Origin of the sequence: Pseudomonas sp. Choline-02u-1 (assembly GCF_002836515.1) — a bacterium.
In the GTDB taxonomy this organism is placed as follows: domain Bacteria; phylum Pseudomonadota; class Gammaproteobacteria; order Pseudomonadales; family Pseudomonadaceae; genus Aquipseudomonas.
On record NZ_PJBC01000067.1, the window covers coordinates 1 to 228959 of the forward strand.

The following is a 228959-nucleotide window of genomic DNA, read 5'->3' on the forward strand; positions in this document are numbered from 1 at the left end:
GGTCCGGAGGCAAATCGACAATCTTCAGTACAACCAGAATTCCTGTGGGAGTGGGCTTGCCCGTGAAGGGGTCAGTGAAAGTCCCGGCTTTGCACGTGAATGCCATTAAGCAGTGGACTGAGGTCGCTCAGGCGCCCGGCGATCAAGTGGCGCACATCGCCTTCGCGTTCCCAGCGGCCGTCGACCTTGAGCAATTGCGAACCGACCAGTACCTGTCGCTGCCGCTCAGCCAAGTCACGCCAGACCAACACATTGACGTTGCCAAACTCGTCTTCCAACGTCACGAACGTCACCCCGCTGGCCGTACCGGGGCGCTGTCGGCCAGTGACCAGGCCTGCCACGCTGACCGGCCGGCCGTGTTCAATATCCATCAATTCCCGCGAGCTGCGGCAACGCCGGGCCTGCAACTCACCACGCAACAACGCCAACGGATGCGGCCCCAGTGTGGTGCCCACCGTCGCGTAATCGGCGTGCAGGTCTTCGCCAACGCTGGGTTTGGGCAGGACGATTTTGATTTCTTCCTCGTTGGGCAGGCCGGCGAAGAGGCCGAGTTGTTTCTGTACCCCGGCCACTTCCCAACGCGCGCGATGACGATGCCCGGCCAGGCCGCGCAGAGCGCCGGAGTCTGCAAGCAAGGCCTGCGCACGACTGTCGAGGGCGGCGCGCTCACCCAGGTCAGCGACATTGGCAAAGGCTCCGTGTCGGCGCGCGGCTTCGATACGCCGGGCATCTTCTTCGCGAAACCCCTTGATCATGCGCAGGCCCATGCGAATCGCCGGCTGCCCGGCACTCAGCGGCTCAAGGCTGCAATCCCAGTCGCTGGCGCGCACGTCCACCGGACGGATCTGCAACTGGTGTCGGCGCGCGTCCTGCAGAATCTGGTCAGGGCTGTAGAAGCCCATCGGCCAACTGTTGATCAGCGCACAGGCGAACGCCGCCGGCTCGTGGCACTTGAGCCAGCAACTGGCGTAAGTCAGCAAAGCAAAACTGGCAGCGTGGGATTCGGGAAAACCGTAACTGCCGAATCCCTTTATCTGCTCGAAGATCTGCGCGGCGAATTCCGGTGTGTAGCCGTTTTTTTCCATGCCGGCGGCGAGACGCGCCTTGTGCGGCTCCAGTCCACCATGGCGTTTCCACGCAGCCATGGAGCGGCGCAACTGATCGGCCTCGCCGGGACTGTAGTCGGCAGCCACGATGGCGATCTGCATGACCTGCTCCTGAAACAGCGGCACGCCCAGGGTTCTTTCCAGCACGACTTTGAGCGCCGGCGACGGATAGGTTTCCGCTTCTTCATTATTACGTCGGCGCAAGTACGGATGAACCATGCCGCCCTGAATCGGCCCGGGCCGGACGATCGCCACCTCAATGACCAGATCGTAGAACGTCTGCGGCTTCAGACGCGGCAGCATCGACATCTGCGCCCGCGATTCGATTTGAAACACACCGACCGTATCGGCACGGCTGATCATGGCGTAGGTCGGTTTGTCTTCTGGCGGGATCGTTGCGAGCGTCAGGTTCAGATCACGATGACGACGCAGCAAGTCAAAGCAGCGGCGAATCGCACTGAGCATGCCCAACGCCAGAATGTCGACCTTGAGCAGGCCGACGGCATCGAGATCGTCCTTGTCCCACTGAATGATCGTACGGTCGGCCATGGCTGCATTTTCGACCGGCACCAGGGTGTCCAGCGGCTGTTCGGAAATCACGAAACCGCCGGGATGCTGGGACAAGTGCCGGGGGAAGCCGATCAGTTGCCCGGTCAGGCTCAGCACCCGACGCAGCACCGGGCTGTCGGGGTCGAAGCCACCTTCACGCAAGCGTTCCAGCGGCGGCGTTTCATCGCTCCAGCGGCCGCAGCAATCGGCCAGCGCGTTGATCTGATCCGGCGGCAGTCCGAGCGCCTTGGCCACATCGCGCACGGCGCCGGTGGCGTGATAGGTGCTGACCACCGCCGTCAACGCCGCACGCCGCCGACCGTAACGGTTGAACACGTATTGCAGGACTTCTTCACGGCGCTCGTGCTCGAAATCGACATCGATGTCCGGCGGTTCGTTGCGCTCTTTCGACATGAAGCGCTCAAACAGCAGCGTGGTGCGGTCGGGGTCGATCTCGGTGATGCCCAAGGCATAACACACCGCCGAGTTGGCGGCCGAACCGCGCCCCTGACAGAGGATGTTCTGCGTGCGGGCGAAACACACCACGTCGTGCACGGTGAGGAAGTAGCTTTCGTAGCCGAGCTCGGCGATCAGCTTCAGTTCTTTATTGATCTGTCTGAGCACCTTGAAGGGCACGCCTTTTTCCCAGCGCCAGGCGATGCCTTGTTTGGTCAGGTGCCGCAACCAGGAACTGGCACTCTGGCCCTCGGGCACCAGCTCTTTCGGGTACTGATAACGCAGCTCGCTCAGCTCGAAAGTGCAACGCCTGGCCAATTTGACCGACTCCTCGAGCAAGGCCGGCGGATACAACTCGCGCAGCACTTCAAGACTGCGTAAATGCCGCTCACCATTGGGATGCAGGCGCAGACCCGCTTCGGCCACGGGTACGTGATGACGGATCGCGGTCATGGTGTCCTGCAGGGCGCGGCGCCCCCGTGCATGCATGTGCACATCACCGCTGGCTACTGCCGGGATTTGCAACTCAGCTGCGAGCGTCAGCAATGCCGCCAACCGCTGCTGGTCATTCTGCCCTCGATGCAGTTGCACCGAGAGCCACAAACGTTCACCGAATGTCTGTTTCAGCCAGCGCCCTTCGTTCTGGTCGTTCGCTGAATCCGGCACCCACAACACCAGCAAACCGGGCAGCGCTTGGGCGAAGTCTTCGCGCAAAACCTGATACTGGCCTTTCTGCGTACGGCGCCGGGCCTGGGTGATCAAGCCGCACAGGGCTTGATAACCGGCAAGGTTTTCCACCAGCAGCACCAGTTTCGGGCCGTTATCGATGCGAATTTCGCTACCGATGATCAGCGGCAACTCAACGGATTTTGCTGCTTGCCAAGCACGGACGATCCCGGCCAGGGTGCATTCATCGGTAATCGCCAGCGCTTGATAACCATGCTTTTTCGCCCGCTGAAACAGCTCCAGCGCGCTCGAGGCTCCGCGCTGGAAACTGAAGTTCGACAGGCAATGCAGTTCGGCATATCCGGCATTCATGCGAACCAGCCCTGCAGCCATAGCGGACCGCCCTCACCCACCGCGCGCCAGGCCCAGCCCTGCTGACCGGTGCGGTTCTGGATCAGGTAATAATCACGCCGCACGTCGCCACCGTCCCACCAACCGGACTCGATGCGCTCCGGCCCCATGAGAATCCGCGCTGAACCTTCCGGCACGCTTTGAGGTTCGTTGAGCAACCAGCCCGGGCGCTGCAGGTTGGGCAAGCCTGGACAAGGCTGTTTATCGACGGCGTTCTGCCATGCACACTCGGGGCGGTGATCGGCCTGAAAACGCAGCCCTTGCACCGCGTCATCACCCAACCGTGCGCGCAGGCGCTCGCGCAATTGCTCCCAGGGCAAAGTCTGCTGCGGGCGGTCGTCGAACAGTTCCTGATATTGCGGGACAAAAGTCGGCAGATCCTCGGCGCGCAAGCGAAAACCACGTACCGGCGCCTCGACCTGCACTTGTTCCAGTCGCCCACGGGCCAGTTCGAAGAGCATCGCCGCGTCACGTTCGGCACTGAGCAGGCCGACCTTGATCACCGTGTCCGGCAGCCCGGCATGTTCCAGATGCAGGTCGAAGCGCTGCACTCCGCTGTCGCGTCCACAGAGAAACGCCGATAGATCGCCGGTCAAGCGTCGTAACGGGAACAGCAAGGCCTGATGGGACTGCACATCGAAATTGAGTTCGATGCGGCTATCGAAACGGTCCGGCGGTAGATAGAACGCCAGCGCCAGGGGGCGTGCGCCGAACAGCGTGTCGAGGTGTTTGAGCATTTGAGCTTCGAAACGTCGGGCCAGTGCCTGGCGTGGCAGACTTTGCACCTGACTGAGGTTGCGCAGGCCCATGCGCGATAACGCCGTAGCGACATTCGGCTCCAGCCCGACACGATCAACCGGCAATTGCCCGAGGTGATGCTGCAAGGCTTCGCCGTCCGGCACCACCAAGCCATCGTAGGCATTGGCCAACACCCGCGCGGCCACCGGGTTCGGCGCGGCGACGATGCGGTGACGAAAGCCCAGGTCTTTCAACTCCTGGCGCAGACGGGCTTCGAATTGCGGCCAGGTACCGAACAGACCGAGACTGGATTCGATCTCGAACACCACAGTGCGCGGGTAATGCACGCTGACCTGAGCACTGAAACGATAGGCCCAAGCGGCCAGAAACTGCTGCCAGTGCTCGACCTCGGCCAGCTCGTAATCGGCGGTGGCAAAGCCTTTGCTCATGGCTTGCGCGGCAGGCATCGACATGCCGGGGCGCAGGCCGAGTTTGCGCGCCGCCGGATTCACCGCTTGCAGCATCCGGCGCTGGGCCGGGCCGCTGAGCAGGATCAGCGGCTCGTCGGGATCAGGACGCTGACGCAGCACGGCGTCGAGCGCCAATTGCGGAAACAGGATACATACCCAGCGCATGACGATCAGTGCCCCAAAGCAAAGGCAATCGGCGTCGCACGGGCCAGCCCGCCACGGCACTTGAGCACGCGTAGCTGCGCCGGCTTGGCATCGATGGCAATGCGTAACGCTGCCGGTGACGGGTTAACCGCTTCGCTCAACGGGCGCCAGGCAAATGCCAGGGTCTGGCCGGTTTCCGCCGCCACCTGCAAACGCCGCAAGGCTCGGTCATCAGCCTTGTTTGGCCAGCACAGTACCGCGCCGCAACTGCCCGAGCGCAGGCATTGCTCCGCCGCCCACAAGGCATCGCGTTCGCTGGCCTGAATCACTGACAGCTGGCGCAGATCGACTCCGGCATTGGCCCAGGCCTGCGGGTACGGCACGAACGGCGGCGCCACCAGCACGATGCGTTCACCGGCCGCCGACAATCGCGCCAGGGTCGGCCAGACCAGTTGCAACTCGCCGACACCGGGGCCAGCAAGGAGGATTTCGCTCAATGCCGATTCCGGCCAGCCACCGCTGGGCAGGGCCGCGTCCAATGCCGCATGCCCGGTCGGCTGCGGACTCGCCGCCGGTGGCGCAGGCCGGCCGCGCCAGACCTGGCCGCCATTGAACAGCGTATCCAGTGCAACGACGGCGCCCATCAGCCTTGCCTCACCAGACCACAGAACACGCCCTCGATGGCCAGATCCTGATCGTCACGCACGACAATCGGCTTGTACGCCGGGTTGCGCGGCAGCAGGCGCACCTCTTCCCCTACCCGTTCGAAGCGTTTGATGGTGACTTCACCGTCCAGACGCGCAACGACGATCTGGCCATTGAGCGCCTCGGGATTACGCCGCACCCCGACCAGATCGCCGTCGAGGATGCCGTCCTCGATCATCGAGTCGCCCTGCACCCGCAGCAGGTAATCCGGGGCGCGGGAGAACAGTGCAGGGTCGAGCAGCAAACGGTTATGGATGTCGGCATCGGCGCCTATTGGCGCACCGGCGGCCACGCGGCCCAGCACCGCAATCTCCAGCAGCTCAGGGCGCGGCGGCTGGCCGAGCAGGCGAATGCCTCTGGCCTGGTGCGGATTGACCTCGATGAAACCGGCTTCAGTGAGCGCCAGCACATGCTTGCGCGCCACGCTGCGCGAGGCAAAACCGAAAGCCTCGCTGATTTCAGCGAGGCTGGGGGGTTGACCGTGTTCGGCGATGCGATCGCGGATAAAGGTCAGAATGGCGGTACGGCGGGGAGTCAGGTTTGTCATGGAGTACATTTGTACTCCTGTGGGAATTTCCTGACAAGAACCGCCAGTCGGCGCAAGCCGACGTAGGAGCTGCCGAAGGCTGCGATCTGATCGTTCCCACGCTCTGCGTGGGAACGATCATCGGATAAGGTCAGGAATCCAGTTGCGCCAGGTACTCCCACGGGTAAATCCCGCGCTGATGGCCGTCGCTGAACACCAGTTGCACGCCATAACCCTGCGGGTTGACCTCTATCAGGCGTACACGATCATCAACCAGCGGTGTAACGCCGCGCAGGCGAAACGCGCGGCATTGCGAGCACGGGCATTGTCGGCGCAGATCGGCATGCTTGAGCAGCGATTCACGCCCGTCCGGCCACCTCAGGCGTAACGTGCGCGCACTTTGCGAATTGCCCACCGACAGCGGGTTCACTGCAACTGACTCAACGCGATGCGCACGGCTTTGCGCACTTCCGGGTCGCCATCGTCCTGCGCCGCCTGCAACGCGGCCACGGCGCCGCGATCGTTCAATTCACCGAGGGCCAGCGCAGCTTCCTTGCGCAAGTTGCTGATGCGGTGGCCGAGGGTGTCGATCAGCGCGTCCCGCGCCGGGGCGAAGCGCAAGCGGCCGAGGCTGCGAGTGGCGCGCAGGCGCACTTGCCAATAGTCATCGTTCAGTGCTTCGACCAGAGCCGGGCCGGCGTCGCTGTGGCCGACCTTGCCCAGGGTAGTCGCAGCCTCTTCGCGCACTTGCCAGGCAGGATCGTGCAAGGCTTGGCGCAGCGCCGGCAACACCTCGGCATCGCTGGCCAGACCGAGCGCGCCGGTGGCGGCGCGGCGCACTTCGGTGTCCGGATCGTCGCTGGCCAGTTGCGCCAGGGCTGGCAGCGCGTCGAGCTGTTTGAGCCAGCCGAGCACGCCGACCGCTTCGCGACGAACACTGGCGTCAGCATCCTCCAAGGCGGCGGAGGCCGCCGGCGCGGCTTCGGCGAAGCGCAATTCTCGTAGCGCCCGAAAGGCGGCTATGCGCACACTGACATCGGCATGAGTGGTCCACGGCAGAATCACCCGCCCCGCCGCTGCCGTCTTGAGCAGGCTCAGACTCTGCGCCGCGGCCGATTGCACAGCGGGCGCCGGATCCGTCAGTGCCTCGCACAGGGCTTGCACGACCGCTTCGTCCTCCCACGCTTCGAGCAGACGTGCCGCCTCAGCGCGGACGTCCTCGGCGGGATCCTGTCGCAGTCGATCGACCAGCCAGAGCAAGCCATCCGGCTCCTCCAGATCGGCCAGATCAATCAGGGCAATGCGCCGCACGCCGGCGTCTGCAGCCGTCAGACGCGGTTGCAGGGCGAGGATGTCTTCGTTGTCGGTCACAGCAAAAATAGAGGTCATAGGGCAAATCGCGGCAAAGGGTTTTCAGGAGGCAGGCCGAGCGGATTGAGGCGCGGCAGCGGGCGTTCGTTGTCGTGGCGCAGCAGGTCGAGGCAATGGCGTTTGAGGCGAGCGAATGCCGGGCTGGTCACCAGTTCGCTGGTGCGTGGACGCGGGAAATCCAGACGCAAGTCTTCGATGATCCGCCCCGGTCGCGCGCTCATCACCAGCAAGCGGTCAGCGAGAAACAGCGCCTCGTCGATGTCGTGAGTGACGAAAACCACGGTGGTGCGGATGTGCGTCCAGATGTCCAGCAGCAGCTCCTGCATGTTCAGACGGGTCAACGCATCCAGCGCGCCGAAGGGCTCGTCCATCAGCAACAGGCGCGGGCGATTGACCAGCACCCGGGCGATCTCCACCCGCTGCTGCATGCCACCGGAGAGCTGATCCGGCCAGCGTTCGGAAAAGTCTTCGAGACCGACCAGTTTGAGGATTTCATCAGCGGCGCGATGCCGCTCAGCCTTGCCGATGCCGCGCATCTTCAGGCCGAAGGCGACGTTGTCGCGCACCGTTCGCCACGGGAACAACGTGTGATGCTGGAACACCATGCCGCGCTGTGGTGATGGTCCGGCCACCTCGTTGCCGTCGACTTTCAGGCTGCCGGTCTTGGCGCTCAAGTGTCCGGCCAGAGCGCCGAGCAAGGTCGACTTGCCACAACCGGACGGGCCGAGAATACAGACGAACTGGCCGGGTTCGATCTGGCAATCGAGGCCCTGCACCGCTTCGAAAGCTTCGCGCCCCTGACCGAGGACGATGGACAACTGGCGGATGTCGATTCGCCCGTCCGGGGTTTGCATGACGCTCATCAGGCTTTGCCTCGCGGTCGATGCCAGGGCGTGAACAAGCCGCCCAGGCGTTTGATCAGCCAACTGCTGCCCATGCCCAACACACCGATCAAGAGCATGCCGACGACAATGTCGGCGTAGTTCTGAATGGTGTAGGACTCCCAGGTGTAGTAACCGATGCCGAACTGCCCGGAGATCATTTCCGCCGTTACCAGACAGAACCACGAAGTGCCCATGCCGATCGCCAGACCAGTGATGATGCTCGGCGCAGTGCCCGGCAGGATCACCTCCAGCAGAATCGCCCGGCGCCCTGCTCCGAGGCTTTTCGCCGAGGCAATCAGGCGTGGATCAACGCCTTCGACGCCGTGCACGGTATTGAGCAGGATCGGGAACAGCGCGCCGGTGAAGGTGATGAAAACCATCGACAATTCCGAGGACGGAAACATCAGGATCGCCAGCGGGATCCAGGCCACGGCGGGGATCGGGCGCAGGACTTCCAGTGGCGGCAACAGAAGGTCTTCGGCCCATTTCGAACGGCCGATGGCCAGGCCCAGCGCGATGCCGATGATCAACGCCGCCAGATAACCGGCAAAAACGCGGCCAAGGCTGCTGCTCAAGTGCTGCCAGAGTTTGCCCGAATCGCCCAGGCCCAGCGCAGCTTCGATGACGGCCAGTGGCGTCGGCACGTTCGCGAAGGTGACCAGGCCGAGGTTCCAGTGGTGACTGGCGGCGAGCTGCCAGAACAATAGGCAGAGCAACAGTGAAGCGGCTCTCGGGAACCAACGTAAACAGGATCGATACACAATTATTCCTCTCAACCGGGATCCTTTGTGGGAGCGGGCTTGCTCGTGAATGCGGTGTGTCAGGCAATTATTTATTTACTGATGCACCGCCTTCGCGAGCAAGCCCGCTCCCACAGAGAGTCGGGCGTACCGAAGATCAGCGCACGGCAACGGCTTGCGCAGTGGCGTCACTGAAATCGAACACCTTGCCGCCCTGCGCCGTGGCGTATTGCTGGGCTTGGCCCTTGAGCAGAAAGGCGCTCAGGCGGCCCTTGGCATCGCTGGCAAACCACGCCTGTTCGGCGAGCAACTTGATCCCGCTGTCACTGGCCTGCGCATACACCGCACGAATGTTCTTGCCCTCCTGCTTCAACTCAGCCAGCGCGGTGAATGCCGCTTCGGCCGAGCCATAACGGCGGACCTTTTCCTCACCGCGCACCCATATTTGCGCCACATGGCTTACATCGGTGATGGCTTTGCCCGTCGCCGCATCCACGCCCGGCAACGGCGTTTGCGCGTAGTTGCCCAGTTGCGCGGTGTAATCGAGGTTCGAGGCCTTGAAGGCAGCGCGGATGTACTGGTCGTCGATAAAGCTGTTCAGGTCGAGACCGCGATCGGCTTTCTTCAGCAGCTTCAAGGTATCGATGGCGGTACCGACGGCCTGACGGTATTCAGGTTTCCAGCTTAGGTCGCGGGTCTGCACGCCCAGCGGGCCGTGGAACAGGTAGTTGACCTCGGCATCGACCCCAGTGACTTTGGCGATCAGTTCGCTGTACTTCTCCGGTTCGGCGGCGAGCAGTTGGTTGGCTTCGATGCTCGCACGCAGATAGGCGACGACGATTTCCGGATACTTTTTCGCGTAGGCCTGATCGACCAATGCGCCATGGAAAGTCGGCGCGTTGGCCTGGGCGCCGTCATAGATCTTGCGGGCGAAACCACGGCTCGGGAACAGTTCGGCGAAGGGCACGAAATCGGCGTGGGCGTCGATCTTGCCGGCCTGCAATGCCGAGCCAGCGACTTCCGGTGGCTGGGCGATGATGTTGACATCCTTGAGCGGGTCCCAGCCCTGCTCTGCCACGGCACGCAGCAACATGCCGTGAGCCGTCGAGGCGAAAGGCACCGAAATGGTCTTGCCCTTGAGTTCGCTGAGGCTTTGCACCGACGAAGCGCTAGGCACGACGATGCCGTTGCCACTGCCTTTGATGCTGCCCGACAGCACGCTGATGAACAGGCTGTGCTTGCCTGCGGATTGGAACGCCACACCGTTGAACGCACCGGGGAAATCGGCCATCGCCCCGAAGTCGAGTTTGCCGGCGACCATCTCGTTGGTCAGCGGTGCGCCACTGGTGAAGTTTTTCCACTGCACGTCGTACTTCGCGTCTTTATAAGCGCCGTCGTGGGGCAGGTATTTGTCGAGCAAGCCAAGCTCACGGATCAGCAGCCCGCCGGCGGCGCAGTTGATGGTAGTGTCCTGGGTGCCGATGGCGATGCGGATGGTTTCGGCCGAGGCCGACAAGGTGAATGAAGCCAGTACCAGACCGGCGAGTGCTGCACGCAACATGAGTGTTTCCCCTCGAATCGTTTATTTGAAATTCGTCTCCGCCGCGATCAGGGCGCGGTGGGAAACGAGGGGTTTTCGGTGAATCGAGCGTCCGGGGTTTCCGGGTAGCTAATGGCTTGCCACAAATCCCCTGTAGGAGCTGCCGAAGGCTGCGATCTGTTGATTTTGCTTTCCAGATCAACAGATCGCAGCCTTCGGCAGCTCCTACAGGGATCGGGGTTCAACGCAGGAGATAAGGGATGTCGACCTTCACCGCCCCCGTCGGGCAATCCTTCTCGCACGGCATGCAATACCAGCATTCATCGAACGCCATGTAGGCCTTTTGCGTGGCCGGATTGATCGCCAGCAGGTCCATCGGGCAGACGTCGACACACACAGTGCAACCCTTTTCGGCGATGCATTTGTCCTCGTCCACGGTGACCGGGGCGTTGGAGCGGAAGAATATTTCCTGAGCTTGATAAGCCATGGTTCGGACTCTCTTGTTTAGTCGTGCATCAAGCGGCGAAGGCGCCCACGCGCAAGCGGTCGTAGGCCTGCATTTCTTCGGCGTCGAGCGGGATGATGTAGGGCTCGACGGCTTTCCTGAAACTGGTCATGGCCCCGTCTTCGCCCTTCTTCAGATGGCAATGGCAGAACCATTCGGCGTCGTTGCGCTGCGGATGATCGACGCGATAGTGGTACAGGCCCCAGCGGCTTTCGGCGCGGAACAACGAGGCGCGGGCGGCCATTTCGGCGCAGTCGCGGATCACGCTGGTTTCCATCGCGCGCATCAATTCGTGAGCATTGTTGGCCTTCATCTGCTCGAGATCGCGTTCAATGTCGCTGAAGCGCTGCAGGCCGATCTGCATCTTTTTGGTCACTTTCGGCGGTTGCAGATAGTCGTTGACGAAGCGCCGCAGCTTGTACTCGACCTGCGCCGGCGGCAGGCCGTGTTCGCGATCAAGCGGCGCATAGACCCGGGCTTTTTCCTTGGCGATCTGCTCGCTGTCCAGTGCAGAAAAATCGCGCCCGGCAACAAAGTCCGCCGCGTTGTGCCCGGCGAACCAGCCATAAGTGAACGCGCCGAGCATGTAGTTGTGCGGCACCGCGGCCATGTCGCCGGCCGAGTACAAGCCTTTGACCGACGTCTCGGCACGCTCATTGACCCACACGCCGGACGCCGAATGGCCGCTGCAGAAACCGATTTCCGAAATGTGCATTTCGACCATCTGCGTGCGGTAGTCGGTGCCGCGATTGGCGTGGAACTGACCACGGCTCGGGCGCTCGTTGCTGTGCAGGATTTCCTCGATGTTCTGGATGGTTTCCTCGGCCAGGTGATCGAGCTTGAGGAACACCGGACCGTTGCCGCTCTCCAGTTCCTGATGAAATTCCCACATCATCTGCCCGCTCCAGTAGTCGCACTCGATGAAGCGTTCGCCTTTGTTGTTGGCGGTGTAGCCACCCAGCGGGCCGGTGACGTAGGCACACGCGGGGCCGTTGTAATCCTTGATCAGCGGGTTGATCTGGAAGCACTCGAGATTGGCCAGTTCAGCGCCGGCGTGATAGGCCATCGCATAGCCGTCGCCGGCATTGGTCGGGTTTTCGTAGGTGCCCATCAAGTAGCCCGACGACGGCAGACCGAGGCGTCCGGCCGCGCCGCAGGCGAGAATCACCGCTTTCGCCTTGATGACATGGAAGTCGGCGGTGCGGCAATCGAAGCCCATCACACCGTTGACCGCACCTTCCTCGTCGGTCAGCAAACGCGTGCAGACCAGACGATTGGTGATACTTACCCGTGCACGTTTCAGCTGCCGATACAGGACTTTCTTGATGTCGTGCCCTTCCGGCATCGGCAGCACATAGGCGCCCATGTGGTGGACCTTTTTCACCGCGTAGTCGCCGGTCTCGTCCTTCTCGAACTTCACGCCCCAGCGGTCGAGTTGTTCGATGGTTTCAAAACTGTGCGTCGCATAGGCGTACACCGCCGCCTGATTGACGATGCCGTCGTTGGCGATGGTGATTTCCTTGGTGTACTGCTCCGGCGTCGAATGCCCCGGGATGATCGCGTTGTTCAGGCCGTCCATGCCCATGCTGATCGCCCCGCTGCGTTTGACGTTGGCCTTGTCGACCAGCAGCACGCGCAAATCGGGGTTCTTCTCTTTGGCCTTGATCGCCGCCATTGGCCCGGCTGTACCGCCACCAATCACGACAATGTCGTATTCCTGCTCCAGCGTATTGCGCGTCATGCCTGCTCCCCTTTTTGCCGATCGATCCGCAGGCGGTACTGGAACGCGTCGCCACGGTAATAAAGGTGTTCGAAGTCCAGCGGCTGGCCTTGGGCGTCGTGGGTCAGGCGCTCGATGCGCATGATCGGCGAGCCGGCTTCGACGTCTAGCGCCTGGGTCAGGTCGCTGTCGGCCAGCACCGCATCGATGGCCAGATCGGCGTGGCCGAGGGCGATGCCGCAGTCGTTTTCCAGAATCAGAAAGATGTCGCGAGTGACCAGATCCGCCTTCTCCAGTCGCTCGCCGACCGTTTTAGGTAGGTAGGTGATTTCCAGCGAGATCGGCTCGCGATTGATCAGCCGTACGCGTTTGATCTGCGCGACGATTTCACCTTCGGCCACCTGCAGACGCTCGGCGACACGCTTGTCGGCCGGAATGAATTTGAAACTGCGCAGGCGGTTGATCACCTCGTAGCCGCGCCCGGTCATCGACTCGGCGAGGCCTTGCAGGCTGCTGACGTTCTGAAAGGTTTTCGGCTTGGCGACAAAGGTGCCCTTGCCATGGATCTTGAAGATCAACCCTTCCTTTTGCAGATCACCGAGCGCCTGGCGAACGGTGATGCGACTGACTTTGAACAGCGCGCCCAGTTCGCTTTCGGAAGGCATCTGACTGTCTTGCGGGTATTCACCGTCGAGAATCCGCGCACGCAGGACGTCGCGCAGTTGGGTGTGCAGCGGAACGCTACTGAGGGAAAGAACGTTATCGGTCATCGCGGGATCACTTGTTATAACGAGTTATGACGTGATCTTAGAGACGTTATGACGAGGTTGAGAAATATTGTTTGGGCATAACCTTAGATGCGCCTTCAAAAGCAAAGATCGCAGCCTTCGGCAGCTCCTACAGTTCGAAATGCGATTTCCCTGTAGGAGCTGCCGAAGGCTGCGATCTTTTGATCTTAACGTTTGAGAATCCGGTCCATGACCCAATCGGTCTTGACGGCTTGCTCGGCCACGGCAGGATGGTGGGATTCCCCGCGAATATGCGCATTCATCCCCTGCACGTGATGCCACTGGATATGCTCATGATGGACGATCTCCAGGCTGATCTGTTGATCCGCAAACAGTTGCACCGGATGCTCATCAAACACCGAAAAACCGATACGTCCCTGGCTGCCGATAATCTCGACGCGGTCCTCACGCCGGTCCGCAACAAAATTCCAGCAGCCCATGCCCAGCGCCCCGGAGGCGAATCGCCAACTGGCGCTGACCGCATCTTCCGCCGTGTACAAACCCGCCTGATGCGCGGTGAAGCCGGCGACTTCAACGATGTCGCCGAGCAGATACTGAAACAGGTCCAGGCCATGGCTGGCCAGGTCGGCAAAGTAACCGCCGCCCGCCACCGCCGGATCGGTGCGCCAATTATCCCGACCCTCTAGATCAGCCGGCGACGGCGCTTTCGTCAGCGTCCAGCTCAGATGGCGGACATCACCGATGCGCCCCTCCTCCAGCCATCGCCGCACCTGCGCAAAGCGCGGCAGCGAGCGGCGATAATACGAGACGAACAAATGCAGACCGGCAGCGGCAAACGCTTGCTGCATCTCACGGCTCTGCCCGGCATTAAGCGCCATGGGTTTTTCCACGCAGCAATGCTTGCCGGCGGCAGCGACTTTCAGGCTGTACGCGTGGTGGCTGTCAGGCGGTGTGGCGATATACACCGCGTCAACTTGCGGATCGTTGATCAGCGCATCGACATCGGTGTAGACGCGACTGATGCCGTGGCGCGCGGCGTAGTCGGTCACCGCTTCGAAGCGTCGGCCCATCACCGCGACCAGCGCCGAACCGGGCGCTTTGTAGAAGGCCGGCCCGCTCTTGCGTTCCGCGACACTGCCGCAACCGATCATGCCCCAGCGCACCACCTTCATCTCCAGTCCTCAGCCGATGCGCAGCGCGCGCAGATCAAGGCGTCCGTCCTTGAGTGGCGGGCACCAGTAGTAGCCGCCGGTGATCGGTCGGCTGATCTGGTACAAGCCATCGGCAATGCCGTCCTCCAGACCGCTCATGCGCCGCAGTTGTGCTTCGAAGGCATCCAGCGAGAAACCGAAAGCAAGGAACATCAATCCGGCCCGATCGCCTTCGATCCAAGGCATCGAACGGCGCACGACAAACGCTTCGGGCGCGAAGCTTTCCTGTGCGGTGCGTTTGACGTGGGCGGAGATCGGCGCGTCATCGATTTCTTCGTTATCGCTCAAGCGACGCCCCATGATGTCGTCCTTGGCGCCGGCAGACAGGCGATGAAAGCCCTTGAGGTCATGCTGCCATTGCTGGATCGCGGCGAAGCTGCCGCCGACCAGCCCGTCAGCGCCGGTGCTCAGCAGCGCGGCGGTGACAGCGGCGTCATCGTGCGGGTTTTCCGTGCCGTCCTCGTAACCGGTGAGATCGTGGCCGTCCATGTGGCGGAAAGCTTCCTGCATCTCGACCAGACGCAAGGCCGGGGCCAGCGCGGCCTCGAAGGCACTGCAACGGTTGAGCAGCTCACCACGGTCAATCCCGTGCAGCCAGATCCACAGGGCATGCTGGGTCGACGGGTTATTCACGCCAACGCCGGTCAGCGCCGGGAAGCTGCGCAGGCCAGCGATTTCGACATTCAACGCCTTGGTCAACGACTCACCAAAACCCACCACCGCCGACTTGCCATCTACCAGCATCAGCAGGTTGTCGATCGCTTGCGGCAAGGCTTCAACCGACGCCAGGGCGAAAAACAGATGACGTGCTTGCGCTGGAACAGGGGTGGCGAGAATGCCCGGCTGGTAGTAACTCATGTGAACTCCTTGAAAAAGTGCGCGGAGTTTACCTGTAGCCGGAGGGTTTGTGTGGGTGGCGCGAGCGTTGCCGTTCAGGGTGAACGGTCTTCGATCAACGCCTTCAAAGCCAGCGCATCGGCCGTGGCGGCACCGCTGGCGGTGTTATCGAAGATGCACCAGATACCCTTGCCTTCGGCATTCGCGCGCCGCAGGTTCTGAGCAAGCTGTTGCAGCCAAGCCGCTTCATAGGCGCTGTGATAAATCCGTGGCGAGCCATGCAGGCGCCAATAGTGCAGGCCTTGCCAGCCGCCCGGCGCGGTATCGGTGCTGATCCTCGATGGATCGACCACCGCTTGGGCAATCTGCAGATCCACCAGCATGGCCTCAGCGCCAGTCCACGATTCGTGTCGCGGTTCCAGCACCACGCGGCCCTGGAAGCGCTCGCGCAGGGCACGAAAAAACGCCTCGGCAACCGGCGCATCGAACGCCAGTTTCGGTGGCAGTTGCACCAGCAGGCAGCCGAGCCGATCACCCAAGCCCTGGCACTGCCCGAGAAACTCATCGAGCGCGGCCGCGCTGTCCGCCAGCCGCTGCTCGTGGGTAATGAGCTTCGGCACTTTGACTGCGAAGCGAAAGTCCGGCGCCACCGAGTCGGCCCAGCGCTCATAAGTCTGGCGTCGATGCGGACGATAGAACGAGCTGTTGATTTCCACACAGTTGAAGCGCGCGGCGTAGCGTTGCAGGTGCGTGCCCTCGGCGGGGAATGCCGGCCAGTGCTCGCGCCCGAGACTCCAGCCGGCGCAACCGATGAATATCGCTGGTTCGTTCAAGCGCACACCGTCATTTCTTGCCCGGCAACACGGCGCCCAGCACCTGCTTGGCGGTCTGCACGATCACCCCGGCTTCGTCCGGATCGCCTTTGAGCAACGTCGTGGCAAATTTCTTCGCTTGCTCAAGCTTGATATGCGGCGGCAGCGGCGGCACGTTCGGGTCGGTCTTGAACTCGATCAGCACCGGCACTTCCGAGGCGAGCGCCTGCTCCCATGCAGACGCCACGTCTTCTTCGCGATCCACGAAAATGCCCTTGAGACCAATGGAAATCGCAAACAGGTGGTACGGCACGTCGGGAATGCTCTGCGACGCTTCGAACTTGGGATCGCCCTCCATCACCCGCTGTTCCCAGGTGACTTGATTGAGATCTTCGTTGTTGAACACCGCGCAGATCCATTTCGGGCTCTGCCATTGCCGCCAGTATTTGGCGACGGTGATCAGCTCGGCCATGTTGTTCATCTGCATCGCGCCGTCGCCGACCAGGGCAATGACCGGTCGCTCGGGAAAAGCGAATTTTGCTGCGATCGCATACGGCACCGCCGCGCCCATTGAAGCCAGACCACCGGACAAAGAGCATTTCATGCCGCGACGGATTTTCAGATCTCGGGCATACCAGTTGGCGCACGAGCCGGAGTCGCTGGTGATGATGGCCTGCTCGGGCAAGCGCGGTGACAACTCGTAGACCACCCGTTGCGGGTTGACCGGATCGGCTTTGGCCATGGCGCGTTTTTCCAGGGTTTTCTCCCAGCTGCTGCGCCAGCCTTCGATCTTCTTGCGCCATTTGCTTGAGGTCTTCTGTTCCAGCAGCGGCAGCAACGCGGCGAGGGTTTCCGCTGAATCACCGACCAGATTGACCTCCATCGGATAACGCAGGCTGAGCATGTCCGGCTGCAAGTCGATCTGCACGCCGCGCGCCTGGCCTTCCTTGGGCAGAAACTCGGAATACGGGAAGCCCGAGCCGATCATCAGCAAGGTGTCACACTCGCTCATCAGCTTGTAGCTGGGCTCGGTGCCGAGCAGGCCGATGCTGCCGGTGACCCACAGCAAATCGTCGGGCAGCGCTGCTTTGCCCAACAAGGCTTTAGCAACACCAGCGCCGAGTTTTTCCGCTACCGCGATGACCAGATCGGTCGCCTCCAGCGCGCCGGCACCGACCAGAATCGCGACTTTCTCGCCACTGTTCAGTACCTCGGCGGCGCGTTGCAGATCGGCCGCATACGGAACGACTTTCGGCTTGCTGTATCCGACGCCGGAATGCGCAGTGCCATGGGCGCGCGCCGGTTGTTCGTAAGGCAGATCCTGCAAGTCATTGGGCAGAATCAGCGCAGTGACGCGGCGCTCGCCGACGGCGGTGCGCACAGCGCGATCAAGCAGATGGCGCACTTGCGAAGGCGCCGAAGCCTGCTGCACAAACGCACCGGCGACATCCTTGAACATCGACACCAGATCCAGCTCTTGCTGGTAGTGACTGCCCAGCGCCGTGCGAGCTTGCTGGCCGACGATGGCCAGCACTGGCATGTGGTCCATACGCGCATCGTAGAGGCCGGTGATCAGGTGCGAAGCACCGGGGCCGGAGGTAGCGATGCACACGCCCAGCTCGCCGGTAAACTTGGCGTGGGCCGAGGCCATGAACGCAGCCATTTCCTCGTGTCGCGCCTGGACGAATTCGATCTTGCCTTTGGCTCGGCTCATGGCGCCGAACACGCCATTGATGCCATCCCCCGGATAGCCAAAAATCCGCGTCACGCCCCACTCGCTGAGCCGTTCAACCAGAAAATCCCCTACTGTCATCGTCATCTTGACCCTCGCCATTTACCGCTGCATGGACATGTAAGGGTCTGGACAGTGCTCTGCGCGATGAAGTTTCGCTGGATTGCGCGGGCACGGGCTCAGGCGCCGTGTTTACGCGCAAATGTTTTTTTGAGGCGAGCGCCCTGCTCTGTGGTCGATTGAGAAATGATCGAAGGAGGATGGGCCATGACCGAAGTACAAACCCTGCTGCTGAAACGCAATGACTGGGTGCCGAACAATCCGCGTCTGCCGGTGCTGATCTACCGCAGCGCGGTGGCCATTGAGGGCGACGATCCGGCGGCGCGCTTCGAGCAGACGTTCGGTGCCAATGGCTGGCCAGCGCAGTGGCGCTACGGCATTTATGACTATCACCACTACCACACCGAAGGCCACGAAGTGCTTGGCGTGGCGGCGGGTCAGGCGCGGTTGATGCTGGGCGGGCCTGATGGGCAGGAGGTGGTCGTCGGTGCCGGGGATGTGCTGTTGCTGCCGGCCGGGACCGGGCACTGCAATCTGGGCTCGAGTGCAGACTTTCTCGTGGTGGGTGCGTATCCACCGGGGCAGCAGGCGGATATTTGCCGGGCCGCGCCGAGTGATGCGCAGTTGGCGCGGATTGCGGGGCTGGCGTTTCCTGAGACAGATCCGGTGCAGGGAGTCGGGGGTGCGGTTGGGCAGTATTGGATTTGATGGCTCACTCCTACAAGGGATTCGGGTTGGGGGCTGGCACCCGCCGGAAATTTTCCCTACGGTGTCTACCTGTTCTCTCCCAGCATCGACGAGGTCCGTTTCATGAGCAATGCGTCTTACGTTCCGCCTAAGGTCTGGAAACACGAAGCCCCGTCCGGCGGCCACTTCGCTAGCATCAACCGCCCGGTCGCCGGGCCGACCCACGACAAGGAACTGCCGGTCGGCAAGCACCCGTTGCAGCTGTATTCGCTGGCGACGCCCAACGGTGTAAAGGTCACCATCATGCTCGAAGAGTTGCTCGCGCTTGGGCACAGCGAGGCTGAGTATGACGCCTGGCTGATCCGCATTGGCGAGGGCGATCAGTTCTCCAGCGGCTTTGTCGAGGTCAATCCCAATTCGAAGATTCCAGCCCTGCTGGATCACAGCGTCGAGCCACCGATCCGGGTGTTCGAGTCCGGCTCGATCCTGCTGTACCTGGCGGAAAAGTTCGGCGCCTTGCTGCCCAAGGATCCGGCCGCTCGCACCGAAACCCTCAACTGGCTGTTCTGGCAAATGGGCTCGGCGCCGTATCTGGGCGGTGGCTTCGGGCATTTCTATGCTTATGCGCCGGAGAAGCTCGAATACCCGATCAACCGCTTCACCATGGAAGCCAAACGGCAGCTGGATGTACTCAACCGCCGTCTCGCCGACAACGCCTATCTGGCCGGCGACGATTACACCATCGCCGACATCGCCGTATGGCCCTGGTACGGGCAACTGGTGCGCAACAACGTTTACTCGGCGGCGGAATTTCTCGCGGCGCACGAGTACACCCATGTACAGCGCTGGGCGGAAGAAATCGCCAAGCGGCCGGCGGTCATGCGTGGGCAGCGAGTGAATCGCACCTGGGGCGATGAAGACAGCCAGGTGCCGGAGCGGCATGGGGCAGAAGATCTGAATTGAACCAGACGCGGTCTGTCTGACCGACCACCAGGCAAAAACTGTGGGAGCGGGCTTGCTCGCGAAAGCATCGTGTCATTCAACAAATGTGTCGGCTGACACGACGCTTTCGCGAGCAAGCCCGCTCCCACATTCGTTTCCACTAGAGCATCGATTCAATTGTGAAAAAATCATTAACTCACTGACCCGTACGGGTTTATTCCCCAAGAAACTTCCTACATACTAATGCGAATAATTCTTACATGCACTCGCATCAGTTTCGTTTGGGTAATTTTGGGGAAGCAGATAGATGTCGTTTCAAACCCTCCACCGCCGTTCAAATCTTTCACCTAACCTGCTCGCGATCGCCATCGGCATGGCGAGCATCGCACCTGTGCTGGCCGAGGAAGCTGCCTCCACTGCACCCGCGAACGGCCCGCTTGAACTGCAGGCGACCGAAATCGGCGCCACGCAGATGAGCAGCACCACCGAAGACACACAGTCCTACACCACCGGGCCGATGCAGACCGCCACCAAGCTGTCGCTGACCATGCGCGAAACGCCGCAGGCGGTGACGGTTATTACCCGTCAGCGCATGGACGACCAGAACATGACCAGCGTCAACGACGTGGTACGTGGCACGCCGGGGCTGTTCCTCAGCGAGGCCAGCGGTCCGGGCCGACAGACTTACAAGGCGCGCGGTTTCGACATTGACAACATCATGTACGACGGCCTGCCCAGCTCCTATTCGCCGTTCACTTTGGCCGTGCAACCGAACCTGGCGATGTTCGACCGGGTGGAAATCGTGCGGGGTGCGACCGGTCTGGTCACCGGTGCCGGCAACCCGTCGGCGGCGATCAACATGGTGCGCAAGCGTCCGACCGCTGATCAGCGCGTGACCCTCACCGGCGCCGCCGGCAGTTGGGATGACTACCGTGGTGAAGTCGACGCCTCGAGCCCGCTCAATGACAGCGGCACGCTGCGTGGCCGCGTGGTGACTTCGTATCAAGGCGCCGACAGCTTCCGCGACAAGGAAGAAAACGATCACGGCTTGTTCTACGCCATCGGTGAAGCCGACCTGAGCGACAGCACCACCGCGACCCTCGGCTTCTCCCGGCAGAACGATCAGACCAACTATTTCTGGGGCGGCCTGCCGATCGGCGAAAACGGCCACCACCTCGACCTGCCCCGCTCCACTTACCCGGGCACCGATTGGGAAAACCGCAAGCTGCAGGTCGACACCGTGTTCGGTGAAGTCGAACACCGTTTCGACAACGACTGGAAACTGCACCTCGGTGGCTCGACGTCGACACTCGAGGGTGAATTCTCCGGCACGTACCTGTCACGTTACGACGGCCCGCTGGAAACCACCGCCTACCAGTCGCATCACACCGACAAGCAACGCGCCTTTGACGGTTTCGCCAGCGGCCCGTTCGAAGCCTTCGGCCGCACCCACGAATTGGTGGTCGGCGCGAGCAATCGCGTGTACGACGCCACCACCAAGGAATACTCGCCCTACGACACCGGCCTGCCGATCGCCGCGCCCAAGCCTGACTTCGTGCGCAGTGGCAAGTCGCGCAACGTCACCACTCAGGACGCGGTTTACCTGACCACCCGCTTGAGCCTCGCCGACCCGCTGACGCTGATCCTCGGCGGTCGTCTGGACTGGTATGACTACGACGATCGCAGCGCCGACGGCGACTTCAAAGTCACCCGCAACCTGACCCGTTACGCTGGCCTTATCTACAAGCTCGATGACCATCACTCGGTCTACGCCAGCTATACCGACATTTTCACCCCGCAAACCCAGAAAGATCTTGGCGGCAAAGTGCTGGAGCCAATCGTCGGTGAAAACTACGAAGTCGGCATCAAAGGCGAATACTTCGACGGTGCGCTGAACGGCAGCGTAGCGGTGTTCCAAATGGACCAGACCAACCGCGCCACCCAGGCAGCGACCCAGCTTGGCTGCCCGGAACTGACCTGCTACGAAACCTCCGGCAAGGTCCGCGCCCAAGGCGTGGACATGGAACTGCAAGGTGCGCTGACCGAGCAATGGCAAGTCGGCGCCGGCTACACCTACACCCGCGCCCACTACATCAAGGACGAAAACCCGGCCAACAATAATCAGAAATTCGACACCGACATGCCGGAGCATCTGTTCAAGGTTTCCACCGTATACCGCTTCAAAGGCCCGCTGGAAAAACTGCGCGTGGGCGGCAACGTCTACTGGCAGAGCCGGATGTACAACGACATCGCCCTGGCCAACGGCGGTAGCTATCGGCTCGAACAGGGAGGCTACGCGGTTACCGACCTGATGGCCGGTTATGAGGTCAACAAGCACCTCGACCTGCAGGTCAACGCCAACAACATTTTCGATCGCACGTACTACTCCTCCATCGGAAGCGATGTGACGTGGGGCTCGACCGACAACTACGGCACGCCGCGCAGCTACATGATGACGGCCAAGTACAAGTTCTGATCGATAACGATCAGCGCTTGACACAGGGCGCCGGGAGTTTTCCCGGCGCCTTTTTTTGCATGTTCATTAGGCACGACCGGCAATTACCGATAGTCTCTGTCGACACTTTCGCGAAGCGCCGGCCATGCCCCAGACAGATTTTTCCTCCGACCTCCAAGCCATCGGCAGCATTGACGCTGTGCCGGTGATTCTGAGCATGGTCAAACACATGACCGGCATGCGCTTCGCCGCCGTCGCGCGGGTCACCGAGAGCAAGTGGATCGCCTGCGCCGTGGATGACTCGATCGACTTCGGGCTGTTGCCCGACGGAGAACTGGTGCTTGAGTCGACGATTTGTCATGAAATCCGCCAGCATCATCAACCAGTGATCTTCGGCCACGCGAGCCAGCATCCGGTGTTCTCCTCGCACCACACGCCGAAAACCTACGGGCTGGAAAGCTACATCTCGATTCCCATCATCAAGGCCAACGGCGAATTCTTCGGCACGCTGTGCGCCATCGATTCGGTGCCGGCCAATCTCGATGACTCAGCCATCGAAAAGACCCTCACCCTTTTCGCCCAGTTGATTGCGATGAGTCTGGATACCCAGGGCCATTTGCACGCAACCAAAACCGCGTTGGCCGACGCCAATGAAATGGGTCGCCTGCGCGAGCAATTCATCGCCGTACTGGGCCACGACTTGCGCACGCCACTCAGCGCCATTCGCATGAGCGCCGACCTGCTGCAAAGCAAAGCCGAGGACAAGCGCTCGCGCACGCTGCTGTCGGCGATTCGTACCAGCTCGGTGCGCATGGGCGTGCTGATCGAAAACATCCTCGACTTCGCCCGGGGTCGGCTTGGCAGTGGCATTCCGGTGCAGCGCAAACTGGTCGACGATTTGCAGCAAACGCTGCGCCAGACCCTTGAAGAAATCCAGGTGGCGTACCCGCAGGCGAAGTTTATTGATTCGCTTGAGGTGCCGGCCGGGGTCTATTGCGACCCGCTGCGCATCAGCCAGTTGTTGTCGAATCTGCTGGGCAACGCCGTGACCCACGGTTCCACCGCCGAACCGATCGTGCTCAAGGCCTGTGCCGAGGGCGACGAGATCGTTATTTCGCTGACCAACCAGGGCACGCCGATCCCGCCCGCGCTGATGCCGCTGCTGTTCGAACCGTTCTCGCGTTCCGAAGCGGGTCAACGCAACGAAGGGCTGGGACTGGGCTTGTACATCGCCGGGCAGATTGCCAATGCGCACAACGGCACCTTGAGCGTGACTTCCGACAGCGAAGCAGGCACCTGCTTTGTCGCGCGCTTCCCTGCCCGCTTCAAGTGGGTCTGAGCGCCGCTCTAAGTGTTCAGTGGCGTCTGCGGCGTGTCGGGGTTGAGCTGGCGACGGCGAAACTGACCCGGTGGCTGGCCATGAATCTGGCGAAAACGCCGGGAGAAATACGCTTCATCGGCAAACCCGCACAGCCGCGCCACTTCGCCCACCGAGCGCGTACTGTTGAGGAGGAAATTGCGCGCCGCGTGCATGCGCCGCTCCAGCACCAGCTCGGTGAAGGTCTTGCCGATTTCCTTGCGCAGCCAGTGCGTCAGGTAAGTCGGTGACAGATAAGTCGCAGCTGCAACCTTGATCAGATTGAGATCAGGATCGGCGATGTTCTTCCGCAAATACTCGAACATTCGGCTCAAGGCGTCGCGACGGCTGTTCTCGGCCGCATTCTCTTCTGCCAGGCGCTTGAGCGGCTCGGCGTAAAGAAAACACACGCTGCCAATCATTTGCAGCAACAAGCCCTTGAGCATTTCGCGCGTACCGAACTGACGGTTCTCATCAAGACTGCGCATCTGCTCGATCAAACCACAGACCTGAGCGAAATCCTCATCGCCCAGAATGAAATCCAGGTGTTCCTGAAAGCGGAACGGCGACAGCTCCGGCGCGAGCAGGATCGACACCTCTTCCAGGTCCATCGGATCGCATTGCAGATGCGGTAACAGGAACGTCTGGGAAAAATTGATGACGATGAAATTGCTGTCCTCGGGATGCGGAATCACATGCACCCGGTGCGGCAGAATGAACGCCAGAGTGTTGCGCGGGAACGGCCGCTGCACCCCGCCTATGTGCTGCACGGTGTCACCACCGAGGTTGATCTGGATCTGGAAATACTCGTGCCGGTGAGGAGCGGTTTCGGCGCGCCGGCCCTTCTTGTCGCGAATGTAGAAATCGGTCAATTCGCTGCGTTGCTGCATGACATAGGTCGGAATACGGCTGGGTGAAGACATGGGCGGGAAGTCCTCCGGGCAGTGAGGTGGCGCTTGTCATCTTGCAGGGTCGAGCGCTAAGCAGCAATGAGTCATACGATGACGGTGGCGCCAGGCTTATTTTTTGAAAGAGCGCTCGCGATTCGCCTGTCCAAAAACAGAATCGCTCTGAAAAACCACCAATCCGTTCATATTCAGATGCTTACTGACTAATTCAGATGTTGATTATCAAGACAAATCGTATTTATTTTTTTGGACAGGTTCGCCCAACCCGCTTTTTTGAAGAAAAAACGTTCTAACCCATCGGTTGATTTAGAACCGTTGTACGACCACTGTAATGACCAACGCAGCCCAACCTCTTTCAAAAACAATCAAAGGTGCGCACGTCATGATCCTGCTATTTCCCCTCGCCGCCCCGCCCGACCTCCCCTTCGAGCCAATCGCAGAAAGTCGTTCCTGAACGTCTGAAACCCGCGCTACAACCCGTTCGATTGCCTTGCTCCACACGTTGCGGGCAACGGCATCGGCTGCTCGAAAAATCTCGACTCTTCTAACAATAACGAGGTCTCCGCATGTCCAACTCCCATTCCTCAAGTGCCACTGTCCCGCCGGTGATAGCCGGCGCACGCGATGCGGTTACGGCGCAGCGCCTGCCAACGCGGCGGCGCTGGTTCATGCTGTCGTTGCTGCTGATCGCGACGATCATCAATTACATCGACCGGGTGAACATCTCGATCGCCGCGCCATTCATGGCCAAGGATCTTGGCCTGGACAAGATCGAGATGGGCCAGATCTTCTCTGCATTCGCCTGGACTTATGCGCTGGCGCTGGTGCCCGCCGGATTCATTGCCGATCGGTTTGGCTCGCGCTTTACCTACGGCGTATCGCTGATCAGCTGGTCGACCGTCACCGTTTGCCAGGGGTTTGCGACGGGATTTGCCTCGCTGTTCGGCCTGCGCCTGGCGGTCGGCGCCATGGAAGCCCCGGCTTTCCCGGCCAACAGCCGCGCGGTGACGGTGTGGTTCCCGGCGCGGGAACGCGGGATGGCCAGCAGTATTTATGTGTGCGGCCAGTACCTCGGCACGGCGCTGTTCACCGGCGCGCTGTTGTGGCTGGCGACCACCTTTGATTGGCGCCACGTGTTCTATAGCACCGGCGCGCTTGGCATCGTCTTTGGTGTGTTGTGGCTGTACCTGTATCGCGATCCGCTGAACTGCAAAAAAGTCAGCCAGGAAGAATTGAAGTACATCGAAACAGGCGGTGGTCTGGTCAAGAGCAGTCAGGAGCGCACCCGTTTCAACTGGCGGCAGATTGCCGAGTTGTTCAGCTATCGGCAGATCTGGGCAATCTGCATCGGCAAGTTCGCCAGCACCTCGGCGCTGTACTTCTTCCTCACCTGGTTCCCGACCTACCTGATCGAAGAACGCAAACTGACCATGATCAAGGCCGGGATCTTCGCCGTGCTGCCCTTCGTCGGTGCCACGGTGGGGATTCTGCTGGCCGGCATCGTTTCCGACCTGCTGATCCGTCGCGGCTACTCGATGTCGTTTGCGCGCAAGTTGCCACTGGTGGTCGGTTCGATGCTGGGCATGTCGATCGTGCTGGTGAATTTCACTGATTCCAACCTGATCTGCATCGCCGTGCTGACCATCGCCTTCTTCGCCCAAGGCATCGCATCCTCCTCGTGGGCGGCGGTGTCGGAAGTGGCGCCGAAAGAGCTGATCGGCCTCACCGGCGGGATCACCAGCCTGGCCGCGAACATTGGCGGCATCGTCACGCCGATCGTGATCGGCGCCATCGTTCACGCCACCGGCACCTTCGCCTATGCGTTCTGGTTCATTGGCGGCGTGGCGCTGATCGGCACCCTCTCCTACTCGTTGCTGCTCGGGCGCCTGTACCGCATTGAGCTGAAGGCGCGCTGAGCGCAATAACCCGGATTTGTCCAAACGCAGGCGGCTTTCGTCCAACTTCGCCGATGCCAGCCGCCGTACGCTGCCCTTTCAAACAGGATGACCCGCAGGATGAACATGACCGAATACGTCTTTACCCCGGATCTGCCCGTGACCTTGCCGGTACTCGGCAGCGAGCAACGCTTCCCCGTCGGCCGGGTGTTCTGTGTCGGCCGCAACTATCCATGGCCGGACGCGCAAGGCCAGTCGCGCCAGCCGCCAGTGTTTTTCATGAAACCGGCAAGTTGTGTGGTCGATGCCGTCGGCGACGTCGCCTTCCCCTCGGTGTGCGAGGACTTCGTCCACGAAATCGAACTGGTCGTGGCCATCGGTGAAGGCGGCGCCAATATCCCTGAAGATCAGGCTATGGCCTACGTCTGGGGCTACGCCGCCGGCCTCGACCTGACCCGCCGTGATGTGCAGCGCGCAGCCAAGAGCAACGGCTTGCCATGGGAAGGTGCCAAGGTCTTCGACGGCGCCGCGCCGATGACGGCCGTCGTGCCGGTGAGCCGCTGCGGCCATCCCGAGGGCGAACTGTGGCTGAACGTCAACGGCGAAGAACGCCAACGCGACAACCTCGACAGCCAGATCTGGTCGGTCAGTGAAGTGATCGCGCGCATTTCGCAATCGGTGGCCCTGCGCGCCGGCGACCTGATCATGACCGGCAGCCCCGCCGGTGTGGATGGCCTGCAACCGGGCGACGTGATCAGCGCCGGCATCGACGGCATCGGCCAATTGGACATGCGCGTCGGCCCACGGCCCTGATCCAGCTGATTCAGAAAAAAGGAGAACAACACTATGACTACCCCTTCGAAAGTCGCGCTGGTCACCGGCGCCGGCAGTGGTATCGGCCGAGCCGTGGCGCTGGGCCTGATGGCGGACGGTTTCATCCTCGTGCTCGCCGGACGCCGGCCCGAGCCCTTGCAAGCGCTGGTCGAACTGGCGCAGAGCCAGGGTCATCAAGCCTTGGCCGTGCCCACCGACGTGCGTGATCCGGCCAGTGTCGATGTGCTGTTCGCGACCATTGCCGAGGTCTACGGGCGCCTCGACGTGGTCTTCAACAACGCCGGCGTCAACGCCCCCGCCGTGCCGCTGGATGAACTGACCTTCGAGCAGTGGCGCAACGTGATCGATACCAACCTCAACGGCGTCTTCCTCTGCGCCCGCGGCGCGTTCGGGCTGATGCGCCAGCAACAACCACAGGGCGGGCGGATCATCAACAACGGTTCGATTTCCGCACACACCCCGCGCCCGTTCAGCAGCGCCTACACCGCGAGCAAACACGCCGTGCTCGGCCTGACCAAATCGCTGGCGCTGGACGGCCGCGAATTCAACATCGCCTGCAGCCAGATCGACATCGGCAATGCCCTGACGGAAATGTCGGTGCGCATGACCAAAGGCGTACGCCAGGCCAACGGCAGCATCGCCGTCGAGCCAATGGTCGACGTCAAACACGTCGCCGACGCGGTGCGCTACATCGCCGGGCTGCCGCTGTCGGCCAACGTTTTGAACATGACCGTCATGGCCAGTGCCATGCCGTTTGCCGGCCGCGGTTGAGCCGGCCTTTTTATTGCGTAACGAGGTAGCCATGAAGCCAGAAATCCTGCAACTGAGCCCGATCCTGATCCCGGAAATCAACGCGCGCCTGGAAGAACTGTTTACCGTGCGCCGCTACTTCCAGCAGACGGACAAACCCGCCTATATAAAGGAACACGGCGCCACCATTCGCGGCGTGATCACCGGCGGCCACACCGGCATCAGCCAGGCGCTGATGGCGCAACTGCCGAACCTGGAAGTGGTCGCGGTCAACGGCGTTGGTACCGACGCCGTTGACCTCGCCTACGCCCGCGACCGCGGCATCCGCGTCACCGCCACCATTGGCGCACTCACCGAAGACGTCGCCGATCTCGCCATCGGCCTGCTCATCTCGGTGTGTCGCGGCCTGTGCACCAGCGACCGCTACGTACGCTCCGGCCAATGGCCGCAAAGCCCAACCCCTCTCGCGCCCCTGCCGCTGGCGCGGCAAGTGTCCGGCATGCGCATCGGCATCGTCGGCATGGGCCGCGTCGGCCGCGCCATCGCCACCCGCGCCGCCGCCTTCGGCTGCCCGATCAGCTACACCGACCTGCAACCGATGAACGACGTCCCGCACACCTTCGTCGCCGACCTCAAACAACTGGCCCGCGACAGCGACGCCCTGATCCTCGCTGCGGCGGCGGACAAGGGCGAAGCGATCATCGACGCGCAAGTGCTGCAAGCGTTGGGCAAGGACGGTTATCTGATCAATGTCGCCCGGGGCAAACTGGTGAATGAGACGGATCTGGTGGCCGCGCTTTCAGCGGGAGCGATTGCCGGGGCTGGGCTGGATGTGTTTGTCGATGAACCGACTGTGCCTGAAGCGTTGTTTGCTAATGAACAAGTGGTGCTGCAACCGCATCGGGCCAGCGCCACCTTGCAGACCCGCACGCGGATGGGGGAAATGGTGGTGGCGAGTCTGGTTGATACGTTTGCGGGGAAAGTGCCGGTTGGGTGTGTGACGGGGTGAACCGGTTCTGGAACGCTGTTCGTGATCGCGGCACATACCGCCTTCGCGAGCAGGCTCGCTCCCACAGAAAAGCAAAAGCAAACCAAGCAGGCCGTCCCGCCACCCAACACGATGAGCGTTAGCTCGAGTAAAGCTTTTGATCCTGGAGCCCGTCGGCAGGCTGAGTGGAGGGATTGATCCGGGGGTGGGAGCGCAGCGACCGTTCGACGAAGTCGAACACAGCGGAAGGAGGTGCAGCGAAGCAAACCGTAGCCGCTGCGCCCGGATCGATCCCGGAGCGAAGGAACCCCGAGCTCCAGCGAGCGGGCCGAACGTCAGGGCGAAGACCTTTTGGTTCCTTTGGGCTGGGCCGGCATTCCGGCGTTTGCCAAAAGGGACTCGCCGTAAGGGCGAAACCGCCAGCCGCAACACCCAAAAAAACGGATATCCACCCAACCCCCCAGAGTATGGTCGGCCCAAAGGCCGCCAAGTCCAAAAAAAACCCCCACAACCGAAAACCAGTGTGGGGCGAAAAAATTGGTTGGTTGCGGCCAACCAAAGGAGCTCTGTCAAAAAACCATCCGGGCGCTCAGATCAAATGCACTCCTGAGCGGCCCGCTCAAAACTCGACGGCAACAAATTCGACGCCAGCAAATGCCGCTCATAAATGAACACCTTGCCGCCCTTCCCCGCCTTGTACGCCTCCAGCACGTTATCCGCCGCGACCTTGCTCGGCACCACAATCCGATAACTGCGCTGACTCTGCGAAACCGTCGGATTCAACGCACTGCCCTGCAGCTTCGGCACTACGCATTCGGCGAACTGCGCTGGTGTCTTGCTGGTCTGCAAAGTCAGGGTCGGATCGTTCGGCGCCGAAGCGCAACCGGCAAGCAACAGGGAAACAAAAGCCATGGCAGGCACGAATAAAGGACGCATCGGGGTAATCCTGAAAATAAAGGTTCGGTTCAACCGGCAACGGTTCGACTTCACGGCGCCGCCGTTGCCATTTACGTTTTAAGAGTCAGCTCGACGCCACCAGGGCCTTGAGCGACACATCGAATTGCTTCAGCGCATTGAGTTGCAGGTCACGCTGCTGATTGATCTGCGCGGCAATATGCGGCGCCGCCTGGTTATGCACCCAGACCGAAGGCAACTCTCGCTCGATCGCCCCCTCGGCCTTGCCGATGTACTGCAGATCGGCGTCGTAGAACCGTGCCGAAAAGCGCGCCTCGACCAGACTATTGCGCTGGGTCAGCAAGCGATTGAAGGTGTCGAGCTTGACTACCACGTCCGGGTGAGCCTGAAGCAGGTCATCCAGGTTGTCGTAAACGATGACCGAGACGAACTGCTGCTGCAGTGAACTCACCAGCCAGTCCAGCGCCAGTTGCGGGTCGGAGCTGCCGATAAAGGCGTCGCGGATTCGCGAATCCAGTGCGTCTTTTGCGCCGTTCAGCGCCATGTCGTGGTAGCGCTCCAGATATTGCAGGTTCTGCAAAGTGTTTTCGCTCAACAACACACCTACAGTCTGTGTGTGCTGCAGGGCTGAGGCGCTGGCGGCGATAGGTTGCAGGTGACACGACCGGGCGTCGTCCGCGTAAGCCGGTGCAACCATCACCCCGCCCATCAGCAGGGCGATCATTGCCAGTCGAGTCAGAGTTTTCATCGCGCAATTTCCTTGAGCTGCGTCTTCGATGGAGGCGATTTTCCGCCCAACGCCGACAAAGCAGAACTTGCGTTTCTTGATGGTCACTATTACTTCTAGCAATAGTTGCTTGACGAGCTGACTGATGCACACTCGACCTGCCTGGAAAATATGATGAGGGTCTCGCCTTGAGAACGTTTGATCTGATCCGTGATGCCGTGCTGCCCGAATATCGCGAGCGCGTGGCGGAATACCTGATCCAGTACGAAACCGTCCTGCTGGACAAAAACATTCGCGATGCGCAACTGGTTCGCGACACTGGCCAGCAGCTGCGCGGTTACCTGCGCGGGCTTAACACCACGCGAGTGCTGGGCATGGCCTATTGGGAGGAGCTCGATCGCCGCGTTGTAGACACTTGGCTGACCGTGCAAGAGTGACCGCTGCAACGCCAGTGGTCTGCCGGACAACGCGCCCCCTGCGAAAAACCTGACCAAACGCTTACAATCGCAGGCCTATTGCCATACAGACAGGCCTGCCCGGAAATGCCGCTCGACCCGCCAACGATGCTGACCATCACAATCGCCCTCGCAGCCGCTGCCGCGCTGTACCTGGCGGTCGAATGGCGCAGCATCCGTGAGCCTTCGCTCCTGTTCTGGAGCGCCGGTTTCGCCACCATCACCCTCGGTTCTACCCTCGCCTTGCTGCGCAGCAGCGGTTTTATGCTGCTGGGCATCTGGTTCGCCAACGGCCTGTTGGTGACCGCGCATTTCTTTTTCCTGCTGGGTGTGGCGCGCTTCACCCAGACCCGACTGTCGCCGGCGTGGTACCTGATTTTCGCGACGTGGCTGATCATGTTGCTCTTGCCGGAGGGGCCGTTGTGGTCGAAAGCCATGCTGGTGGCCAACTCGCTGCTGGTAGCCATTCCCACGCTGAAGGCCAGTTCGCTGCTGCGTCCGCACGGCAAGTCATTGAGCGTCGGCGCGGTGCAACTGCGCTATGTGCTGCTCGGCCACGGCCTCTTTTATGTGGCCAAGGCTTTGACCGTAGTGATCCCCGGTACGCTGATCGATCTGGCGGCGTTTCGCGGCGAGATCATTCAGATCTCACTGGTCGAAGGCGCGATGGCGATCATGTTGATTGCTCTGTCGATGACCGGCACCGAGCGATATCGCCGGGAAAAGCAGATCGCCCGCCTCGCCGAGCGCGATCCGCTCACCGCACTTTACAACCGCCGCGCCCTGGAAAAACGCACGCCACGCCTGTTGGCCGGTGTATCCGCGCAAAGACCGGGTGCGCTGCTGTTGATCGATATCGACAACTTCAAACTGGTCAACGATCAGTACGGGCACATCGCCGGCGACCGCTTGCTGATTGCCTTGAGCGAGATGATCCGCGCCCAGCTGCCGGCCAATGCGCTGACTGCGCGCTTGGGCGGCGATGAGTTTTTGATGCTGCTCAACAACGCGTCGGCCGAGGCTATTCTTGAACTGGGCAATGCCTTGCGCGAACAGTTTCTGGCCTTGGCGTCGCACACCTGTCCCACGTCCGCTGCGGTGACCTTGAGCATCGGCGCCACCCTGTTCGACAAACCACCAGCCAGTCTGGATGCGCTGATCGAACTTGGCGATGCCGCGCTCTACGAGTCCAAACGCGGCGGACGCAACCGCGTGCGCCTGTCCGGCCTCGCCACTCCAGGATGAATTCAACCATGTCCAGCCACGACACCCCGCTGCAAGATCTCGCCGCCCCCGAAGGCGTTTGTTACGGCTGCGGCGGGCGCAACCCGCACGGCCTGCACGTCAAAAGCCGCTGGGACGAAGACGGCAGCCATGTGGTCGCCGAACACTTGCCCGAAGCCCATTATTGCGGCTGGCCGGATCTGGTTTACGGCGGGCTGATCGCCATGCTGGTCGACTGTCACTCCAACTGGACCGCCATGGCCTGGCACTATCGCGCGCAAAACCGCGAAGCCGGCAGCCTGCCACGCATCGACTGCGTCACCGGCAATCTCGGGATCAAGTTCATCAAACCGACACCGATGGGCGTACCGCTGCTATTGCGCGCGCGGGTTGAAGGTGAAGTCGGGCGCAAGACCCGGGTGATTTGCGAGGTGTATGCGGGGGAGGTGCTGACGGCAGTGGGCGATTCGGTCTTTGTGCGGGTGGATACGGGGCAGTTGGCGGATGCAGCGCATTGCCGCTGAGCTTGGCTCGATCTGTAGGAGCTGCCGAAGGCTGCGATCTTTTGATCTTGCTTTGGTCAAAAAAAATCAAAGTCAAAAGATCGCAGCCTTCGGCAGCTCCTACATTTGGATCGCCTGCTCTCAACGCGACAAGGTTGTCGCATTCGCCCGCGCCGCATGCAGCTTTTTATAGCTCTCGATCAAGCGCAAATGCCGATCCAGCCCTTCCAGCTTCATGCTCGTCGGCGTCAAGCCGTAAAACCGCACACTGCCATTCACCGAACCGATCGCCGCGTCCATGCGCTCGTCGCCAAACATCCGGCGGAAGTTGGCTTCGTAATCCTCCAGCTCCAGGTCGTCATCCAGCTGCATCTCCAGCACCACATTCACAGCCTGATAAAACAAGCCGCGCTCAACGGTGTTGTCGTTGTACTGCAGGAACGCCTCAACCAGATCCTTGGCCTCGTCAAACTTCTGCAACGCGAGATAGATCAGCAAGCGCAGTTCCAGGATCGTCAGCTTGCCCCACGGCGTGTTGTCGTCGAACTCGATGCCGATCAGCGTGGTGATGTCGGTGTAGTCATCCTGTTCGCTGCGTTCCAGGCCCTGAACCAGGTTGCGCAGGCCGACCTTGCTGAGGTTGTGCAGGTTGAGGATGTCGGCGCGAAATTGCAGGGCTTTGTTGGTGTTGTCCCAGATCAGGTCTTCGATCGGGTAGATCTCCGAGTAGTCCGGCACGAGGATGCGGCACGCCTTGGCACCGATGTGCTCGTAGACCGCCATGTAGACTTCCTTGCCCATGTCTTCGAGGATGCCGAACAGGGTCGCGGCTTCTTCGCCGTTGGAGTTTTCACCTTCGCCGGAGAAGTCCCACTCGACGAATTCGAAGTCTGGTTTGGCGCTGAAGAAGCGCCATGACACCACGCCGCTGGAATCGATGAAGTGCTCGACGAAGTTGTTCGGCTCGGTCACCGCCTGCCCGGAGAACGTAGGCTGCGGCAAGTCGTTGAGGCCTTCAAAGCTGCGGCCCTGCAGCAGTTCGGTCAGGCTGCGTTCCAGCGCGACTTCCAGGCTCGGATGCGCGCCAAACGAGGCGAAAACGCCACCGGTGCGCGGGTTCATCAGGGTCACGCACATCACCGGGAATTCACCGCCCAGCGAGGCATCCTTGACCAGCACCGGGAAGCCCTGTTCTTCCAGGCCCTTGATGCCGGCGAGGATGCTCGGGTATTTCTCCAGCACCTGCTGGGGGACGTCCGGCAGGGCCATTTCGCCTTCGAGAATTTCGCGTTTGACCGCGCGCTCGAAGATTTCCGAAAGACACTGCACCTGCGCTTCGGCCAGCGTGTTGCCGGCGCTCATGCCGTTGCTCAGGTAGAGGTTTTCGATCAGGTTGGAGGGGAAGTACACCACTTGACCGTCCGATTGGCGCACGAACGGCAATGAGCAGATGCCGCGCTGGGTGTTGCCGGAATTGGTGTCGTACAGGTGCGAGCCGCGCAGCTCGCCGTCGCGGTTGTAAATGCCGAGGGTGTAGTCGTCGAGAATCTCGCCTGGCAATTCATCCTTCGGCCCCGGCTTGAACCACTGCTCATCCGGGTAATGCACGAATTCGGCGTTGGCGATTTCTTCGCCCCAGAACTGGTCGTTATAGAAGAAATTGCAATTGAGGCGCTCGATGAACTCGCCCAGCGCCGAAGCCAGCGCGCCTTCCTTGGTCGCGCCCTTGCCGTTGGTGAAGCACATCGGCGAATGCGCATCGCGGATATGCAGCGACCAGACGTTCGGCACGATGTTGCGCCACGAGGCGATCTCGATCTTCATGCCAAGGTCGGCAAGGATCTTCGACATGTTGGCGATGGTCTGTTCCAGCGGCAGGTCTTTGCCGGCGATGTAGGTGCCTGCCTGGGAATCGGACTGCGGCATCAACAAGGCCTGGGCATCGGCGTCGAGGTTGTCGACTTCTTCGATGATGAACTCGGGGCCCGTCTGGACCACTTTCTTGACGGTGCAGCGATCGATGGAGCGCAGGATGCCCTGGCGATCCTTGTCGGAAATATCGGCGGGCAATTCGACCTGGATCTTGAAGATCTGGTTGTAGCGGTTTTCCGGGTCGACGATGTTGTTCTGCGACAGGCGAATGTTCTCTGTCGGGATGTTGCGGGTGTCGCAGTACAGCTTGACGAAGTAAGCCGCGCACAAGGCCGACGACGCCAGGAAGTAGTCGAACGGCCCCGGTGCCGAGCCGTCGCCCTTGTAGCGGATGGGCTGATCGGCGATCACCGTGAAGTCGTCGAACTTGGCTTCAAGTCGAAGGTTGTCGAGAAAGTTGACCTTGATTTCCATGCGGGATTACCAGAATACGGCTAAACGAATGGCGGCCATTATCCGGTTTTTGTGCGCGAAGTCTCGCCCTTTCGGGATTCGCCGCTGACCGGCGCTGCTGGAAATCTCGCAAGATTCGCTACACTTTGAACAAATCCCGGCGATGCCAATAACATCAATCTGAACATTGTGCCCGCGCCATTGTTCTAGATTCAGAAGACACCGGATCAAGGACGAGCACATGGCCGTAACTCACGCTACGCCGCCAATCCCCACCCCACAACGCGCTGTGACCCGTCGTTTGGCAATCGCCGTGGGCGCGTTGTTCGTCGCCGGCGTGATTGCCGCCATCAGCACCTTGCTGGGCATCGCCAAGTCCCTCGATGCCAAAGACCTGGAACAGAACCAGTTCTATTCCGTGCGCGCCGTGGAAAACCGCATCACCACTTCGAAAAACTACATCACCAGCTACGCCTACTGGACGCGAGCCTATGAGGCCTTGAGCGGGCCGATCGACGTCAACTGGGCCTACACCGAGCAGAACATGGGCAAAACCATGTTCACTACCGACGGCTACGACGGCGTATTTGTCCTCGACCGCAATCGCACCAAGTACGCGGTGATTCGCGGGCAGATGGTCGAAACCGACGTCTCCACGGTGCTGCAAGCGCCCGCCCCGGCGCTGGTCGAGCAGGTGCTGAGCCAGCCTGATCTGACCAAGCCGGTCAGCAGCTATTCGCTGTTCGAAGGCTGGCCCGCGCTGATTACCGCTGCGGCGATCATTCCCAACGATGAACGACCGCTGGACGAACTGCGCAACACTTCCGTGCTGGTGTTCGTCGACAAGCTGACTCCGACCAAACTGCGCAAGATCGGCGCCGGTTATGGCCTGACGAACCTGACCCTGGTCCCGGACGACACCATTGAAAAAGGCCATCCAAGCGTGCCGCTCGACAGCACCGGGTACAGCCTGGTCGCCGACCTGCAACGGCCCGGTCAGCAATTGTTGTGGACGCTGGTGCCACCGCTCGGCGCGACGTTTCTGGTGCTGATGTTGCTGACCGCGTACTTCTTCCGCCACGCCTTGCGCTCGTCGCAATACGTCGACAACAGCATTGAAGCGATGCAGGCCTCGAATCAGGCGCTCGAAGCGGCCAATCATGCGCTCGAAGCCAGTGAAGAACGCTTTCGCGCCGTGGCCGAAGCAGCGTCGGACTGGATCTGGGAAGTGGATGGTCAGCTGTCGCTAACCTACCTGTCAGCGCGTTTCAGCGAAGTCACCGGCTATCCGCAGGCCTTTTGGCTTGGGCAGAACATCGGGGAGTTGCTGACCTGCGATACCACGCCGCTGGCGTTGTGGCTGCGCAAACTGAGCGATGAAAACAGTGCCGGCGACTTACGCTGCACCTACCGTGACGAGTCCGGGCAGCCGCGTCATTGTCGTCTCTCTGCGCGGCCGATTTTCGACAAGAACAGCGTCGGCGGATATCGGGGCACCGCCAGCGACATCACTGACGAAGTTGCCGCCCATGCGCAGATCCAGCATCTGTCGATGCATGACGCCCTGACCGGTCTGCCCAACCGCAACAAGCTGGCGCGTTATCTGGATGAAGTTCTGCTTTTGAAGGAACACGCACCGCCGCTGTCGCTGCTGATGATCGATCTGGACAACTTCAAACCGATCAACGACTCCCTCGGCCATCCAGCCGGTGACGCGGTGCTCCAGGAAGTCGCCACGCGTCTGCGCGAATGCACCCGCGAGCACGACATCGTTGCGCGCCTGGGCGGTGACGAGTTCGTGGTGGTGCTCAACGGGATGGACAGCCATCACGAGATCGACAAATTCTGCACACGCTTGATCGGCAGCCTCCATCAACCGATCAATTACGAGCACCATCCCTTGCATATCGGCGCCAGTATCGGCATCGCCCTCAGCCGTCGTCACGGCTTCGTCGCCAGCGATCTGATCCGCTATGCCGACATTGCGTTGTATCAGGCCAAGTCCGACGGCAAAAATACGTGGTGCTACTTTGAAGCGCACATGAGCGACCAGATCCAGACGCGCCGGCAGATGGAAGATGACTTGCGCCACGCGCTCAAGCACAACGAATTCGTCCTGCACTATCAGCCGCGCTACAAGGTCGACGGCAAGCACATCGTTTCAGTCGAAGCGCTGGTGCGCTGGCAGCATCCGACCCAAGGATTGCTCGGGCCGGACGTGTTCATTCCGCTCGCCGAGCAGACCGATCTGATCGTGCCGCTGGGCCGCTGGGTATTGCGCGAAGCCTGCGAAACCGCGCTGGACTGGCCGCCTGACATTCTGCTGTCGGTCAACCTGTCGCCTGCACAATTTGCTTTGAGCGATGTGGTCGAGGATGTTCGCCAAGTACTGGTCGATACGCGTTTCCCGGCCAGCCGTCTGGAGCTGGAGATCACCGAAAACGTGATGCTCAACGACACCGACGGCGCGCTGACCACCATGAACCAGCTCAAAGAACTCGGCGTACGCCTGAACATGGATGACTTCGGCACCGGCTATTCGTCGCTTGGATACCTGCGTGCTTATCCATTCGACGGGATCAAGATCGACAAGCGCTTTATTGCCTCGATCAGCAGCGGCACCAATGACCGTGCCGTGGTGCAGGCGATCATCGGTCTGGGCAAAGCCATGGGTTTAACGGTGACTGCCGAAGGCGTCGAGACCGAGGAACAACTGGCGATTCTCGGCAAGGACCAATGCAATGAGGTGCAGGGCTACTTCATGAGCCGGCCGATCGACAAGGCGGCTTTTGCTGACTTGTTGCGGGCTTCGAGGCTGTCGCCGATGGGCAAAAAAGGTCGGGTGACATGAAGTTCAGCCGTTGACCGCAACGCGCACCTTGCCGCTGAACACGCGAAAGCCGAAGGTGTTGTAAGCCAGAGTGATCGGTATGAGCACGGCGAAGCCGACCAGCATGAAGATCTGACTGTTCGGGCTGGAAGCGGCTGCGCTCAAGGTCAGATCCGGCGGAATGATGAAGGGATAGAGCGCGGCCAGCATCACCGCGAAGGCCAGCACGAAAACGCCCAAGGCGGCGAACAGCGGGATGAAGTCAAAGCGGCTGCGAAAGCCTTTGGTGAACATCATCGATAAAGCGCCGAGGATCAATCCTGCTGGCAACCACAGGCGAATATCGGCAAGCCGCCGAGCGTATTGCGGCTGCAACGTAGCCGTCCATGCGATCAACACCAGCAATAACACCGTGACAACCACGGCCAAGAGGCGGGCCTGGCGTGCCGAGTGCCGCTGCAGTTCATCCAGGGTGCGCCAGTACAACCAGCAAGTCCCCAGCCACAGGTACCCCAACACCAGCACCAGGCCACAGAAAACCGGGAACGGATTCAACCAATCGAGGCCATCGCCAATGTACTGACCGCCCTGATGCGCAACGCCTTGCACCAGCGTGCCGAGCACCATGCCCTGAACAACACCGGTCAGCAACGAAGCCAGCGCCAGCACGCCGTCGACGATTCTTTTGCATTGTCCGTTCGCTGCGTAGTCGCGAAACTCCAACGCCATGGCCCGCGCAATCAATGCGAGGAACATCACGATAAAAGGCACATACAGCGCCGGCAGCAAGATCGCATAAGCCAACGGAAACAGCGCCAGCAGCCCACCGCCGCCGAGCACCAGCCAGGTTTCGTTGGCATCCCACACCGGCAGAATCGTCACCGCCATCGCCCTGCGCTGCTGGCTGCAGCCGGTCAGGCCCATGAGCATGCCGACGCCCAGATCGGTGCCGTCGAGCAATACGTAATTCATCACCGAAAACGCCAGTGCGGCGGCGCACAACAGCGTCAGCCAGTCCGTGTCCATGTCTGTGATTCCTCAGTGCCCGGTTTCGTCGGCAAGCGTGGGCTGCGGCCCCGGTTGGTCCTGCTGCGGCGGCTCACGCAACAGGCGCAGCAGCACCCACAGGCCGATGCCGAAGATCAGCAGATAGAACAACAGAATCAGCCACGTCGAGGCGATGACTTGAGCCCTGGACACCGACGACAGACTGTCCGCCGTGCGCATCAGTCCGTAGACCGTAAACGGCTGCCGTCCCACTTCGGTGACCACCCAGCCGCTGAGCATCGCGACAAATCCGGCCGGCGCCAGCAGCACGCAAGCGCCCAGCCACCCGCGCGCCGTGAACAGGCGATTGCGCCGACGCAGGAAGAGGCTGACCACGCCCTGCCCCAGCATCAGCAGCCCCAGCCCGACCATCAGCCGGAACGCGAAAAATACCGGTGCCACTGGCGGGATGTCTTCAGGCGGGAATTCATCAAGCGCGGCGATGGTGCTGGTCAGGTCATGCTGCAAATACAGCGAACCGACCCGGGGAATGGCGACTTCCCAATGATTGCGCCGCTCTTGCCTATCCGGCCAGGCGAACAGCCGCAGTGGCTCCCCGGCCCCTTGCGCGGGGCGCGTCCATGAAGCTTCGATTGCCGCCACCTTCTGCGGCTGGGCCTGCAGGGTGTGTCGGCCATGCAGATCGCCGACGACAATCTGCACCGGCATCAGCACCGCAATCACCCACAGCGCCATGGAAAATTGCAGGCGAGCGCGCGGGTTTTCCGAAGCCTTGCGCAACTGCCAGGCGCTGATCCCGGCAACCAGCGTCGCACTGCCGATAAACACGGCAAGCAGCATGTGCGCCAGACGATAGGGAAACGAGGGGTTGAAGATGATTGCCCACCAATCCTCGGCCAGATAACGTCCATCCGCGCCAATCGAATAACCGGCGGGGGTTTGCATCCATGAGTTGGCGGACAGTATCCAGAACGCGCTGATGACTGAGCCCACCGCCACCGCGCAAGTGGCGAAAAAGTGCAGACGGGGGCCGACCTTCTTCAGGCCGAACAACATGATGCCGAGAAACCCCGCTTCGATGAAAAACGCCGCCATCACTTCATAGAACATCAGCGGCCCGAGGACATCGCCGGCCTGCACCGACAACCGCGACCAGTTAAGGCCAAACTGATACTCCAGAATCAATCCCGACGCCGTGCCCACCGCGACGTTGAGCGCAAACACCTTGAGCCAGTAGCGATAAACGTCCAGATAAACCTGGCGCCCGCTCTTCAACCACAACGCCTCCAGCACCATGAGAAAATTCGCCAGACCGATGCTGAAAGCCGCCAGCACGATGTGGAAGCTGATCGTGATCGCGAACTGGGCGCGGGCCGCCATCAGGGCCGAATCGACAGGCTCCATCCATCAGCCGCTGTAGAACACAGCAAGCTTGTTGCCTTCGGGATCGCGAAGATAGGCCACATAAAAGTCCGGCGTGTAGGCCTCGCGGGTGCCCGGCGGGCCTTCATCGCTGCCGCCAGCGTCGAGCCCGGCCTTGTGCACTTGGTCGACCTTTTGCCGGGAGTCGGCGCGAAACGCCGGCATCATGCCGTTGCCCGGCGTTGCCGGCTCGCCATTGAACGGTTGCGAAATGTGCACACTGCCGGGGCCGTTGGACTTGTCGATGCAATTGGGCAGGTAAAAACAATAGTGTTCTTCGCGATCATGCCGGTAGCCGAGCGGCGTCAGGATCGCTTGGTAAAAAGCCGCCGAACGCTCGACATCGTTGGCGCCGATAAACAGATAACTGAGCATGGCATGTCCTCCAATGGCAGTTGTCAGCCGTGCGTCTCTTCTTCGTTATGGGTAAACACGTTACCGGCGTCGCGCACCAACTGGCGCCACTCAGCGCCAGTGATCAGGCCCTGCTCCTCCATCTCGTCGGCAGCCTTGAGCAGGTCGTCATATTGCTGCTCCGGATCCACAACAGCCTCGGTCTGCTCCGCCATCCTGCGCCATGCCGCCAGTGATGCCTTTTTTTGCTGATCGAACATACGGGTATTTCCTGAGGGACTTACCCGGTAGAAAAATCAGTGCGACAGAGGTTCAGAGCAGACGACGGATGGAGTCATCTAGTGGCCCGGCGACTCGACTCAAGCAATTGCCGTCGCCGGCAACGCGCGGTCCACGCAGATGCCGCCCATTGGATGAGGGGTCGCCACACCACTGCCGATCAGCGACGTCAGCAAAGTCGAATCAAGCCGGTGTGCATCGCGGGCGAAACCCGTGGCATCGAGATCAAATCCTTGTTTATTCGAAGGGTGGCAGCGATTACGGCTCGGTCTGAGGTTGTGGCAAAGGCGCGGGCTGTTCCTGGAACAGGCGCTTGGGCAGGAACACCGGGGAAATATGGATGATCGACATCCTCACGACGTGGTTGAGCATCACGAACGCCGGGTCCAGCTTGAGCAGCAACGCGGCTGCGGTCATGACCTCGACGCCGCCCGGCACCCAGGACATGAACAGGGTCAGAAACGGCTTGCCAGTCAATTTGCTCATCACAAACGCGACCAGCAACGTGGTGCAGAACGTCAGTGCCGTGACCACCAGGCCGGCACGGATATAACGCACGACATCCTTGAAGGTGATGTCCTTGAGTCGAATGCCGATCAGCCCGCCCAGCAGGATCAGCGCAACCACTGCAAACGGATCGGGCACATGCAGATCGGCCTCCGGGAAGCCAACATTTACGGCTGCGGTGCACAGCAGGCCAGTCAGCATGTACGGCGCCGGCACGTCGAATCGCTCCAGCAGGTAGCCGGCCAGCACCGCTGCAATGGCCGGCGGTACCACGCTCAGCCAGTTATCCAGCGTGCCCAGCGTCGGTGCAATGCTGTCGGAATGACCGCCGGCAATGAGGGTGACCACAGCCAGCAGTGCGAGCAGGCGCACAATGTGCACAAAAGCGATGCGCCCTGAGGCCGGTCCCTGCTCGCCCGATACCGTCATCACGGCTGCCATCGCGCCGGGAATCGAGCCCAGCAGACTTTCGATGTGCCCCCACTTCTCCATGCGGCGCAGCCAGTTATAGCCGACGAAGATCTGCGTGGTCATGCAAATCAACAGGCCGAGCAAAATGCTGAAGTCAGTCAACTCACGCATCATTGCCCCGGTGACAATTGAGCCGACACTGATCCCCAGCAGCAGTTGCACGGTGGCCACGAAGGGATACGGCATGCGCATGCGCACCCCCAGTTTGCTCAGCGCGGTCACTGCGCAGATGGCGCCGATCAGGTCGCCGAGCGCAAACCCGGTGAGGTAACCGAGCCAGGCGCCAAGGGCGGCCACCGGAATCGGAATAAGGCTTTCAATCAGCTTGTTCATGGCGATCCACTTTTTTCAAGGCATGACCATCCCGTCCAGCGACGGCAGTCAGCGCTGTTTGATGTCATCCGGACACGGGGGTGAGCGCTAGTGCGCATTACTTCAGCCTTGCGCTGGAGGTACTCGATGAAGATGTCCTGCGCAGCGGACTGCACGACCGCTACGCCCATCGCCTCGACAAACCCATCGACGGCGGGTTTTCGACCAACTGCCGAAGAAGGTGCGCAGGGAGGCGGCGCTATGATGGCGCGCAGTCAGCGTCTTGAAAGAACGCTCGATGTCGACCAGCTCTGCCACTTGACTGCGAAACGCCTCGACCAATGCGTGCTGCAGAACACCGGCAGGCATGTCGTCGAGCACGGGCTCTATCACGGACAATAAAGCGCTTTGCAGCGGCAGCAGGTTACTCACGGTCATCTGACATTTTCCTTGTTGGATGATGAATCAAGCGCTTTGACGCAGAAGCGCCGGGCATGACCGGCAGTGCGGGAACCTTCCAGCCGCGACGAATCGCCAGCAGCGGGAGAATCTGGAACACCATGATCAGGGCGACGCACGCCGGCCAGCCGCCCAGCTCCCATAGCGTGCCCGGCACGAACGCACCGAAACTGCCGCCCAGGTAGTAACTGGTCAGGTACAGGCCCACGGCCCCGGCCTTGTCGACTCGGGCATGGGCAGTGATAAATGCATTGGCAGCGGCTTGGGCGAGGAACACGCCGGTAGAACTGAGCGCCAGCCCGGCGATGGTCAGCCACAGCGAAGAAGTCAGTGTCAGCAGTGAGCCGGCGATTCCAAGGCATGCGGCGGCGGTGATCAACTCGCTACGCGGCCGGGCCTTGCCCAGGCGTCCGGCGATCGGTACCACCACCAGCGCCAGCAGGAACACCGAATAGATCGCCCCCAATGCGCCGGTGCTCAGGGAAAACGGCGCGCGACTCAGGTGCAGGCCAACGTAGGTAAAGGTGGCAATTTGCGCAAAAAGCACGCAAAAGCCCACGGCATAGGCGGCCAGCAAGGGCTTGCTGAAACGTTCGGCACGCCCGCCAGGGCGGTACGCCGGTGGCAGAACAGAGGTGCGTGAATTGGGCGGCAGAAACCAGGCAATGGCCAGACCGAGGATCAGGCCCAGACCCGCCAGCAGCGCCAGAGCGAGGCGCCAATCAGCAAATTCGGTGACCCACCCGGTAAGAAATCGTCCGCAGAATCCGCCGAGCACGGTGCCGGCAACGTAGACGCTGGTCGCTTCGGTCACCGCGCCGTCTCTCCAACGCACACCGATGTAGGCAATGCTGGTGGCAAACACCAGCGGTATCAACAGCCCCTGAACCGCTCGCCACAGCAGAAACTCAGCGAAGCTGCCTGACCAGGCTGTCAGCAGCGCAGGCAGCGCCAGCAGGATCGCCGCCACGGCAATTACCCGGTGCTGCTCGGCCCGCGCGGTGAGCCGGCCAACGAACAAGGCCGCCACCGCCACCGCCAGCGTGGTGACGGTGATGCTCCAGCTGGCCTGTCGGGCGGAAACATCGAACGCTGTGGCCAGCTCATTAAGCAGCCCCTGCGTCGCATACAGGTTGATAAACGCCGCGCATCCCGCCAGAAACAAGGCGATCCGCGGACAAAACATGCGGAGGCTCACAAGAAATGCTCGTAATATTTTCAAACACTTTTATAAGATGGACAGGTTTCAGGATCCAATACCGATTTCCGACCGATTGATACCAGGGATGAACATGATCGATCTGCGCCGTCTGCGTTACTTTCTCGTCGTGAGCGACGAATTGCATTTCGGCCGCGCTGCGATGCGTCTGCATATCGCCCAGCCGCCGCTGACCCGGCAGATTTCGGCGCTGGAAACGGAATTGGGTTTTCGCTTGTTCGACCGCAGCACGCGCAGCGTCACGCTGACCTCGGAGGGCCGACATTTTCTGCCCTACGCAAGGGCCGTGCTGGAGCAAGTCGACCTGACAGCGGCCATTACCAGCAAACTGGCGGCCGGCTCGGCTGGGCATCTGGCTGTCGGCTATGCCAGTTCGATCGCCCTTTCGGACGTTTTCAGCCAGACCATCCAGACCTTTTGCTCGTCGTATCCCGACGTGCAACTGACCGTGGAAGAAGGCGCTTCAAGCATGCAATGCGCGCAGATCGTTGAAGGACGCCTGGACATCGGCATGAGCCGAATGCGACCGGCCGACGCGAACCCGGACATTCAAGTCATTTGCCTGGATAACGAACCATTGATGGCGGCCGTTCCCAGTGACAGCGCCCTCGCTGGGCAAAGCCACGTGACGCTCACCGAATTGAGTGCATTTCCACTGATCGCATTCCCGAGCGACTACGGCTCAGCCCTGAACGACATCATCGCCGCGCTGTACCGGCGCAACGACCTGACGCCACGCCCCGGGCCGAGCGGCAAGCAGATAACCTCTATCATTGCGCTGGTTGCCGCTGGCCAGGGCGTTGCGGTTGTGCCGCAATGCACACAAGCCCTGGTCAAGCACGGCGTGACCTATCGGCCCCTCGCAGAACCCAGTGCCACGGCGCCTTTATTGGTTTTAACGCGCAAACGCGAGCGCAGCCCGCTGGTGAAGGCCTTTGTGGAGGTGATCGAACAGTCCCTGCGGACCCGGTGAACAATCACTGCGCGGCAACAAGGTGAGGTCTGGAACGCTTCGTCAGAATTTTTCTGCAACGCGCTTGTACGGATAATCCGGCTCCCGGTACTTGCCCGGTTTCTGCCGCTTCGGCAATTGGACCTTATCGCGCTTCACCTCTTCATAAGGGATGCGACTCAGCAGATCAGTAATGATGTTCAGGCGTGCGCGACGTTTGTCATTTGAGTCAGCAACCATCCACGGCGCTCGATCGGTATCGGTGTATTTGAACATCTCGTCCCGCGCCCGTGAGTAGTCGTACCAGCGGCTGTAGGATTTGAGATCCATCGGCGTCAGTTTCCATATCTTGCGTCCGTCATTGATGCGCGCTTCGAGCCGGCGGGTCTGTTCCTCTGGACTGACTTCGAGCCAGTACTTGAGCAGGATTACTCCCGAATCGACGATGGCGTTTTCCACCCACGGAATCGACTTGAGAAATTTGTCGGCCTGTTCCTCCGTGCAAAAACCCATGACACGCTCGACACCGGCGCGGTTGTACCAACTGCGGTCGAAGATCACCACTTCGCCGCCTGCCGGCAGATGCGGCAGGTAACGCTGCACATGCATCTGGCTCTTTTCGCGATCGGTCGGCGCCGGTAATGCCACCACGCGGAACACCCGTGGGCTGACGCGCTCAGTGATCGCCTTGATCACCCCACCCTTCCCCGCACCGTCGCGGCCTTCGAACACAATACAAACCTTGACACCTTTGGCGATGACCCACTCCTGCAGCTTGACCAGTTCAATATGGAGTTTGCGCAGTTGCGCAAGATAGTCCTTGTTTTTCAAGCTCGGGCGTTCGAGGGCCTTTGCAGGTTTCTTGTAGTTTTTCGCCATGAATACGTCCTCGCGCTTCAACAGCCCGGTGAAATTGTTTATTGACCCGAAGGGCCTGAGCCGTGAGGTTAGCCCACGCCCGGCTGTTTGCCATCGTGGGGCAAAAAAGCCGGGCCGCCATGTGTTTCCTGCGTTTGTTCCGACGTCGCACTGTTCATTGCCCGATCCCCTGTTTGCTGGAGTTTTTCGATGCCGTCGCCCAAATCATTGCCCACAGCCCTGCTCGGTCTGGCCCTGGCCTGCCCGGCGATGGCCGAGACCCAAGATCTGGAACTGGGGCAAGTGCTGATTTCGGCGGAACAGCGCAGTGGCACCGATGCAACGGTCGAAGAGGCCAGGGCACGCCTTGAACAGGTGCCGGGGGGTACCAACGTGGTCGACATGCGCCAGCCGTTGCAGGGCCGCGTTGCCAGCAATCAGGATGTGCTGGCCTATCAACCGGGGGTGTATGCGCAGTCGGCAGGCAACGAAGGTGTGAAGATTTCCATCCGTGGTTCAGGCATCAACCGCGCACCGGGCGCCCATGCATCCGGGTTGTATACGATGCTCGACGGCCTGCCGCTGACCGGTCCCGGCGGCACACCGTATGAATTGCTCGAGCCGCTGTGGGTCGACCATGTCGAAGTCCTGCGGGGTGCCAACGGTTTTGATCGCGGCTCGCTGGCGCTGGGTGGCGCTGTCGATTACGTCAGCCACACCGGTTACACCGCGCCGAAGCTGCAAGTGCGCTACGCCACCGGTAGCCATGGCTATCAGCAGCGCCAGATCAGCTCCGGGCAAGTGCTGGGGGATTTCGATTACTACGTGTCCATGACCGATGCCAACGCCGACGGCTATCAGGATCACACTGCCAGCGAGAGCAAAGGCCTGATCGCCAACTTCGGCTATCGCTTCAACCCGAACCTGGAGACTCGCTTCTACTTTCGCTACCGGGAAACCGACAACGACCTCGCCGGCCGCGTGACCAAACATTCCATCGAACACAGGCCTCGGGCAGCCAACCCGGCGTATGTCACCCGCGATGACAGCCGCAAACAACCCGGTAGTACCTTCATCGGCAACAAGACCACCTTCTACCTCGACGACGACTCGAGCATTCAGACCGGCCTTGTCTACCACGACTACCCGATGGATTTGCGCGAAGGCCCGAACCGGCTGAAAGTCGCTTACACCGATGTCAGCGGCACCTTCGACTACAAGCGTCGCGACACCCTGTTCGGCATGGAAAGCCGCAGCAATGCCGGCCTGCGCGTGACCAAGCATCTGCCCAACGATGGCGCCAGCGAGTTCGTGCGCATCCCGAGTGTCAATACCGCCAACCATGCGCCCGGCACACGGATGCGCAACTTCACTTATCAGGGCTCGGATACCGTGCTGCATTTCGGTAACGACCTGGAAATCGCTGACGACCTCTGGCTGACTACCGGCCTTGCCGCCATCTACACCCGCCGCGAAAGCGCCGTGACCTATCCGCAAGGCGGCGGCAAAACCAGCCTCAACGACTGGGACTACGCACCACGGATCGGCCTGCGCTACCAGATCACCACGGACGTGCAAGTGTTCGGCAATCTCAGCCGCTCCGTCGAAGCGCCGCATCCGTGGTCACTGATCTACAGCTCCAACGTACGCTTCCCTGCCGGCAACGGTGCTGCGACCGGCACCCAGCGCGACCCGATCGAACTGCAAAACCAGACTGCGACGACCCTGGAACTCGGCGGCCGTGGCGACAGCAACCTGGGCGAATGGAGTCTGGCGTGGTATTACGCGCAAGTTCGTCACGAACTGCTCTCGGTGCTGCCGGATGCCAGCGCCGTCACGCCCTACGAACTCAACGCCAGCCCGACCGTACACCAAGGGATCGAGGCCAGCCTCAACAGCAAACTCTGGACCGCCGCCGACGGCCGCCAGCTGAGCTTGCGCCAGGCCTACACTTTCAGCGACTTTCACTACCGCGACGATGAGCGCTTCGGCGACAACCGCCTGCCGGGCCTGCCGATGCATTATTACCAGGGCGAACTGCGTTACGACTGGCCGCAGGGTTTCTTCGCCGCCGTGAACACGCAACTGGTCTCCAAAACTGCAGTGGACTACGCCAACAGCTACTACGCCGACCCGTACGCGCTGTTCGGCGCAACGCTGGGCTACAACGCCCCGAAGGGTGACTGGCAAGGCTGGGTGGACATGCGCAACCTGACCGGCAAGCGTTATGCGGCAACGGTCACGCCGGGGTATGACGACAAAGGTCTGGATGCTGCGCGGTCGACTCCGGGTGAAGGGATGGGGGTTTATGTTGGGGTTTCGTGGAGTTTGTTGTGAGGCCTGTTGGCTGTAGACGGACAACTCCAGCCAATCTGCACTACGCTGGCTAGCGATATGAGACAGCTTGCGGAAGGTTCGCTCAATGACAGTCTGCTGCCCTGATTGTGGGTTCACCACCGATAACCTTCCGCCCACGCATAAATGCCCTGAGTGCGGAGAGTTTTCCCACGATTGGTTGATTTACGACTGGGAAGAATTTGTTGCGATCAAACGTCGGCACATCAAGTACAACGTCGCGATTCTTGGGGCATTGCTGATCAATGTGCTTCTGGCCCTCGCGCTTCAGTCCAGCAATGCTTTCCAGTGGTTTCTGACGCTATTGGCGATACCGGCGATCATCAGCTGGCTTCGTTGTAGCAGACAATTGCGGGCGAGGTCAGCGTATAAAGGCCACGAAGCTGGAGTGGTTTTTCCGTGGTTTAGCGGGTTGGGTGGTCTTTAATGGCTGTGCAATAAGGAGCTCTTGCCAGCCCGACGTCCTCTTGCAATACGAATCCGAAACGCAACAAGCAGTGGCAAGCCCTTCAAGGAAGATGTAGATGCGCGAACGCAACGCAGCACGATTACTGGTCATAAGTCCTTCGCAAGAAGTTCTGCTTTTCAGATTCATCCATGAAAACGGCGCCTTGGCCGGCAGAAATTACTGGGCAACCCCAGGAGGCGGCCTTGAAAGCGGCGAAACGTTCCATGACGCTGCGATACGTGAGCTGCTTGAGGAAACCGGCATAAAGGCCAGTGCCGTTGAGGGGCCTGTAGCACACCGGGATTTTCCCATGCTATTACCCAGCGGCGAGACTGTACTCGCAGTCGAACAATATTTCGTCGTGCACGCACCCAGCGAACGGCTTTCCAGAACCGGCTGGACTCTGCAAGAAACCGAGGTCATGGTCGATCATCGTTGGTGGTCCGCTGAATTACTACGTGGCACCGATGATCAGATATGGCCCGAGAGGCTGGATGAAATGCTGGTGAATGAAGGCATCTTCGAACCGGCCAGGTAATCATCGTTTTCCATAGAAAATAACGGATTAGTCTCATGGATACTTCCCAAGAAAACCCATTGGAAACATCACTCCGGCTGGCCGCGGACGAACCCGCGCATCGCCCTGAGTTCTATCGAACCCTCCTGGACTCGACCGTCTACATCCTCGGCACCGCCGGTGCGGCGCAAGGCCATGTCAATCTCGAAGCCGGCAGCAACATCAGCATCGCCCATTGGCAGAAGCCCGATGGCACGCCGGTCATTCCGTTCTTCTCCTCGCTGCAAACGCTGCAACAATCCATCGACAGCGAGCAGAGCTATGTAGAGATACCGGCCCGATCATTGTTCGAAATCACGCTGGGCGCGCTGCTCTTTCTGAATCCGAAGTCGCCGTACGGCAAGGAATTCCTTCCGGAGGAAGTGCAACGCCTGCTCTCAGGCGAAATCGGCCGGCCCGCCACGCAGCGCACCGTTGAAAAAGAAACCAACGTCTTGCTTGGACAGCCTTCGGACTACCCATCGACGATGGTCCATTCGCTCTCGCAACTGCTGGCCAAACACTCCAATGTGAAACGCGCGTTCCTGGCGCTGATGCACGACGCCTCGGTTGATGAAAAACCGCACCTGATCGTCGGCATCGAAGCGGATGGCGATATCGAACAGGTCATGCGCGAAGCCGGCAATGTCGCTGGAGACACAGCCCCTGATGGCGGGCCGGTTGATTTTTGCCGCGTGCTGACGGGACAAGCCGGGCTGAGTGATTACTTCCTCAGGGAGACCAAACCGTTCTACGAACGCAAGTCACCGGGCAAGCTGCGTTCGTTCTTCGGGTTTGGTAGAGCGTGATGATCAATCCATTGAAAGCCGCACTGACGGCCTCGCTTGTCATCGTCCTTTCCACCAGCGCACTGGCTGACATCAGCGCCATCGGTTTCCAGACCACCACCCTGCCCGACCCGCAACACAATCGTCCGCTGGAAATGGCCGTCTGGTACCCAGGCACGACGACAACCACCGCCCAATTGATCGCCGATGACGCAGTCTTTGTTGGTGTCTCAGCCGTTCGTGATGCGCCACCCGTTGCGAGTGAGCATCCATTGGTCGTGCTATCCCACGGTTACCGAGGCAACTGGAGTAATCAGGCCTGGCTGGCGAGTGCGCTGGCCCATCAGGGTTATATCGTCGCAGCCGTCAACCATCCCGGCACCACCACTCATGACCGTAGCGCGCAGGCGGCGGCACAGTTGTGGCAGCGCCCCGTCGACCTGAGCCGCGCCATTGACTCAGTCACCTCCCAACCGGATAAATTCGGCGCCGTCGACAAGGGTCGCATTGCGGTGGTCGGCCACTCCCTCGGCGGCTGGACTGCGCTGGAAATCGCCGGATCACGGTTCGATCCGGACCTGTTTGCGGGCGATTGCAAAATCCATCCGCAGCTCTCCAGTTGCAAGGTCTATCAACAGATGAATCCGGTAAACACACCGGAATCGAAGACTGCACTGGCTGGTGACCTGCGCGACAAGCGCGTCACCGCTGTGATTTCGCTGGACTTGGGCCTCTCGCGCGGCATGACCAGCCAAAGCCTGGAGACATTGCCGGTGCCAACGCTGGTTATCGCCGCTGGTGCGCCGTCACAGGATCTGCCGGCAGCACTGGAGTCAGCTGATCTGGCCAAGCGCCTGCCTCAGGCATCGACCGGATATATCGAAATCGCCGACGCCAGTCATTTCACTTTCATGTCACCGTGCAAACCGGCTGCGGAGGCTTTGCTCGAAGAAGACAGTCCGGGTGACGGCATCATTTGTCGCGATGGTGACAATGCGCGGCCACGTGCGGTGATACAGCAACAGGTAACTGCGCTGATCAGCGAATTTCTGACGAAAACTGCAAGTAATCCCGCCCATTGATCCAGATCGCATTCGGCAATGACCTTGGAATCGGCAAACACGCCCTCATAACAAGGCATATCCCCATCGTCTCCGAGAGGAAGGACACACCATGACCACTCAAACCGAAACTGCCATTCTCGCCGGCGGCTGCTTCTGGGGCATGCAGGATCTGTTGCGTCGCTACCCGGGCGTGCTCAATACCCGAGTCGGCTACACCGGCGGCGATGTGCCGAATGCGACCTATCGCAACCACGGCAACCACGCCGAAGCCATCGAGATCAAGTTTGATCCGGCAGTGATCAGCTACCGGCAGATCCTCGAATTCTTCTTCCAGATCCATGACCCGAGCACGCCCGACCGTCAGGGCAACGACCTTGGCCCGAGTTATCGTTCGGCGATCTACTACCTCAACGACGAGCAGCGCGCCGTCGCCGAAGACACCGCCGCCGACGTCGACGCTTCGAAGCTATGGCCCGGCCGCGTGGTAACGGAAATCGAACCGGCGGGTCCGTTCTGGGAAGCGGAACCCGAGCATCAGGATTACCTGGAGCGGATTCCGAACGGCTACACCTGCCACTTCATCCGGCCGAACTGGAAACTGCCCAAGCGCAATTAACAAGATGAAATCGGCGGGGCTCAGTGCCCCGCCACTGCCGCTGCTCCGGTCGATCGCGGTCCCGGTCTGAAACCGTGGGCTCGAGCCCCCCAAGCAATGGCAAAGCCGATAGCGACCAACACCAGCATGGCCCATGGAAAAGAGGCCACTCCCCAGTGATCCAGCAACACTCCGCCGACCACACCGCTCCCGGCAATTGCGCTGTTCCACGCCACCACGTTCAGCGACAAGGCCACATCGGCGCCAGCACCCGCTGCGTCAGCCAGGGCCGTTTGCAACAGCGTCGCCGCGCCGCCAAAGGTCAATCCCCATACCGCCACGCCGAAATAGATCACCTCTGCAATCCCTGCGCCAAAACCCAGCGCTACGCAGACAGCGGCAAAGGTTGCCAGGCTCAGCAACACCGTCGAGCGCAGCAGCGGCTCGACCAGTTTCGCCGTCAGCCATATCCCGACCAGCGCGGCGACGCCAAAGATCAACAATACCGCATCCACGCGCTCGGCCATGCCCGCCGGCGCCACAAACGGGGCGATGTAGGTGTAGAGAATGTTGTGCGCGAGCATCCAGCTGATCACGACGGCCAGCACAGGACGAACGCCCGGGGTAGTCAGGACTTTGCCCAGCGACAGGCGTTGATCGGCCGGTTGCGGCGAATAGTCGGGCACTTTCACCAGTACCCAGACGATCAATACCAGGGTCAGCGCCGACATAAGGCCGAACGTGGTGCGCCAACCGACCAGCCCGCCGAGCCAGGTACCCAGAGGCACGCCCAGCGACAGCGCGATCGGTGTGCCAACCATCGCCAGAGCCAACGCCTTGCCCTGCTGCTCAGGCTCGACCATGCGTCGCGCGTAGCCGGCCAACAGACTCCACGCCAGACCCGCCGCTACCCCGGCGAAAAACCGTGCGACCAGCGTCACGCCGTAGTGCGACGACAGCGCGGTAATTGAATTGAACAGCAGGAAACCGACAATCGTTAGCAGTAACACGTTGCGGCGCCGCCAGCCACGGGTGGCGATGGTCATCGGGATCACCGCCAACACCGAACCCAATGCATACGCGGTGACCATTTGCCCGGCCATGGAGGGCGAAATTGCCAGGCCTTCGCTGATCAGCGGCAGCAAGCCCGCCGGCAGGGTTTCAGTGACGATGCAGATGAAGCCAGTCATGGCCAACGCCAGCAAAGCACCGACGGGCAAGCCTTTTGGCGTAGCCGTTAACGTTATTGAAGGTGTCACGGGAAGCTCCTCGAAAAAACCGACTCAGATTTAAATACCGATCGATCTAAATCCTGAAGGCGCATGTGCAGCGTTGTCAACAATTTCTGTATCGACTAGTCTGTATTTGAAATCAACGAGGAGTTTGCTCATGGCGAGAACCGGTCGCCCCCGTCAGTTTGATCGCGCCGAGGCTGTCGATCAGGCCTTGCAATTGTTCTGGCAACACGGCTACGACGCGACATCGCTGGCCCAGTTGAAGGCGGGCCTGGGTGGCGGTATCTCGGCGCCGAGCTTCTACGCCGCGTTTGGTTCCAAGGAGGCATTGTTCGAGGAATGCGTGCAACGTTATATGGCCACCTACGCGCAAGTCACCGAATGCCTGTGGGACGAAAGTCTGCCACCGCGCCAGGCGATCGAGACCGCATTGCGCCAGTCGGCACGCATGCAATGCGACGACGCGCACCCCAAGGGCTGCATGGTGACCCTCGGTATCATGAGCGCGCCGAGTCCGGAAAACGCCCATGTGGCGCAAGCCCTGACCCGCTCACGGCAGCGCACCCGCGCCGGTATTCAAGCCTGCGTCGAGCGTGCTGTGAATGCCGGTGAGCTGGCGAGCGGCACAAGTGCAGCAGTGATGGCGACGGTATTCGACAGTTTCCTGCAAGGCATATCCATCCTCGCCAGAGACAACACCGCACTGGAAAACATCGATGCTGCCATCACGCAGATCATGCGAACCTGGGACATCGCCGCCACTCGTGCAACACCTTGATCAAATCACAAATGCACGGGCGCCGCTGCCGGCGAGCCTGGCTCCGGCACATCGACATTGACCTTCAATGCGATCAGTAACGCAGCCAGCAACATCAGCATTCCGGCCCCGACAAATACACCGTTGATGCCGCTGAAACTGAACACTGAACCGCCAGCGGCAGCACCGGCGGCAATAGCAGACTGCACCGACGCGACGACCATGCCGCCCGCGCTTTCGGCCTGATCGGGTACTGAACGCGCCACCCAATTCGACCATGCCACCGGCACGCCACCGAAGGCCATCCCCCACAGCGCCAGGAGCAACGCCTGCCCGGGGACCGAAGCCTCGAACGCGACCAGCGCCAGAGCGGCAACGCCGACCAACACCGGCATAAGCACCAGCGTTGCCCGTGGATTGCGCTGCAACAGCCAACCGGCGAACAACGTGCCGGCAAAGTTTGCCACGCCGAAACCAAGGAGCATCAAGGCCAAGGTCTGCGCGCCGACGCCGGTAGTGCTTTCCAGAAACGGCCGGATGTACGTGAACAACGCGAAGTGCCCCGTGTGCACCAGTACGCAGCCGAACATGCCGATGGCAATGCCCGGTCGCAGCAACACCTCGAGTACCGTACGCAGGCGTGACGGACGATGCGGCGCCAGACTGGGTAGCGTGAACATTTGAAAGACCAGCGTCACCACGCCCACCGCTGCCGCCGCGAAAAACGCACTGCGCCAGCCAAACTGGCCGCCGAGATAACTGCCCAGCGGCACCGCCACCACCGTACCCACGGCGATCCCGCTGAAGATGATCGACAGCGCGCGCGGCAGCAGCGCCGCCGGCACCAGGCGCATCGCCACCGCCGCCGCCATGCTCCAGAAACCGCCCAGGGCGATGCCCAGGAGGATTCGCATGATCAGCAGCACCGCGAGGCTGGACGACAACGCGACCAGTAGATTCGAGGCAATCATCAGTGCCGAAAACCCGAGCAACACCCGCCGCCGATCCAGGCTACGCGTCAACCCCGGCACCAACAATCCGGCAAACAACGCGACCACCGCTGTCACCGTCACGGCTTGCCCGGCCAGCGCTTCGCTGACGCCAAGATCCAGCGCCATCGGGGTCAGCAGGCTGGCCGGCAGATATTCGGCGGTGAGTAATCCGAACACTCCCATCGCCAGTGAGAAAACCGCCATCCACGCAGGCACTGTCGGCTCTTCTTCAGCTCGCCCATCACAGACATATTCATTCATTTCAAAACTCCCTCGGACATTTCGTGAGGGCAGTCTATTGACGGCAAACCGGATGATCTATGATGCGCAGTCTTGAACTTTTGATCGAAACCCCGAACATGAGCAGCACTGATTCTTTCTCTGTGTCCTCAGACCTCATCACTGAGTTGCTGCGCAGCATGCGTCTGCGTGGCGTGCAATATCGGCGGATCCACGCCGGTCCGCCGTATGGCCTGGGTTTCAGTGAAAAATCCGGCCATGCGTATTTCCACTTCGTTGCCGCGGGTTCAACTGTCTTGCGGCTAAAGGATGGCAGCCTGTACGAATTGTCGACGGGCAATGCGGTATTCATTGCCCATGGGGCCTCGCACCAGTTGCTCTCACACCCAGGCGCCGAAGTGCAGGACATTGACAGCGCCGTCGCCGCGCCACTCGGCGACACAGTCTGTGCGCTGCAGGTCGGGCAAAGCAGCGATTCGCCCGATAGCGCTCTGCTCTTCAGCGGCTGTATGGAATTCGAACTCGGCAGCCTGCACGGCCTCGGTCGGCTGATGCCTGGGCTCATGTTGATCGACGCCGGTGGCCAGCGCTATCCGGGACTTATGCCAATCCTGGCGACCATGGAGCGCGAAGTCAGCGCGGCGCGCATCGGCTTCGCCGGGATCCTCGCACGCCTTGCCGATGTGGTGGCTGCGATGATTGTTCGGGGCTGGGTCGAATGTGCTTGCGGCAATGCCTCAGGTCTCGTCGCCGCCCTGCGTGACCCGCGTTTGGCAAAGGCCTTGCTTGCCCTGCACGAACAACCGGGCCGCGACTGGAGCGTTGCCGAACTCGCAACGCTGTGCAACACCTCACGCTCGGTGTTCGCCGAACGCTTCCAGACCACCCTCGGCACCCCGCCGCTGCGCTACGCCACCGAACTGCGGATGCGCCTGGCCAGTCAATGGCTGACGCTGGAAAGACTGCCGATTGAAGAAGTGGCGCAACGTTTGGGCTACACCTCCCAAGCGGCGTTCAGTCGTGCGTTCAAGCGCATGACGGGAAGCTCGCCGGGCGCGAGTCGGCGGCAGCGCTCAAGATGAGCATGGCAGCACAGGCGGCAATCAACCTGTGCCGCCTGCTTCGGAAATGGCTGTCTTGCCGGCTTAGTGTGCGCAACTTATCGTTTCCCCCACGTCGCTGCCTGAAGTTGAAAACGCTGGGCACATCGCCGACGCGGCTGTGAACGGTTTAGGGATTGCGGACCTGCCTGAGGACGAGTTCGGTGCGCATCTGGCTGAAGGGCGTTTGGTCAGAGTGCTGCAAGACTGGTGCGAACCGTTCGGTGGCTTCCACCTTACTATCCCAGCCGCCGCCAGCCTCCCTGCTCGCGATGGCGCCAGACCCGCCACATCATCCTTGCATGCCAGCCCCGCGCGCCCCTCACAACTTCGGCACATCACCGGTAGCCTCGGCGATCGTCGCCAACGTTTCTTCCATGCTGGCGATGTCTTCATGAAGTTTTTGAAAGACCAGATCCAATGACTCCGGGGCGTCCACGGTCTGATGGCCACGCAGCGACTCGACGCTATCGCTCTCCACGTGCTGGAGAATGTCGACACTTTCGCGCAGCGCCAACAGCTGATCAAAGATAGCCGCAATCTGCGCCTGGCTTCGAGCGCTCATTATTTCCACCCAAGCCTGCCAATGATCTCGCGCCGGTAAGGCGTGTCGATCTGAGCCGGCACCTGTTCGATATAGTCGCGCGCTTGTTCGTGCGCCGCGCCGCTCAACCCGGCCAGATAAGAAACTGCGTCGTCGACATTCGGCACCAGGCCTTCAATGTTCTTGAATCTGCCGGGCAGCGCCGTCCAGATCACCGCGTCCAGTTGCCGAGGCATTGCCCATTCGGCGAGCAGGCCCGTCGGCGAGGTCCCGACGGTGAAGCTGCCGACGCCATCCTCCCTGCTCTCAGGGATGCCCTCTCGAATACGCAGGAGTTCACGGGCCTGATCGAGGTCGGTCACGTCCAGTACCGACCACAGCACTTTGCATGGCGGAGCGTTCGCGCTGATTGCCGTAGTCAGCTCGCCGCTATCACTGACGCGTACGAAGTCGATCGGTACCCGCGGCCCGTCGGCAAACCATTCGCTGGCCAGCGGCAAGCCGTCCGGCTTCCAGATCAGTGAGCCCCATCCCAGACATGCGATGACCATAAATCAGACCCTTCTGAAGAAACGATGAACACAGAAAAGAACAGCTTGCTCAGCCTTTGGTTTTTCGCGGGTCGGCAGCGCGTGGAAAGGTACGTTCTTCCTGAATCGTCCCGTCCTCTTTATGGATTTTCAGAGAAGCGGTTTTGCCCTGCAGATAATCGCTGGCGATCTGCGTAATCTCGGCTTTGGTCGCAGCCGTTTTCGACGCTCGCTGCGCGCCCTCTTTGACCAGTTCCCAGCGCTGCTCGTTTTTACTGATGTGGTAGTTATCCATTCCTTCACCTCTGATGTGAATGATCGAGACCGGTAATGGATTGACCTTGGGCGCTTGTGAGAGTTTGAAAGAATTAGCGGTGCCCTTCTGTCGGTCCACGTTTGAACCCGGACCAAGTAATCACCAACGATCAGTTCGATCTCGATCACTTCGGCGATCGATAGCTAGCGCATGAAATGCCTTGGTATCGAAGAAATCTGCTGAAACGAAAAACCCGGATTTCTTATACAAAACCTTTCGCCCCTGTTGCGCTTGTTGATTAATACCTTCGCAGATAGGCGACAGCGCTATGCATCGTGGGCCATTCCGAGTGGAAATATTAGTTTGCCATTATCGATCAAGACTCAAATTGCCCTTTTTCGCCAATCGCTTTCGCCAATGTTTAAAACGACACATTTTGTTTCATCCAGTCACGCGTTGGATCCAACGTTCCGACAAACGGTAACCTATTCAGAATCGTTGTATTTCATAGACTTAATCGTAATCAAAATGCCATAACGGGCACTCGCCAAAAATCAGGCAGCCTCTTTTCCTACTCCCTATCTATGGTTTTTAAAACCATCCGTGGACGTCCGCCCAGCCAATTACAGGGAGTAGTAATGGACAACATCGTCATTGCCGACAAAGCCAATTCTCAGCTCACTGCCCAGAACTGAGGCAATGTTCAGCTCAATCAGCCGTCAGTTGTACAAATGCCGGTCCGTCCCGACCAATTGGCGTCAACCAGTCGCAGCGGTCAGGATTTGATCGTCAATCTGAAGTCTGGCGAGCAAATCAAAATCTCCAATTTTTTTGTCACCAGCGCCGACGGTGTGCCCAACGACATTGTGTTTCAGGGTGACGACGCGACACTGTGGCAGGCCCGCTATAACGCCGAGCCATTCAATGGCTTTACCTTTGAAGAAATCAATTCGCTGGATGAACTGATCGCCGGCGTTGGCGTGGTTGACGGCGCGACACCGGCCTGGGCGATTGCCGGGCTGGGCTTGTTGGGCGCGGGTGGTGCGGCGGCCGCTACGGGAGGAGGTGGCGGCGGAGGTGGTGGTGGTGGCAGCGGTGGTGACGCGACGCCCCCTGCTCCTGCGACCGGTTTGACCTTGTCGGCCGATGGCCGCGTACTAAGCGGTTTTGGCGAAGTTGGCAGTGTCGTTCAGGTGCGCGATGCGGTGGGCAATCTTTTAGGCTCCGGAACGGTCGGCGCCGATGGCAGTTTCCAGGTCGACCTGGGTACGCCGCAAAACAATGGCCAGCCGCTCGACGTCACGCTCACTGACCCTGCGGGCAATGTATCGACGCCGGGCTCGATTACCGCGCCGGATACCACCGCGCCCGCCGCGCCGGGCAATCTCAGCGTGAGCGCCGATGGCACGCAGCTTGGTGGTACCGGTGAAGCCGGCGCGACCATTCAGGTGCGCGCGGCCGATGGCACCCTGCTCGGCAGCGCCGTTGTGGCGGCTGATGGCACGTTCAGTGTCACGCTCAGCCCCGCGCAAACCGGCGGCCAGCCGCTGACCGTGAGCGCCACCGACGCGGCGGGCAACACATCCACCGGCGAAACAGTCAGTGCGCCGCAAATCATTGAACCGCAGACGCCAACCAACCTCGGTTTGAGCAGCGACGGCAGCCAACTGAGCGGCACCGCACGGGCCGGGACGACGATTGAAGTGCGCGCCGCCAATGGCGAATTGCTCGGGCGCGCGGCGGTGGCTGCTGACGGCAGTTTCCTGCTGACGCTGATCCGCGCGCAGGCCAACGGCGAAATCGTCAGCATCGTCGCGGTCAACAGCGCCGGTGCGCAATCGCCGACCGTGACCTTCAATGCACCTGACATCACCGGTCCCGGCGCTGCAACGGATCTGGCCGTGAGCAGCGATGGCCTTTCGGTCACCGGCCGTGGCGAGCCCGGCGGCACAGTCAGCATCACCAATGCCCAAGGCACGTTGCTCGGCACGGCGTTAGTCGCAGCCGATGGCTCGTTCACCGTGCAACTCAACGCCGCGCAAATCGATGGTCAAGCGCTCAGCGTGCAGGTCACCGACGCCGCCGGCAACCCTTCGCCAGCAGCCACCGTTATCGCCGTCGACCTCGATGGCGTGACGCAACCGAGCGACATCGCGGTGAGCGTCGATGGCACCCAGTTGAGTGGGCGCGGCCAGGTCGGTTCGACCGTGACGGTGCGCGACGCCAACGGCAATGTGCTCGGCACGGCCGTGGTGGCGGCGGACGGCACGTTCAGCCTGCAACTGAGCAGTCCACAGAACAATGGCGAAACGCTGCAGATCAGTGCCAGCGACGCCGCTGGCAACACCTCCGCGCCGCTGAGCTACGTCACACCTGACACCCAAGGGCCGACGGCCGTCTCCGATCTCGCGCTCGACGCTCAGGGGCAGACGCTCACCGGTAAGGGTGAGTTGGGTGCGTCAGTCACCGTGCGCGATCCGGCCGGCAATATCATCGGTACCGGCACGGTGGGCGCCGACGGGAGTTTTACCGTTCCACTTTCCACACCACAGACCGATGCGCAACAACTGCAAGTGATCCAGACCGACGCGGACGGCAATCCTTCGGCGCCGGTCAACGTGATCGCACCCGATCTGACTACACCGGTTGCCGTGACCGATGTAAGCATTTCCGCCAATGGCGCCGTGGTCTCCGGCGCGGGTCAGATCGGTGCCACCGTTACTGTCACTGACACCAATGGGACCGTGCTGGGAACAGCTGTCGTCGGCAGCAACGGCCGGTTCGAAGTCACCTTGTCCTCGCCACAAACCAATGGCCAGAACCTCAGCGTCGTGCAGAGCGATGGCTCGCCTTCAGGCTCGCCGGCAGTTCCAGTTGAAGCGCCGGATATCCAGGCTCCCACTGCCCCTTCGGATCTGACGCTGAATGCAGGTGGCACTGAACTGAGTGGCACCGGCGAACCCGGTGCCACGGTGTCAGTCAAGGATTCGGCCGGCAATGTGTTGGGCACCGCGATCGTCGACGCCACAGGCGCCTTTACAGTGCCGCTGAACAGCCCGCAGATCGAAGGCCAGCAACTGCAAGTCAGCCAATCGGATGGCGTGAACGTTTCCCCCAGCACACCATTGACGGCGACGGACACCACCGCGCCGCTGGCGCCGGACAATGTCGTGCTCGCCAGTAACGGCGTGACCTTGACCGGCACCGGGCAAGCGGGCAGCACCGTAACCGTCAGCGCGCCCGACGGCACGGTGCTCGGCACTACGGTGGTCGCCAGCGACGGCAATTTCAGCGTCAACCTGAGTCCGGCTCAGCTCGACGGCCAGGTATTGAGCGTGATTCAGACCGATGCGAGCGCCCTGCCCTCGCCGGCCACGCCGGTCACCGCACCGGACATCACCGCCCCACCTGCACCAAGCGGTCTGCTCATCGATCCGGCGGGTGCCACGGTCACCGGCACCACGCAGCCCAATAACAGCGTTGAGGTGCTGGATGCCGACGGCAACGTCATCGGCACCGCTACCGCTGACGGCACAGGCGCATTCACGGTCAGTCTCGATACTGCTCAGACCAATGGCGAAGCCTTGCAAGTCGTGGTGTCGGACGGCACCAACAGTTCGCTTCCCGGCAGCGTCACCGCGCCGGACAGTACCCCGCCGGGTCCGGTCAGCGATCTCGCGCTCAATCCGGCCGGCACGCAGGTATCCGGCCTTGCCGAACCGGGCGCGACCGTCACCGTCAGCATCGCCGGCGGTGGTCTTGTGCTAGGCACCGTAAAGGCGGGTGCGGATGGCCGCTTCGTCGTGACCCTGAGTCCACCGGCCGAACCTGGCGGTGATCTGGAAGTGTTCAGCACTGACGGTGGTGGCAATGATTCGCCCGTTGTTCCGCTGGCAGGTCTGGACGGTACCGAAGTCGCGACCCCGACCGATCTGGCCTTGAGTGCCGACGGTTTCACCCTCACCGGCGCCGGAACGCCCGGTTGCACCGTGACGGTAACCAGCAGCAGCGGCGCTGTACTGGGTTCGGGACTGATCAACAGCTTCGGCCGGTTCACCCTGCTGCTCAGTGCCAAGCAGATCAATGCGCAAGTGCTGCAAGTGACGGCCACCAGTCCCGACGGCGACGTATCAATACCGGGCACCGTGACGGCGATCGATGGCACGGCGCCGGACGCCGTGACCAATTTGGCGCTGAATGCCAACGGCACGGCGCTGACCGGTCGAGGCGAGGCCGGTGCGACCGTGACCGTCACCGACAACGCAGGCACCGTGCTCGGCACGGCGCTGGTCGCCAGCAACGGCACGTTCAGCCTGACGCTGACGCCGGCGCAGCTCAATGGCCAGGCGCTTACCGCGATCCAAGGCGACGCCGCCGGCAACCTGTCGCAACCCGCCGGCATCATCGCCACCGATTTGCAACCGCCCGCCGCCGCAACGGGCGTCAGCATCAATGACGTCGGCACCGTGGTCAAAGGCCAGGGCGAAGTCGGCAGTACCGTGACGGTTCGCGACGCCGCCGGTAATGTTCTGGCGACCGGTGTGGTCGATCAGAGCGGCAACTTCCAGGTCACTCTGCCCAACGCGCAAAACACCGGCGAAACCCTGCAGGTCAGCCTGACCGACGCCAATGGCAATACCTCGACTTCTACCGGCGTGGTCACCCTCGACGGCACCGCGCCGGCCGCTGTGCAGAATCCACTGATCAGCGCCGATGGCAGCACCCTCAGCGGCACGGGCGAGGCTGGCGCAACAGTGAATGTCACCACCGCCAACGGCACTGTGCTGGGCAGCGTCGTGGTCGGCGCGGATGGCTCGTTCAGCGTGACCCTGGCGCCCGCGCCGACCAATGGCGAGGCGTTGGCGATCAGTCAAACCGATGCGGCCGGCAATGCTTCACAGTCGACCAGCGTCAATGCACCCGACATCAGCCCACCCGCCGCACTCACCCAAGTGGCGGTGAATGCCGACGGCGTCACCGTCACCGGCCACGGCGAACCGGGCGCCACCGTTTCGGTGCGCAGCGCCGACGGCACTTTGCTCGGCAGCGCGCAGGTCGGCACTGGCGGTGCATTCACGGTCACCCTGAATGCAGCACAGCTGAATGCCGAAGTGTTGACCGTTACTCAGGAAGATCCGCCGGGCAACGTGTCCACGGCGGTTGAAGTCATTTCGGTGGATTTGACTGCGCCGGCGATCCCGAGCGCATTGACCCTCAACGCGGCAGGCGTGCAACTGGCCGGTAACGCCGAGGCCGGCAGCACGGTGACCGTGCGCGACAGCCAGGGCAATCTTCTTGGCACCACCACGGCAGCGGCAAACGGCACATTCCAGGTGACGCTGAACAGCCCGCAAAGCAATGGCCAGGCGCTGAACGTGATAGCCACCGACGCGGCCGGCAATCCGTCCGCTCCTGCGCTCGTCAATGCCGCCGACTCCACGGCGCCGCTGGCAACCAGCGATCTGGCGGTCAGCGCCAATGGCGCAACGCTCACCGGTATCGGTGAGGCTGGCGCCAGCGTGGAAGTTCGCGATGCCGGCGGTGTCTTGCTGGGTACCGCGACCGTTGGCAGCAACGGCAACTTCAGCGTCACGCTGTCCCCGGCTGCGGTGGCGGGAGCGAATCTTTCCGTTGTGCAGATCGATGCTGCCGGCAATACCGGGCCGGCCAGCCCGGTGACCGCGCCGGGCGATCTGGCGGAAAGCGCACCGACCAATCTGGCCCTCAGCGTTGACGGTCTGACCCTGACCGGGTCGGCCACCGCCGGCAGCACCGTGAGCATTCGCAATGCGTCCGGCGTGTTGCTCGGCAGCGCGCTGGTGGCGGCCAATGGCAGCTTCAGCGTCACGCTCAATGCCGCGCAACTCAACGGCGAACAGCTGACTGCCGTGGCGACGTCGAGCACCGGCATCAATTCGTCCCCAACTGACTACACCGCCGCCGATATCGCTGCGCCAACGCCGCTCAGCGAACTGAGCCTGGCACCGAACGGCACGGCCCTGACAGGGCGTGGTGAAGCCGGTGCCACCGTCACCGTGCTCGGCACCGGCGGAGCCGTCCTCGGCAGCGCCGTGGTGGCGGCCAACGGCACGTTCAGCGTCACCCTCAGCCCGGCACAGACCTCGGGCCAGACCCTGAGCCTGAGCCAGGCCGACGCTGCCGGCAACGAATCCAACAGCGTCAATCTGACCGCCCCGGACCTGCTCGCGCCCAATGCGCCGGCGGCGCTGGTGGCAAGCGCGGACGGCACCTTGCTCTCGGGTACCGGTGAGGCCGGCACCACGGTCAACGTGTACAACGCTGCCGGTACGCTGATCGGCAGCGGCACCGTGAGCATCGACGGCACCTTTGCAATCACCCTGACCACGCCGCAGGCCAACGGTCAGGCGCTGACCGTGTCGCTAACGGATGCGGCGGGCAACACCTCGGCAGCCACGCCGTTCACTTCGGTCGACAGCACACCGCCAGCCGCTGTTTCGCAACTGAGCATCGGTGGCGACGGCGCAAGCTTGACCGGGCGCGGCGAGCCGGGGGCGCAGGTGCGGGTCATCGACAGCGACGGCAATGTGCTTGGCACCGCTGTGGTCAGCTCGACCGGTACCTTCACCCTCGCTCTGAACCCTGCGTTGACCAACGCTGAAGTAATCACCGTGGTCCAGGCCGACGCGGCGGGTAATGACTCACCGGCAGTGAACCTGACCACACCGGACTTCACCCCGCCTGATCCACTGGACAACGTCGATATCAACTCGTCCGGCGCGTTGGTCATCGGTACTGGCGAACCCGGCGCGACCGTGACCGTGCGCGATGCCAACGGCACCTTGCTCGGCACCAGCGTGGTACTCGGCGACGGCACCTTCAGCGTCACCCTCAATCCGCCACAGATCAACGAACAGATCCTCAGCGTGCAGCAGGCTGATCCACCCGGCAACGTCAGCGCCCCGGTGACGGTCACCGCACCGGATCTGACCCCGCCAGCGACGCCGGCCGATCTGCAACTGAATGCCGATGGCGGTCTTCTCACCGGTACCGGCGAAGTCGGCGCCACTGTCCGTGTGACGTCGGCCGATGGCACCGAACTGGGCACCGGCACCGTGGGCAGCGATGGTCGTTTCCAGATCACCGTGACCCCGGTGCAGACCAATGGCCAAGCGCTGTTCGTGGTGTTGGCGGATGCGGCCGGCAATGCCTCGCCTGCCGGCATCCTGACCGCGCCGGACAGCACGCCTCCTGCCGCACTGACCGATGTCGACATCGACGCCAGCGGCAGCCTGATCACGGGCTCCGGTGCGGCTGGCTCGCAGGTGGTCGTCACCAATGCGGTGGGCACCATCGTCGGCACTGGCACGGTGCAGGCCGACGGCAGTTTCAGCGTGACGCTCGACCAGCCGCTGCTCAATGGTGAAGCCTTATCGGTGATCCAGCGTGATGCGGCGGGCAACCCTTCGCCGATCGTGCCCGTCACTGCGCCGGACATCACCCTGCCCGCTGCGCCCACCGACCTCGTTCTCACGCCTGATGGCCTGACACTGACCGGTACCGGTGAAGCCGGCGCCACGGTGCGCGTGCTCAGCGCGACTGGCACGGTACTGGGCTCGGCAACCGTGACCGGCAATGGCTCGTTCAGCGTGACCCTCAATCCGCCGCAGGTGAATGGCGAGCTGTTGAGCGTCAATCAGACTGATCCGGCTTCAAACATTTCACCCACAGCACCTCTGCAAGCGGGCGACAGCACTGATCCGCTGGAAGTGGCCGACCTCAACGTCAGCCAGGACGGCTTGACCGTCACCGGTACCGGCGAGCCCGGCGCAACCGTCACCGTGCTTGACGGCGCGGTGGCGCTCGGCACAGCGACAGTGGCGGCAGATGGCAGTTTCAGCGTCACGTTGTCGGCTGCGCAACTCGATGGCCGCGCACTGTCGGTCGTGCAGGCCGACGCACAAAACAACCAGTCCGAGCCCGTTCTGGTCGACGCGCCGGACAGCACTGCACCGATCGCACCAACGGTGACATCGCTGACCGGCGCCGGCACCTTGCTCGCCGGGACCGCCGAAGCCGGCAGCACCGTGACTGTGCTGTCCGCCACCGGCACCGTGCTCGGCACAGCAGTGGCATTGGGCGACGGCACCTATATAGTCACGCTGAATCCGGCCCAGGCCAACGGTCAGTTGTTGTCGGTGATCGCGACGGACGAAGCGCAAAACGCATCGCCAGAGCTGCTCTACCCGGCGGCAGATACCACGGCTCCGGATGCCGTCACCGGTCTGACCATCTGCGGCGATCTGAGCCAACTCGCCGGTCGTGGCGAAGCCGGCGCGAGTGTCGAGGTGACCGATGCGCTGGGCAATGTTGTCGGCACCGGCACGGTCGCGGCCAACGGCACATTCCTGATCGATCTGGATCCGGGCATCACTGCCGGCCAGGTGCTGACAGTGAATCAAACAGACGTCGCGACTAACGTGTCCGCAGACGCCGACCTGACTGTTCCGGCAGTGCCAGCCCCGGCTGCGCCGGACAATCTTGTACTGACAGCCGACGGCGTGACGCTGACCGGCACGGCTGCCATCGGCACCACCATCAATGTCTTCGCTGCGGACAACAGCCTGATCGGCACCGGCGTCACCGGCCCGGATGGCACGTTCAGCGTGGTGCTGACGCCTGCGCAAACCAACGGCCAAAGCCTGGAAGTCACTGCCAACACTGCGTTGGGCGGCGCTTCGCTGCCGACTGAAATCACAGCCGGTGACACCTCGGCGCCCGCGCCACTCAGCGATCTGGCAGTCAATGCCAGCGGCACACTGGTCACCGGGCGCGGCGAAGTCGGCGCGTCGGTGACCATCACCGGCGCGGGCGGCGTGGTGTTGGGCAATGCGACGGTCGGCGCCAATGGCGCCTTCAGCGCGCAGCTCAATACGCCGCAGGTCAATGGTCAGGTGCTCAATGCGACACAGACCGATGCGTCCAATAACACCTCATCCGGGCTTAACGTAACCGCGCCAGACATCACCCCTCCGGCGGCTCCGACGGCGCTGGTGCTCAGCGGCGCCGGGCTGGTGCTCGGTGGGCTCGGTGAAGCCGGCGCCATTGTTACCGTGCGCGGTGTTGGCGGCGCGGTGTTGGGCACCGCGACGGTGGCGGGCAATGGAACCTTCTCGGTGACCTTGTCATCGGCGCAACTCAACGGCCAGCAACTGAACGTCACGCAGAGTGATGCGACGGGCAACGTTTCGCCGGTTACCAACCTCAGCGTTGCAGATACCACAGCGCCGGCGCCGCTGAGCAATGTCAGCCTGAACGGCACCGGCCTGGCGGTCAGCGGCACGGGTGAAGCCGGCGCCACGGTCAGCGTGACCAACGTGGCGGGCACCGTGCTCGGCACTGCTGTGGTCAATGCTGGCGGCACCTTCACCGTGCAACTGTCCAGCGCGCAACTGAACGGCCAACAGCTCAACGTCCAACAGGCCGACCCGACGGGCAATCTGTCGCAGGTCTTCAATCTGACGGCAGCCGACGTGCAGGCGCCGATCGCGGCCAGCGGTCTGACGCTTGCAGCCAATGGTCTGACCTTGAGCGGTACGGGTGAAGCCGGTGCAACGGTCAACGTCTACGGCCCGGGCGGCGCGCTGCTCGGCACCACCACGGTGGGCAGCGGCGGCACCTTCAGCGTCAATTTGAACACCGCGCAACTGGACGGCCAGTTGTTGACCGTGCGCCTGGTCGACCCGGCCGGCAACCTGTCGCCCAATGCCAGCGTGACGGCGCCGGATATCACCGCACCCGGTGCGCCGACTGGTGTCAGCGTCAATGGCAGCGGCACCTTGCTCACCGGCGTTGGTGTGCCCGGTTCGACCATCAGCGTGCGTGGCGTCGGCGGTGTCGTGCTCGGCACCGCCACCGTCGCCGCCAATGGCAGTTTCTCCGTGGTGCTGGCCTCGGCGCAGATCAACAGCCAAGTGCTCAGCGTCACCCAGGCCGATCCGAGCGGTAACGTATCTGCTGCGGCGAGCGCGACGGCGCCAGACCTCACGCCACCCGCGGCCGCCACGGCGCTACTGGTCGGTGCCGATGGTCTGACCGTCACCGGTACCGGTGAGGCCGGCGCAACGGTGACCATCAAGTCGGCCACCGGCGCCGTTCTGGGCACTGGCACGGTAAACAACCTCGGTGTGTTCACCGTCGCTCTGAGCAGCGCACAGATCAACGGCGAAAAACTCACCATCAACCTCAGCGACGCACGCGGCAACGTATCGATCGCCGCCAACGTCACCGCGCCGGATGTCGACGTCAATGCGCCGGTGATCGCCAGCGATAACCTCGTCGTAGGCACCGTCACCCTGGCCCCGGTCACCGCGTCTCAGACGTTCAACGACTCGTTCACCACACTGCTGGCCGGATTCTCGAAAACCTTCACCTTCACCGTGGCCGGCGGCACGCAGCTTGATCCAACCCTGACGTTGACCACCAACAGCCTGATTTCCCTGCTCGATGGCGTGGTCTATACCCTGCAGGTAAAAAATGCGAGCGGCACCTGGGTGACTCTGGATGTCAACGGCAGTGGCGGCCTGCTCGATCTGATTGCCTTGACCGGCCAGGGCGTGCGGGTCGACATCGGTAATCTGCTTTCAGGCGACTACCGGTTGACGGTATCGAGCACCGGCATCGGCGTCCTGACCACGGTCAATACTCAGCTGCAACTGGACGTCAGCAGCCTGACGCAGTTCAACGGCATTGCCGGACCCGCGGTGACCGGCAACGTCATCACCAATGTCGGCGTCGATGGCACGGTCGATCAGACCGGTCCGGACAACGGCGCGCAATTGCAGATCTTCAAGAACGGCGCCTGGGTCAGCGCCGGGGCCGGCACCACGGTGCAAGGGCTGTACGGCACGCTGACCATCGACGCCAACGGCACCTACAGTTACAAGCCCAACGGCAGTGTGGGCAGCGTTGGCAAGGTTGATGTCTTCAACTATCAATTGGTGCACCCGAACGGCTTGAGCGACACCGCCAATCTCTACGTGCGCATTGACAGTCCGCAAGCCACCGAAGTGTGGAACGACGCCAATCTCGGCAGCCCGGCGCTGGTGGTCGATGCCACGCCGGACATTGCCTCGACCGACGTCACCCTGATCAACCGCGAAGTCACCACCAACTCCGCCCTCGGCACGTTCAACGTGCTGCTGGGCGGCGGCAGCGGTAACTACAACACGGTGGTCGCGGCCGATACCGTCAGTGACCTGACCGTGGTGGTCAACTCCAGCAACCTGCTGGCGCTGCTCGGCTCGATGACGGTGGGCCTGTACAAACTCAACACCGCCACCAACCAGTACGTACTGGTCAAGAGCTACGGTGGCAATGCCCTGCTCAATCTCGGCGGCGGCAATTACGGGATCAAGTTCGACGACCAGACCCCCGGTAGCTATCAGGTGCGGGTGGCGGTGGGCGGCCTCGGTCTGCTCACCAGCGTCAACACCAGCCTGATCAACGCGGCGACCTACACCAACCAGTTCGTGGTCGGCAGCTACACGCCCGTCTCCGGCAACCTGCTCACCGACACCGCGGGCGGCGGCGCCGATGTGCTCGGCTCGGTCTACACCCTGCTCAGCGTGCTGGTCGCCGGCAGTTACGTGGCGCCGGGTTACAACGGCGTCTCGCTGGTCGGCAACTACGGCACGCTTTTGGTCCAGGCCAACGGCAATTACACCTACACGCTCAAGGCCGGGCTGACCGATGCGGTGATCGGCCAGGAAGACACCTTCACCTATCAACTCACCCACCCGAACGGCACGGTCGATACCGCGACGCTGACCATCGACCTGAACAACGCTGGCGCTTTCGCCAGCACCGCGTTCTCGGCGCTGGCCAGCGATGACCTCGGTCTCGCCCGTGCCACTGGCAGCGAGTTGATTCAGGGCGCTGAGGGCAACGACACGCTGGACGGCTCGCACGGTGGCGCTGTCACGCTGCAAGGTGGCGGTGGCGACGACACGCTGATCATCGCCGACCAGCAATTCACGTCGGTAGATGGCGGTAGCGGCACCGACACCCTGCTCTGGGCCGGTGGTGACGTATCGATCAACCTTGGCGATCTGCAGAGCAGGATTCACAACGTCGAAATCCTCGACCTCAACCATTCCAGTGCGGTTGCGCTAACCCTGAACCTCAACGATTTGCTGGCGATCACTTCGTCTGACAACAACACCCTGCTGATCAAGGGTGACGAGAAGGACAGCGTGCACATGACCGATGGCTGGTCCGCCGATGGCACGCAGCAGGCCGACGGCATCGATTATGTTCAATACACGGCGCAGGAGGATCCGAGCCACCACTTGTGGGTGCAGAACGGCATTCAAGTGGTTTGAAACAAGACATCAGCAACGTCCGTCTCTCAACAGTAAGGGAAGTCTGTGGAGTCAGTTTTTCGCCAGAAATGGCCGGTGGTCCTGTTGACCATCGGCCTCTACCCCGCTTTCACCGTTGGCGTTCGCGCCGACGACAATCTCGACAGCAGCTTGCGCAGCATCAGCCCGTCGCAACTGCAACAACCGGCAGGCAATGAAAGCCGTCAGCGCCCTGCCCCCGCTCTGAAAGCGTCCGCCGATGCGGACGCGTTGGGGCTGGAACAAGCGGTCAGGCTGGCCGTGGATTGGCACCCACGCATCGGCGAGGCCATCGGCACCCTGTTCCAGCAAGGCGAAGGGGTCAACGTCGCCGAATCCGGCTATTACCCGCAGGTCACCGGCGGCATCAAGGGTGGTTACACCAGCGGTTACGGCAGCGATGCTGGCAGCCAGTCGGTGAACATTTCCCTCAAGCAGATGCTGTATGACTTTGGCAAGGTTTCCAGTTCAGTCGACGCCGCCCGGGCGCGGGTGGCGCGCAGTCAGGCCGGAATTCTGCTGGCGATCGACGACATCGCCCGCGACACCGCCAGGGCCTACATCGAAGTGCAGCGTTATCAGCGTCTGCTTGAGGTTGCCCGTGAACAGATTCAGGGCATCGGTGGCATCGTCGACCTGGCCAAACAGCGCAGCGACATGGGCGCCAGCACCCGTTCCGATATGGTCCAGGCGCAGTCCCGGGCCGAAGGCGCGACGGCGACGTTGCAGGAATTCAAGGCGCAATACGCACGCTGGCAAGCGACCCTGACCAGTCTGCTCGGTCGGCGCACGCCGCCGGCGGTCAGCGACGCCGCCGCGCCTACGCTGACTCAGGCCTGTGACGCCTCGCAAATCTCCGACACCCTGCCCGCCGTCCTGCAAGCTGCCGCGCAGCGCACCCAGGCCCAAGCCGAGCTGGCCCAGGCCAAAGCCGAGGCCTACCCGACGCTGTCGCTGCAACCCTCGGTCAACCAATACCTTGATAACAACTACGACGAGCAAAACTCGCGCGCCGATCGCACCCAGGTCGGGATCTTCCTCAACCTCGAAGTGCCGATCTATCAGGGCGGTGCGATCAGTGCGCGCAGCCGCGCCGCTGGGCATGCGCTGACCGCAGCGGATTCGGCCGAAGACTTCGCCCGCCTGCAAGCGCGCCAGGGTCTGGCTGAAGCCCAGGCGCAAACCTCGGGCTTGAACCGTCGGCTGCGCTCGCTGGAATTTCGCCAGACCAGCATCACCGAGGCGCGCATGTTGTATGGCCGCCAGTACCTGGAACTGGGCACGCGGCCGCTGCTCGACCTGCTCAACGCCGAGCAGGAAATCCATCAGTCGCGCTTCGATCTGGTCAACACCCAGGCTGATCTGCAACGCCTGCAGATCGACTGCTTCTACAACAGCGGTGCGATTCGCCGGGTCTTCGGCATCGACCACAGCGCCATCCAGAATGTCGAGATCCTGCCATGACCGATGCCAGCATCACTGTTCCCGAACCCGCCGCTGCCGAAGCTCGCGAGGATTATTCACCGTGGCTGGAAGCGGTGCTCAAGGTCGCCCGTCACTATCGCCTCGACGTCTCGCCGGAAAGCGTGCGTCTGGCCTCGGTGCACAGCGAAGGCCGCGTCGAAGAAGTGGTTCGGCACATGGCGCGTCAGGCCGGTTTGAGCGTGAAATTCGCGGTATTCGACAACAAGAGCCTGAGCCGCTGGCGCACGCCGCTGGTGGTGCAACTGCGCGACGGTCAGGTCGGCGTGCTGGAAAGCATCGGCGAAAACGGCGAACTGGGCATCGGCTTCAGTGGCGATCAAGGTTTGCAGAGTCGCATGGAGGCTGGCGCGCTCGCCGAGCAGGCGCTGCGCACGGTGATCCTGCGTCCGACGCAACCGGTGGCCGACGTGCGCACCAACGATTACATCAAGCCCTACGACGAGCACTGGTTCCGGCGCATCGTCCTCACCGATCTGCGGCCGTACACCCAGGTGATGATCGCCTCGCTGGTAGCGAACCTTTTGGGCATGGCCGGGGTGCTGTTTTCCATGCAGGTGTATGACCGGGTGATTCCGGCCGAGTCGCTGCCGACGCTTTACGTGTTGTTCGGCGGGGTGATGCTGGCGCTGCTGTTCGATTTCGTCATGCGCATTCTGCGGCTGCGCATCACCGATGTGCTCGGTAAGCGTGCTGACTTGCGGGTGTCCGATCTGGTCTTCGGTCATGCGCTGCGTCTGCGCAATTCCGCCCGGCCGAAGTCCACCGGCTCGTTCATTTCGCAACTGCGCGAGCTGGAGCAGATCCGCGATCTGATCACTTCAAGCACCGCCACGGCACTGGCGGACATGCCGTTTTTCCTGCTGTTCCTGCTGGTGTTCTATTTGATCGGCGGGCCACTGGTGCTGATTCCACTGGTGGCGCTGGTGTTCATGTTGCTGCCCGGGATCATCGCGCAACCGCGTCTGGCGCGACTGGCCAATGCGTCGATGCGTGAAGCGGCGCTGCGCAACGCCATGCTGGTGGAAAGTATTCAGGGCCTCGACGACATCAAGGCATTGCAGGCCGAGCAGCGTTTCCAGCAACAATGGAATCAGTACAACGCCGCCTCGGCGGACAGCAGCTTGCGTTTGCGCTCCCTGACCAACAGCCTCGTGGCCTGGACGCAGAATGTGCAGGGCGGCGTGTTTGCCGTGGTGATCGTGTTCGGCGCGCCGATGGTGATTGCCGGCGACCTGACCACCGGCAGCCTCGTCGCGGCGTCGATTCTGTCTTCGCGGATGATGGGGCCGATGGCGCAACTGACCCACGTACTCACCCGTTGGCAGCAGGCCAAGGTCGCGCTCGAAGGCTTGAACCGGATCATGCAGATGCCGGTGGATCATCCCGAAGGCAGCCAGCGCGTGCACCTGCCGGCGATTCGCGGCGACTACCGGATGCGTCAGGCGAGTTTTCGCTACAGCGAAGAATCGGCCCCGGCGCTCAACAGCATCGATCTGACCATCCGCCCCGGCGAGCGCATCGCCCTGCTCGGCCGCAACGGCGCCGGCAAATCAACGTTGCTCCAGGCCTTGGGCGGTGCAATGGATCTGAGCAGCGGCGAAACCACGCTGGACGGCATCGCCCTGGCGCATCTGGATCCGGCCGACCTGCGCCGCGACGTCGGCCTGCTGTCGCAACAGGCACGGCTGTTTCACGGCACCCTGCGCGACAACATCACCCTCGGCGCCGGTCAGGCCAGTGACCAGGAAATCATCGCGGCGTTGAACGTTACCGGCGCACTGGATTTCGTTCGTCAGTTGCCCAAAGGCATGGATCATCTGGTGCTTGAAGGCGGCCTCGGCCTGTCCGGCGGTCAGCGCCAAAGCTTGTTGCTGTCGCGCTTGTTGTTGCGTCAGCCACAAGTGCTGTTGCTTGACGAACCGACGGCTGCACTCGACGACGTCACCGAACGTCTGCTGCTGGAAAAACTCGCGACCTGGACCCAGGGCCGAACGCTGGTGGTCGCCACGCACCGGGTCAGTGTGTTGCAACTGGTCGAGCGGATCATCGTCCTCGACTACGGCCGCATCGTCATTGACGACCACCGCGACGCAGCGCTCGCGCGGTTGCGCGCTCCCGGCAAAGGAGTAGCGGTATGAAACCGATGCTGACCGATGTGCCAGACCCGATGTCCTATCTCGACGGCCGCGATGAGCGCGCGCTCGCCGGTGGCGCGAAAGTGATCTGGGGGTGCGCGTTGATGCTCGCCTGTTTCATCGCCTGGGCGGCGTTGTTTGAAATCGTCGAGGTATCGACCGGCACCGGCAAGGTCGTGCCGAGCTCTCGCGAACAAGTGATCCAGTCGATGGAGGGCGGCATCCTCGAGCAGCTCAATGTGAGCGAAGGTGCGTTGGTCGAGCGCGGGCAGATTCTGGCCCAACTGGACCCGGTGAAAAACCAGTCCAACGTCGGCGAAAGCGCGGCCAAGTACCGTGCAGCGCTGGCCAGCGTCAATCGCTTGCAGGCTGAAGTCAGCGAAAAACCGCTGACGTTTGATCCCTCGTTGCAGGACTTCCCCGATTTGATCCGTGCCGAAACCGAGCTCTACCAGACCCGGCGCAAAGGTCTGGCGCAAACCCTCGACGGCATTCAGAGTTCGCTGAAACTGGTGCGCAGCGAACTGGCGATCACCGAAAATCTGGCGAAGATCGGCGCCTCCAGCCGGGTCGAAGTCTTGCGTCTGACCCGCCAGCGCTCGGAGCTTGAATTGAAGGCCACCGAAGCGCGTTCCGATTACATGGTCCGCGCGCGCGAAGATCTGGCCAAAGCCAACGCCGAGGCGCAGATGCTCGAAGCGGTGATCCGTGGTCGCACCGACTCGCTGTCACGCCTGACCCTGCGCTCGCCGGTGCGCGGCATCGTCAAGGACATCGAAGTCAGCACCATTGGCGGCGTGATTGCGCCCAACGGCCAGGTCATGCAGATCGTGCCGCTGGATGAGCAACTGCTGATCGAGACACGCATCTCGCCGCGCGACATTGCCTTCATTCATCCTGGCCAGGCAGCGAAAGTGAAAATCACCGCTTACGACTACTCGATCTACGGCAGCCTCGACGGCGAAGTGGTGACAATCTCGCCGGACACGATTCAGGACGAAGCCAAACCGGAGATCTTCTATTACCGCGTATTCATCCGCACCGCTTCGGATGAACTGCGCAACAAGGCCGGCAAACGCTTCGCCATCGTGCCCGGGATGATCGCCACGGTGGACATCCGTACCGGCGAAAAAACCGTGCTCGACTACCTGATCAAACCGCTCAATCGCGCCCGCGAAGCGTTGCGCGAACGCTGATCAACGGCTGGCCAGCTTGGTCGCTGGTGGCGCTGCCGGGGTGATGCTGGCCTGATAGCGCGACCATTCGCGATTGATTTCCGCGTACGGCAGGAAAATGCTCACGCGCGGCTGGTCAAGCAGGTCTTTACGCTTGAGGCGGCTGACGTCGTCACGGGTCAGAAACGCCACGTTGATGCCGACCACCTTGCCATCGGCGGAAAACACCGGCCCACCGGACATGCCTTTGGCCAGCGCGCCATTGTGGGTGCCGTAAAGCACGTTGCCCTCTTTGACGTCGAGGCGAACCATGGCCGGCAAGGCCTGGCCGGTGCCCTTGACCGACATGTACAACGAATTGAAGCCCACCGACGTCAGCTCCTCACCAGGCTTGTAACCGCGCCACGCCGGCACGCTATTGGCCTTGTGGCGGAAGAACTGCACGTCTGCCTGGCCCTGGAACACCGTGCCCGACAAGTAAGGAATGTGCTTCACCGTCACCGCGAAATCTTCATTCCATTGCACAGCCGAACCCATCAGCAGGTAAGGCAAAGGCGCGCCGGAGTGAACGACAAAGGCTTGGTCTAAAACAGGATCCTGAACAAAAGCGACTGGCATTCCATTGCACCCGCTGAGCAGCATCGACGCTGCAACAAGTGACTTGAGGGGGCGCATTTTCGGTACATCTTGAAGTGAGGAAAGGTGCTGCAATATGTCATTGCGCCATCACTTCTAGCAATAGCCTGAGCCTACCGTTTGTCGGCGAGCGATATAGTGAGTCAATCATTGGATCCAGGATCCGAAACGAAAGCGTTGCGAGCGTCTATTTTGATATCACCTCTGAACGGAACGACCACTGATGTGCAGAGTCATCTGCAACGCCCTGCATAAGCGTACAGAGGAACACGATTCGCTGAGATCGTCCTGAGGAGATTCATATGACAGACAAGGCCGACCCAAAAACCACGCCTACGCTCAACCCACCGGTTTTTTATACATCGGGGATCATCCTGCTATTGCTGGTTATCTATGCCAGTGTTTTCCAGGCCAACGCTCAGTTGGTGTTTGCCGAAGTTCAAAGCTGGATCATCACCAATGTCAGCTGGTTCTACATTCTCGCTGTAGCGATCATCCTTGGGACCGTGGTGTTTCTCGGTATCAGCCGATACGGCGATATAAAACTCGGCCCCGACCACAGCAGCCCCGATTACAGCAGCACAACCTGGTTCGCCATGCTGTTCTCGGCCGGTATGGGGATCGGCCTGATGTTCTTTGGCGTGGCCGAACCGGTCATGCATTTTCTCAACCCGCCAGTCGGCGACGGCAACACCGTCGAGGCTGCACGCGAAGCAATGAAGATCACCTTCTTCCATTGGGGTCTGCATGCCTGGGCGATCTACGCCATCGTGGCGATGATCCTCGCCTATTTCAGTTACCGTCACGGGCTGCCGCTCACGCTCAGATCAGCCCTTTATCCATTGATCGGAGATCGTATCTACGGGCCGATAGGTCATGCCGTCGACATCTTCGCCATCATCGGCACGGTGCTCGGTGTCGCAACGTCCCTGGGCTTTGGTGTTGCGCAGATCAACACAGGTCTGAACGCCTTGTTCGGCGTTCCGATCAATACCACCGTACAGATCTTGTTGATTATCGCCACGACCGGGCTCGCCACTGTTTCGGTTGTCACCGGTCTGGACAAAGGAGTGCGCCGCCTCTCGGAACTCAATCTCGGATTGGCTGTGCTGCTGTTGTTGATGGTGATCGTACTCGGCCCTACGGTGCTCATCCTGCAAACCTTCGTGCAGAACACCGGTGGCTATCTCACCGAAATCGTCAGCAGAACGTTGAACCTTTATGCCTACCAACCCACCGACTGGATCGGCGGTTGGACATTGTTCTACTGGGGTTGGTGGCTGGCCTGGTCGCCCTTTGTCGGGCTCTTCATCGCACGCATTTCCCGAGGCCGCACCATCCGCGAATTCGTCATGGGTGTGTTGCTTGTTCCCGCAGCCTTCACGCTGTTGTGGATGACCGTGTTCGGTAATACCGCCATTCACATGATTCTCACCGAAGGCATCACCGACCTGGGCGCAGCCATTGATAAGGACACCTCCCTCGCGCTCTTCGCCTTCCTTCAGCATTTCCCGTTTTCAGGAGTGATCTCGCTCGTCGCCGTCGTGATGGTCGTGGTGTTCTTCGTCACCTCGGCAGACTCCGGCGCGATGGTTGTCGACATGCTGGCTTCGGGCGGATCGGCAAACACGCCGGTATGGCAGCGCGTGTTCTGGGCTTCGAGCATGGGCCTGGTTGCCATTGCTCTGCTCCTGGCAGATGGTCTGAAGGCTTTGCAGACCGCGACCATCGCCAGCGCCCTGCCGTTCACCATTACCCTGCTTTTCAGCATGCGAGGTCTTCTCAAAGCCTTGAAACTTGACGCGACCAAACGCGGACTGCGTTATCAGTCGATGTCGCCCGGGGTAAGCCGCAGCCCGGGAAGCTGGCAACGCAGGCTGCGGACCATGGCCATGTTCCCGCGGCGTTCACATGTGCTTCGCTTCATTACCGAGACGGCGAAACCGGCGTGTCTGTCGGTGGCTGAGGAATGGCGAAAGCAGGGCTACGTGTGCAATGTCGAAGACCTGGAAGACAGCAGCGTCCGACTCAGCGTCGGCAGTGCCGACAACCCCCAGTTCATTTATGAAGTGCGCCCACACCCCTACGCAATGCCGAGTTTCGTCATGGGTGACACTCAGGATGAGGATCGCAAATACTTCAGGGCCGAAGTGCATTTGCGAGAAGGTGGGCAAGACAAGGACATCATGGGCTGGTCACGCGAAGAGGTGATCGGAGATATCCTCGATCAATACGAGCGGCACATGCAGTTCCTTCATCTGGTGGGCTGAACCAGGCGGTGGCAGCAGGGGCCAGGCGCCCAGACCTGTGAATCAACCTGCCGCCGCGCCTTTACATGCCCCGTAATTTTTACGCAAATTTTACGGGGCATAACCGCGAGCCGGCCGATACTGCGCGGCGTTGATTTTTCGGGCTACCTTTCATGTCACTCGCAGCACTGCGGCTCATCGCCTTTATCCTGGGTATTTTCCTGATCACGCTGGCGGTCAGCATGGCCATTCCGATGGTCACGCTGCTCGTTTTCGATCGCAGTGACGATCTGTCGGCGTTCCTTTGGGCCAGTCTTGTCACATTCACCTGCGGCATTCTGCTGGTCGTTCGGGGCCGACCCGAGACCGCTCAGTTACGGCCCAGAGACATGTATCTGCTGACGACCGGCAGCTGGGTAGTTGTGTGCACTTTCGCGGCATTGCCCATGGTGCTGATCAGCCATATCAGCTACACCGACGCCTTCTTCGAAACGATGTCCGGCATCACGACAACCGGCTCTACCGTCCTGTCCGGACTGGATACGGCCTCACCGGGTTTGCTGATCTGGCGTTCGATGTTGCATTGGCTTGGAGGCATCGGCTTCATCGGCATGGCAGTGGCCATCCTTCCCCTGTTGCGCGTGGGGGGCATGCGGCTGTTCCAGACCGAATCCTCGGATTGGTCAGAAAAAGTCACGCCACGCTCCCACGTCGCCGCCAAATACATTCTCATCCTGTACCTGAGCCTGACTGGCATCGGTGCAATCGCCCTCTGGGCTGCCGGGATGACGCCGTTTGAAGCGCTCAATCACGCCATGTCGCTAATCTCCACGGGCGGCTTCTCGACCTCCGATGCCTCACTCGGGCATTGGACGCAGCCAGCGATTCACTGGGTGGCCGTTGTCATCATGATTCTGGGCAGCCTGCCGTTTACTCTTTACGTTGCGACCTTGCGTGGACACCGGTTTGCCTTGATCAAGGATAAGCAGGTGCGGGGTTTCATTGGATTTCTGGTCGCGACCTGGCTGGCCGTGGGGACATGGCTATACGTACACAGCGAACACTCATGGCTGGATGCGTTTCGGATTGTCGCGGTCAATGTCACCTCGGTGGTCACGACGACGGGTGTTGCCGTGGGCGATTACACGCTATGGGGCAGCTTTGCCGTTCTGCTGTTCTTTTACCTGACGTTTGTTGGCGGATGCTCAGGTTCGACGGCTGGCGGCCTGAAAATTTTCCGTTTCCAGGTCGCTGCGGCCCTCTTGGTCAGTAGCTTGAAGCAACTGATCCACCCCCGCGCCGTCATTCAGAAAAAATACAACGGCCACCCGATCGACGAAGACATTCTGCGCTCGCTCCTGACGTTCTCCTTTTTCTTTACCATCACCATCGCCTTGATCGCACTGGGGCTTGCGCTGATCGGGCTGGACTGGACCACCGCATTGAGCGGCGCCGCCACTGCGGTATGTAATGTCGGGCCCGGCCTGGGCACGATCATCGGCCCCGCCGGCAACTTCTCATCGCTACCCGACGCCGCAAAGTGGCTGCTGACAGTAGGCATGCTGTTGGGACGGCTTGAAATACTGACTGTTCTGGTGCTGATCACTCCGGTTTTCTGGCGCTACTGAGCGAAGTGGAGCGAGCGGATTTGCCTGCCGGCGTTCGTCGGAACGGCGAGCGACGAAACGGGCGATGAGCAAAGTGCGTGCTAGGCTATCTGACCCACGCACGCTTCAATCCAGAAAAAAATGAGGAGGATTCATGCCACTTCATCCCATTCTGTTCATGGGCGGTTCCGGCGCCATCGGCCACCAGACGGCCCGCGCATTGCGCGCGGCGCACCCGAACGTTCCGTTGCTGATCGGCGGACGCGACCTCGCCAAGGCAGAGCAAGCCGCCGAGCAAATCGGCAATGCCCAAGGTGTGGTCATCGATCCTCGCGCAAAAGACCTTGGGCTGGGTGATCGTCCCGTCAGCGCCATCGCCCTCTTCTACATGGACCATGCCCTCGCCGGGCTGCGCTTTGCACAAAACCGCAAGGTGCCACACTTGAGCATTTCTTCCGGTGTGTTCGAAATCGCACCGCAAATCGCCCGTTTCATGCACACACCCGACGCGTCGCCGATTGTGCTCGGCTACGAATGGATGGTCGGTGCGACCACCGTGGCAACGCTGCACATCGCCAAGGTGTTCGCCCACGTGCACGACATCTGCATCCATGCGCTGGTTGACGAACAGGACGGCGGTGGCCCGACTGTGGCCGTCGATTTCGAACACCTGAACAAAATGCTGCCCGCCGCACTGACTCGTCGCGACGGCGAGTTCATCTGGCGTGAAGGCGACGATGCCAAGGTCAGTTTCCGCGCCGTCGACGGCACGACCCTGCACGGCAGCGGCTTTTCCTCCATCGACGTCACCGGCCTCGCCGCTGCCACGGACGCTGCGAACGTTGAGTTCAACCTCGCCAGCGGCGTCAGCTCGACCCGGCGCCAGGGCCAGCCGATGTCGACCGAGATACTCATCGAACTCGCGGGAACGGACCACGAAGAGCAACCCTTGCGCACACGGCACGCCCTGGTTCATCGCTCAGGTGCGGCGGCGTTAACCGGGCTCAGCGTGGCCATGCTGCTGGAGCGACTGCTTGGGCTGGACGGGCAGCCACCGGTCGAGCCGGGGCTGTATTTTCCGTATCAGTTGCTGGATGCACAGGCGTTTTTGCAGCGGCTGACAAAGGACGGTGGCGAACTGATCGAATTGGCCGAGTGAGACGAGAAGCGGCCGCACTGTCTCAGACGGCCGCCCTTTCTGCGTAACCAAACGGTTTATGCGGCAGCAGGCTTGCCCGCGAAGAGGCCAGCCCAGAGACCTCGAATCATCTGCTCAGGCAGTTTTTACAGTGTCCGAATGCCCCTTGTTCTCAGGCCGAATCCTGAACCAGATCGCATACATTGCCGGCAGAAATACCAGTGTGATAATCGTGCCGACAAACGTGCCGCCAATCAGCGTGTACGCCAGCGTCCCCCAGAACACCGAATGGGTCAGCGGAATAAACGCCAGAATCGCCGCCAGCGCGGTCAACAATACCGGCCGCGCCCGTTGCACTGTCGCTTCGACCACGGCATGAAACGGCGCGAGGCCTTCCTGCTCGTTGTGATGAATCTGCCCGATCAGGATCAGCGTGTTGCGCATCAGAATCCCTGACAGCGCAATCAGCCCGACCAGCGCATTGATGCCGAATGGCTGGTTGAAGATCAGCAGCGTCGGCACCACACCGATCAAGCCTAACGGCGAGGTGAGGAAGACCATGATCATCCCCGAGATCGAACGCACCTGGACGATGATGATCAGCAAGGTCATGGCGATCATGATCGGCAGCAACGGCAGGATCGCCTTGCCGGCCTTGCCGGACTCTTCGATTGCACCCGCCTGTTCAATCCGGTAACCGGACGGCAATTGCGCGATGATCGGCTGCAACTGCTGGATGATCACGCCCGAGACGTCCGGAGGCTGCAGGCCTTCGGCGATGTCGCCACGCACGGTGATGGTCGGCGTGCGATCGCGGCGGCGCAGGATCGGGTCTTCCATGCGCACTTCGACCTGGCCGATCTGCGACAACGGGATGCGCTGCTCCGCCGCACCGACCAGCGTAAAGCCTTGGATCTGCGCCGGGTCCAGACGGATATTGCCCGCCGCACGGCCAACGACCTGCACGGAACGGATATCCTCGCGCACCGCCGTGATCGGCACGCCGCTGAGCAGAAATTGCAATTGTTGGGCGACTGCGCTGGACGTCAGCCCCACTGCCTGCAAACGATCCTGATCCAGGTTGAAATGCAGCGTCGGCGTCAGCGGGCCCCAGTCGGTGTTGACGGTTCTCATCATTGGGCTGGCCTGCATCACCGCCCTGACCTGCTCGGCGATGTCGCGCAATTTCGCCGGATCAGGCCCCGTCACCCGGTAGGCCACCGGAAATGGCGAATACGGCCCGAACACGATCTGCGTTGCCCTGACGCGAGCCTCTGGCGCGAGACCTTCGGCCACCGCTTCGCGCAAGCGCAACTTGAGGGTTTCACGAGCGTCCTGGTTGTCGGTCAGCACAACGATTTTGGCGAACGATGGATCCGGCAACTCCGGCGCCATCGCCAGGAAAAACCGCGGCGCGCCCTGGCCGATATAGGCCGTGACGATTTTCGCTTCATCCTGCTTTTGCAGCCAGGCCTCGACCTTGGCCGCTGCGGCGCTGGTCTGCTCGATGGACGTGCCGTAGGGCATCTGCACTTCGATCATCACTTCGGGGCGGTCAGAGGTGGGAAAGAACTGTTTTTTCACCAGCCCCATGCCCGGAATCGCAACCGCAAACAGCGCAACCACCATGCCCGCCACCAGCCATTTGCGCGTAATCACCCACGCCAGAATCCGCCTAAAGTGGTTGTAGCGCGGCGTGTCGTAGATCGCCGCATGCCCGCCCTCGACTGTTTTGATGTCGGGCAACAGCTTCACCCCAAGGTAAGGCGTAAATGCCACGGCGACGACCCACGAAGCAATGAGCGCGATGCCGACAATCCAGAACATGTTGCTGGTGTACTCGCCCGCCGTGGACTGCGCAAAGCCGTTCGGCAGAAAGCCAATCGCCGTCACCAGCGTACCGGCCAGCATCGGCGCCGCCGTGTGGCTCCAGGCATAAGCGGAGGCCTTGATGCGGTCGTAGCCCTCCTCCATTTTCACCACCATCATTTCAATGGCGATGATTGCATCGTCTACCAGCAGCCCGAGCGCGAGGATCAGCGACCCCAGGGTAATCCGGTCAAAGTTCTTGCCGGTGGCCGCCATCACCACAAACACGATCGCCAGGGTCAACGGCACCGCCGCTGCTACCACTACGCCGACACGCCAGCCCATGCTCAGAAAGCACACGAGCATGACTACCAGCAGCGCGACAAAGAACTTGACCATGAACTCGCCCACGGCCGAGTCGATGTTCACCGCCTGATCGGTGACTTTGGAGAGGGTCATGCCGAGGGGCATTTCCCCATTGATTTTGACCGTCTCGGCATCCAGCGCCTTGCCCAGATCAAGACCGTTCCAGCCCTCGCGCATGATTACGCCAAGCAACAGCGCTTCTTCGCCATTGTTGCGCACCAGAAAGGTCGCGGGGTCTTCATAACCGCGCTCAACCGTGGCCACGTCAGACAGCGTAAGCGTTCGCCCCTGCGCGACAACTGGCGTGTCACGGATTTTCTGCAGCGTGTCGAGCGCACCATCGACGCGTAGAAACACCTCTGGGCCTTTGGTTTCGACGGACCCTGCGGGCGTCAGTACGTTCTGATTATTCAGCGCGGCGAAGATGTCCTGCGGCGACAGGCCCAGCGTCGCCAACCGATCATGGGAAAACGAGACGAAGATCCGTTCGGCCTGCTCGCCGATGATGTTGACCTTCTTCACCCCGGGAACGTGCAACAGGCGCTGGCGTAATGTTTCCGCGTCGCGCACCAGCAAGCGCTGCGGCTCGCCCTTGGCTTTCAAGGCGAACAGCGCGAAGGTCACATCGGAAAACTCATCGTTGACCATCGGCCCGATAACACCCGCCGGCAGCCTGATCGCTTCATCGTCGAGCTTTTTGCGTGCCTGATAAAACTCTTCCTGCACTTGCGACGGCGGTGTGCTGTCGAGCAACGACACTACGGTGAACGCCAGCCCTGGGCGGGTATAGGTTTCCGAGCGGTCGTACCACTTCAGTTCCTGCAAGCGTTTTTCGAGGGGTTCGGCGACCTGGTCCTGCATCTCCTGCGCGGTCGCTCCGGGCCATGCGGTCATCACCGTTAGCTGCTTGACCGTGAACGGCGGATCTTCCGCCCGGCCCAATTTGAAGAACGACAGGACGCCGGCAACGGCGATGAGAAAAATCAGGAACACCGTGATCGCGCGCTGGCGAACGGCGATAGCAGAGAGGTTGAACCGGCCCTCGCTCATGGACGGCTCCCGGCAACCTGACCATCGTCGCGCGCTGACAAGCGCACTTCTTCGCCATCGCGCAGCAGATGCGCACCCAGCGCCACAATCGGCTCACCGATGTGGAGCGCGCCGGCAACCCGAGCCGAGTCATCGCTAAGGCCCAGGACCTCAACCGGGCGCCAGCTCACTTTTGCCGGTGTGCCGGCGATGACCCACACGCCTGGGCCTTTGCCCGGGTTGTAAATGGCGGCGATGGGCACTTTCAACGCCTGTTCTGGCGCAGAACCCTGGGCAATTTCGACGGTGACCGTCGAGCCGATCGGCGCATTGGCCAGCTTGCCTTCCAGCACATAGCGCGCCTCAAAGGTGCGGGTGGTGCGGTCGGCCGAATCGGAAAGCAATCGCAGCCTTGCGCTGACCGCAGCCGACGTATCGCCATACAGTTTGGCCTGGGCGGTGGAGCCTGCTGCGGGACGCAAGGTCTCGGGCAAATGGACGATGGCTTCACGCTGGCCGGCGCGTGCCAAGCGAACCACCGGTTGACCCGGGCTGACGACCTGCCCGGGCTCGGCGAGGGTTTCCACCACCACGCCGTCAGCATCCGCCACCAAAACCGCGTAACCCGAGGCGTTGCGCGCTACGTCCGCTTGCGCCACAGCGGCATTGAGCTGCGCCTTGGCGGTGTCAGCGGCGGCTTTGAACTGATCGTAGGCCGATGCCGAAATAGCGCCGGCGGCGACGAGTTTGCGATTGCGCGCTTCGTCATCGGCGGTCTGTCTGGCGCGGGCGCGAGCGGCCGCAACGGCCTCTTGCTGCGCTCGCGCCTGAAGGCCAAGGTCGATCGGGTCGAGGCGCATCAGCGGCTGGCCGCGCTTGACCGTTTGACCGGTATCGACCAGCCGCTCGAGCACCTTGCCCGAGACACGAAAGCCCAGATCGCCCTGGATGCGCGCCGCTACGACGCCGGTGAATGATCGAGATCCATTTTCTGCCGGTTGCACCGGCGCCGATCTGACAATGGGCGCCAAGGTGCGCGGATCTTTTGCGTTGGAAGAATCCCCGCACGCCGTCAGGGCCAAGGGCAACAAACATACCGCGAGGGGGAAAGGTCGGAGCCGGCGCATGGAATTCCTTTACTGAAAATAGGATGATCATCATATTCTCAGTCTTGTGACCGATAACGTCAACAGTCACTAAAGGCTCGTTTTTTTGCGCTGAATCAGAAGCGATAGCTGACAGAAGTACCGAGGCCGCTGGCGCTGTTTTTGTATTTGGCGCTGTACGAACCTTTGCCTGTCGAGCTGTCGTTGATCTCAACGCTCTCTTCCCAAAGATAAGAGTAGGCGACATCAACGGTGACATTCTCCGCTGGCGTCCAACCGGCGCCGAGGCTGAAGACCTTGCGATCGCCCGTTGGGATACGCGGCCCCCGATTGGTGTTGTTCGCCGGAGACTGATCAACCGAGAACCCGGTACGCAGCACCCATTGATTGTTCAACCGGTACGCCGCGCCGATGGCGTGGGCCCAGGTGTCGTGCCAGTTCTGCTCTTCGCTGATCGTCCCCAACTGGCCGCTGAGCAGCGGCGGCAATCCACTGTTTTCGATCGTCAGCGCTTTGAAGCGACTCCAGCGCGTCCAGGTGCTGCCGGCATACAGCGTCCAGTCGTGATTGAGCTGATGAGTCACCGAGAAGTCCACAGACTCGGGGGTGTCGACGTCCAGCGATGCGTCATAGCTGCGGCCACTGACGCCGAGCACGTTGAAGATGCCATCGGTAAGTTTGGTTTTCGCATCGAGGTGGTAACTGACCTTGGAATGATAGGTCAGGCCCAAGCGGGTCTGCCCGGTCGCCTGCACCATGACGCCTGCGTTAAAGCCCAGCGCGGTATCGTCGCCGGTGCTTTTGACTTTGCCGTCATTGCGCCCGGGGCTCAGCGGATTGGCCACCATCCCCGACAGCTCGCCGCTGATGCGATTGATGGTCGGGCCAAAGCCGATGGACACCTTGTCGTTGAAGGCATAGCTGATGGTCGGCTGGAACGTCAACGTGGTGACTTCGCTTTTATTGGCGTAATAGCGGCCCGCGAAGCCACTGCCATAGTCGGTGATCAGACCAAACGGCACGTAGAATCCGACGCCGAACGCCCAGTGCTCATCGATCGGCTTGACGTAATAACCCATCGGCACCGTGGTGGTCGGCACCATGTCGCCGTCTTCCTGGCCGCCAAACGTGCTGCGGGTCTGGCTGATATCGGACTTCGCGAACAGCGTGGCCTGCCCCACGCTCGCCTGCTCGCGCTTGAGCCGCGCCATGCCCGCCGGATTGCCGAAAACGGTACTGGCGTCTTCCGCCGAAGAAGAGCGACCGGCAAAACCCGATCCCATGCCGCTGACGCTTTGTTCATTGAGTGCGAAACCGCCCGCCATGATGTTGGAGGACGCAAGAACGACAGCCAGCCCAACCGGGCGCTTGAGCATTGTTTTTTTCATTGTGTGAACTCTAGGGTTGTCTCGGAAATGGAATATCTGCACAGCAGCGGCCATGTTATCCGAGTGACCATATCGGTCAATAGTCACGCTCTGGCCATTTGAAGGTTTTCTCGAAGCCGACGCATCAAGACGGGAACGGGTGTGGGGCGACTGATCCGAGTATTCGGATCAGCAGAGGGTCAAGGCATCAAGCTGCGCAAGATGAGGTTGGAAGTCAGCGCGGGCGCCACTTCGACAAAATCGAGGTTGTGTTGCAACAGCAGCGGATTGACGAAGGGCCGCAGGGCCAAGTGGATCGATTCGACAGTCTCGTCCAACGGCGTGCGGCGCTCGAACTCACCGGCCTCGCGCCCTTCACGCACAATGTCGGTGATAAAGCGTTTGATCTGCGCATCGTAACGCTGCGCACTCGGCCAATTCTCACCCGCTGCAAAGGCTGCGATGTCGTAAAGCTTGCGGTCGTTGAAGAACAGGTTCACCCCGGTGGCGATCACGGTTTTTACCAGCCGGCGAAAGCGCTCGGTGGGCGTCAGGCCCGCTTCGTTGATCGCTATCTCGACCGCCGCAACGATCTGCCCCAAACAGTTCGCGCAGATGGCTTCGCCAATCGCCTGCTTGGAATCGAAGAATTTGTAAATGTACGCCTTGGAGAAACCAATGGCCTTGGCCAGATCGGACACCGTGGTTTTGGCGTAGCCGTACTGGCTGAAGTGCTCGTTGGCGGCCGCGACAATCTGATCGCGAATGTCGTGATCGACGGGACCACGCGGGCCGGGAAATGATGGGGAAGCGGAGGTCTGATTCATGTCGGCAGCTTACTCACACGCCCGCAGACTGACAATGAGTGTTGGTTCATGAATGTTGCCAGCCCGCCCACCACTGTGGGAGCGAGCCTGCTCGCGGAGACGCTCGCACAAACGACACCAATCCATCAGACCGCCGCACTACCCGGCCTTACTGATCGCGGAAAAATTGATGCGAGAACAGCCGTGCAGCAACATCCCGACAATGATCAACGCCCCCGCCCGCAACCAGGTCTCCCAACCCTGCTGACTGAGCAACACCAGACACGACACGATCGCAAGCACCGGGACAAAGGTCGGCACACGAAAGTGATCCTCCTCGACCCTGTCGCGCCGAAGGACAAGTACCGCCACGTTGGTACTCAGAAACACGAACAGCAACAACAAAACCACCGTCTCTGCCAGCGTTGCCAAAGTACCCGTGAGCGTCAGGGCAATGGCCACAAGGGTGGTTGCGACAATGGCCGCCCACGGGGTTTTTCGCTCAGGCAGCACCGCACCCAAAACGCCCGGCAACAGCCCCAGATTGGCCATGCCATACGTCAATCGACTGGCCATGATCATGGTTAACAGCGCACCGTTGGCCACAGCGATCAGCGCAATAAAGGAGAACAGCGCCGGCGGGATTGCGAGGGTCGATGCGCGGACAACTTCGAGCAAAGGCGCCGACGTGGCCACCAACTTCTCGGTAGGCAAAACCGAAGAAGCCGCCACACCCACCGCCATGTAAACCACACCAGCGGTAAGCAAAGCGGCGAACAAGGCGCGCGGGTAGACCTTGCGCACGTCCTTGATTTCCTCGGCCAGGTTGGCCGAAGTTTCGAAACCGACGAAGGAATAAAACGCCAACAATGCCGCCCCCAGCACCGCCAGCATGGGACTCACGCCAGGTTTGAACGTGAGCGTTCGGCCAAGATCCGCCTCCCCCGTGCGCAAATACCAGACAGCCGCGACGATCACCAGAATCAACCCGGACAGCTCAATCACGGTCATCACCAGATTCGCCCCGAGCGACTCCTTGATCCCCCGCGCGTTGAGCAGGCCAATAGCCAGAAGAAACACCAGGGCTGCAATCTGCGGTGATACGTCGACGAAGGCGTTGAGGTAATCGCCGGCAAAAGCCAGCGACAAACCCGCTGCGCTGGTGACCGCAGCCGCCAGCATGCAAAAACCGACAAGGAATGAAACAAGCGGTGACTTGAATGCCTTTTCAGCGAAAACCGAAGCCGCGCCAGCGTGGGGGTACTTGGTCACCAGCTCTGCGTAGGAACCCGCCGTCAACATGGCGAAGAACAGTGCAATCAGCAACGGCACCCAGATTGCGCCACCCACTTCTCCTGCGATCGTGCCGGCGAGTGCATAAACACCCGCGCCGAGTACATCGCCGAGAATAAACAGAAACAGCATCGGGAAAGTAATGGCCCGGCGCAGAGAAGGTTTATGAGTGGGAGCAGTCACGTTCATTCCTTGGTTCAGGTGTGATAGTCAGCTGCGGTGCGCGGAGCTGGATGCTTGTCACCTCAAACAATGGAAATGGCGCGCAAAGCAAAGTTCAAAATCAGTGATGAGGCGCACTGGCACGGAGTTCTGAAAATTGCCGACTCGGTACCCGACCTTTACAGCGGGCGCATGACCGGCACGCTCGCAAAGCAACTTCATGCTGTCTGGAACAATGATCTGACGATCAGTCATGGCTGTGGTCGCGAAATATAAACAGATACGAAAGCTAACCCAGGCACTACGGCAGCGGCACTCGGCTCATTGTGAGTAACCCAGCAGGTTCGGCACGGCATTGACCGAGACAGCCATTGCCGTAGAATCGCCCGCCCCAAAATACAGCTTGCAGAGCGAGAAGGCCAATTCGCGTTAACGGCGCCGTCAGCTTGCCGTGTGGTTCATCTGCGATCTAATCGGGATACCCGAATCTTTCTCTCCGGCATTGGCAACTCGAATGGCCAGGCTTCGCACATTGACTGACGGTTGACTGCTGCACTACGGAACTGCCGGTGCCAGACATCGTCCGAGCTTAAGCGTTTAAGCAAACTGCTCGCCGCGAGGTTTCCGTTTGAGAGCTGCCATCGTCAAAAAATACCGTCTGATCATCAAGACCCTGGGCTACGTAGGCTGGGCTTTGTTCTGGTTGCTGCTCTGGGACATCGCCGTCACCGTAGACTTCATGCTGTTTCTCAACACCAAGTTGAACCTGCCGCTGATGCCACTGACCTTGCTCGGTTCGGCGCTGATCGTGTTGATCAGCTTTCGCAACAGCAGCGCCTACAACCGCTGGTGGGAAGCGCGGACGCTGTGGGGGTCGATGATCAACAATTCCCGTAGCTTCGCCCGGCAGGTGCTGACGCTGCTGGACGATGCCGGCAGCGAGGTGAATCCGGTCAAGTCGACCCTTTTGCGTCGTCACGTTGCCTATGTGAATTGCCTCGCTGCGCATCTGCAGGGCCAACCGTGTCCCGATGAGGTACGGGCTTTCATTCCCGCCGAAGAGTTCGCCCGCAGTGGCACGACCAATAACTTTGCCAACGATATTCTTACCGGCTCGGCGACGTTGCTTGCTCGGGAATACAAGGCCGGGCATCTGGACAGTATTCGCCTGGCACGGCTTGAGTCCACGCTGGTGGACCTGTCCAACAGTCAGGGCGGCATGGAGCGGATCGCCAATACCCCGCTGCCCTACCCTTACGTTTATTTTCCACGACTGTTCATTTCGCTGTTCTGCCTGATCGTACCGGTGGGCCTGGTCGAATCTCTGGGCTGGTTCACGCCGCTGGCCTCGACCGTCGTAGGATTCATGCTGCTGGCCATCGAGCGCATCGGCACCGATCTGCAAAGCCCGTTTCGCCACAGCGAACACCAGATTCAAATGGAAGCACTGTGCGAAACCATCGAAAAGAATCTGCAGTCGATGCAGCGTGATTCGTTGGGTGATGTGCGCAGGGTTGAAGAACACGCTTGAGGCGCTGCTTTGGCAACAGCGCACTAGCGCCTCCCTATTCTTTAGCAGATGCAGCGCGACTATTGATGAGTGTCCGCGTCCTCGGCCGGATAAAACTCGCCCTGCTTGCCCATTTCTTTTAGCCGTTCGCGCGCGATCGCTTCAACACGGGCCACCGCGTCGCGATCGTCAGGATTAACTAATTGCAAGCACAGGCGTTGAACATTCTGATCATGGGTACCCTCGCTGAGCATCTCATGGGTGAAGACTTGTTCAGCGCGCCACAGACATAACTGGGTATGAGTTCCGCCGAGCCATATCTCGTTGATTGATCCCAGATCGGTGGTAGCCAGTTGATCCACGGTGATTGTCTTATCCATTGCGCCGTACCTTGAGATGTTCGTAAACAGGTACGACTTGCGGGCATAGCGAGTCGTTCCAGCCGTCGCCAGTTCACCTGCATGCAGACCTTCTAAATCGCGCACAAATCGTGAGCATCTTATCCAGAAGCTCCAGCCTCCCTGAGCTGCAGGAGCGCGCGTTCCCATCTCCAGTTTCAGCGTTCGCTGTCATCCGACGCTATTGGCGTCGCTGCTGACCCCGCCAGCAGACCGCCATCAATGTTGAACTCACTACCGGTGATGTACGCAGCTTCATCGCAGGCTAATAACAGGGCCACCGCCGCGACTTCTTCGGGCATTCCGAATCTTCTGAGTGGAGTGTCTCGAACAAGTGCAGCCATTCGCTCTTCACGACCTGCATCAGTGCCCAACATTGGCTCCCACATTGGAGTAAGGATGGCGGCCGGGTGGATCGAGTTGCATCGAACTTTCAATCCCTGCTCGGCGCAGTAAAGCGCCACCGTTTTGGTGTGATTGCGAACGGCAGCTTTGGACGATGCATAGGCAGCCGCGCCAGGAATTCCGACCAGCCCGGAGCGAGAGGAAATATTGATAATGGAGCCAGCCCCGGTGCGGCGCATGGCGCGAATGGCGTATTTACAGCCGAGAAACACTCCATCGAGATTAGTCTCATGCACGGCACGCCAGTCCTCCAGACGCGCATGCTCGGGGTCATGCTGGACAACCCCCTGCTCAAACCCGGTAATGCCGGCGTTATTTACCAATACATCAAGGCTGCCGTGTGTCTCCACGACTTGGGTGGTTACTCGCTGCCAATTTTCTTCACACCGCACATCAAGATGCAGATAAGCGGCACGTTTTCCCAATGCGCTCGCAGCCGCTGTCCCCAGTTCGTCGTTTAAGTCAGTGAGGTAAACAAAGCAGCCGTGTTCTATGAAACCTCGAGCAATTGCGGCGCCAATCCCTTGAGCCGCACCTGTAATGACCGCGACTTTAGATGTCAGTTTATTGTCCATAAAAGATATCTCCCCTTCGTATTTGTCTTCCTCAATTCTTCCGAGCCCAACTCCCAAACATCACATTGCCCGCATAAATGCGAAAAAATGAATGAGCACTCTCACAACCCATTCTGTTGCGGCCTTCAAGTGTCTGAGCTAACGTCGATCCCGAGTCTCACCCTCCCTTTGCCTCTTCCGCTTCACGTGCACTCCAAGGACGAACTATGGCCTACAAATCCAGCACCATTGCGGCCGTCATCCGCCGCTTGAATCGTGACTACTACCTGCCAGCTATTCAGCGTCCCTACGTATGGACACCGGAACAGATTGTTCGCCTGTTCGACAGCTTGCTTAAAGGCTACCCCATCAGTTCTTTTCTTTTCTGGGATATAGATCCTTCTCAAGCTGAGAAACTCGATATTTATAAGTTTGTCGAAGATTTCAAATTTGGTGACTTCCATAACGAAGAGGCCAAGATCAACGACCAACACCTGACGTTGGTACTGGACGGTCAGCAACGACTGACGTCACTGCTAATTGGATTGCGGGGCAGTTACAAGGTCAAGCTCAAGGGGAAGCGCTGGCAAAACCCCGACTCCTGGGTACGACAAAATCTATACCTCGATTTGATGAAGGATGCCAGCGACGAGGAGGCCGAATCTGATGTGTCCTTCGGCTTGTCATTCTTCACCTCGCCACCGACCGATCGGGAAAATGCGCACTGGTTCCCTGTCAGCAGCATTATGCAGTTTGCGGACAAGGATCAATTCGACACTTACCTGGAAAAAACTCTGGAAACGCTGGAAGAGAAAGACATCAGTCGTGTGGATCGCAAGATCGTCGAGCGAAACTTGAAGAAGCTCTACCACGCCATTTGGGTGGACGAATCCATCGCTTTTTTTACCGAAAGCAGTCGATCCCTGGAGCGAGTGTTGGACATTTTTGTCCGTGCCAATGAAGGCGGTACCAAGCTCAGCAAGTCCGACTTGTTGCTGTCGACCATTACGACGACATGGGGAGATCTCAACGCACGGGAAGAAATTTATGGGTTTGTGGATTACCTGAACACCGGTCTGGCCCGCAACAACAATTTCGACAAAGACTGGGTCATGAAGGCCTGTCTGGTGTTGTCGGATTTGCCGAACGCGTACAAGGTGTCCAATTTTACCAAGAAAAATCTGGATCTGATCCGCGAGAACTGGGGCAGAATCAAAACCGCCCTCGAAATGACAGTGCGCCTTACCAACGACTTCGGCATTGATCGCGAGACACTGACAAGCGCCAACGCTCTATTGCCGATCGCTTATTATTTTTTCCAGACGTCCATGCGTTTCAATTCCACCGAATCCACTCACGTAGGCGCCGTCCGCGCCATGCACCGATGGCTCGTCAAGGCATTGCTGGCAAGTACATTCGGCGGGTCGTCCGACGGGACCATCAGTCAGTCACGAAAGATCATTCAGGAGAGCATGGCCACCTCCAGTGATTTCCCGGAACAAGCGTTGCTCATCGGTCTACGCAGGCAGAGCCAAATTGATTTCACCGACCCTCGTAGCCTGGACGATCTGCTGTCCCTGACCTATCAGGAGTGGACCTGCTTTTTCGCCATTTCCCTCCTGCATCCGGATACCCGCTGGGGGACCTCGCAATACCATATCGACCACATCTTTCCTCAGGGCAGCCTGACCAAGGCGAAGCTGCTGAGCCAAGGTATTCCCGAGTCGGAGGTGGACGCTTACCTTCACGGAAAAGACCGGTTAAGCAATCTGCAATTGTTGCCTTACCTCGACAACATCGAGAAATCGGATACAGCTTTTGACGTTTGGCTGGCAGACCGCAGCCCTGAGTTCATTAATCAGCACTCGATTCCGGCCGAGCCGGAGCTTTACAAAATCGAGCGCTTCCGGGATTTCCTGGATGCGAGGGAGGGTTTACTTCGCAAGCGCTACGCCGAAATTCTCGGATTTGGTGAGGCATTGCTTGCAGAAACGATCACTCCGTTCGAGGAAGAAGACCAGGTAATCGAATCAAAAAAGTAGTGTCCTCGTCTCTCTTGGTACCGAAAGCAAAAGATGGCTCCATCTTCTCGCCGACATTAAAAAGCGCCGGAGGATTTACCGTAGGGCCCAAAGGAGACGAGCGTAAAATGGCTGACTATGAACAAGCACTTGCGTATTTGAGAGCCCAACCTAAGGCTTACTGGCGGAGGCCTAACGAGAAGGGTAATTGGGGTATCGTCACAGGCGTCTGCTGGGTCGATATCAACGAAACGTAGAACAGCCTAAAAGAATAAATCGAGGAAAAAAATGAAAAACGGGCCCGGAATGCGCCCGTTTTTTTTCAGATATAAAAAATGAAATCCTGGTTGGCGGAGTAATTTTCCATCGGCGTCGCGCTTTTTTTACCCAGCGCAAACGACCGCTTCCGGCCAAAAGCTGCTGGTCGCGGGCGTCCCCCCTTTGATTGATTGCAGCCTTCGACAACCATCCTGCCGCGCACCCGAAGAGGCGCGGCAGGAGGATGCATATCCACCAGGCCAAGCGCGACGCGGTGGAATCTCAGAACAACGACACCGGTATTTTCACGATGACCCGCAGCTCGTCAAAGTTGCCCTCGACCTGATGACTGCTCGCGCGATGCCAGGCGTAGCCGGCAAGGATATTGGCCCCCTTCAGTTCGGCTGCCTGGACGGTATAACTGGCGAAAACACCGGTTTCATTATGGTGCTCGTTATCCTGAAGCGGTGAAGCGGTATAAACACCTTTGCTGCCTGCGTTGTAACCCGTGCCGTCAATGCCCCAGCCACGTGTATGCCAAAGTATGCTTTTGAAGCCCGGCACGCCGTAAGCCGCCCAGTCATTGATATATTTGACCTGAAACGAGGTTTCGTTCGGCCCGTTGAAATAGGAAACCATGGTATTGGGCAACGAAATGGCATTCGATTCTTTGACGTAATCGAAGAACTCATCGCCGACTATTTTCTGCAGCCCAAACTCGACGGTATGGTTCTTGAAGCTGGGGATAACCGTCAGGCCATAGGCCTGCTGATCGATATAACCGGCCTCTTGTTTTCCGCTGGATTGAGTGTTGTAAGCCGACAACTTGACGGAGGTTTTTATCTCTCCTGTCTTGAAGTCCCGGCCTATGCCTAGATATTCCCGGTCCCAGATATCCTGAATACGGGAAACATAGACACTGCTCTTCAACCCGCCCGCACTGGTGTAATCACCCCCCGCGTAGGCGGTCCAGTCACTGCTGACCGGGCGCATTGCATATTGAAGCCCTATAGGCTCTGTGCCGGCCGCATAGCGGGGCGCCATTTTCGAGAAATAACCGGACTTCAATACCAGACCTTTGATGGATGAGTTTTCGAACGACCATCCATCAAAAGACGCCGGTACGGTACGCGTATCGGAAAAGTTCATCACGGGATTGGCCACTTGATGACGGCCGATTTTCAATTCCGACTCAGCCATTCGCAACTTCAGCGCGGCAACGCCCAGGCGGCTCCAGCTCGGCTCGACATCACCGTCGCTGTTGACCAGCATGCGGGTACTGCCGCCTGCCGCATCAGCGGGATTGCGCTCCAGTGCAACGACCGAATACGCAGCGAGATCAAGCCCCACGCCCACCGTCCCAGGTGTATACCCAGAGATAAACCCCAGCTTGAAGCCCTGTTGCCAGGCAACTCGGTCATGCGAAACCCGTGGCACATCATCGGTACGATAACGGTAGACCGTGTCTCGCCTGCCGATCTCTTTGGAATACCAGTGCCGGGTATCCAGGGTCAGAGAACTTCCCTTTAAAAAACCGCTGTCGGAACTCTCCGCCAGCGCTTCAACACTCAGTAGCATGCCCGGCAAGACACACGCCAGCACAGCTCCACTCTTTACAGGAAGCCACATAGGGATAACCCTCAACTTTTATTATTTTTATATGCCGATAGCGGATTGTTACGAAGCGACCGAAAGTCACTTAACCAAGACTTTATCGGGACAGTTCGGACACGTACTTGACCAGCTTCTCTGCCATCTCGGCGTTGGCCGTATTCACGGGCGCAAAGTGGTTGGAATCACACAGCGCGTCATAGCGCGACTGCACGCCGGCAGCTGTTGCGCGCTTCACGTAATCGCGAACGGAGGCAAAGCGGTCACTCTGATTGGTGATGAATACCTGCGGGACTTTTACCAGTGGCATTTGCGCCGGGGAGACTTCCTGCAAACGCTTCTGCAGCGCCTCACCTTGAATGTTGCCAAGCACCTTGGCCTGAACGTCGCCACGTGGCAGGGTCGCATACCAGGCCAGGTCGACCACACCATCGAGCACGACCACGCCGGAGATTTTCAGCGGGTTCGCGGCATACAGTTCGGACTCTGGTTTCAACAGACTTCTCCCCGCCAGCCACAGCGCGTAATGCCCCCCCGACGAGTGACCAATGGTGACCGTTTTCTTCAAGTCCAACGGGTACGTCTTCGCCAGCTCCTGCAACTTGTCCGCCGCGCTGGCGACCGTTTTGAAAGAGTTAGGCCACTCGCCGTAACTTCCCACACGACTGTATTCGATGTTCCACGTCGCGAAGCCTGCCTTGGTCAGCAGATCAGCGACCGGCGCCATGTAGTCGAGGCTGACATCAGCGCTCCAGCGTCCACCGTGAACCACCACTACAACCGGAAACGGCCCTTTGCCTTTGGGTAAACGCAGGTCGCCGAAGTTATCCAGGCCTTTGCCATAATATTCACGGTGCACATCGCCCATGACCGCGGGCGCGCGCTTGACCGTTTCCTGAAACAGTGACCATTCATCCTGAGGCGCCGACAGCGGCAGTGGTTTTTCGCAGACAACATTGTTCTCTGCGGCCTGAACACCGAAGGCCACAGAGGCCAGCAATACCGACACGGCAATTTTGCTTTTCATTGGGAACCCTACCTTTTGTTGATTTGAAATTCACAGCCAGGTTGTTCTTGAGTCGGTTTCGCAGAGCATCAATTGGAACGAGCCAAAGCGCTCAGGTGCAAAAGAACAGTTACAACCAGGCAGAAATCGCTCTCGGATTCAGGCCCGAGCGTCCAGCTTTAGCCACCGCTTGATCCACTGCACCATGGGCCCGCTGCCTGCCGCCAGGTCGTCGAGAATGTTGAAATGGTCTGAGTCCAGCGCGAGCAGCTCGGCCGGCGCACCGTGCTCTCTGCAGGCGCAGGCATAGTCCGTCGTCTGGCGGCGGAATTCGTCCGTTTCGTGCAGCCCGTAGGCCAGCATCAGGGGCGGCAGCTGCGCCGGGATGTGCAATATCGGGCTCAGCGACTCGACCGATTGCCAGGTGAAATCAATTGTCGAGGCCAGGAAGGTATGCGGCAGCGGACGCAAGTCAAACACCCCGCTGACAGCGATGGCGCCTTGGTAGGGTTGGGCCGGCAGGCCATAGTCGCCCACCCAATCGGTCGCCAGCAGCTCGGCCACTCCGTGGGCTCCAGCCGAATGCCCGACCACCACGATGCGCTCGCGATCAATCCCGAACCGCTCGGCGTTGCGCCACAGGAAGCAGAACGCCGCGCGATGCTGGCGTACGATCTCGGCAATGGTGACTTTCGGCGCCAGGGTGTAGTTCTCGACCACCGTCACCACGCCCAGCGCGGCCAAGCCCTTGGCCACGAAGCTCCACTCCTTGCTGGTGGTCGCCCGCCAGTAACCGCCATGAACGAAGAACACTGCCGGGCGCAAGGTTTCGGGGGTTGCCTGTTGGGGGAAAAACACGTCGAAGGTTTCGTCCAGGGTCGGGCCGTAGGGCACATCCAGCCTATTGGGCAGTTGGGCGCGTGCGATTTGGCTTTGCTCGATGAATTGCTGAACATAGCCATCGAAGTCCTTGACCGAGGCCTCGATGTCGTACTGCTCGTCAAGCTGCGCCGTCGAGGTAAAACGTTGGTAGATCGGGGTTTTCATACGGCATGCTCCGGGAAGTTCTTGGGGGCCAGCGCCATTGGCAATCGTTCGCCAAGAGGTCAGAACGGAAAAACCAGCTTCAGCCAATAGGCGTCGCCTTCGGCGCGATTGCGCACCGCGCGCTCCTGCTGCCACTTTGCAGTCACAAACCAACCTTGCTGACTGCTGTATTTGATCGATGGGCCGATGGCGAACGCACGACCTTTATTGTCCTCGACCCGCTCACCGCGGACATCGTCGTCGGTGGTCTGCCGGTACACGTAGCCGCCCACACCGAGCACCCAGCCATTGCGCAAGCCCCAGCCGATGGCATAGTCGGCGTGCAGCTCCTGGCCGGAACGGTAATCGGTTGCGCGGTTGCGCAGGTTGAAGTCGTACATGGTCTTGATGTCGATGTTCAGCCCGTCCGGATCGACGTAGCTGAAGGCCGCCACCGGTTGCACGGTCCAGTAATTACGGCCGATATTGACCAGATCGTCGCGGTCAAAACGTCCCGTGGGCGCGAAGAAATCGATGCCATAGGCGGCATGCATTTTTTCACTGTAGTGGTAGCCCAGGCCGGGGCCGAACGTGATGTCGCCCAGCTCGCGCTTGCGCTGACTGGCGCCATCGAGCGAGACCTTCAGCTCGACCAGCGGCGCGATGGCATGGAACGCCAGACTGCCGCCCAACACCTTCTGCTCGGTGACCCACACGACGCGCGGCGCGATGACATCGGCGCGCAGGCGGAAGTCCACGGGCAGCTGCCGCCCGTCATTGCCGCGCAAACGGTCGGCGCGGTAATGCTGGGCGTAGACGGTGCCATACAGGCCCGGTGGCGGCATTGCGCCGGACAAGTAGTTCTCGGCACCCATAGGGTACATGGAGCCGCCACCTTCAGTGGCGAGGGTCAGCGCGGCCGGCGCGATCAGCGAGCAGCCCAACAACAGCCGCGCGGTGACAAGAGATGGGCTTACAGCACTGTTGTTATTGTTCATCGTGTCTACCCATTGATTGGCGAAAAAACCAGGCAGGCGCTTACCTTTCGCTAGCGCAGCCGCCCCCCGGTCAGGCCCGGATCACCTGCGGGCCTTGTCGGAACAACGTGCGAATAGCGCTTCAGGTCTTTTTGAGCATGTCCAGGGCGACGTCGACGATCATGTCTTCCTGGCCGCCGATCATCCGGCGCTTGCCCAACTCGACGAGGATGTCGAAAGCCGACAAGCCGTATTTGCTGGCGGCCGCTTCGGCGTGGCGCAGGAAGCTTGAATAAACCCCGGCATAACCCAGCGCGAGCGTTTCGCGGTCGACCCGCACCACTCGCTCCTGCAACGGGCGGACGATGTCTTCGGCGGCATCGATCAGCTTTTTCACATCACAGCCGTGGTTCAGCTCCATACGCTGGGCCGCGGCGATGAACACTTCCAGCGGTGCGTTACCGGCTCCGGCGCCCATACCGGTGAGGCTGGCATCGATGCGATCACAGCCGTTTTCGAGGGCAATCAAGCTGTTGGCCACGCCGAGGCTGAGGTTGTGATGGGCATGCATGCCGGTCTCGGTAGCCGGGTCGAGCACGTCCTTGAGGGCTTTGAAGCGCTCGGCAATGTCCCACATGTTCATCGCCCCGCCCGAGTCCACCACGTAGATGCACTGCGCGCCGTAGCTTTCCATCAGCTTGCCTTGCGCGGCGAGCCCGGCGGGGGTTTGCATGTGGCTCATCATCAGGAAACCGACGGTGTCCATACCCAACGAACGGGCGTATTCGATGTGCTGGCGGGACACGTCGGCTTCGGTACAGTGAGTGGCCACGCGCACGATACGCGCGCCAGCGTTGTAGGCAGCCTTGAGGTTGTGCACGGTGCCGATCCCCGGCAGCAACAGCGTGGCAATGCGGGCGCGCTTGACCACCGCCGCCGCCGACTCGATCCACTCAAGATCGGTGTGTGCGCCAAAGCCGTAGTTGAAACTCGAACCCTGCAAGCCATCGCCGTGCGCAACTTCAATGCTGTCGACACCGGCGTCGTCCAGCGCCTGCGCGATCCGTGCCACCTGTTCGAGGCTGTAGCGGTGACGCACGGCATGCATACCGTCGCGCAGGGTGACGTCGCAAACGTGGATTTTTCTATTCTTGTCGATCATTTTCCCACCCCTTCAGCGGCGAGTTGCGCTTGGGCAATACGTTCGGCGACGGTCAACGCCGCGCTGGTCATGATGTCGAGGTTGCCAGCGAACGCCGGCAGGTAATGCCCGGCACCTTCCACTTCGAGGAACACCGCGACCTTGATGCCGGTGCTCCAGCCCAGACCGGGAATGTTCTGCCGGTTGTCATCGCCAAAATGCTCGAACTGCACGTGTTGTTTGAGCCGATAACCCGGCACATAACCACGCACTTCAGCGACGCGTGCTGCTACGGCGCCGGCGATTGCCTGGGTGTCGGCATCCGGCGGCACGAAGCAGTAGATGGTGTCGCGCATGATCAGCGGCGGCTCGGCCGGGTTGAGGACGATGATCGCCTTGCCACGGGCGGCTCCCCCCACTTCGACGATGGCGCGAGAGGTGGTCTCGGTGAACTCATCGATATTGGCGCGGGTGCCCGGGCCGGCGGACTTGCTGGAAATCGCCGCGACGATTTCGGCGTAATGCACCGGCGCCACGCTCGCCACTGCATGCACGATCGGGATGGTCGCCTGGCCACCGCAGGTGACCATGTTCAGGTTCGGCGCCTCGGCATGCTCGGCGAAGTTCACCACCGGAATCACGAAAGGCCCAAGCGCGGCCGGGGTCAGGTCGATGACGCGTACACCGTGGTCGCGCAGTCTGGCGTCATGCACCTTGTGCGCACCTGCCGAAGTGGCGTCAAAGGCGATGCGGATTTTCTTGAAATCGGGCAACGCGAGCAGGCCCTCGATGCCCTCTGCGGTGGTGGGCACGCCGAGACGTTCGGCACGGGCCAGACCGTCGGAGGTCGGGTCGATGCCGACCATGGCAGCCACTTCGAGCATGTCGGAATTGCGCAGGATCTTGATCATCAGATCGGTGCCGATGTTGCCCGAGCCAATGATTGCCACGGGAATGCGAGCAAATGACATCTGTTCTTCTCCTGTCGAGTGCAGGCCGCAGCCGAGGCGGCGGCCCGCACTCGGTGAGTGGGTTCAGCGCAATGGCTTGTAGGCCACGGCCTTGATTTCGATGACCAGGTACGGGTGGGGCAACTGGTGCACGGCTACCGTGGTGCGCGTCGGGCCGTCGGCGTCGAAGAACTGCGCGTAGACCTGGTTGTACTGAGCAAAATCATTCATGTTGACCAGATAGCTGCAGACCTCGACCACATCTTCGAGGTCGGCGTCGACACTGCGCAGAATGTCGCGAATGTTGTTCAGCACCTCGCGGGTCTGCACTTCAATGCACGGGCGCACGCGCCCTGTCGCATCCAGCTCGGCACCGGCGATGCTGTTGTCGGGGCGTCGCGAGCTGGTGCCGGAAACGAACAGAAAGTCACCGGCGCGTTTGACGTGTGGAAAGGCGCCCAACGGGGTGGCTTTGCCCTCGACCACGCGGGCACGGGTTTGCGCTTTGTCACTCATGGCTTTACTCCTCGCGCAGCGTTTGGAACGCCACGCTGCCCAGATGCTGGAATTCACAACGCACCGCGACACCCGGACGCAACGCCACGGCTGCCGTCGCTGCACCGGCCAGCACCAGGCTGCCGGGCTCCAGCGCTTCGCCGTGCTGTGCAGCCAGACGCGCCGCCGCCACCAGCGCACGCACCGGGGCCCCGAGAATCGCCGCCGTGCTGCCCATCTCCACCGCTCGGCCGTCGAAGCTCATCACCAGTCCCAGGTTGTCGAGATCGGTGTCGGGCCGCTGCCAGCCACCGACGACGAAACCGGACGACGACGCGTTGTCGGCGACCACGTCAGGCAGCGAAAACTTGAAGTCGCGGTAGCGCGAGTCAATCACCTCAAGCGCCGGCGCGACGGCTTCGACTGCGGCCAATGCCTGCAACGGCGTCACCTGCCCTTGCAGGCGCTTGCCGAGCAGAAAGCACACCTCCGGCTCGACACGCGGGTGCACATACCGCGACAAATCGATGCTGCCGCCCTCCTCGATCCACATGTCCGAAGTCAAGCGCCCCCAGATCAGATCGGAAACACCCATCTGGGCCATTTTCGCGCGGCTGGTGAAGCCCATTTTCATGCCCACCTGACGCGCGCCACGGGCAAGACGTTGTTCGATCAACTGGCGCTGCACCTGATAGGCCTCGTCCAGCGTAACGGTGTCTTCACCGCTGAGTTGCAGGGTCGCCTGAGCGAGCCGGGCCGCCTCATCGAGGCGCTGGGCAATACGTTGGATTTTCATGCGGATCACCTCAATTGGCGGGTTCGAAACAGGCCCGGACGCTGCCCAGACCCTGAATGCGTGCCTCGAAAACATCACCGGGCGCGACACTGACCATCGGCCCCAGGGCACCGCTGAGCACCACGTCGCCGGCCCGCAGTGGCGTCCCCATTTCGACCAGGGTGCGTGCCAGCCACAACGCGGCATTCAAGGGGTGACCCAGGCATGCCGCACCGACGCCGAAAGATACCGGCTCACCCTGGCGCTCCATGACCATGCCGGCCAGACGCAAGTCCAGATCGGCAAGTTTCACTGGCCGCTGGCCGAGCACGTAGAGACCCGCCGAGGCGTTGTCGGCGATGGTGTCGAGAATGCTGATGTTCCAGTTGGCGATGCGGCTACCGACCACTTCAATCGCCGGCAGCGCATAGGCGGTGGCCGCGAGCAAATCGCTCAGCACGATGTTGTCGCGGTCCAGATCGCGCTCCAGCACCAGCGCCACTTCCGCCTCGCACTTGGCCTGCATCAGGCGTGGCCAGGCGATCGCCTCGCCGTCGGTGACCTCCATGCTGTCGTACAAGGTGCCGAAGTCCGGTTGATCCACGCCCAGTTGCTGCTGCACTGCGCGCGACGTGAGGCCGATCTTGCGCCCGGTGATACGCCGCCCGGCGTGCACCTGGCGCTGGGTGTTGAGCTGCTGCACCCGGTAGGCGTCGGCAATCGAGGCCAACTGGTCACGCACCGGCGGCACTGGTTCGCCGCTTGTGGCCGCCTGGTCGAGCAGATCGGCGACCCGTTGAAGTTGTTCGCTCATTGCTCGCTCTCCTGGTCAATGCGTACGCAGACGTTGGTCAGTTCCGAATAAAAGTTCAGCGAGTGCATGCCGCCTTCACGGCCGATGCCGGACAATCCAGCGCCACCGAACGGCGTACGCAGATCGCGCAGAAACCAGGTATTGACCCAACTGATGCCCACGCGCATGGCCTCGCTGACGCGGTGCGCGCGGCTCAGGTTGGTGGTCCAGATGGTGGCTGCGAGGCCGTAGCGGGTGTCGTTGGCGCGGGCGATGACTTCACGCTCGCTGTCGAACGGCGACACGTGGCAGATCGGCCCGAAGATCTCTTCGCGCACCGAACGGGCGTCGTCGGACAGCCCGGCAATGACGGTCGGCTCGACCCATGCGCCGTTATCGCGTGCGTCACCAAAATGCGGCACGCCACCACCGGCGATGAAGGTCGCACCCTCCTGGCGCGCCAGTTCGAAGTAGCTCAGCACCTTGTCGCGATGCTTGGCCGAAATCAGTGGCCCCATCTGGGTGGCGGGGTCGTGCGGCCAGTCGATTTTCATCGCCTTGATGCGCTCGGCAATTGCCGTGCAGAAACGCTCGAAAATCGGTCGTTCGACATAAACCCGCTCAGAGCACAGGCACACCTGACCGCTGTTGAGAAACAGCGCGCGCATCATGCCGTCGATCATTTTGTCGAAGTCGCAGTCGGCGAAAATGACCGCCGCGTTCTTGCCGCCCAGCTCGAACGACACCGGCTTAACCCCTTCGGCGGCAGCACGCATGATGGTGGTGCCTGTGCGTGATTCGCCGGTGAAGGTGATGGCGCTGATGTCCGGGTGCCGGGAGATGAATTCGCCGGCCGAGTCCGGACCGAAACCGTGCACCAGGTTGAACACGCCATCCGGCACACCGGCGGCTTGCATCACTTCGGCGAGCAGCGTCGCGGTGCCGGGGGTGTCTTCGGAGGGTTTGACCACCACCGCGTTGCCACACGCCAGGGCCGGCGCGACCTTCCAGGTCAGCAACAGCAACGGCAGGTTCCACGGGGAAATCACCCCGACCACGCCGAGTGGCTTGCGGGCGGCATAGTTGAGCGCGTAGGCACCGTCTGGCAGGTCCAGGCGATGGCTGTCCAGCGGCGCGGTGGCGAGAATGTCAGCGAAAGTACGGAAATTGGCGATGCCGCGTGGCACGTCGATCACCGAGGCCATCGCCAGCGGTTTGCCGGTGTCGGCCATTTCGGCGGCGAGAAAATCGGCCTGGCGGCGCTCCATTTCGTCAGCGATCCGGCGCAGAACATCGACACGTTCTGCGGCGCTGGTGCGGCCCCAGGCGCCAGCGACGGCGCGGTGGCCAGCCTTGACCGCCTCGTCCACCAGCTCGCGGCCAGCCTCGTGGACCACGGCGACGACGGAGCCGTCGACCGGGCTGATGTCCTCGAAGGTGCGCGGGCTCTCTACCCAGCGACCATTGACAAAATTTCGATAGTTTTTCATGACTGACCTCAATGACACGGCTGACGGCGAACCTGTGGCCGGCTCGCGAATTCGCAGAGGCCCGGCCCGACAAATCGCGGGCGCAGGCATGCACGGCTTGCGTTGCACCGGCAACGCAAACGGTCTACGGAAAAAGATTGATGCGGCGCGCTTCAGCAGCGGTTTCGAGCGAGATCGCGCACCTGCTCGTTCAGCCCCTCAGGGGTTGAACTCCACGACAGCGGCGCCGCTGCCATACAACGCGCCGTAGTGATGCACTGTGGCGCCCCGGAAACGCCCGCCGAGTGCGCCGAGCAACCAGTGAAAATGCTTGAAACCCATGTCCACCCGCGCTTCGGCGGCATAGGCCGGCAACACTTCGCGCAGCGCATCGACATTGCCCGCCTCGATCAGCGCCAGAATCTTGCGATTCCAGGCGTCTTCTTCTGCGTGGACGATGCGGTCGTCCTGCGCTTCGATGGGTTTGGTAAACAGGCTCCCGGACAAGCCACCGACGCCCACCACCGCCACGCGTTTGCCTTGTTCGGCAGCGCAGGCCACGGCAATCGCCGCCAGCTTCTCGGTCGCTTCGGCGTTGTCGTAGAGGTTGTTCGACGCCACCACCAGCGGCAACGCTTCGCTGCCGACACCCAGCGCGGTGCTGGCGACGATGGTTCCGGTGTCGATCGGAAAGCCTTGATAATCGGCGCCACGGGCATTCACGCCGTGGCCACGACAGGCCTCGATACAGGCGTTGGCCAGGCTCACATCGCTGTACAAGTCGTAGGGCAGCTCACCGAATTCGTGCCAGTTTTCGTCGACATGAATATCTTCGCTGCGGCGCCGGGTCAGCCAGATCTCATCGAGCACGGCGAACCATTGCGTTGAATAGACCAGCACCACATCGGGCCGAGAGGCACGCAAGGCGGCGCCGGCCTGTTGCATGGCCTGCTGAAAGCGCTGCCAATTGGGCACATCAGGGCAAAGTTGCGGCAGTGGGCTACCGTGGACCAGAAAAGCCGATACAAGCGTCATGGTTGTTCACCTTGAAAAGAGGTCTGCGAGTCGCGAGGTTCAGGCGGCTTCTGCTGCGGCGCGGGCGAGGCCGGCCTTGAGCAGATTCCATTCCATCACCGCGTTGCCGGTGCCGATCACCGTGCCGTAGCCGTGCAGTTCCGCCGCCAGTTGCGGGTACTGCATGGCCGCGTGCATCCAGGTGAACGCACCGGACTTCACTTCGGCGAACGCCTCGTCGATGAACTGCGGCAGCAGGCGAAAGACTTCATGCATTTCCCCGCGCCGCATCAGCTCGATCATGCGCATGTCCCACTGATAGCCCAGTTGGCTCTGCGGATGCTCCTGGGTCATGTCTTCCGGCGGCTCCGGCTCTTGATGAAAGTGCCAGTGCGACAGGGTATTGGATGCCAGCAGCACCGCGCGCTTGCCCGATTTGGCGATCGCTTCGCGGGTGGCCTTGCCCAACAGATCCATCTCCACCAGGCCTTCTTCCATGCTCAGGTAATAAGGCGTGTTGTTGGCCGAGATCGACACCACCGGAATGTCCCACTGCGGGCGGATCATATGCAGTGCGGTGATGGTGCCGTAGTCGACGCGAAAACGCGGGTTGCGCATCATCTTGGTCTGCAGCCCTGCCCTGCGGCCTTCTTCACAGCAGGCCTCGGCCAGTTCGACGTCGAATTTTATCGAGTAGTCGAAGCGAAACAGGTTGGGAAAGATCGGGTCGACCGAGCGCCCGGCCAGGTGCTCGACGCCGATGAAGTGATGCCCCACGGAGGTGATCCAGTGCGGCGAGTGCACCAGCAATACATCCGGCTTCAACGCCTCGACACTGGCGCGCGCGCGCTCATAGGCCCAGCGCAATTGTTCCCAACCGCCCTGGGAGCGCGGTTCGTTCTGGGGTGGGTTTTCTGCATACAGAATGTGCGGAGGATGAGGGGCCAGAAACCCGCTGATAATTTCACCGTTTGCCATGTCGCTTCTCCTGTTCTTTTTGTGTTGCATCAGGGCAGTGAAGAATCAATCGCGAACTGAAATTCCATTTCAACCAACGCCCCCAGCGGCAGCGCCGCCACCCCTAGCGAAGTCCGCGCAGGTGGAGTACGCCCTTCGAAGAAGGCTTGCCAATGCTGATTGAGCACGCCGAACTGGCTGAAGTCAGCGCAATAGATCCGCACCAACATCAATTGCTCCAGTCCGATCGTCAGCTCCTTGCACATTTCGCTGAGGTTGATCAGGATCTGCTGCACCTCTGCGGCCAGACCGCCGTCTACCAATCCGCCGTGAGCCGGATCGAGACCGACCATTCCCGAGACGTAAACGAAGCCGCCCGCCCGTACCACAGGGCTATAGGCAAAATGCGGCGCAGGCAAGGCGCGGCTGACCAGAGGAGTCCATGTAACAGCCGTTGCCGGGGTCGTTGACCAGATCATCTTGTTATTCTCATTAAGTACGTATACGTCCTTTATGAGGCCGATGCTATGACTGACTATCCAGGCTGTCAACGATTTTTTGAGCCGACCCCCGGAAAAAAATAGTACGTGCGCAGTGGTTATTGGCAGGCTTGTATCGCCGTACCGGAACACCAATACTTAACTGGCTGATTTGCCTGACAAATAGTACGTGCACGTACTTATGATTGATCCCCAAGGATCGCCACCGCAAGGAATGACCGGACGTCCAATGCCATCCTCACGCACGCCAGAACCCGCGAAACTTTCTTCCCAAAGCCAGACACTCGTCGACCAGTTTCACCTGGAAGACATCGTTTCCCACCTGCTGCGGCGGGCGCACTTCGTCGCGGAAGAACTGTTCAACGCAGAGTTTTCCGGCGAATCGATCACCCCGCGACAGAAAGCAGCACTGATCGTGGTATCGCAACACCCCGGCCTGACCCAGAACGCACTGGCCGGTCACCTGTTCATGGATCGCAACACCGTCGCCGAAATGGTCAAACGCCTGTGCGCCAATGGCATGCTGATCCGCACCAGCGCCAAAACCGACCAACGCGCCTACCAGCTGTACCTCGGCACCGAGGGTGCCGAGTTACTGGATCGCGTGCTGCCGCGTGATGCGGAAGTGGAAAGGAAACTGCTGGAACGCTTGCCGGAGGAATATCGGCCGCTGTTTTTGAAGTGCCTCAAGATGATGGTTGCGCCGGTGAACGAGTCATAACCTGGACTGCGGCGCTCGGTTTTTCTCTGATTTGCCGATTCGAAAAAAAACCCTTTGAATGGGTGCCACGTGACGTCTTAACGTAATTCCTGATTCCAGAGAGGATGATCACTTGCCTGGACAGAAGTCTGGTCTTCTGGTTTGATCGCACAAGCTTCAATGAAACCTGGGTATCGAGGTCGATGATGCTTTGGAAACGGCAGAGCAGACCGAGGTTTAACCAACACTGCGACGGTCTGAGCCAGACCGTCGCTATCCGGCCGATAGCTGACATCGAGAAACTCTCAACGCAGGGTCGGATAGCGGGTTCACTCAAACAATTCGAAATCCGGCAATTCAAAGCTCCTGTCGTTCAGTGCCTCCGTGCCGCCGTAAAAGCGCATGGCCGGTAACGGCCGCTTGCCCGCTGTGGGAATCCAGTTGCTCTCCAGCCCGGCGGGCGCTTTGGGACCGATGTAGATCGTGACGCTGCCGTCGGCGTTTTTCTTCATCGCTTCCAGGTCGTACGAGGACAGGGTTGTACGATTGGTCTCGCTGTAAATGAACGACATGGTGTCGCGGTTATAAACAGTCAACGCCCAGAATTGCTTGACCGGCATTTTTGCCGGGACGTCGATTTTGTAGGTCTTGCCAGCTTCAAGTGGCTTGCCGTTTTTATCGGCCATGGCCATCAGGTATTGCGTTGCCGGCGAGTCGCTTAACTCCTTCGGCATATAGGTGCACCAGAAGTACTCCGTCGCGCGTCCGATCAGATCAATATTGTCTTCGTACTCGAACGAGAAGCGCTTGTTTTCATCGGTCATCAGCAGAGACGCGTAGTGCCGATCTGGCCAGTAGAATTTGTCTTTTGGCAGGTTATCGAACCAGTGCTGAAGGTAAAACCAGGCATCAATGGCCGCCTGGCGCATGGCTTTTTTGGTCACCTCGTCCGGGGCAAACGGCTTGCCTTTCTCGATCCCCAGCGAACGCAACATCCCGAGCATCACCTTGTCCTGCGGGCGTGCAGGCTCGACACTCATGACCGCATGCATGTCCGCGAAATGGCGCTCGTCATAGAAAGGCAGGGTCGGGTAAACCTTGTCGATCGGGTCGATAAAGCGTTGCGGCGGCGGATTGCTCGCCTCGGCCAGGTAATACATGCGCAGCTTCTTTGCATACTGATAGGCATCAGCGGCACTTTTGCCGGGCGCGCGCACAGAGCGAAATGCGAGGGCGATGCGGTAATTGGGTGATGGAACGTGAATGTAGCCAGCGGGTATTTCACCGTTAAACCCCGGAGGCGTGAACAGCAATTTTCCACCCTTGCCCTTGTCCAGACCCGAGGGGCCAACGTCGGCGATGGTCAACTGCCAGGCATCAACGACTTGGCCATAGACGCTGCCGTCTTCGCCGGCGGCAGGGAGTTCCAGAACCACCGGGCCTTTTTGCAGGTCGGTGAATGCGGTGATGTAAGGCGTGCTGCTGTTGGCGGTGATGGCTTCCAGCTTCGGTGTCGCTGGCGCCGAATAGGCAATGATGTCGTTGTCCTTGACCCCAAGATTGTCAAAAGCCGCGCGTCTGAAACTGTAGATGGCGATCGCCGGCATATTCCACAGCACGGCTTCAAAAGCGCGCTGATATTTGATCTGGTAGTCGAAGTCCACAATGGAACTGTGCGAACCGGGAGGCGGTTGTCCACCCTGCGTTTCGATGCTCGTCTGGGCGAGGGCCGGATGCGGGTTGGCCAGCATCGCTAAGGCCAGCAGGCTGACGTTAAGCACTCCGTTGTTGGGCATCGGTTAATCCCCGCTATTGATCCCTGAATTCCAACAAGCGATCAACACTATAGCCAACCGCTGAACCACTGGGGCTGGCATGCCTGTTTGACGCCAAGCAACTCTGTGCCTAGGGTGCTTGCAGACATTCAGCCGTCAGGTCAGTGCTCGAGTCGGGTTTGCCCGGCGCACTTCCTCGTGAAAGGACGCTCGTTATGAATTCATCTCGCCAGTGGTTTCTCTGTGTCTTGCCCCTGTGTGCTGCGCTCGGCAGTGCAATGAATGCACAAGCCAGTACGCCGGACTTGCTCCTGACCACACCTGCCACTCCCGATGCCGTGGAAAAAGGCATGCATGCTGATGGGTACAGCCTGGCGATTTCTGCCTATAACTGGGGCTATCCGCTTGTGCGCATGGAAAGAGTGGTTCGTGAATACATAACCGTTCTCTCGCCAAAACCCGACACCAGCTATCGAGCAGGCCTGAACCAGATCGGCTGGGCCACTTCGCTGGCGTCACCGTCCGCCAAGGACATGCCCACCGCCAACAATGACACCTACTACATGAGTGCGGTGCTGGATCTGACCGAGCCCTACGTTTTGACCGTGCCCGATACACATGACCGCTATTACGTGGTCGATGTGTTCAACATGTGGCAAGAGCTTGAACACTATGTCGGACGGCGCACGACCGGCACCAAGGCCGGCAAATATGTGCTGGTGCCACCTGGCTGGAAGGGCGAGCTGCCAAAAGATGCGACGCGTCTCGACGTTTCAACCAAGAAAATCTGGCTGTGGGGGCGTATCCACGTCAAGCAGGGCGAAGATGTCGCGCCGATCCTGGCGCTGCAAAAACAATTCAGTGTCGTGCCGCTGAGTGGGAAGTCGCACACGGATGAATCCTTGCCAGCCTTACCGAAGACTGGCGACGACCCGCTGGGCTTCTTTACCGAACTGGCCTTGGCGCTAAAGAACAATCCGGTCAAACCTGCCGATGCTGCATTGTTTGCCCAGTTCGCCCGCATTGGGCTAACGGACAGCGGCTTTTCACCCGACAAGCTCAATCCGGCCACTCGCAAAGGCCTTGAGGAAGGGTTGAAAGACGCGCCCTACGTGGCGATTGCGTCGTTGGCCAGCACGTCGCAAGTGCGCAACGGCTGGAATTGGGTGACGGGTCTCGACAGCTTTGGCTTCAACTATCCGCTGCGCGCCATGGTGGCCGGGCCTTATCTGGGCGGTCAGGGTGAGCATGAAGCGATGTATCCGCTGCGCTTTACCGACAGCAAAAACCAACCACTCACTGGCGCCAGTCAATACGAAATCAAACTGGCTTCGGCGCCGCCGGTGAATGCGTTCTGGTCGCTGACCCTGTATGACGCGAGCAACAAGATGCTGGTCGACAACGAAATCGGTCGCTACAAGGTCGGCTCCGACACGCCGGGGTTAAAAGTCGCGGCGGATGGTTCTATCACCATTCCCATTTCCCACAAAAAACCCCAGGGAGAGCATGCTGCTAACTGGTTACCCGCACCCGAAGGCGGTTTCTACGTGATGTTACGTCTGTATCAACCATCGCAGGATGCTCTTTCGGGCAAGTGGCAGCTACCGCAGCTGAACAAGATCAATTGAAGGACCGGATGTGAGGAGCTGTTGATTGGCCAGTAACGGAATGGATGTCCGCTATTGGCCGAAAGCAGACGATTGCCAAGCCTTGTCACCAGACAGTCACGCCCACCCCCTAATCTTCCCGTCTCCACCGTCGCCCCAAGAGCCCGCATTCCAAAATGCCGCCGATCGCCACAACATCCGCAACCCGTCAGAAAATCGTCCTGCGCTCCGACAACCTCACCTCCTGCGACTTCGGCGCCCTCTTCTCCAGGCTTTTCGGTAACCGTTACGCCGACACCCCACCGCCGCCCTCTCATATCATCATCGGCGGTGTCTATGGGCGGCACGATGGGGTGAGTTTCCGGCGCATGCATTATCACGGCGACTTCAGCGTCACGCTCCCCGACCCGCAGAATGAAATCACCTTCGTCATTCCCACCGCCGGCAAGATCGTTTTCAACCACGCCACTGAATCCATTGGCATATCGCACGTCGGTCTGGCGATCGACAAGGCGGACATCCGTTCGATGCGGTTTGTTGACGATCACGCGCATCACGGCATTTCGATCAATCGCCAGCAGCTCACCGAACGTTTGGCGGCGCTGCTGGAGCAACCGATCGTGCAGAAGATCGTGTTTGAGCCGAGCGTGGATCTGGATACGCCGGCGTTCCATGGCCTCAAGGCGTTGATCGACCTGGCCACGGGCACTGAGTTCGATGCGCTGATCAACAGCGGCACGTTGATGCCGTCGCGCTTGCGCGAGATGCTGATCGATGCGGTGCTGGAGGCGTGGCCGCACAATTTCACCGAGGCGTTGCGCCGGCCGGCGCCGTGTGTGGCACCGCGGCATGTGAAGGTGGCGATGGAGTTTATTCAGGCACATCCGCAACAATTGGTCAGTGGTGTGGATCTGGCCCGGTTGAGTCATGTCAGTCAGCGCGCGTTGCAGGAAGGTTTTCGGCGTTTTGTCGGGATGTCGATCGTGGCCTATCAGCGTCAGGTGCGTTTGCAGCGCGCTTATGAAGCATTAAAGCGTGGTCATGCGGGCTCGGTGACGGAGGTGGCGTTGCGTTTTGGCTTCAGCAATGTCGGGCGCTTTTGTCAGTATTTTCAAAGTGCTTACGGTGTGAGCCCAGCGCAGTTGAAAGCCAGGCGTTGACCATTCGATCCGGTGAAATCTGCATTTGATGGAACAGCAGGAATCTCAGGGCGACTAACCCCAGACAGGCCACGTGGCGAAAAAGGGGGTTTCAATGACCGAGGATTTCATCGGATTTTTCACAGCGCACACGATTTTAGGAATTTCACTGGCGAACTGGGTGCTGGCGTTTCTCGCCGCGACGCTCAGTTATCTGCTGACCACCACCGCGATCCGTTTTGTTTTCCGCAAGGTGCAGGCGCGGGCCAGCGCTGGCAACGGGCATCTGACGTATATGGCCAGCGAAGTGCTGGCGGCGACCAGCACCACGTTGCTGCTGTTGGCGTCGATTCTGGTCGGCATCGGGTTGCTGGATTTGCCGCAGCGCTGGCTCGGACGGGTCAGCAGTTTGTGGTTCGTGGTTGCGGCGCTACAGGTCGGCCTATGGACCAACCGCGCGCTGGCGCTGGGGCTGCACCGCTATTTTTCGCGGCATAACGCGACCGGTACTTTTCAGGCGAGCGCTTTGGCGACCCTGAGCCTGTGGGGCGTCAAAGTGTTGCTGTGGGCAGTGATTCTGTTGGCGATGCTGTCGAACCTGGGCGTCAACATCACGGCGTTTGTCGCCAGCCTTGGTGTCGGCGGTATCGCTGTGGCACTGGCGGTGCAGAACATTCTTGGCGACGTGTTCGCCTCGCTGTCGATTGCCGTCGACAAGCCGTTTGAGGTGGGTGATTTCATCGTGGTCGGCACGCTGGCCGGTACGGTCGAACACGTCGGCCTGAAGACCACGCGCATCCGCAGTCTGGGCGGTGAGCAGATTGTCATGGCCAACGCCGACATGATCGGCAGCACCATTCAGAACTACAAGCGCTTGCAGGAACGACGGGTGGTGTTCGAATTTCGTCTGACTTACGAGTGCTCGACCGAACAGATTCGCCAGATCACTCAACGTGTAGAAAGCATCATCAAGAACGAAAAACAGGCGCGCTTCGACCGCTGCCATTTCCGCAGTTTTGGTGAAAGCGCGCTGGAATTCGAGACGGTGTACATCGTTCTGGACGCCAGTTACAACGTCTACATGGATGTGCAGCAACGCATCAATCTGGCAATCATGGAGGCGGTAAGCGAACTGGACGCGACATTCGCCTTCCCGGCGCGCACGGTGCACGTTGCCTCGCTGCCCGAACCCACCGCGCAGCCGGCACGCACACAGCAACCGTCGCGTGCGCAGCATGCCTGAGCTGAGGAGCCCGGTAATCTGCCGGGCTCGTGTCGTTCAAAACGCGTAACTGGCCTTGAGACCGCCATTAAATCCATGGCTGTCACCGCCACCGTTGGCCCCGACCTCGGCGCCCACACTCAGGGCACCGAGGCTGGCCATCAGATTAACGCCGCCGCTGAACTGATCGCGATTATCGAACGCCGCGCGCTGCTCGATATCCAGCCCCAGCAGGTGGCTTTCACTGTCGACTTGCTGATCGCCCAGCGCACGCTCGTAACCTACGCGCAGCCCCGGCACCAGCTGCCACGCACCGATTGTCATCGGTGTGAACGCGACATCGAGATTGGCCACCGCGCTGCGACGAGTCTGCTTGATGCCGTCGACGTCGAGGGCCAGTTCACTGCCCTTCTCCTGGAAGCCCTGCAAGTCGAGATGACTGATGCGAAAGCCCAGGCTCGGTTCAAGTGTCATGCCACTGAGCGGCGCGCGATAACCCAACGCCAGTGTCGCGCCAGTGAGGTTGCCGTGAGTATCGCCTCTGGCTGTGCCGAGGCCGCCGCCTAGCTCGCGTTTGCTGTCGTAGTCGACGTAACCGGCGCTGGCGTTGGCGTCGACAAACACGCCGCGCTCCAGGCTGGTAAGACCATAACGCGCGCCGAGGTTGATGAAGGTGAAGTCTGTATCGGCCTCGCCCCCCGCCCCGCCCACGCTGCCCTTGCTGTAACCGAAACCGCCGCGCGCGCTGAGTTGTTGGCTGAAGCGCTGGGTGATGCCGAGCATCAAGCCCTGGCTGTGTTCGTTGCTGCTGTCGGCGTGGGCCGAGCCGTCGGTGCCCAGGTAGCTGGCGAGTGCTGTGCTCCAGAGACGGTGTTGGCCGACCTTCAAATCGCTGCCGCTGGCGAATGCTGCGGCGGCCTGTTCGATCATCGCGTTCTGGCGCAGCAGGTAGCTGGCCGCATCGGCGTGAACCTGACCGCCGACCTGGGATTCGACGCCGCCCAAGGTGCCGGCGTCGATCGCCGATTGCAGGTAATAGTTGTAAGCGCTGTAGGTGCCGGACAGCTCGCTGCTCTGTAACTGGCGCAGCAACTCGGCACCCGCGGCGGCATTGCCGATCAGCCCGGCCTGCCCCGGCAAGTTGTTGTATTCGACCAGTTTGCCGCGCAGCACATAGATAGTTTCCTGCGACAGACCGAGGCCCTGCTTGAGGTAGTTGTCCATGCTGCCGTACTCGGCGGCGACCTGGTCGAGGCCGGCCTGCAAGTAACTGGCCTGCACGCCGAGCAGCGGCTCGTAAACGGCGGCCATGCTCGGCGGCAAGGCTTTCAACGTCGCAGCGACACGGGCGGCGGTGTAGTCGTTGGTCGCCAGATAATTGGCCATGATCGTCGCGTCATCGACCCCCGCAATGCTCTGCAACACGGCGGCGGTCCAGCCGGTGCGGTCCTTGCCGGCGGTGCAGTGGAACAACTGCGCGGCGTCGACACTCGCCAGTTCATTGAACAACTGGCCGAACTGCCCGCGCATGCCGGCATCGCTGACGAAAGCACGGTTGGTTTGCTCCATCATCGCCACGGCTTCGGCGGCGCTATGGAAAGAAATGTCGGTGATGTTCGCACCTGAGGTGGTGCTACCGATGATGTCGATGTTGCGATAAGCCGCTCCCGTGATCATCGTGTCAGGCGTAGCGGCGATTTCGCTGGGAGTGCGCAAGTCGTAAATGGCTTTGATGCCGAGGCCATTAAGCGTGGCCAGATCCGCCGCCGAAGGAGTCAGCGCATTGGAGCGGTAGAACACGCCGCTGCGCATCGTGCCGTCGTGGGTTGTGGAGTACGCGATAGTGGTGCCGGCAAGGTCGCGAAAATTGTCGATGCCGGACAATCGCGGCGTATCGAGGGTTACTGGCTCGCCCGCGTGCGCAGCGGCAATGGACAGGCTCAGAACGGACAGCGAACACAGAAGACGTTGGAACACAGTGCAGCCTCATGAAATCAGCGTTGGGCTGGTCACTATGCGCAGGCGAGCGGGAGGAAATATGACAGTTTCGGATGGCAATAAAATGGCCGCGCGAATGGGCCGTGAGGTGCGTGATCTGTCCATAATCTTCGACGTTAGAGATCCTGTGAGCGCGGGGTTGCTCCCGGCAGGCTTGAGCCAACCGTCCTGTTAGCGGAACTTTCCGCGCTCTGCCGCCCGTCCAGCCACTGTGCAAAAAACGAAATTTCTGCTGCGCGCCCTCCTCACAAACTATGCATGCGCCAACGCCCAAAAGGGTCAAGGCGCGATAGCCTGGTCTGAGGAAAATTTGAATGTTCATACATAACAAGCGACTTCAGTACACCGTTCGCGTGGCCGAGCCCAATCCGGGTCTGGCCAATCTGCTTTTGGAACAATTCGGGGGTGCCAATGGCGAGCTGGCGGCAGCGGCCCGCTATTTCACGCAAGCCCTGGCCGAGGAAGATCCGGGCCGTAAAGACCTTCTGCTGGACATTGCCACCGAGGAGTTGAGCCATCTGGAGGTGGTCGGCTCGATCATCGTGATGCTCAACAAAGGTGCCAAGGGCCAGATGGCCGAAGGCGTGCAAGAGGAAGGCGAGTTGTACCGCGCGCTGAACGGCGCCGGTAATGACTCGCATATCACCAGCCTGCTTTACGGTGCAGGCGCACCGCTGGTCAATTCGGCCGGGGTGCCGTGGACAGCGGCCTACGTTGACTCGATCACCGAGCCGACCGCCGACTTCCGTTCCAACATCGCCGCCGAAGCGCGGGCGAAGATCCTCTACGAGCGCCTGATCAACATCACTGATGATCCGGGTGTGAAAGAGGCACTTGGCTTCTTGATGACGCGGGAAATTGCGCATCAACAGTCCTTCGAAAAGGCCCTGCATTCGATCCAGCCCAACTTCCCGCAGGGCAAACTGCCCGGGATGCCTGAGTTCACCCACAAGTACTTCAACATGTCCGGCGAACCCAACGTTCGTGGTCCCTGGAATGAAGGCGGTGCGTGGGAATACGTGGAAAATCCACAGCCGGCAGTCGACGGCGGTGATGGTCTGGCGACCGTCAACCTTCCAGCTGAAGATGAACAAGTGCTTGAGGCGATGAAGATCCGCACGGCCTCCGACCCACTCAGCGAACCGGTGACCGGTGCTGATCTGGGCTCAGGTTACGTACAGGGCAAAGATGTCTGAACCCGGCCCGGCGGCCCCGGACCGGGGTCGCCACTTGCTCAAGGTGAACAACATGAAAAGCAGCAAAGTCACGGCACTGACCTCTGAACATTTTCAACGCTTGATGGAGCACGCGTACGCTGGTTTTGAGCTCGACTGCAAACAGGCCTGTCGAGGAATGAAAGTCAGCATGGCGGTGAATGTATTCGGCTTGGGTACGCTGCTGCCGAATAACTTCGCCGACGAGACCGAAGTTCCGCCTTCCGACGAGCCAGCAACAATCGACGACGCCTCGCCCACGATGCCAGTGGTTGCCAGGCGCGCATTGGCGGCGCGCACCCGATCACTCGACGTGGCTGAAGGATTTCATCGTTAACGGGAGGACTACATGAAAACGCTTGAAAACCGGAAGTCACCCTTCATGCCGATCGTCGCCCCTGGACTCCAGTTTGTGCTGGGCAGCGCGATATTCGCCGGCGGAACGCTGATCATGATGAGCGAACTGGCGGGGAAACTCATTGCGCCGTGATCCTGGCGTCGCGGCCTCGGGCGTACACAATTCGCACATTCAGAACAGCACAGCAGCCGCTTCCCTCATGAAGATCTCGACGGTCTTCGGCCCTATCCCCTCGAACTCGGACAGGCGCTTCTCCAGCGCCTTACGATCCGCGCTTGCCGCCACGATGTGACCGACCTTACCGGCGTATTCGCTGTTGAGCTTGTTTGCCAACGCGAGTAATCGCGACGCCGTGCTCTCGTCGTAACGCACGTAACGCGCCTGCCCCAGCATTGACACCAGTTGACGGTGAGTACACTGCGCAAGCTTTTGCGGCGTGTCTTTGTGATGCTGCTCTACTATGACTTGATACGCCTTCGCTGCGATCGCACCTTGAATCCTCTTGCCCATCAGAAAACTGGCAAGCAACCATTTGAACAGGCCGGTTTCGCTGGGGTTTTGCAGATCGATGTTCAAGTCACGGGCCGTGATGATTCCACTCACAAGTCTCTCCTCAAAGAGCGCTTCCATTGGAGATATAGACCCGACAAGGCTTGGAACGATCCAACGGCCGCCGCTTGGCCAGGGCAATAGATTGAATTCCAAGGGGAGAAGGAAGGTCATCTTTCAGAGATGCGAGATGACAAGCATAAGGATCTTCAAATGCTCGGTTGCAAACTGCCCGACACGAAAGGGCATGACGCCGCACAACCCGCTCCCATCAAAGCTTCCAGCGAGATAGCCGCTTTCCGCCTGACCGTGATCTTCATGCTGACGGTCATTCTGGCGTTTCTGGGTGTCGAAGGATGGCGGACGTGGCGTGACTACCATTCTGCGTTTTCGTCTGCCCGCAATTCAGTCACCAACCTCGCTCGGGCAACGGCGCAGCATGCCGAGGACGCCATTCGCCAGGTAGACGTGTTGACCGCCGCGCTGGGCGAGCGCGTGGAAGGCGATGGCTTACAAAACATCAACGTGCCTCGCATTCACAAGCTGCTGGTCCAGCAAGCCAAACTCATGCCGCAGTTGCACGGCCTGTTCATCTATGGCCCGGACGGGCAGTGGATTGTCACCGATAAGGAAATTATCCCGGACCCGGCCAACAACGCCGACCGCGATTATTTCCAGTACCACCGCACCCACACCGATCGAAGCGTGCGCATCGGTGATGTCGTCAAAAGCAAATCCACGGATGACCTGATCATCCCGATTTCCCGCCGCTTGAATAACCCGGACGGCTCGTTCGCCGGCGTGCTGCTGGGAACGATCAAGGTCAGTTACTTCGTCGACTATTACGGCGATTTCAAGATTGATGACAAGGGTGCACTGGTACTGGCGTTGCGCAATGGCACCATCCTCGTACGTCGGCCCTTCATCGCCTCGGTGATCGGTCAGAGTCTCGCCGACAGTGAAGTGTTCAAGCGCTACCTGCCCTTATCCAACCAAGGTATTGCCGAGGTCCGGGCCATCGTCGATGGCACCCCGCGTCTGTATGGCTACCGAGCCTTGACCACGTACCCACTGGTGGTGGAAACCGGACTTTCTCGCGAATCGATCATTGCGCCATGGCGTTGGGACTTGATCAAAACCGGATTCGTGCTGTTGTCGGTGATCACCGCGTTCACGGTTTTCGGATTGATTGTTCTGAGGCAACTGCGCCAACGGATGGTGATGGAAAAGGATCTGCGCAAGGCGCACCAGGCGATGAAGGACATGGCGTTGACCGACAGCCTGACCGGACTGGCCAACCGCCGCCGTCTGGACACTGCGCTGGCCGACGAGATTCGCCTGGCCAGACGCCAGGGTTCGTCGATTTCATTGATCATGCTCGACGTTGATCACTTCAAACTCTACAACGACACCTACGGGCATGCGGCAGGTGACGACTGCCTGGCCGCTGTCGGCCAAGCGATTGCGCGAGCGGTCAAGCGACCGGGTGATCTGGCCGTGCGCTATGGCGGCGAGGAGTTTTCCGTGTTGCTGCCCAACACCGATATTCGAGGGGCGGCGCTTGTGGCTCAGGACATACTTCAAACCGTTCGATCCCTGGCGCTCGAGCACAAGGCGCATCCGCTGGGTCACGTCACTGCCAGTGCAGGCATTGCAGTGGCCAAGCCTGCAGACGAGCACGTCACCCCCGCCACCCTGATCGAGTCGGCCGACAAGATGCTTTATGCAGCGAAGCAACGAGGGCGGGATCGCTATTGCAGTGGCGGGGACAGCGGCCTGGAATGCGAAGGGCCGTGAAGGTCAAGCAGTCCGGCTGATCACCCGAATATCCGTCAAACCGACGCGCTCAGCCTGCTCAACAACCTGCTCTGGCGTCGAGTCTGCCGTGGGCATGACCAGGCTGTTCTCCGCATCGCCCAGATGCAGTTCCAGTAGATGCATCGCTGCATCGTGCTCGGCCAGTTGCGCTTCCTTGAGTTCGAGCAGATAAGTACGAGGCTCGCCGTTGAATCGATATTCGATGTGATGGGTGTACATGATGTCGTCCGCGTCGGTGGGTAAATGGCAGTGTTTATCCTGACGCAGCAGTCAGCTTTTAGTTCAACCTCGCTGCCAAATTGCATGTTCAAACAAACTTTTTGCGCAGCGAAGCGTCCTCTTCTTAACTCTCCATAACAGCTGATCACAGCTAAGGACTGGCAATGACCTTTTTCATTTTCCTTCTGGCCTGCGCGGCGGCGGCAACCACCGGCGTGATGTTCAAACCCGGCCCGTGGTACGAATCGCTGACTAAACCCTCTTTCACCCCGCCCAACTGGGCCTTTCCCGTAGCGTGGACGATCATCTACTTGCTGCTGGCCTGGGCCGGTTATCGCCTGAGCCTGATCCCCGGCAGCCAAACGGTGCAGGCCTTGTGGGCCGCGCAAATCGCCCTGAACACGCTGTGGACGCCGGTGTTCTTCGGTGCACATCAGGTGCTGGCGGCGCTGGTGATTCTGGCGGTGCTGTGGGTGGTGGTTGCGGTGATGGTGGTACTCGCCCTGCAACTTGACGTGGTCACCGGGCTGATCCTATTCCCGTACCTGGCATGGCTGAGCGTCGCGGCGGCGCTGAATTGCTCGATCCTGATGAAGAATCGCCTGTGAGCGATTTTCCATGGCCACAAGGCGAGCGCGAGCTGGCGCAGATTCGTGCGTTCAACAAAAAGCTCGCCTGGCTGCCGCGGTTCAAGATCCGCAACCGGCTCACGCCACGGCTGATCCAGGCGTTGATGCGCGCGGGTCAGGTGGGTGGTGGCCGCAGGCTGCGCCAGCATGGGCTGGCGGCTGAGTGCAAGACCATCGACACGGTGCCGGTGCGGATTATCCGCCCCAAGGGCAAAGCCAAAGGCGTGGTGCTGGATTTCCATGGTGGCGGCTGGGTGATCGGCAATGCGCAGATGGACGACAACTTCAACATTGCCATCGTCAACACCTGCGACGTGGCGGTGGTGTCGGTTGATTATCGGCTGGCCGTGTCGACGCCGATCGAGGGCTTGCTGGAAGACTGCCTGCGCGCCACTCGCGGCATTTTGAACGGTGGTGAGTTTGCGGGTTTGCCCGTAGTTGTCGTCGGTGAATCGGCTGGCGGGCATTTGGCAGCGGCCACCCTGCTCGCCCTCAAATCTTCGCCGCAGCTGCTGCACCGGATCTGCGGTGCGCTGCTCTACTACGGCGTCTATGACCTGACCGGCACGCCCAGTGTGCGCACCGCGCCGGCCGATACTCTGGTGCTTGACGGCCCGGGAATGGTCGAAGCGTTACGCCTGCTTACCCCCGATATCAGCGATGAACAACGACGTCAGCCCCCGCTGTCGCCGCTGTATGGCGACTTCAGTGGGCTGCCACCAGCGCTGCTGTTTGCCGGTGAGCTCGATCCGCTGCGCGATGACACGCTGCTCATCGCCGAGCGCTGGCAACACACGGCGCCGGTGGAAATGTATAGGCTGCCGGAGTGTCCGCATGGGTTCATTCACTTCCCCACAGCCACTGCTGACCATGTGCTGGCTTACAGCCGGCAGTGGATCTCGGCACGACTGGCAAGCTACTTGGCGAAATCCGCCGACATCAGCCCAGCGCTTTCGTAGCTGCCGATCAATTCATCAAACAATGCAATGTCCCCTCGTCATCAGCCGCTCGTGGCCGGCACCAGTTTTTCCATGGCCGATATTGCCGTGTTGGGCGCAATGATCTTCTCGGCGCTGGTTGAGCTGGAAGTCCCCGAAGACTGCACAGCACTGCGCGAATGGCACGCGCGCATGCAGCAACGCCCGAGTGTGCAGCAATGGCGCGCGATGGTTGAGCCCGGCGAACCGCAAACCTGAAACGAGAAAAAAGGCGCCTTCCCTGGCGCCTCACTTGCTTCAGCCCACCTTGATCACAACCTTGCCAAACGCCCCTTTCGCCAGATGCTCATAGGCCTCGCGCGCTTGTTCAAACGGATACACATGGTCTATCACCGGGCGAATGTCGTGCTCGGCGAGGAACACGTTCATCCGGTCGAACGATGAACGCGGTGCTACCGCAATGCCGCGAATCGTGGTCTGGCGGAAGATCAGCGGCATCAGGTTCAGCTCGACTGTCTGCCCTGTGAGAAAGCCGATCTGCGCAATCCGCCCCGAGGCCTTGGTCGCTGCTACCGACTGATTGATGCCATTGCCTCCCGCCACATCGAGCAGCAGATCCACACCCTTGCCGTCAGTGAGTTTCAGCACCTCGTCCGCCCAGTTCGGCGTGGTGCGGTAGTTGATACCGGCGACAGCACCCAGACGTTTTACCGCATGCAGGTTGTCATCGCTGCTTGAGGTTGCGATGACTTTGGCGCCCAGCGCCGTGGCGATCTGTACGGCGAAAATCGATACGCCGCCGGTGCCCTGCACCAACACGGTCTGGCCCGGTTGGATGGCACCGAAATCGACCAGTGCGTACCACGCGGTGAGCGCGGCGATCGGCAGCGTCGCCGCCTCTTCATCGCTCATGTTGGCCGGCGCGCCGACGGCACTGTCCTCGTGGATGATCATGTATTCGGCGAGGCCTCCGGGCAGCGGCGAGCCGAAGCAATAATCCGGCTCATTCGGTCCCGGCTCGCCGTCCAGCCAGCGCGAATACAGATGCGAATTGACCCGGTCGCCAATCTTGAAGCGGGTAACGCCGTCGCCGATGGCAACCACGGTACCAGCGGCATCGCTTACCGGGATCAGCGGTTTCGGCACCAGGTGCGGCTCATAGATGCCGTCAACGATGGCCTTGTCGCGAAAATTCAGCGAGACCGCGCCGACCTTGACGAGCAGTTCGCCAGCCTTGGGCTGCGGCGTTTGCGTCTCGCCCGGTTGCAGATTGTCGAGCCCGAAATCTTTCAGTAACCACGCTTTCATGATGAGTCTCCAAACGCGTTATTGGCCACAAACCCTGAGCAGGTTTGCCTTGGGCCCATGATTGGCTTTTATGCCAACGCAATAAATGCTTGGAAACAGACAGGATTGTTCTACTCTGAGGCAACAAAGCCAGACACTGAAGCTCACCGGGAAAGTCATGGAATTACTGCAATCGATGCGCCTGTTCGCCCGACTGGCGGAGCTGGGCAGTTTCACCAAAGCGGCGCAGTCACTGGATATCGGCCGGCCGCAGGTCACTCGCTATATTCAGGAGCTGGAAACCTCACTCGGCGTGCGCCTGTTCCAGCGCACTACGAGGAAAGTCGCACTCACCGCCGAGGGTGAACTTTTCTATCAGCGGGTACAGGAAATCCTGGCCGAGATCACCGCCGCCACCACGATGTTCGATCGCACCGGAGCCACGCTGTCCGGCCGACTGCGTATCGATATCCCCACCGCGTTCGCGCAGCTGGAATTCATCAAAAGCCTGCGCGAATTCACCGACGCCTACCCCGGCATCGACATGGTGCTGGGCGTCACCGATCGCACGGTTGATCTGGTCGGCGAAGGCATTGATTGTGCGCTGCGCATCGGCGAGTTGCCTGATTCAACCCTGATCGCCCGCCCCATCGCGCAGGCGACCATGGTCACCTGCGCCGCGCCCGAGTATCTGCGCGAGCACGGCACACCCGAAACGCTTGCAGAGCTGGCGAACCATCAAGGCGTTAACTTTTTGTCTGGCCAGAACAACCGCACCTTGCCCTGGCAGTTTTCAGTTGAGGGCAAGCAGAAAACCTGTGTCAGCCGCAAAGGCATTACCGTCACCGAGTCGAACGCCTATGTGCAGTGTGGCGTGTCGGGCTTCGGCATTATTCAGGCACCGGGTATCGCGGTGGCCGAGCATCTGGCCAGCGGAGCATTGGTAGAGATCCTGCAACCGCTGCGCCCCGCGCCTCGGCCAGTATCGCTGCTGTACCCGAGCCGCACGCATTTGCCGGCGCAGGTACAGATGTTTATCGAATGGCTGCAGGTGCGGTTTGTGCAGTTACATGCGGGGTGGGTAGAAGGCTGAATCTGACGTTACCCTGCAAGTTCTGCAGTCAGCACATCTACGATTTGAAATCGATGGCTGTTTTCAATCAGGCAGAATCAGGCAAATCGCCAACAGTATCCGCCTAACGCCACCGGCGTCCTGCCCCCTAATCTGAACCCATGCAGAACACACCACTGCAACGGGTTAACCAGAGACTGATCTGAACGACCCGGACCTCAATCCCATTTGACCGGAGTCACCGCCATGAAAACTGTAAACCGACTGATCGCCGTCGCGGCCTTCGCCCTCAGCGCCAGCGCATTCGCCCTACCGAGCAATCAGGAAGAGCGTTTCTTCACCCGGGTCAGCGAACCACAGCAGACCTTTGCCGCCGATGGTTCGCAGCGTACGCCCCAGGGCCAGGCGGTGGCTGAAGACGGTTATGACAAGACCCCGCAAGGCCAGGCCATCGCTGCCGACGGCTCAGACCGCACCCCATTGGGTGAGGCTCTGGCCGCTGATGGATCGGACCGCACACCGGGTCGTCGCGCAGCCTAAGCGCGTGTTGCCAAGAGGCGAAAGTCCTGCGGGTTTGAGACCTGCAGGACTTTCCCGCTTTCTGGGCGCCAGCGCTAAACAACTGGATTCAGAACCTTGTTGATAGGATCAGGCAATACTTCGATCCGATCCGGCATAGTCCAACAGCGTCATATCACCATGCCGGGGATCGCCTCCCTGGCCGAGGAAGCGCAGATGAGCATGCCGAATTTTCATCTGCACTTTCGCAAGGTCACCGATTCCTCGCCGATGCAGTATTTGAAGTCGACGCGATTGCACCAGGCGCGACTGCTGATGCTGCGTAACGACCTGACTGCGGCAAAAACTGCCTTTCCGGTCGGCTACGAAAGCGCCTCGCAATTCAGCCGCGACTTCAAACGCCTCTTCGGCCGCACGCCGCTCGCGGAAGTGGCGTGGATGAAACAGGCCTATGCGCTGCCGGCACCGACGACTGCTTCGCCGTTTGTGTCGTCGCATTGACGGTCTAACGTTTCAACGTTTTCGCCATGATGATCGTGCGCTCCGTCTGATGAAGTTCATCTCTGATCTTCTTGAAGCCAAGCGAAGCATAAAAGCCTTCTGCGGTGATTGAGGAAGGAACGCGCAGCAGTTCGAAACCAGCGTCCACGGCCAGGGACTGAATGCGCTCCATCAATTGCCTGCCAATACCCATTCCCTGAAAGTTCGGGTCGACAAATACACTTCGAACAACGTCTCGATCGAGACTCGCCGTTGCGACGATTTGACTGTCGAGCGCAGCGACCAGCACCTGACGTTCAGCCAACAAGCGAAGGATCTTCGAGGGCGAAAAACTTTCCATCACTCGATCAAGGATTTCGGCTGGATAGTCGCCAGCATTACTCTCACGGAGCGTCTTGATGATCGTTTTACTGATAGCCGGCGCATCCGCATCTTTTGCGATTTGAATTTGAATATTCACCCGTGGCTCCTTGCCTGTCAGTGTCATGTCTCGCGCACTTATCGCAGTAAATTCCACATACGCATAGTGCTTGCCCCGTCTTGCGATTCCTCGCTCAATCGCACAGGTCAGTCCCCCGTAGCAGGATGGGAACATGAACATCACGGCCATTGCCGAAGGCTTCACTCCATTCACCCGCAGCAGCCCGTTGCTGGATCTGCTCGGCCCGATCTACGCAAGGGGTCAGGGGCTGCAATTGGAACTGGGCTTGCTGACCGACTCCCGCCACGCCAATGGTCGCGGTACTTTGCATGGCGGTGTATTGGCGACTTTGGCCGATGTCGGCATGGGCTACGCCATGGCCTTCTCCAGCGATCCGCCGCAGCCGTTGATCACGGCGAGCATGACCCTGGATTATCTCGGCGCGGTGCACATCAACGAATGGCTCGAAGTGCGTCTTGAGTACTCCAGAAAAGGACGTCAACTGGCGTTTGCTGGCGTCAGTCTGCATGTCGGTGAGCGAACGGTCGCGCGCGCCAGTGCCGTGTTCGCCGTGCCGACGAGTTAAAGCGCGAACCATCAGTCTGACGCTTCAGAAGCGTCCAACGCCGGCACAGGAATTTGCCAGGAAGGTTTCCTGCCGGTCTGGCTATCGAATGTACGTCGTGCTTCACGGAACCCCTCGACGTTTTCCACCACCCAGGTCCAGATCGGCGACATCCGCACCAGCAGTCCCATACCCAATGGCGTGAGTTCGTACTCGACGTGCGGCGGCACCTGGTCGAGCTCTCGCCGGGTCAGCAGGCCGTCGCGTTCCAGCGCACGAAGGGTTTTGGTCAACATGCGCTGAGTCACGCCGGTCATCTGCCGTTTGATCTCGGCATGGCGCATCGTGCCGTACACACCCAGAGCATGGAGGATGCCCAGAGACCAACGGCTGCCGGCGTGAGCGAGAACTTCGCGACGCACGCCATCATCGTCTCGTCTGAGCGTCTGGCAGATCGCTTCTGCCTCACTGAGCGCTTGCTGATCAGTCATTTCTTCACCTGGTATCACGCGTGTGCCTTCTTCTGAATGCTGCCCGATCGTGCCAGCATTTGCCGATCTTACATGCAGATCCCAGGAGACATCATGACCGAATCGACCACCCCTTCCCCGCAATCCATTCTCGTCCTGGGCGCAGGTGAGCTCGGCCTGCCGGTGTTGCGCAACCTTGCGCGCGTGGCAAAGCGCTCGCCCGGCAGCACGATCAGCGTCCTGCTCAGGGCCTCGACGATCGACAGTCAGGTGCCGGAAAAGAAAGCCGATATCGATGAACTGCGCAGGCTCGGCGTGCACATGGTGGCGGCAGATCTGGTCAACGATTCGATCGAACAACTGGCCGAAGTCTTCGCACCGTTCGATACCGTCATCGGCTGCGCCGGCATGGTCGCTGGTCGCGAGACGCCGATGAAGCTGGCGACCGCCGCGCTCAAGTCCGGCATCAAGCGCTACTTTCCCTGGCAGTTTGGCGTAGATTTCGAGGTGATCGGCCGGGGCAGTCCGCAGGATCTGTTCGATGCTCAGCTCGACGTGCGCGAACTGCTGCGCGCGCAGGACAAAACCGAATGGGTGATCATCTCGACCGGCATGTTCACCAGTTTCCTGTTTGAGCCAGTGTTTGAAGTCGTTGATTTTGAGAATGGCGCTGTCAACGCCCTGGGCAGCCTGGACACCAGCGTGACGCTCACGACCCCGGGCGACATCGGTAAGCTGACCGCAGAAATCGTTTTTTTCGAGCCGCGCTTGCGCAACGAGATCGTGTATCTGTCTGGCGACACGCTGACCTATGGACAGGTTGCGAGCCTTCTCGAACGCGTGCTCGGGCGGCCCTTCAAGCGTAACGTCTGGACAGTGCCGCACCTGATGCAGGAACTGGAAAAAGACCCTACGCATCACATCAAAAAGTACCGCGCGGTGTTTGCCCAAGGTCGAGGTGTGGCGTGGCCGAAAGCGGGTACGTTCAATGAGCAGCAGACGATACAGGTCACGACGGCCGAGCAGTGGGCGCGGGAAAATCTTGCGAACGAGTGAAAGCAAATGCCGCGCAGCACGCCTATATCCGATGCTGCTCCAGCAAAAAATCCACAAACAACCGCACCCGCACCGGCATCGCTGCGCCGCCGACGAACACCGCATGAATCGGTTCCTCATCGCCGGGGTTCCACGCTTGCAGAAGCGCGATCAGCGTGCCGCGCTGCAAATCCTCCCTGACGGTGAACTCGCCAATGCGCGCAATGCCGGCGCCGAGTCGGGCGAACTGGGCCAGTGCTTCGCCGCTGCTGCATTCAATGTTGCCGCTGACCTTCAGGGAAAATTCCTTGCCGTCGCGGATGAACGGCCAGTTGGCTTCGGCACGGCGGAAGTTGAAGCGCAGGCAGTTGTGTTTGAGCAGGTCTTCGGGTTGCTGAGGCGTGCCGTGGCGTTGCAGATAGTCAGGCGATGCCACCACGACCTGGCCGGTGTGGCCGAGCCGGCGCGCGGTGAGTGGGCTGTCGGGCAGATGGCCGAAGCGGATGGCAACGTCCGCCTGACCGGCGAGGATGTCGACGACTTCGTCGCCAAGGCTGAGGTCGACGACGATGTTCGGGTAGCGGGCGGTGAAGGCTGCGACCAGCGGCACAATGGTCAGCCGTCCATGGCCAAGGGCGGCACTGACACGCAAGCGGCCCTTGGGTACGCCTTGATCGGTAATGGCTCCTTCCACTTCGTCCATGTCGGCCAGAATCCGCCGGGCACCGCGCAGGAAGGCCTCGCCCTCGGCGGTGAAAGTCAGTGCGCGGGTGGTGCGCAACAAAAGACGCGTGCCCAGTCGCTGTTCGGCGCGGGCGATGATGCGACTGACCGCCGAGGGTGTCAGCCCCAATGCGCGCGCGGCCGCCGATAAGCTGCCCTCCTGCGCCACGGTGACGAACACGCTCATTTCGCCTGACCTGCCGTTGAAGTCCATTCGTGCCTCTTGCGCAAAGGTGATTGCCAAAATCGCTATCTACCGCCTTAAAACGATGGATCGTAGCATTGGCGGCATAGATGAGGAGACTTTCCATGCGTATCAATCCACCACTTGTTGCACTCGCTGTAGGCGCCTTCGGCATCGGCGTGACCGAGTTCGCGCCGATGGGCATGTTGCCCGGCATCGCTGCCGATCTCGGCGTTTCCATTCCCGCTGCGGGGTTGTTGGTCAGCGCCTACGCCTTGGGCGTATTGCTCGGCGCGCCGCTGATGACCCTGACCACCGGCAAGATCCCCCGGCGCTACCTGCTGATCGGGCTGATGGCGATTTTCACCCTGGGTAATCTGATGTCGGCGCTGGCCACCGATTACTACAGCCTGATGGTCGCCAGGGTGATCACCTCGCTCAATCACGGCGCATTCTTTGGGGTTGGCTCCGTGGTCGCCGCCAGCGTGGTCGCGCCGGAAAAACGTGCCGGCGCCGTGGCGGCGATGTTCATGGGCCTGACGTTGGCGACTATCGGCGGTGTGCCGCTGGCGGCCTGGTTTGGTGAGCTGTTTGGCTGGCGCACCGCGTTCTGGGGCATTACCGGCCTCGGCGTGCTGACCATGATCGCCTTGTGGTTCGCCCTGCCCAATCTGAAAGCAGAGCAAGGCGCCGGTGCATTGGCGGAAATACGTGTATTGGGCCGAGGTCCGGTGCTGGCCGCGCTGGCCCTGACCGTGGTCGGCTCAAGTGCGATGTTCACCGTGTTCACCTACATCGCACCGATTCTCAGCAGCGAAACCCACGCCTCCGCCGCGTTCATCACCGCCATGCTGGTGCTGTTCGGCGTCGGTTTGACCTTGGGCAACATGTGGGGTGGCAAGGCGGCTGACCGGTCGATCGACCGCACCCTGATCGTGTCGCTGAGCGCATTGATTGTAGTGTTGCTGGCGTTCACTGTGCTGATGCGCTGGCCGCTGCCGGCCGCCGTCGCCATTCTGATCTGGGGTTTCGCCAGCTTCGCTCTGGTGCCGCCGCTGCAGATGCGCGTGATGGAAGCGGCCAAGGACGCGCCGAATCTGGCTTCGGCGGTAAACATCGGTGCGTTCAATTTCGGCAACGCGATCGGCGCGGCGCTGGGTGGCGCGGTGATCAATGCCGGGCTGGGTTATCCGGCGATTTCTCTGGCCGGGGCGGCGATGGCCGCTCTGGGCCTGCTGATGGTGCTGGCGTTTGCCTGGCGCTCCAGAGCCAGTGCCGCTGCGCTGGCGTAAGTCTTCGCAGCGCTACGCCCCGCCCTGCTGATATTCGCGGGGCGTGCAGCCGAACTCGCGACGGAACACCGTGTGCAGATATTGCGCAGACTTGAAGCCGCAGGCCTGGGCAATGTCGGCAATCGCAGCATCGGTGTTTTTCAAACCACTGGTGGCCGCCGCCAGTTTGAAACGCAGAATCTCGTCATGCACGCTGCAACCGCGCTCGGCGCGAAAATGCGCTTCCAGTGATGAGCGCGACACGCCGACATAGGCCGCCACTTGTGCGGTCTTGATGCCCTGGCAGGCATATTGGCGGATGAACAGCAGCGCTTGCATCACGTAGGGATTGCCCAGCGGCTGATGCAGGCTCGACACCTGCACATTGACCGCGTCCGGCGGAATCAGGATTTGCGTGCCGGTGGACGGCATGCCGTGGAGCATCTGGTGCAGCAGCTGCGCGGCGGTGCGGCCCATGGTTTCGGTGCCTTGAATCACCGAGCTCAGCGGCACACGCGTCAGGCTGCGGGTCAGCGGGTCGTTGTCGATGCCAATCAGCGCGACCTGCTCCGGCACGGCGATGCCGGCGGTCAGGCAGGCTTGCAGCAACTGCCGGGCACGGGCGTCGCTGACGGCGATGATACCGATCGGTTTGGGCAGGCTGTGCAGCCAGGCGATCAGTTGTTCGACGGCGCTGTCCCATAGCGGTGCGCTGGTGCCCATGCCGCGATAGACCTCAGCGTGCAGGCCGTCGCGCTGCATCAGTTTACGAAAGGCTTTTTCCCGCTCCTGCGCCCAGCGATTGGCTTGCGCCTGCGGCAGGCTGAAACAGGCAAAGCGCTGCAGCCCCGCCTCGACCAGATGCGAATACGCCAGGCTGATCAAGGCATTGTTATCGGTGGCGACGTAGGGAATCGCTTTCGGATAGGCGCGCGCATCCTCGTAGGAGCCGCCCACCGCCACCACCGGTAAATGAATATCGGCCAGCGCCTCGCCGATCAGTGGATCGTCGAAGTCGGCAATGATGCCGTCACCCTGCCAGCGCTCGATGCCCTTCAAGCGGCAGAGAAAATCCTCCTCCAGAAACAAGTCCCAGGAAGCGCGGGTGCTGCTCAGGTAGTTGCCGATGCCGCTGATGATTCCACGGTCGTAGATCTTGCTGCCGTTGAACAACAGGGCAATGCGGTGCACGGGCGGTAAGCTTTTCATTGTTTTTAGGCTGTTCCGGGCCGCCTTGTCGCGGCGACGATGGACACAGACTAGGCGCGAAGCCGCCGAATCTCAATACGCAAAATCGCACTCGCTGTTGAGGCTTTTCATAATCAGCAGGTGCGGGGCCGTTGCTAGTATCGAGACACCGCCAAGAACAACAAGGACAACGTCCATGCAGTATTTCCCCCATATCGAGCCGGTTCGCTACGAAGGCCCGAACAGTGATTCGCCCCTCGCTTTCCGCCACTACGACGCCGACAAACTGATCCTCGGCAAACCCATGCGCGAACACCTGCGCATGGCCGCCTGCTACTGGCACACCTTCGTCTGGCCGGGCTCCGATGTGTTCGGCGCCGGCACCTTCAAACGCCCCTGGCAACGCAGCGGCGAGCCGATGCAACTGGCCATCGGCAAGGCTGAAGCGGCGTTCGAGTTCTTCAGCAAACTGGGCATCGATTACTACTGCTTTCACGACACGGACGTCGCCCCCGAAGGCAACTCGCTGAAGGAGTACCGCGAACACTTCGCGCAAATGGTCGATCGCCTAGAGCAGCATCAGGAACAGAGCGGCATCAAGTTGCTCTGGGGCACGGCCAACTGCTTCAGCAATCCGCGTTTTGCCGCCGGTGCTGCGAGCAATCCGGATCCGGAAGTATTCGCCTGCGCTGCCGCACAAGTATTCAGTGCCATGAACGCAACGCATCGCCTCAAGGGCTCCAACTACGTGCTGTGGGGTGGCCGCGAAGGCTACGAAACCCTGCTTAACACCGATTTGAAACGCGAGCGCGAACAACTCGGGCGCTTCATGCGCATGGTCGTCGAACACAAGCACAAAATCGGTTTCACCGGCGACCTGCTGATCGAACCCAAGCCGCAGGAGCCGACCAAGCACCAATACGATTACGACAGCGCCACGGTGTTCGGCTTTCTCCAGCAGTACGGCCTGGAGAAGGAAATCAAGGTCAACATCGAGGCCAACCACGCGACCCTGGCCGGTCACAGCTTCCATCACGAAATCGCCACCGCCGCCTCGCTGGGGATTTTCGGCAGCATCGACGCCAACCGTGGCGATCCACAGAACGGCTGGGACACCGATCAATTCCCCAACAGCGTCGAAGAAATGACCCTGGCAACCTATGAAATTCTCAAGGCCGGCGGCTTCAAGAATGGCGGTTTCAACTTCGACTCCAAGGTGCGCCGTCAGAGCCTCGACGAGATCGACCTGTTCCACGGTCACGTTGGCGCCATGGACGTCCTTGCCCTGTCGCTGGAACGCGCCGCCGCGATGGTTGAGAACGATCAACTGCAAACCCTCAAGGATCAACGTTACGCCGGCTGGCGTCAGCCGTTCGGGCAAGCGGTGATGGCAGGCGATTTCAATCTTGAGTCGCTGGCCGAGCACGCGTTCACCAACGAGTTGAACCCGCAAGCCGTCAGTGGCCGCCAGGAAATGCTCGAAAATATCGTCAACCGTTACCTCTATCGCTGATTGCCGAGACCCTCTGCCGACGCAACGACGCTGTGACAATTGCACGACAATTCTGTGCCTGCTGCGCCGGCAGATTCTCTACAGTTCTACCAGCCCGATTCATCGTCAGGCCGTGTCTTTCCAACAAAAATAAAAGGACGCACCACCATGAAGAACCTGAAACGTACGCTGTTGGCCAGTGCCCTGGCGCTGCTGGCCCTGCCGGTAATGGCTGACGCTACCCACCCGAAAATCGGTTTCTCGATTGATGACCTGCGCCTGGAACGCTGGTCGCGCGATCGCGATTACTTCGTCGCGGCGGCGGAAAAAATGGACGCCAAAGTCTTCGTGCAATCGGCGGACGCCAACGAGCAGAAGCAGATTTCGCAAATCGAAAACCTGATCTCTCGCGGCGTCGATGTCATTGTCATCGTGCCATTCAACGCCACGGTGCTGACCAACGCCGTCGCCGAAGCGAAGAAAGCCGGGATCAAAGTGGTGTCTTATGACCGGCTGATTCTCAACGCCGATGTCGACGCCTACATTTCCTTCGATAACGAAAAGGTCGGCGAAATGCAGGCCAGCGGAGTGCTGAAAGCAGCGCCCAAGGGCAATTACTTTCTGCTAGGCGGTGCGCCGACCGACAACAACGCCAAGATCCTGCGTGAAGGCCAGATGAAGGTGCTGCAACCGGCCATCGACAAGGGCGATGTCAAGATTGTCGGCCAGCAATGGGTCAAGGAATGGAACCCGACCGAAGCGCTGAGCATTGTGGAAAACGCCCTGACCCGTAACAACAACAAAATCGACGGCATCGTCGCCTCCAACGATGCCACCGCCGGCGGTGCGATTCAGGCGCTGGCCGCCCAGCAACTGGCCGGCAAAGTGCCGATTTCCGGGCAGGACGCTGACCTCGCGGCGGTCAAACGCGTGATCGCCGGCACGCAAACCATGACCGTATACAAACCACTGAAACTCATCGCGTCCGAAGCGGCCAGGCTCTCGGTGCAACTGGCACGCAACGAGAAACCGGCCTACACCTCGCAGTACGACAACGGCAGCAAAAAGGTCGACACCATCCTGCTGACACCCACGCCGTTGACCAAGGACAACATCGACTTGCTCGAACAGGACGGCTTCTACACCAAGGCACAGATTGCCGGGCAGTGATCCTTTGGTTATGAGGAACCTTGTGGGAGCGAGCTTGCTCGCGAAGACGCTGGTTCAGCTTGCATCGTGAACGAATGTGCTGACGCCTTCGCGAGCAAGCTCGCTCCGACAGGTTCCGTGTTTTCTGAGCCCCTGGAATACGAGCCCTGGTTATGTCCGACTATCTGCTGCAAATGAACGGCATCGTCAAGACCTTCGGCGGTGTCAAAGCGCTCAACGGCATCGACATCAAGGTTCGGCCCGGCGAATGCGTGGGTCTGTGTGGCGAGAATGGTGCCGGCAAGTCGACGCTGATGAAGATCCTCTCGGCGGTCTATCCCCATGGCACCTGGGACGGCGAAATCCTCTGGGACGGCCAACCGCTCAGGGCGCAATCAATCAGCGAAACCGAAGCCGCCGGCATCGTCATCATCCATCAGGAACTGACCCTGGTGCCCGATCTGTCGGTGGCCGAAAACATCTTCATGGGCCATGAGCTGACGCTGCCCGGCGGGCGCATGAACTACCCGGCGATGATCCACCGTGCCGAAGCCTTGATGCGTGAATTGAAAGTGCCGGACATGAACGTGTCGCTGCCGGTTTCGCAGTACGGCGGCGGCTACCAGCAATTGGTGGAAATCGCCAAGGCCCTGAACAAACAGGCGCGTCTGCTGATTCTCGATGAGCCCTCCTCGGCCCTGAGCCGCTCGGAAATCGAAGTGCTGCTCGACATCATCCGCGACCTCAAAGCCAAGGGCGTTGCCTGCGTCTACATCTCGCACAAACTCGATGAGGTCGCCGCCGTATGCGACACCATTTCGGTGATCCGTGACGGCAAACACATCGCCACCACCGCCATGACAGACATGGATATTCCACAGATCATCACGCAGATGGTCGGCCGCGAAATGAGCAATCTTTACCCCAGCGAGCCGCATGAGATCGGCGAGGTGATTTTCGAGGCGCGCCACGTCACTTGCTACGACGTCGACAACCCCAGGCGCAAACGGGTCGACGACATTTCCTTCAGCCTCAAACGTGGCGAAATTCTCGGGATTGCCGGGCTGGTCGGGGCCGGCCGGACCGAATTGGTGACTGCGCTGTTCGGCGCTTACCCCGGGCGTCACGAAGGCGACGTCTGGCTGGACGGCCAACCGATCGACACGCGCACGCCGCTCAAGGCGATCCGCGCCGGCCTGTGCCTGGTCCCTGAAGATCGCAAGCGCCAGGGCATCATTCCCGACCTCGGCGTCGGCCAGAACATCACCCTCGCCGTGCTCGAGAGTTATTCGAAAATGACCCGCATCGATGCCGAAGCCGAGCTGGGTTGCATCGACCGGGAAATCTCCCGTCTGCATCTGAAGACCGCAAGTCCGTCCCTGCCGATCACCAGCCTGTCGGGCGGTAACCAGCAGAAAGCCGTTCTGGCGAAAATGCTGCTGGCCAAACCGCGCGTGCTGATTCTCGACGAGCCGACCCGAGGCGTGGACGTCGGCGCCAAGTACGAGATCTACAAGTTGATGGGCGCGCTGGCCGCCGAAGGCGTGTCGATCATCATGGTTTCGTCGGAGCTGGCCGAAGTGCTCGGCGTGTCCGACCGCGTATTAGTGATCGGCGAGGGCCAGTTGCGCGGTGACTTCGTCAACCATGAGCTGACCCAGGAACAAGTACTCGCCGCCGCGCTCAGCCAGCCCGGCAGCCATAACAATAACGATTGGAAAACCGCGTAAATGAATCAGGTCAAACAACTGTTCACCCGCTACAAGATGCTCGCGCTGGTATTTGCCGTGGTGCTGATCTGGCTGTTCTTCAGCTGGCAGACCGAGGGCGGCTTCCTCACCCCGCGTAACCTTTCCAACCTGCTGCGGCAGATGTCGATCACCGGAATCCTGGCCTGCGGCATGGTGCTGGTGATCATCAGTGGCGAGATCGATTTGTCGGTGGGCTCATTGCTAGGCCTGCTCGGTGGTCTGGCGGCAATACTCGACGTGGTTTATCACATTCCGCTGCTGGCGAATCTGAGTCTGGTCGCCCTGTGCGGCCTGATGATCGGCCTCGCCAACGGCTACATGGCGGCATACTTGCGCATCCCGTCCTTTATCGTCGGCCTGGGCGGCATGTTGGCGTTTCGCGGGATTTTGCTGGGGATTACCGGCGGCACCACCATTGCCCCGGTCTCGCCGGAGCTGGTCTACGTCGGCCAGGGTTATCTGCCCCACGCGATCGGCACTGGCCTGGGTATTGTGCTGTTCGTGCTGACGATTTTTCTGACCTGGAAACAACGGCGCAATCGCGCCCTGCATGGCCTGGCGGCGCATTCACTGGTGCGTGATGTTGTTCGCGTGCTGGTGATCGGCGCGGTGCTCGCCGGTTTCGTCCAGACCCTCAACAGCTACGACGGCATTCCGGTGCCGGTGCTGCTGTTGCTGATCCTGCTCGGGGTGTTCAGCTACGTCACCAGCCAGACCGTGTTCGGCCGCCGGGTCTACTCGGTCGGCAGCAACATGGAAGCAACGCGCCTGTCGGGGATCAATGTGCAGGCGGTCAAGCTGTGGATCTTCGGCATCATGGGCGTGATGTGCGCCCTCGCCGGCGTGGTCAACACCGCACGCCTCGCCGCCGGCTCACCGTCCGCCGGGAGCATGGGCGAACTCGACGCCATCGCCGCCTGCTTTATCGGCGGCACCTCCATGCGCGGCGGTTCCGGCACCGTTTACGGCGCCCTCCTCGGCGCGCTGGTGATCACCAGCCTGGACAACGGCATGTCGATGCTCGATGTGGATAGCTACTGGCAGATGATCGTCAAGGGCAGCATTCTGGTGTTGGCGGTCTGGGTGGATGTGAGTACGCGCACGGCGCGGCGTTGACAGCGATGTCGTGGATTACATTATTGATTTACTGGCCCATCGCATAGGCGTTTTTGTACTGGGTTATTGAGCGGCGGGCGGTTCAAGGGTGAGCGTGGCTTTGCCTGGGTTGGACAGCAATAATTGGCGGAGCAATCTTGTGGAAGCCCTTCGTGGTTTTTATTGCTTGGCTGATTGATCGCAGCACCAACAGTGATCAATAAAACGACAAATCAAAACTGATGGGCATCGGCATGTCCGGCGCCCCGCTTTACTTGAAAGCCGACATCAGCGCTTCGCCGGGGGCTTGAACTGACGATCAATCACCAGCATCTTCGCGGCGCACAGGGCCAAACGCTCGTCGATCACCCGCTCCTGTTCGGTTTGGAGACAGGTCTCACAAAGCCCCGCATGGCCGGCGCTTGCCTTGTAACGTTCTGCTTGCAGCGAGGTTTTGTACAGCTTATTGCAATTTGTACAAGTTTGACGCAGGTCGTCGTTTTCCATGGCCCTTCTTCCTGTCAAGGCACAATCGGGTCATCAACCATTACATGAGGCGAATTAAACTTGTATAGAAAAAATTTCGATTGCCGCTTCGTTTGCAAGACTTCCTGATTAACAGAACCTTCAGAGTACTTGCACTTGCGTGCCAACTTAGTTGTATCAACTGCGAAATTGCACGGTTCTGCTTAATAAACGCAGCAATATTCATCATGAAGAAAAATAATCTTTAAATGCCACCATCGGCATCTAACTTCATTTGATTTTGTCGTTCCGCTTAGCTTCTTTCCACAAACTAGCTCAGTGAAAAACAAAAGTTCCTTATACCAGAAGCGCGGTCTGTATAACTTATTTTCAACCGATACGAACGCATGTCGAGTTGTTAGAAAAATCTATGAATTTCCTGGCACGAGGGGCATCCCTCTTTCATGAGCAACAGGAGAGCCTCATGAGCCAGACAGATTTGTACATGATCAAGTACCGACTCCACGGTGTGCCCAAATCCTTCATTATCCGCGCCAAATTGATGAACAACGCGGATGCCTGGCAGTGGGCAAGTTGCGACGCCGGGTTGACGCCGATTCCCAAGCCCGGCCGGCCTCCGTTGAAACGGTTCTCGAAACCCATGGCCGAGCGTTTCGGCGTCACCGAGGTGCAATGGCACGAGTCGAAGGCGGTGTGCTGGGACGAGGATCTGGCGATATGAATATCCTGCGCCGCCCGCCTGTCCCAGAGCAGCACAACATCACAAACGCCCGAGGTGCGTGCAGTGCACAAAGCCCTGCCGACCAGGAGATTCGCCATGTGTGAGTACATCGTTCAACACGCCGCAGCGCACCAAATGGCTTTTCTTCTGGTCACCGGTGAGACGGCGAACGTAGATGCACAAGTCGGGTTGGCAGAAGACGACACTTCAGGCGAAGCACCGCCTGAGCGGCGTAATCTGATCAAACCGGGTATGCGGGTCCATGGCATCTATCGCCGCGACGGGACTCTGGACTGCTTGCCGGTACGCTGGGGGTGGTCACCCAACTGGTCGATGGGCACGCTGCCACCGCTGACTCATCTGCCGCTGCATCTGGTCATGCGTTCGAGGGTGTTTGACCGAGTCAAACACAACGGGCGCATGCTCGTCGCAGTGGAAGGCTGGTATGAGGCCCTCGACACCGGAATGTCGATCCATTCGCGCAACCTTGCCTACACCACAGCGCGCGAGCCTCGGCCGATTTTTCTCGCAGCGCTCGCTCAGGTCAGCAAAACCTATAACAGTTGTGATGGCTTGGCACTGATCACCCATGAAGATGCCGAGATGAAACGACAGCGTCTGTTGGCGTTCACTGCTCAGGATGCGCTGGAATGGTTGCGCCCGGATCTTGAGTGGGCGCAGGCACATCTATTGGCCGCGTACAGAGCCGTGCTCGAGCATCAGCTTGAACATGTGCTGACCTCGCAACGGGGACTGCGGTAGCCCGAATGTCAAAGCGTTCACGGCGTTTTTGCTTGAACTGTTCCCAGCAACTACGACATGGGATGAGCTCATCGGAAATATTGTGAAACATTGAGCGCTGAGCCTCGCCTTGATGAGTTAAACCGGATCTCGAAATGCAAGCCGCGTGGCGCAATGTCACGAGGAACGGGCAGCGACTGGACGCATGCCATGTCCTGAAGAGTTCCTGGTTGAAGGCGCGAGACCAACCCTGCGTTGATGTTTTGCGCTTTCTCGCCAGTTTTCCCGGCAAATCAGATATTTCTGCCTAGACTTGAGCATGTCCCGGCATTCGAACGCGTCCCGCGCATAGAGCTGTTACTACAATAAAAAAAGAGGAATAACCCAGATGCTCAGATCTCTGTTCAGCGCACTTGCCTGCGCTTTGGCGGTAAGCAGCATGAACCCGGCCATGGCGGCAGACCCGGTGATCATAAAGTTTTCGCATGTCGTCGCTGACCAGACGCCCAAAGGTCAAGGTGCGTTGCTGTTCAAGAAACTGGTGGAAGAACGCTTGCCAGGCAAGGTCAAGGTCGAGGTCTACCCTAACTCCTCGCTCTTTGGTGACGGCAAGGAAATGGAAGCACTGTTGCTCGGCGATGTGCAGATGATTGCGCCATCGCTGGCCAAATTCGAGCAATACACCAAGACCGTCCAGCTCTTCGACCTGCCCTTTCTGTTTGATGACATCAACGCTGTCGATCGCTTTCAGCTGAGCCCGCAGGGTCAGGGTCTGCTCAAATCCATGGAAAGCAAAAACATCACCGGCCTGGCTTATTGGCACAACGGCATGAAACAACTGTCGGCCAACAAGCCACTGCGTGTACCGGCTGATGCGCGCGGCCTGAAGTTCCGGGTACAGGCCTCGGCGGTACTGGAGGAGCAGTTCAAGGCAGTGCGCGCCAATCCGCGCAAGATGAGTTTTGCCGAGGTGTATCAGGGGCTGCAGACCGGCGTGGTCAACGGTGCAGAAAACCCCTACTCGAACATCTACAGCCAGAAAATGCATGAAGTGCAGAAATACATCACCGAGTCCAACCACGGTGTACTGGACTACATGCTGATCACCAACACCAAATTCTGGAACGGCCTGCCACCGGACGTGCGCAGCGAACTGGACAAGATCGTCGTGGAAGTCACCACTCACGTGAACAAGGAAGCCCAGCAACTGAACGAGGGTGACAAGCAACGCATCCTTGCAGCCAAAACCACGGAAATCATCACGCTCACCCCAGAAGAACGTGCGCAATGGCGCGATGCGATGAAACCGGTGTGGAAGAAGTTCGAAGGCGAAATCGGTCCTGAGCTGATCTCTGCCGCCGAAGCCGCGAACCAGGCGCAATAATCGCACGGCAGGCGCCGCCGGGGCGGAACCTGCCCGTCTTCCACCGACGTGAGATTGCCATCCATGAAAGCGCTTCGGCGAATCTGGGAACACTTCGAGGAAGGCTTCATCGTCTTCCTCTTGGCGGCCATGACCCTCGTCACGTTTGTCTACGTGATCCTCAACAATTTCTACAGTCTGTTTTACTGGCTCGCCGATCATTGGCCGGCGGCCAGTGTTCCGCTGTTCGCCGTTGGCGATCAGATCATGGGCATGGCGCAGGCCATGACCTGGAGCACTGCCCTGACCAAAGCGCTGTTCGGCTGGCTGATTTTTTTCGGCTTGGCTTACGGCGTGCGCACCGCCGGGCATATCGGTGTCGACGCACTGGTCAAACTGGCGCGGCGATCGGTGCAGCGCTACATCGGCATTCTGGCCTGCCTGTGCTGTCTGGCCTATGCCGGGCTGCTGGGCGTCGCCAGCTTCGAATGGATTGAAACGTTGATGAACGCCGGTATCGGCGCCGAGGATCTCGGCCATTTCGGCGTCATGCAGTGGCATATCGGACTGATCGTGCCGCTGGGGTTTGCGCTGGTGTTCATCCGCTTCGCTGAAATTCTGCTGCGCATCCTGCTCAACCGTCAGACCGGCCTCGGGCTGGCCGATGAAGCGGCCGACGCGCTGAAACTCGCCGAACACGAGGATGACAAGCCATGACCATTGCCTTCCTGTTCGTGGCCCTGTTCGCCTTGATGTTCATCGGCGTGCCGATCGCCATCTCGCTGGGGCTGGCCGGCTCCCTGACGATCATTTTCTTCAGTCCCGATTCGGTCCGCTCGCTGGCGATCAAACTGTTCGAGACCTCGGAACACTACACGCTGCTGGCGATTCCTTTTTTCCTGCTGGCCGGGGCCTTCATGACCACTGGCGGCGTTGCCCGACGGCTGATCGACTTCGCCAACGCCTGTGTCGGGCATATTCGCGGCGGCCTGGCCATCGCGGCGGTGCTGGCCTGCATGCTGTTCGCCGCCCTCTCCGGTTCGAGTCCCGCAACGGTCGCGGCGGTGGGCTCGATTGCGATCGCCGGCATGGTCCGGTCCGGCTATCCGCAGGCCTTCGGCGCAGGGATCATCTGCAACGCCGGTACGCTGGGCATCCTGATCCCGCCCTCGATTGTGATGGTGGTTTACGCCGCCGCGACAGAAACCTCCGTGGGCAAGCTGTTCATGGCCGGCGTGGTGCCTGGCCTGCTGCTGGGCACGGCGTTGATGGTGGCGATCTACATCGTCGCGGTGAAGAAAAATCTCCCCGCCTTGCCGCGTGCGACCCTTCGCGAGTTCTTGAGTACGGCGCGCAAGGCAATATGGGGCTTGTTGCTGATGGTGATCATCCTCGGCGGCATCTATTCGGGCATGTTCACCCCGACCGAAGCTGCCGCAGTGGCAGCCGTCTATTCGGCCTTCATCGCTCTGTTCGTCTACAAGGATCTGACCTTTCGCGAGACACCCAAGGTTCTGCTGGACTCGGCCAAGCTGAGCATCATGCTCATGTTCATCATTGCCAACGCCATGCTGTTCGCCCACGTGCTGACCACCGAACAATTACCCCAACAAATCACTGCCTGGGTAATAGAAGCCGGCCTGACGCCCGTGACGTTCCTGCTGATGGTCAACATCGTGCTGTTGATTGCCGGCGCGTTCATGGAACCGTCAGCGATCATCCTCATCCTCGCGCCAATCCTTTTCCCTATCGCGATGAAACTGGGCATCGACCCGATTCACCTCGGCATCATCATGGTGGTCAACCTTGAGATCGGCCTGATTACGCCACCCGTGGGCCTGAACCTGTTCGTGACTTCAGCGGTGACGGGAATGTCCTTGCCCGCCACCGTAAAAGCCGCCATGCCCTGGTTGATGATTCTGCTGCTGTTCCTCGTGCTGATCACCTACGTGCCCTGGATTTCACTGGTGCTGCCGACCTGGCTGGGGATGAACTGAAGTGGCGATCACGTTCAGCCGGGACCGACCAGAGTGCAATCACTCTGCTTAAAACCATAACAAGACGGAGAAATGCCCCCATGCGAGTCAAAACACGTTTTGCCCTGCTGGCCGCCGCCACGCTGACCCTTAGCAGCGCTGCGCAGGCCGCGCCCGTGTTCATCAATATTCTCACCGGCGGAACCAGCGGGGTTTACTACCCGATCGGCGTCGGCTTGTCGCAAATCTACAGCGACGGCATTGCCGGTTCGAAGACATCGGTGCAGGCCACCAAAGCGTCGGTAGAAAACCTCAATCTGCTGCAGGCCGGACGCGGCGAGCTGGCCCTGGCCTTGGGCGACTCAGTGGCCGACGCCAAAAACGGCGTGGAGGACGCCGGTTTCAAAGCACCACTGACAAAATTGCGCGCCTTGGGCGGTGCCTATCCCAATTACATTCAGATCGTCGCCAGCAAAGAGTCGGGGATCAAAACCCTCGCCGATCTCAAGGGCAAGACCATCTCGGTCGGCGCGCCTAAATCCGGGACTGAATTGAATGCGCGGGCGATATTCAAAGCGGCCGGCCTGACCTACGAGGACATGGGCAAGGTGCAATATCTGCCGTTTGCCGAATCGGTGGAATTGATCAAGAACCGGCAACTGGATGCCACCCTGCAGTCGTCTGGATTGGGCATGGCCGCCATTCGTGACCTGTCGTCGGTGATGCCGCTGAACTACGTGGCGATCCCGAGCGAGGTGGTGACAAAGATCGGCAATCCGGCCTACCAGAGCGCAATGATCCCGGCCAACACCTACGACGGACAGGCCGAAGCCGTGCCCACCGTGGCAATCACCAATATTCTGGTGACTCGCGCCGACCTGCCTGATGACGTCGTCTACGACATGACCCGGCTGCTGTTCGACAACCTGACGCGTTTGGGTAACTCCCATTCAGCGGCCAAGGACATCAAACTGGAAGCGGCCGCGAAAAACCTGCCGATCGCGCTGCACCCTGGCGCCGAGCGCTACTACAAGGAAAAAGGCGCCTTATAAGCGCTTATGCGCAGTGGCGTGACAGCCGCTGCAGCGTCGATTCCTTTGCGTGGTCATGAGGAAGGCAGCCAATGAGTGACGAGCATCACGGTATTTCCGCGAACCCGCGAGACTGGCCAAAAAGCCTGTTTTACGTAGCGTTGCTGTTCTCGATTTTCCAGATCGTCACCGCAGCCTTTTCTCCTCTCTCCAGCCAGGTGCTGCGTGCGGTGCACGTCGGTTTTCTTCTGTGGGTGGTGTTTCTCAGTTATCCGGCACACGGCACAGACCGTCCGTGGCAACCGCTGGCCTGGCTGCTGAGCTTGGCCGCCATCGCTACCGCGCTGTATCAATGGGTGTTCGAGGCCGATCTGATCCAGCGTTCCGGTGACCTGACGTCGGCCGACCTGGTTATCGGCATCGTGTTGATCGCTCTGGTTTTCGAAGCCGCGCGACGGGTCATGGGCATCGCGCTGCCAGTGATCTGCGGGCTGTTTCTGGCATACGGCCTGTTCGGGCAATACCTGCCCGGCGAACTGGCCCATCGCGGCTATGGTTTCGATCAGATCATCAATCAACTGTCATTCGGCACCGAAGGGCTGTACGGCACGCCGACCTATGTGTCGGCAACCTACATCTTCCTGTTCATTCTGTTTGGCGCCTTCCTCGAACAGGCCGGCATGATCAAGCTGTTCACCGACTTCGCCATGGGGTTATTCGGCCACAAACTCGGCGGCCCGGCCAAAGTGGCGGTCGCCTCCTCAGCGTTGATGGGAACGATCACAGGCTCCGGGATTGCCAACGTGGTGACCACCGGGCAATTCACCATTCCGCTGATGAAGCGCTTTGGCTATCGCGCCGCGTTCGCTGGTGGTGTTGAAGCCACCTCCAGCATGGGCAGCCAGATCATGCCTCCGGTGATGGGCGCAGTCGCATTCATCATGGCCGAAACCATCAATGTGCCCTTCGTCGAAATCGCCAAGGCGGCGCTGATACCCGCCCTGCTGTATTTCGGTTCGGTATTCTGGATGGTCCACCTGGAAGCCAAGCGCTCCAACCTCAAGGGCTTGCCCAAAGACCAATGTCCAAGCGCATGGGGCGCGGTAAAGGCTCGCTGGTATTTGCTGATTCCTCTGCTGGTTCTGGTTTATCTGCTGTTTTCCGGGCGCACGCCGTTGTTCTCGGGAATGGTCGGCCTGGCATTGACCGCCATCGTGATTCTCGGCTCGGCGATCATTTTCCGGGTGCACAGCTTTGGCCTGCGCTGTGCGTTCTGGATTGCACTGGGTGTGCTGTGCACAGGTTTTTTCCAGCTCGGTATCGGGGTGATTTTTGCGGTCATCGCGGTACTGGTGCTGGTGTGCTGGTTCATCAAGGGCGGCCGCGAAACATTGCAGATCTGCCTGCATGCGCTGGTCGAGGGCGCGCGCCACGCGGTACCGGTGGGAATCGCCTGCGCGTTGGTCGGCGTCATTATCGGAATCGTTTCGCTCACCGGTGTCGCTTCGACATTTGCTGGCTACATCCTCGCCATTGGCCGCGACAACCTGCTGCTGTCGCTGATCCTGACGATGATCACTTGCCTGGTGCTGGGCATGGGCATCCCGACCATTCCCAACTACATCATCACCAGCTCGATCGCCGCGCCTGCCCTGCTGGAGCTGGGTGTGCCACTGATCGTGTCGCACATGTTCGTGTTCTATTTCGGCATCCTCGCCGACCTGACCCCGCCTGTCGCCCTCGCCTGTTTCGCCGCCGCCCCGATTGCCAAGGAAAGCGGCTTCAAAATCAGTTTATGGGCGGTGCGAATTGCGCTGGCAGGTTTTGTCATCCCGTTCATGGCGGTCTACAACCCGGCGCTGATGCTGCAAGGCGACAACCTGTGGGCGACTGCCTACATGCTGATCAAGACTCTTCTGGCGGTGGGTCTCTGGGGCATGGCGTCTACCGGTTTTCTGCAAATGAAAATGCTGATCTGGGAGCGGGTGCTCAGTCTCGTCGCCGGCGCCCTGCTGATCGTGGCACTGCCGGTGACCGACGAACTCGGCTTCGCACTGGGGATCCTGGTCATCGTGCAACACGTCTGGCGCTCGCGGCGCGCCGCAGCGGCCAATGCATGATCGGTTTGTGCCTGGGTCTGGCCGGCAGCATTTGGGCGCAGTTGCCCGTCGCGCACTTCACCTTGGCATGGAACCACAGCATCGAAAAAATCCGTTGGGAGGAAGACTACAGCGTCACGGCCCAAGGGCTGGTTCTGGAGCAGGCCCGGGTACGCGGAAACGGTGCTGGTATGGAGATACCCGACGACGCACGGCTGGAAAACGGCAGTTGGCACTTCCGGCGCCATTTGCCGCCGCTGCAACCACTGCGATTGGGCCGAACCCCGGAGGCCGGTGATTATCAGCTATGCATTGATGGGAGGTGCGAGTTCATCAGCCGATGGGTTGGCCCAGCCAGAAGCAGCCACCCGTTCCTGCAACTGTGGGCTTGCGAGACGACCGCGCCATTGCCACCGGATGAACCTCTACCAGGTACGCAGTAAAGCCCTGATGTCTTACATCGAGCGCTTCGCGATCCAGTGCTTGTATTGTCGCGTCCGAAAGAACATCGCCAACTGTTGCGACAGCAGTGCGCGTAACGGCGAGACGTTCGGATCGGGTCGTTGACCGCGACTGAGTTTGCTCAGCTGAAACTTGACCGCCGCCATGTTCGCCAGCGAAGCGACGACTTTGTTTTTCCAGGTGATCGGTGGCATTTGCGGGGCGTTATGCTTGCCCGCCAGCCAGTCACGCGGCAGGTCAGGATCAATGGCCAGTGCCGTTCCGATCCCTACCATGTCCACTCCACTGTGAACGACCTGTTCAGCAATCGCCCGACGACGAATGCCGCCGGTGACCATCACCGGCATGTTCGCAACGGTCTGAATATCTCGGGCAAATTCAACGAAGTAGGCTTCGCGAGCCAGCGTTCGACCATCGCGTGCCTCACCCTGCATGGCTGGCGCTTCGTAGCTGCCGCCGGATAATTCGACCAGATCGACATCCAGCTCATTGAGCAGTTGCACCACGTGCCTGGCGTCATCAACGCTGAACCCGCCTCGTTGGAAGTCTGCGGAATTGAGTTTGACAGCCACGGCAAAATCCCTGGAAACCACAGCTCTGACCGCGTTGACAATCTCGATCAACAGGCGCGCACGATTGTCCAGCGAACCGCCCCACTCGTCCGTTCTTAGATTGGTCAGCGGCGAAAGAAACTGGCTCAACAGATAACCATGGGCTGCATGAATCTGCACACCGCTGAATCCCGCTTGTTCGCCAAGGCGAGCGGTGTTGGCAAAGCGTTGAATAACGTCCTTGATCACTTCGGCGGTCATCGCCTGAGGCGTGGCGAAGCGCCTGGACAGGTTGCCCAGTTCCAGAGAAACCGCTGACGGGGCCCAGGTTGGCTGGCCGAGGTTGGCCTGCATTTGCCGCCCGGGATGATTGATCTGCATCCAGAACTGCGCACCGCCGGATCGGCCGATCCGCGCCCAGCGCTTGAACCTGTCCAGTAGTCGATCGTCCTCCAGCACCACGCCGCCCGGACCGGTCATCGCACGGCCATCGACCATCACGTTGCCGGTGATAAGCAGCCCGGCACCTCCATCGGCCCACGCCTGATAGAGGCGCATCAATTGATCGGACGGCGCTTGCTCGGCATCCGCCATGTTTTCTTCCATCGCGGCTTTGGCGATGCGGTTGTTGATGGTCGAGCCGTTGGGAAGTCGTAGCGTATCGAAGACATTCATGGGGCAATCCTCAGGTCAGTCGGGGCACCTTAAGATTGAAGTGAGGTTGAAGGTCAATGACTTTTTGAATGCTTTCACCGGTATTCAGAATCGGCCAGGGAGCTTCAGTGTGTAGGCGATCTACTGTGGGAGCGGGCTTGCTCGCGAAAGCGGTGTGTCAGGCCATGATGATCTTGAATGTGCCGACGCCTTCGCGAGCAAGCCCGCTCCCACAGGTTTACGGGGGGTTGCCTGGGATTTGTGTTGCGTCAGTTATCTACTGAGGCGCAGGTTTGCCGGGGCGGGAAACGGTTGCAACGCGATTGACAGGCGCATTCACAGGCCCTTCTTCACGCAGACGATTGAGCACCCGCTGTGCATTGTCGGCGCAGGCCATGCCTTCGGGCTTGTTTTCGATGCCCTTGATCACTTGTTGAAGCTGAGCCTTGTTTTGCGCCAGGCGTTCTTGCAGCAGTTCGATTTCTGCCACCTTGTGCTTGAGCCCGCTGAGCAGTTCTTCATGCTGCCAGCCGCCGGCATTCATCGGCATCAACTGACGGATTTCTTCCAACGAAAAACCGGCGGCCTGCGCGCCGGTAATGATCTGCAATACCGACGCTGTGTCTGGCGCATAGTCCCGGTAGCCATTGGCGGTACGCGCGACAGAGCAGATCAGGCCGCTGGCCTCGTAGAAACGAATGCGTGACGGCGCCAGTCCGCTGATTTTTGCCAGTTCGCCTATTCTCATCGCCCCTCTCCAATGGCCGTGGAACTTCGAGTCGACTGTAAACCTGAAGGCGTCGGCTGGCCAATCAGGCCGTCATCTCCCGATTGATTGCAACCATTTGCTCGCGGGTGAACTCGCTGTCCGGCGCCATGAATCGGACCATCAAGGCGTCGCGGTTCAGCGGTGCGCGGGCCTTGTCCGCCGCTTCGAGGGCGAGCTTCAACGCCGGCAAGGTCAACTCGGTGCAGTAAGCCGGCGTGCCCGGTTGTTGACGCCATGAGTCCTGAAGACCACCTGCCGCGAGCGCAGTGAAGCCCGTTTCTTCAACCAGATCCTGAGCGATTGCCTCAGCCCTCGGATCATCACCGGCGACGGGCAGAGCGATACGATTCGCGGATTCAGCAGGTTGGCCTTGATCGGCCAGCGTAGCGGCAAGCACAGCATTCCACGCCTTGATCAGGGGACGGCCGATCTGCTCGCTGACCCAGACGCTTTCGGGTTTGCCCTCGTCCACTTCCCTGATTGCCCCGTCACGCTGCGGGTAGTAATTGGAGGTATCGATGACCACGACCTGCTCGGGAACCTGGCTCAGCGTCTGCTTCAGATCAGGGTATCGGGCGAAAGGGATCGACAGGATGATCACGTCGACGTCGGCCACGGCCTGCTCTTTGGTTACCGCCTTAGCACCGACTTCGTCAGCGAGCGTCTGAATGCTTTGCGGGTCTTTCGAATTGGCCAGTTTGATCTGATGGCCGCACGCCGCCAGCTTGCGCGCCAGCGTCGCACCGATGTGGCCGGCGCCGATGATTCCGATGTTCATTTCAATACCCTCTCTTGGTACGTGTGTTATCGCCCGGTTGAGCGCGCTTCTGGATTGAGTTGTGAACTCAGTCTGCGGCCGGATGGCCAAGCGCATCGAGCGTGAGACGAAGCGCCTCAATCCCCTGTTCATCGAGTTGACAGGCAGATTTGATTTTGCCGGTGATGGCTCTGATGTCGTTTTCCATGGCCCGGCTTTCGGGCGTCAGGTCAATCAGCACACGACGCTCGTCTGCCGGATCGCGCTTGCGCGTGACCAGCCCGGCGCTCTCCAGACGTTTGAGCAGCGGCGTGATGGTTCCTGCGTCCATTGCCAGGTAAGCGCCGAGTTCGCCCACTGACAGTGGCGCGCCATCCAGAAGCTGAAGGATCACCAGGTATTGCGGAAAGGTTAAGCCCAGCGGTTCCAGATACGGCTTGTGCAAACGCACGACCCGGTTGGCCGCGGCGTAGAGTGAAAACGACAGCTGCGTTCCCACCTGATTTCGGTTCGGACTCATTTAATAGTTCGCTATTGTATAGTGCACTATATATTTCATGAGAATGTTAGAAGTGTCAACCGAGAAAGGTCGCGCAGTGCTGATCAGCACCTCTGTCGGCGATCCAGATCGTCAACAGAGGGTTGATCGCTTGCGGTGTCTGTGAACTTCAGTGCCAATCCATGCCCGTGAGAGATGCAGGAAAGTCCGCTACGCTGCGCCGATTACTTGTGCGCCAGCAGCGCCTTGCGTGCAGCCTTTTCGTGTTTCATGGCAGCGATTTCCCGCTCGCACGCTTCGGCATCGAAGGAGTTGTCCCACTTGGCAATGGCAATGGTGCCGATGCCGTTGCCGATCAGGTTGGTTACCGCTCGGGCCTCGTTGAGGAAACGGTCGATGCCCAACAGCAACACCAGGCCCACCAGAGGTATCGAATGAATGGTGGTGAGCGTGGCCGCCAGGGTCACAAATCCTGCCCCCGCCACACCGGCCGAGCCCTTGGAGGTCAGCAGGAACACGCCGAGCAGAATCATCTGATCCATGAAGGTCAGCGGCGTGTTGGTTGCCTGGGCAATGAAAATCGCCGCCATGGTCAGGTAGATGCAGGTGCCATCTGCGTTGAAGGTGTAGCCCGTCGGCAGGACCATGCCGACCACGGATTTTTTGCAGCCGAGCTTTTCCAGTTTGACCATCATTCGCGGCAGCACCGCTTCGGTCGAACAGGTGCCCAGCGTGATCAGAATTTCATCCTTGAAATAGCGCAGAAACTGCATCAGCGGCATGCCTGACCATCGTGCCACCGCACCCAGGACCACCACGATGAAAATCAACGTCGTGATGTACAGGGCGACCAGCAACTGCCCAAGCGACAGCAAAGTGCCGATGCCGTATTTGCCAATGGTGAACGCCATGCCCGCTCCCGCACCCAGCGGCGCCAGGCGCATGACCATCGCGACAATTTTGAACAGGCCCTGCAGGAATAGATCGATGGTGTTGATCAGCGGCTTGCTGGTTTCGCCCATCTGCACGAGGGCAACCCCCATCAACACCGACAGCAGAATCACCTGCAGCATGACGCCGTTGGAGAAGGCGCCGAGAAAGGTATGCGGAATGATATTGAGGAAGAAATCGACAGTACCGCCCTGCTCGCTCGCGGCCTGGCTGTATTTGTTGATCGCGCTGCTGTCGAGCGTTCCGACGTTGATGTTCATGCCAACGCCAGGCTTGACGATGTTGACTACGATCAGCCCGACGACCAAGGCGATGGTCGAGAGGATTTCGAAGTAGATCAGCGCTTTCACACCGATGCGCCCGACCTCCTTGATGCTGCCCATCTTGGCGATACCGACCACTACCGTGCCGAAAATGATCGGCGCCAGAAGCATCTTGATCAGCTTGATGAAACCATCGGCAAACGGCTGCAGCTTGGCACCGATGTCCGGTACGAAATAACCGATCGCAGCACCGATGACGATACCGATCAGCACCTGCACATAGAGCTGGCTGTACCAGCGCGATTTTGAAGTTTCCACGAAAGCACCTCATTTTATTGTTGTGGTGGGCATGTGGTGTGGGCGTCGACGATGACGCCTGAGGGTGCGGCCTCGGCAACCGAGACCGCCGATAAAACTGAATCAGCCCTCGCCCAGTTCACGCATGACGGCATACAGCGCAGATTTGGCTTCGAAGCCGACACCCGGGATATCCGGCAGACCGACGTAGCCGTTTTCGACGCGGATGCCATCGGCAAAACCTCCGAACGGCTGGAACACATCCGGGTAGGATTCATTGCCGCCCAAATGCAGACCGGCGGCGATGTTCAGCGACATCTGGTGACCACCATGCGGCACCACGCGGCGCGAAGACCAACCCAGCTCTTCCATCACCTTGAGGGTGCGCATGTACTCGACGAGACCGTAGGACAGTGCGCAGTCAAATTGCAGATAATCACGGTCAGGGCGCATGCCGCCGTGGCGCAACAGGTTGCGGGCGTCCTGGTGAGAGAAGAGGTTTTCACCGGTGGCCATCGGCAGTTCGTAATGATTGGCCAGTTCGGCCTGCAGCGCGTAATCCAGCGGATCGCCGACTTCTTCGTACCAGAACAGGTTGTATTTCTTGATCGCTTCGGCATACGCGATACCGGTCTTCAGATCAAAACGGCCGTTGGCGTCGACCGCAAGGCGCTGGCCGTCGCCCACCACTTCCAGCACCGCTTCAATGCGGCGAATATCTTCGTCCAGCGGCACCGCGCCGATCTTCATTTTGACCACGTCATAGCCACGATCCAGATAGCTCTGCATTTCGGCCTTGAGCTTGGTCTGGTCCTTGCCCGGGTAGTAATAACCACCCGCCGCGTACACCCAGACTTTGTCATCGGCGACGCCGTTGCGATAACGATCGGCGAGCAGCCGATACAAAGGCTTGCCTTCGATCTTGGCCACCGCGTCCCACACCGCCATATCGATGGTGCCGACCGCTACCGAACGCTCGCCATGCCCGCCCGGTTTTTCGTTGGTCATCAGGGTTTTCCAGATGGCGAACGGATCGAGGTTATTGTTTTCGTGATCGATCAGTGTTTGCGGGTCGGCTTCAGTGATCCGCGCCAGAAAACGATCGCGCATCAACGCGCCCTGGCCGTAGCGACCATTGGAGTTGAAGCCGTAACCGATGACCGGTTTGCCGTCGCGAATCACGTCGGTAATGACCGCGACGACCGAGCAGGTCATCTTCGAAAAATCGATGTAGGCATTGGCGATCGGGGAAGCGATGGAGACGGTTTTTTCACGGATATCGACGATACGCATGACGGGTTCCTCTTGTTGTGGTGACCCAACGTTATGCTTTGCGACGACACCCGCCCAATGCTATTAATGCCGCGCCCTATGCACAGGAGGCATTGCCCTTGGAACTGGTTTGGCTTGAGGATTTTTCAGCGCTGGCCGAGTACGGCAGCTTCGTCCGGGCCGCTGAAGCGCGCCACGTGACGCAGCCGGCGTTCAGTCGCCGAGTGCGCTCGCTGGAGAACTGGATGGGTGTCGAATTGTTCGTGCGCACCCCGCAAGGCGCGACGTTGACCGAGGCCGGCAGGCAAATTTTGCCCAGTGCCCAGGAAGCAGCCAGACGCCTGTACCGCATGCGCTCCGAGGCGCAGGAAGTGGCTGGCATGGCTGCGAAAACCTTGCAGTTTGCCGCCACTCATTCGTTGTCATTCACCTTCTTCCCACGCTGGTTGCGCAGCGCCGAAAATGGCGCGCCAATCGATGCGGTTCGCCTGCATTCCGACAGCATGGCCGTGTGCGAGCAGATGCTGATTCATGGTCAGGTGCAATTTCTGTTGTGCCATCGCCACCCCGACGTTCCGCCATTACTGGCGCCTAATCAGTTCATTGGCAAGAAGGTCGGCGAAGATGTGCTCGTGCCGCTGGCGAGCGCTTCGGCGCAATTTGGCACTTCGCCCGAAACCCTGCCCTATCTGGCCTATACCCACGAATCCGGTCTGGGCCGAATCGTCTCCCACAGGCTGCATGGCAAGGCAGATTACCTGCATTTGAAACCGCTGTTCAGCAGCCATCTGGCAGCAGTGCTGATGTCGATGGCGCTGGAAAGCAAAGGCGTCGCCTGGCTGCCAAAAAGCCTGACCGAACAGGAAATGGCCGACGGGCGTCTGGTCAGGGCCCTGGATGAAAGCTGGGACATTGCGCTGGAAATTCATCTGACTCGCCCGACGGCACCAATCAGCCCTTCGGCGGAGGAATTCTGGGCGAAGCTGGGGGAGTAATGCGCCACCAAACCCGGGAGCCCGGGCGTGTCAACGGTACGCCCGGGCAGGTCTGAATCCATCAGAATTGCAGCGATGCACCGTCTGCCGGAATGTCCACGCGGCTCTCGATGCCGTGCTTTTGCACATAGCTGCGCAATTCTTCACGAGTCAGCGACATGTGGTTGATCGCATCCATGTGCACGGCAACGATCTTCGCGTCTTTGGCCGCCTGCGCAGCTCGCAGAACATCTTCCTCACCCATGATGATCGAGCCTTCGTAACCGCTCATTTTCGCTTTGCCGGCGTTGAGCACGATGACTTCAGGCTGGAATTTCTCGATGGCCTGATCGACTTCCTTGCGCCAGATGGTATCGCCGGCCAGATAGAGCGTTTTGTAGCCAGGCGCCTGGAACACCACGCCCATGGCTTCGCCCAGCGGTTTGGCGAGGGCCGGCACGGCATACATTTCGTCAGTGCCGTGCTGACCACCGGTTTTGCTGATTTTCACGCCGCCGAACTCGGCTTCATTCTTCAGCACGCGCACATTTTGAAGCCTTGCGAGCGGATCAACTGCGCATCTTCTTCATGCTGGGCGAACAGAGGGATGTCTTTTGGCAGTGCTTTTTGTGCCGCGTCATCCCAGTGGTCCAGATGCGTATGGGTAACGATCACGGCATCGACGCCGGCAATCACTTGCTCAGGGGACTCGGTCAAATCCACCAGCGGATTACGCAGGTTGCTGCGGTAAGTATTTTCGAACCCAGGGTATGCGCCTTTTTTCGCCAGCATCGGATCGATCAGAAAGGTCGTGTCGCCGTAGGTGATTTTCACCGTAGCGTTACGCACCTGCTGCAGATCCAGCTTGTGCGCAGATTCAGGGTTTGACCGGGTTTCTGTCTCCGCGAAGGCTGGAACAGTCGCAGCGGCGCAAGCCATGCTCAGGGCAAATGGTAGAGTCTTGAGTATCATGTGAATCATCCTGTTCGTTGGTGAATGCGTCCATTTTGGCTGAGGCCCGGCGCAGCGAACAGCGGCCTGAATGACATGTATCGTTATAATCGGGCCATCCTGACACCGCGAAACCGAGATCTGTCTTATGTCCCCCATCCATGTTGCCGTTCTGGCATTTGACGGCGTCAGCCTGTTCCACCTGTCCGTGCCGGGCATCGTTCTGGCGACGGCGAATCTGGCGTCCACTGAGCCGCGTTACCAAATCAGTTATTGCGCAGAAGAACCTGGCATGGTCAGCAGTGACCAAGGAATCGGCCTGGCGATAAACCATGGCCTGGAACTGATGGCGGCATCCGACGTCATCATCATTCCGGCATGGGGCGATCAATCGATCACCGCGTCGGCAGGGCTTGTACAAGCGCTGCAACAAGCCCACGCCGCAGGGAAACTGATCGTCGGGTTATGCCTGGGCGCCTTTGTGCTGGCAGATGCCGGACTGCTTGATGGCAAACAGGCAACGACGCACTGGGCGGCGCGCGACGAGTTTGCGCGGCGCTTTCCCAAGGTTCGCTTTCGTCCCGAGGTGCTGTATGTCACCGACGATAATCTGATGACCTCGGCAGGCACCGTAGCGGCTATCGACTGCTGCCTGCATCTGGTGCGCCAGCGCTTCGGTGCTGACGTGGCCAATCACACGGCGAAAATGCTGGTCACCCCACCGCACCGGCAAGGAGGCCAGGCGCAATACGTCGAGCACCCGGTGCCACAACTGTCGAGCGAAACGCATCTGGCTGCGGTTCTGGCTTGGGCGCGCATGCATCTGGGTGAACATCTGTCGCTGGATCTGTTGGCAGAGAAAGCCCGGATGAGTCGCCGCACGTTTACCCGGCGATTCAAGGAAACGACCGGTACTACGGTTGCTAAATGGCTCAACGCTGAACGCGTGGTCAGAGCACAGGCATTATTGGAAACCACGGATTTATCGGTCGAGTGCATCGCCGGGGAAGCCGGGTTTGGCACGCCGCTGTCGTTACGGCAGCAGTTCGCAGCGCACTTGGGGACGTCGCCGTCGGACTATCGGAAGATGTTTTGTCGAGGAGTGAAGCGCGAGGGGGGTGAACAGACGTGACGCGCCTTTAGCCGGGTTGTCTTGTTCGGGTTCGACTTGGTTGCAGCGGCGCAACTGTCCATCGCCCCAGCCCTCATCCGAGGCAGTGGGCTGGGCTGAGCTGAGCTGAGGGACTTTTGACATCTGACTCGATTCACGCCACCTTGAGCCCCGTCCGCGGCTCCGACAACACCCAGAGTCGCTCAGCCAACTCAGCATTCGCCGCCCATTTGGCAATGCCTTTGCGGCCCGATTCAGGCTCAATGTCGCGACCATCGCAGCTTCTCTGGGCTATCTGTCCGACGCGGCTTTTGGCGCTGCGTTCCGCCGCGTGCATGGAATCTCGCCGGGGCAATACCGCCGCGATCCGCGGCTATGGAACAAGCGCCTGTTGATCGGGGTTATCATCGCGACAACCGCCGCCAGGAACATGCCGATGCCAGCCATGAAAACCCGCCCTGACCCCGCGCCACTGCTCAAGCCCAGCGAAACCGTGGTGCTGTTCGACGGCGTGTGCAAGCTGTGCAACGGCTGGGCGCGCTTTTTGATTCGCCATGATCGCCAGCGCCGTGTGCGGCTGGCATCGGTGCAATCGCCCGAGGGCCAGGCCTTGCTGGCATGGGCCGGTCTGCCGCTGGATGAGTTCGACACCATGGCGGTGATCCGCGACCAGCATTACTGGGAGCGCTCGGATGCATTCCTGCAAGTGGTCGGGCAACTGCCGGGGCGCTGGCAGCCGCTGAAACTGCTGCGGATTTTCCCGCGTCGTCTGCGCGACTGGGCTTACGATCGCATCGCGCTGAACCGCTATCGGCTGTTCGGCAAGTACAACACTTGCCTGCTGCCGACTGCGGATCACGAAAGCCGTTTTCTAAAAGCCCACGGCTGACCCGATCAGTTGCAGCGGCGTCATCTTCGTCACCATCATGAGCACGATGACAAACATTCCGGCGAACCCGGCGACGCCCATCCAGAACCACCAGCGGTACGTGCTCGCGTAGCGAGCATCCAGAGGCAGCCAACCTTCGCCCGCGCTCAGCGCCATGCTCTGCAAACGCTTTTGCAATACCAGCACCGGCAGCCACAACGCGCCGACACAGAAGAAAATGATCAGCGAAGTCAGCAGCCATTCGGTGCTCATCGGAAGCCCCGAGAGCCGCATCAGCAGATAGCCGGTAACAACCTGCACAAACCCGGCCGGCGTGGTGATCCACGTATCGAAACGCACCACCATCCGCGCGACATGGGCGACCACTTGCGGGTTGCCGGTGCGGCTGGCGGCGATCAGGTACAGGTAGGAGCCCATGCCGAAACCGAACAGGAAAACCGCTGCGATCACATGCAAATACTTCAGACAGAGATAGAGCATCTCAACGCTGCCCATCGGCGAACTGGACCGACAGGCTCAAGTTACCCGGATCGTTGATCGCCGCCAGATATTCCTCAACGCTGATTTCGCCCACACACGGTCGCGCGCCGGCCTGCGGTACATAGCCGCGGGCCATTTTGGTTGCGAGGGCGACGGCGGCGCAGCTGGGGATTTCCGGGCCCTTGTCATTCAACGCGGTGAGTTGCGCGGTCATGCTCAGCGGCTGGCCGTCGACACCGATGCCGCAAACATCGATGTACATCGCGCTTTTGCCATCCCCGAAACGCTCGAACCGCGTACCCAGTCGATGCAGGCGCGCCGCCCAGCGCACATGATCGCGCACCAGACCCACGCGCAAGGCTTGCGCCAGCAAAGCATTGGCGACACCGCCGAGTTTCAGACCGGCGCCAGCCTTGAAGCGCAGCGTCTGCGCGCCATAGCGGCGCGCGAAAATATCCATGTCCGGCACATCGACATTGGCCAGCACCCGCGTGCCCAGTTGCGGCATCCTGCGCAAGGTCAGGTCGAGCCAGCCCAATACTTCGTGAACCTGGCCATTCTTTAATTGCCTGATCGGTTTGCCGGCGTAGGCCAGCACGCCTTCGACCGTTGACAGCCCCGGCATCTTCGCCGAGGAAGAAATGCCATGTTCGATCGAATCGATTCGGGCGAAGCGCTCGCGCTGCTGATCAATGATGGCCGAAGACAAGGTCGGCACTGAACTGCAACCACTGAGCACGGCCACACCGGCCTGTCTGGCGCGGGCATCAAGCACATCAATGCCGTTGACGAAGGTGCGGCAGTCAGCCAGATCGCAGTAATTGACCCCTGCACCGATGCAGCTTTCAGCGACTGCGCAGGATTGCCCCTGAAACGGCCCACCGGTGTGCACCACCAACTGAACATTCAACTCGCGCAACGCCGCTTGAAAATCCGCGCCCATTGCATCGCCGCACCAGCCTTGGCACGTACGGCCCGATTGCACTTGCAGCTCGTCGACCTTGCGCTGCAACTTGCGCACATCACGGCCCGACAGCAGCAGATCAATTTCTGGCATTTGTGCCAGATGCCGGCAAACGATGCTGCCGAAATTGCCGTAACCACCGACGACCATCACCCTGAATGCCATTGCCTGTCCCTGTTCCTGCCCAAACGTGTGGCGCAGAGGATATAGGCCGCAGCGGCGATCAGACATCTATTTTGCAATCGGGTATCGCCGCGTCCTCGCGTCCCGGGCAAAAAGAATGAACCCAACGCCCCGCTTGTCGCCTAACGCACAGACCATCAGGAGGTAAGCCTATGCAAATCGAAACCGTGTGGATCGTATTGGCGGTCATTCTCGTGCTGATCGAGCTCTGGGCCATCAACCGGGTGCGTAAAAGCGAGGGAAAATCCAGTAATAAAGGTGTGTGGATCGTGCTGATCGTGTTCGTGCCGCTGTTCGGCCTGATCGCCTGGGCGTTGGCGGGGCCCAAGCATATCGGACGCGGTTCCCCTTCCCAGGCGAATCGGTAAACGCTGTCGCAGGGGCGACTCAAGTATCACCCACAGCCCGGCTTTTGCCGGGCTTGTTATATGCAATGTCGCGCCAGCTGAGATCTTGCAGCCTGCACGAAGGCGTTATGCCTTCTTGTGCGCCAGCCCTTGATTTACGTGGCTTGCGCTTGCTCGGCGAGTTGGCATGAGTCATGCGATAGCCTCTTCCTGAATACACAGCAGCGCGAAAAAAAGAACGCTGTGTTCAATCCGTGAAAAGCAGAGGCCTTAAAAAAATGAATGCCATCGACCTTCTCAAAGCCGACCATGAAAAAGTAAAAGCGATCCTCAGCCAACTGAGTGAATCCACCGAGCGCGCGCTGAAAAAACGCGTGGAGTTGCTGGGCAAACTGGAGATGGAAATCACCCTCCACACCCGCCTCGAAGAAGAGATCCTTTACCCTGCTTTCAAGGAAGCCGGCAGCAAGGAAGAAGAGATCATGTACCACGAAGCCAAGGAAGAGCACCGCACCGTGGATTCGCTGGTACTGCCTGATCTGAAAGAGACCGATCCGGGCACGCCGGAATTTGCCGGTCGGGTCAAAGTGGTCAAGGAGTTGCTCGAGCACCACATCGAAGAGGAAGAAGAGGAAATGTTCCCGAAAGCCCAAAAGCTTTTGGGCAAGGCCAAGCTCGAGGAACTGGGCGCACAGATGGAAGCCATGAAAGCGAGCCATAAAAAGGAAATGGCGGCCAACAATATCGCTGCGTAAAGTATTGAATACACAGAGGCCCGGCAGCGATGCCGGGCCTTTTTGTGCGCCGACATCGATTTCTGTGTTGACGCAAAGGCGAGCACGCCTACAGGGACGGTGGCGACAGCAAATGCTGGTTTTGCTCAGAGGGCCCAGGGTGGCCCGAGCTCGAATTTCGCTTCAATCCACTCCTTGAACGCCACCACTGCCGCTGCCGGGAACCGCGACGACGGCCTGATCAGATAAACGCCGCCCGCCGAATCCAGATGCCAGTCAGGCAGCACGCGAATCAACCGTCCGGCCGCCAGATCGCGGCTCATCAGCCAGTCGCCGGCACCCAGTATGCCGGCGTCGGCCCGGGCTGCTGCGAGTAGGGATTCGCTGTCGCTGGCGGTCAGGTTGCCGTGTGGCGTGATGGTTTGCAGTTCATCGCCGCGATGCAGGCGCCACAGCGGGAACGATGCCAGCCCGCTGAAGCGCAGGCAATTGTGCTGCAGCAGGTCGTGCGGGGTTTGCGGCATGCCGTGGGCCTCGATGTAGGCTGGCGATGCGCAGAGAATCCGTCGATGGTCACTGAGCTTTTTCGCGATCAGCCGATTGTCGTCCAGCTCGCCGATACGGATGGCCGCGTCGAAGCCCTGCTCGATGATATCGACGAGGCCTTCGCTGTAATCGGCGACCAGCGAGACGTGCGGATGCGCCTTGAGAAATTGCGGCAGCAACGGCCCCAGCCACAACCGCCCCATCGCCGCCGGCAAAGCCAGGCGCAAGGTGCCGCGCACTTCGCTGGCGCCCTGCACCGCTTGCTGTTGCGCCTCGTTCATCAGTTCGACGGCCGCGCGCAAACGTTGTTCGAGTTGCAGGCCAGCCTCGGTGATGCGCACGTGCCGTGTCGAGCGCTCTACCAGCCGCACACCCAAACGTTTTTCCATCGCCGCCAGGCGCTTGGAAATGATGGTCGGATGACGCTGCAACACGCGGCCCGCCGCGACAAACGAGCCTTGCGCGGCGACGGCGAGAAAAGCTGCGATTTCATCGCTGTGCGGGTTGCTCAGAACATCCAGATTCATGGTTTTAGAATGATCGCCCCTGATGATCGCCCCGATTCGAGATCGGCATGCGCTAGTGCCGCGTCGGCCAATGCATAACGCGCGCGGATTTGCGGCGTGATGATACCGGCGGCAACAGCGGCCAGCACGTCTTGCGCACGCTCCTGATATTCGGCTGTCGTGGCGGTGTGTGCGGCCAGCGATGGACGGGTCAGGAACAGCGAGCCCTTGGCATTGAGCGTGGCCATTTCTACCGCTGCCGGCGCCCCGGTCTGTGCACCGAACGAAACCATCAATCCGCGTGGGCGCAAGCTGTCCAGCGAGGCTTGAAAAGACACCCGGCCAATCGGGTCATACACCACATCGACCTTGCGCCCCTCGGTGATACGCAACACATCGGCGGCGAGGGTTTCGGCGTCGAATACCAGCACGTCGTCACAGCCCGACGCGCGAGCCTTGTCGACGCTGGCCTGCTTCGACACCACGCCGATCACCGTTGCGCCAAGGTGTCTGGCCCACGGCACCATGATTTCTCCCAGACCACCCGCGACGCCGTAAAGCAGCATCGTCGTGCCCGGCCCGACCGGGTAAGTCGCCTTCAGCAGATACTGCGCGGTGATGCCTTTGAACAACACCGCCGCCGCGTCTTCGAACGACAACTCATCGGGGATTTTCACCAGACGCTCGGCCGGGAACAGCCGCGCCGACGCGTAGCCGCCCAAAGGTCCAGTGGCATAAGCGACTCGATCACCCACGCGGACATTGCTCACACCGGCGCCGACAGCCGCCACCCGACCGGCGCCCTCAAGCCCCAGCCCCGAGGGCAATGCAACCGGCACCGCACCTTTGCGCTGGGTCACATCGAGGTAATTGACGCCAATCGCCTCTTGCTCCAGCCAGACCTCGTCGGGGCCGGGGGACTGCTCATTGACTGTTTGCAACGCCAGGACGTTCGGAGCGCCCGTTTCGGTCAAGCGAATTGCGCTGGTCATGCTCATCTCCTTTCAGTCATTAAGCGTTGATCGGAGTCTGAAAGCTCAACGCTCGACGAACAAGGCAGGCTGAATGCAGTTCATTACTGCACCTGATGCAGCTATGCAGACACAAAAAAGGAGCGACACTTGCTGCCACTCCTTACGGGTAGATCAATCGAACGCGCCGTTAAGTACCTCGTAAATCAGCCCGGTAGCCAGCGCAACGAGGATCAGATCGGTGCCCACCTGTTGCCATTCATAGCCGTCATAGTGGGGCAAATGGCCGAGCAGACGCCCGTCCAGCTTCTTGGCGATACCCGGAGGCAGCGGTTTGCCCCGCGCCAGATTCTTTTGAATGCCCGGCGGCAGTGGCGGCCCCGGATTCCAGTATTCGCCGCGATAGCCGCCGACGATGCCAAGAATATTGCCGTGATCAACACTGGGTCCCCCACCGCGATTACCGGAGGATGGCTGGCCTTTGTTGCCGTTGCCTTGACCGCTTCCACCCTGTTTCCCGTGGTCCTGCATGTTCTGCGGTTTGCCCTTGCCGTTGCCTTGGCCGCCTTGCCCCCCTTGTCCCTTGCCATTGCCGGGGTCGGCTAGTGCCGTCGTGCTGCCGATTACAAGCGCGAGGCAAGACAACGCGACAATCAATTTGCGAGCTTTTCTCATGTGCGATTCCTTCGGTTGGGGGGATGCTCTTGAGTATGGGGGAATGTGCTCAGCTTAGTGGATTTCTTCTTGCTGACCACTCGGCCTTGCTTCAGGATTCCCACCCTCTCCACCCGCGATCGAAAAGTCATGAACCGTCAAAAGAAGCTGCAGCAGTTGTTCAAGGAAAAGGCTAAAAAGGCCAACGCCAAACTGGCGCCGAAAAAGCCCAAGTACATCTGCAAGGCCGATCGCCTGAAGCTGGAAGCAGACGCCGCGCAGGCGGCGGGCGAACACACCGAAAGCTGAATCAGCCTTTCTGTCGCGACGTCAGCCAGGTCATCAACGCCGCCAGCACGAGCAACACTGCGCTGGCGGAAAACGTCAGCCGATAACCGCTGCCGTCGAACAGCAGACCGCCAACGGTAGAACCCGCAGCAATCGACAACTGCACTACCGCAACCATCAGCCCTCCGCCCGCTTCGGCATCGTCGGGCAACGTGCGTGCCAGCCACGACCACCAGCCCACCGGCGCCGCCGTCGCGATCAACCCCCACCAACCCAGCAACACGAACGTCGCGATCAGCGAGCTGCCCAGCCCGATCAGCGCCACCGCAATCATCGCCATCAGCAGTGGAATGGCGATCACCACTCTGTACAGACCTGACTTCAGCACCGACCCAATGATCACGGTGCCGATAAACCCGGCCAAACCAATGACCAGCAGCATCATCGACAGCAGCGAAACATCGACCCGGGTTACGTTTTCCAGAAAGGGTCGCAGGTACGTGAACAGAACAAACTGGCCCATGAAGAACAGGCCGGCGCTAACCATGCCCAACGCCACCCGGCGGCTTTTGAACAAAGCAAAGACATTGCCTGCGCTGGCCTTGCGCGGCGCAGCGGGAAGCGCGGGCAAGCTGATCCACTGCCAGAGCAGCGCAATCAACGCCACTGGAATCAGGCAAAAGAACGCACCGCGCCAGCCAATCACACTGCCCAGATAACTGCCCAGAGGTGCCGCCACAACGGTCGCCAGTGCATTGCCGCCGTTAAAAATGGCCAGCGCCTTGGGCACGCTGGCGGATGGCACCAGACGCATGGCCAGCGCCGCCGACATCGACCAGAAGCCGCCAATAACCACGCCGATCAATGCGCGACCGATCATGTACACCGTGTAATTGGGCGCCAGGCCGACCACCAGACCGGACGCGCACATCAGCGCCGTCAACAGCAGCAACAGGCGCTTGCGATCCATCGAGCCGGCGAGCCTGGTGATCGTCAGGCTGGTCAGCACCGCGAACGCGCCGGAGATGGCGATGCCATAGCCGGCCAAGCCTTCGCTGATGTGCAAGTCCGTGGCCATTGGTGTGAGCAGACTGACCGGCATGAACTCGGAGGCGATCAGGGCGAAGACACACAAGGTCATCGCGAACACGCCGCTCCAATACGCCGGTTGTTCGCCGGTTGCAGATACGCCCATGGCCTGGGCCGTCGGGTTATCGATTGCTTGAGCCGTCATGCGAAAACCTGTCTTGAAGAAAAAATCATCGAGGCATTTCTACCCCGCTACTCAGGCTGCAAAGCTTGACGGATCGGGCTTAACTTGATTAGTAGCGATAATCTTCATGTGCTTTTGAGAAAAATTCAGCAATGAACAACGGCAAAATCAATGACCTGCAGGCGTTTCTGGCGGTGGCTCAGGAGCAGAGCTTCACCAAAGCCGCCGCCCGCCTCGGCGTAACGCCGTCCGCGCTGAGTCATACGGTCCGCGCGCTGGAGCAGCGTCTGGGTATCCGCTTGCTCGCTCGTACGACGCGCAATGTCTCACCCACCGAGGCAGGCGATCGCTTGATGCATTCTATTGCGCCGCTGTTGGAGCAGATCAGCGCCGAGCTTGAGGCCCTCGGTGAACTGCGCGACAAGCCCAGCGGCACCATCCGCATTTCCTGCACGGACGATCAGATTGAATTGTGCATCCGGCCGATGCTTGCGCAGTTTTTGCAGGACTATCCAGACATCATCCTGGAGTTTTACGTCGATTACGGATTTACCAATGTGGTCAAGGAACGCTTCGATGCTGGCATCCGTCTCGGCGAGTCGATCAGCAAGGACATGATCGCCGTGCGCATCGGTCCGGACTGGCGCCTGGCCGTGGTCGCTTCGCCCGAATACTTCGCCCGCCACACGGCGCCCTCCACGCCGCATCAGTTGATGGAGCACACCTGCGTCAACATCCGCCACCAACCAGCCGGCGCGATTTACGCCTGGGAGTTCGCGCACAAGGGTCAGGATTTCAGCGTGAAGGTCGACGGGCAATTGGTGTTCAACAGCATCATGCATGTGCTCAATGCCGCCGTGGATGGCATCGGCGTGGCCTACGTGCCCGAGCAACTGGTCGCGCCGTATCTGGCCGACGGGCGACTGGTGGAGGTGTTAAGCGACTGGTGCCCGACCTTTCAGGGCTATCACCTGTATTACCCGAACAGGCGCCAGGGCTCGGCGGCGTTTGCGGCTTTCGTCGAAGCGCTGAAGTACAACCGCTGACACCAATATGCGCCGAGCCCAACACCGATTTCCTGTGGAAGTGAGCTCCCTGTAAACGCAGGATCCAATCCAGTTTTCAGCGCAAACGAAACCCCTCCAGGAGTGGGCTTGCCCGCGAAGGCGTTGGCACATTCAGCATCATCATTGCCTGATGCACCGCATTCGCGAGCAAGCTCGCTCCCACAATGATCCAGCGGCAAATCGACCATCTCCAGCGCAACCAAGATCCCTGTGGGAGTGGGCTTGCCCGCGAAGGGGTTGGCACATTCAACACCGTCATTGCCTGATGCACCGCTTTCGCGAGCAAGCCCGCTCCCACAATGGTCCGGAGGCGAATCGACTATCTTCAGCGCAACCAAGATCCCTGTGGGAGTGGGCTTGCCCGCGAAGGGGTTGGCACATTCAACACCGTCATTGCCTGATGCACCGCTTTCGCGAGCAAGCCCGCTCCCACATTGGTCCGGAGGCGAATCGACCATCTCCAGCGCAACCAAGATCCCTTTGGGAGTGGGCTTGCCCGCGAAGGCGTTGGCACATTCAGCATCATCACTGCCTGATGCACCGCATTCGCGAGCAAGCCCGCTCCCACATTGGTTCGGAGGCGAATCGACCATCTTCAGCGCAACCAAGATCCCTGTGGGAGTGTGCTTGCCCACGAAGGGGTTGGCACATTCAACACCGTCATTGCCTGATGCACCGCTTTCGCGAGCAAGCCCGCTCCCACATTGGTTCGGCGGTAAATCGACCATCTTCAGTGCAACCAAAATCCCTGTGGGAGTGGGCTTGCCCGCGAAGGCGTTGGCACATTCAGCATCATCATTGCCAGACACTCCGCTTTCGCGAGCAAGCCCGCTCCCACATTGGTCCGGAGGCGAATCGACCATCTCCAGCGCAACCAAGATCCCTGTGGAGTGGGCTTGTCCGCGAAGGCGTTGGCACATTCAGCATCATCATTGCCTGATGCACCGCTTTCGCGAGCAAGCCCGCTCCCACATTGGTTCGGAGGCGAATCGACCATCTTCAGCGCAACCAAGATCCCTGTGGGAGTGGGCTTGCCCGCGAAGGCTTTCGCACATTCAGCATCATCATTGCCTGATGCACCGCATTCGCGAGCAAGCCCGCTCCCACAATATTCGAGATCAAATCAAGCATCTTCGTCGTATTCCGATGTGAATTTTCCTGCCGATCTGCCCCCTAAAACTCTGAACGGGCGATACACGTTCGTCGATGTAAGGAGGGTCAGCACGCATGTCGGATAACCAGGCGCCTTCGCCGCGCAATACTCAGCAATCCACCCAGACGCTATTGAGCCGTTTGCTCATGGCGCGCGGCCCCGGCGGTCAGGAAGACGAAGTCAGAGCGATCTGTCTGGAAGAATTGCAGCGCCATTGCGATAAGGTCTGGACCGACCGGGCCGGCAATGTCATCGGCTTGCGCAAGGGCCGCGAACCCGATCCAGACGGGCAGCACGCCGTGCGCATCATGGGCCACATGGATGAGATCGCCATGGTGGTCAAACGCGTCGAGCCGGACGGCACGTTGCGGGTGGTGGCTTTGGGCGGCGCCAATCCGGTGAATTTCGGTGTCTGCCCGGTGGATATTCTTGGCGACGCGCAAACGCTGCCCGGTGTGCTGTCGTTCGGTTCGATGCACGCGACGACAGGCTCGCCACAGGGCCAGGATGTGATGAGCGGCGCGGTCGAGTGGAAAGACGTGCACATCATCACCCGCCATGATCAGCAGACTTTGCAAGCCATGGGCGTGCGGCCCGGCACGCGCGTTGTGCTCAGCCAGCATTGGCGTACGCCGTTCCGGGTGGGTGACGCCACTGCGGCGCACTTTCTCGATGACCGCGCGCCAGTCGTCGCCATGCTCCTCGCTGCCGAGCAACTCAAGCACAGCCCCATCGAATTGCGGCACGACACCTACTTCGTCTTCACCACGCTTGAGGAAGAAAGCAACGCCGGCGCGATGTATGCCGCCGCGCACGTGCCCGGTGACACCACGATTGCTGTGGAAGTCGGCCCGGTGATGAGCGAATACGCAACGCGATTGAGTGTCGACCCGATCATCGATACCGGCGACCAGAAAGGCTATTACTCGCGCGGCGTGGTTATGGCTTTGGCCGACGCGGCCAAGCGTTGCGGCTTCGATCCGCAGTTTGCCCTGCTGCTGGATTTCGCCTCCGACGCCAGTGCGGTGATGAGCTCAGGTATCAGCGCCCAGGCCGGCTGCATTGCGATCCCGACGGAAAATACCCACGGTTTCGAGCTGGTGGTCGACGGCGCGATTGAGGCGTGTGCGCAGACGTTGGTGGAGTATCTGCAAGGCCTGCAGAACGAAGCATCGACCTGACCGTTGCGCAACAAAACGGGAGGCCATTACAGGCCTCCCTTGTTTCTCACCTTCACGACGTGCCCAGACCCTGCGACAGATCCGACGAAGATGGCCGCGCTGGATCGGTTTTGGTTTCAACCTCGGTTTGCTCGGTGGTTCGGGTCACCGTGTCGCGCACCGCATCGTAGCCCTCCTGGGCTTTCTGTTTGGCTTTGTCGACCATCCCGGCGCTGGTGCGGCCCATGTAGCGCTGTTCAGTGGAGGTCGTCGGTAACGCCGCACCGAGCAAGGCACCCAAGGCGACCCCGGCAGCAGCGACCATCAGCGGCTGCTCTTTGAGCATGTGGTTGAATTGCTGCCCGAGCGCTTGCGAATTGCGCGACAACCGATCGCCGGCGTCATGCATTGCATGGCTCAGATTTTCCTTGGCGGCCCCGACGTTGTCACCGAGGTGGCTGGCCTTGCCTTTGAGCGACTGATAGCCGCCCTTCAGCGAGTCAGTGGTGGAGTGCAGATGGGCACGAGCGCTGTCGATGCCGTCCGCCAAACCATCGGCCCATTCGCCAGCCTTGTCCTGATCCGGTCCGCTGCGATAGGTCGGTTGCGGCACGGGTGGGCGATTCTGGCTCATCATCAGCCAGAGCAGCCCCACGGAGGTCAGCACCGCCGGCACCGGATTATTGCGCACGCTGGTGCCGAGGTTAGTGAAGAACGTCGAGCCATTGCTCTGCATCATTCCCCAGGCCTGATCGATCATCTGCCCGGGGGTAAACTTGCTTTCCAGTTGATCGACGATATTGCCGATGCTCGCGCGTTGCGCATCGATTTCGCGCTCGATCTGCTCCGGACTTTTTTCCGCTTCGATATCCAGTTCGCTTTTCATGAGACTTTCCTCCGCAGCGCTTCCTGATCCTTGTTCAAGGCGTCGAGGGTGCGATCAGGTTTGAAGTGAGACGGCTCGAATTGTTTCTTCCCGGATTGCAGCATGGCGAAGCCGATGATCATCACCACCACGCCAACGATCAGCGCGGCCAGCCACGGCGCCATGAACAGGCTCAGGCCGTACACCGCCGACATCAGCAGAATGATGAAGCCGGCGAGGAACACAATGGCGCCGCCGGCAACCGCACCGATGCCTGCCTTCAGCGTGCTGAGGCTGTTCTGCAATTCGGCTTTGGCGAGTGCCAGTTCCTTGGTGAACAACGCCGGGACCTCGCGAGACAGTTGCCGCAACAGGCCGACCACCGAAGCGTCATCCGTTTGGCCAAGGGGCCTTGCCCCGCTCAGATCAGATTCATCTCTGTTCATCACAGTTCTCCTTTGGTGTCGGGTGCATGCGGTACGGAAGCTCCCGCAAAATCAGCGGGGTGATCATGTTCATCGGGTGAAGTCGGGGTGATGCCGGTGGCCACTCCCGGATTGGCCTGGCTCGATGGCGGCATTGACGATTCATAGGGCCGCTGCGCGCCGTAATCGGCTGACGGTGGCGTCGATGTCGTGCCCTGCGCCGGATCGTGTTCGGCGCTGACCGTCGCCGCCGCAGCCGTGCCTGCCTTGAGAAACCGCGACAGGCCGAAGCCGATGGCAATGCTGCCGGCGATAAACAAGCCCGGGTTGCTGCGCGCCAGATCCGCTGCATCGTGCAGCAGCTGTTCGGCACTCTTGCCGCGCAGATTGCCCGCCAGCCCGGTCATGGAATCCGCCATGTCAGTCAAGTAATCGGACATGCCCAGCGTGTCCTTGTCCTGCAGTTCCGAGACGAAACTTTTAGCCCCTTGCGCCAAGGCTTCGATCTGCTCGGCCGCCGTATCGCGATACTGGCCGAACTGCGCATCGGCCTGTTGCCGCGCACCGCCCAGCGCTTCATTGACGTCGTCCTTCAAATGTTCAAAACCTTGTCCAGGCTTGCTGTTCGGATCACCTGATTCAAAGCCTGCCCTGCTGTCTGAAGTGTTCATGTGGCCCCTCGCGTTCTGACTGGAAACGGAAAAAACGGAGCTACACGGCAACATTGCCTCGAGCCCCCACATAGAAAAGGACGGAGCAGCTTGCGCGAGAGTTCAAAGAGGTTGATGAGCGTGCAACGTCTGGCCTGGATCACCGACGAAAGGTTGCGCCTGGCGAGATTGCGTTGAGCTTCTGCGCCTGGCCGCGGTCAAGACAAGGCACTAGCATTTATTTGGAACACGACGCTGAAACCCGCAACAACGTCGATAGATGGCAGAATCCCCACACCCTGATCACTTCGGAGACCGCAATGCTTCGCCTGTTTGAAGAAAGGCTCGACCCCTTCCCGCCCGACGAGGCGCCGCCACCGCCAGTCGGCCTGATGCGTTTTTTGTGGGCCTGCACCCGGGGTGCGCGCGGTTACATCCTCGCCTTCGCCCTGCTCAGCGCCAGCGTGTCGATCTACGAGGCGTGGCTGTTTTCCTTCCTCGGGCAAGTGGTGGATCTGCTCTCGACCTGGCAATCGGGCGGCACCGCGAGTGATGAGGAAAGCCGTGTGCTGTGGGGTATCGGCATTGTGCTGGTAGTCAGCATCGGGCTGGTGGCGCTGCGCACGATGGTTCAGCACCAGATCTTGGCGATCAATTTGCCGCTGCGCCTGCGTTGGGACTTTCACCGGTTGATGCTGCGGCAAAGCCTGTCGTTCTTCTCCGACGAGTTTTCCGGGCGAGTCACCACCAAAGTGATGCAGACCGCGCTGTCGGTTCGCGAGGTCTTGTTCACCCTGATCGAAATCCTCCCCGGTATCGGCGTGTACTTCATCGCGATCATTGCGCTGGCCGGTGGCTTTGCGCTGAAACTGATGCTGCCGTTTCTGGCGTGGATCGTTTTGTTCGGGCTGGCGATGGTGTATTTCGTGCCGCGTCTGGGCAAGGTCGGCCAGGAGCAGGCCGACGCACGCTCCTCGATGACCGGGCGGATTGCCGACGCCTACACCAACATCACCACAGTCAAACTGTTCTCGCACTCCAAGCGTGAAGCGCACTTTGCCCGCGCGGCGATGGAAGATTTCAAGCTCACCGGATTCCGTCAGATGCGGCTGGTCAGCCAGTTTGAAATCGTCAATCAGGCGCTGGTGGTCGCGTTGATTCTGGGTGCCGGCGGCTATGCATTGTGGCTGTGGCATCAGGGCGAAGTCGGCACCGGCGCCGTCGCGGCGATCACCGCCATGGCGTTACGCATCAATGGCATGTCGCACTGGATCATGTGGCAGATGACTTCGCTGTTCGAAAACATCGGCACTGTGCAGGACGGCATGGCTACCCTGACCAGCGGCCCGAAAGTCCAGGACGCGCCGAATGCCAAGGTGCTTGAGCCTGCCGGCGGCGAAGTGGTATTCGACAATGTCAGCTTCAACTACAACGGTGAACGTCAGGTGCTCGACGGCTTGACGCTGCAGATCCGCCCCGGCGAAAAAATCGGCCTGGTTGGCCGCTCCGGTGCGGGCAAATCTACGTTGATCAATCTGCTGCTGCGTTTCTACGACGTTGATCGCGGCGAGATTCGCATCGATGGGCAAAACATTGCCGAGGTGACTCAGGACAGCCTGCGCAGCGTGATCGGCATGGTCACCCAGGACACCTCGCTGCTGCACCGCTCGATCCGCGACAACATCGCCTACGGTCGCCCGGACGCTACCGACGAAGACATCCACCGCGCGGCGGTGAACGCCCAGGCAGACGGGTTCATCAGCCAGTTGAGCGACAAGCAGGGCCACAGCGGCTACGACACGCTGGTCGGCGAACGCGGCATCAAGCTCTCCGGCGGACAGCGCCAACGTATTGCCATCGCCCGTGTGATGCTGAAAAACGCGCCGATTCTGCTGCTCGACGAAGCCACCAGCGCGCTGGACTCGGAAGTCGAAGTGGCGATCCAGGAAAGCCTGGATGAAATGATGCAGGGCAAAACCGTGATCGCCATCGCCCACCGCTTGTCGACCATTGCGGCGATGGACCGGCTGATCGTCATGGACGAAGGTCGCATCATCGAACAAGGCACCCACGCGCAACTGCTGGAGAAGAACGGCACCTATGCGCGACTGTGGCAGCACCAGAGCGGTGGCTTCCTCGGTGAAGATCGCGGTTTGGTTGAGGTGATGGAGGAGTGATCAGGCTGGAGGGCCGGGGCCCCGGGCAACAGGATCGGCTCGAGGTTCTCGAGAAGGACATCTGGCGGGCGCATGGCTGTAATCCGCGGCAGGAGATGGCCGCTGCGCCCGCAACGAACGCCTCTGAAGCGACTACGGCTACGGACTCCTTGCGATGAGAGAAGTCCGTTTCAAGAGGTTATCCGTTGAGAGTCTTCACTCCAGGCATCGCTTGGGCGTCAGTCGAGTTTGCTCGGTGTTCGGCACCTCAGCACTGACATCTGCCTGTTTACGGCTGCTGAATTCAATCGGATAAGGCCCGGTCTGCGCCAGAGCTGCCTGCACACGGCTGACAAAGGCCGCGTCGTCCAGGGTGTAGAAAACCCACACTTGACGCTTTCCGCCGGTGACCGTGCACCCCCACTTTGCGAACTCATCCGCCGTTACAGCCGCCTTAATCAGGCGGTCCACCTGCATCATCCGCGCGGATTCCTTTGAACTCGGCAGGAAGCGATCCGACACGTATTTCCAGCTGATGCGAGCCTTGTAAGGAAACGCCTGGGTATCCTTGAGATTCAGGTCGGAAGGCATGCGAAAACTCGCTGGCATTGGCTCGTCAGGAAAATCAGACGGTTGGAAATCGCTGTCGCCTGGCACGGCCACTTGCCGTTGCGGATTGTCAGCAGGATCATCACTGAGCAGTATTCTGAGCGCTTCAGCTTGGCGCTCTTTCCGCTCGCTCATGCATTTGGCGTAGGCCTTTGTATGCGCTGGACCGGCATCCAGACAAGGATCGCGCTCCACCGGTCTTGGAGAATGGGAGCGCGTGCAGCCGGTCGTGATCAGGCTTGCCAGCAACAATAGAACAACGGCTGGCCAGATTTCAGGGCGCAGGGAAGCGTGGGGAGTGACTTTCAAGTGGCCTTCCTTGGATGAGCAGCAGTACGAGACATATGGAAAACGGCGCATTTTGCCTGCCACCCCTGCTCCATGAACAGGCCAAAGCGGAATTAAAGTGGCAATTCATCACAAGCAGTGCTCGACCAGCCACAGCCGCTTGTGACGAACAGCCACATACTCCCTCAGATGCCTACGCTGGCACCGCTGTCCGGTACGCCAAAGTCGCCCCCCGGAAAAGCACCACCCTCAATGTGATAGACCCTAGGTTCTGCCGAAAAATAATCCTCAAGCCCCAGCATGAACCGCTGGTGGTCTTCGCTTTCTTCAAACCCCGGCGAGTGATCCTCAAGCGATTGCCAGCGCACGATCAAATTGAATTGCTCGGGGGTTTCAATACCTTGCGCCAGCAAGTGGCCGCCGTAGCCTTTGGCGCGAGTGAGCAACGGTTCGACTTCGGCAAATGCCCTTCGGAAGGCTTCAGTCTGTTGTGGGTGAACGGGCAGCACAGCGATCTCGTAAACCATGATGTTTCTCCAAAATTCAGACGATGAGCGAAGGCTCGACGGCGATGGCGATTTTTCCCAGCAGACCGTTGTTGGCGCTTTCCAGTCGGGCATGGGCGAGCGGGATGTCGGCGAGCGAGTACACCGCGCCAACGTGGGGCCGCAACTGGCCGCGCTCGACCAACGCGCTCAGTTCATCAAGCTTGCCGCGGTTCTGGCGGGTGAAGACGAAGTGATAGCTGGCGTTCTTGCCCCAGGCCTGGACAAGGTTTTGTGGCTGCGCAATGTCGACGATCGAGACGACGCGGCCAAGCTGGGCGAGCGCGTCGGCGCTGCGGGACAGGGTATCGCCGCCGATGGTGTCGAACACCACATCGACGCCATGCCCGGCAGTTTCGCGCATGATCGCTTCGACGTAGTCCTCCTGGGTGTAATCGATGACCACGTCAGCGCCCAGGCGGCGGACGAACTCGGCGTTGGCCTCGCGCACGGTGGTGAACACTCTGGCGCCCATGGCCTTGGCCACCTGAATCGCCACATGACCGACCCCGCCCGCGCCGCCATGGATCAGAATGCTCTCGCCCACGCGGAGCACGGCGCGCACGGTCAGCGCTTCCCACACAGTACCGCCGACCAGACTCAGACTGGCCGCCTCCAGGTGACTCAGCGAGGCAGGCTTTCTGGCGATGATGCTTTCGGCCGCGACGTGGTACTCGGCATAACTGCCCTGCCCGTCGAATATCTGCGGGGTGTACCAGACTTCGTCGCCCGGCGCGAAAGCGCTGACGCCCGGCCCGATGGCTTCAACCACGCCCGACACGTCGTGACCGGTAATGGCCGGCAGCGGCACCAGATCGGGATAGTCACCGCGCCTAACCTGATAATCCAGCGGATTGATGGAAGTGGCGTGCACTCGGACCAGCACTTGGCCCGCTTGCGGAACCGGTTTGGGCACATCGTTGAGTTCGAACGAATCAGGACCGCCAAAGGATTTCAGAATCATCGCTTTCATGGCAAAACCTCGTATCGATAAAGAGGGATATCGGGAATTCTCGATATCCTAGAGTAAAAAAAATTACAGCTCTTTCCCTATGATCTCTGCAAGCGCGCTGATAGCAGCCTCATTGCGTTTGTAGTAGGTCCATTGACCGATGCGTCGCACTTCAACCAGCCCCACGCGCTGCAACGTGGCCAGGTAACTCGACACCGTCGACTGCGACAGGCCGATACCTTCCTGGATGCTGCTGACGCAGACGCCCTCAACAAGCACATCACCCTCATCCTGCGGGGGGAAGTTCTTGACGGGATCCTTCAGGCCTTCAAGGATCTTGAGGCGCGTCGGGTTCGAGAGGGCTTTGAAGATTTCGATCAGTTCCATGCGCCGAGGATATCGAGATTCTTCGATATGTCAATGCGGTTTTTCAGTGTGTTTTTATCAGGAAGCAATCGGAGCCTGGGCAATGCTTGCGTCGGTGCGAGGCCGACTGTCCAGACAATGCTGTTTGAACTGTGCGCATTCCATGGCTTTCGCGAACAGCCATCCCTGTGCATATCGCACCTGGCTGGCGCGCAGCAATTCGAGCTGCGCCGGAGTCTCAACGCCTTCAGCGACCAGTGTCAGCCGCAACGCGTGGCCCATCTGGATGACGTGAGTGACCAGCAGGGTCTTCTCCTCTGCTTCGCTGATCTGGTCAACGAAGGATCGGTCGATCTTGAGCACGTCCAGCGGTAATTGCTGCAGGTATTGCAAGCTCGAATAGCCGGTGCCGAAGTCATCCAGCGCGACAACAAACCCGGCGCTTCGCGCGCGCTCCAGCGTGATTTTTGCGCACGCCAGGTCGACGAGGCTGCGTTCTGTCACTTCGAGCCATATCTGCGCGGGCTGCACGTCGAGGCGACGGCATTCATTCAACAAAGTGGGTATCAGTCGCCCAGAACTCACGTCGGCCGCAGCGAGATTCAAGGCCACGTGCAACGAACGATCACTGGCGAGCATGGCGCCAAGGTCTGCGAATACGCGATGGAGCACTTGATCAGTGATCGCTTCAATCAATCCGCTGGATTCGGCCAGTGGAATGAACATGTCCGGATAGACCAGCATGCCGTTGGGTTTTTGCCAGCGAACCAAGGCTTCAGCGCCGATGCAGCGTTGGGTTTCAATTTCAATGATCGGCTGATAATGAACGACGAATTCCTGTCGCCGCACCGCGCGCTCCAGTGCGGCCAGCGGAGACAGCTTGCGACGCCACCAGCGCAGGCTCGCGAAGACCAGGCCTGTGGTGATGGCAAGACCGATCGGCAGCAGATAAAGAACGTGTCGCCCGAGGCTGCGCAACAGTTGCTGTCGAGGGATTGCGGCAATTACGGTGAAGTTGCCTTGGGCCACCAGAGTGTAGAGGAAGCCGTCCTTCAGGCCATGCGTAGGCCCCTCATGCACCAAGGCGAGGAAACTCGCCATGTTCGGGTCCGCCGGGCCGAGCAAGCGGCCCTGACGTGTGCCGACGGCCAGCCTGACGCCTTCATCCAGTACGACTTCGCGAAACTGTTCCGGGTCGACCAGCACGTTGAACGCAGCGAACTGCAAGGCCAGCATCGGCTTGATCAGATCGTTGTCATCGTGCGCATCGATGGATACCTTCACCCCGTCGTCAGTGACGAAATCCTCCGCCCACTGCCTCGAACGAGGCGGCGTGGCGCCCCATGACGTGCAGGCAAACACATCCTCTTCGTAGCCCACCGTCTCGACCGAAAACGTATTCATGGCGATCATGCGCATCTGCTCGATGCCTTGTGGCGAGCAGGGTTCGAGGTCAGTGACGGCAATGCTTTTCAGTGCTTGGGAGGCTTGCGCGAATGTCTGTCTGGCGCGATCGTTGGCAATCGCGGCGAGTGTCTGAAGACGGTCATGGGCCGCGTAGATCGACAGCGTCCAGCTTGCCGCGAAGGTCAAGCCCAACGGGACGATCACCGCAAGGACGGTCAGCAATATTCCCCGCTGCATGATCTTTGAACGCTTCATTTCACCGCCTGAATAAACTGGCCCGTAACGCGCCTTTGCGATGGCTGGACGGTCGCTTGATCGGCACCTGTTGCTGCTTTTAACGTGGATTCGAAGCAGAATCAACAACTCTGCCGATTAGTTGAAAGCCCCGTGACATGCATCAATTGGTTGTCTCATTCGCATGTGCCTGAGGGCAGCGACAGGTGCGACTCCACCCGATTGCGTCCGCCCTGCTTGGCCCGGTACAGGCATTCGTCGGCTTTCTTGAGCACGATCTCTGCGGTGGTCGGCAAATGTTCACACGTGGCCACGCCGATCGAAGCGGTGATGTGCCCCACCGTCTCAATATCGCTGGTCGCAATGGCCTGACGAATCCGCTCAGCGATGACGCTGGCCGAGGCTACATCGGTTTCCGGCAAAATCAGCAGAAACTCCTCTCCCCCGGCCCGGCACGCAAGGTCGCCGGTGCGAGAGTGGGTTTGCAGTGTGTGTGCGACCTGCTTTATCGCCAGGTCGCCCTTGTCGTGGCCGAAGGTGTCGTTGACCCTTTTGAAATGGTCGATGTCCAGCGATAAGACCGAATAGGTCCGACCGGCGCGCTCAAGGCCGCGCAACTCTTCATCCATTGCCCTGCGATTGGCCAGTCCCGTCATCGGGTCGGTCAGCACCTGCTGGTTCACGCGGCCCAGCTTCGCTTGCAACAACTGAACGCCGGCCAGCATCGCCTGGCGAATGGAAAACGCTTCTTGATACCAGGCTTTGACGTGGCGAAGTTGCTCAGTGGCCTGCGGCGCTGACAACTGCCGGGCAATACGCGAGAGCTGGTTGAGAGGGCGACAGACCAGCGAGGTGCCGAACCAGATCAGTACGAAGCCGATCAGAGCGGCAGGCACCATCCCTTCAAAAACATCGCGCATCAAGGTGTTCATGGGCGCCAGACTGACCTCGCGCGGCTGCTGCGCGACCACGGCCCAACCGGCGCCCGGCACTTGAGCGTACCCGGCCAGCATCGCCACGCCCTTGTAATTGCGCACGGTCATTGAACCGCTCTCGCCCCGTAACGCCGCATCCGCGGTTTTGCTCCAGCCCAGGGTGTCGCCAATGCGCGCCGCATCAGGGTGAAAAAGCAGTTGGCGGTCCTGATCGGTGACAAAGACGAAAGTACCTTCGTGCTGAAAATGACGGCTGATCAAGGTGTGCAGTGCGTTGTCTTCGCGCAGATAAACCGAGCCGCCGATGATGCCCACGTAACGCTCAGCTGCGTCGTAAACGGGCTGGGAGATAAACACCACAAGATTGCCGGCGCTCGATGGGTAGGCCGGGCTGATGAAAGGCCGCTGCGCCTCGATGGCCTTGCGAATGGCATCCGAGCTCAACGTCGAACCATTGATTTGCAGGGTGTCCGGGTACGCCTTCAGCACCTTGGCATTGCGATCGATAACGGCGATCGAGTTGAAATCGGCATCCTGTTTTTGCAGGCGCACCGCCTCGGCGCTCATCACATTCGCGTCACCCCAGGCCTTGCCCAGTTCACTGGCGCTGTAACGCAGATGGTTCTGTGCCGAATGAATGAATTCGGAGAGGCTCGAAGCGACCTTTGCTGCATAGGCACTGTTAGATTGCAGCGCGTGGTCAATCAAGGCATCGCGCTGCACGCGGTAGGCAGTGACAAGGCTGTTGCCCAACGTCGCCAGAACAGACAGCAACACCAGAGACAAAATGAGCCCACGCAGGTTGAGAGCGACGGCGGGTTGCCTGGCAGCCAGCGTCTCTTCGCTGACGGATTCTTGCGGGGTGTCCGTTCTGTCGATCATCGTCTGCCCTGACAGGTCTGTTTGGGAATGTGCTGCGCAAGCACCTGAGCGAGTATAAGCGCTTGCGCGAGACACGCCTGATCGAGCTCGAAATAAGGAAGTACCTGCCTGCTGCGTCTGGGCTTCAAGCCGGGTCCAGCAACACCCACAACCGCACGATTTCCCCTTCACTGATTGTCGCCACATCAACGCCGCTGACGATTACCGGGCCTGCAGCCAGGCCTGCATGCCAGCGCAGGTAACCCAAGCCGTGTGCTGATTGCTATTTTGCGAATCTGAACCAGACATTATTGAATCCTCGATTGGTCGGTGAAGCCCGGTCGCCCGGGCTCAACGGTTAACCATGCTTGATCAGGTTCAAGGCCGGTAGCGGGCCGCCTGGGAACTGCGCAAGCAGACCCTGCTGCACACCGCCCAGATCGATGCCATAAAAACCCAACTGGTCAATCAGCTCTGCAACCCTGGCTTTGCTGGCGGCATCCTCACCGGAGTGACACAGCACACGCTTGCCGCCCTCGGTAGTCATACGATCTCTGAAACCCAAGCATCGCCCAAGCCATGCCGACAGTATGGTCATTCGAGCTTGCCGCCCCTGCATGATTACGGTACAAATCACGAGGTTGTACGACAACATAATAAAAACCTGAGCCACCTCGAGTGGCTATCACTTTTGAGATCTGCCATGTCCCGCCCTGAATTCGCACCGACCGTACCGCCGCCCTTCCCCCGTTATCTCGCCGTGATCATTCTGTTGTGCATGGGTTGTGCGTTCGCCGGCAACCACGTCGCTGCCCGGGTGGCTTTTGATGATGGCGCGGGGGTGTTGCTGGCGATCCTGATGCGTTCCGGCGGGACCCTGCTGGTGCTCGCGATTATGGTGCTGTGGCAACGACAAAGCCTGCGTCTGCCGCCGGGCGCCTGGCGTTGGCAATTGTTGTTGGGCCTGCTGATTACCGCGCAGAGCCTGTGCCTGTACTCTGCCGTCGCGCGGGTCCCGGTCGCTTTGGCGCTGCTGGTGGCTAACGTATTTCCGATCCTGCTGGCCTTGCTGACCTGGGCATTGGGCGGACCGCGACCAAGCGCACGCACCGCGATGTTGATGGGCTTGATTCTCGTCGGGCTGGTGTTCGTTCTCGATGTCCCCGGACGACTTTCAGACAGCGCCAGCGTCGGCCCGGAATGGCTGCTGGGCGTCGCGCTCGCCTTCTGCGCTGCCAGCGTATTCGCCTGTGCGCTATGGATCACCGACCACAAGCTGTCGCAGGTGCGAGGCTCGGTGCGCAGCCTGCTGACCATCTTCATCGTCTTCAGCAGTGTCAATCTGGCCGGCCTGACCGGCGCCCTCCCCGGCGGACTCAACCTGCCCGCCACCTCGACCGGCTGGCTGGCCCTCGCCACGCTTGTCGTGCTGTACGGCACCGGTTTTATCGTCCTGTTCATCTCCGTACCCCGACTGGACATGCCGCGCAACGCGCCGGTGATGAACATTGAGCCATTTGCGACGTTATTGATGGGCTGGATCGTGCTGGATCAGATGCTCAGTCGAGGGCAGATCTTGGGCGGAGTGATCGTCGTAAGCGGGATTGTTTTGCTGACGTATCGCAAAGCGGCGGTGAAGGTTGAGGCGAAAGCTGGCGTATGAGGGTTGGCGGCGGTCGCGGAACGCTTCGCGGGTGAATCTCGCTTATCGCCGCCATCTCAATACTGGATCAACAAAATCGCAAGCTATCCAGGTCTATCTGCGCATAGCTTCCTATTTCCCCCTTGTAGAGATAAATCGCAGTCGCCTCCAACTCTGTTTGTAAGAATCCCACCAACGTTCTGAGCTTGGTGCTTGTGGTAATACCAGGGGGCATAACCGTCGCGCTACCGGGTTGGTCATCGTAAGTTCTGACGAGAAACTCATCGACACCGTCCAGAATCAGGTAATTGAAACCCCGATATTCATAGCCTGCGTCGTAGTCGACATCATCGAAACGGTCGACCTTTTCTATTCTCAAGACACCGCCCCGCTTCGACTCAGCGAAATTGAAACAGTCTGGCGCATGAAAAGTGGGCGGCGCTCCACCCATGTCATTTACCAACTACCGTACGGGATACCGAACTTATCAATATATCGCTTGGCCTTCTCACTCACAGGATAGGCATATTGGCCACCGTTTTTGCCCAACTCCGGCCCCAGCGGTTCCAACTCAGCTTGGGCGCGGGCTACTTTGATCGGGCGTCGACACAGATCCCTCACCCACACCTGGACTACGCCGCCAGGTGCGAGTCCCAAATAGAGTGAGGCCATGAAGCGTGCTGTCTTGTCGGGAGTTTCAGCGCAGCGCTGCTGGGTAGATGTCACCATCACTCGTCTGGCTTCCTCAGGAATATCTACCCAAGCCCGGTAGGTTTTTTGTTCCGGTATAGATTGCCAGCGTACGAAAATTCGCTTGGGCAACTCTGCGCCGATAACCGGTTTCCCCGTACCTCCCACACCTACCCAACCGCGTGCGGATTCTTTGTCGTCATTTGGTTCCGCGCCGCTGGCGTTTCCTCCCCCGGCTCGTAGAAACGTTTTACCGTTTATGTCTTCCACAGAGCTGTCTTCGACCCATACGTTCATGAAATTGGGCTTGATGAACGCCAGTTCCCACCAAGGATATTCGGGATCGTTTTCACCTGAGTTGGAGCTTGTCGCGTGACAACCGGTGAAGGCCAAAATACCCAATAAAGCCAAGAGCAGTCTCATTACCAAAGCTTCCAATCAGCTACATGTGGGTGTTGCACGCGAATGCCATCTTTCGTTGGTGAATTGATATAAACGGCTTTCAAACCGCTGCCGTCCCGTCTTCCTTGCGGGTGATTCCAGTTGGCAGATGTGTGGATGTATTTCAATTGCAGCAATTGCTCCTCTTCAGAAGTAGTGCTGTAGTCACCGGCGATGAATCTGTCACAGAGCGGTTGCAGTTCCTGGGGAACGGCATACTCAGCGCGTCCGGGAATATCGGTTAGAGGAACACCTTTCTCTTTCGCCAAATGGTACATAACTCTCAAATAAACCGTTGACAGTTTGCCACTGACCGGGCGTTTGAGCTGAAGCCCAGCGTATACACGTTTTTGTTTAGGCCCGAAACGATCTTGCGGATCGGCCGGCAGAGCAAGCGCGGGAGGCGTTACGATCTCCAACAGACCAGCAGGCCATCCTTTTGCGACCCACTGTTTTTTCACCTTCGCGGCGTCCTCAAAGATCGAAGTAGACTGGACGTGAGTGTTACTCCATACATCAAGTGTCTGCATGGGGCTGATCAATACGCACTCTTCGACTTCGTCGAGATAGCTACCACCGATATCCGAATGCACGCCCGGAAAAACAATTTCTGGATAGTCGGGATTGACATTACTGAGGGCGAAATTAGCCCGACATTCATCTCGCGCCACCAAGTGAACGACATGTTGGAAGAACCGACGATCGAGATACAATTTTATGCCCGGAGCAATCGGGATTTGCACCCTACCTATATTCGTGAAACCGGCAATTGACGGCACGGTCTCGAACAGACCGATGAAGCCCATCCGAATATTGCTGCCGTATTGATCAAGAAAGGTGCGGCTGAAATTATGGGCGTAAGGGCTAAGCAGATCCCTTAACGGCCCCTGCTTGCCCCGTACAATTTCATTGCAGAAATGACGTGCCGCCGCTGCACCTCGACTGAATCCAAAGGTGTCAAAAGTTAGCGAGGCAATTTCACTGTTCGGATTTTCTTGAAGGGCGTGTTCATAAACCTGTTTGATGAATGTAAACGAAGTCTGCACCCGACCGGCGACTCCCGTCTCCCCACGTCCCGTGCCTTGACCGACGATACTGTCTTTCTCGTTGGACTGAGTACCGATACCTTCGATGTATAAGGGGCGTGATACGTGTCTGACCGGCCCTTCCCCTTCAGCAATCGGAGCCTCGTAATACAGATCGGCAAGTTTTCTGATATTCGTTGCGCCAGAGCCGTAACTGCTATCCGGATCTCCCATATAGGGCTGACAACTCGGAGGAATATCCTCAGGCGCAATCGGATGCTGAGCACCGCACAACAACCCCGCAGCAGAGTTGTTCGCATTATTCCCGGTGCCATCAAAGAACACCCCAATCCTCAACGCGATCCCGATTTTCTCAGGCTCGCGCGCAGGTTCTTTCCCGTGTTTCTCATACTCGGCCCAGTGTTGGGCGTGTAAGTCGACGGGTTTGGCTTGTTCGTAGCGGTAGTTTTTCGGCGGGTTTGGAACATAGCCACTCAATCCTTGATTCCTTGTTCTGATCCTTGAACAACGGCCCGAAGGGTGACAGTCGAGGCCGGGGGGTGCAAGCCGTGGCCGTGTGCCAGCCATGGCGCAGCCGTGGGTTACGACGAGGTTTCGCCCTCGTCGCGATGTGGGTTATTTGGCGATTTCGACCTTATCCAAAGCCTGATTTACTGCGATTTCGCCGAGCATGACGACCTGGGCGATGCCGAGCAGGGTTTTGCGGCGCGGGTTGTCGAGCAGCGCGGCGAAGTCGTAGAGCATGGTGGTGGCCGAGCCGAGGGATTCGCTGGCGTTGGCCAGCAACATCACTTGCAGATGATGGGTGGCAGCTGTGTGCGGGTCTGCAAGACCGGGAAATCAGGAACCCGGCAGACCCGAAGGTCTCCCGCACAAAGCCGCCATTGAGCGGACACGAACGAGTGTCCTTTGACGGGGCTATGCGACTGATTTCCGACGGGCTTGCAGACCCGATCACTGGTGAGCAGTGACAGGAATCAAGTTACGGAGGAAACGGCAGACGCACAAGCCGGCGGATTCTGGCGTAGTCGTAAGGAATGACGCAAGGTGTTGTAGCCGTTTGCTTGACGCCTGAGTAATTGTTTAAACGGGCTGAGTGTTTTCTGTTTATTTGGTGATGAAGGGGCTGGCGCCATCGCGAGCAGGCGCGCTCCTGCAAGGGAATTGGAGGCAGACCCATAATCGCCCGGGTGCGCGCTAGCGTTCTCGCCAGCGTATTGGCCTGAAGGTGGCGGCATCAACCCTGCGTTAGGAGCGTCAACTTCGGCCAGATCTTGAGCCATCTCTTCGATCGCACGCGCTCCAGAAACACCGCGTATTTATCACTTTCAAATCGAGCGGTTGGCCGCACGTTAAGCGCAAACAGATCCTCAAGCCCCAACGGCGCCGAAACCTCTATGGCCCCCCGCTGATCGAGCCTGACCCCAACCGCCGTCGCTGTTTCGGGCCAATGGGACATAGCGTCGGCAGACGATTCATAAGGTACATCGGCGTTTCGCTGGTGCATGCGTGCCTGGTTCTTCACCGACCACGACCCGTTCAGGCCGCTACACAACGTTGCAAGCTCGGCCTCCAAGGCTAAGTCCGTTTGCGCACTGATGGCTGCTTTGTCGAACCAGATGACATCAATGTCCTTGGGCAACGGCGAAGAAACGCGTTGATGCAAATGATCCCAAACCAGGCTGCGCACACATCCTGCGGCAACCCAGCTGTCCGGCAAGTTGACTTCCCTGACTGCGTGCAGGATGTGCATCCGGACGGGATCCTCGGCAATCAGATCCCGCAGTAGCGCTTCCAGATTCATCTTTTTCATTCCATTGATCATGGTTGCGAGAGCCTATCAGAGGTCTCGGTTCAGCGCCCCAGCCGGCGCTCTGACCGCAACATCTCGGCCGACAGGCGATGCGTTTCGCTGGATTCCGGCAATCCGGGATGACTGATTGCACGCCTGAAAAAGCTGCGCCCGGCACTTGCCGGGCGCAGGTGCTGCGAGCGACCTGAAGAGTCTGCGCCGGCACTTATGCGTTGATCGTCGAGCAGGTTCTACGGCTCCTGAGGTTCCTCGAAAAACCGCGTTCCAGAGCGTTTCGTGTCGCTGATCATCTGGCCAGAAAATCCTTTGAATTTTTTTTGTCGGACAAAATCATTTACGTATGAGCGTAAGGAGGAACTCATGCGTAGCACCGATATTTTCGTCATCGAATACAAACATCACGACCGGCCAAAATCTTTCGTCATCCGCGCCAAAAGCATGCGCAATGCCGATGCCTGGCATTGGGCGAGCTGTGACGCCGGTATTGCGCCGATTCCAAAACCGGGCAAACCACCGTTGAAAGTTGTCTCCAAGCCTCAGGCCGAACGGTATGGCATTACCGACGTCAAGTGGCGCGAAACAGCGGCAGTGGACTGGACGGAGGCTTAGTTGAACTGTGCTGTTCAAGCGACCCGGCATGTCAGCCATGCGCCCCAGAACAGACTGCTGAAAAACCGCGTCATGTCACCGAACCCCGCGTTATGCAACAACGCCTGAACCGCCGCCTCCGAGTGCGGCGGATCAGCACCCTGCAAAATCTTCCCGAGTTTCGCCTGCACCTCCTCGGCCGTTGCGCCCTGCTGTCGCCAGCGCTGGCTCCACGCTTGCAGCAGCAACGGGTGACTGGCGTAAGCGTAATGATTGCCGGCCACAATCAACGGCGCCCCGGGTTTGAGCCGGGCGTGAATGGATCGCAGGATTTGCTGCTTTTGCGCCTCGCCGCTCAAGTGATGAAGCACGCCGATCAGCGTGGCGGCATCGAAGGACGCATCTGCCGGCAAGTCTTCGACATGGCCAAGATGTATTTGAGTTCTGTGCAACAGATCATTGCCGCGCAAGTGCTCGGCTGCGGCCTCCAGCATCGGCTCGGAAGGATCCACCGCAATGAATTGCCAGCCCGGCTCCAGCGCGGCCATAGCGATGATTTCCTGGGCAGTGCCGCCTGCGCCCACCACCAGCACTTTTGCCGAACGCGACGGACCGAGGCTGGCGGCGAGCATGCAGGCGGACAGGTCGTGACAGGCATCGTAGCCGGCCAGGGCAATGCGGCTCTGGCGGGCATACTCGTTGGCGCGCAAGGTGTCGAATTTGCCGGCGGCGTCAGCGGTGGGTTGAGTCATGGCGTTTCTCCGTGTCCTTGATGGCACGCTACGCGACGAGCGTAGAGAAGAAAAATCCAATGATTTCATGGGGGACATTCCGTTGAGGAATACGCCGACCCCGCCGCGAAGGCCCGATCCAACATGGCTCAGGCTTCCGCACCCAACTGCGGACAGCTCAGGTACCCAGCGTCAAACCATTCGCGGGTAACGGCAACGCCGTCTTGTAGCGCACCTGCTTGAGCGCAAAGCTGGAACGAATGTTCGCCACCCCCGGCACCTTGGTCAGAAAATCCATCATGAAGCGTTCCAGCGACTGGATGCTCGGCACCAGCACGCGAATCAGATAATCCGGGTCGCCAGCCATCAGATAGCACTCCATGACCTCGGGGCGATCCGAGATCGCTTCCTCGAAATGCTGCAGCGCTTCTTCAACCTGTTTCTCCAGGCTGACGTGAATGAATACGTTGACGTGCAGCCCCAACAAGTCCGCGTCGAGCAGCGTTACCTGTTCACGAATCAGGCCCAATTCTTCCATTGCCTTGACCCGGTTGAAGCATGGCGTGGGCGACAGGTTCACCGAGCGGGCGAGGTCGGCGTTGGTGATGCGCGCGTTCTCCTGAAGGCTATTGAGAATGCCGATATCGGTGCGGTCCAGTTTGCGCATGAGACAAAATCACCTGTTTTTTATGCTTGTGCAGATTTTCTATCTGCAAATGGTCGCCAGCGCAACAAAACAGAGAGAAATATTCTTCTTGGCCGCGCCTATGATTGTTGTAGGACAAGATTTCCTCTACCCCGGAATGACTGCCAGCTCACTACAAGAAATTCACAAGATCGAGCGTAGAAGCCATGACCCAAGCGTATGAACCGCTGCGTCTGCACGTCCCTGAACCCTCGGGCCGTCCAGGCTGCAAAACCGATTTTTCCTACCTGCATCTGACCGATGCCGGTACGGTGCGCAAACCTCCCATCGATGTAGAACCTGCCGACACGGCCGACCTGGCGCGCGGTCTGATTCGCGTGCTCGACGATCAGGGCAATGCGCTCGGCCCGTGGGCCGAAAATGTGCCGGTCGAGATCCTGCGCAAAGGCATGCGCGCGATGCTCAAGACGCGCATCTACGACAACCGCATGGTCGTCGCGCAGCGCCAGAAAAAGATGTCGTTCTACATGCAGAGCCTTGGCGAAGAAGCCATTGGCAGCGCCCAGGCCCTGGCATTGAACATCGATGACATGTGCTTCCCGACCTACCGCCAGCAGAGCATTCTGATGGCCCGCGACGTTCCGCTGGTCGACCTGATTTGCCAGTTGCTGTCCAACGAGCGCGATCCGCTCAAGGGCCGGCAATTGCCGATCATGTACTCGGTCAAGGACGCCGGGTTCTTCACCATTTCCGGCAACCTCGCCACCCAATTCATTCAGGGCGTCGGCTGGGGCATGGCCTCGGCGATCAAGGGCGACACCAAAATCGCTTCAGCGTGGATCGGTGACGGCGCCACTGCCGAATCGGACTTCCACACCGCCCTCACCTTCGCTCACGTTTATCGCGCGCCAGTGATCCTCAACGTGGTCAACAACCAATGGGCGATTTCCACCTTCCAGGCCATTGCTGGCGGTGAAGCCACGACTTTCGCCGGACGCGGCGTTGGTTGCGGCATCGCCTCGCTGCGCGTCGATGGCAACGACTTTTACGCGGTCTACGCCGCTTCCGCCTGGGCTGCCGAACGCGCCCGCCGCAACCTCGGCCCGACCATGATCGAATGGGTCACCTACCGCGCGGGCCCGCACTCGACTTCCGACGATCCATCCAAATACCGCCCCGCCGATGACTGGAGCCACTTCCCCCTCGGCGATCCGATCGCGCGCCTGAAACAGCACCTGATCAAGGCCGGCCACTGGTCCGAAGAAGAGCACGCCGCCGTGAGCGCCGAGCTCGAAGCTGAAGTCATCGCCGCGCAGAAACAGGCCGAACAGTACGGCACCCTCGCCGGCGGGCAGATTCCGAGCGCCGCGACCATGTTCGAAGACGTCTACAAAGAGATGCCGGAGCACTTGAAGCGCCAGCGTCAGCAGTTGGGGATCTGACATGAACGATCACAACAACAATATTCAGCTGGAAACCGCCATGACCACGACCACCATGACCATGATCCAGGCCCTGCGCTCGGCCATGGATGTGATGCTTGAGCGCGATGACAATGTCGTGGTCTTCGGTCAGGACGTCGGCTACTTCGGCGGTGTGTTCCGCTGCACCGAAGGCCTGCAGACCAAGTACGGCACCTCGCGCGTGTTCGACGCCCCCATTTCGGAAAGCGGCATCGTCGGCGTGGCTGTCGGCATGGGTGCTTACGGACTGCGCCCGGTCGCCGAAATCCAGTTCGCCGACTACGTCTACCCCGCCTCCGACCAGATCATTTCCGAAGCCGCGCGTCTGCGTTATCGCTCGGCCGGCGAGTTCACCGCACCGATGACCTTGCGCATGCCATGCGGCGGCGGCATCTACGGCGGCCAGACCCACAGCCAGAGCATCGAGGCGATGTTCACTCAGGTCTGCGGTTTGCGTACGGTGATGCCGTCCAACCCGTACGACGCCAAAGGCCTGCTGATCGCCTCCATCGAAAACGATGACCCGGTGATCTTCCTTGAGCCGAAACGCCTGTACAACGGCCCGTTCGATGGCCATCACGACCGCCCGGTAACCCCGTGGTCGAAACACCCGCAAGCCCAGGTGCCGGACGGTTATTACACCGTGCCGCTGGACGTCGCCGCGATCACTCGTCCGGGCAAGGACGTGACGGTGCTGACCTACGGCACCACCGTCTATGTATCGCAAGTCGCTGCCGAGGAGTCCGGGGTGGATGCCGAAGTCATCGACCTGCGCAGTCTGTGGCCACTGGATCTGGACACCATCGTCAAATCGGTGAAAAAAACCGGCCGTTGCGTGGTGGTTCATGAAGCCACGCGCACCTGCGGTTTCGGCGCCGAACTGGTGTCGCTGGTGCAAGAGCATTGCTTCCATCACCTGGAAGCGCCGATCGAGCGCGTCACCGGTTGGGACACTCCCTACCCGCACGCGCAGGAGTGGGCGTATTTCCCAGGGCCGTCCCGAGTGGGCGCGGCGTTGAAACGGGTCATGGAGGTCTGAATGGGCACGCACGTTATCAAGATGCCGGACATCGGCGAAGGCATCGCAGAAGTAGAACTGTCGCAGTGGCACGTCAAGGTCGGCGATCTGGTCGTAGAAGATCAGGTGCTGGCGGATGTGATGACCGACAAGGCGATGGTCGATATTCCATCGCCGGTGCACGGCAAGGTCATCGCCCTCGGCGGTCAGCCGGGCGAAGTGATGGCGGTCGGCAGTGTGCTGATCAGCATCGAGGTTGAAGGGGCTGGCAACCTCAAAGAGTCCGCCACTTCTGTAGCTACCCAAGAGTCCGTTGCGCCGAAAGTGGAAGCTGTTGTCGAGAGCAAACCTGCTCCAGCGGCCCCGCGTCCGGCGGCGGTTTGCCAAGGCCCGATGGTTGCCCGTGAAGCCGATGAGCGTCCGCTGGCCTCGCCAGCCGTGCGCAAACATGCGCTGGATCTGGGTATTCAACTGCGTCTGGTGCGCGGCACCGGCCCGGCCGGTCGGGTGTTGCATGAAGACCTTGAAGCTTATCTGGCGCAAGGTCAGTCCAATGCCTCGGCGCCGGCAGGTGCCGCTTATGCCCAGCGCAACGACGAAGAACAGATCCCCGTGATCGGCATGCGCCGCAAGATCGCCCAGCGCATGCAGGATGCCACTCAGCGTGCCGCGCATTTCAGCTATGTCGAGGAGATCGATGTCACCGCGATCGAAGAACTGCGCGCGCATCTGAATGAGAAACATGGCGCCAGCCGAGGCAAGTTGACCTTGCTGCCGTTCCTCGTTCGCGCGCTGGTCGTCGCCCTGCGCGACTTTCCGCAGATGAACGCCCGTTACGACGACGAAGCGCAAGTCATCACCCGCCTCGGCGCGGTGCATGTCGGCGTCGCCACGCAAAGCGATGTCGGCCTGATGGTGCCGGTGGTGCGTCACGCCGAAGCGCGCAGCCTGTGGGACAGCGCCGCAGAGATCTCGCGCCTGGCCAATGCCGCGCGCAATGGCAAGGCCAGCCGCGATGAATTGTCCGGTTCGACCATCACCCTGACCAGCCTCGGTGCGCTGGGCGGCATCGTCAGTACGCCGGTGCTGAACCTGCCGGAAGTGGCGATTGTCGGCGTGAACAAAATCGTCGAACGGCCAATGGTGGTCAAAGGCCAAGTGGTGATTCGCAAGATGATGAACCTCTCCAGCTCATTCGATCACCGCGTGGTCGACGGCATGGACGCGGCGCTCTTCATCCAGGCCATTCGGGGCTTGCTCGAACAACCTGCCACTTTGTTTGTGGAGTAACGCAATGCAGACTCTGAACACCACGCTGCTGATTATTGGCGGTGGCCCCGGCGGGTATGTAACAGCGATTCGCGCTGGGCAATTGGGCATCCAGACCATTCTGGTGGAGGGCCAATCTCTGGGCGGCACCTGCCTGAACATTGGCTGCATCCCCTCGAAAGCGCTGATCCATGTCGCTGAGCAGTTCCATCAGACGCAGCATCACCATCAGCATTCGGCGCTGGGCATCAGCGTTTCCGCGCCGAGTCTTGACATCTCTAAAAGTGTCGAGTGGAAGGACGGTATCGTTGATCGTCTGACCACTGGCGTCGCCGCATTGCTGAAGAAGAACAAGGTGCAGGTCGTCAACGGCTGGGCAAAAATCATCGACGGCAAAACCGTGGAAGTCGGCGATACGCGCATCCAGTGCGAGCATCTGGTGCTGGCCACCGGCTCGACCAGCGTCAACCTGCCGATCCTGCCAATCGGTGGGCCGATCATTTCCTCCACCGAGGCGCTGGCGCCAACTTCTGTGCCCAAACGTCTGGTCGTGGTGGGCGGTGGTTACATCGGTCTGGAGCTGGGCATCGCCTACCGCAAGCTCGGTGCCGATGTCAGCGTGGTCGAGGCGCAGGATCGCATCTTGCCCGCTTACGACGCTGAGCTGACCCAACCGGTGCACGACGCATTGAAGCAATTGGGCATGAAGCTTTACCTCAAGCACAGCGTGCTGGGCTTCGACGGTACGTTGCAGGTGCGCGATCCTGAAGGCGAAACCTTGAACCTGGAAACCGATCAGGTGCTGGTCGCGGTCGGGCGCAAACCCAACACTCAAGGCTTCAATCTCGAAGCGCTGAATCTGGACATGAACGGCTCGGCAATCAGGATCGACAGCCATTGCCAGACCAGCATGCGCAATGTCTACGCCATCGGCGATGTCAGCGGCGAACCGATGCTCGCTCACCGCGCCATGGCCCAGGGCGAGATGGTTGCCGAGCTGATCAGCGGCAAGCGCCGTGAATTCAACCCGACCGCCATCGCCGCCGTGTGCTTTACCGACCCGGAACTCGTGGTGGTCGGCAACACCCCGGACGAGGCCAAGGCTGCCGGGCTGGATTGCATCGTTGCAAGCTTCCCGTTCGCCGCCAATGGCCGGGCGATGACCCTGGAATCGAAAAGCGGCTTCGTCCGTGTGGTCGCGCGTCGCGACAATCATGTGATTGTCGGTTGGCAAGCCGTGGGCGTTGGGGTTTCCGAGTTGTCGACGGCGTTTGCGCAAAGCCTGGAAATGGGCGCGCGGCTGGAAGACATCGGCGGCACCATTCATGCGCACCCAACCTTGGGCGAAGCGGTGCAGGAGGCGGCGTTGCGGGCCCTGGGGCATGCGCTGCATCTGTAAATCCGTCAAATTGATCGTTCCCACGCTCCGCGTGGGAATGCAGCCCGGGACGCTCTGCGTCCCAACAGCCGAACGCGGAGCGTCCGATGAGGCAATCCCACGCAGAGCGTGGGAACGATCAGTCGAGGGAACGATCAGCGGAGCGAATTCCGGCTGCGAAACCGCTCAAGAATGAAGTATTGTTGTGCCCATCCAAAAAAACGTCAGAAGCCTTGAACCGTTTCGGCGGTTGTTCAGTGATAGAGGGTGTCATGGGTAACGAGAGCATCAATTGGGACAAGCTGGGTTTTGACTACATCAAGACCGACAAACGCTATCTGTCGTACTTTCGCGATGGCGAGTGGGACAAAGGCACCCTGACCGAAGATAACGTCCTGCACATCAGCGAAGGCTCGACGGCTCTTCACTATGGCCAGCAGTGCTTCGAAGGCATGAAGGCCTATCGTTGCAAGGACGGCTCGATCAACCTGTTCCGCCCGGACCAGAACGCCCTGCGCATGCAACGCAGCTGCGCACGTCTGCTGATGCCGACCGTGGACACCGAGCAGTTCATCGAAGCCTGTAAAGCCGTGGTTCGCGCCAACGAGCGTTTCATCCCGCCTTACGGCACCGGCGGCGCGCTGTACCTGCGCCCGTTCGTGATCGGCGTCGGTGACAACATCGGCGTGCGCACCGCGCCCGAGTTCATCTTCTCGATCTTCTGCATTCCGGTCGGCGCCTACTTCAAGGGCGGCCTGACTCCGCACAACTTCCAGATCTCCAGCTACGACCGCGCCGCCCCACAAGGCACCGGCGCCGCCAAGGTCGGTGGCAACTACGCAGCCAGCCTGATGCCGGGCTCGAAAGCCAAGAAAGCCAACTTTGCCGACGCGATCTACCTCGATCCGATGACTCACACCAAAATCGAAGAGGTGGGCTCGGCCAACTTCTTCGGGATTACTCACGACAACAAGTTCGTCACCCCGAACTCGCCATCGGTCCTGCCAGGCATCACCCGCCTGTCGCTCATCGAATTGGCCAAATCGCGTCTGGGTCTGGAAGTGGTCGAAGGCGACGTGCTGATCGACAAACTGGCGGACTTCAAGGAAGCCGGTGCCTGCGGTACTGCTGCCGTGATCACGCCGATCGGCGGCATCAGCTACAACGATCATCTGCATGTGTTCCATAGCGAAACCGAAGTGGGTCCGGTGACCCAGCAGCTCTACAAGGAGCTGACTGGAGTGCAAACCGGCGACATCGAAGCGCCAGCGGGCTGGATCGTCAAGGTTTGAACTGACGGTTTTTGATGTTGAAAAGAAGCCCTCCATTGAGCGATTGATGGAGGGCTTTTTGCTGGGCTACAGAAAATCAAAAAATCAAAAGATCGCGGCCTTCGGCAGCTCCTACACGGTCTCTGTAGGAGCTGCCGAAGGCCGCGATCTTTTGATCTTCTATTTCAAAGCAATCCGCTTTCCGGCTCGACTGGCAATCCCGCTCGCCTGCCCGTTCTGCTGTTTGCCCATCCGCGCCTGGGTAATCAAACCGGGAATCAACTCACCCTCCGGCAGGTTCTTCCAGAATCTCACCGGCAAGTGTCCTTGCATGACCCTGGGGTTCAACCGCGCCGGGTTGAAGATGTGGCTGTAGTAGGTCAACCACAAATCGCCATGCGGATCATCAACGTTCTGCGCCAGTTGCTGCCATTCAATCGGGCACTGACGCTCGTGAATCAATTGCTCGCCGTCGTAATAAACACCGTCGCGTGGCGTGGCGATCAACCAGCGATGCTGGCCCATACGCCCGATGAAGTGCTCGCTGGCGCTGTGCAGAATGTCATGCGCCGGTTCGTGCCACGCCACATATTGCGGGCCGGGCAGAGCCTTCGGGCGCTCGATAAAGCGCACAAACGCATGCAGATGATGGGCTTCGCGGCTGACCTGTTTGATTCGACGCTGCAGTTCGCTGCCGAGTTTATCGCCGGCCATCATCGCCGTGCGGTCGCCATGGCTGACGCGCCACAGCACTTCATACAACAGGCTCCAGCGTTGCTCGCCGCGATAACGCGCCGCTTGTTCGAGGGTGGCGAGCAGCGCACGGGGAATACGCGCCTGAAACGGCCCCTGCCCTTCGGGCATGTGATCATCACTGGCAAACAGATCCCCCACCCCTTCCGCCGCCCAGCTCACCAGACTCGGATCGATCTCATGGCTGAGCAACCAGCGTGCTTGCTGGCGCCAGTTGTCGAACAGGTCATCGCAATCAAGACTGATCATCCCCACAACCCCATCTGCTGCGGCATCGGCCGGTCGCGCAATTGCTGATAGAGCATGTGGCTGGTGACTTCAGCCTGTTGCGGGTGGTAATCGCTGGTGATGATGAACGGCTTGGCCTTGGCCAGCACGCAGCGCATCCGCGCAACGTCTTCGTAACGGATGCGGCGCTGGCGACGCAGCTCGACCAGGCGCTCGGTAGTGCGCAAGCCGATACCGGGAATGCGCGAGATCAATGCCGCGTCGGCACGATTCAGGTCCAAGGGGAACACTTCGCGGTTTTCCAGCGCCCACGCCAGTTTCGGATCGATATCAAGCGCCAGATTGCCCGGCCCCTTGAGCAATTCGTCTGCGCTGTAGCCGTAGCTGCGCAGGAGGAAATCGGCCTGATACAAACGATGCTCGCGCATCAGCGGCGGCGCGGCGAGTGGCACGCTTTTCGGGCTGTCGGGGATCGGGCTGAACGCCGAGTAATAGACCCGGCGCAGGCGGAAGTTGCCGTACAAGGATTGGGCGCTGTGCAGGATGGTGCTGTCATCGGTGTCATCGGCACCGACGATCAACTGCGTGCTTTGCCCGGCCGGGGCGAACTTCGCCGAGCGCGGCTCGTTCAACACGGTCTGCACACCGGTGTAGATGGTGTTCATCGCTTGCTTGATCGAGGTGATGTCCTTCTCCGGTGCGAGCGTCTGCAGGCTCGCATCGGTGGGCAATTCTATGTTGACGCTGAGGCGGTCGGCGTAACGCCCCGCTTCTTCGATCAAAGCAGGATCGGCTTCCGGAATGGTCTTGAGATGGATGTAGCCGCGAAACTCGTGCTCTTCACGCAGCAACTTCGCCACGCGCACCAGTTGCTCCATGGTGTAGTCCGCCGAGCGGATGATACCGGAGCTGAGAAACAGGCCGCTGACACAGTTGCGCCGGTAGAAATCCATGGTCAGCGTGACGACTTCTTCCGGGGTGAACCGTGCACGCGGCACGTCGCTGGAACGGCGGTTGACGCAGTATTGGCAATCGTAAAGGCAGAAGTTGGTCAGCAGGATCTTCAACAACGACACACAGCGCCCGTCCGGCGTATAGCTGTGGCAAATGCCCATGCCGTCCGTCGATCCAAGCCCGCTCTTGCCTTCGGAGCTGCGCTTGGGCGCGCCACTGCTGGCGCAGGAGGCGTCGTACTTGGCGGCGTCGGCGAGGATGCTGAGCTTGTCGATGATTTGCATGGCGCGGGCCCTTTACTGTGTGCATATACAGTATAGGCTCGCCCGCTGCGAAACAAGTTGATGGATGACCCCTCGTCGGCTGCTGATTCGAAGTGGTCACCGCGAAAACTGTGGGAGCGAGCTTCCCTCCAAGGGCGAGCTGATCACCGCACACCGGCTATCAAACTGCCCACTGCAATATCAGCCAGCAATTCGCCCCGCTGATCAGCACAAACAGCCCCCAGGCCAGCACCCGGGTCGGCCAGCGATTGACGAACGGCCCCATCAATTGCCGGTCGTTGGTCATGCGGATCAACGGATACAAGGCGAACGGCAGTTGCAGGCTGAGCACGACCTGGCTCAACACCAGCAACTTGCCAATCGCGCCATCACCGAGCAGCCAAACGCCAATGAACGCGGGAATCAGCGCCAGGCCGCGGGTGATCAGGCGTCGCTGCCAGCACGGGATCCGCAGATTCAGATAGCCCTCCATGATCACCTGCCCGGCGATGGTCCCGGTGAATGTGGAACTTTGCCCGGACGCGAGCAGCGCTACGCCAAACAGCACGCTTGCCAGCGCACCGCCAACCAGCGGATCGAGCAGGTGATAGGCGTCCTGAATGTCGACCACATCGGTGTGCCCGGACTGGTGGAACGCTGCCGCTGCGAGAATCAGAATTGCCGCGTTGACCAGCAGCGCCAGGGCCAGCGACCCGATCGTATCGATGCGCGCCAGCTTCACTGCGTCCTGCTTGCTCGCCAAGTCCTTGCCGATCATCCGCGTCTGCACGATCGAGGTGTGCAGATAAAGGTTATGCGGCATCACCGTGGCGCCGAGGATGCCAATCGCCAGATACAACGGCGCAGCATCGCCAATGGCCGACAGCGAAGGTTTGAAGCCCTGCGCCACGTCCGGCCAGTACGGCTTGATCAACAATAACTCGACGAAGAAACACACACCGATGGTCGCGACCAGCACCAGCATGATCGCTTCCAGGCGGCGGAAGCCACGGTTTTGCAGGGCCAATACGAGGAGAGTGTCGAACGCCGTCAAGGCAATGCCGAACGTCAGCGAACACCCGAGCAGCAAGTGAAACGCCAATGCACAGCCAAGCACTTCGGCGAGGTCGGTGGCGATGATCGAAATTTCCGCCAGCCCCCATTGCAGGCGTGCGGTCGGCGTGCTGTAGCGCTCGCGGGACAACTGCGCCAGATCGCGACCAGTGGCGATGCCCAGCCGCGAGCACAGGCACTGCACGACCATGCCGGCCAGACTCGCCAGCAACACCACGAACAACAGGCTGTAGCCAAAACGCGAACCGGCCTCGATCGCAGTGGCCCAGTTGCCCGGATCCATGTAGCCGATCGACACCAGCAAACCGGGACCGGCAAAACGCAGCACGCGTTTGAAGAACGACGCAGTCGGATCGACCGCGACACTGCCGGCCACTTCCGGCGGGCAAAACGGCGCGGTGGCGATTTTGGGCAAACTGAATTTCACGCACACATCCAGAAACAAAAACGGGAACCCGGCAGCTTAGACGTTTCGCCAGAAGCCTTGAAGAGCAAAGATCGCAGCCTGCAGCAGCTCCTGCATTTGGAACGCGATCTGCTGATCTTATTGACTCGCCCCCAACAACTGCTCGCGCAACTCGGGACTGCGTGTTCGCGGATCCAGCCAGATATCGAAAAACGCCTTGGCAAACTGCGGATCCTCGATCTCATGTTGCAATTTCTGCCCGACAAAAAACCGCGCGCCCTGCCCCGGCAGATATACGCCGGTTATGCGCGTGCCGGCCTGCACGTCGATAAACGACTGCTGCATCTGCACCTGCCAATTGGCCAGTTGTGCCGGGCTGACGCTGGGGCCGGCCAGGCGCTTGATCTCGTCGACGCTGGTGCTGACCAGATCGTCGCGCGAGATCGCGCGGCGATAGATCAGCTCCAGCGCAAAAGGCTGGCCGTCCGCGAGAGGTCGTGCGGCACTCCACAAACGAGCGCTGTAAACATCGAAGCCGAACACGCTGAAATCGCCGCTGCCGATGATTTGCGCACCGGGCACGGCGTCTTGCCAATTGGCCCATGTCGGCGTGAGCAACAGCGCCCACAAGCCGATGCCACAGCAGCCACGGACAAGTTTGGGTGTTCTGCTCATCGCCGTATCCTCTGCGCCACGCTCTGAATGTTCGAAGCATAGCCGGATTCATGCTTGAAATTTTGTATACAAACTTTGCACACATAGGCAGCAATCTCCCAAGCGCAGTGCTAACGTACCCACCCTGACCCAACGGAGAGACCCGCGTGCTGATCCTCAAACTGCTGCTGATTCCCGGTTTTCTCCTGCTGATTTCTCTGGCGGGCAAACGTTGGGGCCCGAGCGTGGCTGGGTGGTTGTCGGGATTGCCGGTCGTGGTCGGGCCCATTCTGTTTTTTCTCGCGGTCGAACAAGGCCCGCAGTTTGCCGCGCAATCTGCGGTGGCGGCGCTGTCAGCAATGTTCGCGATGATCGCCTTCTGCGTCACCTATGCGCAGGTCGCGCAACGCGCCGATTGGCCGTGGGCACTGACGGTTTCGCTGGCGGTTTGGGGCGTGCTGGCAGCGGTGTTGTCGGTGATCCCGGCATCCTTGCCGTTTTCGGTAATTGCCGCGGCGGTGGCGCTGCTTGCATCGCCGTACCTGTTTCCCGAGGTGCAGCCGGCGTTGAACGGGCGAGCGCCGAAGTCGGACAAACTGATTTGGCGGATGATTGCCGGCGCTGCGCTGACACTGGTGGTGACGATGCTCGCCAGCACCGTCGGGGAGCGCTGGAGCGGCCTGCTCGCGGTGTTCCCCGTACTTGGCAGCGTCATGGCGGTGTTTTCGCAACAAACGCGAGGCCCGGCGTTTACCGCTGCGTTACTGCGCGCAACGGCGACCGGCATGTATTCGTTCTCAGCGTTCTGCCTGGTGTCAGCCTTGACGCTGCCGAGCATGGGCCTGAGCGGCTTCGTGGTGGGCGTAGCGGTGTCGGTAGCGATGCTCGGCGTGACCCGGCGTCTGCTGGCGCGGCCAGCGGCGAAGGCGCAAGCGCAATAAACGCCCGGACGAATCGCGCTGGAACGCCCGGTACGCTCCGTGGGATGATCGCCCGCCTCGCGCGACCCATTCCCGGAGATTCAGATGTCATTGTTGAGCAAAAAAGCCGTCATCCTGATGTTGGCGGCCGTCGCCGGTTTTGCCGCGATCAACGCGCACGCCGCCAAGGAAAAAGTCAAAACCGAGAAGGTCTCGCTGCTCGACGGCAAGTTTGCCTTCGTCCTGCCCAAAGGCTTCGTTGCCGACCCGCTGCCCGCCAGCCCAAGCGGCGCCAAGGGCACGATGTACACCAACCAGGCCACCAGGACCGTGGTCATCGCCGCCGAAAACCAGATCCCCGAAGGACAGAACGTCAAGGACAACGACGGTGAGTTTCTTGACGCCAGCGTGTCGAGTTTCATCGACGATCAGCGCAAGGCCCTGCCGGACTTCAACAAGCTCAGCGAAAAAAGCCTGACCCAGAAAGGCACCGGCCTGGGTTTGCGTCAGGTTGACAGTACGGCCACTCAGGGTGGTGGCCAGACGCTCAACACCACATTGCTGGCCGGCTCCGGGACGAAGATGGCGCTGGTGCAGGTGATCTCCCGCGCCAGCGACAAGAAGGCTCACGATGCTCTGGTCAAAGCCATCGTCAAGGATTGAGCCGCTGCAGCCAGCCATTCAGATCGCGCAGTTCGGCCGCGCTGATGCTGTGGCCGACGCCCGGATAAGCATGAAACTCGGGTTTGTAATCGAGCTTTTGCAATAGCGCATTGGCCTCGGTTCCGTGACGGTAAGGCACCGGATCATCGGCGGTGCCGTGGCCGATAAAAATGCTCAGCGGCAACGGCGCTTGCCCGGGCTTGAGTTCGGCCTTGAGCACCGGCAACAAGCGCCCGCTCAACGCAGCGAATCCGCCCACGGCTGCTGGCGCGCGCAGGCCCACTTCGTAGCTCATCATCGCGCCCTGGCTGAAGCCGATCAGGTACACCTTGTCCGGCGCGGCGTGATATTTCCTCGCGGCCTGGGCGATAAAGTCCCGCAGCTTCTGACCGCTGACCTTCAGATCATCTGTCTCGCCGTTGTAGGCGCCTTCGCCTTTCTTGCGAAACCACTGGTAACGTCCTTCATCCAACGTCATCGGCGCGCGCACCGACAGGTAGTTGTACTGCACCGGCAGCTGAAATTTCATGCCGATGAGATCGGCCTCGTTACTGCCATAGCCGTGCAGGAAAATCACCAGCGGACGTGGTTCTGCGTCGGCGTGGACCTGTTCGAGGTATTTGAGCGGCAGGTCGGATTGCAGGGTGGTTTGCGCATGGACGGCGGTGGATGCGAGCAGGGTCAGCAGGGCGAACAATTTCAGCATGGAGCGCTCCTTCACAGAGTGTCGGGTTCGCGGGGGAGCCTAACATTCTCGGCTGAGGATCCAAATTTTGTGGCGTGGCTGATGGCCCTTTCGCGAGCAGGCTCGCTCCCACCGTTGAAATGCGTTCCCCCTGTGGGAGCGAGCCTGCTCGCGAAGAGGCCCGCACCTTCACCGCAACCTGTCAGTCGTTCGTCAGCTTGCCGGTACGAAACGGCACCCTCCCCGCCACTTTCGCCTGCCAGATCCCCGGCTCGGTATAGCGCCCGCGATCAATCGCGAACAGCACCCCGCTGGTGCCGGCGCGCACGGTGGTCACGCGATCCTGCAACGGGTCAACAACCTCGAACAACGCATCACCCTGCTCTACCCACTCGCCGGCATTGCGCAAGAAACTGACCACGCCATGGTGCGGGGCGAACAGGTATTCAGTGCCTTCAAACGGCAGACCTTCACAACATTCGCTCGGCGCCGCCGGCCAGTCGCCGCTGATGAAACCCTGCTCGGCGAGAAAACCCAGAATCGCTTCGCAGTTGGCCTGAGCCTGATCGACGCGGGTGTCGCCCATGCTGCCCAGCTCCAGCGTCGTCGCCAGATTCGCCGCCGGAATCGCCGCGTCCGGGAATGCTTTGGCCAGACGCAGCCACGGTGTCGAGCAGGACTCATCGAACGAGCTACCGCCGGAATCCTCGCAGAGCAACGCGACGCCGGCCTGCAACCGCGCCGCCAGCGATTGCCATTGCGGCCAGTGTTGCGGCAGCGCGTAGAGGTGAATCGCAGCGTCGAAGTCGCAGTGCAAGTCGAGGGTGATGTCGGCGTCGCAGGCGTGGCGCAGCAACAAGCGGTGCAAGGCTTCCAGTTGCGATGCCGGCGCTGGCAATTCTTCGAAGACCTGAGCCATGGCTTGGCGGATCAGCGCGACGTTGGCCTCGGCATCCGCGCCCAGACGCTCGCCAACCAGCGCCGCGACCGGGGCGCTGAGTTCGACGAATGCGCGGTTGAAATTCTTGCCGCTGCCCAGTTCGAAGCGGCCCATGTGATTGCCTTGCAGATGCTGATCCAGGCCAATCGGATTGGCCACCGGCACCAACTCGATGACGCCCTGCAAGCGGCCCTGCTGCTCCAGTTCGCTCAGGCGCAGCTTGAGTTCCCACGCGGTGCGCATGCCCGGCAGTTCATCGGCGTGCAGGCTGGCCTGGATATACACCTTGCGGCTGCCGGCGCCATAGCGGAACACGCTGAGGGAGCGCTCACTGCCCAAATGGCTCCAGGGCAGAACGTGGTCGATGCGTTGCATGGTTAACTCCTCATATCTGCATCACACAGATCCCCTGTGGAAGCGGGCAAGCCCGCTCCCACAATGGATCTCTATCAGTAGAAAGAAAGCATAAAAAAAGTGGCCACCGCGCAAACGAGGCCACTTTTTCTCACGGCGTATTAATGGCCGTATACGTCAAAGTCGAAGTACTTGTCCTGGACTTTCTTGTACTCGCCATTGGCGCGGATTTCAGTGATGGCTTTGTTGAATTGCTCAGCCAGTGCGGTATCGCCCTTGCGCACGGCAATGCCAGCGCCGCCGCCGAAGTACTTGGCGTCTTCGTACGTCGGGCCGACGAATTCGAAGCCTTTGCCGGCGTCGGTTTTCAGGAAACCGTCGCTGAGGTTGACCGAGTCGGCCAGCATCGCGTCGATACGCCCGGACACCATGTCGAGGTTGGCTTCCTGCTGCGAGCCGTAGCGCACCAGTTCGATTCCGGCCGGAACCAGCACTTCGGTCGCGTAACGGTCGTGAGTACTGGCGCGCAGCACGCCGACTTTCTTGCCCTTGAGTTCAGTCAGCGGGTCTTTGACGCCCGAGCCTTGCTTCATCACGAAGCGTGCCGGGGTGTGGTAGTACTTGATGGTGAAATCGACGTTTTTCTTGCGGTCGTCGGTGATGGTCATCGACGACAGGATCGCGTCGATCTTCTTCACTTTCAGTGCCGGGATCAGACCGTCGAACTCTTGCTCGACCCACGTGCATTTAACTTTCATCTGCGCACACAGTGCATCGCCGATGTCCACGTCAAAACCAGTGAGTTTGCCGTCAGGGGTTTTCATCGAGAATGGCGGGTACCCGGCTTCGATACCGATGCGGATCGGCTTGGCGTCTTCAGCCACAGCGGTCAGGGACAACATCGACAGTGCCAGGGCACCGAACATCACTAGCTTTTTCATTTATTACTCCCGTGCGGAGGCTTTTATTGGCAGCTTTCGAGTCAGCATTCGGTCATGGCGTTCTAACAGCAAAAACCGAAGTGGCCGGCAGTCTATGGCGACGCGCACAGGGGCAATTGTTTTTAAGCGACAAATACTTACAGAACATCGGCGCACGCATTGACGAGGCTCAGCGCGTGCGCCGTGGTGGTGCGAAGGCTGCAGGACAAGACTGTTTTCAGAGCAAGAAACGCTGATTCCACTGTAGGAGCTGCCGCAGGCTGCGATCTTTTGATCTTGTTTTTTTGAGATCAAGTTCAAAAGATCGCAGCCTCCGGCAGCTCCTATAGAAACGTCAGCATTCGCAGGCGACAGGTGTATTGGCGACTGACGCCGCGCTCAGTTCGAAACCTTCATCGAGCCATCCGGTGACGCCGCCGATCATCTCTTTCACCGGATAACCCAGCGCCGCCAGCTTCACCGCCGCCTTGTTCGCACCGTTGCAATGCGGCCCGGCGCAATAGACCACGAACACGGTGTTTTTCGGGTAATCGGCCAAGAGTTCCGCCGTGAGCAAGCGTGTCGGGATGTTGATCGCACCGGGCACATGGCCGCGTTCGAACGCCAATGGGCCGCGCACGTCCACCAGAACAAAATCGACCTCCCCGGCCTCGTGGCTGCTGAACACGTCGGAGCAATCAGTTTCGAAGGTCAGACGATTGCTGAAATGCATCAGCGCAATCGCCGAGGGGGCGGCAGGGATTTCGCGAACCAGGCTGGTCATGCAGTGTTGCTCCTTTGTCTGTGGGGTATGAACAGACTTTATCGAGCCGGCGCTTGTCGCTACAGTGGCGCGCAAGACACCGACCGGGAGTTTTCCGCCAAATGCTCACTCAGCCCAATCTCGTCGCCATTCTCGCCTACGATGGCCTCTGCACGTTCGAGTTCGGCATTGCCGTGGAGATCTTTGGCCTGGCCCGACCGGAGTTCGATTTCCCTTGGTACGAGCATGCGATTGCCGCAGTCGATCAAGGCCCGATGCGCGCCATGGGCGGGATTCAAGTGTTAGCCGATGGCGGTGTGGAACTGCTCAGCGAAGCGCGCACCATCGTCATTCCCGGCTGGCGCGATCGCAACGCCCAAATACCGCCAGCGCTGATCGACGCGTTGCGTCAGGCCCATGCCCGAGGCGCGCGGTTGCTGTCGATCTGCTCGGGCGTATTCGTCCTCGCTGCCAGCGGCTTGCTCGACGGTCACCGGGCCACCACCCACTGGCGCTACACCAGCGAACTGGCGCAACGCTTCCCGGCCATCGAGGTCGATCCGGACGTGCTCTACGTCGACGCCGGTCAACTGATCACCTCCGCCGGAAGCGCCGCCGGCATCGACGCCTGCCTGCATCTGGTAACCCGCGACTTCGGCACGCAGGTTGCCAACGCCGTCGCGCGGCGCCTGGTCATGTCGCCGCAACGCACCGGCGGCCAGGCCCAATTCATCCCAACGCCGGTCAGCCCGACCCCACGCAGCGACCTGTCGCGCGTCATGCAATGGGCCCGCGAACGCCTGCACGAACCACTGGAAGTCGGCGATCTGGCCAGTGAAGCGGCGATGAGCGAGCGCACCTTTTTGCGGCGCTTCGCCGAAGCCAGCGGGCAAACGCCCAAGGCGTGGCTGCAACATGAACGCCTGGCGCGGGCGCGAGAATTGCTCGAAAGCACTCACCAACACACCGAGCAGATCGCCCAGCGCTGCGGCTATCGCTCGGTGGAGAGTTTTCGAGCGGCGTTCCGCAGTGTGGTGGGCGTGCCGCCGTCGGTTTATCGGGAGCGGTTTGGGCGGTAGGGTAAGGCGATTTGTTGACCTCTCTGGCCATGGATTTGATCTTTTTGCAGTCCTGACAACCGCAACACTTTCAGACGCGTCCTACATCCATCACTCCTTCGTAGCTTTAGCGTTCGCTTCGTTTTTAAACAGCGGACAAGGACGCTCATGGCTCGCAAGAAAGACATCCCCCGGGTCCAGAACCCGCCAGAGGGAGACGGACACCACATCACCAGCCGCTACATGACTGCCAGCGAACTTGCTGCGCGCGAGGCCGCGCATGCCGCTTATGAAGACATGCTGGCGCGGCAGCAGGCTCACGAACATCGTCTTGGCAACCAGGTCATACCGCGACAGCAAAATATAAGCGGCTGTGTGTTTGTGAAAAGTTGCAAGCTGCCGAACGGTGTTATCAATGATGCCAATCCATCCGGATTTATACCGGTCGGGAAAATTTCGGATTATGGAACGCTGTCCTTGCTAGGGGGGCGTGAACGCGACTCGGCCGGGAATATTGCACTCAAGACAATTGGCGCGACCAGTTTGCAAGCGTCGATCGGAGCTTTTGCTCTCGGCAGCTCTGGCAGTCTGAGCACCAGCACTGCCGCCGCAAGTACCACAAGCCTGGCCGCCGGCGGTGTCGTCGCAGGCGGGTTGCTCGGGTTGGTTGCGCTGCTGTGGCCATCGAGTCTCGCCGATAGTGCTCTCTACACAGAAGAGCAACTACAGTCGCTCGAGACAGCCCGGACTCGGGTTCGATTGCATGTAGAACAGCAGCCCGATGGGACGTTGAAAGGATACGGATACAACACTCAAACGCGCAGCGATTGGGAAATGATTCCTGTCGTCCAGTTCGTCAAGCAAGGCGCCTCGTACGTCGCAGATTTTGGCAATGGGTCGACCCTACTCTGGACTCCCTCTGTAGACTCATCAGGCGGATCGGCAATTCCGCCGTTGGAGGGTGCGCCGCAGGTTCCACACATCTGGATATACCCGCCGACCGAGCAGGCGGACAAAATCATCGTCAATCCGGTTTACCCGCCTGAATATCAGGACTTTATTCTGGTCTTTCCGGCTGGCTCGGGAATAAAGCCCCTTTACATTGTCTTGGCACTTGAGTTCGACGCTGCCAGTTACCATGGAAAAAAAGACACTCCCCACAAGAGCAAGGGCCCTTCGAATGGGCAGAAGGCTTTGGAGAGTTCGGTTCAGGTAAAGCCGACATCTACGCGCAGGATTGGAGTGGATCCCGATGCCAATGAGTTGGTCGTTTTTGATCGCACTGGTGGTGAGGTCTACCACGGACACGTAAGGCCATGGGATAAGCTTCATCAAGACATGAAAAACGCATTGATCAAAGCCAGGAAAGTAGACAGCAAGGGCAATATTCTGGGAGCAAGAAAGTGAGCCTCACCTACCAAGACCCGTCAATAGATCATGATGAATCCGTACGATTACTGACCAGCGGCGCTCAGGAGGATGTCATTTGCGCACTGATCTCCATTGGCTTGAATGAACCCGATGGCAGTTGGGCAGAGGAAATCTGCGCCAAGTACCTCTCCAGCGAAACCGAAGCGATTGCTGCCTCTGCCATCACCGCCCTGGGCCATATCGCTCGTCGACATGGAAGACTGAATACCGAAACCGTTTTGCCGGCGCTCGAAAACTTAAGGGGTCGGATGCCCTCGTTGCAGGGCGTCATTGAGGACACAATGGACGATATAGAGATGTTCACCTGAGCATCCGAAGTTGAAAGCGTTTGGATGAGGGTTGCTTCATCCAGACGCACGTTCCTCAGACCTCAATCCTCGCGCGTCAAAACCTCCAACAACTCAATTTCAAACAGCAGATTCGAATTCGGCGGGATCTTGCCCATGGTCCGCTCGCCGTACCCCAGACGCGCCGGCACCAGCAATTTGCGTTTGCCGCCGACCTGCATGCCCATCAGGCCCTGATCCCAGCCTTTGATCACTCGGCCAGTGCCGATCACGCACTGAAACGGTTTGCCGCGGCTCCAGGACGAGTCGAATTCCGTGCCGTCTTCCAGCCAGCCAGTGTATTGGGTGGTGATCAGCGCGCCTTTGACTGCGGCTTTGCCGTCGCCGGGTTGCAGGTCGATGGTTTGCAGTTCGTCTGTCATGTCGTAGGCTCTGTCGAGGTGTTCGCGGACGGCGTTTTTCGCAGAATCCGTCGACGATGGCAATCCATGGAACCGAAAACACGCGTTGCCGCTCACATGTGTATCGACATCGTATGACGACAAGGATGCTTTGATGACCGACTCCCGATTGCTGCGCAGTTTCATCCCGCCCTACATCCTCAACCGCATCATTGCCCACGGTTCGGAACCGCAGCGCAGTGCCGCGATGCAGACACTCAATCATGTGCGCAGCCTGTTGCCCAACCCCGGCCGCCCTTCGCAGCCGCCGGCGCGGGCGATTCTGCCGGAGGCGAGCAAGCCTGGCCTGGCCCGGCGCAGCGTGCACGATGCACAGAACAAAATGCTCTTGCCGGGCATGCCGGTGCGCCTCGAGGGCCAGCCGGCATCGGGGGATCCGGCGGTCGACGAGGCTTACGATGCGCTGGGCGCCAGCTATGATTTCTTCTGGAAAGTGCTCGGTCGCGACTCGATCGACAATCAGGGATTTGCCCTGATCGGCAGCGTGCATTATGGCCAGGGTTATGAGAACGCATTCTGGAACGGCGCGCAGATGGTCTTCGGTGACGGCGATGGCGAAATCTTCCAGCGCTTCACCCGCTCGCTCGATGTCATCGGCCATGAACTGGCCCACGGTGTCACCGAGAGCGAGGCCGGGCTGATTTATGCCAATCAGTCCGGCGCGCTGAACGAGTCGCTGTCGGATGTCTTCGGCATCTTGGCCAAGCAGTACACCCTCGGGCAAACCGCCGAGCAGGCCGACTGGTTGATCGGCGCCGACCTGCTGATGCCGAAGATTCAGGGCAAGGGCCTGCGCTCGATGTCGCACCCTGGCACAGCATATGACGACCCGTTGCTGGGCAAAGATCCGCAACCGGACCATATGCGCAAGTTCGTCCTCACCAGCGAAGACAATGGCGGTGTGCACATCAATTCCGGCATTCCCAACCGCGCGTTTTACCTGGCAGCCCGAGCGTTTGGCGGCTTCGCGTGGGAAAAGGCCGGACGAATCTGGTACGACACGCTGTGCGACAACCGCTTGAGCCAGGAGGCAACGTTCGACGCGTTCGCAAAACTGACCGTCGACCACGCCGGCCAGCGCTTTGGCGCCGAAGCAGCCGACACCGTGCAGCAAGCCTGGGCGCAAGTCGGTATCGAATAATCCGAGGAGACCGTATGAAAACGCTACCCGAGCTGGATAAAGATTCCGTTTTGCGCGTATCTCGCCAGGGTGGCGTTGCAGCGATTCACAGCCTGAGCCGCCCACGGGAAATCGAATTCGCGCAATGCGATATCAATCAGCGCTCAAGGATCTGCTCGGTGCTCGAAGGTTGCCTGCCACTGGACAGCAGCGAATCGGGCCGTGGGGATCAGCGTTTCTACCAGATTGAAGTGCGCTATCAGTCCGGGGAAATGGTGTTGAAGGTGCCAGAGGACCGGGCGCCTGGGGAGCTGGTGAATCTGTGGGACAAGGGGGAGCTTGTATAGAAGCTCCCCGCTGTATCAGCTATTTCTCAACCGGCTGCATCTCGACAATCGTGCCGTTTGTGATCATCACCATCACGTATTTGTCGTTGATCTGCACCCACTGCGCCTGTTCGATCGGTGCTTTCAGGCCTTTGGCTTTCCAGTTTTTCAGCGCCTTGTCTTCGCGCTGATACATTTCCGGTGCGCGGTCGTTGACCTTCAGTTGGCGGTCGCTGGTCGGCGATTGCACTGAGGGGTCGGTGGAGGTTTGCGCCGCTTGAACAATGGGCGTGATCCCGGCAATGCCCGCAACGAGGGCCAGGCTGGCGATTAGGGTTTTGCTGTTCATCGGTGAACCTCTTTCAGATGAGTAGTACCTGAACTCCGACTGCGCGGCGCGGGAAACATTCCTTGTTTTTCTCGCGGGGCAGGCGGACAGCTTGACGCTGCCGACCTGGCCTGTGGCAAAAGGTGGCCTGCTGCCACACGACCCCTGTATTGCGCTAAGATGCCGCGCCCCTTTCAACCGTGTGAATAAGGACATCACCGTGAACACCACTCTCATCATCCTTTTGGTCGTCGCCGGCCTCCTCGCCCTTTACGCCATCCAGCTCTTCAATCGGCTCGTTGCCCGCCGCAATCAGATCAGCAATGCCTTTGCGCAACTCGAGGTACAACTCAAGCGTCGCTACGACCTGATCCCCAACCTGGTGGCAACTGCCAAAGGCTACATGGCCCACGAGCGCGAGACGCTGGAAGCGGTAATTGCCGCGCGCAACAACGCGGTTGCAGGCCTGCAGGCAGCTCAGGCGCAGCCGGGCAATGCGCAGAACATCGTCCAGCTCGGGCAGGCGGACACCGCGCTCAGCACTGCGATGGGCCGTTTGAACGTGACGGTCGAAGCCTATCCGGATCTCAAGGCTTCGCAGAACATGCAGCAATTGAGCGAGGAGCTGAGCAGCACCGAGAATAAGGTCAGTTTTGCTCGCCAGGCTTACAACGATGCGGTGATGACCTACAACACCCTCAAGCAGAGTTTTCCGGCTGCGCTGTTCGCGCCGCTTTTCGGCCATGCTGCCGATGCCTCGGTGCTGACGTTCGCCGACAGCGCCGCGATTCAGCAAGCACCACAGGTTTCGTTCTGACCCCAGCCAACGGATGGCACCATGAATTTTTTCCAACAACAGCGCCAGGCCAAGCGTCGCACCCTGCTGCTTATCGTTTTGATGGGATTGGCCGTCCTGAGTCTGATAGCCGTTTCCTGCGTGCTGATGACCATTCCTGTGGAGGATGGCGACGGCAATGTTCTCTTCGATCTGGAGATGAGCTGGGAGCTGATCGGATATGTGTCAGCGGTGGTGATCAGCGTCGTGCTGCTGGGCAGCACGGCGAAACATTCCGAGCTGTCGGCCGGCGGCAAAGTCATTGCCCGTGGCCTCAACGGCCGGCTGATCAACCATAACGCGCAAACCCTGGAAGAGCAGCGCCTGCTCAACGTTGTGGAAGAGATGGCGATCGCCTCAGGCACGGCCGTTCCCCCCGTCTATCTGTTGCCGGAGCTGGGCATCAACGCTTTCGCCGCAGGTATGACACCGCAAAACGCGGTGATCGGCGTGACTCAGGGCGCGATCAACCTGCTGACGCGCGAGGAGTTGCAAGGCGTCATTGCCCATGAGTTCAGCCACATCTACAACGGCGACATGCGCCTCAACACGCGGTTGATCGCAATCGTCCACGGCATCCTCGTGCTCGGGCTGACTGGAAGTTACATCCTGCGTGGCACCGACGCGGTGGGCAAAGAAGCCGCGCGCCGCAACAAATTTGTCGCATTCAGCGCGCTGGTCGGTTTTGTCCTGTGCGTTGCAGGATTTGCCGGGTCGTATTTCGGCAACCTGATCAAGGCAGCGATCGGGCGGCAGCGCGAGTTCCTCGCTGATGCGACGGCTGTGCAATACACGCGCAACCCGCAAAGCATCGCCGGTGCCCTGAAGAAAATCGGCGGCTATGAATTGGGCGCAACACTCAATGCCGCGCGTGCTGCCGAATTCAGCCATTTGTATTTCGGTTCGGGCACGTCTTCGTTCGACCTGATGGCCTCGCATCCGGATTTGAGCGAGCGGATACGCCGGGTTGATGCGCAATGGGATGGCAGCTTCGTGAAAATCGCCGCGCCTGCGGTGGAACTGCAGGCCAAACCCGACCTGCCGATATCGGATGCATTTGGCGGTGTTCCGGCTGCCGCCATGGCGGCGCTGTACGACCTGAGTGCGGCACAGGCGTCCGTTGCGGCGATCGGCGCGCCGCAGGCAGAGCATTTGATTGAGGCGCGCCGTGTGCTCGGCGATATTCCGCAGGTTCTCAGAGAGGCTGCGCGCAGCGTCGACGGCGCCCAAGCGATCGTCTACGGGTTGTTGTTGTCACGCTCGGCGCCTGTACTGGGCATGCAGCTCGATACACTGAGAGGGAGCGTCGACGATGCGGTATTCGAGCAACTGGAGCTGCTGCAAAATCCGCTGTTATCGCTGCAGCCCGGGCTGCGTTTGCCGTTGCTCGATCTGGCAACGCCGAGCCTGCAACAGCTCGGCAAAAGTTTCGCCAGAGTCGATGCCAACCTGATCGCGCTGATTGAAGCCGACAACGAAACCGAACTGCTTGAATGGACGCTGTTGCGCATCGTCGAGCGCAATGTGCTGGGCGCGGCACCGGTGCAGTTCAAGTTTGGCCTGTTCCAGTGTGCCGAAGAATTGTTGGCGCTGCTGAGCGCGCTGGCCCGTGCCGGACAAAACGATCAAGCGGCGGCCGCACAGGCACTGCAATCCGCCTGGCAGGGGCTTGCCTTCGAACAGCCGCAAGAGATACGCAAGGATCTCGAAGAGCTGATCGGCCTGGAAACCGCGCTCAATCGTCTGCGCCATCTCATGCCGGAAGAGCGCCCCGCCCTGCTCGATGCGATGACTCGCTGCGTAATGCACGACGGCGTGATCACCGTGGCCGAGGCGGAGCTGTTCCGGGCGGTTGCCGACCTGCTCGATTGTCCGCTACCGCCGTTTTTGAGTATCCCGGTGCAGGTTGATAACGGCGCAACGGAAGTTACTCGCGAACAGGGTGCCGTGGCGGCTACGGCTTAGACCGACTGATAATCCGACAGCACTGGCGCCTGACACACAGCTATCGTGAGCAGGCCCGCTCCCACAAAGGCGCCAAGCACTGAAGCCATTGATCCGCCCAACGCATCAATCCATGCCAATAATGCAATTAACAGATTGTTACATCTGCGCCACCATCCACCTCAATAAAAACCGTGCGCCGCTTCTGCGTAGCGCACGTCATAAAAGCGGTGGAGTACTTTTCTATGACAGCCTCAATCCCTACCAACGGCTCGCGGGCCGGTGCCATCTTCCGGGTGACCTCGGGCAACTTCCTCGAACAGTTCGACTTCTTTCTGTTCGGCTTCTACGCCACGCAGATCGCGGCGGTGTTCTTCCCGGCGAGCAGCGAGTTCGCCTCATTGATGATGACTTTCGCCGTATTTGGCGCAGGCTTCCTGATGCGCCCGTTGGGCGCCATCGTGCTCGGCGCGTACATCGATGATGTCGGCCGTCGCAAAGGCCTGATCGTCACCCTGTCGATCATGGCCAGCGGCACGATATTGATTGTGCTCGTGCCCGGATACGAAACCATTGGCCTGTTCGCTCCCGCGCTGGTGCTGATCGGCCGGTTGCTCCAAGGCTTCTCCGCCGGTGCGGAACTCGGTGGTGTTTCGGTGTATCTGTCCGAGATCGCCACGCCGGGTCGCAAAGGCTTTTTGACCGCTTGGCAGTCGGCCAGTCAACAAGTGGCGATCATTGTCGCGGCTGCACTGGGCTACGGTCTGAATCAGTGGATGGAGCCGCAAGCCGTGGCCGCGTGGGGCTGGCGCATTCCGTTTTTCGTCGGTTGCATGATCGTCCCGTTCATCTTCTTCCTGCGTCGTAACTTGGCGGAAACCGAAGAGTTCACCGCGCGCAAACACCGTCCAAGCATGCGCGAAGTGTTCCGAACGCTGGGCCAGAACTGGGGCGTGGTACTTGGCGGGATGCTGATGGTCGCGCTGACTACCACCGCGTTCTACCTGATCACCGTTTATGCGCCGACCTTCGGTAAAACCGTGCTGCACCTGAGCACTTCCGACGCGTTGCTGGTGACCCTGCTGGTGGGCGTATCGAACTTCTTCTGGCTGCCGATTGGAGGTGCATTGTCCGACCGTATCGGCCGTCGTCCGGTACTGATCGGTATGGCCTTGCTGGCGCTGGCCACGACTTATCCGGCGCTGTCGTTCCTGGTACAGGCGCCAAGCTTCACCAACATGCTGCTGTCGCTGCTGTGGCTGTCCTTCATCTATGGCTTGTACAACGGCGCGATGATTCCGGCGCTGACCGAAATCATGCCGGTTGAAGTGCGCGTTGCCGGTTTCTCCCTGGCCTACAGCCTGGCCACGGCGATCTTCGGCGGTTTCACCCCGGCAATGTCGACCTTCCTGATCCAGTACACCGGCGACAAAGCCGCGCCAGGTTACTGGATGAGCATCGGTGCCCTGTGCGCGCTGTGCGCCACGCTTTATCTGTACCGCCGTGCCGGTGGTCGTCTGCAACCTGTCGCGGCCTGAGGAAAAACTCGCCATGAAAAGACTCTTTACTGTCACCGCCCTGCTCGCCGGTCTCGCCTTCAATTTCGCGGCCCAGGCCGAAGAACTCAGCGTGATGACGTCGGGTGGTTTCACTGCTGCCTACAAGATCCTCGGGCCGAAATTCGCGGCCACCACTGGCAACACCCTGACCACCAGTCTCGGCCCGTCGATGGGCAAGGCGCCGGAAGCGATCCCCAATCGTCTGGCGCGCGGTGAGCACGCCGATGTGGTGATCATGGTCGGCTACGCCCTCGATGAGCTGATCAAACAAGGCAAGGTCGACCCGGCGTCCCGCGTTGAATTGGCGGATTCGCGGATCGGCATGGTGGTGCGCGAAGGCGCGGTGAAACCGGACATCAGCAGCGTCGACGGCCTGAAGAACACCCTGCTCGATGCGCAATCGGTGGCCTACTCCGACAGCGCCAGTGGCGTGTACATCGAGCAGCAGCTGTTCAAGAAAATCGGCATCGAAGATCAGCTGAAACCGAAAGCGAAGATGATTGCCAGGATCCCGGTCGGTTCGGTGGTTGCCACTGGCGACTATCAGCTGGGCTTCCAGCAGGTCAGTGAATTGCTGCCGGTGCCGGGCGTGAGCTTCGTCGCGAAGATTCCGGAATCGGTACAGTCGGTGACGCGTTTTGCCGCTGGCATTCCGGTCAAGGCCGAACATCCAGAAGAGGCCAAAGCCCTGCTCGCCTACCTCGCTGCACCCGCCGCTCAGGCTGACGTGCAGGCCACCGGGCTGGATTCGGTCAAGCGCTGATCGTTGGCGGCTGGACGCGCATTTCCACGATCAGCCGCTCCAGTTCCAATGCCGCCGGGGTCAGCGTGCGATCCCGGCGTTTGATGATGCCAACACTGCGCATCACCTGCGGCTCGGTCAGCGGCACCCGCGTCAGGATCGGATGATCCGGCCCGGGCATCGCCATCAACGGTACCGCCGCCACGCCCAAACCCGCCTCTACCAGCCCGATCATCGTCGTTACATGGCGCGTCTCGCAGATGCTCTGACGTTGCGGCACCACCCCACCCAAGGCCTGATCGAGCAGAAAGCGATTGCCGGAAGTCTTGTCCAGCGCGATGTAATCCTGCTGATAGAACTCGGCCCAGCTGACGCTGCTGCGCCCGGCCAGTGGATGATCGCGGCGGCAGGCTACAACGTAGCACTCCTGCACAAGCGGTTCGAACTCGACTTTGGCATCCTGCGTGCCGAGAAAACTCAATCCGAAATCCGCCTCGCCGTTGACCACTGCACTCAATACATCGTGCGCACTGGAATCGAGGACTTTGACTTTGATCCGCGGAAACTGCTGGTGATAGCGCGCGACCACGCGGGGCATGAAGTAGTACGCCGCCGAGGGCACGCAGGCGACGGTGACATGGCCCAAGCGGGTCGAGGCCACTTCGCTGATGCCGAGCAAAGCGATGTCGAGATCATCCAGCAAGCGCTCGACGCTGGGCATGAAGCCGCGCCCGGCCTGGGTCAGGCTGACCTTGCGCGTGGTGCGTTCGAACAGTTTGACTCCGAGTGCGTCTTCGAGCTTTTCAATGCGCCGGCTCAGCGCTGGCTGCGACAGGCGCACGGTATCGGCAGCCTTGCGGAAACTGCCCTGCTCGACCACCGCGCGAAAGGCTTGCAAGTCGTTGAGATCGAAGTTGATGGCCATGGCGTTTCCGGAAATTGATGCGCAGGGGTTATAAATGTAACCAGTTGATGCAAATTATTACAGCGGCACCGGAAATACCCTGTAGGAGCTGCCGCAGGCTGCGATCTTTTGATCTTGATTCTCTGAAGGTAAAAGCAAGATCAAAAGATCGCAGCCTCGTTGCACTCGGCAGCTCCTACAGGGGATCTTTGGTGGATCTGACATCCGGTCAACCCTTATCCTTGTCGCCCCGCTGTACCCGTAGTCAGGAGTCGTTCCATGCCCCATGAAGGCAATCTGTTGCAAGCCGCTGTCGTGTTTCTGTTCGCGGCGGTGCTCACCGTGCCTTTGGCCAAACGTCTGCAACTGGGCGCTGTGCTCGGTTATCTGTTTGCCGGGGTGATCATCGGCCCATCGGTGCTGGGCCTGATCGGCAACCCGCAAAGCGTTGCGCATATCTCCGAGCTGGGCGTGGTGTTGCTGCTGTTTATCATCGGCCTCGAACTGTCGCCGCGGCGCTTGTGGGTGATGCGCAAATCGGTGTTCGGCGTCGGTCTGGCGCAGGTGCTGCTGACCGCGTCGGTGATCGGTGTGCTGGCACTGACGGTGTTCGGCCAGCCGCTCAACAGCGCCATTGTGCTAGGCCTCGGGCTGGCGCTCTCATCTACAGCGTTTGGCCTGCAGAGCCTCGCCGAACGCAAGGAGCTGACCAGCCCTCACGGGCGGCTGGCTTTTGCGATTCTGCTGTTTCAGGACATCGCCGCGATTCCGTTGATTGCCCTGGTGCCGATGCTCGCCGGCGTCGATCATCACACCAGCACCGCCGACGATATTCGTCACAGCCTGCAGGTGCTCGGCGGCATCGCCGTGGTGGTGATCGGCGGGCGGTATCTGCTGCGTCCGGTGTTCCGCGTGGTGGCGAAAACCGGTCTGCCGGAAGTGTCCACCGCCACCGCATTGCTGGTGGTGATCGGCACGGCGTGGCTGATGGATCTGGTCGGCGTATCGATGGCGCTGGGGGCCTTTCTCGCCGGTCTGCTGCTGGCGGATTCGGAATACCGGCATGAACTCGAAGCGCAGATCGAACCGTTCAAGGGCCTGCTGCTCGGGTTGTTTTTCATCAGCGTCGGCATGGGCGCCAATCTCAGCTTGTTGTTGAGTAGCCCGAGCACCGTGTTAGGCCTGACCCTGCTGCTGATCGGCCTGAAATTGCCGCTGCTGTTTGTCGTCGGGCGCCTGGCGGGCGGGCTGAACAAGATCAGCGCGATCCGCCTCGGCATCGTTCTGGCTGCTGGCGGGGAATTTGCGTTTGTAGTGTTCAAGATCGGCCGCGATCAAGGCTTGTTCGAGCCGCGTCTGTACGACTTGCTGGTGCTGACCATTACCCTGTCGATGGCGTTGACGCCGTTGTTGCTGTTGATCTGCGCACGCCTGGTCAGCCCGAAAGTGCAGCCGGTGGAAGTGCCGGAGAAATTCCGCGAGATCGACACCGAAGCGCCGCGCGTGGTGATTGCCGGCATGGGCCGGATGGGTCAGATCGTGGCGCGGATTCTGCGCGCGCAGAACATCAAGTTCGTCGCGCTGGACACCTCGGTGGAAACCATCGAGCTGTCACGCAGCTTCGGCGGTGTGCCGGTGTTCTATGGCGACCCGATGCGCCCGGAAATCCTGCATGCGGCGAAGGTTGGCGAGGCGGAATATTTCGTCATCGCCACGGACGATCCGGAGACCAACATCAAAACTGCCGAAGTGGTGCACAAGCTCTATCCGCACATGAAAATCATCGCCCGCGCGCGCAACCGCCAGCATGTCCATCGCCTCGTTGATGTCGGCGCCGAAGCGATTCGTGAGACCTATTATTCGAGCCTGGAAATGAGCCGGCGCACGCTGGTCGGCCTCGGTCTGACGCAGGCCCAGGCCGATGCGAGGATCAAGCGTTTCAAGCATCACGACGAACAGGTGCTGGAGGCGCAACACGCGGTCTACGATGACGCCGCCAAAGTCCTGCAGACCGCCCAGGAAGCCCGGGCGGAACTGGCCAAATTGTTCGAATCCGATCAGCTCGAAGAACAAGCCCGCAAGTCCTGATCGTGCCTTGCGCAGATCCAACTGTGGGAGCGAGCCTGCTTGATTGTTCCCACGCTCCGCGTGGTAACACAGCCCGGGACGCTCCGCGTTCCACTTCCCGAGCTGTAACGCGGAGCGTCCCTTGAGGCATTCCCACGCAGAGCGTGGGAACGATCATGTGGGAGAGGGTCAGGCCAGTTCCACCGCGGATGCTGGCTCGACGGCTGCAACTGCAAACCGATCCGCCAGAAACGGTGCGATATCGAGCGGCAGCGGCTCGTCATTCACCAGTTTGTCCAGCAACACACCGGTGATTGCCGACGTCAGGATCCCGGTGCGGAAGTGCCCGCAAGCATTCAGGTAACCTTCCACCCCACGCATCGGGCCGAGGATTGGCAATTCATCCGGCGACCCCGGGCGCAGTCCAGCCCAGGTGCGTTTCAGATTGACGTCCGCCAGCTCCGGCAAGCAGCGCACCGCGCCCTGCACCAGCCCGGCGATTTCCGGATAGGTGGTGGTGACGTCGAAGCCTTTGTCTTCGGTGGTGCTGCCGATGAGGATTTCGCCGTTGTCCTTTTGCGCCACGTAGCAATCGCTGGTGGTCAGGCAGCCGTTGAGGATTTTCGGCATGCGTTCGGTGAGCAGAATCTGCCCTTTCACCGGTTTCACCGGAATACGAATCCCCGTCGCCCACTCGCTCAAGTCCGCCGCCCAGGCACCAGCGGCGTTGATCAGCGTCTTGCAATGAAACACCCCCGCCTCGGCCGTCTGCACGCCGGTTACGCGTGTGCCGTGATGCAACACGCCAGTGACGTTGGTGTTGACGAAGATGTCGACCCCGTTCTGCCGCGCGCCCTCCTGATAGGCATCAGCGAGGCGGAACGGACTGACCTGATGATCGCAGAGAAACTCCAGCGCCCCTTGCGCCTCATGGCTGACACTCGGTTCCGCTGCGCGCAACGCCGCCTGATCGAGCCAGCGCACCTGATCGGCGAGATGCGCAATGCAGCCGACGATGTGCTCGGCGTAGAGCCGGTCTTCGTCGTCATAAATCACGAACTTCAGCCCGGTCTTCTCGAACTTGCAATCCATGCCGTGATTGTCTTTCAGCTCACGGTGCAACGCCGGGTACAGCGCGTTGGATTGCAAAGCAAAATCGAAAAACGATTCCGGCAAGATGTGCGGCGTACTCGCGTCCACCGCTACCGCCGCACCCTGGGTTGCGCGCTTGCGATTGGCCGACATCATGCGAAAGAAGATCACCCCACAGCCGAGGCCGACCGACTCGCCGATCGCCCATAAACCACCAGCCGAGGCGCGGGTCGCGTTGCCGGGGCGTTTGGCATCGATCAGCGCCACCTTGAGGTTTTTGCGTTTGGACAATTGGTAGGCGCAGGACGCGCCGATCACGCCGCCACCGGCAATGACCACGTCGTAGAACTTACTCATGGCAAGCGCCCTCCTTACCGAAGGACTGAAACGCGGAAAAAGGCACTGGATCAATCGGGAAACGTGGGCGCAGCCAACCGACATCCTGGCGTCCGGTGGCCTGCCGCAGGCGGTCGCTGCAATAGCCGACACACATCCGTCCCTGACAATCGCCCATGCTCACGCGAGTACGCATTTTCAGGCTGGCGATGTCCTGCACGCCCTGCTCCAGCGCCAGATCGATGTCGGCGCGGGTTGCGTGTTCGCAGCGGCAAATCACTGTGTCGGCTGCGGGCAAAGCAGTCTGGCCAACACCGCGCTCGGTGTAGCGATCCACCGCCGCACGAAAGCGCACGATGGCTCTGAGTTTGCTCGCGTAACGGTCGCGGCGCACCCGGGCCAGTTCGGCGTCGAGCACACCGCGTTGCAGGAGGATCGAAGTGGCGGCGATCTTGCCGGCGAGAATCGCCGCTTCGCCGCCGCGGATCCCGCCCATGTCGCCGGCCAGATGCACATGCGCCACGTTGCTTTGCTGCCAGACATTGGCGTGCGCACGCAGGTAGCCATCGTCGCTGAAGCCGTGATCAAGGCCCATCTGCTGGCTCAATTGCGTGCGCGGAATAAAACCGTAACCGACCGCCAGCGTCTGCGCTTCGAAACGCTCGACCCGCGACAGATCCGCCTCCCACGCCGACGAATACGGCGCGACGCTGACGCTTTTCAATTCGCCTTCACCATGGGCCTCCACCACCCCCCAACCGTAGTTCATCGCAATGCCATGCAATTTGAGATAAGCGAGCATGCTCAAGCCGTCGAGAAACAGCTGCGGCTTGTTCAGCAACGCCAGACTCTCGCGGGCGATTTTGCCGAACGCACAAGCTTCGTAAACGCCAGCGACGCGCACGCCAGAGGCATGCAATTGGGTCGCCACCAGCGGCAGCAGCGGCCCGGTGCCGGCGATGATCACCGGCCCTTGCGGCTTGACCACGCCACTCTTGATCTGCAGCTGAAGGCCGCCAAGCAGGATGACGCCAGGCAACGTCCAGCCGGGAAACGGTACGCTGCGTTCATGGCAGCCGGCGGCCAGCAATACTTGCGGATAAGCCATCTCGTGCAGCTGCTCATCGCCATCGAGCACCACCAGCGCGCGGGTGCCTTCGGCGCCGACCACGCGATGGTTGAGACGCACGTCGATCAGGGCCGAATGCTGCTGAAACTCACCGTGCAACTTGTCCAGCGCTTCGCAATAGCGCGGGCCGAGATAATCCATTTGCACCCCATCACGCAACGGCCCTCGATAGACCACGCCGCCGAGGCGCGAAGCCTCCTCGAGCAAAGTGCAACGCACCCCGTGGCGCGCCAGTTCGGTGGCCGCTGCCATACCCGCCGGCCCGCCGCCGACGATTATCGGTTGCAGGCTCATACGACCTCCTGCCCGACGACGCGGTTGACTCGGGTTTCAATCTGCATGCCGTCGCGCACCACGGTCTGGCAGGCGCGGCGCTTGTGGCGACCGTCGATTTTTACCAGACAGCACTGGCACACGCCCATGCCGCAGTAGGCGCCGCTGATCTGGTCGTGATCATTGCGTGCGATCTGGCGCACGCCGAGGGACTGGATGACGCTGAGGACGGTTTCGCCGATGGCGGCGCTGACCGCTTGGCCATTGATGTGCACGGTCATGTCCGCCTGCACCAAGGGCTGGATATCGAAGGTTCTTTCTAGGCAGTTCATTACGGTGTTCGTCCGTGAAGATTCAGTTGAGGTTGTGACAGCTCCTTGCTGCACTACGCCTCGTCGACGTTTTCATGGCTCTGCTTTCAACGTCGACGCGGATACTTCGTCAGCGCAACAAGGTGCGCGAGAAGCACTGTAGCTCATACCTCAGCAAAGGCCTGGGTCAATTACGGTAGGCGATACAGCCGCGCAAAATATTGACCCAGGCCAGTGAAAATGGCGGGACGTGCAACGATCAGTCGGAGAAGACGAACTGGCCTTTGATCTTCTTTGCGCCGACCAATGCAAGGTCAGGGAACAACAGCGATTTGACCCATGCCGCGTAAAACACCATGGCCAGAATGAAGAGTGCACCGAGCACAGTCGACACGGGTTCTTCGCTGAAACCTACAAATTCCCGCGGAATCTGGCTGATCGTGAACGTGATATAGATCGTGTAAACCAGCGCTATTCCCTTGTAGAACCCCCACGCAAACAAAAACGGAATCACGCCAATAATCAACACCATGAACAGTGCCATAGCGATGCCGCCGTCATTGATCTGAAGCAGGCCGGCAATCGTTCCAAGCAGCCCCATCATGCTGATCAGCGTGACCAGCACATTGACTTTGACCGAATGCCTTTTTCTGAGGACTGGATCCGGGTGTGCGCCGATCCAGGTCGCTAAGACTCTATCCTTCACTTTGCCACCCGCCAGGGCCTTGAACGTTTCGGCCCGGGAATGTCCGGCAGCAAGCATTGCGCCGACCTGGCGTTTAATTTCCTTCTTGTCCAACTGACTCATCCTTAAACAGATAAAGCGGACCGCCCGCTTCGCTAAGCGATTTTCGCTGCAGCGCTCGCTAAAAAGCAAAAAGCCGCTTCACCCGAAGATGAAAGCGGCAGAGGCATCCTGCCTCAGAGGGAATCAGTGTACGAACAGAGCGATCAGGATGATGATCGGGATCGGTACGCCGAGGAAGAACAACAGTAGTGAGCGCATGGTGACTCTCCTTTTTTAACGGACCGGAGTGGTAGTGGTATAGGTGTCGACTTCGACGTACTCGACCGCATCGCGACGACGACCGCCAAAGGTGGCTGCGAGGCTGGCGAAGAACGCACCGGCCAGTAGCGCAACGAACATCCACAGCGAGGTGTAGGCCGCGACCTTGGCGGCGGTGTCTGCAGCTTGCTGGGCTTTCAGCTTGGCGTCAGCGATGGCTTTCTGCGTGTTGGCGTAAATCTCGTCGACACGGCGTTCGGCATCGGCCTGGCTCAGATTGGTGCGTTGCGATACCAGTTGCGCGAGGTAGGTACGGTCTTCGGCGCTGAGCTGACCGTTGGCCAGGCTCTGGGCGAAGATTCGGGTCACGGTGCCGCGTGCGGCGTCGTCACTGACGGCAGCAGGACGATCATCACGGAACAGGCTGTCGACGAAGTAGCCGTACTGATCGCTGTCAGTATTGGCTGCGGCAGAACCGGCGGCCTGGCTCATCGCCCCGGCGGCACCGCCGACAACATTGGCACCGGCCTGCACACCGCCGCTGACGACACTGCTGACCGAACCCACCACCAACACAGCGGTTACCAAAGTGGCAACGCACCAGGCGAGGAAGCCGTGGGCGGTGTCGCGAAAATACACTTCATCGCCGTGCATGTTCGCCCACTTCACGCGCAGACGGCCGGCAATGTAGCCGCCCATGCCGGAAGCAATGATCTGGGTCACCGCCAGCCAGACAATCGTCGAAATGCCCAGGCCCTTGGCGCTGACGCCCTCTCCGGCCCACGGTGAAACGGCCGAAAAGCCCAGGCCGAACCCGAGCAGTACCAAAATCATCGACAGTGCGGCCGCCGCCGCAGCACCTGCGAAGATCGCGCCCCAGGACACGCCCGACACGCTGCTCGACTCTTCCACGGCAGGATAATAGCCATCAGGGGATCTATTCATTGTTGTACTGCTCCAGGCATGAAAAATGATGTTACAACTCGTCATGAGAGGAATTGCAGTGACCGTGCCAGTTACCACGTCTGGATAAATCGTTTCTTTTCAACAAGTTATAAAATTTGAACTTCGCCACTCCGTGCAATTTGCAATAAACGGCTAGCCGCTGCGGGTTTTCTGCATTGATGACGGAGGGTCAAATCCGATCAGTTCTGATTTACCGCAGCGACGAAGATGAAAGTTAATTTAAAGCGTCACGGTAATTTCTTGGCAAAATGCTGCCATTGCATTTGAACCGATCAGCAGGCCTGTCTATGACTCGTATCTTGACCATCGAAGACGACGCCGTAACCGCGCGGGAAATCGTTGCCGAACTCAGCAGCCACGGGCTGGACGTCGACTGGGTCGACAATGGCCGCGAGGGCCTGGACCGTGCCGTCAGCGGCAACTACGACCTGATCACCCTCGACCGCATGTTGCCCGAACTCGATGGCCTGGCCATCGTCACCACCTTGCGCACCATGGGCGTGGCGACGCCGATTCTGATGATCAGCGCCCTCTCCGATGTCGACGAGCGCGTGCGCGGCTTGCGCGCTGGCGGCGATGACTACCTGACCAAACCGTTCGCAACCGATGAAATGGCCGCGCGGGTCGAAGTGTTGCTGCGCCGACAGAACAGCGTCGCCACCCAGGCCACCACACTAAAAGTTGCCGACCTCGAACTGGACCTGATCAGCCACGAAGCCCGACGCGCCGGGCAGGTGCTGACGCTGCTGCCGACCGAATACAAACTGCTCGAGTTCCTGATGCGCAACAGCGGCCAGATCCTGTCGCGGATGATGATTTTCGAAGAAGTCTGGGGTTATCACTTCGACCCGGGCACCAACCTGATCGACGTGCACATCGGCCGTCTGCGCAAGAAGATCGACGCAGCCGGCAACGTTCCGCTGATCCGCACGGTACGGGGCTCCGGCTATGTCATTGCCGAACCCGTCTGACGGCTGGCGCTCCTCCAGCAGCCGCTTGCTGGCGCTGTACAGCTCGCTGTTCGTGGCGTGGAGCGCGATCCTCATGGGGGTCATGTATTACGAGGTATCCGGCTACCTCGACAAACTGGCCAAACATTCGTTGATGCAACGTCAGCATCTGTTTTCGCACTTTCGCGGCGAGCAACTCGAAGACGCCCTCGCCGCCAGCATGACCTTCGACATTCGCGGCATCGATGCCTACGGCCTGTTCAGCGCTGACGGCGTTTATCTGGGCGGTGCACTCCAGCAAATTCCCGAAGGGCTGCCGCTGGATGGCAAGATCCATATGCTCGCCGAGTGCGCCGATTCCGATGACCCGACCCTGCCGAACGACAGCTGCGATGCTGTGGCCACCCAGACTCGCGACGGTCGCTGGCTGGTGCTGCTGCGTGACAACGGCTCGCTGTTCGCGGTGACGCGGATCATTTTGCACGCGTTGTTCTGGGGCGTGTCGTTGACGATCATTCCCGGGGTCGCCGGTTGGCATCTGCTGCGGCGTCGACCGTTGCAGCGCATTCGCGCGATCCAGAACAGCGCCCAGGCCATCGTTGCCGGTGACCTGACGCACCGCTTGCCGCTGTCCAATCGCCGCGATGAACTGGACATGCTCGCCGCCATCGTCAACGCCATGCTCGAGCGCATCGAGCGCTTGATGAACGAGGTCAAAGGCGTCTGCGACAACATCGCCCATGACCTGCGCACACCGCTGACGCGCTTGCGTGCGCAGTTGTACCGCATGCAGCAACAGGCCGGCGAAGGTTCGCAGCAAGCGGCGCAACTGGATTTGGTGCTGGCTGAAGCAGACACGCTGATGGCACGCTTTCGCGGTTTGCTGCGGATTTCCGAACTGGAAGATCGCCAGCGCCGCTCAGGTTTCGTCGAACTCGACCCGGCGCAGTTGCTGGAAGAGTTGCACGAGTTCTATCTGCCGCTGGCCGAGGAAGGCGATCTGCGTTTCCAGCTGAACATGCCGGAAACGCTGCCGCCGCTCAATGGCGACCGCGCTTTGTTGTTCGAAGCGCTGGCGAATCTGCTGAGCAACTCGATCAAATTCACCCCGCCCGGCGGCACGGTGATGTTGCGCGGGGTCAATGCAGGTGGGCACACGCGGATCGAGGTTCATGATTCAGGGCCGGGGATACCCGAGGCTGAACGAGAGGCAGTTTTCCAGCGGTTTTATCGCACCGAGGGCGGCCAGCCGCAAAGTGGTTTTGGCTTGGGGCTGTCGATCGTTGCGGCAATTGTCAGCCTGCACGGCTTCAATCTTGAGGTCGGCAGCAGTGATCTGGGCGGAGCGAAACTGCTGCTGGATTGTCGGCCGAGTCTGATCAGCCAGGCCTGAGCATTGAAATACGACCAAATGTGGGAGCGCGAGCAAGCCCGCTCCCATAGGGGCCGTGTAAGGTTTCAGGTTGGGTAGTTGGCCCGCAGGGCATCAAGGCCGCCCTGGTAGAGTCCGTTGAAAAACGCCACCACTTCCTCATCGCTCACACCAACCGCGTTGAAGCGTCCCGACCACGTCACCCTTGCGCCCTGCCCTTGGCCTTCAACCTTGATCGTCGCCAGGTAATCGCTGGCCGGGAACGGTGCCTGTTCAATCGAATAGCTATAGGTTCTGGCGGCGTTATCAAAGGTCTGCAGACGTTCGACCACCACGCCGCCGTCAGCGGTTTGCAGATTGCGTACCCGCCCGCCTTCGCTCAGCTCGCTGCTGCTGATCAATGGCAACCAGTCCGGCAGGGTGTTGAAGCCGCCGATCAATTGCCAGACCTGATCGGCCGAGGCCGGGATGTCGATAGTTGCGGATGCTGTAGGCATAAAACCTCTCTTTCGGAAAATTCAGATAGTCAGGCTGTCGACCACACCGCCATCGACACGCAAAGCGGCGCCAGTGGTGGCCGAGGACAGCGGCGAAGCGATGTAAGTGACCAGATGCACCACTTCCGCGACATCCGCGTCAGTACTGCCGCTGACGATGGCCAGTTTTCCACTCAGATCGATCTTCATGCGTTTACCTCGTCGGTTGGCAAGGGATCGCCGGGTGGTCGATGCCTTTAAGAGGCTCGACGCTGGCGACGATTTCAAGGCATGGATCAGCGTAGTCGCGATGTTGCGTCAGTGAATAAGCTGCCGACCGGTGACAGCGATCAGCGATCTTTGCCGCAGATCAGATTTCTCTCAAGCGAAGCCAACCATCGTTGTCGACGTCAACGCTGATCGCATCGTAACTGGCCAGCGTAGCGTGAGCCGTTTGGATCGGATGCTGATGCGTTGTGGTGATGATCATCAGCGCTGCGCCCGCCGCTTCGGCAGCCTGAATGCCGACAGCCGCATCTTCAAAAATCAGGCAGTCTGCTGGCTCGACACCGAGCTTTCGCGCCGCTAGCAGATAACCCGACGGATCAGGCTTGCCAGCCTTTACATCTTCAGCCGTGATCATCACCGCAGGCTCGGGAATCCCCGCCGCCGCCATCCGCCGCAGCGCCAGATCGCGAGGCGCCGACGTCACCAGCGCCCAACGATTTTTCGGCAGTGCGTTGAGAAACGCTGCCGCAGCGGGGATCTCGACAATGCCTTCAACGTCTTCGATTTCCGCAGCGGTGATGAACGCCGCTTGTTGCTCGGCATCCACGCCCGGCAGATTCAGCCGGGTGATCGTGTCAATCGCCCGCGCGCCGTGGATGGTCGGCAAAAACGTCTCGACATCAACGCCATGGCGCACCGCCCACGCGGACCAGATGCGCTCGGCGGCGGCGATGGAATTGAGGACGGTGCCGTCCATGTCGAACAGAAAAGCGCCGAACGCGCGATCAAAAACCGATGCTTGTGCAGACAAGAGAGCAAATCCTCTGACAGATGGCCGGGCAGCCTGGCCCGGCAATGTAGCACTTGTCAGTGCAGCTGCGGGGCCTTGGATTTGAACGCACTTTCCACACAGTCGAGCAACTGACCGATCGCCCACGGCTTTTTGATGAACGCCACCGAATGCTTGACCCCGGAGGTCTCAGGCGTCTCATAGCCGGACATGACCATCACCGGTTTTTCCGGCCAGCGGTCGCCGACCAGATTGGCCAGGTCGGCGCCGTTGAGCATGCCGGGCATGGTGATGTCGGTCAGCAACAGCGCAACGTCTGCCGCGTGTTGCTCCAGGTATTGCGATGCGGCGTCAGCGCTGGTTTGCGGTTCGACCTTGAACCCTTCCCCCTGGAGAATTTCGCAAAGAAACTCCAGAATCAACGGATCGTCCTCGACAACCAGAATCAACCCGCCAGGAAGGTGCGCGCTCGACGTAGGTGTAGGGCACATGAACAGCACTCCCCCGAATTACATTTTCGAATAGCGGTTTGAAACCGCTGCTTATCAGGTATGAGCAGCGCGCCTTGCAGAAATTCACTTTTGATACAGCAGATTTCGCCAAGGCATTGTTTTTCGGGCCACAGTCCCCATCCAGAATGCTCATTTGTGGTTAAAATGCGCGCCCTTTGCCCGGCCGATTCTGATCCATGAACCCTGAAGCCCTCGCTACCCTCCACGCCCATTTGCTGCCCGCGCTCGCGGCGGCACCCAACGAAACCCGCCGCTTGTTTCACGGCCGCGGACGCTGCTGGCAAGGGCTGGAACAACTGACCGTGGACTGGTTGCAGGGCGTGGTGCTGGTGTCGCTGTTCAAGGAGCCGGCGCCTGAGCATCTGCAAGGCCTGAAGGATTCGCTGCTACAACTCGCCGCCTCGATCGCATGGCAACAGTCGGGTGCGCACACTTTGCTGATTCAGCACCGTTACCTGGCGCAGAGCACGGCAGAATGGCTGATCGGCGAGGAAATCGAGGAAATGACCATCATCGAGGGTGGTTTGCAGTACCGCGTCGACCTGGGTCGCAAGCAAAACACCGGGCTGTTTCTCGACATGCGTTACGGGCGCAAGTGGGTGCGCGAACAAGCGGCGGGCAAACGGGTATTGAACCTGTTCGCCTACACCTGCGGCTTTTCCATAGCGGCGATCGAGGGCGGCGCCAGCCACGTGGTCAATCTCGACATGTCCCGCGCGGCCTTGAGCCGTGGTCGCGACAACCATCGTCTGAACGGCCACGACCTGAGCAAGGTCAGCTTCCTCGGCCACGACCTCTTCAAGTCCTGGGGCAAGGTGATCAGCAGCGGCCCGTACGATCTAGTGATCATCGACCCGCCATCTTTTCAAAAAGGCAGCTTTTTGCTGACCAAGGACTATCAACGCGTGTTGCGCCGCTTGCCGGAACTGCTGACCGCGCAAGGCACGGTACTGGCGTGCATGAACGACCCCTCGTTCGGTTCGGACTTTCTGATTGATGGTGTGACACAGGAAGCGCCAAGCCTGCGCTTCGATCATCGGCTGGACAATCCGCCGGAGTTTCCCGACGTCGATCAGGAGAGTGGCCTGAAGGCCCTGGTTTTCCAGCGCACCAGCGGATGCCCGACAGATTTCGAGTAACTCACGCCTCAGCGCGAATCGAACACCACGCCGCTTGCGCGAGGACTTCGCGATAGCCGGTCGGGCTGCCTTTCACCCGCCCTGCCAGCCAGGCGCGGCAATAGCTGTCGGCCTGACCGATGATCAGCGATGGCAGCAGTTCAGCAGGCAAATCCTTGAGCTCAGCGGCGCGCCCTGATTCGGCCAGCCACTGGCGCAAACGCAGATTGCGCGTCTTGTTGCGTTCGGCCAGCTCTTCCTTGAACGGGCCTTTGGTCACGGCGAACCTGGCGTGATACTGGAAACGCGCCCACTGCGGCTGTTGCTCGACCCAGTCGACATAACTGAAGACCAGCGCCTGCACGCCTTCTTCGGTGGTACCGGCGGCGTCCAGATACGCATCACGCAAATGCGCCTGATCCTCCAGTGCGGTGAAAAAAAGCGCCGCGACCAATCCTTCCTTGTTGCCGAAATGGTGGTAGATCGCGCCGACGCTGGTGTCGCATTCGGCGCGAATCATTTCGATGGTGGTCGCCTCAATTCCCTGCTCGTTGAACAGGTTCAAGGACTTGCGAAAGATATCGCGCTTGAGCTCGGCGCGGCGGCCGGGGTAGCTGCGTTCCAGTAGATCGGTGGTGTCCATGCTGATTCGGGTCCGAAAAGGGTTTGAACAAGGCGAAGTTTGCCCGTGGATAAATTGCGCCTAGGTTGACAGATTTGCCGCTAACAGAATACCGTTCCGTTACAGAACATAATTCTGTAACGGAACATCATTCTGCAAACTCCATTGAGGCTTCCCATGAGTCAATCTCTGAGCATGTTCAACAGCGTCGGTCCGGACGCTTTCAGCAAGATGGCCTGCCAGTTCGCCCCGTATTTCAGCAGCATAAATCCATTGATCAGCGAATTGCGTCCGAACGCCGCCACCGTGCAAGTGCCGTTTCGCAAGGAAATCACCAATCACCTCGGCACAGTGCATGCCATCGCCATGTGCAACGCGGCGGAACTGGCCGGCGGAATGATGACCGACGTCTCGATCCCCGCCGGCGCACGCTGGATTCCAAAGGGCATGACCGTGGAATATCTGGCCAAGGCAAAAACCGACGTCACCGCCGTGGCCAGCGCAGAAGGTGTGGATTGGCAAAGCGATGGCGACAAGGTCGTCAATGTCGACATTCACGATACCGAGGGCAAGAAAGTCTTCACCGCGCGCATCACCATGAACGTCAAGCTCGGTTGAGATTGCAGGCACAAAAAAGCCCTTGCTGCGCAGTGCACAGCAAGGGCTTTTTATGGACGGGTGTCTCGTCCTGAATAAGGTTTACACCTTCTGACCTATCCTCAGAAGGAACCAATGGAATCAGGAAAAAGGCGCAGTCAACGTGATTACACGCTGGGCTTTAAATTAGCGGTCGTCGATCAGGTTGAAAAGGGCGAACTGAGTTATAAAGAGGCTCAACGACGTTATGGGATCCAGGGTCGGTCGACTGTGTTGGTGTGGTTACGCAAGCATGGAAGGCAGGACTGGAGCCAAGGCGCCTCCATTCGCGCCCAGAGGAATCGACCGATGGCCGAGCCAAATTTGCCGCTGACACCAGAGCAGCGAATCAAGGAGCTGGAAGAAAAGCTGGCCCTTGCCAACCAGAAGGCCCATTTTTTTGAAGCTGTCGTTGACGTGCTGAAGAACGATTACGGTGTTTCTGTCGTAAAAAAGCGATCCGGCAAGTCCTCAGCCAAGGGCAAATCGAAGGCCTGAGTGTTACCAGGGCTTGCCAGTTTTTGGGCATTTCACGGCAGGCGTATTACAAGCGCAATCGAGCTTACGACGCGCAAGCTAGCCACGCGCAAAAGGTGCTGGGGTTTGTGCTGGAGACACGCCTTGAAATGCCCCGGCTGGGCACCCGCAAGCTGCACGGCCTTATGCAGTCCGAACCTGAACTGACGCAAACGGTAGGCCGAGATCGGTTGTTCGATATTTTGCGGGATCATCGGCAACTGGTTCCACGCAAACGCGCTTATCACAAGACTACCGATAGTCATCATCGCTTCCGTCGACATCCGAATCGGCTCAAGCCTGGCCCTGACCAGGTCACTGCCACCGGCCCGGAACAGGTCTGGGTGGCGGATATAACCTATTTGCCGACCGAGCAAAGTGTCGCTTACGTAAGTCTGGTCACTGATGCGTTCTCGCGCAAAATAGTCGGCCATCATGTGCATGAAAGCCTGCATACCGAGTCCGTCATCCGTGCGATGAGGAATGCTCTTCGACACCGAAGAACCAATCAGCCGCTGGTACATCACTCCGATCGGGGCTCGCAATACTGCTCTAATCTCTATCAAAAGCTGCACGCCAAGCATGGGGTCAGATGTTCGATGACTGATGGCTACGACTGCTACCAGAATGCTCTGGCGGAACGAGTGAATGGGATTCTGAAAACAGAATTTCTTCTACACCGCCCCAAAGACCTTGCCCAAGCCAAGCGCATGGTTGAGGAATCGATAGAAATCTATAACCGTAAGCGACCTCATTTGTCCCTGAAATACAAAACGCCCGATGCGGTGCATCGGGCGTTTTGAAACTGAAACAGGTGTAAACCTATTTCAGGACTAGACAGGGTCAATGCAGGGTAAGGCGCTGACGGACAAATTCCTCTACGTGGCGACTGGTCTGGTCAAGATGCCGGTCGCGTTGTTTTTCTGCATCGAGCATCGCGCGCTTGCCATTCTTCTGCAGCAGATAGGTGTGAATCTGCTGCACTTCCAGCGAGCGATAGATAGGCGTCGTGTCGATAAACCCGCGCAAGCCGTTGCTGCGGTAATGCCGCGTGCTCATCAGCACCTGAGTCTCGCGCTGGCCGATCACCTCAAAACCCAGCGCCTCGAAGTACGGCACCTTGCCGATGCTGCAGGCCAGTTCCGCATGCGGATAGCGCCCGACCATGTCCGCGAGCAGCGCCCTCGCCACACCCTGACGCCGATAGCCTTCGCGCACCGCCATGTAGGCGACGCTGCACGCCTCCCAATCGCCCTGCACCGGCAGACAGATGAGAAATCCGATGACCTGCTCCGGATCCCCATCGTCAGTGGCTACCAGCAATTCCACTTCGGTACCCTTCTGGCCGTTCAACGCCTCAAGATACAGATGCACCTCGTAACCGACTGCGTACTGATAGACGTTGTACAGCAGATTGCTCGGACCGAGGCCTACCGCGCTGATGTCAGTCAGGTAGTCGACGACCATTTGCAGGATCTGGCTGTTGACGCTTTCAGGACATGGGGAGGTGTAATGGGTGATGCGTGGCATGGGCGAACTCCGGCGATAAAAAACGTTGCCGATGATCAGAGCCGTCGACGAACCGCGACATCATACCTTGCAAGGATCAACTGAACTGTCACTGTTGCGGCGCGACCACCCGAAATTTGATGTTGATGTCTCGCGACACCACGCTGTCCGCCCACTCCCCTGCCCCGAGGCCGAACTCGTCGCGGTTGAGCACCAGTTCGCCGTCGAAAATGCCGACGGCGTCGTCCGGTTTCAACTGCACCGCAACCTCGACCTCGCGAGTGATGCCCTTGAGCGTGAGATGACCGGCGATCTGGTAACGGTGTTCGGCCACCTGAGTGAAGCGGCTGGACTCGAATACCGCGAGGGGGAATGTCTCGGTGTCGAACCAGGCCGGCTTCACCAGCTCGGAATTGGCGTCTTCACTGCCGGCATCGATGCTGCTTAGATCGATATGCAACGTGGTGCGGGCGTTGGCAAGGTTGTCGGTATCGAAGTCCAGCGTCGCCTCGAACTTGCCGAACGTCCCATACATTCGCGAGCCCATCTGGTTGTAGGTGAAGCTGATCTGGCTGGCGCTGGTGTTCACGCGAGTGTATTCAGCGGCTTGAGCGACGGTCGTGGCGAACAGATGAAACGCGGCAACCAGCAGCAATCGCATCGACATGGAGTTCTCCGGGTGGCGCGCGCCGTCAAGGGCCTTGGGTGACTTAAGCAAACAACCTGCCGTTATGCCAGGGCCTATATCAACCGCTCGATTTTCTGATGTTTCCAGACCAGTTTGTAATACAGAGTCTGCAGGGCCAGCATTCCCAGGTAAGCGACCGGGAACGCCATCCAAACGCCCTGCAAACCGAACTGTCCGTTTAGCCAATACGCCGCCGGCAATTGCACGCCGACCACGCAGATAATCGAAATGACCACCGGCACCAACACCGTGCCGCTGGCGCGCATGATCCCCCCGATAATGGCCTGGAAGCCGAACACCAGCAGGCTCCAGAGCATGATGTGCAGCAGATGCTCGGCCATCGCCCGGGTCGAGTCTTCGGTCAGGAACAGGCCCAGCAACCAGTGCGACAGCAGATAACCCAGCACAATCAGGCCACCGGTCAGACACACGTTGATCAGCAACCCTGTGCGCAGAATCGGACCCATGCGTTGCAGATGTCCGGCGCCGATCGCCTGTGCGCCGAGAATCGATGCGGTGATCGCAATCGACAGTGCCGGAAACTGCACATAATTGACGATCTGGGTCACCGCGCCATACGCCGCCGTCGCTTGCGAGCCGTGCTGGTTGACCAGCGCCAGAATCACCAGCTCCGACAATGACAGTACGATCATCTGCACCCCGGTCGGCAGGCCGATGCGCAACACCTTGCCGAGGATCACCCGGTCCAGTCGCAACGCAGCGAAGAATTCTCGATCGGGCGCAAGTGGATGGCTCTTGCGGATCAGCCGCCACGCCAACCATGCCATCGCTGCCAGATTACCGGCCAGCCCGGCATAAGCCGCGCTCTGAATGCCAAGTGACGGCAAACCGAGCCAGCCGCGAATCAACGCCGGCGTCAGCGCCAGCCCTACGGCGGTAGAGACGATCAGCGCGAGCAAGGGCGACAGCGTATCGCTGACCCCGCGCAGCAACTGGGTGAACAGCACGAATACCAGCAGCGACGGCAGGATCCATAACATGACGTGGGCATAATCCACCGCATCGTCAAGCACATCGATCGGCGTGCCCAGCCCCGTCAGTGCCTGTCGTGCAAACACGGTGCCCAGCACCGCCGCGACCAGACCGATCAACACCCCCAGCAGCAACGTCGCCCCGGCAATCGCTTTCACTCTGTGCGTTTCGCGTGCCCCCCACGCCTGCCCGATCAACACGCCCGCGCCGGCACCGAGGCCGATGACCAGGGCGATGAAAAAAAACACGACGGGAAACATGCCGGACACTGCCGCCAGCGCCTGAGTGCCGAGCATCTGGCCGATGTAGATGCTGTTGACCGTGCCGGACATCGACTGCAGGAAATTGGACACCACCATCGGCGCGAGAAACAGTAGATAGGTTTGCCAGAGGGGTTTGGCGAAGGTGGCGCTTTGCATTGAATGGAGGTCCATCTCGACGGCGGGAGGCCTGGTTGACGATAGCTTCGGTGAGTTGCGTGCAGCGTGCAATCAACATTTCCAGTTGGTGCTGATCCTCAGTTTTGCATTTGTGTAAGTGGCACGCTTGGCTTTGTATCAACGTGCGGCTGTGGTAAATCAGCGTTTCTCTCGACACGTACTATTGAGGCTCGGTCCATGCGTAACGTTGCAAATTTTCTGTTTGGCTCACTCCTCGTCTTGCTCGCCGCCAGCGCCCAGGCAGGCGCAACCACTGCGGCGCCTTCTTCATTGAAACAGCTATTGGCCACTTTGAATGAACGTCTGAACATTGGTGATGCGGTTGCGCTGACCAAATGGGACAGCGGCAAGCCGATCCAGGACAGCCCGCGTGAGGCGCAGGTCATCGCCAATGCCCGAACCCTGGCCGCCGAAAACAAACTCGACCCGCATGACGTCGAACAGCTGATCGCCGCGCAAATGGAGGCGAACAAACTGGTGCAATACGGTCTGCTCGCACAATGGCAAGCGGCAGGTGCGGCACCGGAGACACCGCGTCCGGACCTCGGCAGGCAGATCCGCCCGCGCCTGGATGAGCTGCAAAAGCATCTGTTACAGCAATACGCCGAATTCGCGCCCTATCGGCGAGACCCGAATTGCCCGTCCTGGCTGGCCAATGTCCGCAGCGGACTGGCCGCCGATGCGCTACATGATCTGGCACTCATTCGTGCCAGCGGCGAGTTGTGCATCCGGGCCAAACCGCTCTGAACAGGGGGTGCTGGCAGACATCATCGGCGTCGATGTTCATCATCACCTCAATGAAGTTCTCATAAAAGCTGCGCGGCGTAACATCGGCTCCAGACAAACAAACAACCTTCTGGAGCACACGATCATGAAACGCCAAACCCTCTTCGGCATCGCTTTCTCGGTTCTCGCAGCTAACGCTTTTGCAGCAGCCCCTGTTCATACCCTGGTCGCAGAAGGCGGCTCGGACAAGCTGATCGAACGCCGCGTGGCTGAAGGTGGTTCGGATCGTCTGATCGAACGCCGCGTGGCGGAAGGTGGTTCGGATCGTCTGATCGAACGCCGCGTGGCTGAAGGCGGCTCGGATCGTCTGATCGAACGCCGCGTGGCTGAAGGCGGCTCGGATCGTCTGATCGAACGCCGTGTGGCTGAGGGCGGCTCGGATCGTCTGATCGAACGCCGCGTGGCTGAAGGCGGCTCGGATCGTCTGATCGAACGCCGTGTGGCTGAAGGTGGCTCGGATCGTCTGATCGAACGCCGTGTGGCTGAAGGTGGCTCGGATCGTCTGATCGAACGCCGCGTGGCTTGAATCAATTCGCGTTACCGCAACACCCATGAAAAAGCCCGGCCTGATCAGCCGGGCTTTTTTGCATTCAAACGGCGCTTACTGCGCGGTTTTCAGCTTGACCACATCGCCGGAGATTGTGGTGGTATAGCCGGTCAGCACCCAGGCCCAGAACCAGTTTTCCTGAACTTGCGTGTTGATCATCGCATCGCCGCCCTTGGCTTTGATGGCCGCGTCTTGTGCGCGCACGAAGCGGCTGTTCTGGCGGATCGGGATAACGCCAAACAACAGCAGGCCGGTAGCCGAGGCTTCGCTATGGCCAACCACGGTGTACTGGTTGCTGTCGTAATGTGCGGTTTTCATCGGGGCGCCGGTGCAACCTGCCAGGACCACACCGAACAGTGCGGCAGCGACTACTTTGCTGAGGTATTTCACAGTAAAACTCCATGGGGGAACGCCCGGGATCCGTCTCGCGGGCGGCGCGCATCTTAGCAAATGATGGCGCATTAGCATCAATGTTCTTTGTGTTTCCATGAACCCGTTCGCTGGCCGGCTGTCGGCGATGTCGCATACCATGGCGCCACTTCAATAAAGACAGACACCCGCCCCCATGTTCAAAGCCAGTCTGCGTAGCCATCTCACCCTGTGGTTCGGCGGTTTGTCCCTGCTGACATTATTGAGTGTGGGCTTTTACGTCGGTCACATCGCTACCGAACAAATGAAGCAGGCCAGCGGCAATGCCTTGCTGAATACCGCGCGCGCGGCGGCGACGTTATTGGGCGAACAATTGCGCGAGCGGCAACTGGAGGTCTACCTGCTCAGTCGCGCGCCGCATCTGGAGCGTGGCGATCTGGATAACCCGAACATTCTCAAGTCGATGCAACTGCGAACACAGGCGCGCGCCGAATATGCGTGGATGGGCGTCACCGATGCCGAAGGCAACGTCCGTCAGGCGGTCAACGATTTGCTGGTCGGGCAATCCGTGCAAAAACGCCCATGGTTCCAGATCGGCTTGCGCCGGCAATACACAGGCGATCCGCACGAAGCTGTGTTACTGGCGAAGTTGTTGCCGGGCCTGCCCAATGGTGAGCCGCTGCGCTTCATCGACTTTGCCGCGCCGATTCACAACGCCGAAGGACAAGTGATCGGCGTGCTGGGCGCACATGCGCACTGGAGC

Annotated in this window: 211 protein-coding genes and 8 pseudogenes (1 of these 219 running past the window's edge); 99 read left to right on the forward strand and 120 right to left on the reverse strand. The window is 60.2% G+C overall.

Going from position 1 to position 228959, the window contains the following annotated elements; genetic code table 11:
• Positions 1 to 71: 71 nt before the first annotated feature.
• The 16 genes from CXF97_RS26295 to CXF97_RS26370 all read right to left on the reverse strand — a co-directional run bounded on the left by CXF97_RS26295 (position 72) and on the right by CXF97_RS26370 (position 17959).
• Entirely contained in the window at positions 72 to 3170 is a 3099-nt protein-coding gene (locus CXF97_RS26295; RefSeq protein ID WP_218239555.1) for an error-prone DNA polymerase, read from the reverse strand.
• Positions 3146 to 4561: a DNA polymerase Y family protein gene (locus tag CXF97_RS26300; RefSeq protein WP_101162272.1), complete on the reverse strand. Its 1416-nt coding sequence runs from the start codon at positions 4559 to 4561 to the stop codon at positions 3146 to 3148. Before CXF97_RS26300 ends, CXF97_RS26295 begins: the two co-directional genes overlap by 25 nt.
• A 5-nt stretch (positions 4562 to 4566) precedes the next feature.
• Entirely contained in the window at positions 4567 to 5184 is a 618-nt protein-coding gene (gene imuA, locus CXF97_RS26305; RefSeq protein ID WP_101162274.1) for a translesion DNA synthesis-associated protein ImuA, read from the reverse strand.
• A complete protein-coding gene (lexA, locus tag CXF97_RS26310) occupies positions 5184 to 5801 on the reverse strand; it encodes a transcriptional repressor LexA (protein ID WP_101162276.1) in 618 nt (205 codons plus the stop codon). Before lexA ends, imuA begins: the two co-directional genes overlap by 1 nt.
• A gap of 121 nt (positions 5802 to 5922) precedes the next feature.
• Positions 5923 to 6201: a DUF971 domain-containing protein gene (locus CXF97_RS26315; RefSeq protein ID WP_101162278.1), complete on the reverse strand. Its 279-nt coding sequence runs from the start codon at positions 6199 to 6201 to the stop codon at positions 5923 to 5925.
• Entirely contained in the window at positions 6198 to 7160 is a 963-nt protein-coding gene (locus CXF97_RS26320) for a HEAT repeat domain-containing protein (RefSeq protein ID WP_101162279.1), read from the reverse strand. Before CXF97_RS26320 ends, CXF97_RS26315 begins: the two co-directional genes overlap by 4 nt.
• Positions 7157 to 8005, reverse strand: coding sequence for an ABC transporter ATP-binding protein (locus CXF97_RS26325; protein ID WP_101162281.1), 849 nt, complete (start codon positions 8003 to 8005; stop codon positions 7157 to 7159). The genes CXF97_RS26320 and CXF97_RS26325 overlap by 4 nt, the downstream gene beginning before the upstream one ends.
• Positions 8005 to 8787: an ABC transporter permease gene (locus CXF97_RS26330; RefSeq protein WP_101162282.1), complete on the reverse strand. Its 783-nt coding sequence runs from the start codon at positions 8785 to 8787 to the stop codon at positions 8005 to 8007. The genes CXF97_RS26325 and CXF97_RS26330 overlap by 1 nt, the downstream gene beginning before the upstream one ends.
• 136 nt (positions 8788 to 8923) lie before the next feature.
• Entirely contained in the window at positions 8924 to 10327 is a 1404-nt protein-coding gene (locus CXF97_RS26335) for an ABC transporter substrate-binding protein (protein ID WP_101162284.1), read from the reverse strand.
• A gap of 220 nt (positions 10328 to 10547) precedes the next feature.
• Positions 10548 to 10793: a ferredoxin family protein gene (locus tag CXF97_RS26340; RefSeq protein WP_003225615.1), complete on the reverse strand. Its 246-nt coding sequence runs from the start codon at positions 10791 to 10793 to the stop codon at positions 10548 to 10550.
• A gap of 28 nt (positions 10794 to 10821) precedes the next feature.
• Entirely contained in the window at positions 10822 to 12552 is a 1731-nt protein-coding gene (locus tag CXF97_RS26345) for a fumarate reductase/succinate dehydrogenase flavoprotein subunit (RefSeq protein ID WP_101162286.1), read from the reverse strand.
• On the reverse strand, positions 12549 to 13301 hold the full coding sequence (locus CXF97_RS26350) for a GntR family transcriptional regulator (RefSeq protein ID WP_101162288.1): 753 nt from the start codon (positions 13299 to 13301) through the stop codon (positions 12549 to 12551). Before CXF97_RS26350 ends, CXF97_RS26345 begins: the two co-directional genes overlap by 4 nt.
• 185 nt (positions 13302 to 13486) lie before the next feature.
• Positions 13487 to 14452 (reverse strand): Gfo/Idh/MocA family protein, encoded by a 966-nt coding sequence (locus tag CXF97_RS26355; protein WP_101162290.1) that lies wholly within the window; start codon positions 14450 to 14452, stop codon positions 13487 to 13489.
• Positions 14453 to 14461: 9 nt separating this feature from the next.
• Positions 14462 to 15349 (reverse strand): Dyp-type peroxidase, encoded by an 888-nt coding sequence (locus tag CXF97_RS26360; protein WP_101162292.1) that lies wholly within the window; start codon positions 15347 to 15349, stop codon positions 14462 to 14464.
• 74 nt (positions 15350 to 15423) lie between these two features.
• A complete protein-coding gene (locus CXF97_RS26365) occupies positions 15424 to 16161 on the reverse strand; it encodes a DUF72 domain-containing protein (RefSeq protein WP_178081240.1) in 738 nt (245 codons plus the stop codon).
• Positions 16162 to 16171: 10 nt separating this feature from the next.
• Positions 16172 to 17959 (reverse strand): thiamine pyrophosphate-requiring protein, encoded by a 1788-nt coding sequence (locus tag CXF97_RS26370; RefSeq protein ID WP_101162294.1) that lies wholly within the window; start codon positions 17957 to 17959, stop codon positions 16172 to 16174.
• Between the two features lie 180 nt (positions 17960 to 18139).
• Between CXF97_RS26370 and CXF97_RS26375 the strand changes: the two genes are divergently transcribed.
• The 4 genes from CXF97_RS26375 (at position 18140) to CXF97_RS26395 (ending at position 23355) form a co-directional block, all read left to right on the forward strand.
• Complete coding sequence (locus tag CXF97_RS26375; protein WP_101162296.1) at positions 18140 to 18640, forward strand: cupin domain-containing protein; 501 nt, start codon at positions 18140 to 18142, stop codon at positions 18638 to 18640.
• A gap of 102 nt (positions 18641 to 18742) precedes the next feature.
• Positions 18743 to 19582: a glutathione-dependent disulfide-bond oxidoreductase gene (gene yghU / locus CXF97_RS26380; protein ID WP_101162298.1), complete on the forward strand. Its 840-nt coding sequence runs from the start codon at positions 18743 to 18745 to the stop codon at positions 19580 to 19582.
• A gap of 286 nt (positions 19583 to 19868) precedes the next feature.
• Positions 19869 to 22037, forward strand: coding sequence for a TonB-dependent siderophore receptor (locus tag CXF97_RS26390; RefSeq protein ID WP_101162300.1), 2169 nt, complete (start codon positions 19869 to 19871; stop codon positions 22035 to 22037).
• A 124-nt stretch (positions 22038 to 22161) separates the two neighbouring features.
• Positions 22162 to 23355: a GAF domain-containing sensor histidine kinase gene (locus CXF97_RS26395; RefSeq protein WP_101162302.1), complete on the forward strand. Its 1194-nt coding sequence runs from the start codon at positions 22162 to 22164 to the stop codon at positions 23353 to 23355.
• 8 nt (positions 23356 to 23363) lie between these two features.
• On the opposite strand, the gene CXF97_RS26400 is transcribed toward CXF97_RS26395, so the two are convergent.
• Complete coding sequence (locus CXF97_RS26400) at positions 23364 to 24296, reverse strand: AraC family transcriptional regulator (protein WP_101162304.1); 933 nt, start codon at positions 24294 to 24296, stop codon at positions 23364 to 23366.
• 551 nt (positions 24297 to 24847) lie between these two features.
• On the opposite strand from CXF97_RS26400, the gene CXF97_RS26405 reads away from it, so the two are divergent.
• From CXF97_RS26405 to CXF97_RS26420, 4 genes are all read left to right on the forward strand, one after another.
• The gene (locus CXF97_RS26405; RefSeq protein WP_101162306.1) at positions 24848 to 26197 is read left to right on the forward strand and encodes an MFS transporter; all 1350 of its coding nucleotides are present in this window, start codon (positions 24848 to 24850) and stop codon (positions 26195 to 26197) included.
• 99 nt (positions 26198 to 26296) lie between these two features.
• The gene (locus CXF97_RS26410; RefSeq protein ID WP_101162308.1) at positions 26297 to 26989 is read left to right on the forward strand and encodes a fumarylacetoacetate hydrolase family protein; all 693 of its coding nucleotides are present in this window, start codon (positions 26297 to 26299) and stop codon (positions 26987 to 26989) included.
• Between the two features lie 33 nt (positions 26990 to 27022).
• Positions 27023 to 27781: an SDR family oxidoreductase gene (locus CXF97_RS26415; protein ID WP_101162310.1), complete on the forward strand. Its 759-nt coding sequence runs from the start codon at positions 27023 to 27025 to the stop codon at positions 27779 to 27781.
• A gap of 31 nt (positions 27782 to 27812) precedes the next feature.
• On the forward strand, positions 27813 to 28769 hold the full coding sequence (locus CXF97_RS26420) for a 2-hydroxyacid dehydrogenase (protein ID WP_101162312.1): 957 nt from the start codon (positions 27813 to 27815) through the stop codon (positions 28767 to 28769).
• A 573-nt stretch (positions 28770 to 29342) separates the two neighbouring features.
• Here CXF97_RS26420 and CXF97_RS26430 read toward each other — a convergent pair.
• Both CXF97_RS26430 and CXF97_RS26435 read right to left on the reverse strand, forming a co-directional pair.
• Complete coding sequence (locus tag CXF97_RS26430; protein WP_101162316.1) at positions 29343 to 29684, reverse strand: hypothetical protein; 342 nt, start codon at positions 29682 to 29684, stop codon at positions 29343 to 29345.
• A gap of 85 nt (positions 29685 to 29769) precedes the next feature.
• Positions 29770 to 30411 (reverse strand): ATPase, encoded by a 642-nt coding sequence (locus CXF97_RS26435; RefSeq protein WP_101162318.1) that lies wholly within the window; start codon positions 30409 to 30411, stop codon positions 29770 to 29772.
• 167 nt (positions 30412 to 30578) lie between these two features.
• Between CXF97_RS26435 and CXF97_RS26440 the strand changes: the two genes are divergently transcribed.
• The 3 genes from CXF97_RS26440 (at position 30579) to CXF97_RS26450 (ending at position 32593) form a co-directional block, all read left to right on the forward strand.
• Positions 30579 to 30827: a hypothetical protein gene (locus CXF97_RS26440; RefSeq protein ID WP_101162320.1), complete on the forward strand. Its 249-nt coding sequence runs from the start codon at positions 30579 to 30581 to the stop codon at positions 30825 to 30827.
• A gap of 105 nt (positions 30828 to 30932) precedes the next feature.
• A complete protein-coding gene (locus tag CXF97_RS26445; protein ID WP_101162321.1) occupies positions 30933 to 32090 on the forward strand; it encodes a GGDEF domain-containing protein in 1158 nt (385 codons plus the stop codon).
• Between the two features lie 8 nt (positions 32091 to 32098).
• The gene (locus CXF97_RS26450; RefSeq protein WP_101162323.1) at positions 32099 to 32593 is read left to right on the forward strand and encodes a PaaI family thioesterase; all 495 of its coding nucleotides are present in this window, start codon (positions 32099 to 32101) and stop codon (positions 32591 to 32593) included.
• Between the two features lie 120 nt (positions 32594 to 32713).
• On the opposite strand, the gene CXF97_RS26455 is transcribed toward CXF97_RS26450, so the two are convergent.
• Positions 32714 to 34918 carry an OsmC domain/YcaO domain-containing protein gene (locus tag CXF97_RS26455; protein WP_101162325.1) on the reverse strand — a complete coding sequence of 735 codons (2205 nt, stop codon included), beginning with the start codon at positions 34916 to 34918 and terminating at the stop codon, positions 32714 to 32716.
• Positions 34919 to 35138: 220 nt separating this feature from the next.
• Here CXF97_RS26455 and CXF97_RS26460 point away from each other — a divergent pair, with 220 nt between their 5' ends.
• A complete protein-coding gene (locus tag CXF97_RS26460) occupies positions 35139 to 37748 on the forward strand; it encodes an EAL domain-containing protein (protein ID WP_101162327.1) in 2610 nt (869 codons plus the stop codon).
• A 3-nt stretch (positions 37749 to 37751) separates the two neighbouring features.
• Here CXF97_RS26460 and cydB read toward each other — a convergent pair whose 3' ends face one another.
• The 7 genes from cydB to CXF97_RS26495 all read right to left on the reverse strand — a co-directional run bounded on the left by cydB (position 37752) and on the right by CXF97_RS26495 (position 43737).
• On the reverse strand, positions 37752 to 38753 hold the full coding sequence (gene cydB, locus CXF97_RS26465; protein ID WP_101162329.1) for a cytochrome d ubiquinol oxidase subunit II: 1002 nt from the start codon (positions 38751 to 38753) through the stop codon (positions 37752 to 37754).
• Positions 38754 to 38765: 12 nt separating this feature from the next.
• Positions 38766 to 40139 (reverse strand): cytochrome ubiquinol oxidase subunit I, encoded by a 1374-nt coding sequence (locus CXF97_RS26470; RefSeq protein WP_101162331.1) that lies wholly within the window; start codon positions 40137 to 40139, stop codon positions 38766 to 38768.
• A gap of 3 nt (positions 40140 to 40142) precedes the next feature.
• A complete protein-coding gene (locus CXF97_RS26475; protein WP_101162333.1) occupies positions 40143 to 40532 on the reverse strand; it encodes a VOC family protein in 390 nt (129 codons plus the stop codon).
• Between the two features lie 23 nt (positions 40533 to 40555).
• Positions 40556 to 40771 carry a hypothetical protein gene (locus CXF97_RS26480; protein ID WP_101162335.1) on the reverse strand — a complete coding sequence of 72 codons (216 nt, stop codon included), beginning with the start codon at positions 40769 to 40771 and terminating at the stop codon, positions 40556 to 40558.
• A gap of 277 nt (positions 40772 to 41048) precedes the next feature.
• Positions 41049 to 42101 carry an AbrB family transcriptional regulator gene (locus tag CXF97_RS26485; protein ID WP_101162337.1) on the reverse strand — a complete coding sequence of 351 codons (1053 nt, stop codon included), beginning with the start codon at positions 42099 to 42101 and terminating at the stop codon, positions 41049 to 41051.
• Between the two features lie 102 nt (positions 42102 to 42203).
• Positions 42204 to 42518 carry a hypothetical protein gene (locus tag CXF97_RS28115; protein ID WP_157830932.1) on the reverse strand — a complete coding sequence of 105 codons (315 nt, stop codon included), beginning with the start codon at positions 42516 to 42518 and terminating at the stop codon, positions 42204 to 42206.
• Positions 42505 to 43737, reverse strand: a complete 1233-nt coding sequence (locus CXF97_RS26495) for an MFS transporter (protein WP_178081241.1) — start codon at positions 43735 to 43737, stop codon at positions 42505 to 42507. Before CXF97_RS26495 ends, CXF97_RS28115 begins: the two co-directional genes overlap by 14 nt.
• A 94-nt stretch (positions 43738 to 43831) precedes the next feature.
• Here CXF97_RS26495 and CXF97_RS26500 point away from each other — a divergent pair, with 94 nt between their 5' ends.
• On the forward strand, positions 43832 to 44731 hold the full coding sequence (locus CXF97_RS26500) for a LysR family transcriptional regulator (protein WP_101162693.1): 900 nt from the start codon (positions 43832 to 43834) through the stop codon (positions 44729 to 44731).
• A 42-nt stretch (positions 44732 to 44773) separates the two neighbouring features.
• On the opposite strand, the gene ppk2 is transcribed toward CXF97_RS26500, so the two are convergent.
• Positions 44774 to 45589, reverse strand: a complete 816-nt coding sequence (gene ppk2 / locus CXF97_RS26505) for a polyphosphate kinase 2 (protein WP_101162343.1) — start codon at positions 45587 to 45589, stop codon at positions 44774 to 44776.
• A 189-nt stretch (positions 45590 to 45778) separates the two neighbouring features.
• Here ppk2 and CXF97_RS26510 point away from each other — a divergent pair, with 189 nt between their 5' ends.
• The 6 genes from CXF97_RS26510 to msrA all read left to right on the forward strand — a co-directional run bounded on the left by CXF97_RS26510 (position 45779) and on the right by msrA (position 51395).
• Positions 45779 to 47905: a TonB-dependent receptor domain-containing protein gene (locus CXF97_RS26510; RefSeq protein ID WP_101162345.1), complete on the forward strand. Its 2127-nt coding sequence runs from the start codon at positions 45779 to 45781 to the stop codon at positions 47903 to 47905.
• A gap of 85 nt (positions 47906 to 47990) precedes the next feature.
• Positions 47991 to 48350 (forward strand): hypothetical protein, encoded by a 360-nt coding sequence (locus CXF97_RS26515; protein WP_101162347.1) that lies wholly within the window; start codon positions 47991 to 47993, stop codon positions 48348 to 48350.
• A gap of 97 nt (positions 48351 to 48447) precedes the next feature.
• A complete protein-coding gene (locus CXF97_RS26520) occupies positions 48448 to 48909 on the forward strand; it encodes an NUDIX hydrolase (RefSeq protein WP_101162349.1) in 462 nt (153 codons plus the stop codon).
• A 35-nt stretch (positions 48910 to 48944) separates the two neighbouring features.
• On the forward strand, positions 48945 to 49736 hold the full coding sequence (gene sseB, locus CXF97_RS26525; RefSeq protein WP_101162361.1) for an enhanced serine sensitivity protein SseB: 792 nt from the start codon (positions 48945 to 48947) through the stop codon (positions 49734 to 49736).
• Positions 49737 to 49747: 11 nt separating this feature from the next.
• The gene (locus CXF97_RS26530; protein WP_101162694.1) at positions 49748 to 50797 is read left to right on the forward strand and encodes an alpha/beta fold hydrolase; all 1050 of its coding nucleotides are present in this window, start codon (positions 49748 to 49750) and stop codon (positions 50795 to 50797) included.
• Between the two features lie 91 nt (positions 50798 to 50888).
• Complete coding sequence (gene msrA / locus CXF97_RS26535; RefSeq protein WP_101162363.1) at positions 50889 to 51395, forward strand: peptide-methionine (S)-S-oxide reductase MsrA; 507 nt, start codon at positions 50889 to 50891, stop codon at positions 51393 to 51395.
• 20 nt (positions 51396 to 51415) lie between these two features.
• Here the strand turns inward: msrA and CXF97_RS26540 are convergent, their stop codons facing one another.
• Entirely contained in the window at positions 51416 to 52633 is a 1218-nt protein-coding gene (locus tag CXF97_RS26540) for an MFS transporter (protein ID WP_101162365.1), read from the reverse strand.
• Between the two features lie 130 nt (positions 52634 to 52763).
• Between CXF97_RS26540 and CXF97_RS26545 the strand changes: the two genes are divergently transcribed.
• Positions 52764 to 53387 carry a TetR/AcrR family transcriptional regulator gene (locus CXF97_RS26545; protein WP_101162367.1) on the forward strand — a complete coding sequence of 208 codons (624 nt, stop codon included), beginning with the start codon at positions 52764 to 52766 and terminating at the stop codon, positions 53385 to 53387.
• 5 nt (positions 53388 to 53392) lie between these two features.
• Here CXF97_RS26545 and CXF97_RS26550 read toward each other — a convergent pair whose 3' ends face one another.
• Positions 53393 to 54619: an MFS transporter gene (locus CXF97_RS26550; protein WP_157830933.1), complete on the reverse strand. Its 1227-nt coding sequence runs from the start codon at positions 54617 to 54619 to the stop codon at positions 53393 to 53395.
• Between the two features lie 62 nt (positions 54620 to 54681).
• On the opposite strand from CXF97_RS26550, the gene CXF97_RS26555 reads away from it, so the two are divergent.
• Together CXF97_RS26555 and CXF97_RS28615 are read left to right on the forward strand one after the other, a co-directional pair.
• Positions 54682 to 55680 carry an AraC family transcriptional regulator gene (locus tag CXF97_RS26555; protein WP_101162696.1) on the forward strand — a complete coding sequence of 333 codons (999 nt, stop codon included), beginning with the start codon at positions 54682 to 54684 and terminating at the stop codon, positions 55678 to 55680.
• A gap of 121 nt (positions 55681 to 55801) precedes the next feature.
• Positions 55802 to 56046, forward strand: a pseudogene (locus CXF97_RS28615) (hypothetical protein); the annotation flags it as partial.
• Here the strand turns inward: CXF97_RS28615 and CXF97_RS26565 are convergent.
• Genes CXF97_RS26565 through CXF97_RS26575 form a run of 3 tightly spaced genes read right to left on the reverse strand, consistent with a single transcriptional unit; the run spans position 56021 to position 57067 of the window.
• Entirely contained in the window at positions 56021 to 56263 is a 243-nt protein-coding gene (locus CXF97_RS26565; RefSeq protein ID WP_101162369.1) for a hypothetical protein, read from the reverse strand. The pseudogene CXF97_RS28615 and the gene CXF97_RS26565 overlap by 26 nt on opposite strands.
• A complete protein-coding gene (locus CXF97_RS26570; protein WP_101162371.1) occupies positions 56263 to 56793 on the reverse strand; it encodes a hypothetical protein in 531 nt (176 codons plus the stop codon). Before CXF97_RS26570 ends, CXF97_RS26565 begins: the two co-directional genes overlap by 1 nt.
• A 49-nt stretch (positions 56794 to 56842) precedes the next feature.
• Positions 56843 to 57067, reverse strand: a complete 225-nt coding sequence (locus tag CXF97_RS26575) for a DUF2188 domain-containing protein (RefSeq protein ID WP_101162373.1) — start codon at positions 57065 to 57067, stop codon at positions 56843 to 56845.
• Between the two features lie 671 nt (positions 57068 to 57738).
• On the opposite strand from CXF97_RS26575, the pseudogene CXF97_RS28855 reads away from it, so the two are divergent.
• The 5 genes and pseudogenes from CXF97_RS28855 to CXF97_RS26595 all read left to right on the forward strand — a co-directional run.
• Positions 57739 to 61176 (forward strand): annotated as a pseudogene (locus CXF97_RS28855) (Ig-like domain-containing protein); the annotation flags it as partial.
• On the forward strand, positions 61174 to 69390 hold the full coding sequence (locus CXF97_RS28860; protein ID WP_371918402.1) for a BapA/Bap/LapF family large adhesin: 8217 nt from the start codon (positions 61174 to 61176) through the stop codon (positions 69388 to 69390). The pseudogene CXF97_RS28855 and the gene CXF97_RS28860, both read left to right, overlap by 3 nt.
• A gap of 45 nt (positions 69391 to 69435) precedes the next feature.
• On the forward strand, positions 69436 to 70872 hold the full coding sequence (locus CXF97_RS26585; RefSeq protein ID WP_101162377.1) for a TolC family outer membrane protein: 1437 nt from the start codon (positions 69436 to 69438) through the stop codon (positions 70870 to 70872).
• Entirely contained in the window at positions 70869 to 73031 is a 2163-nt protein-coding gene (locus CXF97_RS26590; protein WP_101162379.1) for a type I secretion system permease/ATPase, read from the forward strand. The genes CXF97_RS26585 and CXF97_RS26590 overlap by 4 nt, the downstream gene beginning before the upstream one ends.
• A 5-nt stretch (positions 73032 to 73036) precedes the next feature.
• Positions 73037 to 74224: an HlyD family type I secretion periplasmic adaptor subunit gene (locus CXF97_RS26595; RefSeq protein WP_371918403.1), complete on the forward strand. Its 1188-nt coding sequence runs from the start codon at positions 73037 to 73039 to the stop codon at positions 74222 to 74224.
• On the opposite strand, the gene CXF97_RS26600 is transcribed toward CXF97_RS26595, so the two are convergent.
• A complete protein-coding gene (locus tag CXF97_RS26600) occupies positions 74225 to 74821 on the reverse strand; it encodes a trypsin-like peptidase domain-containing protein (RefSeq protein WP_101162381.1) in 597 nt (198 codons plus the stop codon). It lies immediately after the preceding gene.
• 320 nt (positions 74822 to 75141) lie between these two features.
• Here CXF97_RS26600 and CXF97_RS26605 point away from each other — a divergent pair, with 320 nt between their 5' ends.
• From CXF97_RS26605 to CXF97_RS26615, 3 genes are all read left to right on the forward strand, one after another.
• Complete coding sequence (locus CXF97_RS26605) at positions 75142 to 77109, forward strand: choline BCCT transporter BetT (protein ID WP_101162383.1); 1968 nt, start codon at positions 75142 to 75144, stop codon at positions 77107 to 77109.
• Between the two features lie 152 nt (positions 77110 to 77261).
• Complete coding sequence (locus tag CXF97_RS26610) at positions 77262 to 78716, forward strand: TrkH family potassium uptake protein (RefSeq protein WP_101162385.1); 1455 nt, start codon at positions 77262 to 77264, stop codon at positions 78714 to 78716.
• Positions 78717 to 78849: 133 nt separating this feature from the next.
• Positions 78850 to 79854 carry a saccharopine dehydrogenase gene (locus CXF97_RS26615; protein ID WP_101162387.1) on the forward strand — a complete coding sequence of 335 codons (1005 nt, stop codon included), beginning with the start codon at positions 78850 to 78852 and terminating at the stop codon, positions 79852 to 79854.
• 114 nt (positions 79855 to 79968) lie between these two features.
• On the opposite strand, the gene CXF97_RS26620 is transcribed toward CXF97_RS26615, so the two are convergent.
• The 5 genes from CXF97_RS26620 to CXF97_RS26640 form a co-directional block, all read right to left on the reverse strand.
• A complete protein-coding gene (locus CXF97_RS26620) occupies positions 79969 to 83058 on the reverse strand; it encodes an efflux RND transporter permease subunit (RefSeq protein ID WP_101162389.1) in 3090 nt (1029 codons plus the stop codon).
• The gene (locus tag CXF97_RS26625) at positions 83055 to 84164 is read right to left on the reverse strand and encodes an efflux RND transporter periplasmic adaptor subunit (protein WP_101162391.1); all 1110 of its coding nucleotides are present in this window, start codon (positions 84162 to 84164) and stop codon (positions 83055 to 83057) included. The genes CXF97_RS26620 and CXF97_RS26625 overlap by 4 nt, the downstream gene beginning before the upstream one ends.
• Positions 84165 to 84259: 95 nt before the next feature.
• Positions 84260 to 85531, reverse strand: coding sequence for an OmpP1/FadL family transporter (locus CXF97_RS26630; RefSeq protein ID WP_101162393.1), 1272 nt, complete (start codon positions 85529 to 85531; stop codon positions 84260 to 84262).
• A gap of 179 nt (positions 85532 to 85710) precedes the next feature.
• Entirely contained in the window at positions 85711 to 86337 is a 627-nt protein-coding gene (locus CXF97_RS26635) for a TetR/AcrR family transcriptional regulator (RefSeq protein ID WP_101162395.1), read from the reverse strand.
• A 138-nt stretch (positions 86338 to 86475) separates the two neighbouring features.
• Complete coding sequence (locus CXF97_RS26640; RefSeq protein WP_101162397.1) at positions 86476 to 87798, reverse strand: APC family permease; 1323 nt, start codon at positions 87796 to 87798, stop codon at positions 86476 to 86478.
• Positions 87799 to 87846: 48 nt separating this feature from the next.
• Between CXF97_RS26640 and CXF97_RS28280 the strand changes: the two genes are divergently transcribed.
• Together CXF97_RS28280 and CXF97_RS26645 are read left to right on the forward strand one after the other, a co-directional pair.
• The gene (locus tag CXF97_RS28280) at positions 87847 to 88047 is read left to right on the forward strand and encodes a hypothetical protein (protein ID WP_178081242.1); all 201 of its coding nucleotides are present in this window, start codon (positions 87847 to 87849) and stop codon (positions 88045 to 88047) included.
• A 352-nt stretch (positions 88048 to 88399) separates the two neighbouring features.
• The gene (locus CXF97_RS26645; RefSeq protein WP_101162399.1) at positions 88400 to 89302 is read left to right on the forward strand and encodes a bestrophin family protein; all 903 of its coding nucleotides are present in this window, start codon (positions 88400 to 88402) and stop codon (positions 89300 to 89302) included.
• A 59-nt stretch (positions 89303 to 89361) separates the two neighbouring features.
• On the opposite strand, the gene CXF97_RS26650 is transcribed toward CXF97_RS26645, so the two are convergent.
• On the reverse strand, positions 89362 to 89661 hold the full coding sequence (locus CXF97_RS26650; RefSeq protein WP_101162401.1) for a hypothetical protein: 300 nt from the start codon (positions 89659 to 89661) through the stop codon (positions 89362 to 89364).
• 176 nt (positions 89662 to 89837) lie between these two features.
• Positions 89838 to 90659 (reverse strand): glucose 1-dehydrogenase, encoded by an 822-nt coding sequence (locus CXF97_RS26655; RefSeq protein WP_101162403.1) that lies wholly within the window; start codon positions 90657 to 90659, stop codon positions 89838 to 89840.
• Between the two features lie 206 nt (positions 90660 to 90865).
• On the opposite strand from CXF97_RS26655, the gene CXF97_RS26660 reads away from it, so the two are divergent.
• Positions 90866 to 92680: a DUF262 domain-containing protein gene (locus CXF97_RS26660; protein WP_101162405.1), complete on the forward strand. Its 1815-nt coding sequence runs from the start codon at positions 90866 to 90868 to the stop codon at positions 92678 to 92680.
• Between the two features lie 519 nt (positions 92681 to 93199).
• Here the strand turns inward: CXF97_RS26660 and CXF97_RS26670 are convergent.
• The 13 genes from CXF97_RS26670 to CXF97_RS26730 all read right to left on the reverse strand — a co-directional run bounded on the left by CXF97_RS26670 (position 93200) and on the right by CXF97_RS26730 (position 105610).
• Positions 93200 to 94546, reverse strand: a complete 1347-nt coding sequence (locus CXF97_RS26670) for an OprD family outer membrane porin (RefSeq protein ID WP_101162407.1) — start codon at positions 94544 to 94546, stop codon at positions 93200 to 93202.
• An 82-nt stretch (positions 94547 to 94628) separates the two neighbouring features.
• On the reverse strand, positions 94629 to 95555 hold the full coding sequence (locus CXF97_RS26675) for a S9 family peptidase (RefSeq protein ID WP_101162409.1): 927 nt from the start codon (positions 95553 to 95555) through the stop codon (positions 94629 to 94631).
• Between the two features lie 138 nt (positions 95556 to 95693).
• Entirely contained in the window at positions 95694 to 96581 is an 888-nt protein-coding gene (locus tag CXF97_RS26680) for an alpha/beta hydrolase (RefSeq protein ID WP_101162410.1), read from the reverse strand.
• Between the two features lie 59 nt (positions 96582 to 96640).
• Positions 96641 to 97558 (reverse strand): transporter, encoded by a 918-nt coding sequence (locus CXF97_RS26685; protein ID WP_101162412.1) that lies wholly within the window; start codon positions 97556 to 97558, stop codon positions 96641 to 96643.
• A gap of 121 nt (positions 97559 to 97679) precedes the next feature.
• On the reverse strand, positions 97680 to 98699 hold the full coding sequence (gene dmpG, locus CXF97_RS26690; protein ID WP_101162413.1) for a 4-hydroxy-2-oxovalerate aldolase: 1020 nt from the start codon (positions 98697 to 98699) through the stop codon (positions 97680 to 97682).
• Complete coding sequence (locus tag CXF97_RS26695; RefSeq protein ID WP_101162415.1) at positions 98696 to 99649, reverse strand: acetaldehyde dehydrogenase (acetylating); 954 nt, start codon at positions 99647 to 99649, stop codon at positions 98696 to 98698. The genes dmpG and CXF97_RS26695 overlap by 4 nt, the downstream gene beginning before the upstream one ends.
• Before the next feature lie 63 nt (positions 99650 to 99712).
• Complete coding sequence (locus CXF97_RS26700) at positions 99713 to 100144, reverse strand: RidA family protein (protein WP_101162417.1); 432 nt, start codon at positions 100142 to 100144, stop codon at positions 99713 to 99715.
• Positions 100145 to 100148: 4 nt separating this feature from the next.
• Positions 100149 to 100919, reverse strand: coding sequence for a 2-keto-4-pentenoate hydratase (locus CXF97_RS26705; protein WP_101162419.1), 771 nt, complete (start codon positions 100917 to 100919; stop codon positions 100149 to 100151).
• Between the two features lie 10 nt (positions 100920 to 100929).
• Positions 100930 to 101712: a 2-keto-4-pentenoate hydratase gene (locus CXF97_RS26710; RefSeq protein WP_101162421.1), complete on the reverse strand. Its 783-nt coding sequence runs from the start codon at positions 101710 to 101712 to the stop codon at positions 100930 to 100932.
• On the reverse strand, positions 101709 to 103181 hold the full coding sequence (locus tag CXF97_RS26715; protein ID WP_101162423.1) for a 2-hydroxymuconic semialdehyde dehydrogenase: 1473 nt from the start codon (positions 103179 to 103181) through the stop codon (positions 101709 to 101711). Before CXF97_RS26715 ends, CXF97_RS26710 begins: the two co-directional genes overlap by 4 nt.
• 198 nt (positions 103182 to 103379) lie before the next feature.
• Positions 103380 to 104195 (reverse strand): tRNA U-34 5-methylaminomethyl-2-thiouridine biosynthesis protein, encoded by an 816-nt coding sequence (locus CXF97_RS26720; RefSeq protein WP_101162425.1) that lies wholly within the window; start codon positions 104193 to 104195, stop codon positions 103380 to 103382.
• Positions 104196 to 104234: 39 nt separating this feature from the next.
• Entirely contained in the window at positions 104235 to 105152 is a 918-nt protein-coding gene (locus CXF97_RS26725) for a tRNA U-34 5-methylaminomethyl-2-thiouridine biosynthesis protein (protein WP_101162427.1), read from the reverse strand.
• A gap of 29 nt (positions 105153 to 105181) precedes the next feature.
• Positions 105182 to 105610 carry a RidA family protein gene (locus CXF97_RS26730; protein ID WP_101162429.1) on the reverse strand — a complete coding sequence of 143 codons (429 nt, stop codon included), beginning with the start codon at positions 105608 to 105610 and terminating at the stop codon, positions 105182 to 105184.
• A 250-nt stretch (positions 105611 to 105860) separates the two neighbouring features.
• On the opposite strand from CXF97_RS26730, the gene CXF97_RS26735 reads away from it, so the two are divergent.
• Positions 105861 to 106352 carry a MarR family winged helix-turn-helix transcriptional regulator gene (locus tag CXF97_RS26735; RefSeq protein ID WP_101162431.1) on the forward strand — a complete coding sequence of 164 codons (492 nt, stop codon included), beginning with the start codon at positions 105861 to 105863 and terminating at the stop codon, positions 106350 to 106352.
• A 308-nt stretch (positions 106353 to 106660) separates the two neighbouring features.
• Here the strand turns inward: CXF97_RS26735 and CXF97_RS26740 are convergent, their stop codons facing one another.
• Positions 106661 to 108082, reverse strand: a complete 1422-nt coding sequence (locus CXF97_RS26740) for a DUF1254 domain-containing protein (protein WP_256589941.1) — start codon at positions 108080 to 108082, stop codon at positions 106661 to 106663.
• Positions 108083 to 108285: 203 nt separating this feature from the next.
• Between CXF97_RS26740 and CXF97_RS26745 the strand changes: the two genes are divergently transcribed.
• The 3 genes from CXF97_RS26745 to CXF97_RS26755 all read left to right on the forward strand — a co-directional run bounded on the left by CXF97_RS26745 (position 108286) and on the right by CXF97_RS26755 (position 112095).
• Positions 108286 to 109734: a DUF1254 domain-containing protein gene (locus tag CXF97_RS26745; RefSeq protein WP_218239556.1), complete on the forward strand. Its 1449-nt coding sequence runs from the start codon at positions 108286 to 108288 to the stop codon at positions 109732 to 109734.
• Positions 109735 to 109889: 155 nt separating this feature from the next.
• On the forward strand, positions 109890 to 110873 hold the full coding sequence (locus tag CXF97_RS26750; RefSeq protein WP_101162436.1) for an AraC family transcriptional regulator: 984 nt from the start codon (positions 109890 to 109892) through the stop codon (positions 110871 to 110873).
• 94 nt (positions 110874 to 110967) lie between these two features.
• Positions 110968 to 112095 carry a mechanosensitive ion channel family protein gene (locus tag CXF97_RS26755; protein WP_101162438.1) on the forward strand — a complete coding sequence of 376 codons (1128 nt, stop codon included), beginning with the start codon at positions 110968 to 110970 and terminating at the stop codon, positions 112093 to 112095.
• 36 nt (positions 112096 to 112131) lie between these two features.
• On the opposite strand, the gene CXF97_RS26760 is transcribed toward CXF97_RS26755, so the two are convergent.
• The gene (locus tag CXF97_RS26760) at positions 112132 to 114051 is read right to left on the reverse strand and encodes a tyrosine-protein phosphatase (RefSeq protein ID WP_101162439.1); all 1920 of its coding nucleotides are present in this window, start codon (positions 114049 to 114051) and stop codon (positions 112132 to 112134) included.
• Between the two features lie 335 nt (positions 114052 to 114386).
• Here CXF97_RS26760 and CXF97_RS26765 point away from each other — a divergent pair, with 335 nt between their 5' ends.
• The 3 genes from CXF97_RS26765 to CXF97_RS28125 are packed head-to-tail and all read left to right on the forward strand — an operon-like array spanning position 114387 to position 115776.
• Positions 114387 to 115268 carry a manganese catalase family protein gene (locus CXF97_RS26765; RefSeq protein ID WP_101162441.1) on the forward strand — a complete coding sequence of 294 codons (882 nt, stop codon included), beginning with the start codon at positions 114387 to 114389 and terminating at the stop codon, positions 115266 to 115268.
• Between the two features lie 52 nt (positions 115269 to 115320).
• Positions 115321 to 115623 (forward strand): hypothetical protein, encoded by a 303-nt coding sequence (locus tag CXF97_RS26770; protein WP_101162443.1) that lies wholly within the window; start codon positions 115321 to 115323, stop codon positions 115621 to 115623.
• A gap of 12 nt (positions 115624 to 115635) precedes the next feature.
• Positions 115636 to 115776: a hypothetical protein gene (locus CXF97_RS28125; protein ID WP_157830934.1), complete on the forward strand. Its 141-nt coding sequence runs from the start codon at positions 115636 to 115638 to the stop codon at positions 115774 to 115776.
• Between the two features lie 39 nt (positions 115777 to 115815).
• On the opposite strand, the gene CXF97_RS26775 is transcribed toward CXF97_RS28125, so the two are convergent.
• Positions 115816 to 116274 (reverse strand): DNA methylase, encoded by a 459-nt coding sequence (locus tag CXF97_RS26775; RefSeq protein WP_371918399.1) that lies wholly within the window; start codon positions 116272 to 116274, stop codon positions 115816 to 115818.
• Between the two features lie 132 nt (positions 116275 to 116406).
• Between CXF97_RS26775 and CXF97_RS26780 the strand changes: the two genes are divergently transcribed.
• Positions 116407 to 117990 carry a sensor domain-containing diguanylate cyclase gene (locus tag CXF97_RS26780; protein WP_101162445.1) on the forward strand — a complete coding sequence of 528 codons (1584 nt, stop codon included), beginning with the start codon at positions 116407 to 116409 and terminating at the stop codon, positions 117988 to 117990.
• A gap of 3 nt (positions 117991 to 117993) precedes the next feature.
• Here the strand turns inward: CXF97_RS26780 and CXF97_RS26785 are convergent, their stop codons facing one another.
• The gene (locus CXF97_RS26785) at positions 117994 to 118230 is read right to left on the reverse strand and encodes a hypothetical protein (protein ID WP_101162447.1); all 237 of its coding nucleotides are present in this window, start codon (positions 118228 to 118230) and stop codon (positions 117994 to 117996) included.
• 164 nt (positions 118231 to 118394) lie between these two features.
• On the opposite strand from CXF97_RS26785, the gene CXF97_RS26790 reads away from it, so the two are divergent.
• The 3 genes and pseudogenes from CXF97_RS26790 to CXF97_RS26800 form a co-directional block, all read left to right on the forward strand.
• Positions 118395 to 118838, forward strand: a complete 444-nt coding sequence (locus tag CXF97_RS26790) for a TspO/MBR family protein (protein WP_101162448.1) — start codon at positions 118395 to 118397, stop codon at positions 118836 to 118838.
• On the forward strand, positions 118781 to 119818 hold the full coding sequence (locus CXF97_RS26795; protein ID WP_101162450.1) for an alpha/beta hydrolase: 1038 nt from the start codon (positions 118781 to 118783) through the stop codon (positions 119816 to 119818). The genes CXF97_RS26790 and CXF97_RS26795 overlap by 58 nt, the downstream gene beginning before the upstream one ends.
• Before the next feature lie 36 nt (positions 119819 to 119854).
• Positions 119855 to 120055: pseudogene (locus tag CXF97_RS26800) on the forward strand (glutathione S-transferase family protein); the annotation flags it as partial.
• A 39-nt stretch (positions 120056 to 120094) separates the two neighbouring features.
• Here the strand turns inward: CXF97_RS26800 and CXF97_RS26805 are convergent.
• Positions 120095 to 121105 (reverse strand): NAD(P)-dependent alcohol dehydrogenase, encoded by a 1011-nt coding sequence (locus CXF97_RS26805; protein ID WP_101162453.1) that lies wholly within the window; start codon positions 121103 to 121105, stop codon positions 120095 to 120097.
• 157 nt (positions 121106 to 121262) lie between these two features.
• On the opposite strand from CXF97_RS26805, the gene CXF97_RS26810 reads away from it, so the two are divergent.
• From CXF97_RS26810 to CXF97_RS26820, 3 genes and pseudogenes are all read left to right on the forward strand, one after another.
• The gene (locus CXF97_RS26810) at positions 121263 to 122177 is read left to right on the forward strand and encodes a LysR family transcriptional regulator (protein ID WP_101162455.1); all 915 of its coding nucleotides are present in this window, start codon (positions 121263 to 121265) and stop codon (positions 122175 to 122177) included.
• A gap of 225 nt (positions 122178 to 122402) precedes the next feature.
• Positions 122403 to 122696: a hypothetical protein gene (locus tag CXF97_RS26815; protein ID WP_101162457.1), complete on the forward strand. Its 294-nt coding sequence runs from the start codon at positions 122403 to 122405 to the stop codon at positions 122694 to 122696.
• A gap of 168 nt (positions 122697 to 122864) precedes the next feature.
• Positions 122865 to 123176: pseudogene (locus tag CXF97_RS26820) on the forward strand (helix-turn-helix transcriptional regulator); the annotation flags it as partial.
• A gap of 4 nt (positions 123177 to 123180) precedes the next feature.
• Here CXF97_RS26820 and CXF97_RS26825 read toward each other — a convergent pair.
• Entirely contained in the window at positions 123181 to 123636 is a 456-nt protein-coding gene (locus CXF97_RS26825) for a GNAT family N-acetyltransferase (RefSeq protein ID WP_101162700.1), read from the reverse strand.
• Between the two features lie 133 nt (positions 123637 to 123769).
• On the opposite strand from CXF97_RS26825, the gene CXF97_RS26830 reads away from it, so the two are divergent.
• Positions 123770 to 124183, forward strand: coding sequence for a PaaI family thioesterase (locus tag CXF97_RS26830; protein ID WP_101162459.1), 414 nt, complete (start codon positions 123770 to 123772; stop codon positions 124181 to 124183).
• A gap of 11 nt (positions 124184 to 124194) precedes the next feature.
• Here CXF97_RS26830 and CXF97_RS26835 read toward each other — a convergent pair whose 3' ends face one another.
• On the reverse strand, positions 124195 to 124653 hold the full coding sequence (locus CXF97_RS26835; RefSeq protein ID WP_101162461.1) for a helix-turn-helix domain-containing protein: 459 nt from the start codon (positions 124651 to 124653) through the stop codon (positions 124195 to 124197).
• Positions 124654 to 124746: 93 nt separating this feature from the next.
• Here CXF97_RS26835 and CXF97_RS26840 point away from each other — a divergent pair, with 93 nt between their 5' ends.
• Positions 124747 to 125688: an aromatic alcohol reductase gene (locus CXF97_RS26840; protein ID WP_101162463.1), complete on the forward strand. Its 942-nt coding sequence runs from the start codon at positions 124747 to 124749 to the stop codon at positions 125686 to 125688.
• A 22-nt stretch (positions 125689 to 125710) separates the two neighbouring features.
• On the opposite strand, the gene CXF97_RS26845 is transcribed toward CXF97_RS26840, so the two are convergent.
• A complete protein-coding gene (locus CXF97_RS26845; protein ID WP_101162465.1) occupies positions 125711 to 126604 on the reverse strand; it encodes a LysR family transcriptional regulator in 894 nt (297 codons plus the stop codon).
• 95 nt (positions 126605 to 126699) lie between these two features.
• Between CXF97_RS26845 and CXF97_RS26850 the strand changes: the two genes are divergently transcribed.
• On the forward strand, positions 126700 to 127866 hold the full coding sequence (locus CXF97_RS26850) for an MFS transporter (RefSeq protein WP_101162467.1): 1167 nt from the start codon (positions 126700 to 126702) through the stop codon (positions 127864 to 127866).
• Positions 127867 to 127878: 12 nt separating this feature from the next.
• Here the strand turns inward: CXF97_RS26850 and CXF97_RS26855 are convergent, their stop codons facing one another.
• The gene (locus CXF97_RS26855) at positions 127879 to 129054 is read right to left on the reverse strand and encodes a DNA-binding transcriptional regulator (RefSeq protein ID WP_101162469.1); all 1176 of its coding nucleotides are present in this window, start codon (positions 129052 to 129054) and stop codon (positions 127879 to 127881) included.
• A gap of 175 nt (positions 129055 to 129229) precedes the next feature.
• Between CXF97_RS26855 and xylA the strand changes: the two genes are divergently transcribed.
• From xylA to CXF97_RS26875, 4 genes are all read left to right on the forward strand, one after another.
• On the forward strand, positions 129230 to 130546 hold the full coding sequence (gene xylA / locus CXF97_RS26860) for a xylose isomerase (protein ID WP_101162471.1): 1317 nt from the start codon (positions 129230 to 129232) through the stop codon (positions 130544 to 130546).
• A gap of 147 nt (positions 130547 to 130693) precedes the next feature.
• On the forward strand, positions 130694 to 131695 hold the full coding sequence (xylF, locus tag CXF97_RS26865; protein WP_101162473.1) for a D-xylose ABC transporter substrate-binding protein: 1002 nt from the start codon (positions 130694 to 130696) through the stop codon (positions 131693 to 131695).
• A 152-nt stretch (positions 131696 to 131847) separates the two neighbouring features.
• Positions 131848 to 133404 (forward strand): D-xylose ABC transporter ATP-binding protein, encoded by a 1557-nt coding sequence (gene xylG / locus CXF97_RS26870; RefSeq protein ID WP_101162475.1) that lies wholly within the window; start codon positions 131848 to 131850, stop codon positions 133402 to 133404.
• On the forward strand, positions 133405 to 134541 hold the full coding sequence (locus tag CXF97_RS26875; protein WP_101162477.1) for a sugar ABC transporter permease: 1137 nt from the start codon (positions 133405 to 133407) through the stop codon (positions 134539 to 134541).
• Positions 134542 to 134808: 267 nt separating this feature from the next.
• On the opposite strand, the gene CXF97_RS26885 is transcribed toward CXF97_RS26875, so the two are convergent.
• A complete protein-coding gene (locus CXF97_RS26885; RefSeq protein WP_101162478.1) occupies positions 134809 to 135027 on the reverse strand; it encodes a hypothetical protein in 219 nt (72 codons plus the stop codon).
• 442 nt (positions 135028 to 135469) lie between these two features.
• Between CXF97_RS26885 and CXF97_RS26890 the strand changes: the two genes are divergently transcribed.
• From CXF97_RS26890 to CXF97_RS26925, 8 genes are all read left to right on the forward strand, one after another.
• Positions 135470 to 135727, forward strand: a complete 258-nt coding sequence (locus CXF97_RS26890) for a DUF6555 family protein (protein WP_101162480.1) — start codon at positions 135470 to 135472, stop codon at positions 135725 to 135727.
• Positions 135728 to 135823: 96 nt separating this feature from the next.
• Positions 135824 to 136489 carry an SOS response-associated peptidase family protein gene (locus CXF97_RS26895; protein ID WP_101162482.1) on the forward strand — a complete coding sequence of 222 codons (666 nt, stop codon included), beginning with the start codon at positions 135824 to 135826 and terminating at the stop codon, positions 136487 to 136489.
• Between the two features lie 367 nt (positions 136490 to 136856).
• On the forward strand, positions 136857 to 137852 hold the full coding sequence (dctP, locus tag CXF97_RS26900; RefSeq protein WP_101162483.1) for a C4-dicarboxylate TRAP substrate-binding protein DctP: 996 nt from the start codon (positions 136857 to 136859) through the stop codon (positions 137850 to 137852).
• Positions 137853 to 137915: 63 nt separating this feature from the next.
• Positions 137916 to 138548, forward strand: coding sequence for a TRAP transporter small permease (locus CXF97_RS26905; protein WP_101162485.1), 633 nt, complete (start codon positions 137916 to 137918; stop codon positions 138546 to 138548).
• Positions 138545 to 139828 carry a C4-dicarboxylate TRAP transporter large permease protein DctM gene (dctM, locus tag CXF97_RS26910; RefSeq protein ID WP_101162487.1) on the forward strand — a complete coding sequence of 428 codons (1284 nt, stop codon included), beginning with the start codon at positions 138545 to 138547 and terminating at the stop codon, positions 139826 to 139828. The genes CXF97_RS26905 and dctM overlap by 4 nt, the downstream gene beginning before the upstream one ends.
• An 80-nt stretch (positions 139829 to 139908) precedes the next feature.
• Positions 139909 to 140859 (forward strand): TAXI family TRAP transporter solute-binding subunit, encoded by a 951-nt coding sequence (locus CXF97_RS26915; protein WP_101162488.1) that lies wholly within the window; start codon positions 139909 to 139911, stop codon positions 140857 to 140859.
• A gap of 71 nt (positions 140860 to 140930) precedes the next feature.
• Positions 140931 to 142958 carry a TRAP transporter permease gene (locus tag CXF97_RS26920; RefSeq protein WP_101162490.1) on the forward strand — a complete coding sequence of 676 codons (2028 nt, stop codon included), beginning with the start codon at positions 140931 to 140933 and terminating at the stop codon, positions 142956 to 142958.
• Complete coding sequence (locus CXF97_RS26925) at positions 142955 to 143380, forward strand: DUF1850 domain-containing protein (protein ID WP_101162492.1); 426 nt, start codon at positions 142955 to 142957, stop codon at positions 143378 to 143380. Before CXF97_RS26920 ends, CXF97_RS26925 begins: the two co-directional genes overlap by 4 nt.
• Before the next feature lie 12 nt (positions 143381 to 143392).
• Here the strand turns inward: CXF97_RS26925 and CXF97_RS26930 are convergent, their stop codons facing one another.
• The 6 genes from CXF97_RS26930 to CXF97_RS26955 all read right to left on the reverse strand — a co-directional run bounded on the left by CXF97_RS26930 (position 143393) and on the right by CXF97_RS26955 (position 149433).
• The gene (locus tag CXF97_RS26930) at positions 143393 to 144625 is read right to left on the reverse strand and encodes an NADH:flavin oxidoreductase/NADH oxidase family protein (RefSeq protein ID WP_101162494.1); all 1233 of its coding nucleotides are present in this window, start codon (positions 144623 to 144625) and stop codon (positions 143393 to 143395) included.
• Between the two features lie 256 nt (positions 144626 to 144881).
• Complete coding sequence (locus CXF97_RS26935) at positions 144882 to 145352, reverse strand: MerR family transcriptional regulator (RefSeq protein ID WP_101162495.1); 471 nt, start codon at positions 145350 to 145352, stop codon at positions 144882 to 144884.
• 64 nt (positions 145353 to 145416) lie between these two features.
• Positions 145417 to 146283: an NADPH-dependent F420 reductase gene (locus tag CXF97_RS26940; protein WP_371918400.1), complete on the reverse strand. Its 867-nt coding sequence runs from the start codon at positions 146281 to 146283 to the stop codon at positions 145417 to 145419.
• On the reverse strand, positions 146219 to 146650 hold the full coding sequence (locus CXF97_RS26945) for a MarR family winged helix-turn-helix transcriptional regulator (protein ID WP_101162499.1): 432 nt from the start codon (positions 146648 to 146650) through the stop codon (positions 146219 to 146221). Before CXF97_RS26945 ends, CXF97_RS26940 begins: the two co-directional genes overlap by 65 nt.
• Positions 146651 to 146853: 203 nt before the next feature.
• Positions 146854 to 148161, reverse strand: a complete 1308-nt coding sequence (gene dctA, locus CXF97_RS26950; protein ID WP_101162501.1) for a C4-dicarboxylate transporter DctA — start codon at positions 148159 to 148161, stop codon at positions 146854 to 146856.
• 102 nt (positions 148162 to 148263) lie between these two features.
• Positions 148264 to 149433: a mandelate racemase/muconate lactonizing enzyme family protein gene (locus tag CXF97_RS26955; RefSeq protein ID WP_101162503.1), complete on the reverse strand. Its 1170-nt coding sequence runs from the start codon at positions 149431 to 149433 to the stop codon at positions 148264 to 148266.
• A 98-nt stretch (positions 149434 to 149531) separates the two neighbouring features.
• Between CXF97_RS26955 and CXF97_RS26960 the strand changes: the two genes are divergently transcribed.
• Positions 149532 to 150407 carry a LysR family transcriptional regulator gene (locus CXF97_RS26960; protein ID WP_101162505.1) on the forward strand — a complete coding sequence of 292 codons (876 nt, stop codon included), beginning with the start codon at positions 149532 to 149534 and terminating at the stop codon, positions 150405 to 150407.
• Between the two features lie 61 nt (positions 150408 to 150468).
• Here CXF97_RS26960 and CXF97_RS26965 read toward each other — a convergent pair.
• Positions 150469 to 151358, reverse strand: a pseudogene (locus tag CXF97_RS26965) (MBL fold metallo-hydrolase).
• A gap of 127 nt (positions 151359 to 151485) precedes the next feature.
• On the opposite strand from CXF97_RS26965, the gene CXF97_RS26970 reads away from it, so the two are divergent.
• A complete protein-coding gene (locus CXF97_RS26970) occupies positions 151486 to 152469 on the forward strand; it encodes a GlxA family transcriptional regulator (protein ID WP_101162507.1) in 984 nt (327 codons plus the stop codon).
• Positions 152470 to 152884: 415 nt separating this feature from the next.
• Positions 152885 to 153337 (forward strand): thiol-disulfide oxidoreductase DCC family protein, encoded by a 453-nt coding sequence (locus tag CXF97_RS26980; protein ID WP_101162510.1) that lies wholly within the window; start codon positions 152885 to 152887, stop codon positions 153335 to 153337.
• Here CXF97_RS26980 and CXF97_RS26985 read toward each other — a convergent pair.
• Together CXF97_RS26985 and CXF97_RS26990 are read right to left on the reverse strand one after the other, a co-directional pair.
• A complete protein-coding gene (locus CXF97_RS26985) occupies positions 153320 to 153817 on the reverse strand; it encodes a DUF2269 domain-containing protein (protein ID WP_101162701.1) in 498 nt (165 codons plus the stop codon). The two genes, CXF97_RS26980 and CXF97_RS26985, sit on opposite strands and share 18 nt — an antisense overlap.
• A 1-nt stretch (position 153818) precedes the next feature.
• Positions 153819 to 154946 carry a saccharopine dehydrogenase family protein gene (locus tag CXF97_RS26990; RefSeq protein ID WP_101162512.1) on the reverse strand — a complete coding sequence of 376 codons (1128 nt, stop codon included), beginning with the start codon at positions 154944 to 154946 and terminating at the stop codon, positions 153819 to 153821.
• Positions 154947 to 155116: 170 nt separating this feature from the next.
• Here CXF97_RS26990 and CXF97_RS26995 point away from each other — a divergent pair, with 170 nt between their 5' ends.
• Together CXF97_RS26995 and CXF97_RS27000 are read left to right on the forward strand one after the other, a co-directional pair.
• Positions 155117 to 155332 carry a PLD nuclease N-terminal domain-containing protein gene (locus CXF97_RS26995; RefSeq protein ID WP_101162514.1) on the forward strand — a complete coding sequence of 72 codons (216 nt, stop codon included), beginning with the start codon at positions 155117 to 155119 and terminating at the stop codon, positions 155330 to 155332.
• Between the two features lie 257 nt (positions 155333 to 155589).
• On the forward strand, positions 155590 to 156066 hold the full coding sequence (locus CXF97_RS27000) for a hemerythrin domain-containing protein (protein WP_101162516.1): 477 nt from the start codon (positions 155590 to 155592) through the stop codon (positions 156064 to 156066).
• A 125-nt stretch (positions 156067 to 156191) separates the two neighbouring features.
• Here the strand turns inward: CXF97_RS27000 and CXF97_RS27005 are convergent, their stop codons facing one another.
• From CXF97_RS27005 to CXF97_RS27015, 3 genes are all read right to left on the reverse strand, one after another.
• Complete coding sequence (locus CXF97_RS27005; protein ID WP_101162518.1) at positions 156192 to 157118, reverse strand: LysR family transcriptional regulator; 927 nt, start codon at positions 157116 to 157118, stop codon at positions 156192 to 156194.
• The gene (locus CXF97_RS27010; protein WP_101162520.1) at positions 157115 to 158089 is read right to left on the reverse strand and encodes a quinone oxidoreductase; all 975 of its coding nucleotides are present in this window, start codon (positions 158087 to 158089) and stop codon (positions 157115 to 157117) included. The genes CXF97_RS27005 and CXF97_RS27010 overlap by 4 nt, the downstream gene beginning before the upstream one ends.
• A gap of 153 nt (positions 158090 to 158242) precedes the next feature.
• Entirely contained in the window at positions 158243 to 158743 is a 501-nt protein-coding gene (locus CXF97_RS27015) for an anti-virulence regulator CigR family protein (RefSeq protein WP_101162522.1), read from the reverse strand.
• Positions 158744 to 158872: 129 nt separating this feature from the next.
• On the opposite strand from CXF97_RS27015, the gene CXF97_RS27020 reads away from it, so the two are divergent.
• Entirely contained in the window at positions 158873 to 159031 is a 159-nt protein-coding gene (locus CXF97_RS27020; protein ID WP_101162523.1) for a DUF2986 domain-containing protein, read from the forward strand.
• Between the two features lies 1 nt (position 159032).
• On the opposite strand, the gene CXF97_RS27025 is transcribed toward CXF97_RS27020, so the two are convergent.
• The gene (locus CXF97_RS27025) at positions 159033 to 160244 is read right to left on the reverse strand and encodes an MFS transporter (protein ID WP_218239557.1); all 1212 of its coding nucleotides are present in this window, start codon (positions 160242 to 160244) and stop codon (positions 159033 to 159035) included.
• 131 nt (positions 160245 to 160375) lie between these two features.
• Between CXF97_RS27025 and CXF97_RS27030 the strand changes: the two genes are divergently transcribed.
• The gene (locus CXF97_RS27030; protein WP_101162525.1) at positions 160376 to 161269 is read left to right on the forward strand and encodes a LysR family transcriptional regulator; all 894 of its coding nucleotides are present in this window, start codon (positions 160376 to 160378) and stop codon (positions 161267 to 161269) included.
• Here CXF97_RS27030 and CXF97_RS28130 read toward each other — a convergent pair.
• Entirely contained in the window at positions 161200 to 162099 is a 900-nt protein-coding gene (locus tag CXF97_RS28130) for a hypothetical protein (protein ID WP_157830935.1), read from the reverse strand. The two genes, CXF97_RS27030 and CXF97_RS28130, sit on opposite strands and share 70 nt — an antisense overlap.
• Positions 162100 to 162517: 418 nt before the next feature.
• On the opposite strand from CXF97_RS28130, the gene CXF97_RS27050 reads away from it, so the two are divergent.
• Positions 162518 to 163624 carry a M28 family peptidase gene (locus CXF97_RS27050; protein ID WP_101162527.1) on the forward strand — a complete coding sequence of 369 codons (1107 nt, stop codon included), beginning with the start codon at positions 162518 to 162520 and terminating at the stop codon, positions 163622 to 163624.
• Between the two features lie 52 nt (positions 163625 to 163676).
• On the opposite strand, the gene CXF97_RS27055 is transcribed toward CXF97_RS27050, so the two are convergent.
• Genes CXF97_RS27055 through CXF97_RS27065 form a run of 3 tightly spaced genes read right to left on the reverse strand, consistent with a single transcriptional unit; the run spans position 163677 to position 165564 of the window.
• Positions 163677 to 164489, reverse strand: coding sequence for a DUF3618 domain-containing protein (locus CXF97_RS27055; RefSeq protein ID WP_101162529.1), 813 nt, complete (start codon positions 164487 to 164489; stop codon positions 163677 to 163679).
• Positions 164486 to 164914 carry a phage holin family protein gene (locus CXF97_RS27060; protein ID WP_101162531.1) on the reverse strand — a complete coding sequence of 143 codons (429 nt, stop codon included), beginning with the start codon at positions 164912 to 164914 and terminating at the stop codon, positions 164486 to 164488. Before CXF97_RS27060 ends, CXF97_RS27055 begins: the two co-directional genes overlap by 4 nt.
• Complete coding sequence (locus CXF97_RS27065) at positions 164914 to 165564, reverse strand: hypothetical protein (protein ID WP_101162533.1); 651 nt, start codon at positions 165562 to 165564, stop codon at positions 164914 to 164916. The genes CXF97_RS27060 and CXF97_RS27065 overlap by 1 nt, the downstream gene beginning before the upstream one ends.
• 299 nt (positions 165565 to 165863) lie before the next feature.
• On the opposite strand from CXF97_RS27065, the gene CXF97_RS27070 reads away from it, so the two are divergent.
• Positions 165864 to 167720, forward strand: coding sequence for an ABC transporter ATP-binding protein (locus CXF97_RS27070; RefSeq protein ID WP_101162535.1), 1857 nt, complete (start codon positions 165864 to 165866; stop codon positions 167718 to 167720).
• A gap of 195 nt (positions 167721 to 167915) precedes the next feature.
• Here the strand turns inward: CXF97_RS27070 and CXF97_RS27075 are convergent, their stop codons facing one another.
• From CXF97_RS27075 to CXF97_RS27105, 7 genes and pseudogenes are all read right to left on the reverse strand, one after another.
• Positions 167916 to 168617 (reverse strand): DUF695 domain-containing protein, encoded by a 702-nt coding sequence (locus tag CXF97_RS27075; protein ID WP_157830936.1) that lies wholly within the window; start codon positions 168615 to 168617, stop codon positions 167916 to 167918.
• A gap of 164 nt (positions 168618 to 168781) precedes the next feature.
• Positions 168782 to 169123: an antibiotic biosynthesis monooxygenase gene (locus tag CXF97_RS27080; protein ID WP_101162539.1), complete on the reverse strand. Its 342-nt coding sequence runs from the start codon at positions 169121 to 169123 to the stop codon at positions 168782 to 168784.
• A gap of 16 nt (positions 169124 to 169139) precedes the next feature.
• Positions 169140 to 170114, reverse strand: a complete 975-nt coding sequence (locus tag CXF97_RS27085) for a zinc-dependent alcohol dehydrogenase family protein (RefSeq protein ID WP_101162540.1) — start codon at positions 170112 to 170114, stop codon at positions 169140 to 169142.
• 63 nt (positions 170115 to 170177) lie between these two features.
• Positions 170178 to 170480, reverse strand: a complete 303-nt coding sequence (locus tag CXF97_RS27090) for a helix-turn-helix transcriptional regulator (protein ID WP_024012559.1) — start codon at positions 170478 to 170480, stop codon at positions 170178 to 170180.
• Positions 170481 to 170537: 57 nt separating this feature from the next.
• Positions 170538 to 172121: an EAL domain-containing protein gene (locus CXF97_RS27095; protein ID WP_101162542.1), complete on the reverse strand. Its 1584-nt coding sequence runs from the start codon at positions 172119 to 172121 to the stop codon at positions 170538 to 170540.
• Between the two features lie 155 nt (positions 172122 to 172276).
• Entirely contained in the window at positions 172277 to 173917 is a 1641-nt protein-coding gene (locus CXF97_RS27100) for a sensor domain-containing diguanylate cyclase (protein WP_101162544.1), read from the reverse strand.
• 337 nt (positions 173918 to 174254) lie between these two features.
• Positions 174255 to 174434, reverse strand: a pseudogene (locus CXF97_RS27105) (NADP oxidoreductase); the annotation flags it as partial.
• A gap of 165 nt (positions 174435 to 174599) precedes the next feature.
• Here CXF97_RS27105 and CXF97_RS27110 point away from each other — a divergent pair.
• Complete coding sequence (locus tag CXF97_RS27110) at positions 174600 to 175559, forward strand: DMT family transporter (protein WP_101162546.1); 960 nt, start codon at positions 174600 to 174602, stop codon at positions 175557 to 175559.
• A gap of 67 nt (positions 175560 to 175626) precedes the next feature.
• Here CXF97_RS27110 and CXF97_RS27115 read toward each other — a convergent pair whose 3' ends face one another.
• The 5 genes and pseudogenes from CXF97_RS27115 to CXF97_RS27130 all read right to left on the reverse strand — a co-directional run bounded on the left by CXF97_RS27115 (position 175627) and on the right by CXF97_RS27130 (position 179519).
• Positions 175627 to 175989: a hypothetical protein gene (locus CXF97_RS27115; RefSeq protein WP_256589942.1), complete on the reverse strand. Its 363-nt coding sequence runs from the start codon at positions 175987 to 175989 to the stop codon at positions 175627 to 175629.
• Positions 175990 to 175994: 5 nt separating this feature from the next.
• Positions 175995 to 176651: a DUF2931 family protein gene (locus CXF97_RS27120; protein WP_101162548.1), complete on the reverse strand. Its 657-nt coding sequence runs from the start codon at positions 176649 to 176651 to the stop codon at positions 175995 to 175997.
• Positions 176651 to 178192, reverse strand: coding sequence for a DUF2235 domain-containing protein (locus CXF97_RS27125; RefSeq protein WP_101162550.1), 1542 nt, complete (start codon positions 178190 to 178192; stop codon positions 176651 to 176653). Before CXF97_RS27125 ends, CXF97_RS27120 begins: the two co-directional genes overlap by 1 nt.
• A gap of 138 nt (positions 178193 to 178330) precedes the next feature.
• Positions 178331 to 178501 (reverse strand): annotated as a pseudogene (locus CXF97_RS28285) (DUF6124 family protein); the annotation flags it as partial.
• A gap of 451 nt (positions 178502 to 178952) precedes the next feature.
• Complete coding sequence (locus tag CXF97_RS27130) at positions 178953 to 179519, reverse strand: nucleotidyltransferase family protein (RefSeq protein ID WP_101162704.1); 567 nt, start codon at positions 179517 to 179519, stop codon at positions 178953 to 178955.
• 369 nt (positions 179520 to 179888) lie between these two features.
• Between CXF97_RS27130 and CXF97_RS27135 the strand changes: the two genes are divergently transcribed.
• Entirely contained in the window at positions 179889 to 180137 is a 249-nt protein-coding gene (locus CXF97_RS27135; protein ID WP_101162552.1) for a DUF6555 family protein, read from the forward strand.
• 14 nt (positions 180138 to 180151) lie between these two features.
• On the opposite strand, the gene CXF97_RS27140 is transcribed toward CXF97_RS27135, so the two are convergent.
• Both CXF97_RS27140 and bkdR read right to left on the reverse strand, forming a co-directional pair.
• Positions 180152 to 180868: a class I SAM-dependent methyltransferase gene (locus tag CXF97_RS27140; RefSeq protein ID WP_101162554.1), complete on the reverse strand. Its 717-nt coding sequence runs from the start codon at positions 180866 to 180868 to the stop codon at positions 180152 to 180154.
• Positions 180869 to 181025: 157 nt separating this feature from the next.
• The gene (gene bkdR / locus CXF97_RS27145; RefSeq protein ID WP_039762201.1) at positions 181026 to 181514 is read right to left on the reverse strand and encodes a Bkd operon transcriptional regulator BkdR; all 489 of its coding nucleotides are present in this window, start codon (positions 181512 to 181514) and stop codon (positions 181026 to 181028) included.
• 185 nt (positions 181515 to 181699) lie between these two features.
• Here bkdR and CXF97_RS27155 point away from each other — a divergent pair, with 185 nt between their 5' ends.
• The 5 genes from CXF97_RS27155 (at position 181700) to CXF97_RS27175 (ending at position 187913) form a co-directional block, all read left to right on the forward strand.
• Entirely contained in the window at positions 181700 to 182935 is a 1236-nt protein-coding gene (locus CXF97_RS27155; protein WP_101162558.1) for a 3-methyl-2-oxobutanoate dehydrogenase (2-methylpropanoyl-transferring) subunit alpha, read from the forward strand.
• A gap of 1 nt (position 182936) precedes the next feature.
• A complete protein-coding gene (locus CXF97_RS27160; RefSeq protein WP_064390582.1) occupies positions 182937 to 183995 on the forward strand; it encodes an alpha-ketoacid dehydrogenase subunit beta in 1059 nt (352 codons plus the stop codon).
• Positions 183996 to 185264 carry a dihydrolipoamide acetyltransferase family protein gene (locus CXF97_RS27165; protein ID WP_101162560.1) on the forward strand — a complete coding sequence of 423 codons (1269 nt, stop codon included), beginning with the start codon at positions 183996 to 183998 and terminating at the stop codon, positions 185262 to 185264. It begins immediately after the preceding gene.
• 4 nt (positions 185265 to 185268) lie between these two features.
• A complete protein-coding gene (gene lpdA / locus CXF97_RS27170; protein ID WP_101162562.1) occupies positions 185269 to 186642 on the forward strand; it encodes a dihydrolipoyl dehydrogenase in 1374 nt (457 codons plus the stop codon).
• A gap of 251 nt (positions 186643 to 186893) precedes the next feature.
• A complete protein-coding gene (locus tag CXF97_RS27175) occupies positions 186894 to 187913 on the forward strand; it encodes a branched-chain amino acid aminotransferase (protein WP_039762213.1) in 1020 nt (339 codons plus the stop codon).
• A gap of 159 nt (positions 187914 to 188072) precedes the next feature.
• Here CXF97_RS27175 and CXF97_RS27180 read toward each other — a convergent pair whose 3' ends face one another.
• The 4 genes from CXF97_RS27180 to CXF97_RS27195 form a co-directional block, all read right to left on the reverse strand.
• Entirely contained in the window at positions 188073 to 188894 is an 822-nt protein-coding gene (locus CXF97_RS27180; RefSeq protein WP_101162564.1) for a TIGR03915 family putative DNA repair protein, read from the reverse strand.
• Positions 188891 to 190111, reverse strand: coding sequence for a putative DNA modification/repair radical SAM protein (locus CXF97_RS27185; RefSeq protein ID WP_101162566.1), 1221 nt, complete (start codon positions 190109 to 190111; stop codon positions 188891 to 188893). Before CXF97_RS27185 ends, CXF97_RS27180 begins: the two co-directional genes overlap by 4 nt.
• Before the next feature lie 160 nt (positions 190112 to 190271).
• A complete protein-coding gene (locus tag CXF97_RS27190) occupies positions 190272 to 191591 on the reverse strand; it encodes an Nramp family divalent metal transporter (RefSeq protein ID WP_101162568.1) in 1320 nt (439 codons plus the stop codon).
• A 117-nt stretch (positions 191592 to 191708) separates the two neighbouring features.
• Positions 191709 to 192245, reverse strand: a complete 537-nt coding sequence (locus CXF97_RS27195) for a chalcone isomerase family protein (RefSeq protein ID WP_101162571.1) — start codon at positions 192243 to 192245, stop codon at positions 191709 to 191711.
• A 146-nt stretch (positions 192246 to 192391) separates the two neighbouring features.
• On the opposite strand from CXF97_RS27195, the gene CXF97_RS27200 reads away from it, so the two are divergent.
• Entirely contained in the window at positions 192392 to 193165 is a 774-nt protein-coding gene (locus tag CXF97_RS27200) for a hypothetical protein (protein ID WP_101162572.1), read from the forward strand.
• Between the two features lie 84 nt (positions 193166 to 193249).
• Positions 193250 to 193807: a hypothetical protein gene (locus CXF97_RS27205; RefSeq protein ID WP_101162573.1), complete on the forward strand. Its 558-nt coding sequence runs from the start codon at positions 193250 to 193252 to the stop codon at positions 193805 to 193807.
• Here the strand turns inward: CXF97_RS27205 and CXF97_RS27210 are convergent.
• The 3 genes from CXF97_RS27210 to CXF97_RS27220 form a co-directional block, all read right to left on the reverse strand.
• Complete coding sequence (locus CXF97_RS27210; protein ID WP_101162574.1) at positions 193797 to 194513, reverse strand: alpha/beta hydrolase; 717 nt, start codon at positions 194511 to 194513, stop codon at positions 193797 to 193799. The two genes, CXF97_RS27205 and CXF97_RS27210, sit on opposite strands and share 11 nt — an antisense overlap.
• A gap of 181 nt (positions 194514 to 194694) precedes the next feature.
• Positions 194695 to 195807, reverse strand: a complete 1113-nt coding sequence (locus tag CXF97_RS27215; RefSeq protein ID WP_101162575.1) for a succinylglutamate desuccinylase/aspartoacylase family protein — start codon at positions 195805 to 195807, stop codon at positions 194695 to 194697.
• 140 nt (positions 195808 to 195947) lie between these two features.
• The gene (locus tag CXF97_RS27220) at positions 195948 to 196727 is read right to left on the reverse strand and encodes an ABC transporter substrate-binding protein (RefSeq protein WP_101162576.1); all 780 of its coding nucleotides are present in this window, start codon (positions 196725 to 196727) and stop codon (positions 195948 to 195950) included.
• A 26-nt stretch (positions 196728 to 196753) separates the two neighbouring features.
• Here CXF97_RS27220 and CXF97_RS28135 point away from each other — a divergent pair, with 26 nt between their 5' ends.
• The gene (locus CXF97_RS28135) at positions 196754 to 196963 is read left to right on the forward strand and encodes a hypothetical protein (protein WP_157830937.1); all 210 of its coding nucleotides are present in this window, start codon (positions 196754 to 196756) and stop codon (positions 196961 to 196963) included.
• Between the two features lie 98 nt (positions 196964 to 197061).
• On the opposite strand, the gene CXF97_RS27225 is transcribed toward CXF97_RS28135, so the two are convergent.
• Positions 197062 to 197490, reverse strand: coding sequence for a rhodanese-like domain-containing protein (locus tag CXF97_RS27225; protein ID WP_101162577.1), 429 nt, complete (start codon positions 197488 to 197490; stop codon positions 197062 to 197064).
• 101 nt (positions 197491 to 197591) lie between these two features.
• Between CXF97_RS27225 and ftrA the strand changes: the two genes are divergently transcribed.
• The 3 genes from ftrA to CXF97_RS27240 all read left to right on the forward strand — a co-directional run bounded on the left by ftrA (position 197592) and on the right by CXF97_RS27240 (position 200266).
• Positions 197592 to 198548 carry a transcriptional regulator FtrA gene (gene ftrA, locus CXF97_RS27230; protein WP_101162578.1) on the forward strand — a complete coding sequence of 319 codons (957 nt, stop codon included), beginning with the start codon at positions 197592 to 197594 and terminating at the stop codon, positions 198546 to 198548.
• A gap of 147 nt (positions 198549 to 198695) precedes the next feature.
• Positions 198696 to 199934, forward strand: coding sequence for an S-type pyocin domain-containing protein (locus CXF97_RS27235; protein ID WP_101162579.1), 1239 nt, complete (start codon positions 198696 to 198698; stop codon positions 199932 to 199934).
• Positions 199931 to 200266: a hypothetical protein gene (locus CXF97_RS27240; RefSeq protein ID WP_101162580.1), complete on the forward strand. Its 336-nt coding sequence runs from the start codon at positions 199931 to 199933 to the stop codon at positions 200264 to 200266. Before CXF97_RS27235 ends, CXF97_RS27240 begins: the two co-directional genes overlap by 4 nt.
• Positions 200267 to 200328: 62 nt before the next feature.
• On the opposite strand, the gene CXF97_RS27245 is transcribed toward CXF97_RS27240, so the two are convergent.
• Positions 200329 to 200667, reverse strand: a complete 339-nt coding sequence (locus CXF97_RS27245; RefSeq protein ID WP_101162705.1) for an FKBP-type peptidyl-prolyl cis-trans isomerase — start codon at positions 200665 to 200667, stop codon at positions 200329 to 200331.
• A gap of 133 nt (positions 200668 to 200800) precedes the next feature.
• On the opposite strand from CXF97_RS27245, the gene CXF97_RS27250 reads away from it, so the two are divergent.
• Both CXF97_RS27250 and CXF97_RS27255 read left to right on the forward strand, forming a co-directional pair.
• Positions 200801 to 201847 (forward strand): M4 family metallopeptidase, encoded by a 1047-nt coding sequence (locus tag CXF97_RS27250; protein WP_101162581.1) that lies wholly within the window; start codon positions 200801 to 200803, stop codon positions 201845 to 201847.
• Between the two features lie 14 nt (positions 201848 to 201861).
• Entirely contained in the window at positions 201862 to 202173 is a 312-nt protein-coding gene (locus CXF97_RS27255; RefSeq protein WP_101162582.1) for a protealysin inhibitor emfourin, read from the forward strand.
• A gap of 19 nt (positions 202174 to 202192) precedes the next feature.
• Here CXF97_RS27255 and CXF97_RS27260 read toward each other — a convergent pair whose 3' ends face one another.
• Positions 202193 to 202501 (reverse strand): RcnB family protein, encoded by a 309-nt coding sequence (locus CXF97_RS27260; protein ID WP_101162583.1) that lies wholly within the window; start codon positions 202499 to 202501, stop codon positions 202193 to 202195.
• Between the two features lie 199 nt (positions 202502 to 202700).
• On the opposite strand from CXF97_RS27260, the gene CXF97_RS27265 reads away from it, so the two are divergent.
• The 4 genes from CXF97_RS27265 (at position 202701) to CXF97_RS27280 (ending at position 207581) form a co-directional block, all read left to right on the forward strand.
• Complete coding sequence (locus CXF97_RS27265; RefSeq protein WP_178081245.1) at positions 202701 to 203297, forward strand: LemA family protein; 597 nt, start codon at positions 202701 to 202703, stop codon at positions 203295 to 203297.
• A gap of 21 nt (positions 203298 to 203318) precedes the next feature.
• A complete protein-coding gene (locus CXF97_RS27270) occupies positions 203319 to 205280 on the forward strand; it encodes a M48 family metallopeptidase (RefSeq protein WP_101162584.1) in 1962 nt (653 codons plus the stop codon).
• Between the two features lie 224 nt (positions 205281 to 205504).
• Positions 205505 to 206797 (forward strand): MFS transporter, encoded by a 1293-nt coding sequence (locus CXF97_RS27275; protein ID WP_101162585.1) that lies wholly within the window; start codon positions 205505 to 205507, stop codon positions 206795 to 206797.
• 13 nt (positions 206798 to 206810) lie between these two features.
• A complete protein-coding gene (locus CXF97_RS27280; protein ID WP_101162586.1) occupies positions 206811 to 207581 on the forward strand; it encodes a substrate-binding domain-containing protein in 771 nt (256 codons plus the stop codon).
• Here the strand turns inward: CXF97_RS27280 and CXF97_RS27285 are convergent.
• Positions 207571 to 208485: a LysR family transcriptional regulator gene (locus tag CXF97_RS27285; protein WP_101162587.1), complete on the reverse strand. Its 915-nt coding sequence runs from the start codon at positions 208483 to 208485 to the stop codon at positions 207571 to 207573. The genes CXF97_RS27280 and CXF97_RS27285 overlap by 11 nt on opposite strands.
• 258 nt (positions 208486 to 208743) lie before the next feature.
• On the opposite strand from CXF97_RS27285, the gene CXF97_RS27290 reads away from it, so the two are divergent.
• Complete coding sequence (locus tag CXF97_RS27290; RefSeq protein ID WP_101162588.1) at positions 208744 to 210552, forward strand: monovalent cation:proton antiporter-2 (CPA2) family protein; 1809 nt, start codon at positions 208744 to 208746, stop codon at positions 210550 to 210552.
• A 168-nt stretch (positions 210553 to 210720) separates the two neighbouring features.
• On the opposite strand, the gene hcnC is transcribed toward CXF97_RS27290, so the two are convergent.
• From hcnC to CXF97_RS27315, 5 genes are all read right to left on the reverse strand, one after another.
• The gene (gene hcnC / locus CXF97_RS27295) at positions 210721 to 211980 is read right to left on the reverse strand and encodes a cyanide-forming glycine dehydrogenase subunit HcnC (RefSeq protein WP_101162589.1); all 1260 of its coding nucleotides are present in this window, start codon (positions 211978 to 211980) and stop codon (positions 210721 to 210723) included.
• A complete protein-coding gene (gene hcnB, locus CXF97_RS27300; RefSeq protein WP_101162590.1) occupies positions 211973 to 213382 on the reverse strand; it encodes a cyanide-forming glycine dehydrogenase subunit HcnB in 1410 nt (469 codons plus the stop codon). The genes hcnC and hcnB overlap by 8 nt, the downstream gene beginning before the upstream one ends.
• The gene (locus CXF97_RS27305) at positions 213379 to 213693 is read right to left on the reverse strand and encodes a (2Fe-2S)-binding protein (protein WP_101162591.1); all 315 of its coding nucleotides are present in this window, start codon (positions 213691 to 213693) and stop codon (positions 213379 to 213381) included. The genes hcnB and CXF97_RS27305 overlap by 4 nt, the downstream gene beginning before the upstream one ends.
• 238 nt (positions 213694 to 213931) lie before the next feature.
• Complete coding sequence (locus CXF97_RS27310; protein WP_101162592.1) at positions 213932 to 214471, reverse strand: hypothetical protein; 540 nt, start codon at positions 214469 to 214471, stop codon at positions 213932 to 213934.
• Between the two features lie 222 nt (positions 214472 to 214693).
• On the reverse strand, positions 214694 to 215623 hold the full coding sequence (locus CXF97_RS27315) for a hypothetical protein (RefSeq protein WP_016775227.1): 930 nt from the start codon (positions 215621 to 215623) through the stop codon (positions 214694 to 214696).
• A 308-nt stretch (positions 215624 to 215931) separates the two neighbouring features.
• On the opposite strand from CXF97_RS27315, the gene CXF97_RS27320 reads away from it, so the two are divergent.
• On the forward strand, positions 215932 to 216615 hold the full coding sequence (locus tag CXF97_RS27320; RefSeq protein ID WP_039762250.1) for a response regulator transcription factor: 684 nt from the start codon (positions 215932 to 215934) through the stop codon (positions 216613 to 216615).
• A complete protein-coding gene (locus tag CXF97_RS27325) occupies positions 216593 to 217987 on the forward strand; it encodes a HAMP domain-containing sensor histidine kinase (RefSeq protein ID WP_101162593.1) in 1395 nt (464 codons plus the stop codon). The genes CXF97_RS27320 and CXF97_RS27325 overlap by 23 nt, the downstream gene beginning before the upstream one ends.
• A gap of 65 nt (positions 217988 to 218052) precedes the next feature.
• Here CXF97_RS27325 and CXF97_RS27330 read toward each other — a convergent pair whose 3' ends face one another.
• From CXF97_RS27330 to CXF97_RS27345, 4 genes and pseudogenes are all read right to left on the reverse strand, one after another.
• Complete coding sequence (locus CXF97_RS27330; protein ID WP_101162594.1) at positions 218053 to 218463, reverse strand: SRPBCC family protein; 411 nt, start codon at positions 218461 to 218463, stop codon at positions 218053 to 218055.
• Between the two features lie 21 nt (positions 218464 to 218484).
• Positions 218485 to 218601, reverse strand: a pseudogene (locus CXF97_RS28290) (oxidoreductase); the annotation flags it as partial.
• Positions 218602 to 218812: 211 nt separating this feature from the next.
• Entirely contained in the window at positions 218813 to 219481 is a 669-nt protein-coding gene (locus tag CXF97_RS27340; protein WP_101162595.1) for an HAD-IA family hydrolase, read from the reverse strand.
• A 56-nt stretch (positions 219482 to 219537) separates the two neighbouring features.
• Positions 219538 to 219951: a response regulator gene (locus CXF97_RS27345; RefSeq protein ID WP_101162596.1), complete on the reverse strand. Its 414-nt coding sequence runs from the start codon at positions 219949 to 219951 to the stop codon at positions 219538 to 219540.
• A gap of 197 nt (positions 219952 to 220148) precedes the next feature.
• Here CXF97_RS27345 and CXF97_RS27350 point away from each other — a divergent pair, with 197 nt between their 5' ends.
• Positions 220149 to 221111 (forward strand): class I SAM-dependent methyltransferase, encoded by a 963-nt coding sequence (locus CXF97_RS27350; protein ID WP_101162597.1) that lies wholly within the window; start codon positions 220149 to 220151, stop codon positions 221109 to 221111.
• A 1-nt stretch (position 221112) separates the two neighbouring features.
• Here CXF97_RS27350 and CXF97_RS27355 read toward each other — a convergent pair whose 3' ends face one another.
• Positions 221113 to 221733, reverse strand: a complete 621-nt coding sequence (locus tag CXF97_RS27355; RefSeq protein ID WP_101162598.1) for a TetR/AcrR family transcriptional regulator — start codon at positions 221731 to 221733, stop codon at positions 221113 to 221115.
• A gap of 156 nt (positions 221734 to 221889) precedes the next feature.
• Here CXF97_RS27355 and CXF97_RS27360 point away from each other — a divergent pair, with 156 nt between their 5' ends.
• Together CXF97_RS27360 and CXF97_RS27365 are read left to right on the forward strand one after the other, a co-directional pair.
• A complete protein-coding gene (locus CXF97_RS27360) occupies positions 221890 to 222330 on the forward strand; it encodes a hotdog fold domain-containing protein (protein WP_042609257.1) in 441 nt (146 codons plus the stop codon).
• A gap of 114 nt (positions 222331 to 222444) precedes the next feature.
• Positions 222445 to 223667, forward strand: a protein-coding gene (locus CXF97_RS27365) for an IS3 family transposase (protein WP_101162599.1) whose coding sequence is annotated in 2 segments (ribosomal slippage) — positions 222445 to 222796 and positions 222796 to 223667 — 1224 coding nt in all. Because the reading frame shifts where the segments join, the coding sequence is not laid out codon by codon here.
• A gap of 40 nt (positions 223668 to 223707) precedes the next feature.
• Here the strand turns inward: CXF97_RS27365 and CXF97_RS27370 are convergent.
• The 3 genes from CXF97_RS27370 to CXF97_RS27380 form a co-directional block, all read right to left on the reverse strand.
• A complete protein-coding gene (locus CXF97_RS27370) occupies positions 223708 to 224394 on the reverse strand; it encodes a GNAT family N-acetyltransferase (RefSeq protein WP_101162600.1) in 687 nt (228 codons plus the stop codon).
• An 88-nt stretch (positions 224395 to 224482) separates the two neighbouring features.
• Complete coding sequence (locus CXF97_RS27375) at positions 224483 to 225040, reverse strand: YceI family protein (RefSeq protein WP_101162601.1); 558 nt, start codon at positions 225038 to 225040, stop codon at positions 224483 to 224485.
• A 74-nt stretch (positions 225041 to 225114) separates the two neighbouring features.
• Positions 225115 to 226473: an MATE family efflux transporter gene (locus CXF97_RS27380; protein ID WP_101162602.1), complete on the reverse strand. Its 1359-nt coding sequence runs from the start codon at positions 226471 to 226473 to the stop codon at positions 225115 to 225117.
• A 198-nt stretch (positions 226474 to 226671) separates the two neighbouring features.
• On the opposite strand from CXF97_RS27380, the gene CXF97_RS27385 reads away from it, so the two are divergent.
• Both CXF97_RS27385 and CXF97_RS27390 read left to right on the forward strand, forming a co-directional pair.
• A complete protein-coding gene (locus CXF97_RS27385) occupies positions 226672 to 227241 on the forward strand; it encodes a chorismate mutase (RefSeq protein WP_101162603.1) in 570 nt (189 codons plus the stop codon).
• A gap of 124 nt (positions 227242 to 227365) precedes the next feature.
• Entirely contained in the window at positions 227366 to 227806 is a 441-nt protein-coding gene (locus tag CXF97_RS27390) for a phage infection protein (RefSeq protein ID WP_101162604.1), read from the forward strand.
• A gap of 75 nt (positions 227807 to 227881) precedes the next feature.
• Here CXF97_RS27390 and CXF97_RS27395 read toward each other — a convergent pair whose 3' ends face one another.
• A complete protein-coding gene (locus CXF97_RS27395) occupies positions 227882 to 228217 on the reverse strand; it encodes a hypothetical protein (protein WP_101162605.1) in 336 nt (111 codons plus the stop codon).
• Between the two features lie 175 nt (positions 228218 to 228392).
• On the opposite strand from CXF97_RS27395, the gene CXF97_RS27400 reads away from it, so the two are divergent.
• A protein-coding gene (locus CXF97_RS27400; protein ID WP_101162606.1) for a diguanylate cyclase crosses the window boundary here: on the forward strand, positions 228393 to 228959 show its 5' portion. It continues 1089 nt past the right edge of the window; 567 of the gene's 1656 nt are visible here — the first part of the coding sequence; its start codon is at positions 228393 to 228395; its stop codon lies beyond the right edge, outside the window.

Bases quoted from the DNA above. Each gene is read 5' to 3' on its own strand.
- CXF97_RS26415 (WP_101162310.1), top strand. From the start codon at position 27,023: ATGACTACCCCTTCGAAAGTCGCGCTGGTCACCGGCGCCGGCAGTGGT.
- CXF97_RS27375 (WP_101162601.1), bottom strand. From the start codon at position 225,040: ATGTCGATGCGATTGCTGCTGGTTGCCGCGTTTCATCTGTTCGCCACG.
- CXF97_RS26875 (WP_101162477.1), top strand. From the start codon at position 133,405: ATGAATCAGGTCAAACAACTGTTCACCCGCTACAAGATGCTCGCGCTG.
- CXF97_RS26750 (WP_101162436.1), top strand. From the start codon at position 109,890: ATGCCGCCGATCGCCACAACATCCGCAACCCGTCAGAAAATCGTCCTG.
- CXF97_RS27360 (WP_042609257.1), top strand. From the start codon at position 221,890: ATGAGTCAATCTCTGAGCATGTTCAACAGCGTCGGTCCGGACGCTTTC.
- CXF97_RS27385 (WP_101162603.1), top strand. From the start codon at position 226,672: ATGCGTAACGTTGCAAATTTTCTGTTTGGCTCACTCCTCGTCTTGCTC.
- CXF97_RS27165 (WP_101162560.1), top strand. From the start codon at position 183,996: ATGGGCACGCACGTTATCAAGATGCCGGACATCGGCGAAGGCATCGCA.
- CXF97_RS27225 (WP_101162577.1), bottom strand. From the start codon at position 197,490: ATGACCAGCCTGGTTCGCGAAATCCCTGCCGCCCCCTCGGCGATTGCG.
- CXF97_RS26810 (WP_101162455.1), top strand. From the start codon at position 121,263: ATGGAATTACTGCAATCGATGCGCCTGTTCGCCCGACTGGCGGAGCTG.
- CXF97_RS26610 (WP_101162385.1), top strand. From the start codon at position 77,262: ATGTCACTCGCAGCACTGCGGCTCATCGCCTTTATCCTGGGTATTTTC.
- CXF97_RS26480 (WP_101162335.1), bottom strand. From the start codon at position 40,771: ATGTTCGATCAGCAAAAAAAGGCATCACTGGCGGCATGGCGCAGGATG.
- CXF97_RS27055 (WP_101162529.1), bottom strand. From the start codon at position 164,489: ATGAAAAGCGAACTGGATATCGAAGCGGAAAAAAGTCCGGAGCAGATC.
- CXF97_RS26630 (WP_101162393.1), bottom strand. From the start codon at position 85,531: ATGAAAAAAACAATGCTCAAGCGCCCGGTTGGGCTGGCTGTCGTTCTT.
- CXF97_RS27000 (WP_101162516.1), top strand. From the start codon at position 155,590: ATGAATGCCATCGACCTTCTCAAAGCCGACCATGAAAAAGTAAAAGCG.
- CXF97_RS26435 (WP_101162318.1), bottom strand. From the start codon at position 30,411: ATGAAAACTCTGACTCGACTGGCAATGATCGCCCTGCTGATGGGCGGG.
- CXF97_RS27345 (WP_101162596.1), bottom strand. From the start codon at position 219,951: ATGTGCCCTACACCTACGTCGAGCGCGCACCTTCCTGGCGGGTTGATT.
- CXF97_RS27085 (WP_101162540.1), bottom strand. From the start codon at position 170,114: ATGAAAGCGATGATTCTGAAATCCTTTGGCGGTCCTGATTCGTTCGAA.
- CXF97_RS27390 (WP_101162604.1), top strand. From the start codon at position 227,366: ATGAAACGCCAAACCCTCTTCGGCATCGCTTTCTCGGTTCTCGCAGCT.
- CXF97_RS26915 (WP_101162488.1), top strand. From the start codon at position 139,909: ATGCGAGTCAAAACACGTTTTGCCCTGCTGGCCGCCGCCACGCTGACC.
- ftrA (WP_101162578.1), top strand. From the start codon at position 197,592: ATGCTCACTCAGCCCAATCTCGTCGCCATTCTCGCCTACGATGGCCTC.
- CXF97_RS26765 (WP_101162441.1), top strand. From the start codon at position 114,387: ATGTTCATACATAACAAGCGACTTCAGTACACCGTTCGCGTGGCCGAG.
- CXF97_RS27325 (WP_101162593.1), top strand. From the start codon at position 216,593: ATGTCATTGCCGAACCCGTCTGACGGCTGGCGCTCCTCCAGCAGCCGC.
- dctP (WP_101162483.1), top strand. From the start codon at position 136,857: ATGCTCAGATCTCTGTTCAGCGCACTTGCCTGCGCTTTGGCGGTAAGC.
- CXF97_RS27305 (WP_101162591.1), bottom strand. From the start codon at position 213,693: ATGAACTGCCTAGAAAGAACCTTCGATATCCAGCCCTTGGTGCAGGCG.
- CXF97_RS26655 (WP_101162403.1), bottom strand. From the start codon at position 90,659: ATGGACAATAAACTGACATCTAAAGTCGCGGTCATTACAGGTGCGGCT.
- CXF97_RS27155 (WP_101162558.1), top strand. From the start codon at position 181,700: ATGACCCAAGCGTATGAACCGCTGCGTCTGCACGTCCCTGAACCCTCG.
- CXF97_RS26935 (WP_101162495.1), bottom strand. From the start codon at position 145,352: ATGAGAATAGGCGAACTGGCAAAAATCAGCGGACTGGCGCCGTCACGC.
- CXF97_RS26780 (WP_101162445.1), top strand. From the start codon at position 116,407: ATGCTCGGTTGCAAACTGCCCGACACGAAAGGGCATGACGCCGCACAA.
- CXF97_RS26325 (WP_101162281.1), bottom strand. From the start codon at position 8,005: ATGAGCGTCATGCAAACCCCGGACGGGCGAATCGACATCCGCCAGTTG.
- CXF97_RS26485 (WP_101162337.1), bottom strand. From the start codon at position 42,101: ATGAACAAGCTGATTGAAAGCCTTATTCCGATTCCGGTGGCCGCCCTT.
- CXF97_RS26930 (WP_101162494.1), bottom strand. From the start codon at position 144,625: ATGAATGTCTTCGATACGCTACGACTTCCCAACGGCTCGACCATCAAC.
- CXF97_RS26300 (WP_101162272.1), bottom strand. From the start codon at position 4,561: ATGCGCTGGGTATGTATCCTGTTTCCGCAATTGGCGCTCGACGCCGTG.
- CXF97_RS26555 (WP_101162696.1), top strand. From the start codon at position 54,682: ATGCGCAGTCTTGAACTTTTGATCGAAACCCCGAACATGAGCAGCACT.
- CXF97_RS26925 (WP_101162492.1), top strand. From the start codon at position 142,955: ATGATCGGTTTGTGCCTGGGTCTGGCCGGCAGCATTTGGGCGCAGTTG.
- CXF97_RS26360 (WP_101162292.1), bottom strand. From the start codon at position 15,349: ATGAGTTACTACCAGCCGGGCATTCTCGCCACCCCTGTTCCAGCGCAA.
- CXF97_RS26590 (WP_101162379.1), top strand. From the start codon at position 70,869: ATGACCGATGCCAGCATCACTGTTCCCGAACCCGCCGCTGCCGAAGCT.
- CXF97_RS26890 (WP_101162480.1), top strand. From the start codon at position 135,470: ATGAGCCAGACAGATTTGTACATGATCAAGTACCGACTCCACGGTGTG.
- CXF97_RS26430 (WP_101162316.1), bottom strand. From the start codon at position 29,684: ATGCGTCCTTTATTCGTGCCTGCCATGGCTTTTGTTTCCCTGTTGCTT.
- CXF97_RS27275 (WP_101162585.1), top strand. From the start codon at position 205,505: ATGACAGCCTCAATCCCTACCAACGGCTCGCGGGCCGGTGCCATCTTC.
- CXF97_RS26955 (WP_101162503.1), bottom strand. From the start codon at position 149,433: ATGCGTATCGTCGATATCCGTGAAAAAACCGTCTCCATCGCTTCCCCG.
- lpdA (WP_101162562.1), top strand. From the start codon at position 185,269: ATGCAGACTCTGAACACCACGCTGCTGATTATTGGCGGTGGCCCCGGC.
- CXF97_RS27015 (WP_101162522.1), bottom strand. From the start codon at position 158,743: ATGAGAAAAGCTCGCAAATTGATTGTCGCGTTGTCTTGCCTCGCGCTT.
- CXF97_RS26510 (WP_101162345.1), top strand. From the start codon at position 45,779: ATGCCGTCGCCCAAATCATTGCCCACAGCCCTGCTCGGTCTGGCCCTG.
- CXF97_RS26990 (WP_101162512.1), bottom strand. From the start codon at position 154,946: ATGGCATTCAGGGTGATGGTCGTCGGTGGTTACGGCAATTTCGGCAGC.
- CXF97_RS26705 (WP_101162419.1), bottom strand. From the start codon at position 100,919: ATGAAAATCCAACGTATTGCCCAGCGCCTCGATGAGGCGGCCCGGCTC.
- CXF97_RS27115 (WP_256589942.1), bottom strand. From the start codon at position 175,989: ATGGGTGGAGCGCCGCCCACTTTTCATGCGCCAGACTGTTTCAATTTC.
- CXF97_RS27280 (WP_101162586.1), top strand. From the start codon at position 206,811: ATGAAAAGACTCTTTACTGTCACCGCCCTGCTCGCCGGTCTCGCCTTC.
- CXF97_RS26755 (WP_101162438.1), top strand. From the start codon at position 110,968: ATGACCGAGGATTTCATCGGATTTTTCACAGCGCACACGATTTTAGGA.
- CXF97_RS26710 (WP_101162421.1), bottom strand. From the start codon at position 101,712: ATGAGCGAACAACTTCAACGGGTCGCCGATCTGCTCGACCAGGCGGCC.
- CXF97_RS26895 (WP_101162482.1), top strand. From the start codon at position 135,824: ATGTGTGAGTACATCGTTCAACACGCCGCAGCGCACCAAATGGCTTTT.
- CXF97_RS26370 (WP_101162294.1), bottom strand. From the start codon at position 17,959: ATGACGATGACAGTAGGGGATTTTCTGGTTGAACGGCTCAGCGAGTGG.
- CXF97_RS28115 (WP_157830932.1), bottom strand. From the start codon at position 42,518: ATGACCGTGAGTAACCTGCTGCCGCTGCAAAGCGCTTTATTGTCCGTG.
- CXF97_RS27355 (WP_101162598.1), bottom strand. From the start codon at position 221,733: ATGGACACCACCGATCTACTGGAACGCAGCTACCCCGGCCGCCGCGCC.
- CXF97_RS26725 (WP_101162427.1), bottom strand. From the start codon at position 105,152: ATGGCAAACGGTGAAATTATCAGCGGGTTTCTGGCCCCTCATCCTCCG.
- CXF97_RS27010 (WP_101162520.1), bottom strand. From the start codon at position 158,089: ATGACCAGCGCAATTCGCTTGACCGAAACGGGCGCTCCGAACGTCCTG.
- CXF97_RS26405 (WP_101162306.1), top strand. From the start codon at position 24,848: ATGTCCAACTCCCATTCCTCAAGTGCCACTGTCCCGCCGGTGATAGCC.
- CXF97_RS26775 (WP_371918399.1), bottom strand. From the start codon at position 116,274: ATGGAAGCGCTCTTTGAGGAGAGACTTGTGAGTGGAATCATCACGGCC.
- CXF97_RS26345 (WP_101162286.1), bottom strand. From the start codon at position 12,552: ATGACGCGCAATACGCTGGAGCAGGAATACGACATTGTCGTGATTGGT.
- CXF97_RS27095 (WP_101162542.1), bottom strand. From the start codon at position 172,121: ATGAAGCGTTCAAAGATCATGCAGCGGGGAATATTGCTGACCGTCCTT.
- CXF97_RS26350 (WP_101162288.1), bottom strand. From the start codon at position 13,301: ATGACCGATAACGTTCTTTCCCTCAGTAGCGTTCCGCTGCACACCCAA.
- CXF97_RS26660 (WP_101162405.1), top strand. From the start codon at position 90,866: ATGGCCTACAAATCCAGCACCATTGCGGCCGTCATCCGCCGCTTGAAT.
- CXF97_RS26720 (WP_101162425.1), bottom strand. From the start codon at position 104,195: ATGACGCTTGTATCGGCTTTTCTGGTCCACGGTAGCCCACTGCCGCAA.
- CXF97_RS26605 (WP_101162383.1), top strand. From the start codon at position 75,142: ATGACAGACAAGGCCGACCCAAAAACCACGCCTACGCTCAACCCACCG.
- CXF97_RS26635 (WP_101162395.1), bottom strand. From the start codon at position 86,337: ATGAATCAGACCTCCGCTTCCCCATCATTTCCCGGCCCGCGTGGTCCC.
- CXF97_RS26980 (WP_101162510.1), top strand. From the start codon at position 152,885: ATGCCAGCCATGAAAACCCGCCCTGACCCCGCGCCACTGCTCAAGCCC.
- CXF97_RS26675 (WP_101162409.1), bottom strand. From the start codon at position 95,555: ATGAAAAGCAAAATTGCCGTGTCGGTATTGCTGGCCTCTGTGGCCTTC.
- CXF97_RS27270 (WP_101162584.1), top strand. From the start codon at position 203,319: ATGAATTTTTTCCAACAACAGCGCCAGGCCAAGCGTCGCACCCTGCTG.
- CXF97_RS26730 (WP_101162429.1), bottom strand. From the start codon at position 105,610: ATGATCTGGTCAACGACCCCGGCAACGGCTGTTACATGGACTCCTCTG.
- CXF97_RS27090 (WP_024012559.1), bottom strand. From the start codon at position 170,480: ATGGAACTGATCGAAATCTTCAAAGCCCTCTCGAACCCGACGCGCCTC.
- CXF97_RS26815 (WP_101162457.1), top strand. From the start codon at position 122,403: ATGAAAACTGTAAACCGACTGATCGCCGTCGCGGCCTTCGCCCTCAGC.
- CXF97_RS26805 (WP_101162453.1), bottom strand. From the start codon at position 121,105: ATGAAAGCGTGGTTACTGAAAGATTTCGGGCTCGACAATCTGCAACCG.
- xylG (WP_101162475.1), top strand. From the start codon at position 131,848: ATGTCCGACTATCTGCTGCAAATGAACGGCATCGTCAAGACCTTCGGC.
- CXF97_RS28125 (WP_157830934.1), top strand. From the start codon at position 115,636: ATGAAAACGCTTGAAAACCGGAAGTCACCCTTCATGCCGATCGTCGCC.
- CXF97_RS26600 (WP_101162381.1), bottom strand. From the start codon at position 74,821: ATGCCAGTCGCTTTTGTTCAGGATCCTGTTTTAGACCAAGCCTTTGTC.
- CXF97_RS26845 (WP_101162465.1), bottom strand. From the start codon at position 126,604: ATGGACTTCAACGGCAGGTCAGGCGAAATGAGCGTGTTCGTCACCGTG.
- CXF97_RS27220 (WP_101162576.1), bottom strand. From the start codon at position 196,727: ATGAAAAAGCTAGTGATGTTCGGTGCCCTGGCACTGTCGATGTTGTCC.
- CXF97_RS27250 (WP_101162581.1), top strand. From the start codon at position 200,801: ATGACCGACTCCCGATTGCTGCGCAGTTTCATCCCGCCCTACATCCTC.
- CXF97_RS26615 (WP_101162387.1), top strand. From the start codon at position 78,850: ATGCCACTTCATCCCATTCTGTTCATGGGCGGTTCCGGCGCCATCGGC.
- CXF97_RS27330 (WP_101162594.1), bottom strand. From the start codon at position 218,463: ATGCCTACAGCATCCGCAACTATCGACATCCCGGCCTCGGCCGATCAG.
- dctM (WP_101162487.1), top strand. From the start codon at position 138,545: ATGACCATTGCCTTCCTGTTCGTGGCCCTGTTCGCCTTGATGTTCATC.
- CXF97_RS26375 (WP_101162296.1), top strand. From the start codon at position 18,140: ATGACCGAAGTACAAACCCTGCTGCTGAAACGCAATGACTGGGTGCCG.
- CXF97_RS26340 (WP_003225615.1), bottom strand. From the start codon at position 10,793: ATGGCTTATCAAGCTCAGGAAATATTCTTCCGCTCCAACGCCCCGGTC.
- CXF97_RS27260 (WP_101162583.1), bottom strand. From the start codon at position 202,501: ATGAACAGCAAAACCCTAATCGCCAGCCTGGCCCTCGTTGCGGGCATT.
- CXF97_RS26445 (WP_101162321.1), top strand. From the start codon at position 30,933: ATGCCGCTCGACCCGCCAACGATGCTGACCATCACAATCGCCCTCGCA.
- xylF (WP_101162473.1), top strand. From the start codon at position 130,694: ATGAAGAACCTGAAACGTACGCTGTTGGCCAGTGCCCTGGCGCTGCTG.
- CXF97_RS26650 (WP_101162401.1), bottom strand. From the start codon at position 89,661: ATGGATAAGACAATCACCGTGGATCAACTGGCTACCACCGATCTGGGA.
- ppk2 (WP_101162343.1), bottom strand. From the start codon at position 45,589: ATGGCGAAAAACTACAAGAAACCTGCAAAGGCCCTCGAACGCCCGAGC.
- CXF97_RS26400 (WP_101162304.1), bottom strand. From the start codon at position 24,296: ATGTCTTCACCCAGCCGTATTCCGACCTATGTCATGCAGCAACGCAGC.
- CXF97_RS27100 (WP_101162544.1), bottom strand. From the start codon at position 173,917: ATGATCGACAGAACGGACACCCCGCAAGAATCCGTCAGCGAAGAGACG.
- CXF97_RS26295 (WP_218239555.1), bottom strand. From the start codon at position 3,170: ATGGCTGCAGGGCTGGTTCGCATGAATGCCGGATATGCCGAACTGCAT.
- CXF97_RS26795 (WP_101162450.1), top strand. From the start codon at position 118,781: ATGGCTGAGCGTCGCGGCGGCGCTGAATTGCTCGATCCTGATGAAGAA.
- CXF97_RS27160 (WP_064390582.1), top strand. From the start codon at position 182,937: ATGAACGATCACAACAACAATATTCAGCTGGAAACCGCCATGACCACG.
- CXF97_RS26685 (WP_101162412.1), bottom strand. From the start codon at position 97,558: ATGAACAATAACAACAGTGCTGTAAGCCCATCTCTTGTCACCGCGCGG.
- bkdR (WP_039762201.1), bottom strand. From the start codon at position 181,514: ATGCGCAAACTGGACCGCACCGATATCGGCATTCTCAATAGCCTTCAG.
- CXF97_RS27235 (WP_101162579.1), top strand. From the start codon at position 198,696: ATGGCTCGCAAGAAAGACATCCCCCGGGTCCAGAACCCGCCAGAGGGA.
- CXF97_RS26830 (WP_101162459.1), top strand. From the start codon at position 123,770: ATGAACATCACGGCCATTGCCGAAGGCTTCACTCCATTCACCCGCAGC.
- CXF97_RS27315 (WP_016775227.1), bottom strand. From the start codon at position 215,623: ATGAATAGATCCCCTGATGGCTATTATCCTGCCGTGGAAGAGTCGAGC.
- CXF97_RS26390 (WP_101162300.1), top strand. From the start codon at position 19,869: ATGTCGTTTCAAACCCTCCACCGCCGTTCAAATCTTTCACCTAACCTG.
- CXF97_RS26565 (WP_101162369.1), bottom strand. From the start codon at position 56,263: ATGAGCGCTCGAAGCCAGGCGCAGATTGCGGCTATCTTTGATCAGCTG.
- yghU (WP_101162298.1), top strand. From the start codon at position 18,743: ATGAGCAATGCGTCTTACGTTCCGCCTAAGGTCTGGAAACACGAAGCC.
- hcnC (WP_101162589.1), bottom strand. From the start codon at position 211,980: ATGAGTAAGTTCTACGACGTGGTCATTGCCGGTGGCGGCGTGATCGGC.
- CXF97_RS27210 (WP_101162574.1), bottom strand. From the start codon at position 194,513: ATGCTGAAATTGTTCGCCCTGCTGACCCTGCTCGCATCCACCGCCGTC.
- CXF97_RS26470 (WP_101162331.1), bottom strand. From the start codon at position 40,139: ATGGAGCCTGTCGATTCGGCCCTGATGGCGGCCCGCGCCCAGTTCGCG.
- CXF97_RS26995 (WP_101162514.1), top strand. From the start codon at position 155,117: ATGCAAATCGAAACCGTGTGGATCGTATTGGCGGTCATTCTCGTGCTG.
- CXF97_RS27140 (WP_101162554.1), bottom strand. From the start codon at position 180,868: ATGACTCAACCCACCGCTGACGCCGCCGGCAAATTCGACACCTTGCGC.
- CXF97_RS27380 (WP_101162602.1), bottom strand. From the start codon at position 226,473: ATGCAAAGCGCCACCTTCGCCAAACCCCTCTGGCAAACCTATCTACTG.
- CXF97_RS27320 (WP_039762250.1), top strand. From the start codon at position 215,932: ATGACTCGTATCTTGACCATCGAAGACGACGCCGTAACCGCGCGGGAA.
- CXF97_RS26620 (WP_101162389.1), bottom strand. From the start codon at position 83,058: ATGAGCGAGGGCCGGTTCAACCTCTCTGCTATCGCCGTTCGCCAGCGC.
- CXF97_RS26475 (WP_101162333.1), bottom strand. From the start codon at position 40,532: ATGCTCAGTTATCTGTTTATCGGCGCCAACGATGTCGAGCGTTCGGCG.
- imuA (WP_101162274.1), bottom strand. From the start codon at position 5,184: ATGGGCGCCGTCGTTGCACTGGATACGCTGTTCAATGGCGGCCAGGTC.
- CXF97_RS26985 (WP_101162701.1), bottom strand. From the start codon at position 153,817: ATGCTCTATCTCTGTCTGAAGTATTTGCATGTGATCGCAGCGGTTTTC.
- CXF97_RS26940 (WP_371918400.1), bottom strand. From the start codon at position 146,283: ATGAACAGGGGATTGAGGCGCTTCGTCTCACGCTCGATGCGCTTGGCC.
- CXF97_RS26715 (WP_101162423.1), bottom strand. From the start codon at position 103,181: ATGAAAAACTATCGAAATTTTGTCAATGGTCGCTGGGTAGAGAGCCCG.
- CXF97_RS26700 (WP_101162417.1), bottom strand. From the start codon at position 100,144: ATGAGTGACAAAGCGCAAACCCGTGCCCGCGTGGTCGAGGGCAAAGCC.
- CXF97_RS27025 (WP_218239557.1), bottom strand. From the start codon at position 160,244: ATGACGGCTCAAGCAATCGATAACCCGACGGCCCAGGCCATGGGCGTA.
- CXF97_RS26575 (WP_101162373.1), bottom strand. From the start codon at position 57,067: ATGGATAACTACCACATCAGTAAAAACGAGCAGCGCTGGGAACTGGTC.
- CXF97_RS27370 (WP_101162600.1), bottom strand. From the start codon at position 224,394: ATGCCACGCATCACCCATTACACCTCCCCATGTCCTGAAAGCGTCAAC.
- CXF97_RS26420 (WP_101162312.1), top strand. From the start codon at position 27,813: ATGAAGCCAGAAATCCTGCAACTGAGCCCGATCCTGATCCCGGAAATC.
- CXF97_RS26515 (WP_101162347.1), top strand. From the start codon at position 47,991: ATGACAGTCTGCTGCCCTGATTGTGGGTTCACCACCGATAACCTTCCG.
- CXF97_RS27110 (WP_101162546.1), top strand. From the start codon at position 174,600: ATGTCCCGCCCTGAATTCGCACCGACCGTACCGCCGCCCTTCCCCCGT.
- CXF97_RS26520 (WP_101162349.1), top strand. From the start codon at position 48,448: ATGCGCGAACGCAACGCAGCACGATTACTGGTCATAAGTCCTTCGCAA.
- CXF97_RS26695 (WP_101162415.1), bottom strand. From the start codon at position 99,649: ATGTCATTTGCTCGCATTCCCGTGGCAATCATTGGCTCGGGCAACATC.
- CXF97_RS26450 (WP_101162323.1), top strand. From the start codon at position 32,099: ATGTCCAGCCACGACACCCCGCTGCAAGATCTCGCCGCCCCCGAAGGC.
- CXF97_RS26355 (WP_101162290.1), bottom strand. From the start codon at position 14,452: ATGAAGGTGGTGCGCTGGGGCATGATCGGTTGCGGCAGTGTCGCGGAA.
- CXF97_RS27175 (WP_039762213.1), top strand. From the start codon at position 186,894: ATGGGTAACGAGAGCATCAATTGGGACAAGCTGGGTTTTGACTACATC.
- CXF97_RS27255 (WP_101162582.1), top strand. From the start codon at position 201,862: ATGAAAACGCTACCCGAGCTGGATAAAGATTCCGTTTTGCGCGTATCT.
- CXF97_RS27050 (WP_101162527.1), top strand. From the start codon at position 162,518: ATGTCGGATAACCAGGCGCCTTCGCCGCGCAATACTCAGCAATCCACC.
- CXF97_RS27080 (WP_101162539.1), bottom strand. From the start codon at position 169,123: ATGGTTTACGAGATCGCTGTGCTGCCCGTTCACCCACAACAGACTGAA.
- CXF97_RS27030 (WP_101162525.1), top strand. From the start codon at position 160,376: ATGAACAACGGCAAAATCAATGACCTGCAGGCGTTTCTGGCGGTGGCT.
- CXF97_RS27070 (WP_101162535.1), top strand. From the start codon at position 165,864: ATGCTTCGCCTGTTTGAAGAAAGGCTCGACCCCTTCCCGCCCGACGAG.
- CXF97_RS26570 (WP_101162371.1), bottom strand. From the start codon at position 56,793: ATGGTCATCGCATGTCTGGGATGGGGCTCACTGATCTGGAAGCCGGAC.
- CXF97_RS26840 (WP_101162463.1), top strand. From the start codon at position 124,747: ATGACCGAATCGACCACCCCTTCCCCGCAATCCATTCTCGTCCTGGGC.
- CXF97_RS26785 (WP_101162447.1), bottom strand. From the start codon at position 118,230: ATGTACACCCATCACATCGAATATCGATTCAACGGCGAGCCTCGTACT.
- CXF97_RS27020 (WP_101162523.1), top strand. From the start codon at position 158,873: ATGAACCGTCAAAAGAAGCTGCAGCAGTTGTTCAAGGAAAAGGCTAAA.
- xylA (WP_101162471.1), top strand. From the start codon at position 129,230: ATGCAGTATTTCCCCCATATCGAGCCGGTTCGCTACGAAGGCCCGAAC.
- CXF97_RS26640 (WP_101162397.1), bottom strand. From the start codon at position 87,798: ATGAACGTGACTGCTCCCACTCATAAACCTTCTCTGCGCCGGGCCATT.
- CXF97_RS27130 (WP_101162704.1), bottom strand. From the start codon at position 179,519: ATGAATCTGGAAGCGCTACTGCGGGATCTGATTGCCGAGGATCCCGTC.
- CXF97_RS26905 (WP_101162485.1), top strand. From the start codon at position 137,916: ATGAAAGCGCTTCGGCGAATCTGGGAACACTTCGAGGAAGGCTTCATC.
- hcnB (WP_101162590.1), bottom strand. From the start codon at position 213,382: ATGAGCCTGCAACCGATAATCGTCGGCGGCGGGCCGGCGGGTATGGCA.
- CXF97_RS26460 (WP_101162327.1), top strand. From the start codon at position 35,139: ATGGCCGTAACTCACGCTACGCCGCCAATCCCCACCCCACAACGCGCT.
- CXF97_RS27205 (WP_101162573.1), top strand. From the start codon at position 193,250: ATGTCATTGTTGAGCAAAAAAGCCGTCATCCTGATGTTGGCGGCCGTC.
- CXF97_RS26455 (WP_101162325.1), bottom strand. From the start codon at position 34,918: ATGGAAATCAAGGTCAACTTTCTCGACAACCTTCGACTTGAAGCCAAG.
- CXF97_RS27195 (WP_101162571.1), bottom strand. From the start codon at position 192,245: ATGAGCAGAACACCCAAACTTGTCCGTGGCTGCTGTGGCATCGGCTTG.
- CXF97_RS26680 (WP_101162410.1), bottom strand. From the start codon at position 96,581: ATGAAAACCCCGATCTACCAACGTTTTACCTCGACGGCGCAGCTTGAC.
- CXF97_RS26835 (WP_101162461.1), bottom strand. From the start codon at position 124,653: ATGACTGATCAGCAAGCGCTCAGTGAGGCAGAAGCGATCTGCCAGACG.
- CXF97_RS27065 (WP_101162533.1), bottom strand. From the start codon at position 165,564: ATGAACACTTCAGACAGCAGGGCAGGCTTTGAATCAGGTGATCCGAAC.
- sseB (WP_101162361.1), top strand. From the start codon at position 48,945: ATGGATACTTCCCAAGAAAACCCATTGGAAACATCACTCCGGCTGGCC.
- CXF97_RS26595 (WP_371918403.1), top strand. From the start codon at position 73,037: ATGCTGACCGATGTGCCAGACCCGATGTCCTATCTCGACGGCCGCGAT.
- CXF97_RS27180 (WP_101162564.1), bottom strand. From the start codon at position 188,894: ATGATCAGTCTTGATTGCGATGACCTGTTCGACAACTGGCGCCAGCAA.
- CXF97_RS27245 (WP_101162705.1), bottom strand. From the start codon at position 200,667: ATGACAGACGAACTGCAAACCATCGACCTGCAACCCGGCGACGGCAAA.
- CXF97_RS26770 (WP_101162443.1), top strand. From the start codon at position 115,321: ATGAAAAGCAGCAAAGTCACGGCACTGACCTCTGAACATTTTCAACGC.
- CXF97_RS26500 (WP_101162693.1), top strand. From the start codon at position 43,832: ATGATCGATCTGCGCCGTCTGCGTTACTTTCTCGTCGTGAGCGACGAA.
- CXF97_RS26740 (WP_256589941.1), bottom strand. From the start codon at position 108,082: ATGCTGGCCAACCCGCATCCGGCCCTCGCCCAGACGAGCATCGAAACG.
- CXF97_RS26790 (WP_101162448.1), top strand. From the start codon at position 118,395: ATGACCTTTTTCATTTTCCTTCTGGCCTGCGCGGCGGCGGCAACCACC.
- msrA (WP_101162363.1), top strand. From the start codon at position 50,889: ATGACCACTCAAACCGAAACTGCCATTCTCGCCGGCGGCTGCTTCTGG.
- CXF97_RS27290 (WP_101162588.1), top strand. From the start codon at position 208,744: ATGCCCCATGAAGGCAATCTGTTGCAAGCCGCTGTCGTGTTTCTGTTC.
- CXF97_RS26545 (WP_101162367.1), top strand. From the start codon at position 52,764: ATGGCGAGAACCGGTCGCCCCCGTCAGTTTGATCGCGCCGAGGCTGTC.
- CXF97_RS26625 (WP_101162391.1), bottom strand. From the start codon at position 84,164: ATGCGCCGGCTCCGACCTTTCCCCCTCGCGGTATGTTTGTTGCCCTTG.
- CXF97_RS27120 (WP_101162548.1), bottom strand. From the start codon at position 176,651: ATGAGACTGCTCTTGGCTTTATTGGGTATTTTGGCCTTCACCGGTTGT.
- CXF97_RS27060 (WP_101162531.1), bottom strand. From the start codon at position 164,914: ATGAACAGAGATGAATCTGATCTGAGCGGGGCAAGGCCCCTTGGCCAA.
- lexA (WP_101162276.1), bottom strand. From the start codon at position 5,801: ATGTACTCCATGACAAACCTGACTCCCCGCCGTACCGCCATTCTGACC.
- CXF97_RS26410 (WP_101162308.1), top strand. From the start codon at position 26,297: ATGAACATGACCGAATACGTCTTTACCCCGGATCTGCCCGTGACCTTG.
- CXF97_RS26920 (WP_101162490.1), top strand. From the start codon at position 140,931: ATGAGTGACGAGCATCACGGTATTTCCGCGAACCCGCGAGACTGGCCA.
- CXF97_RS27005 (WP_101162518.1), bottom strand. From the start codon at position 157,118: ATGAATCTGGATGTTCTGAGCAACCCGCACAGCGATGAAATCGCAGCT.
- CXF97_RS27135 (WP_101162552.1), top strand. From the start codon at position 179,889: ATGCGTAGCACCGATATTTTCGTCATCGAATACAAACATCACGACCGG.
- CXF97_RS26335 (WP_101162284.1), bottom strand. From the start codon at position 10,327: ATGTTGCGTGCAGCACTCGCCGGTCTGGTACTGGCTTCATTCACCTTG.
- cydB (WP_101162329.1), bottom strand. From the start codon at position 38,753: ATGGACACGGACTGGCTGACGCTGTTGTGCGCCGCCGCACTGGCGTTT.
- CXF97_RS27350 (WP_101162597.1), top strand. From the start codon at position 220,149: ATGAACCCTGAAGCCCTCGCTACCCTCCACGCCCATTTGCTGCCCGCG.
- CXF97_RS26395 (WP_101162302.1), top strand. From the start codon at position 22,162: ATGCCCCAGACAGATTTTTCCTCCGACCTCCAAGCCATCGGCAGCATT.
- CXF97_RS26850 (WP_101162467.1), top strand. From the start codon at position 126,700: ATGCGTATCAATCCACCACTTGTTGCACTCGCTGTAGGCGCCTTCGGC.
- CXF97_RS26550 (WP_157830933.1), bottom strand. From the start codon at position 54,619: ATGAATGAATATGTCTGTGATGGGCGAGCTGAAGAAGAGCCGACAGTG.
- CXF97_RS26320 (WP_101162279.1), bottom strand. From the start codon at position 7,160: ATGACCTCTATTTTTGCTGTGACCGACAACGAAGACATCCTCGCCCTG.
- CXF97_RS26670 (WP_101162407.1), bottom strand. From the start codon at position 94,546: ATGTGGCTTCCTGTAAAGAGTGGAGCTGTGCTGGCGTGTGTCTTGCCG.
- dmpG (WP_101162413.1), bottom strand. From the start codon at position 98,699: ATGATCGACAAGAATAGAAAAATCCACGTTTGCGACGTCACCCTGCGC.
- CXF97_RS26970 (WP_101162507.1), top strand. From the start codon at position 151,486: ATGTCCCCCATCCATGTTGCCGTTCTGGCATTTGACGGCGTCAGCCTG.
- CXF97_RS26945 (WP_101162499.1), bottom strand. From the start codon at position 146,650: ATGAGTCCGAACCGAAATCAGGTGGGAACGCAGCTGTCGTTTTCACTC.
- CXF97_RS27185 (WP_101162566.1), bottom strand. From the start codon at position 190,111: ATGCAAATCATCGACAAGCTCAGCATCCTCGCCGACGCCGCCAAGTAC.
- CXF97_RS27285 (WP_101162587.1), bottom strand. From the start codon at position 208,485: ATGGCCATCAACTTCGATCTCAACGACTTGCAAGCCTTTCGCGCGGTG.
- CXF97_RS27215 (WP_101162575.1), bottom strand. From the start codon at position 195,807: ATGCAACGCATCGACCACGTTCTGCCCTGGAGCCATTTGGGCAGTGAG.
- CXF97_RS26885 (WP_101162478.1), bottom strand. From the start codon at position 135,027: ATGGAAAACGACGACCTGCGTCAAACTTGTACAAATTGCAATAAGCTG.
- CXF97_RS26855 (WP_101162469.1), bottom strand. From the start codon at position 129,054: ATGAAAAGCTTACCGCCCGTGCACCGCATTGCCCTGTTGTTCAACGGC.
- CXF97_RS26735 (WP_101162431.1), top strand. From the start codon at position 105,861: ATGCCATCCTCACGCACGCCAGAACCCGCGAAACTTTCTTCCCAAAGC.